Here is a 230,686-nt window from a genome sequence, read left to right as displayed (position 1 = left end):
AGTCGTTTGTCTGTGCCACTGCCATCGAATAGATCGGGTACGCGAACGCTCCCATCACTCCCATGACGACGATGCCTGCGAAGCCTCGCTCGTCGAGAGCGAGCATGACGAGACAGGCAGCGCCGGCAATCGAAGCTGCTGCCACGATGACGATGCGCCGAGGCACGCGATCTGAGAGGCGGCCGAGCGGGATCTGCCCGAACAAGCTGCCGATCATCGGGGCTGCAACGAACAACGCGACCTGAAGCGGCGACAATCCCCTCGATGCGGCGTACACCGACCCGATGCCGGAGATGGATCCCAGAGCGGCGCCGACCAGGAACGCCACCACCACGCCGGTAGGTGCGGTCCCCATGAGCGTCCGCAGGCCGACTGATTCATGCTCCATCACCGGCGGGTTGGCAGATGCGGACAGCGACATCGGCACCAGCGCCAGCGAGACCAGCACGGAGACCACCGCGAAGAGGGCGAAGCCGTTGGTGTCGGCGACGGCCACCAAGAGCTGGCCCGCGGCAATGGCACCCATCGTGATGACCATGTAACGGGCCACCATCCGACCGCGATTCTCATTGGTCGCCAGCTCGTTCAGCCACGTCTCGGCAACGACGATCAACGCGGCAAAGCACACCCCCCACATAAAGCGACATGCACCCCAGGTCAGTGGGTTGACGAAGACCGCCTGCACGAGCACGACGCTGCTGCCGGCCGATGCCCCCGCAGCGAAAACGCGTACGTGACCGACCTGACGCAGGAGATGAGGAGCCAACGCGGAGCCCGCCAGAAAGCCGACGAAGTTCATCGCCATGACCAAACCTGCAACGGTCGAACCGAAGTCTTCCGAGGTGGCCCGAACTCCCAGCAAGGTGTTCTGCAGTCCGTTGCCGGCCATCAGGAGCGCGATGCCGGCAAAGAGGGCTGTGCTGCGGGCGGTGTGTGAAGCGAGAGCCGGGCCGCCCACGTGGGGTTCAGCGACTGTTGCGCGGGCGATCTGGGGAACATGGCCAGTTGCCATCTCATGTGCGCGGTGGAGGGCACGTTCGCGTCGGCTGATCCGTAGCGTCGTCGATGCGCCGCCTTCGGCGCCTGTACCGGATGCGCCGCCTTCGGCGCCTGGGGTCGGCTCGTTCGCCGACACCTGTGGCTAGTGCTCCGCTGTGTCAGTCGTCGGTGGCTCGAAGGCCGGCGCGTGTACGTACTGCCAGCCGAATCGACCCTTGATGCACAGGTGACCGCTCGTCACCGAGTGATCCGCGGGCGACATCACCTTGACGATCTGCTTGTCTTGTACATGCAGTTCGAGATTGCATCCCACGCCGCAGTAAGAGCACACGGTACGGGTGACGGACTGGTCGTCGGGGCGCCACTCCCCCACTGCGCGCAGATCGAACTCGCTCCGAAATTGCAGCGCCCCCGTCGGGCACACCGCAACGCAGTTGCCGCAATAGACACACGCACTCTCGGGCAGTTCGACGTCGTACTCGGTACGGATACGGGCATCGAAGCCACGCCCGGCCACGGCGATGGCGAAGGTGTGCTGGGCGTCGTCTCCGCAGGCTTCGACGCACTTGTAACACAGCACGCAGCGGTCGTACGCGCGGATGTACAGGTCGTCCTGGATGCGGACGGGATCGTCGACATGGGCGGGTCCCGAGGGGGCGTCGTCTCCCAGAGCCGAGCTGTACCGACCAGGGTCGGCGCCGTAGTGCTGCGACCATGAGTTGATCTCGGGTGCCTGGCTGAGGTCGTTGGCAGAGCCCAGGAACTCCAGCACCATGCGCCGGCTGTGACGCACCCGCTCGGAGTCCGTGCTGATCGCCATGCCGTCTTCGGCGGGTCGAGAGCAGGCGGGCACCAATGTGCGCGACCCCTCGAGTTCCACGACGCAGACACGGCAGACGTTGACCGGGGTCAGATTGGGGGCCCAGCAGATGGTGGGCGTCTCCACTCCGGCTTCGGTGCAGGCGGCCAGAATCGTCTCACCCGCGGGCACCGTGACCTCACGGCCGTCGATGCTCAGCGTGACAGGCGTCTCATCAACGTTCTCACCGGATGCGTTCATGCTTGATCGTCTCCTAGCAGACCGAGCCGCATCGCCGAGAGCACCGCGGAAGCCGCCGTGTGGCCGAGACCGCAGATGGACGCATCGCCCATGGCGGTGGCGATGTCCCCCAGCAGTTCGCGCTGGGGGTCCGTCGGCGCGCCAGCCACGCGGATCTGCGTCACCAGCTCGTGCTGACGGACGGTGCCCACGCGGCACGGCACGCACTGGCCGCACGACTCATCCCGGAAGAACTTGGCCAGTCGCTCGATCACGGCGCCCATCTCGGCGGTGTCGTTGAAGACCATCACCGGGCCTGAGCCGAGCGTCGTGCCCGCGGCACGCGTGTCCTCCAGCGAAAGCGGCAGATCGGTGGCGTCGGGTCCGACGAAGCTGCCCGCAGCGCCGCCCAGCAGGACTGCCTGCAGCGTGCCTTGCACGCCACCGGCCAGCGTCAGCAATTCACCCAGGGTCATCCCGAAGGGAGTTTCATAGAGCCCTGGTCTGCCGACGTGTCCGGACAGGCAGAACAGCTTCGTACCCGGCGAACCCTCGGTTCCCATACTGCGATACGCCTCGGGGCCGATTCGCAGGATCTCGCTCACGTTGAGCAGCGTCTCAGGGTTGTTCACGACCGTGGGACGGCCGAATAGCCCGTGCGTGGTGGGGAACGGCGGCTTGTTGCGAGGCTCTCCCCGGAATCCCTCGAGCGAGTTGAACAGAGCGGTCTCCTCGCCGCAGATGTAGGCACCGGCACCTCGGCGCAACTCGATGTCGAAGCGCTGGCCCGATCGCGCCGCATCGTCGCCCAGCCAGCCCGCGGACCGAGCCTGCGCGATGGCGTGCCGCAGACGCTGCGTGGCCAGCGGGTACTCCCCCCGGATATAGATCCAGCCCTGCTCAGCGCCCACGACTAAGCCGGCGACAGTGATGGATTCCACGATCGCCAGGGGGTCCAGTTCGCACAGCAAGCGATCCTTGAACGTGCCGGGCTCGGACTCGTCGATGTTGGCCACGACGTGCTTGGGGCCGTCCCCGTCAGCCACCGCCCGCCACTTGATGCCGGTGGGAAACGCCGCTCCGCCCCGGCCGGACAGCCCAGCGGCGCTGACCTGTGAGATCACCTCGTCAGGTCCGAGGCGCAGCGCTGCGTCGAGTGCTGCACCTCCACCGCGGTCCTGGTAGGCCTCCATCGAGGTGAACTCATCTGGGCCCCAATGGCGTCCCACCAGGTGTCGCAGCAAGCTGGGCGCCTCAGGGGTTGAAGCGGTGACGCTCACCAGCAGCGAGTCAGGGCCGCCGTCGTCAGCCGGCACTCGATCGGGTTCACGGCGACCCTGGATGAACACCGCCGGAGCGCGTTCGCATTGCCCAAGGCACGGCCCTTCGTGGACCGCGTGGCCCTGAGAGCGGAGATGCTCTGCCAACGGTGCCGCGCCGGCGAGTGCGCAGATCGGGTCGACGCAGACGTGGCGGACGCTGAGCTCGTGAGATGGGGCGTCGGTGCGGAACATCTCGTAGAAGGTGGCCACCCCGTAGGCCTCAGCCGGCGGCACACCCAGCGTGCGACCCACAAAGTTCAGACCGCCCGGCGAGATCCACCCCGCCTCTCGTTGAAGGGTATGCAGGGCGGGCAGCAACAGGTGCCGCATCTGCTTGCGGCGGCGTGTGCCTCCCCGTACGAGACGGGGGTGATCTACCACGACGGCTCCATCGCCGACATCGGTAACGCTGAGCGCGGCCATTACCGCTCGTCGTTCCGATGCGGTGGGTTCCGCATCGGAGAAGAACAGGTCAGCCACCAGCGCCACCTGCCGCAGCAACTGGGCTTGATGCGTCGCCTGCGGCGGCTGGGTTCAATGCGCCGCCTGCGGCGGCTGGGTCCAATGCGCCGCCTGCGGCGTCCGGGCCGGATCTCCGCGGGTCGATGCGTACCGCTGCAGCCTTGAATTCGGCTGTCCCGCTGCGCGCGTCCCAGGCGTCATTGGTGAGCAGGTTCGAATCGACCAGATCCGGGAAATGGAACGTCGTGAACACCAGGCCGGTGGGCAGGCGATCGGTGACGTGCACCTCCATGTCCACCGAACCGCGGGGCGAGCTCACCCGGACCGCATCGCCTTCGGCAATCCCGAGATCTGCCGCGTCGGCGGGACTCACTTCGATCGCGTCGCCGGATCGGATCGGCGAGGAATAACCGGCTGACTGCGCGCCCGTGTTGTACGAGTCGAGGACCCGGCCGGTGGTCAGGCGCAGCGGGAACTGCTCGCTCAATACCTCGGCGGGCGGGCGGTGTGTGACGACCGAGAACGGCGCAGGAGCGTGACCCCCCAGATCTGGCTCCCAGAGCCACTCGTGGAGGAACTCCGTGCCCGGATGGTCCTCGTCGGGACACGGCCACCGCAGGCCGCCGCTTTCGGTGAGCCGCTCCCAGCTCATGCCGCCGTGCAGCGGCGACAGCGACCGCAGCTCGTCCCAAAGTCCTTCTGGCGAGGTGGTGGGCCACTGCGCCCCCATGTGCAACGCCAAGTCGCTGATGATGCGCACATCGTCGCGTGCATCACCTTGCGGCGGCACTGCGGCTCGCACCCGCTGGACACGGCGTTCCGAGGACGTCACCGTGCCCTCGCTGGATGCCCAGCCCGCTGCCGCAGGCAGGACCACATCGGCCATGCGGGCGGTATGTGTCAGCGAGATGTCCTGCACGATGAGCAGATCGAGCCCCTCGAGCAGCTTGCGGGCGTGCGCCACGTTGGCCTCAGAGTCGGCTGGGTTCTCCCCGATGACGTACAGGGCTCGAAGCTCACCTTCTTCCATGGCTTCGAACATCAAAGTGAGATGCTTGCCGGGTACAGGGTTCAGCTCGCAGCCCCACGTGCTCTCGAACTTCGCCCGGGCCTGCGGATCGACGAGCGGCTGGAATCCAGGCAGACGGTCTGGCAACGCGCCCATGTCACCGCCGCCCTGAACGTTGTTCTGGCCTCGCAAGGGCACGAGGCCCGAGCCGCGGCGACCGACGTGACCAGTGAGCAGAGCCAGGTTGCACAGCGAGAGCACGTTCTCGACCGCCGTGTGATGTTCGGTGATGCCCAGCGTCCACAGGATCTGCGCTCGGGGAGCAGTGGCGTATGCATATGCCATGTCTGCAATGGCCTGAGCCGGCACGCCAGTCAGCCGCTCGCCTTCGTCGAGCGTGAACGGTTCGACCGATGCCGCGAAGGCATCGAAGCCCGTGGTCGCATGGTCGATGAAGGACTGGTTGTGCAGGCCCTCGGCAATGATCTCGCGGGCCATGGTGTTCGCCAGAGCGATATCGGTACCCACGTCGAGACCCAGCCACACGTCCGCAAACTCGGCCGAGGAGGTGCGGCGGGGATCCACCGCATACATTTCGGCTCCGTTGTCGAGGCCTCGCAACAGATGGTGGAAGAAGATCGGGTGCGCCTCGCGAGCGTTCGATCCCCACAGCAGGATCACATCGGCCTCGTGGATCTCTTGGTAGGAACTTGTCCCGCCTCCGAGACCGAACACCGTCGCCAGACCGACGACAGAAGGCGCGTGTCAGGTGCGATTACAGGAGTCGATGTTGTTGGACTTCAGCACCGTTCGCATGAACTTCTGGGCTGCATAGTTCATCTCGTTCGTGCTCTTCGAGCATGAGAACATGCCGACGCCACCGGCACCGTGTTGCTGCGTGGCCGCCGCCAAGCCCGTTGCGGCACGGTCGAGCGCGTCGTTCCAGCTCACAGGCCGCAGGACGCCGCCGTCGCGAACCAGCGGCGTGTCGAGCCGGGGCAACGATCGGTTGCGGTTCCTCAATCGTGAGTTGATCCGCTGTGGCATCAGCCTTCCCCCCAATGGATGACCCCGTCGCGCGCTCGGCCCCGATAGTAGGACGCGGACACGTCACCGTCCGTCACCTGTGTCCCGATTTGTTCCACAGAGCAGAACAGTTCCACAATACGGTACAAAATGGCGGTCAGGAGACGGGCCTGTGTCGCACGCGGGGTACGGTGGTGAGAGTGCAGTCCATCTCTCGTGCGTTTGCGGTGCTGCGCGCGCTGGCCGTCGGGCCGCAGGGCGTCACCGACGTTGCGGACAGCGTCGGACTGCCCAAGAGCACGGTGGCGCGACTGCTGACATCGCTTGAAGCCGTCGGTGCGGTCGCTCAGGACGACACCGGCGGCGACTACCGGATCGGGCAAGGGCTCATCGACATCATCGGTGCTGCTGGTGACGACCGAGGTCTGCTGGCTGCGGCGCGCCCACACCTGCACAGCCTGGTCAACCAGATCGGCGAGACGGCGGGAGTGAGCGTTCGTGCGGACCGGACGGTCTATTACCTCGACCAGGTCGAACCCGAATCTGAAGTGCAGGTGCGCTCGTGGATCGGTGAGTACTGCCCATTGCACCTGGTGCCCTCGGGACTGGTCTACCTGGCGCATCTCAGTCCCGAGTCCTTGGAGGAGTACCTCGCAGGCGGCCTCGAGGCGACGACCGCGAACAGCGTGGTCGACCCAGACGCGTTGCGGACCCGGCTGGTGCAGATCGCCAGCGCGGGCTATGTCTGGGTGTACGAGGAGTTCGCCGCCGGCATCAACTCGGCGGCGGCACCGGTGCTGAATGAGGAAGGCACCGCGGTGGCGGCGCTGCACGTGCATGGCCCCGCCTACCGGTTCCCCGATCCGAACCGCACCCACGACATCGGCCTCATGCTGATCGCGGCGGCATCGAATCTGGCCGAGCACCTCGCCGGCCGGGCACCCCTGTCGATGTGAAGCCGGGCTATCTGGGGCGGTCGCGGCGTCGCCGGATCTCGTCGGAGATCGCCGGCACCACTTCGTGCAGATCGGCGATGACGGCGTACCCCGCCTTGGTGACCATGTTGGCTTCAGGGTCGATGTTGATGGCGAGGATGTTCTTCGATCCCATGGCACCCACCCAATGCTGGATGGCGCCCGAGATGCCGCACGCGATGTAGATCTGCGGAGCAATGCGGGTGCCGGTCTGGCCCACCTGATCGGCGTGATTCCGCCAGCCGTTGTTCGTGACAGCACGAGAGCAGCCGACGCGGCCGCCGAGCAGCTCGGCAAGCTCTTCGAGCTGGGCGAATCCCTCCGCGGAGCCGACGCCGCGGCCGCCAGACACCACGACCGGCGAGGTCGACAGCGTGATGCCCTCGGTCAGGGTGACCCGGTCACGAACCAAGGTGCGCCGCGCCTCGGCGCCCACGTCGGGCTCGAAGTCGACAACTTCGGAAGCGACGACGTCGCCGGGTACCTGTTCGGCCTCGATGGCGTGCTGGGCGTAGGTCAACAACGGCAGAGTCGTGTCCAGCGTCACGTCCTCGAGCAGCGATCCGCCCCACTGGATCCGGGTGATCTGCCACGGTTCGCTTCCGGCCGACACGCTCACGCAGTTGGCCACGAGCGGCAGATCGATTCGGGCCGCCAGCTGGGCCATCGCTTCGGCTCCTCGATCGGTGCCCGCCGCGACCACCGCGGCGGGCTGTGAGGCGTCGAGGAACGACGTCAGCGCAGCGCCCCAGGCATCGGGCCCGTAGTCGGCCAGCAGCTCGTGGCGTCCGCAGTGCACAGTCGTTGCGCCGTAAGCCGCACAGGCAGCGGTGAGCTCGGCGCCGTGGGACTCGAACAGCGTCACGTCGCCCAACACGACTGCCTCGGTGGCTACACCGAGATCGCAAGCCAATGCCCGGGCAGCGGTGAGGGCCTCAAGGGCACCGCCGGAGGGCACACCACGGTCGTGGTCGATGAGCACAGCGACGCCGCTCACAGCACGCCCAGTTCGTCCAGCAGGTCCACCACGGCGGGAGCAGCTTCGGCACTGTCGCCAAGCACGACCGTGGTGCTGGCACGCTCGGGCGGTCGGTGCAGCCGCACCCGAGCCTGCCCTCCCGCTGCAGCGTCCTGCGCACCCTCGAGCAACTGGATCTGTGCCTTGCGTGACGCCAACCGTCCCTTCATCGTCGGGTAGCGGGGCAGGTTGATGCCCTCCTTGACGCCCATGGCGCAGGGAGCGTCCAGCTCGTACACCTCATAGCCGGCGTCGGTCTCGCGGCGAGCCACAAAGCCGTTCTCTGCGATGTCGATGCCCTTGATGCCGTTCACGATCGGGCGGTCGAGCGCGTGAGCGACACGGATGCCGACCTGGAAGTTCCCGCCGTCAGCCGACTCGTTGCCGAACAGGATGAGATCGAATTGCCCGCCGGCCGCCTCGAGTACCCGCACTGCGTCGGTGATGGCGACTGCAGTGCGCTGGGGATCCCAGTCAAGTCCGCCGGGGGCAGTCACCAGCGCTAGTGCGGTGCCTCCGACGCTGGCTGCGTAGCGCAACTGCTCGGTCGATTCTTCGGGTCCCAGGGTGAGCACGACCACGGCATGGTCGTCGCCGTCGAGCCGCTCGGTGATCTGCGCGGCTTCCTCCACAGCGCATTCCTCGTGGGGGCTGGTGGTGAAACCCAGGTGCGCTGTGTCGACCTGGCGACTGTCGGGGGTCACGTTGATGCGCGAGCCCACCGCCGGAACTCGCTTCACACAAACCAGGATGCGCACTGGCGTGCCCTTCAGGCCTTCATGGCGCTGTCATCGGGATCGAACAGTGCGAGGTTCGATCCGGTGGCCGCCACCGTCACCGGATACAACTCGTTCTGGTACATCACTGAGAGCTCGGTGCCCGCCGTCGCCAGCTCGCTGGGCAGGTAGGCCATCGCCAGGTAAGCGCCGAGTGATGGCGCGTTGCCAGCGGTCGTCACGCGGCTCACCCTGCCGTGCGAATCGGTGATCCGTTCGCCCGCCGGCGTCAGGACCGGCTCGTTGCCGGCTCCCATCGGGAAGCGGTCGTAGCCCTCGGCGCAGCGCAGACTCTCGAAGCGCAGCATTGCCAGCCGGGCTACGGGCGGTGCCTCGCGGGCTGCAAGGTAAGCCTCTTTGCCGATGAAGTCTGTGGCCTTCACGCGGGGCCGTGCCAGGCCCGCCTCCACCGGGTTGTACTCGTTCTCGAGCTCAGCGCCCATGAGCCGGTAACCCTTCTCGAGTCGCCCGGTGGTGCCGTAGACACCTGCTCCGACCGGTCGCAGGTTGAAGTCTTGCCCGGCCTCGGCAATGGCATCCCACAAAGCGAGACCGGCGCTGGTGGCGCAGTAGATCTCGAAGCCGGCATCACCGACATAGGAGATACGGAACATCTGCGCCGGGATCCCGGCCAGCAGCGCGTTGCGCACCTGCCCGTAACCGAACGCCTCCTGGGACAGGTCCGTCTCGGTCAGGGTCGCCAGCAGCGCGACAGCGTTGGGACCCCACACGCCATAGGTGGCGAGGGCCTCGGTGCGATTCTCGAAGGCCACGCCGCTGGCGGGCAGGTTGTGCCGGAACCAGTACTCGTCGCGGCCGCCGTCGAACGCACCGGTGGCGATGCGGTACCGGTCCTGCGCGAGGCGCACGATGGTGAGGTCCGAACGGAAGCCGCCGTCTGGTGTGAGCACAGGGGTATAGATCGACCGCCCGACGGGCAGGTCGCACTTGTTGACGACCATCCTCTCGATGTAGGGCACGACATCGGGACCCGACACCTCGAACACTTGGAAGGGCGAGATGTCCACCAGACCGCAGTGTTCGCGCAGGTGCAGATGCTCGGCATCAGTGATGGGGCTCCACCAGCGGGCATCCCACTCGTGAGTGCGGCCTCCGATGCCGTAGTGCTCGACGAGATCAGCGTTCGAGGAGTACCAATGCGGTCGCTCCCAGCCGCCGGCCTCGAAGTAGAAGGCGCCCAGCTCATCGGTGCGGGCCTTCGCAGGGCCGCACGTCACGTTGCGTCGAGTTGCCCACTGCTCTCGTGGGTGCACGATTCCGTAGGTCTTGTTGAAGTGCTCGTCGGCCCGGGCTTCGATGTGGTGGACGTTGCGGTCCTGGTTGTAGAACCTCGTCACGTCCGAACTGTGCGGATCGGTCAGCCGCGGGTAGCCGTAGGTCATCCATTCAGCAACCAGACGGCCGACGCCGGGGCCTTCCTTGACCCAGACTGCGGCCACCGACCACAAGTTCTGTACTTCGACGGTGGGTCCGAGCAGTGGGCCTGCGTCGGGTGTGAGTGACAGCAGGCCGTTGATGGCGTATTTGATCTCGCCGTCGCCCAGGAACTCCATCAGTTCGATGGCCTCTTCGAGCTGCTCGTCAAAATCGTCCGGTGTGAATGGCATCTCCGTGGGGCTGAGGGCCGCTTCCTCGTTCGAGGGGATGTCCTCGACGCGATGCAGGATCGGTCGATGGGCGTAGCTGCCCACCTCCATCGAGCCAGCGGACTGCCGCTCGTAGCAGAACGTGTCCATGTCACGGACGATCGGATAGGCCAACTCTTGATTGGTTTCCACCAAGATATCGAAGGGGCCGACGTCGACCATCTGGTGCACGGCAGGCGTCAATGGAATCGTCGCCCCCGCCATCTCTGCGAGCTTCGGGCTCCACACGCCGCAGGCGATCGCAACCGTGGAGCACTCGATGCGTCCCTTGTCGGTCACGACGGCCGCTACCCGCGCACCGTTGGGACCCGGGGCGGTCTCGATGTCGAGCACCTCGGTGTTCGCATGCACCGACAGGTGCCCGGCATCCTGGGCACGCTTGCGCATCTGCGTGCCCGTCTCCAGGGAATCCACCGCGGACACGCTGGGCGTATAGAAGCCGCCCAGAATGACGCTCGGATCGATGAAGGGCACCAGCTCGACGACCTCGTCGACGGTGAGCAGCTTGGACTCGATCCCCCAGCACTTGGCAGAGGTCATGCGTCGGCGGAATTCTTCGAGGCGTTCCGGCGAACGGGCCACCTCGAGCCCTCCGCAGGTGTTCTGCAATCCGAGAGCCTCGTATTGCCGCTGGCTCTCCACCGTGAGGTCGACGATTTCTTTCGAATGGTCGACGGGGAAGATGAAGTTCGATGCATGCCCCGTCGAGCCCCCCGGATTGGGCAGGGGACCCTTGTCGAGCAGCACGATGTCGGTCCAGCCGAGGTCGCTGAGATGGCCGACTAGGCAGTTGCCGACGATTCCTGCGCCGATGACGACACAGTCGGCCCTCTCGGGAAACTCGCTCATGCCAACCCCCTCCAACAGACAAGCATGCAACCGATATTCGGCCCTGGGCGCCGCCAGAGTACGACATGCGAGAGTGACCGATCCGGCCACTGCTGTTCTGTATGATGGAACAGTTCCGCTCAGTGGAACAGACTAGCGCGGAAGGGTAACTCAGGAACGCGCTGATGAGCGACACTGAGGGAACGTGAAGCGGCTGAGGGGCCGCATCCGTCAGCACGGCACAAGGGGCGCGCGCCATGACAGCAGCCAGTGAATTTCCGAGCGACCTGGAGATCGCCTCAGCGGCGACAATCCGACCGCTCACCGAGATTGCAGACGAGGCGGGCATTCCGTCGGAGTACCTCGAGCTGTACGGCACGGGCGTCGCCAAGATCAAGCTGGAGGCAGCGCAAGCAATGGCCGACCGGCCTCGAGGGCGCTATGTGGTGGTCACTGCCATCACGCCGACGCCTCTTGGCGAGGGCAAGACAACGACGACCGTGGGTCTCGGGCAGGCCTTCGCCCACATCGGCCGCACCGCCACGATTGCCATCCGACAGCCGTCGATGGGGCCCACCTTCGGCATCAAGGGAGGTGCAGCCGGCGGCGGCTACAGCCAGGTGGTCCCGATGGACCTGTTCAACCTGCACCTCACCGGCGACATGCACGCCGTAACCGCCGCTCACAATCTCTGCGCCGCCATGCTGGACGCGCACCTCTACCACGGCAACGAAGCCGGGTTCGACATCCACAACATCACCTGGCGACGGGTGCTCGACGTCAACGACCGGGCGTTGCGCAACATCACGATCGGGCTCGGCGGGCGCCTCGACGGCATCCCCCGCGAGTCCGGTTTCGACATCACCGCTGCGTCCGAAGTGATGGCGACCCTGGCGCTGTGCACCTCGATGGAGGACTTGCGGGCCCGGCTCGGCCGCATCGTGCTGGGCTACACCCGCTCGGGCGAACCGGTGACCGCAGAGGACATCGGTGCAGCCGGCTCGATGGCGGTGCTGCTGCGCGAGGCCATCAAGCCGAACCTGATGCAGACCTTGGAGGGTTCCCCGGCGCTCGTGCACACGGGGCCCTTCGGCAACATCGCCACCGGCAATTCCTCGATCGTGGCCGACCGCATCGGCATCCACACGTCCGATTTCCTGCTGACCGAAGCCGGATTCGGCGCCGACATGGGCGCCGAGCGCTTCTTCAACATCAAGTGCCGCTATTCGGGCGTCTCCCCCGACGCGGCCGTCATCGTCGCAACCGTGCGGGGCCTCAAGGCGCACTCGGGCAAACACCGCATCGTCGCGGGGCGGCCCCTGCCCCCGGCCCTGCTCGAACCCAACCCCGACGAAGTCCACGCCGGAGGCGACAACTTGCGCAAGCAGCTCGAGAACGTGCGGATGCACGGGGTGTCACCGGTGGTGGCCATCAACGAGTTCCCCGGTGATCACGGGGTGGATCTAGACGCCATCGCGGAGATCGCTTCCGAATACGGCGCCCGCTCGGCCCGGTGCACGCACTTCGCGAATGGCGGAACAGGCGCAGCCGAGCTCGCCACCGCAGTGGCCGAAGCCGCAGAGGAACCGACGGACTTCGCCGTGCTCTATCCCGACGACATTTCGCTGCGGGACAAGATCAAGGCCGTGGCAACCAACGTGTACGGCGCCGACGATGTGAGCTACACCGCCCGGGCGAACCGTGAACTCGACAGCTACGAGCGAAACGGCTTCGGCAACCTGCCCGTGTGCATCGCGAAGACCCACCTGTCGATCTCGTCGGATGCATCGCTGAAGGGTGCGCCGACGGGCTGGACACTGCCGGTGCGCGAGGTGCGTGCATCGGTGGGCGCCGGCTTCGTGTACCCGATCTGCGGCGACATGCGCACCATGCCCGGCCTCGGCCGTGACCCGGCCGCCCGTCACATCGACCTCGACGCCGACGGCGAGATCGTCGGCCTGAGCTGAATGGAGGCACGCCGGAGGCTGCTGGCTGAAGCCCAGTGGGAGCTCATCCCGCTGCGGAACCTCGCTGAACAGCTGCCGCATCTTCCGCCCCAGTCGCCGGTGTCGGTGACCGCTTCGGCCTCGAAGACGCTCGAAGACACGCTGGACCTGACCGCGGAGCTGTGTTCGCTGGGCCATCGCCCGGTACCCCACATTGCTGCCCGCATGGTCGCCAGTCGTGATCACCTCGAAGAGCTGCTGGGCCGGATCGAATCGATGGGCCTCAGCGAGATCTTCCTGGTCGGCGGCGATGTCACCTCCCCCGCCGGCCCATTCGACAGCGCAGTCGGGCTGCTGGAAGCGCTGCGCGAGGTCACCCATTCGCTCATCCACATCGGCGTCACGTCCTACCCGGAAGGGCATGCGCTCATCACTGACGCTGTGCTGCATGAAGCGCTGCATGTCAAACAGGTGCTGCTGGCCGAGGCGGGCATCGAGGGCCATGCGTCCACCCAGATGTGCTTTCACCCGAAGGCCATCGTGGAATGGCTGGCCGCCGAGCGTGACAGCGGGTTCACCCTTCCCGTTCACCTCGGCATTCCCGGAGCGGTTGATCCGGCCCGCCTGCTGCGGATCGGAACTCGCCTGGGAGTGGGTGCGTCACTGCGTTATCTGCGCAAGAACACGGGTGCGATTGCGCGCCTGCTGCGCCCCGGCGGCTATGACCCGGGCGGGCTGGTCGACAAGATCGCGCCCCACGCAGAGCCACTCGACATCGCCGGACTGCACGTGTTCACCTTCAACGCGATCGCCGACACCGTCGCCTGGCGCGATGCAGCCTTGAGGGGGTGACGGGGATCCGCAGCCCGGTTTGTAGGGGGCCTAACCAGCAATGACCAAGACTCGGTCAGAGAGAGGCGAGCGCAACGCGGTACCGGGCATGTTGGCCGAGCCTGGTTTCGGGGGTGTGTGGTTAGAGCGGTTCGTCGTGGGTGTCGGTGTGCAAGGTGATGCTCACGCTCACGATTTCTGTTTCGAACCACTGCAGCGAGGCGCGGGACCACTGGAATATTGTCGAGTATCCGTTTCGGTGAACGGTCGCGTCTGCGGAATTGAACTGGCGGTCTCCGGTTGCGAGGGTGAATGTCTGCGCCGGTTCACCGCCGAGCCTGAGCCACAGGTCCTCGCCGACAGCTGCGAGCACCCCGACGGTCGTTTGCAGGGTATGGCTTGTGGCGAACTGGGTCGATGTGAGCGACCCCACCGGACCGAAGACGCTGTATCCGAGGAACGCCTCGTCGCCCAGCCGGCTCGCGCCCACTGACATCAGTGCCGTCCATGTCGCCTCGGCGGGCTCGCCGGCCGCAGCAGTGCCTTTCACCTTGATCTTGAAGCTGGCCGTCTCGTCGTATTCAGTCCAGGTCCGAACGTCGGAGCTGACCGAGAGGTAGTAGGACTTGTCGGCGATCGACCAGCCCTGCGCACCGCCCGGGTCCTCTTCAGTGGCAGCGGAGTCCTCGGTGGGATAGGTCTGCGGGATGACTGCGAATGGGTCTGCTCCGCTCGGCTCGAGCCACTCGATGACGACGAAGTATGTTGTCTCCGCCGCGAGCGGCGGGCAGGCGCCTTCCCACGTCGGCGCCTCAAAGGCGATCACTCCCGGTGTCGAGAAGCTCGACGGATTGGTCAGCGTGCAGTACGCGTCGCCCGGCTCGCCTTCGCTCGCGACCTCGCTGATCGTCACCCGAAGCTGGTCTGCCGCGTTCGACGCATCGTAGAAGTGCGACATGTGGATGTCGACGGCGTCGAGTGCGTACCCGTTGGTCTTCGAGCCCGTCGCGAATGCCTGGTCAAACCCTGATCGAGCTGCGTAGAGGGTGCGCTGAATCCCGCCGGCGCCTTCGGTCCCCACGTCCAGGTTGCTGACCAGGAACTGCGGCCTCTTGCTTACCTCCTCCCTCGCGGCGCTGGTCAGCGTCTCGCTGTTGCCGTTGTCGTCGATGAATGACACCTTCAACTTGATGGTGTTGCCCTGGTCGTCGTCGGTGAGCGTGTAGGCGGAATCGGTTGCGTCCGTGATGCTGGCGTCGTTGCGTATCCACTGGTAGTGGTAGGAAACGCTGTCCAGCCCGTCCTCGTCAGCGATGCCCGAGGTGTCCGCCGCCAGCGTCTCGCCCACCTGGGCAGTACCGCTGATGGTGGGGACGCCCGTGGCCGGGGTGTTGGCTTGTGGAGCGTCGATTTCGGCCGTGTCGATTCGCGACGTCAGCACGATGCGTACGCGAATGAGTTGCCCCTCTTCCCAGTCGACGTCCACGCCGTGCCATTTGAAGCTGCTGGCGCCGGAGTTCCCCGCGGGAAACTCCAAGGAGAGGTCGCCGACCTGCAGGGTGTAGTCCGCAGCGTTGGGAACGTCCTCCTGGAATGCCAGGCGCAGATCGCGGTTCGGTGTGTGGGACCAGAGCGACTTGATCTGCAGGTTCCCGCTTCCGCCGACATTGGAGAAGAGGTCGGCGCTGGCTGCCCCGATGGAGACGGTGGTGTACTCCACCACCGTCATGTCGGCCGACCAGACCGGCTCTGCAGGCTCCTCCGCGTCCGCCGACGCCGGCGTCGCCCAGACGGCCATGCCCGCCAGCACCATCGCCAGCAAGGCCACCACGATGCCCCGTGGGATCAGGGCCCCGGTCGACGGTTGAAGGAGAGCCGCAACCCTGGAGGCCGAGCCGATCCGATTGATGCGTATCTTCGATGTCATCAAATCGTCCTTTGGGGGAGGGTTTCTCGAGGACCTCGCAAGGTCGGTTGCGCGGTAATGCCGACGACCCAGGTCACCTCGTGGGGACGATCGTGAAGACGGGCGAGATCGCGTAGAGCGACAGCAGCGTTTCCCGAGGGCGCGCCACGTACCCCGAACTCACCTCGACGGCACCGAGAGGGGCGTAGTTGTCGTTGGGATCGTTCGGCGTGCCGGCGGCGACCAGCTCCATGGGCGAGTTCGTGCCCATCGGGGCTTCGGGATGCGAGGCGCCTTGGGCGTCGCACCCGGTCCAGATCATGTGGCTCCTGTCAACGCTCCAGAAGTTGCTCGGGTAGAAGTAGGCGGTGTTCCCGGTGACGTAGGCGCCGTAGTCGCTGTTGGCCCACTCGCCGCCGTAGAACTGGTCGTAGGTGTTGGCGATCAGTGTGGGGCGATCCTCCCAGCCGCCGTCCAGCCAGCGGATCGTCGCGCCAAGGGCGTCCGTCATCCCGGTGTTGGTCCGCGCGTCGACCTCATCGGTGCAGACCACCGCCTTGAACTGCGAAGCGACGCTGCGTATCACCCGATCGGTGAATGGCCCCAATGTTTCATCCCGCTTGCTGCGGCCAGAGGCTTCGAACTGGACAAGCTCGTTGTATTCCTCTATGTCCCCGGAGGTGGCGCCCGTTGGGTGGTGTGTGACGAAGACCACCCTGAACTGGTCCCCGACACGGGCGTCGTGCGGTGTGTGCAGCCAGTCGGGGGTCACCTGGTAACCGCTGCTCACGAAGCGGGCGCTGCCCACGAAGCTGCCCTCAACCGCCTCGCCGTATACGGCGATCTCGAGTGCGTGGCCGGTTGTGGACACGGTCAGGCTGCTCAGGTCGGCGCCGCGGTAGAACGCGTCGGCCATGCCGAAGCTGTTGAGCGTCTCGGGATGATCCTGGTTGTCGCTCGAGGTCCGCTGCAGCCTGTGCCCCTCGCCGCTGCGGTGGGTCCAGACCATGACGTAAGAGGTGTCGGGGGCCAGCCTGGTTCCCGTGGGCGCCTCGAAGAAGCTGAGGTTCCCTGCCGCGTAGCCGTCGGGGCTGACGAGGTCGAACAGCTTGTCGCCCGGCTTGCCGTTCGAATCGGCGTGCACGGCCACCTTCACCGACGACGGTCCGTCGGGTATCTGGGGGTCGCTGTTGGAGTCGTCGGAGCCTTCGACGTTGACGCCGATGCCCTGCAGCCGGTACCCGTACGTGCTGGGTCCGGTCGTGAAGCCCTGCGACACCACGTCATTGGTGGAGTCGACGGTGGCGTAGCTGTCGTTGGCCTGTCTCAGGTTCGACACCATCGCGTCGAGCGGCTCCCCGTCGACGGCCATCACCGGCGAGGGGCATGCGATATCCCCATGAGCTGAGAGGGTCACGCCCGGTGCCGACGGAGTGTCGGTGTTGTTGGCTATTTCGGAGCAAACTATGCGGGACAGGGTGACGCCTCCCCGCGTATGAGCCGGGGTGTCCCCAGCAATGCTCTCGACGGTCATGTGGAACACGTATGTACTGCTGCCGGCCACGGTTGCGCCTTGGGGAGCCGCCCATTCAGACATGCCTGGCGGGGAAGCCAGGCTCAGCGGGGCATCCACCAGGTCTCCTTGGGCAGATGCATAGGGCAGGGTGAACAGCGTGTCGCCCGAGTTGTTTTGCAGGTCGAACGGGATGCCAAAGAAGCCGCCCGTAGTTGCTGTATCGTCCGCCGCCACTGAAACACCGCGGATGAGGTAGCGGTCCGCTGATCCGACAGTCATCTCGAAGCAGCAGTCGTCGTTTGCCGAGATTATTTCTTGGTCACCCGTGTATCCCGTGAAGTTCCCAGCCAGGACGCCGCGGTCCCGCCTCGAGCCCTCGAGGGCCAGGCGCAGCGCGCCGCCGCGCGTCGCGGGACCATTCCAGCGTCCGGTCGAACCCAGCGCTCGCACCAGCGCATTGTCGAAGAGGACGGCCTCCGGCTCGCCGCCGGGATCCTCACCGTCCGATGCCGTCTCCATGATCGACAGCGAGGAGCCAAAACCCGACAGCACGATGAAGTAGTTGACATTCGGGTACGCGAAAGCCCCTTCAGGAGCCGTGAACTTGTTCAGGCCGACCCCGAAGGAGGCCGGGCTGTCGAACTCGAACAGCTCGCGTTGCACACTCGAAGCGCCATCAAGGATCGTCCCATCAACGCCGCCGATCCACAGCGAGACGGTCAGATCAGACGGCGCCGCGGCCAAGTCGATCGAGACGCTGGAGATTTCGTAGCCCTGGCCGTGACTGCCCAGCCGGAACCCCATCGCGTACTGCTGGGTGACATCCGACTCGAACGCCGACGACTGGCCAACATTGCTCACCAGCCGCGTGGTTGGTGCGGACAGCAGTACCAGCACTGTGGCGGTGTTGGACGAGCGACTCTTCACCCCAGCCCTGATCGCCTGTACCTGGTAGTTGTAGCGCACTCCGGGCTCGGTGGCGGTGGTGTCGAAGTACGTGGTATCGGTCGTGGCGGTGTCGGGCACCAGTGTCGTGAGCGTCTGTTCGCCCTGGTTGGGCCGGCGGCGCAGGATCTCGTAGCCGTCCACGGATTCGTCATTGTCGGTGGGCCGGTCCCACGTGAGCTCCACCCCGCCTCGCACCAAGCGGGCCACAAGGTTGGAGGGTGGCGTGCGCTCGTTTTGGGCCTGGGCCTGGGCCGTTGCTCCCGGGACGATCAGGGCGACGAGGACCGCCGTCCCGATGAGCAGGATGGACAGCGGCGCCAGGCGCCGCGAGCCGGTCACGGCTTACCCTCGGCCTGCCGACTCCCACCATAAGTGGGGGGGGGGGGGGGTACCGAGCGCGGCGATCGATTCGGGGGCCAAGAACTGGATGGAAGACCCCTGCGCTGTCTGGGTCGAGGCGCCCAGCATTGCGTGATGACTATTCATGAAGGTCTGAGGCTAACGCATAGCGCCCGTGGTGGGCACCCATGAGCCGGTCCGCCAGGATCCAAAACAGCGACCCCTGCATGCCGCCATCCGCCTCGTTGTCGAGGACAGCTACAGCGTCTCGGGCGCCAGATCAGAGAGTCAACGGGTTGTGTGTGCGCTGAATGCGCACGTGAGCCGGCGGATCACGCTGCTCGGGAGAACCGCGAGTGACCGACGTACGGCAAATGTGGTCATTTGCGGCCAGTAGCGACCATATTTTGTGCTGATTGGCTAGGGTGCGGAGCGTGGGTCGGTTGCTGCACCTGGACTACCACTACTGGCGGGGAACCACGACCACCTCAGTGCCATATGCAGCTTACGTTCCTCATCCGCTTGAGGGGTGGGCACCCGTTCCTTCTCCTGAGACGAGAGAGCGGGTGAGAAACTCGGAACGCCGCCTTACCGAAGTGCACCATGCGGTCTCGCCCACATCGTCGCTGAGATGGTGTCTGGGTCGCGCGGAAGGAATCTCCTCGAGCAGCGTCGAGGGCATCGTTACCACTTTACGGTCGTTGACTTTGCTGGAGTCGCTGGGAGGCAGGCGCCGCCATGAGACCGATGCTCGGGACAGGCAGGCGCACGGCAGTGTGCTCATGAACAGCCACGCGCTCGATCTCGGGGACCGCACCAATACCCAAGTGGATGTCTCAGACATCGAGAGGCTGCACCGGGACTTGTTCACTGACACGGACCAGCAGTTCGACGCCGGCAGGCTGCGAGACGAACAGGTCTGGATCGGCTCTGGGCAAAGAACACCGGAGCGAGCGCACTTCGTGCCGCCTCCGCATACAGAAGTGCCGCCGCTGGTGACGGATCTGGCGGCATACATATCTGACTCCGCGGTATGGGTGTCCCCGGTGGCCAAGGCGGCCATCACCCACACCCAGTTCGAGACAATTCATCCGTTCACGGACGGCAACGGTCGCATCGGGCGAGCGCTCATGCACCTGGTGCTGCGACGCGAGGGGCGCTTGCCGCTAGCCGTTCCGCTCTCCGCTGCGATCGATGCGCGCCGCGACGAGTACTACCGCAGCCTGCGCCCCTATTCGACGTTCATCGGAGACCCAGATGACGAGGGGCGAGCGGCGGCGATGCACGCCTCCACGCAGTACATCGCAGATGCGGTGATCGTGGCATGCGACTACGCCGAAGCAGCAGCACGATTCATCAATGACTGGGAGCATCGCTGCGCGGTTGCACGACTGCGGAACCGATCGGCGGCTCGGGAAATCATCGACGCAATGGGGGAAGCTCCGGTTGCGACTCTGCTTTTCCTGTCAGAGAAGACTGACCGGCCGAGGAGATCCGTCGCTCGTGGTCTGAGTCATCTCGTCGACATCGGGCTCATCGCCGAGAGCCGCGACATCGAAAGCGGTGCGCGGATATTTGAGATACCCGAAGTGCTGTCCGTCGTCGACAACCGCAGCGAGCTTCTTGAGGAGTCTTGGGGACTCAATCTCGCAGGAGCGCACGACATCGCCGAGCAACTACACGAACTGTCCGCAGCGAAGGCAGCAGAGCACACAACAGGCATGGTGGCGCAGCCAAGATGCGACCATGTCGGCGTACGCAACGGAAAGACATGCGTGCGGCGCTCCGGTCACCCAGGCGATCACTCCTACTGATCAGCCCGCCGATCCCACACCACGTCACCGACGCGGGACACGGTTTCGATGGCGAATCGGGTTCAGCAGGATTTGATGAGGCGTAGCCCGTAGATGGCTTCCATTTCGCGCAGCTCGTCGAGCACTTTGCGTGGCGGCTGGCGCGACACGCGGATGGTGGCAACGGCTGCATGGTGCTTCGGCCCGGCCAAGATCTCGTTGCGCATTTGCAAGACGTTGATCCCGCTCGCCCTCAACGCCATCAGAATGCCTGCGAGCACACCGACCTGATCACGATGTCGCACCACGATGGTGCTACGACCCAGGGGCCGCTCCGCACGATTCACGCAGTTCAGCACTTCGCCGGTCGAGAACGCCTCGAGGACTTCCACGACACCGTCGGCAATGTCCTCTGAGGCTTGCATAGTGGAGGCCCCGATGTGATGCGTGCCGGTCACACTTGGGTGCGACGCCAGCGGCGAGCGCCAGTTCGGCTCGGCTCCAGAGGGCTCCCCCTGGAAGACGTCGAGCCCTGCCCGCATGCCCCGCTCATCGAGTGCCCGCAGCAACGCCCCCTCGTCGACGATCTCGCCGCGGGATGTGTTGAGCAGGATCGCACCGTCGGGCATCTTCGCCAGAAACTCTGCATCCACGAGGCCGCACGTCTCGGGGTTGGCAGGCAGGTGCAGCGAGACGATGTCGGCCCCGGCCAGCAGGCTGTCCCAGTCGGGAACGACCTCAATCTCGTGTCGCTTCATCTCGGCGAGCAGAGCGTTCGAGCGATCCGAGCGATACAGCGCCGACACATCGATGCCGAACGCGACGGCACGGCGGGCTACCTCGATGCCGATGGCGCCCATGCCCACGACGGCCATTCGACGACCCTTCAGGCCAGAGGCGCCCATGTACTGGGCCTTGTTCCAGCGACCCTCGTGCAGGTCCGAGGTGGCGTCGGGGATCTGGCGGTCGATGGCCAGCAGCAAGCCCATCGTCAGCTCGGCAACCGCCACGGCGTTGCGCCCTGGCACATTGCAGACGTACACGCCGAACTTGCTGGCCCCGTCGCAGTCGATCGTGTCGGTTCCGGCGCCGGCGCGCAGCACCATGGCGAGCCGATCGGCAGCCTTGAACACCTTCCGCTTCACCTCGGTGCTGCGCACGACCAGGACTTCGACGCCCTCGATGTGATCGGCAAGTTCCTCGGCGGTCAGCTCGGGCTTGACGATGCAGTGGTGGCCCGAAGCCTCGAGCCGGCCGAGACGGCCGGTATCGATCTTGTCGGCAAAGAGAATGTGCATCGGCGTCACCGCTGGGACGGGGCTTGCGGTCATAGCGCCGCCGCAGCGGCCGGGACATGTACCCGCATGTCTAGCCAGTGTGCCAAACGCGCGGCCCTGCGCGGTGACACCTGTGTTTCCCCCTCTTGCCCGCTGTGCTCACGGGCCGCTCAGCCTCTAGAGCAGCTGGCCCACGTCGAGAATGAGCAGGATCACCAGCAGCACGATGATCCCGGCGTTGAGCACGCTGACGGGCCATTTCCAACGGTGATCGGAGTTCCACTGCCGCCTGATGCTGGCGACGTTCGCCCACAGTGCGACCAGCGAGATGGGAATGCCCACGGCAGGTCCGACGCCCGGCGCCAGCCCGATGAACGGTGCGACGAACGGGAGGATCACGTAGGCGAGCGTGCAGCGGATCGCGGAGATCAGAATCGAGAACCGCAGTGATCGGGCACTGGCCTCATCGAGCTCTGAAGCTGCGGTTGCAGCGGTTCCGGTCACGGTGGCCCATTCTCGCAGCCCGTCCCCCCGTCACCAGCCAGGTTGCAGCAGCCACAGGCTGCCGGGGTGCCGCCGGGACGCTGGCAGGCCGTTGGCGAAGCGCCAGTACCATCATCGGCAATCCACGGACTCAGGGGGAAGCATGGCCGGTGCACTTGACGGAATTCGCGTTCTGGACCTGTCCACGCTGGTGCAGGGTCCCCAAGCCGCCGAGATGCTGCACGACCTCGGCGCCGAGGTGATCAAGATCGAGCTGCCGGGCATCGGCGACGTGGGCCGCCACGTGGACATGCTCGAGGATTTCGGCCACACGTCAGTGTTCATTGCCTGCAACAGGGGCAAGCGATCGGTGTCGCTGGATCTGCGCGTCGAGGCGGGGCGTGCGGCATTCCTGCGACTGGTGGAGACCTCCGACGTGGTGCTGTCGAACTTCAAGCCGGGCACGCTCGACGAGTGGGGCCTGAGCTACGACGAACTGGCCGAAGTGAACCCCAGGATCATCTGGGCGGCAGGCAGCTTCTTGGGCCCTGTGGGGCCTGACGCCCAGCGCGAGGGCGCCGACATTGCGGGGCAGGCCTCAGGCGGCGTGATTGCCTCCAGCGGGTATGACGGCGGGCCGCTGTCGACCTATGGCTCGCTCGTGGCCGATCATTGCGGCTCGCAGAACCTCCAGACCGGGGTTATTGCGGCGCTGTACGCCCGGGAGCGCACGGGCCGGGGCCAGCGAGTCGACGTCAGCCTGCTGGGCGGGCAGATCTGGCTGCAAGCGGTCGAGTACACCCATCTGCTGCTCACTGGCAACGAGGCAGGGCGCTCGAACGGCGGGCATCCCCTGGTCCATGCGCTGTACGGCATCTTCCCCACTGCCGACGGCTACATCGCCATGGCGGGCTGCCCAGAGCACCTGTGGCCAGGCATGTGCAGGGCCATCGAGCGTCTCGACATGGTGGACCATCCCACGTTCAACGCCTATTTCGTGAGCCGGGAAGTGGCCGCGGAGATGCGGGCGTTCTTCATCGAGGTGTTCCAGACACGCACCACCGAGGAATGGTCGAAGCGGCTCGAAGCCGAGGAGCAGAGGTTCTGCCCGGTCCGCTCGCACTCCGAAGTGGTGGCCAGTGACCAGCCGTATGCCAACGGCTACTTGAGCAAGGCCGACCATGACGAGTGGGGCGAGCAGACCTGGGTGGGCTGCCCCATCACCATGAGCGACACGCCCACGCGGTTCAGCAACCAGGTGGCCGAGCTCGGACAGCACACCGAGGAGGTGCTGCTCGAGGCCGGCGCTGAGTGGGAGGAACTCGAGCAGTGGCGTGAGTCGGGTGCCTGGTAGTGGCGTGAGCCAGGTGCCTGGCAGCGGTGTGAGCCACAGCTGAGCCGCGGCCGCGTCGTCGAGGACGGGCCCTCCGCGCGGTGCCTCAGCCGAAAGGCGGCGATGCCCGGCAGCCCCGACGGCCTGGACTTTGTGCAGAAATGCCGCCACAGACGGCAAAACTGCGCAAAGAATGCGCGACAGCACCTTTCCGAGACATCACCTATCCGCGGGCCGCTCAGCCGCAGAGCTCACCGCCCGATACCACGGGGCGGCCGGCCAGCACAGTGTGACGCACCTTGCCGGTGAGTTCGCGACCCGCCCATGGCGTGTTGCGGCTGCGGGATTGCAGCTCGTCGGCGCGGACCGTCCAGCGCTGGGCAGGGTCGAACACTGCGAGGTTGGCGGGCATCCCGGCTTCGACGCGATGACCGTGCTCGGCGATGCCGGCGATGCGTGCCGGCGCAGCCGAGACCACCTCGACGAAACGGGCGGGCGACATTACCCCAGTCGCTACCAGCTCTGACCAGATCACCGACGCCATCGTCTCGACACCGGTCATGCCCGGGGCGGCATCGCGCAGCGACGTGTCCTTCAGCGAAGCGTGATGGGGTGCGTGATCGGTTGCGATCGCATCCAGCGTGCCGTCGCAGATGCCGCGGCACAGTGCCGCTACGTCGCTGCGCAGTCGCAGTGGAGGATTCATCTTGCCGGTCGTGCCCAGCCGCTCGACATCGTCTTCGGTGAGCACAAGATGCTGTGGGGTCACTTCGGCGGAGACAGCGACGCCGGTGCGCTTGGCCTGTTCGACCAGCTCCATGGCGTCCGCGGTGGAGATGTGCAGGACGTGGTAGCGGCCGCCGGTGCGCCGGGCCAATTCGATGTCGCGAAGCACCACCGACACCTCCGCAGCTGCCGGTCGGCCCCGCACGCCGAGCCGCCGGGACACAAGACCTTCGTTGATGACTCCCCCGGCAACCATGTCGGGGTCCTCGGCATGCTGGCTGACGACCGAGCCCGGCAGGCCGACGGTGGCGGCGAGGGCTGCTTCCATGAGGGTGTCGTCAGCCACGCAGTCGCCGTCGTCTGTGAAGACCCGCACGCCCATGCCGTAGAGCGCTGCGAAGTCAGTGAGCCGCTCCCCCGTTCGCCCGGTGGTGATGGCCGCTGATGTGCGGATATCGCAGGGTGCTCCCGCGGCGAGCGCCAGCACATCTCGGACCATGTCGGGCGTGTCGATCGTCGGCGTGGTATTCGGCATCATCACGCAGGCGGTCACGCCCCCCATGGCAGCCCCCGCTGCTCCCGAGGCGATGTCCTCGCTGTCGGTCCCTCCCGGCGTGCGGAAATGCACCTGGATGTCGACGAAGCCAGGCATCAGCCAGGCATCCGACGCGTCCAATGTCCGTCGGGCCTGAGACGCTTCTCCTGCCGGCACCACCGCCGAGATGCGTCCGTCCTCGACGATCACGTCGATTCGTTCACCGCCATGGGCGGAATCGGCCAGCCTTCCACCGGAGATCACCAGATCGGCAGCCATCGCCTCACCCTATGGCTGAGGGGAACAACCACGGTGGGAGGCGGCGAGGCGCCGCGCCTTCTCTGCGCAATTTTGCCGTCTGTGGCGGCAATTCTGCACAAAGAACTCAGACAGCATCTTCTCTGCGCAAGTCTGTCGCCTGTGGCGGCAATTCTGCACACAGAATCTCGGCGGCCGTACCCGGTACGGTTTCTCCCATGACGCTCGCAGAAGCTCCCCCGACAGCAAGCGAACTCATCTCGGGCGCCCAGCGCGCCGACTACCAGGCGAACGGCTACCTGTGCTTGCCTGGGTTTGTCGGAGCTGAGTGGCTCGATGAGCTGCGGGCCGTCACGGCGGAGTTCGTCGAGGCCAGCCGGGCGGAAGCCTCTTCGGGCAGGGTCTTCGATCTGGAGCCCACGCACACGGCTGACGTGCCGAGGCTGCGACGCCTGAATTCACCTGTGGATCAGCACCCGACATACGCCCGGTTCACCTTCGAGGGTCCGCCGGCGCAGCTGGCTTCGGCGTTGCTCGGCGGCCCCGTCCGGTACCACCACTCGAAGCTCAACTTCAAGTGGTCCGAAGGCGGTGAGGAGGTCAAGTGGCACCAGGACATCCAGTTCTGGCCTCACACCGACTTCACGCCGCTGACAATCGGGGTGTACCTCGAAGACGTCGTTCCCGAGATGTCGCCGATGGGCGTGCTGCCAGGCAGCCATCTCGGGCCGCTGTACGACCTGTATGCGCCCGATGGCAACTGGGCCGGTGCGATGAACGACGCCGACGCTGCCGGGCTCGACCTTGACGCCATGGTGTACCTGGGAGGTCCGGCGGGCTCGGTGACCGTGCACAACTGCTGCATGGTGCATGGCTCGATGCCGAACGATTCGCCCCGGCCTAGGCCGCTGCTGCTGCAGACGTACTCGGCCATTGACTCCTACCCCATCTCCCACGTCGGTGCGAACGGCGTGCTGGGCTCGAGCGGCGGCCGCCTCTGCGGCGGGGAGTCTTCCCAGATGCTCACCATCGACGGCCGGCAGATGCACGGGGCGCCGGACTGGTCACTCAAAGGCCCGCCGACGATCTTCGGCTCCCAGCAGAAGGACGACTGAGTCGCTGCAGGACCCGATGCGCTCTTGTCGAGGGGTTTCGCAGCCATGAGCGACGACCGCCAGCACGCGCTGCCCGAATTCGCTGCGGCTCTGGACGCTGTTCTGCGGCGCGAGATCGACGACTGCGAGGGGCTGGTCTCGGCCGAACGGCTCAGCGGAGGGGCGAGCATGGAGTCGTATCGGCTTCGGTGTCGCCGTGCTTCGGACCCTGATGGTGTTCTTGAGATCTGCCTGCGTCGGGGGCCTGACGGCATGGATCGCGAGGGCGACAACGTCACCGGCGTCGAAGCTGAAGCTCTGTGCATGAGCACAGCTCGTCTGGCGGGCGTGCCTGAACCCGAGGTGCTGTATGTGCTGACGCCTGCCGACGGGATCGGTGCGGGGTTCTTGATGGAGTGGCTGAACGGCGTAACGCTCGGCGCCCGCATCGCTCGGTCGCCTGAGCTGGAGGAGGCGCGCTCGAAGCTGGCGTTTCAGTGCGGGCAGGAGATGGCCCGTATCCATGGGATCGATGTGGGCGCGACCGGCCTGGGTGATGTGCTGCTGCGTGCACAGCCGAGTGAGTACCTGGCGGAGACCTGGGACCGGTATCGGGAGCTGCCGACGCCGCAGCCGATGATCGACTATGCCGCCCGCTGGTTGTCCGAACAGCTCGAAGGGCAGGATCCGGTCGAGCTGACGCTGGTGCACAACGACTTCCGCAACGGCAACGTGATGGTGGACGCCGACGCCGGGCTTGTCGCCGTGCTGGACTGGGAGACAGCCCACATCGGCGACCCGATGCGGGATCTGGGCTGGATGTGCACCAATTCGTGGCGGTTCGGGCAGCGGCATCTGCCGGTTGGCGGCTTCGGGCGCTATGAGGACTTGTTCGCGGGTTACGCCGATGTGGCCGGGGCGCCGGTGGATCCCAAGCGGGTGCAGTACTGGGAGGTGTTCGGGTCGTTCTGGTGGGCCGTGGGGTGCCTGGGCATGGCCGATCGGTACCGACAGGGCTCTGATGCGACCGTGGAGCGTCCGGCCATCGGGCGCCGGAGTTCTGAGTGCCAGCTGGACTGTGCGCATCTGATCATTCCAGGGCAGGTCGAGTTCGTGCCTGCGGTGCATTCGCTGGGTCTGCTTGAGTCCGATTTTGGTCGCCGGGCGGCGAAGGTGTCGGCACTCGGGGGCAGTGCGACCAGCGCAGAGGCGAACGCTGCGGCTGGGGACATGCCTCGTGTCGACGAGATCCTCGAGAGCGTTCGGAATTTCCTGCACACCGAGGTGCGGCAGGCAACCGAGGGGCGGACGAGTTTCTTGGCGCTGGTGGCGGGGAACTCGATTGACATTGCGCTGCGCGAGCGGCTGATCGGCCCGCAGCTGCATCGCTATGAGCTGGAGCGGTTGGTCTCGTTGATGGGCTCCCCTGCTGAGGAGGTCGGTGGCGTAGTTCGGGCTTCGGCTGGGGCTGGTAATGATGCTGCGGCTTCGGCTGGGCCTGATGCTGAGGTTGCCGAGCAAGTCACCGAGCTGCGCTGGCGGCTAGTGCATCGGCTGCGGGACGGCTCCATGGCGCTCGACGCTGACGGGCTCGCCGAGTACCTGCGGACCTCAGTGGCCCATCAGGTCGCAATCGATCAGCCGAAGTATTCGGCATTCCGCCACCTCGCTGCGCAGGCCAGCGAGTAGCTGTTCGACGAGTAGCGCCGAGCCAGCAGCACGCCCAGCCGGCGGCGGTCGCCCGCGAGCACCGCAGCAGTCTCGAAGTGATCGGCGGCTGCGAATGCGGCTTCGATATCGGCGGTGACCGCAGCCCTTGACGATCCAATCAGAATGAGGCGGCGACACGCGCGCCCGTGCTGGTCTTTCCGACGCCTCTGATGCCCTCGATCACACAAGCGGGATGGATGGACAGCAGATGTGCCAACCGTGCATCTGCATGCCGTCGCAAGTACTCCATGCAAAAAAGGCCAATTGCTTATCCATTAGATGGTAGATGGATATCCAATTAGTCGTTTATGCGAGTCGCCAATGAACGCAACTCGTTGGGGTTGTCAGTCATCGCCCGAGCGCGCTCGCTGACGACACCAATCCCAGAACTGTCACAGCGCTATGGGCGTGTTGATTGCAATGCTGTCAATGCATACTCTGTATACAAGAGATACGGAGACGGGTTCATGGCCAGTATCACAGTGCGCAATCTTGACGATGGGCTGAAGCGACGACTGCGCATACGCGCAGCAGAGCATGGTCGCTCCATGGAGCAAGAAGCTCGCGACATCCTCAAGGCAGCGTTAAACGAAGATGCAGCACCGTCAACGAACCTGGGTACAGCCATCCATCGGCTCTTCAGACCTTTCGGCGTCGAGAACCTGGAGATCCCACCTAGGGAGCCCATGCGCGAACCCCCGCAGTTCGACTGAGGGCCGCGACGTTGTTGATTCTCGACACCAATGTCGTCTCCGAGCTCATGCGCGAGCATCCCCGACCTGAGGTTCTGGCATGGATCGACCGTCAGCTCACCGATGATCTCTACGTAACGGCTGTGACGGAAGCAGAGGTCCGCACGGGCATTGCGATGCTGCCCGAAGGAGAACGTCGGCGTGGGCTGTCCGTCGCGGCCGCACGGGCCTTCGAGGTGTTGTTCGCCGACCGGGTCTTGTCCTTCGACAGCAACGCAGCTCAGGCGTACGCAGCGATAGCCGCCGCGCGTCGCGCCAGCGGCCACCCAATCAGCCAGGCCGACTGCCAGATTGCCGCCATAGCCCGCTCGTTGGGCACATCGGTTGCAACCAGGAATGTGAGCGACTTCGAAGGCTGCGGAATCGACGTCGTCAACCCCTGGACCGATGCATGAGAGTCATTCTGGCGTCGTTGAGCTATTCGGGGAACGCGCACGAGCGGTAGCCGTCATCGGCATCGAGCGTCTGTAGGTGTCCTACCGCCAGAGCGCGAGCAGGACGCCGATCACGCAGTACGAGATCAGCGGGTAGCCAGCGTTGATCGCGAAGAGCCGCAAGCTGCGGCCTTCGAACGTGTAGTTGATGCCGTTCGAGGTAAGCACGAAGCCGACCGCCGCCAGAAGGCCGAGGCCCAACCCTTCGCCGAAAGTGTCGACGTCGAGGCCCTGCGCCAGCAGTGCCAGGCCGAGCGTGAACACCAGGGCCAGCACGATTGCGACGACGTACGGGTACCACCGGCGCGGGGTGCCCTTCATCGCTTCCATGTCCTCATCGGTCAAGCCGACTTCAGCCATCCACGGCTTGGCGAACGAGCTGTACCAGGCGGCACCCAGCACCTGATTGAAGACGATCGCAACGATGATCGCCCACCAATTCAGGCTTCCCAGGTCCATCGCTTCCATGTGCACTCTCCCCGAGTCGCGACAGCCCGCGCTCAGCTCTCGTTCGGAGCATATGTCTCCAGATCTGCATGCCCGCCGGTCAGTGCATATGCGCCCCTCCAGATCCGAGCTCCGCATTTCGGCCACGGAAGGCACTTCGGACACGGGTCGCGGTCCACGGCAACAGGCGTGATTGCTCCCGCAATGCGTGCCCATTCGGCGGGGGCACGTCACAAGCTGGCTGTCGTTGAGCAACGCAGGCCCGCCGCAGCGATGCGTGCCTATCCGCAGGGAGGTGCGCGTCGCGGTGTGCCGTCGGGTGGTGTGTCTATGGGCCAGTGGCGTTGGTGATGGTCGAGATGGCAGGGCACGCACAACATCGCCAAGTTGGAGATCTCGGTGAGCCCGTCATCCTCGTAGTGATCGATGTGGTGGGCGTGGCAGTGCTCGGTATGCGTGGCGCAAGCAATGCAGCCGCCGTCCCGAATCGCCAGCACGATGCGCTGCGCCTCGCTGGCGCTTCGAGCACGCCCCAAGGCAAGCTCGGACCAGTCAGCCTTGAACATCGCCGGCAGCACCTTGGCATCAGCGGCAAGCTCAGCAAGCTGTCTCGCCGACAGCGGAGTGCCATCGTCGAGCCGAGGATTGTCGAGACCGCCCGACACCGTGTTGTAGTCGGCGACGATCACCAAGCTCGCCTGTGGCTTCTGGCGGCCCAGGATCAGTTCGCACAATGCATCGGCATTTCGCTATGGATAGGCGAACTCACCGCCGTCATCTCGTTGGCGCACCGCCCGCTCAGCCGCAGCAATCTGCTGGCTGATTTCGCGGCCGGCGATGAAGTCCAGATCCGCTCGGAGATGCCACATCCCGTCATCACCGAGGAGCATCGAGCAGCGACGCTCCTCGCGCTGCAGCGCCAGCTCGGCATCGACCGGGGTGCGATCGTTGGCTGCGGCCTCGGCTTCGAGGTCGGCAAACACCTGCAAGCTCTCATAGGCCAGCGTGTGACGGGCAACCACATCGGAGGGATACGCGCGGCACAGCTCGAGGAACTCGTCTTCGTCGCGACGGTGCTTCTTCGGCGACTCCCGAGCAATCACCTTGGCATGAGACAGCTGGATCTCACCCGCGGACAGCGCGTCGAGTGTGTCGGCGAAGTCGTGCTCGACAAGAGCTTCGGCCAGCCGTACCTCACTGCGAGCCTGGGCTGAGTTCATCCGCGTGTACTCACGCAGCTGCCACGCAGCCGACTGAGTCCCATCTCGGGACACCAGCTCGCCGAGCAGAGCCACATAGCGGCCCTCCAACCGGGCACGCTCCGCCACCAGATCCACCAACTCATCGACCAACTCGCCGTGCCCCAGCGCCCCGAAGTCGACTGCGTCGACGGGACCGTCATCGACACTGCCGCTGTGGGACTGGACCCCACCGGCAGTCGCGGCAACCAGCACAGCAGCATCGCCATCGGGGCGAACTGGCGGGGCCTCCAGCAACATAAGGCAAGTATACATACATACGTTCTCAAATGCAAACATTCGCGCGCTCGAATTTCGTCAACACATGCCAGAGGAGACACGGCGGGTTTGGCGCAACACTGTTTCTCGGGCGCCCGCTGAGCAATTGCCCGGATCGTCGGCCCGAGAACGCAAAGCCGCAGGTCACGGAATCGCTAGTCGGCCCCACTCCGGGCAATTCAGCGATCTCGGAGTTCGTATCCCACCCGAGCACTCAGGAGCGGCCTAGCTTGCGCGACGATGCGGGTGCACACATCGAACCGTGTCCCCGCTGAGGTCCAGCGATCTCTCATCGGAACCTGCCTCGCGGGCGCCGTTCTCGCGCTGACCGCGTGCGCCCCGGCCCCGACACGTCCCGAAGCCAACCCGACGCCGAGGCTGCCCGGACCGGCTCGACCAGATCAGACTCAGCGATCGCCACGCAGCAGCCTGCTGCGGACGCCACCTCGCGCTCGGAAGCCACAGGCGGGACAACCCCTTCAGACACTGCCCCTTCAGACACTGCCCCTTCAGACACTGCCTCCGCTGCTACACCAGACCGTTCAGACACTGCCCCTTCAGACACTGCCTCCGCTGCTACACCAGACCGTTCAGACACTGCCCCTTCAGACACTGCCGCCGGCGAGGGCGGCGCGGCCACGGGTGACGAAGGCGCGGCCACGGCCGGGGATGGCGCGGCCTCAGGCGAGGGAGGTGCCGACTCGGGCGAGGAAGGTGCAGCTACCAGCGACGACGGCACACAAGTGCTGCCACCGGTCACGTTTCCTGATGCGAGCATTCGGGATCCTGAAGCCGAAGCCGCTGACCTCGAGCGGCGCAGGAGCGTCATCGGCCTGTTCGAGCGGTTGCGAGTCGAAGCTGAGCAACGTCGGGGCTACGACCGCGATGCCGTGTTTGGCGGCTGGCTCTACAGCAACGGACGCTCCACCCGAGACCGAGTCCTCGCAGCGGAGCGGCGCCCCGATAGCACTTGGCGGTCGCTGTACGACAACGTCAGCGTGAGCTCGGCATCGAACCTCGACATCGACCACATGGTGCCCCTTGCCGAGGCGTGGGAATCCGGCGGGTACCGATGGACCGCCGACACCTGGACCCGATTCGCCAACGATCTCGGCGATCCCCGCTCGCTCATTGCCATCACGGCGTCGTCCAACCGCAGCAAGAGCGCTCGGGATCCTGCGCAGTGGTGGCCTCCCGAGGACGCCTACCGATGCCAGTACGCAGCAGATTGGGTCGCAGTGAAGGCTCGTTGGGATCTCGCTGTTGACTCCGTCGAGCAACGAGTTCTCGATGACGCACTCGACTCGTGCACCGGAGGCGAATTCGACTTCAGTGCCCCACAACCGGCAGCGACGACATCACTGACGGGGGACCCCGAAGACTCCACAACAGACGAAGCCGAAGCAGACGAAGCCGAAGCGGGCGAGGGCGAACCAGGGGACGGCGAATCTACGGACGCCGCCGAGAACGCCAGTGCCGGTAACGACTGCCACCCCGCCTACGAACCGTGCCTGCCGAACCTTCCCGGCGATGCGGTCAACTGCGGCGACTTGACGGCCGCCCAGAAGCCGGTGATGGTCAAGGTCATCGGCGAGGACCCGTACCGTCTCGACCGGGACGGCAATGGCGTCGGCTGCCAGTCCTAGGCAGCCCGAGCGCTCCCCCACTGCGGCTGCCAGTCCTAGGCAGCCCGAGCGCTCCCCCACTGCGGCTGCCAGTCCTCGGCAGCCCGAGCGCTACCCCACTGTGGCCGCCAGTCCTCGGCAGCCCGAGCGCTACCCCTCGGCGGCGGCCTTGATGGCAGCGAGGGTCGTGGCCATACCGGCACGGACTACATCGGCACGCGCCGCCAGCTGCTCGGCGCTGAGCGGCTGCAAGGTGGGCGGCAGCGACAGGACGTCCCAGGCTTCGGTCAACGTCGTGCCGCCCGCATCGTTGGACGCCATGCGGTAGGTCCAGCGCACATAGGGGCCTTCGGGATCCTCTGGCCGGGTCACCCATTCGAAGCACTCGCCGGGCTGCGCCACGGTGACGGTGCACGGCACGCTCCACTCCCGTTCGCCGATGCGGTTGTGCCCTTCGAACGTGGAATCCTCGGCTCCTGGCGTGCCGCTGGTCCAGTCGGCTCCGGCGTTCTCGGGGCTCCAGTCCCCCATGCGCCCCACGTCGGAAACCATGGCGAAGACGGCTTCTGGCGTGGCGGCGATCTCGACGGTGGCTTCGTGCTGCATTCCGTGAACGGTCATCGTCGAAACCGTAGTTCCGTGCGCCTGCCTGCGAGCAGTGCAGAGCACCGCGCACGAGGCCGCTGCGCCATACCATTGCGGCGACCGCGAACGGCCCAACCGAAGCTGTTCGTGCACGAACGCACAGACAACAGGAGCGTCGATGGGCGAGATTCCCCGTACTGAACACCGTCGAAGCCCGATCCGGCGCCTGGGCCGCACGGTCGAGCCGATCCACACGGTGGCCTACTACTCACCGGAGATCTACGGATTCAACGACGACGGTTTCAAGGGCTGGTGGCATGCGTACTTCGCGTATCGCTCGGCGCCGATGGGCAGGGCCAGCGCAGCGACCGTGACCGCGGTGTTCTACAACTTCGCTCCTCGCATGGTGGGGCGAGCGGTGCCGGGCTGCTGGGACATCATGGAGCCAGACGCCGTCCGTGCCCGGCAGCTGGAGTTCACGACCGCCTCGATGCAACGGGCCTTGGGCGAGTACCCGGATCCGGGCGATATCGCTGCGGCTGCGTCCGCGCTGCGTAGCTTCGCAGGCGATCTGCCCATCGGGGCACGACCGCTCTATGCAGGGTGGGCATCGGAACCGTGGCCGAGCGACAGCACCGGCGGCGGGGACGTCATGGACCTGTGGCACGGCTGCACGCTGCTGCGCGAGTTCCGCTTCGACGGCCACAACATCGCGCTCGCCGCCGGCGATCTGGATCCCGTCGAGTGCCACGTGATGATGACCACGGGCGGCCACGGCAACGGTGCCACCATCCAGAAGATCCGTGGCTGGAACGCTGACGAGTGGGATGCCGCGTGCCAGCGGCTCGTCGACCGGGGCTGGATCACCGCCGACGGCGAGCAGACACCCGACGGCAACGCCGCACGCCGAGCCGTCGAGCACGACACGGACCGGCTGTCTTGCGCCGCAGCCGACGCCCTGCCGGCGGGCGATCTTGAGGCTCTCTTGGGCCGTCTCGAGCGCATCATGGGCTACCTGGTCGAGACCGGCATCGTCGCAGGCGTCTGGCCGCCGCCGCACGTCACTGTCGCTGCCTGAGGACCTGTGCCTGAGCGAACTGGGCCCTCCCGCTCTGCCGAGATCAGTCCTGAGCCAGACGACGGCAGCGGGCGCGACTTCATTCGCGATCTTGTCGTAGCGGACCTCGCTTCGGCGCGGTTCGCGGGCCGAGTGCAGACCCGCTTTCCGCCGGAGCCGAACGGGTACCTCCACATCGGACACGCCAAGGCCATCTGTCTCGACTTCACCGTCGCTTCCGAATTCGGCGGGCACTGTGTCCTCCGCTTCGATGACACGAACCCCGCCACCGAGAGCCCCGAATATGTCGACGCCATCGTTGACGACGTGAGATGGCTCGGATTCGAGCCGCACGAGATCCGTTACGCCTCGGACTACTTCGAGCAGTTGTACGCGTGGGCCGAGCTGTTGATCGAGCGAGGTCTTGCCTACGTCGATGATCAGGACGCAGACGCCATTTCGGCTGGGCGCGGAGGCTTCGGCCGCGCAGGCACGGAGAGCCCGCACCGCGACCGGCCGGTCACCGAGAACTTGCGCCTGTTTCGCGAGATGGCTGCTGGCCGGCATTCCGAGGGCAGCCGGGTGCTGCGCGCCCGCGTCGACATGCAGCACGAGAACATGCAGATGCGTGACCCGGTGATGTACCGGATCCGTCACGAACACCACTACCGCAGCGGCGACCGATGGTGCATCTACGCCACCTACGACTGGGCACACGGCCAAAGCGATGCCATCGAAGGCGTCACTCATTCGCTGTGCACGCTGGAGTTTCGAGACAACCGGGCGCTCTATGACTGGTATTTGGAGCACCTGCCACTCGATGAGCTCGGCCATAGCGGTGAGCGGCCCTACCAGACCGAGTTCGCCCGGCTGGAGCTGAACCGGACGATCACCTCCAAGCGGGTCCTGCGCCGGCTGGTGGAGGGCGGCCATGTGGACGGCTGGGGCGATCCCAGGCTGCCGACGCTGCGAGCCCTGCGGCGGCGCGGGTATCCCCCTGCAGCCATCCGGGAGTTCTGCGCCTCTATCGGGGTTGCGCGTACCAACAGCCGCCATGCTCCCGAACTGCTGGAATCGTTCGTGCGGACGGAGCTGAATGCCGTGGCGCCTCGCCGTATGGCCGTACTGCGGCCGCTGAAGCTCGTCATCACCAACTGGCCTACCGATGACGACGGCGTGCCCGTCACCGAGTATCGGGAAGCCGTCAACAACCCTGAGGACCCCTCCGCCGGCACCCGGCAGGTGCCCTTCAACGGGACCCTGTGGATCGAGCAGGACGACTTTCGCCTCGACGCGCCGCCGAAGTACTTCCGGCTCACGCCTGGTCGGGAGGTCCGGCTGCGAGCGGGCTACTTCGTGCGTTGCACCGACGCGGTGACCGACGACGAGGGCAATGTCACCGAGGTGCACTGCACCTATGATCCGCAGACCTCAGGCGGCCAGGCGCCGGACGGCCGAAGGGTCAAGGCCACCATTCACTGGGTCAGCGCAGAGCACGCAGTGCCCATCACTGCCGTTCTGTATGAGCGGCTCTTCGACGCCGAACTGCCAGGCGACCGCACCGGTGATCCCCTCGACGACCTGCATCCGGACTCCCGCGAAGTTCTTGTCGGCGTCGCAGAGCCGGCAATCGCGGATATTGCTGCTGGCACCGTGGTGCAGTTCGAGCGACTCGGCTATTTCTGCGCGGACGGCCCTGTGTCGGACGGCCCTGTGTCGGACGGCCCTGTGTCGGACGGACCTGTGTCGGACGGACCTGTGTCGGACGGCCCCGTGTCGGACAGCCCCGTGTCGGACAGCCCGGGGGCCTCGCTGTTCCACCGCACCGTCGGGCTGCGAGACGAGTGGGCGAACATCCAGAAGCGCCAGGCCCAAGCCGCCAAGCAGGGCGGCAAGCGGGGCTCCAAGGGCGGCGGCGAGCGAGGCGGCAGTCAGGGCGGCGAGCGGGGCGGCAGTCAGGGCGGCGAGCGGGGCGGCAGTCAGGGCGGCGAGCGGGGCGGCAGTCAGGGCGGCGAGCGGGGCGGCAGTCAGGGCGCAACAGAGGGCGGCGAGCAGCCGCAGAAGGAGGCCACGTGAACGCACCGCAAGCAGGCGAATCGGGAACTGCTCCAAATGACGCTGCTCCTGGCGATGCCGGCTCGAACGACGCCGGAACCCGTGACCGGGTGGCAATCATCACCGGAGGCGGCACCGGTGTCGGCAAGGCCTGCGCGCTGGCGCTCTCGGAGGCCGGCTGGAAGGTGGTCATCTGCGGCCGTCGCCGAGAGCTGCTCGACGAGGTGGTGGATCTGTGTGCGGATGAAGCACTCGCCGTCACCGCTGACGTCTCGGAACCGGACCAGGTCGATGCTCTGTTCGCAGGGACCACAGACCGGTTCGGCCGTGTCGACCTGCTGTTCAACAACGCCGGCATGGGCACCCGTCCCGTTCCGGTTGATGAACTGGCGGTCGCGGACTGGATGGCCACCGTCGGGGTGAATCTCACCGGCTCATGGCTGTGCGCCCGTGCGGCCTTCGCTCAGATGAAACGCCAGCGGCCCTCCGGCGGTCGCATCATCAACAACGGGTCGGTGTCAGCGCAGACCCCCCGCCCGCATTCATCCCCCTACACAGCGACGAAACACGCCATCACTGGGCTGACCAAGGCACTGTCGCTGGACGGGCGGGAACATGGCATCACCGTCGGGCAGATCGACATCGGCAACGCCAAATCGCCCCTGACCGCGGCCATGGCCACCGGCGTCCCCCAGGCCGACGGGAGCATCCGGGCCGAACCGCTGATGGATGTCGACGACGTGGCCGGCGCCGTCCTCTACATGGCGGAGCTGCCTGCCGACACCAACGTCCTGACGATGACGGTAATGGCCAACGGAATGCCCCTGGTCGGACGCGGCTGAGAACGTCAACGGATAGGCACAGACGCAATAGCGGCGGAGGCAGCAGGGAACTCTGCGAGGTTGGGACCTGCCGGATCCCCGGAGCAGAGGGCCCTGCCGCCTCCGCCGCGGGCACACGCTTCGCCAGCGGGCACACCTGTCAGCGTGGCACGCCTGTCAGCGTGGCACTGAGGACTCGAGCGAGTAGGTGCGGGAGGGCGCCTCGAACCGGCGGTCGCCCAGAGTCTGGCGTCGGTGGCGGCTACGGAGCTCGTTGGGTCTGGTGGAAACTGCCGGGGGTGGCCTTGGTTGAGTTTTCGTCTAACAGGGTGTGTTTACAGTCCATGTCATGAGGTTCACGGACATTCACAGCGATTCGGCGGCCGGATCGGCGTCGGGTTCGACGCCATCGGGCGAGTCTGCTGCCGCCGTGCCGGCGGGAAGGTCGTTGCCGGCCGAGTCGGCGTCGCCGGTCGAACCTGTGCTGGCGGTGGGTGCGTCGCTGCGTGAGGCCGAGACGGTGCCGCCCGCCCATTCGACGCCACCAACTCTGGTACCCGCGTCGGGGTCGGTGCTGTCGGTGCTGCGCGGAGCGCGTGACGTAGTGGCGCGGGCGTCGCTGGTCCCGCTCAAGGGTGCGCCCAGCGACACGCTCGCCCAGGTGGTCGAGCAGGCTGAACGGCTGCGCGCGGCCGCTCAGGCGATGCTGCTGAGCGCCACCGCCGCGCTGGAAGCCTCACAGGCAGGAGCGGGCCGCTCGGCGCTGCGCGAGCGGGCACGGCAGAGCAGCCGCAACGCCAAGCGCACCACACAAGACAGCGGACAGATCGCGCAGATGCCGAATGTGGCGCGCGGCCTCGCGGTGGGCGATCTCACCGTCGAGCATGCCGAGGTGCTCGCGGACGCGGCCCGACAGACCAGCCCCGATGCCGTCGACACCGCCGCGGACCTGCTCGAGACCGCCGCTGCGGTGTCGCCCGAGATTCTGCGCCGCGACGCCCGCGACTTCGCCGCCCGCTATGACCCCGACGCGGTGCGATCAGTGCTTGCGCGCCAACGCCGCGAACGCAGCGCCGCATTGTTCGTCGACCACACCAGCGGCATGGGAGTGCTCAACGCCCGTTTGGACCCGATCAGCTTCGCGTTGATCCAACAGGCAGTCGAGAACTACAAAGACGCCCTGTGGCGACAAGACGGCGGACGCGACGGCACACCCAACCAGATCCGCGACAACAAACAACGCCTCGCGGACGCCGTCTTCGAGATGCTCACCGACCGCAATGCTTTGGTCACCATCGACCACCCCACGGCTCCAACGCCACAGGCACAGCACCACTCCCCCTACAGCACCGACACCGACCCGGGCCGTGACGTTGCCGATCCCGGGCGCACTGGCGATGCCCGACATGACCGCAGCGGCACAAGCGATGGCGAGCGCGACCGTGATGGCCGCGGCGAGTACGAACACCGCTGCGATGGCGACCACAGCCCGCAACGCAGCGATGCGACACCCCCCACACACAGCGAGACCGTGCCGGTCGGCGCCGCGGGCCGCTCGATCCAGCGCTGGCGGCCTGCCCAAGCACCCAACCAGCTCGTCATCGTCGCCGAGATCGGCGTCATCGACGGCACCACACCCCACGGACGATGCGAAGCCCTCGGCGTCGGGCCCGTACCGGCCGAGATCCTCAACAACCTCTCGTCCGACACACGCATCAGCGGCGCACTGTTCGACACCGCAGGCCAGCCGCTGTGGCTCGGGCGCAGCCGACGGCTCGCCACCGCAGCCCAACAGCTCGCCGTCGCCATACGCGACCGCGGCTGTGTTCTGTGCCGCGCCCCGATGCATCGCTGTGAGTACCACCACATTGACGAATGGAACGCCGACGGCGGCACCACAGACCCTCCCAACCTCGCAGCACTGTGCGACGACTGCCACAACGGCCTGCACGAACACAACCAGCGACTGCGTCGACACCCCACCACCGGCCGCTGGGACACCGAACCCCGCGACGAACCCGACAGCACCGACGGGGCCATAAGGAACACGGGCCCGGCGAGACCCCGCAGCGAACCCGCCAGCGCAAACGGCGCCGCAGAGAACACCAGCCCGGCAAGTCCCCGCGGCGAACCCGACAGCGGCGAGCGAGGAGGCAACCCGCCATGATCAAACCCCTGCGTCTCCAACGAACCCACAGCGGTTCATACGGCCACATGAACGGCGACTTCGGCCGCAACCACTACATCAAGTTCCAGTAATGGCACCCCAGTAATGGCACCCAAGGACCCGAGCGAGCAGGCGCCGGAGGACACCTTGAACCGGCGGTCGGCCGCGGCTGAAGGCGCCAGTGGGCATACCTGTCAGCGCGGCTCCTTAGGCTGCGCGCCATGAAATTCGGGTATCTCACTGGCAATCATCACGGCGGCATCGACCCAGGCGATCTGGCCCAAGAGCTCGAAGAACGGGGCTACTACTCGGTGTGGTACCCCGAGCACACCCACATCCCGACCTCTCGCCAGAGCCCGTACCCCAATGGCGGGCAGCTGCCGGGGACCTACTTGCACATGATGGACCCGTTTGTCTCCATGGGCGTTGCGGCTGCGCGGACTTCGACGATCAAGCTGGGCACGGGCATCTGCCTCATCCTGCAGCACGACCTCATCGATCTCGCCCGGACCGTGGCGTCGACCGATGTGCTGTCGGACGGGCGTGTCGTGCTCGGCATCGGCGTCGGTTGGAACTCCGAGGAACTGGCCGATCATCGACCCGACATGCCGTTCCGCCAGCGCTACGGCGCCATGCGCGAGCGTGTGGCTGCCATGCGGTCCATCTGGGCGAACGATCCGGTACCGGCCTTGGACGGCCGATGGGACAGCCACAGCGAGTCGTGGATCTACCCCAAGCCGGCGAATGGCTCGGTTCCGATCGCGCTCGGCAATGCGGGCCCCCTCGGCATCGGGCACGCAGCGGAGTACGCAGATGAATGGTGTCCCATCGATGTCGGCGTGATGAACGTGACCGGCAAGCCCGACGTGGTCGGCGGCATCGAGCGATTCCGCCGGCTCGCCGCCGCGGCAGGGCGCGACGACGCCGACGACATTCCCATCACGCTCTACATCTGGGGACGGCCGCGTCTGGACCGGCTCGAGGCCTACGCCGAAGCGGGAGTCAGCCAATTCGTGTTCACGCCCGTCAACTTCGACCTGCCATCAGCAGACGAGACGCTGCAGTACCTCGACGAGCTGACGCTCACGCTCGAAGCATTCAATAACTGAGACTCCCTACCGGGCCCGACGAAGTACGCTTGCCAAAGAGGCCAGCCTCAGCCGGGTGGTGGCCGAGTCCGAAAGGCGCTTCCCACCTGGAGAGGCTGGCCCTCACGCGAACGTAGCGACGCACTCGTGCCGGAACCCAGTGAATTCCGCGCAGGCTTGAGCGCCGGTAGCTGACAGGCGCGTTCGGGCTAGAGGCCTGAGCGCCTGGGTCCGATGGTTGCGTTCGGGCTAGAGGCCTGAGTGCCTGGGTCCGATGGTTGCGTTCGGCCTAGAGGCCCGGGCGCCAATGTCTGATGGTTGCGTTCGGGTTAGAGGCCCGAGCGCTCCAGGATGTGCACGCCGCAGCTGGAGCCGAGGCCGATGACGTGGGCCAGACCGACCTTGGCATCGGGGACCTGACGGTCGCCGGCCTCGCCTCGGACGTGGGTGGCAACCTCGAACAGGTTGGCCACGCCGGTAGCGCCGATCGGGTGCCCTTTCGACAGCAGGCCGCCTGACACGTTGACCGGGATCTCGCCATCACGACATGGGCCGCCCCGGTCGATCCACTCGCCGGCGCCGCCGGGCTCGCACAGGCGCAGGTTGTCGTAGTGCCGCAGCTCGGCCGTCGCGAAGCAGTCATGCAGCTCCACGAGGTCGAGATCGGCTGGGTCGACGCCCGAGTCCTCGTAAGCAGCGTCGGCTGCATTACGCGTCAGCGTGTTGACATCAGGCTGGACCTGGCAGCCCTCGGTCCAGGGATCTGAGGTCAGCACCGAGGCCGAGACCTTGACGGCGCGTCGTTGCTGCTCACGTGGCAGCGTCCGCAGCTTCTCATCGGAGACCAGCACGACTGCAGCAGAGCCGTCGCCGGTGGGGCAGCACATCAACAGTGTGTTCGGGTAGGCAATCACCTCAGAACCCATGACCTCTTCCAGCGTGAACGCCTTGCGGTACTGCGCCAGCGGGTTCAGCGTCGAGTGCTCGTGGTTCTTCTGAGCCACCTTGGCGAATTGCTCGAAACCCACACCATCGTTCTCGTAGGCGTACTCCATGCCGGCCTGGGCAAACACGCCCGGCATCATGTTGGTGCCCAAGCGCCCCTCGACACCGACCACGGAGCCGAAGCGGCCCTTGCGCTCGAAGACGTTCTTGTCGGAGCGGGCGGCCCGATCGCCACCGAGCATGCCCATCTTGCCCATCTGCTCGACGCCCACAACAAGGCCCATCTGCGCCTCACCGGATTTGATCGCCATCATCACGGTGCGGACCGCCGTGGCGCCGGTAGCGCAGGCGTTGGCCACGTTGTAGACGGGAATGCCGGTCTGGCCGATCTGCTTCTGGAGGCGCTGTCCGACGCCGCCGTTGGCTTCGTAGAGGCAGCCCGCCGCCAAGACGTCCATGTCGGCCATGGTCACCCCGCCGTCGTCCAGTGCTCCCAGCGAGGCTTGCGCTGCAAGGTCGATCAGGTCTTTGTCGGCGTACCGGCCGAACTTGGTCATGGATGTGCCGAGAATCCAGACGGGGTCCTGATTGCTCATGGCTGCTCTCCTGTGGTGAATGGTGGTGCTGTTGGCTGTCTGTGTCGAATGCGGTCTGTGTCGAATGCGGTTTGTGTCGAATGCGGTCGTTATGCGGTCGAATCGGTGTCGCTATCAGCGGCCCTGCTGGAGCCCTCAGGCTGGCGAAGGCTCGTATCCGAAAGCAACGGCTTCGTTGCCTTCGTCGTCGGTAGTGGCCACGTAGGTTGCGAGGCGCACGCGCATCCCGAGGCTCACGTTCTCGGGCGTGGGTTCGACATTGACGATGTTGCTCTTCACGCGCCCGCCTCCGTCGAGATCGACCACCGCGGACACATACGGAGCTGGCACTCCCCGCGCAGCGCGGTGCACGATCGTGAACGCCCGCACCGCGCCCGTGTTGGCGAGCCGGGTCGTCGAAAACTCGCGAGCCCCGCACGCGGCACATGCATTCCGACGATCGAAGTAGGTGACCCCACAGGCATCGCAGACGTTGGCGACCAAGTGGGGGTCTTCCCCCAGCTGCAAGTACTCGACCATGGAGATTTGGTTCGGCCCAGTCTGGTTGGATTCAGCCTGCTCGCCCACGTCAGCGTTCCTCGGGGGTCATGTCGGTGTCGTCGTGGGTGATCGGTGGTTGGGTTCAGCTTGTTCGCCCACGCCAGCGTTCCTCTCACGTCGAGATCAGTACAGGGGCTGGGCGCAATGCCAGCACCGAGCCGACTCGCGCCGGCACGGCCGCCCCGCAGCAACTTACCAGTGCCCCAGCCAGTGGCCCCGATGAACCAGCGGGCGATCGACTGTCGCGTTCAACGCTTCGGGATCGGGTTCGTTCGCTTCGGCGAAGAGCGGACGCCGAGGTCTGTCCTGGCTCGCTGCGGGTCCGCTCGCAGCCTCAGCTGATCGATCAGGCCATCCCACGCCAACCACACCGACGGGTTCATGCGACGGCGGGACGCCGAGCGCCCCAGCAACTGCTTCGGCGTGTTCGAACATGCCGAAAAACAGCACTCCGAGACCTTCGTCTATCGCGGCGTACTGCAACGCCATCGCAGCGAAGCTCGCATCCACCGTCCAGAACGGCGTCGACCAGGCATCAGGGCCTTCGCCGAGCCCCGTGTGTGCCTTGTCGGACTCTGCGTAGCGCTCGACGTACGCCCCTGGGTCGGCCCAGACGGTGATCAGGACCGGGCAGGAGACCAAGCTGGCCCAACGAAAGCTGTCCCGACGATCTGCCGGCAGCGTCGCGTCCCAGTACCGAGCCGTCTGGGAGGCCCCGCTGAGCACGACGAAGTCGAAACCCTGCGAGTTGCCGGCCGATGGGACGCGCCTGGCCGCATCGAGGACCCGCGCCAGGAGCACATCGTCAACAGGGTCCGGCATGAAATGCCGGGTCATCCGCCGTCGGCGGGCGAGTTCGCCGAAGTTCCCGCTCACAGGACCAAGTGCTCAGCCCGCCCGGGACCCCAATGGGCCGGGAGCGCTACAGCAGTTTCGCGAGATCTTCCCGTGTGGCCCACCCGAAAGCGATCAGCGCGTCACCATTCGCCGTGTCGAAGCCGTCAAACAGTGCGATCAACGCCGGATCAACCTTCTCGGGCCGTGGAGCGGTGTGGTTCAGCACGAACGAGGGCCCGCCGTCGCCATAGACCTTGAACTCTCGAGCCTTGTACTCGCCCTGAACCTCGAATCGCTTTGCGAGTCGCCGCCCCCAGGCGCGGTCCTCACCGTTGGGCTCGTAGCCGGGACGTGGCACCACCCGATCCAGCGGCTTGAACGCCGTGAATGCAGCTGCGTCGGCCATCTGGGAGGCCACCAGCACGTCCTCGTCGGGGAACGCGAGCACGGCACGGCGAAGTTGATCGGTGACCATCGCACGCAGTGCGCTGTCACGACGGGCCGAGCGCCGTGTTGCACCGGCACCCATCAACACGGTGGGATCGCCGCCTACGCGTTCGAGTGTGCAATAGCCATATGCGGCGAGCTTGACGCCGTCTCGCACGTGGGTGACGAGCACCCAGGCATCCCGCTGCTTGGAGAGATGCCCGACATCGAAGTGAACGTTCTCACCCGTGACCAATTCGGCCATCTCGGAGATCTCGGCATCGCTGAGTGCGGTGCAGTCCTTTGTCTCAACCTCGAGCGCCATTTTGGTTTTCGCCCCCTGTGGTGCTCGTTGACCGAACCCCAACGGCCGGCCAGACAAATCCTTCAGTGCTAGCTCAGTGCGCGGACGCGCCTCCTGCCACAGCGATGCCAGGCATGCGACAACCGTCGCCGACCGATCTCGCCCCGATCACAGATAGACACCGCCACGCTCTGCCGTCCTCGCTGGACCGGGCTGCTCGCCGGCTTCGAGGGCATTGCCACGCATACTGCGTAGTTGCCGCTCAGCCATCATCTGCTGCGCCGACACTGCAGCTTGGATGCCGTGGAACAATCCTTCGAGCCATCCCACCAGTTGGGCCTGAGCGATACGAAGCTCAGGGCCAGAGGGGATGTCCTCTTCGAACGGCAGCGCAATCCGGTTCAGCTCGTCAGCGAGCGGTTCGGACAGCGCCGTTGCCAGTTCCTCGACGGACAGGTGGTACACGTCGCGCATGCGATCGCGACCTGCTTCGTCGAGTTCCGCATGGCGGACCTCTTCGAGCAACTTGCGAATCATGCCGCCAATACGCATGAGCTTCGCCGGTTCCGGAACGAAGGGCTCGTCGTCGACGTCTTCCGTGAGAGGTCCGCTATTCAGCAGTTCACCCTGTTCTGGGTCTTGAACCGAATCGCCAACCACCATCGAAATGCTATCTGGCGAGGGCGCGATCCCCGTCGGCGCAGGCTCAAGAAAGCCCCGTAGACACTGGGCACATGTCGCTTCAGAGCCAGCCAGCAGCCGGTTATGAGCCTGGCTACAACAGTGCGAAGGGCACCATCATTTCTTCTGAAGTCAAGCCCCCGTGCCGGCCGATCAGGCCATGATGCGGCTGGTCTTCATCGGGCATAGTGAAGGCCTGCAGGCCTCGGGGAACGAGCGCGACATCTCCGAGACGGCCCCTGGCCGCCTTCGAGACATGTTTGCCCAGCCAACGTTCGTCCAGCACTTGGCTCACGGGAGCGATCTCCGCGAGGGCGGCGTATCGGTCACACGCACCAGCGAGTTGAGGCTCCGCACCTGGTCGAGCGTGCAGCCACAGCATCCTGGCCTCACCCGACCAGCCGGTAGTGAGCTCGGTCACCTCAGGGTCGATCATGACGAGCGGTTCGAGCACTTCGACGAAGCCGTGATCGGCCGTGACGATGAGCGGAGTGTCGCCAGGCAGCCCGGTACGCAATTCAACGGCGAGGCGTTCCACCTCAGCGAGTGCAGCTCGATAGTGGTCGCCCAGTCCGAATTCGTGGGCGATCTTGTCGAGGGTGTCGTAGTACGCGAACACCAGCCGAAATCCCGCGGTAACTGCGCTCAAGACGCATTCGGCAATGTCGTTCACTTCGCGCCAACCCCAGAACGCACCGCCCCGCAGGTGAGCCATGGTGAACCCACTGTGGCGAAACTCCGCCCGCGTCACCACCGCCGCCGGCTGACCGCAGAAGGGCACGACGGGTTGCAGTTCGTCGGCTGGCAGCGCAGCGCGTACGTCGGTGCCGCCGGCGCGCCAGCGAAGAGCATTCAGCAGTCCCAGCGGCGTTGGCACCCGATACCCGACAAGGCCGTGTTCGCTGGGCGCAGCACCGGTTGTGAGAGATGTCAGGGCCGTCGCAGTCGTGCTCGGCGCAACGGTGGTGATGGGTGGCGTGCGGTCGCTAGCTGCTGCAAGCACCGGGGCCAGTGATCTGTTGCGCCGCAACTGATGCCATCCGAGACCATCGACCACCAGCATGACCACGGTGGGAGCCGAAGCGATGGGATCGCCGATGAGTTCCGTCTCTACGCCGGCGAGGAGACCCGGCATCACCTCAGTGATGCAACGACCGCCGTAAGCGGGAAGGACACGCTCGAGTACCAGCGGCTCGCTGTCGATGGCGCTGCGGGTGGCGCTGTCCATGATGCCGACCCTACGAGCACCCGCAAAGGCGGGGCTACGCTGCCAGCGTGGCAGTCTCGACGCGGGGAGACTACGCAAGCCGCGCGTTGCTGTCCCTGGTCCTCAACGACAACGGCAGGCCAACGTCTGTGCGCGACATCGCGGAGCGCACCGGTCTGCCTCAGCCGTACCTCGAGCAGATCTTGCTTGCCCTCAAGGGGGCCGGGTTGGTCCGCTCCAAGCGCGGTGTCGGGGGTGGGTACGTGATGGCACGCGACCCTTCCGAGGTCACGATCGGGATGATCGTTCGGGCCGTCGACGGCCCGATCGCCCTAGGCGATTTCGGCCAGCCCCATCAGGACGGCGCCTGTGACCACGAGGGGCAATGCGTGCTCCTCGCGATCTGGGACTCAGTCGGGCATCGCATGCGCGCCGAACTCGATTCCTACAGCCTCGCCGCTGTGGCAGAGGTTGCCCGCGGCCGCGCGCCGTGGCCCGAGACCGCCGCCGAAACGCCGTAACGACCCAGCTCGGCGGCTGATTTCGCCCGTTCAGTTCGGCCGCTCAGTTCGGCCGCTCAGTTCGCACATTCACTTCATCGAGAATGCCGACGGGTCCGAACCGAACTCTCGCAGTGCTTCGACGAAGTCTGCGGGCATCGGAGCGGCAACGCTCATCTCGGCACCCGAGGCGGGGTGCTGGAATGTCAGATGCGTCGCATGCAACAGCGGACGGCTGATGCCGAAGGGATCGGGCACGCCGTAGGCGAGGTCCCCGAGCAGGGGCAACCCGATACTGGCCAGATGCACCCGGATCTGATGCGTCCGGCCCGTGGAGAGCTGGCAGCGAAGCAGGGATGCCTCGACGGGGTGCGTGAAGAGCTCAACGGTGCTGTAGTGCGTGCGAGCCTCGCGTCCGGTGGCCATCACCGTCATCAACGTGCGGTTGTGAGGATCTCGGCCGATACGGGCATCGATGGTGCCTCTGGGCGAGGGAGGGTGCCCGCGTGACAGGGCTGCGTAGATCCGGCGAACCTCTCGCCGCGAGAGCTGTTCGATAAGGCCTTCGTATGCCAAAGCACTGCGAGCGCAGACCAAAGCCCCGCTCGTCCCCCGATCAAGCCGGTGCACGATGCCCGGCCTTTCGGATTGACCGACGTTGGCCATGTCGGGGAACCGCTTGACGAGCGCGTCAGCGAGCGTTCCGCTGGAATGGCCGGTGCCTGGATGGGTGACCACGCCGGAGGGCTTGTTCACCACCACGACATCGGCATCGACATACAGGACATCGAACGAGACGATCTCGGGCTCCCGCTCTTGAACGGCATCGGGAGCCCGATCTGGCAACACCTCGACCACCTCGTTGGGCGCGAGTCGTCTCGAACCCACGGGCGACACCTCGCCGCCGATCAGGACACAGCCGTCGGCCACCATCTTCGCCGTCTCGGACCGTGACCGTCCTGTCAGCAGCGACAGCGCCCGGTCGAGGCGTTCCCCTGCCAGGGGGGCGGGGATCTCGAACCTGCGGCGTCGCTCGTTCACTCAGGCGCCCCGTCCGGGGTTCGGAGGGAACGCCTCTCAGTGCGATACAGGTGGAACAGCACGATGACGAGCCCGACGGTGATCGAGGCGTCCGCCAGGTTGAAGATCGGCCACCACCCAAGATCGACAAAATCCACGACTGCACCCCGACCCCAGCCCGCCCCGCGAAACAAGCGGTCGGTGAGATTGCCCAGTGCCCCGCCAATGATCCCTCCGAGACCGCTCGCAGCCCATCCTGCTCGGACGCGCCGACGTGACGACCACAGCACGCCGATGATCACGATGGCGGCCAGCGCCAGTACGGGACCGAGACCGCTCCCTGCCGAGAAGGCGAAGCCGGTGTTGTGGACGAGTCGCAGGCGCAGCGTCCACACCAGATCGATGATCCGATCGTCGAGTGCAACGACGGCCCAGGCTTTCGTGATCTGGTCAATACAGAGAACGACGAGCGAGGAGATCGCGAGCTCAAAATTGCGCGCCAAGCGATCTGGTGAGGCAGCCGGCCGGTTCGCGAACACCTGGGGCCCAGCTAGGGCCGCCGCCACGCCGGACCGCTGCTCTTGACCTCCACACGCATTGATGCGTGCGGGATGGCCTCTAAGCGTTCCTTGGGGATCGGCTTTCCCGACACGATGCAGATGCCGTACGTGCCGTCTTTGATACGCGCGAGCGCAGCGTCAATCTCGGCGATTTCCTCGCGTTCTCGAGCAGAGATCTGCAGTGCCCGATCGCGCTCGACGGCGATGGAGTCTCCTTCGCCGGACTCCTCGTCGAATTGCACATCACCGGGCTCGCGCTCGTTGACAAGCTGCTCGGCTTCGGCTTCGTATCGCTCCGCATGGGCTGTGTAGCGGCGGCGCTCTGCCAACAGCGCCTGGCGTTGCTTCTCCAGGAACACTTCGCCAAAGCGCGGCTTCGCCGGTTTGCGGCGTGGTGCGGTCTTCTTCGCAGCCGTCTTTGCGGCGGCGCCAGCCTTGTGGGCGCCGGTCTTGCGGGCGCCAGCCTTGTGGGCGCCGGCCTTGTGGGCGCCGGTCTTGCGGGCGCCGGCCTTGTGGGCGCCGGTCTTGCGGGCGTCAGTCTTCTTTGCAGCAGCATTGTCGCCGGAAGGGTTCGCGGCATTCTTGGGTGCCGGAGCCTTCTTCGCGGCATTCTTGCGGGCAGCAGCCTTCTTCGCAGTAGCCATGGCCCCTCCCCTGCTCAGCGAAGCGGCAGTCTAGGTCTCCACTCCTCGGAGCGGGTGGCGGATATCAGCTCCGTCGATTTCCGTGTGCCAGGGGTACCCTCACCATCTCGTGGGCCAGCCCGCACCATCGCTGGGACGATGACACAGCCTGCAGGAGGCCCTGGTGATGCGAGAGCCGACCGACACCTTGTACCCACGTGTATCTGCCCAAGCTGATTTCCCTCGAATCGAGGAGAGAATCCTTGCGCGCTGGCAGGACGAGGGAACCTTCGAGGCGTCGATCTCCAACCGCCCCGCGGACGACGAGTTCGTCTTCTACGACGGACCTCCTTTTGCGAACGGTTTGCCCCACCACGGTCACCTGCTGACCGGCTACGTCAAGGATGTAATCCCCCGTTACCAGACGATGCGCGGCCACCGTGTCAACCGGCGATTCGGCTGGGACTGCCATGGGCTGCCCGCCGAGATGGAGACCGAACGTGAACTCGGCGTGAGCGGGCGGGCCGCCATCACCGAATTCGGTATCGAGCGCTTCAATGCCCAGTGCCGCGACTCGGTGCTGCGGTACACCGCCGAATGGCGCAAGACCATCACGCGACAAGCCCGATGGGTGGACTTCGACAACGACTACAAGACGATGGATCTGCCCTACATGGAATCGGTCATGTGGGCGTTCAAGCGACTCTGGGATCAGGGCCTCGTCTACCAGGCATTCCGGGTCATGCCGTACTCGTGGGGCGCCGAGACCCCACTGTCCAATTTCGAGATCCGGCTCGACGACGCCACAAGGCCACGCCAGGATCCCGCCATCACGGTCTGGTTCGAGCTTGATGACGCCGGTGACACGGCTGGCGCAGCCGGCGCAAGCGACACACCGGGCGCAAGCGACGCAGCCGGCGCCAGCGACACACACGGACGGCTGCGGCTGCTGGCGTGGACGACGACGCCATGGACCCTGCCTTCCAATCTGGCGATCGCCGTCGGCGGGGACATCGCCTATGCCGTTGTGGAATCTCCGGCGCTCGATTCTGGTCGTTACGTGCTCGCATCTGACTGTCTCGAGCACTATGCCGCAGACCTTGAGCCGTTCACGGTCGTCGGAACGCTGAGCGGCGCTGAGCTGGCGGGGCGTCGCTACGCGCCGATGTTCGAGTTCTTCGACCATCGCAGCGAAGCCTTCCGGGTGCTCAACGGCGACTTCGTGGACACTTCAGAGGGCACCGGCGTTGTTCACTTGGCGCCAGGCTTTGGCGAGGACGATCAGATCATCTGCGAAGCCAACGGCATAGAGATCGGCGATGCCGTCCCGGTGGATGATCGCGGTTGCTTCACCGAGCCAGTGTCGCCGTGGGCGACCCTCAACGTCTTCGAGGCGAATCCGCAGATCATCACGGAGCTGAAGAGTCGCCACCGGGTGCTGCGACACGACAGCTACCACCACAACTACCCGCACTGCTGGCGCACCGACACGCCGATCATCTACAAGGCCATCAGTTCGTGGTACGTCAAGGTCACGGCGATCTCGGATCGCTTGGCGCAGACCAACCAGCAGATCAACTGGGTGCCCGACCACGTTCGCGACGGCCGGTTCGGACAGTGGTTGGCGGGTGCCCGCGACTGGTCGATCAGCCGCAACCGATTCTGGGGTTCGCCCATCCCGATCTGGGTCAGCGACGATCCCGAGTACCCCCGTATTGACGTCTACGGCAGCCTCGACGAGCTTGAAGCTGATTTCGGCGTGCGCCCGATTGACCTGCATCGGCCCTTCATCGATGAGCTGACGCGAACCAATCCCGACGACCCCACAGGCCGCTCGACGATGCGGCGGGTGCCCGAAGTGCTCGACTGCTGGTTCGAATCGGGTTCGATGCCCTTCGCGGCAGTGCACTACCCGTTCGAGAACTCCGAATGGTTCGAGAACAACTTTCCCGCCGACTTCATCGTGGAGTACATCAACCAGACGCGCGGCTGGTTCTACACGCTCCATGTCCTGGCGGGAGCGCTGTTCTCCCAGCCGGCGTTCCAGAACGTGATCTGCCATGGGATCTTGCTGGCGGCTGACGGCAACAAGCTGTCCAAGCGGTTGCGGAACTACACCGAGCCCACCGACATCTTTGCCAATCAGGGCTCAGACGCCCTGCGTTGGTACTTGATGGCGACAAACATCGTCCGGGGCGGTGACACACGCATTTCTGACGCCGGCATCGATGAGGTCGCCCGTCAAGTTCTGATCCCAATTTGGAACGCGTACGCGTTCTTCACGCTGTATGCGAACGCAGACGGCTACGAGGCGCAGTTCCGTGTCGATTCGGACAACGTGCTGGATCGCTACCTGCTGGCCAAGACCAGGGCCACGTTGGAGTCGGTCACGGCCAGCTTCGACGCCTACGACCTCCCTGGCGCGACCGCCGAGCTGCAGGCCTTCATCGACGCCCTCAACAACTGGTACATCCGCCGCAGCCGTGGTCGATTCTGGGGTGAGGCCGCGATTGCTTCGCCTGTGGGTGACGGCCGGCCGACCGGCGATCTTGACGCCTTCGACACCCTGTACACGGTGCTGCAGATCTTCTCATCCATGGCCGCCCCGCTGCTGCCGATGATCGCCGAAGAGATCTACGGCGGGCTGACCGGCGGCGACAGCGTGCATCTGAGCGACTGGCCGGATCCGGTCACGCTGCCGTGGGACCCAGCACTGGTCGAGCGCATGGACGCTGTGCGCGCTGCTGCCTCCGCTGCGTTGCGGGTACGCGAGGACGCAGGCTTGCGAGTGCGATTGCCGTTGCGGCGCGTCACGGTGGCCGGTACGGGGGCCCAGCAGCTTGAACCGTTCGCTTTCTTGCTGGCGGAAGAAATCAACGTCGCAGAAGTTGTGCTGAGCGACCAGTTGGGCGCGGTGGCGACCCTCGTGTTGCGTCCTGAAGGATCCGCGCTCGGGCCCCGACTGGGCGGCGCAGCCCAAGAGGTATTCGCCGCTGCTCGTTCGGGTGATTGGCGTTCCGAACCGGATGGCACCGTTGTTGCAGGCGGGCACCAGCTGTGCGAGGGCGAGTTCCAGTTGAGCCTGCAACCCGCCGACCCCAGCACAACCTCAGTGCTCGACGCTCAGCAGCTTGTCGTCGTGCTTGACACCACGGTCACACCCGAACTCGAAGCCGAGGGCGCCGCGCGCGATCTGATTCGCAAGATTCAGCAAACGCGTAAGGAAGTGGGTCTCGACGTCACCGACCGGATCAGCCTGAAAATCCGCTGGACTCCACCGAACTTGGACGACATTCGTCGTCACGAGCTATTGGTGACAGCTGCGGTCCTCGCTGAAGAGATCGACTGGTTCAGCGGTGGGGACGAGCCCGAGATTGAGCTCGCTGTATTTACAGAGGCTGCTGGCGCCTAGGCCTGCCGGCTGCGCCGGACGTGTCCTAGGCCGACTGTCACCTAGGCCGACAGTGGTTCCTTGCGAATCAGCGCCTCCAGGAAGGGATCGTCGAGTTCCGCGAGCACGAGCGGCGTCCGGTCCGCATCGATGACGACATCTTCGTCGTCGTCGTCGTCGTCAACGTCAACGTCATCATCGCCGAACCCAGAACTTGCTTCACGGATCGACGCTGCGTCAATCGACTCTGGGGCGGCCTCAGTCCGGCCAGCAACTCCAGCGGAACTGGCGGCGAGCGGTGCGACGATGGATGGCATGGCGGCCGGCTCGGGGCCAGAGCGCACTGACGCCGCCACGGGTTCGACATCGGGCAGATCCTGGCCGATCAAGTCCTCTTCGGCCTGGTCATCCTCGTCGGCCTCGACTTCGACGGTCCCAGCGGTCGCTCCGGTGCTCGCCGGGAAGGGCTCGAGGGCAATATCCGGTTCCTCGGCTTCGATGACGTCCACGCTGTAGCCAGCGTCGGAGAGCGACCTGGAGATCTCGGCCCGCACGAGACCCGACAGCGCCTCGGTGAGATCGTCAGTCGCTGATTTGAAGACGTCATCCAGTGCTTGAGTACCGGCTGCCTGGAGCTCCGCAAGAGCCTCGGCGATCTGTGCGACGGTCTCGGGCGAGAGCTGAACCTCCACCGGACGCGATGGCGATCCCGATTCCACGCTGGTCATGCGATGGTCGATCTCAGTGACCTGTGCCGCAAGAGATGCGATCTGCACACCGAGGCGCTCAAGCACACCAGTGCCTTCGGTGCTGGGGGTTTCGACGGGTGGGGGTGTCGGGCTTGCCATGGCGCGGAATGTACCAGCGTCTCAACAGCGCAGCAGCATGCCGGACACGAGCACCTGCAATCCGATGATCAGCACGATCGGCGAGAGATCAAGCGAAACTCGGCCCAGTCGTATCGCAGGCAGTGCCCGCCGAAGCGGACCCATGACCGGCTCGGTAATCCGCACCAACCAGGTCCGCACCACCATGACTGGACTGTCCGGGGACAGCGGGATCCAGCTGAACAGAACGCGGGCGAAGACCGCGAAGACGTACAAATTCGTCAGCGTGCACAGCAGGCCTCTCATCGTTCGGCCAGATGGCCCGGGTTGGAGCGTTTCAGCGGTCGACGCCCCCTGTTGGAACCGTTTGATGTTCGCTGTCGCTCACCACGACATTTGCCGGCACCAGCATGTACACGGCGTTCGCAACTTTTCGCATCTCTCCATCGCGGGCGTAACACAGGCCGCTGGCGAAATCCAGCAGCCGACGTGCTGTGTCGCGGTCGAGTCCTTGCAAGTTCAGGATGATCGGTTGATCGCGCTTGAAGCGGTCGCCGATCTGCTGCGCGTCGTCGAACATGCGGGGCATCAGCACGAACGGCTGTGCTGTCGATGTCGCCACGCGGCGCACAGCGGATGTCGGTACGGGCGCCCCCGAGTGCGGTGTTGCCGACGGTGGTCGTTCGACCACTGTGACGCCGCTCTGGCTCGTTTGATCGGCGAAAGCATCCGGCGCGGGCATTTCGCCCGGCAGGGCGCGCTCGGCCGGCGGCGCATAACTGTCGTCGGGGCCGAGGCCCAGATAGCTCATCGCCTGCTTCATGAACGAAGCCATGCAGTACCTCAATAAGAGCAGCTTCGATTGGAGACTGTCTCGGTTGCAAAGAGTACCGACTCGCCAAGATACGGTCAGGCACCCCGCGTAGAGGCGGCCCGCGGCGGTCGATTGCCGAACAGGGCGGTCCCGATGCGCACCATCGTCGAACCCGCCCGGATTGCTTCTTCGAGGTCAGCGCTCATTCCCATGCAGCGGTGCTCGAGGTCGTGGCGATCCGCAAATCGAGCGACCTCGGCAAACGCTGCTTCGATCTGCGATGACGTGCCTTGAGGCCCGATCGCCATACAGCCCTGAACATCGAGTCCGGACTGGCGGGCGGCAGCAACCAGCGGCGGAGCCTCGGAGAGCGGGCATCCGCCCTGGGTGGCAGTGCCGCTCACATCGACCTGCACAAAGACCGCGGATCGGGGACTGTGCCGTGCAATCTGTTCGACAAGCCGTGTCCGGTCCACGCTCTGCCACAGATCCACCACACCTGCCAGCGGTCGCACTTTGTTGGACTGCAGCCGTCCGATGAAGTGGACCTCGATCGTGCTCCTGGTCTCCGGCAGCAGCTGATCCCACTTCCCTTGCAGTTCCTGGGCGTAGTTCTCGCCGATCATTCCCAAGCCGGCAGCTGCCGCGGCGTCGATTGCAGAGGCGTCGAATCCCTTCGTCACAGCCACGATGCCGGTCCGAGCTGGGTCGCCCCCGGCATCAGCAATCCGGTGTTTGACGCGTTCGACGCGTTGGCGGACCTGTCCGGCATCAATCACCGGACTCGTCTCCTGCTCCGTCGGCGTCCAGGCAGACCAGCAGCGCAGTCCGGCCCTTCTCGGCACGAGTCCGGTGCGAGAAGTAGCGACCATCGCAGGCTGTGCAGCGATCCAGCTCGGTGTCGAGAATCGCTCCCCCGCTGCGAAGCGTCCGCCGGGCAGCCTCGCCAAGGTCGAGCGCCGGCGTTCCCCACGCAGTCCTGCTCGCCACTGAGGGGCCCAAGGAACTCACGGCAGCGTCGAGTTCATCTGGCCCGAATTCGTAGTGCAGGCGGCAGATGTGAGGCCCGACGACCGCACGGATGTGGCGGATCCCGTGATATCCGAGTTCCGCGAGCGTCGCCTCCACGACGCCGCCGAGCAGACCGCGCCATCCCGCGTGAACCGTCGCGACAGCACCACGGCCTCTCGCATCTGTCCCGTACAGCGCGATCGGCACACAGTCCGCTGTACGCACTGCGAGGGTCGCTCCAAGCGTCATCGTCCACGCGGCGTCGGCGCTAGTGCCGCGATGCTCCCCAGGATGGGAAACCTGGACGACCTGGGTGCCATGGGTCTGCTTGAGGACGGTGACCGCGCTGGGACCGAGCCCCACCAGGGGGGCGCAGTCGCCGTCGCTGCGTTCAGTGACGGCGATGCGCACCGTGCTGGTCCCGCAGCGCCGGCGCAGTGTCAGCATTGCGAGTGCCGACCCGTTCGGCTTACGCCGTTTCGCAGCCGCGTGGCCACGTCAACGCACGGCATCGCTGTGCCGTCGTTCGACGGGGATGCACCCTCGCCGGGGGCGTCACCGCAGGAAGCTGGGTACGTCGAACGATTCGTCGTCCTCGTCGAGGTCGCCGAATGGGTCGGCCAAATCGTCAGCTTCTTCGGAGCCTGCGTAGTCGCCCAGGGCGGTGCCTCCGGAGCGAGACGGCGTGTATCGGTCAAAGCCCGCCGCGATGACGGTGACACGGATTTCTTCTCCGAGCGAGTCGTCGATCACCGTGCCGAAGATGATGTTGGCCTCGGCGTGTGCCACCTCGCGGATCACTTCCGCCGCCTCGTTGACCTCGAACAGTCCCAGTTCGGGTCCGGCGGCAATATTCAGCAAGATGCCGCGGGCTCCATCGATGGACTCCTCGAGCAGCGATGACGACACCGCTTGGCGAGCAGCGTTCTTGGATCGGTTCTCGCCATGTGCACGGCCGATTCCCATCAGCGCCGTGCCGGCGTTGGACATAATCGCCTTCACGTCTGCGAAGTCGGTGTTGATGAGGCCAGGAGTCGTGATGAGGCCCGAAATGCCGGACACGCCCTCACGCAGCACGTCGTCGGCCATCCGAAAGGCATCGATGATCGACGTGTGCTCGCTCGCCACCGTCAACAGCCGGTCGTTCGGGATCACGATCAAGGTGTCGACTCGTTCCTTGAGCCGTTCGATGCCCTGCTCAGCCTGGATCTGACGGCGCTTGCCTTCGAAGGCGAAGGGGCGGGTGACCACGCCGATGGTCAGTGCACCGACTTCCTTGGCGATTTCTGCGACGATCGGCGCACCACCGGTTCCGGTGCCTCCGCCTTCCCCAGCGGTGATGAACACCATGTCCGCGCCCTGCATTGCTTCTGCGATCTCATCCCGGTGTTCCTCGGCCGCCCGGGTGCCGATCTCGGGGTCGCTCCCCGCTCCAAGTCCGCGCGTCAGCTGGCGACCGATGTCCAGTTTGACATCAGCGTCGCTCAGCAGCAGCGCTTGAGCGTCGGTATTGATGGCAATGAATTCGACGCCGCCAAGGCCGACATCGATCATCCTGTTGACGGCGTTCGAACCACCGCCGCCGACGCCCACCACCTTGATGATTGCCACGTAATTCTGTGGTGAGGCCACAGGGCTCCTCGCGTTCGCTGGCCGGCCGCGACATCAATCGTGCCGTCGGCAGGCACCTCCTAGGGAAAATAGCGCAATCCATGACAGTACCGATGCCTCCGTTGATGGGCAAGACCCGCGCAATGGGATGACCTGGCCGATCAGTTGGCTCCGCGGACCACGGGGAGATGCGGAACCGATACATCGAGGATGTCATCTGAGTGCTCGAGATCGGAGATGACTGCGGCAATTGCGGCCGTCTTCGCACCGATCGCCGACTCGTCTCCCAGCGCCACCTCGAACACGACACCGCCCGGTTGTTGCCGGACGCGTGCCCTCACGTCCCCGCGCCCGTCACGCCACAACGCAACGACTGTGAAACCGTGCTGGCCGCGCGCTGCGTCGAGGACCCCAAGCAGGGCTTCGGCATCGCTGGCGAGGTAGCCGCCTGGTTCCGGCGCAGCGGAAATCCCCGACAACCGCGGCAGTTCGGGTGGGGCTGCGAATGGTGATGTGAGGATTCGGCCTTCAATATCGGTGAGCACCCAGCTGCGGGGCGCGGCGAGTGCCAACGCCACTGCCGTTCGCTCGACAACGTCCACTTCCACCGTCGCGGGCCATCGCCGCCAGATCCGAGCGTCGGCGATCCACGGCAGTTCCTCGAGCGATTGCTCTCCATGTTCGGAATCCAAGGTTCCCATGAAGTCACCGGCGCGAATGCCTGCTGCCCGGTACGCCTCGTCGTAACTCACTCGATGCAGACCGCTGAAGTGGATCCGATCGACCTCAAACGTGCCTGCGGCGAGAATGATCGTGCCGATCGAGAGCACGAGCGCTGTGAGCGCAACTCCGATCAGCCAACGCTTGGGGCCTTTCCCTCCCGGTGCGGCGGCCTCCGCAGGTTCGCCAGGCACGCTCAGGTAGGGATCGGTGCGGCACCGAAACCAACCATGCGGATCTCGGGCTGCAGCACGATGCCCGACGAATCCGCGACACGGCGGCGGACCTCGGCCATCAGTGCGACGACATCGGCTGCAGTTCCGCCGGGGTCCGAGACGATGAAATTCGCGTGCAAACGCGAGACCTCGGCCGTGCCGATACGCAAGCCGCGCAGCCCTGCTTGATCGATGCGTGCGCCTGCGGACTCTTCAGACGGGTTCATGAAGACCGAGCCGGAGTTCTGGCCGCCTGGCTGGTGTTCTCTGCGCCAGCGGACGATCTCCGCGATCTGGTCGGTCACCTTTGAGGGAAGTGCGCGATGCCCTTGCAATCGCGCACTCACCACGACATGGCGGTTCGCCAAACCACTGTGGCGGTAGCCCAGATCGAGAGCATCGACGGGGCGAGGCTGGCGCACTGGGGGTGCTGAGGGGCCTTCCAGGTCGGCAATGTCGGCGTCGATCAGGCAGGACGCAATATCGCTGCCATGCCCTCCTGCGTTCATGCGCACGGCCCCGCCAACAGAACCCGGGACTCCCACAGCCCATTCGAGCCCGCCGATCCCTGCTGCGGCGCATTGGCGCGCGAGCACGGGCAATGCCACCGCTGCACCAGCGGTGAGCGTGGCGTTCGCGTGATCGAATTCGATGGTGCTGTAGGCATCTCCAAGCAGCAGTGCGATTCCTTCAAAACCCCGGTCCGCGACCAGCAGGTTCGATCCTCGTCCGACAACGAGGATTTCCAGCCCGGAGGCTGCACCGGCTTCTCGCGCCCGTTGCAGGTCGGCGAGGCCATTGGCCACGAATGCCACCGCAGCAGGCCCTCCGACTCGCGACGTGGTGATCGAGCCCAACGGTGCATCCATGCGAGCGTCGTAGCCCAAGGCTGCTGCGGCTCGTCGGACCGCATCGGGATCGGACCATCGCTCAGTGGGCATGCAGCAACTCATCTGCGAGCGTCGTCAGGTCTCCCGCTCCCAAGGTGAGGCACAAGTCACCTGCTCGCAGGTTCGCACGCAGGTACGAACGCAGCTCAGCCCGCCCCGGGAGATACGCCACGGAGGCGTAGGGATGCGAGTCGAGAACGACGCCGAGCACAAGTTCTGTGGACACGCCAGGCCGTGGCACCTCGCCGGCGGGGTAGATGTCGGTGAGGACCAACTGGTCGGCGCCTCCGAATGAGTCCGCGAAGTCCTGCCACAGCGCCGCGATCCGCGAGTAGCGATGGGGTTGGAAAACCGCAACGATGCGATTCCAGTCCCCGCTGCGAGCCGCAGCGATTGCGGCCGTCACTTCAGCCGGAAGGTGCGCATAGTCGTCGATGAACGAGATGCCGTCGCGCTCGCCCCGCCGTTCGAATCGCCTGGCCACACCCGCAAAGCGCCCCAGTGCCTCGATCATCGGTGAAGCTGTGGCGCCGAGTTCGAGTGCTGCGGCCAGCGCACCAGCGGCGTTCGTGACGTTGTGCAGCCCAGGCAGCGGCAGTTCGCAGCGCCCGATCGAGGTGGTGCCCGCGAACAACTCGAACTCTGCACCGCTGCGCGAACTTCGTGCGCCAATGATCCGGTATTTCGCCTGCTCAGATCTTCCGTACGTCGCGCAGCCGCCGACGCGCTCTGCCATCGCGGCGGCCTGTGGGTCATCGGCGCACACCACGCGCGGCCCGTTCGCGCTGCTGCAGAAGCGCTCGAATGCCCCCGTGAGCGAGTCGAAGCTGCCGTAGTGATCAAGGTGATCGGGCTCGATGTTTGTCACGAGCACCGCGTCGGCGTCGAGTTGGAGGAACGTTCCGTCGGACTCGTCGGCCTCGACAACGAACCACTCCCCCGCCATGTCCCAGACGGCACCCGAGCCGATCTCGTTGAGTTCACCGCCAACCAAGAACGACGGGTGCTCTCCGGCAGCAACGAGACAGAGCGCCAGCATCGACGACGTGGTCGTCTTGCCATGGGTCCCTCCGACCGCCAGTGTTCTCTTGCGCTGGCAGATCTGGCTGAGCAGTTCGGCTCGACTGAGGACCGGTATCCCCCGGCGCCGGGCTTCGGCGAGCTCCACATTGCTCGAGGGCACAGCGCTCGAATGCGCCACGATGTCCGCGGAGCCCACATTGACGGCGTCGTGGCCGATTGCTGTTCGAGCTCCGTGGGCGGCGAGCCGCGTCATTCCCTGGCCCGGTCTCAGATCACTGCCGCTGAGGGCATGACCCATCTCCGCGAGCACCAGCCCGATCGCATTCATTCCCGCACCCCCAGCCCCTACCAGGTGGATGCTGCGAGATTCGGCCAGATCGGGCTGGATCCTGGTCACGATGTGGGTTCCTTCGGCGAGCGCTCCCTCATCACGACAGAGCCCGGGACCACCGAGCTGTGCTCGATCACGAGTTGTGCGACGCGTTCTGCAGAGTCTCGACGACCGAAGGTCGCAGCGGGGGCAGCTTGCGTTCCCCTGTCAACTCCCCTGGCGCCGCCGAGTTCCGACATCTGGTCGATCTCGGCAAGCACCCGCTGCGCATCGAGTTCGGCATCCGGCACCGCGCGTGCCTGACCGGTCGACACCAAGTGTTCGGCATTGCGGCGCTGATGGTCGTTGGTTGCGATGGGCAAGGGCACGAGCACCGCCGGAGTGCCGATCACCGACAACTCGGCAACGGTGGAAGCTCCGGCACGGCAGATCACCAGGTCAGCTGCAGCCAGCGCCAAGGGCAACTGCTCGTCAAAGGGCACAGTTCGGTACCACTCGGTGACGTCCGAACCGTCGGGGCGCGGCGCTGGGTGCGGCGGGCGGTCATCCCAATCTCGTTTGCCTACGACGTGATACACGAATACGCCGTCGCGGCCGCGCAGTGACGGAAGCGCCGACCACACGGCTGTGTTGATTCGAAGCGAACCCAGCGAGCCGCCGAACACCACGATGACGGTCGCATCGGTGGGCCAGCCGAGCCGGGTGCGGGCATCGGCCGCCTCGAGCACTGCCTGGGTGACCTCGGGGCGCACGGGATTGCCCGTCACCACCTCGCGCTGCAAGCCGGTTCCGTGTGCTGGTACCGCAGCCGCTCGTGCGAAGCGACCCAGCAGTCGGTTCGTTGTCGAGGCGACAGCATTCTGCTCTGCGATCACCAACGGCACTCTCCAAACCACGGCGCCGACCGTCGCGGGCAGCGCGGCGTAGCCGCCGAGCGACAGCACAGCGGCAGGTCGGCGTCTTCCGACGAGCGCGATCCCGCGCAACGTTGCCCAGGCCAAGCTCGCCGCCGCCAGTGCATTCGTCAGGTTGATTTGCCTCGCAGTGAGGCCTCGGCCTCCAAGTGCGGTCAGACCGAAGCCCGCTGCCGGCACGATTTGTGCGTCCATTCCTCTGGTGCTGCCGACGAAATGGATCGCGCCGGCGGGCCACCCGCGTTCAGTCAGTGCGGCGGCCACGGCCAGGCCCGGCATGAGATGTCCGGCAGTTCCACCCCCGGCGATCAGCACGCTTGGTGCGGCAGAGGCTCTGTCGGGTGCGGGCACGGCTCAGTCGGACCGCCGGGTGACGTTCAGCAGCAACCCTGCGGCCGCTGAGGTGACCACCAAAGAGGAGCCGCCAAAAGAGAGGAATGGCAGCGTCACACCGGTCACCGGCAGCAATCCAACCACACCGCCGACGTTCACCAGCGTCTGCAGCACAAACCAGATCGAGATGCCAGCGGCCAGCAGCGAGCCGAACAGGTCAGGCGCCTTCTGACTCGTCCGGAAACCACCGATGCCGACGACTCCCAATAGTGTCAGGAGCCCCAGCGCACCAAGAAGCCCCATCTCTTCGCCGACGATGACAAAGATGAAGTCTGTGGGGGCATTGGGCACCCATCCCCACTTCGCCTGGCCTGCTCCGAGTCCGGTGCCGCGCAGTCCGCCCTGTGCCAGGCCGACCAGGCTCTGGAACGTCTGGTAGCCGCTCGAGGCACGCTCGGAGATCGGATCGAGGAAGCCCGCGAGGCGCGCTCGGCGGTACGGCGCCGCATACGCCAGCAGAGGCGCTGCAATTCCGACTATCAGGGCAATCTTGCCGAGGTCCCGGCCTGGCAAGCCTGCGACGAACAGCATCCCGACCCCGATGCCGACCAAGATCAGTGTGGTCCCTAGGTCCGGCTGCAGCAGCACGAGGGAACAGCCAGCGGTCAGCAGGAGCATCGTCGGGCGCAGGATCCGATCGGGACGGTCGATCTGATCTTTGCGAGCGTCGAGGAACGCGGCCATCGCAACGATCAGGGCCAGCTTCGCGATCTCCGACGGCTGAACACTGAGTTGCCCGATCTCGATCCAGCGACGAGCACCGCCCGCGCGTTTGCCCACCGCCAGCACGATGACCAGCAGACTCACGCTGAGGGCTACAAGGGGCAGCGCCAGGTGCCGCCAGCGCCGGTAGTCGATGCGAAGCGTCACCAGCAGCACGCCCACGGCGATGGCCGCCGACCACAGATGTCGTGTGAAGTACTGCAGGGGGCGGTCGGGCCCCTCGACCCCAGTCGCTGAGGTGGCAGACAGCACCAGGACCACCCCAGTGAGGAGCAGCAGGAAGACCGCGGACAGGAGTGCGGCGTACCGCACCGAAGGCCCCGATTGCGCGCGAGGAAGATCCAGCCGGCTCATCGCACGTCTCCGGAGCAGGTCTGGGGGTCAAGGCGCGATGCGAGATCCGATACGGCTGCGATGAAGTGCTCGCCCCGTTCGTGGTAGCTCGAGTACCAGTCGAACGACGCACATCCGGGTGACAGCACGACGTCTCCGGCCGGTTGGGCCATCCGGTAGGCGATCTCCACGGCCTCGGACATCGAGTCCGCCACGGAGAGCTTGATCCGACCATGCACGGGTCGGCTGAAGCAGGCGATCACATCAGAGGCAGCCTCGCCGATCGCTACGACACCGCGTACATGGGCAGCCACCGCAGCGAGGTCGCCGAGATCGAGACCCTTGTTCCGCCCTCCTGCGATGAGGACCGCATCGGGGAATCCCTGGAGCGCGGCCACGGTGGCATGAGGTGCTGTCGCTTTGCTGTCGTCATGGAAGCTCACCGCTCCGATTCGCCCTGCGAGCGCGAGTCGGTGCGGTAGACCGTCGAACGAGTGTAATTCAGCCGCCACTGCCTCTGCGGAGGCCCCCATCTCCAATGCGATCGCCGCTGCTGCTGCGGCGTTCGACAGGTCGTGGGGCCGACGCCGCGGCAGTTCTGCAGCTGCCACGAGCGCTGTGTGATGCGCCACCAGGACACCGTGCTCGTAGCGCACATCGCAGGCTGCATCGAGCGACTGAGGCGTCGCAAATGTCACACGGCGTGAACGGATCCCCGACGTCCATGGCTCGACGTCGGGATCGTCGAACGGCACCACCGCGACATCGTCAGGGCCTTGGGTGGCCCAAATTCGCGCCTTGGAAGCGGCATAGTCCCGCAAATCGACATGCCAGTCGAGATGGTCGGGTGCCAGATTCAGCCACGCGGCCACAGCAGGGGCAAAGCTGCGGGCTCGGTGAAGCCTGAAGGACGAGGCCTCCACGACGAAAGTTGAGACGTCCCGGTCGATCGCATCCACCAAGGCAACATCGGTGTTCCCGGCGCCGAGGGCACTGATGCCGCTCCGGTTCAGCATTCGTTCGGTGAGCACCGTGACCGTGGTCTTGCCATTCGTACCCGTGATTGCGGCAAGCGGGCGGTTGTCCCACTGTGCCGCCAGATCCAGCTCGCTCACCACCGGCACTCCGGTCGCATCGGCGAACGTGTAACTGGGGTGCCGTGGCGGGACTCCTGGAGAGGGGACCACAGCGGCAGCGTTCGACACCAGAGCGCTGAGCAGACCGTGATCGGTGGAGTCGTGGATCTCCACGGAAGCGAGCCCTGCGGAGGCAACCCTCGCGGCAGCCGAGTCGGGACGGTCGTCAGCCACGATGATCTCATGGCCTCGAGCCCCCAGCGCCGTTGCCACCGCGCATCCCGTCACGCCCATGCCGACGACCAGCACCGGTCCGTCGTCAGGACCTAGGGCGTCGAGCATCGGACGGCGGGCATCCGAGGGATGATTGGGGCTCACAGCGAACCTGCCGGCAGTTCGACCAGGTCGAGACTCAAGAAGTCGGCGTAGTAAAGGCCGAGCGCGAGTGCCACGAGCAGGCTGTTCACGACCCAGAGGCGGATGAGCACGGTGGTCTCTGGCCACCCGCCCAGCTCGAGGTGATGGTGCATGGGGGCCATCCGGAGCAGGCGGCGGCCGAAGAGCCGGAACGAGCCGACCTGGACGATGACAGACGCCGTCTCGATGACGTACAGGCCGCCGATGACGGGCAGCAGCAGATCTACGTGCAGAAGCATCGCGAGCCCGCCCATGGCGGTGCCGATGGCCAGCGAGCCCGTGTCGCCCATGAAGATCCTCGCCGGCGGCGCGTTCCACCACAGGAACCCCACGCAGGCGCCAGCCATGGCAGCAGCGACGATGGCGAGATCCAGCGGATGCTTGACGTCATAGGAGATCGGGTGACGGAATGCCCAGTAGCCAACGACCACGAACGCGGCGAAAGCCACTGAAGCGGCGCCTGCGGCAAGGCCGTCCAGGCCGTCGGTCAGGTTCACGGCGTTGGAAGTGCCCAGAATGATGAGCACAGCCCACAGGATCCACACAGCGGCGGGGACTCGCAGTGCGTTTCCGCTCAGCCGAGTGAAGCCAATCGCCGCGTCGAGATTTACCCACCACACCGACGCAGCCGCGAATCCGACGCCCACTGCGATCAAACCGATCAGCTTGGCCCGCTTGTTCAACCCCAGATTGCGTTCACGGCTCACCTTGATCCAGTCGTCGGCCAAGCCGACGAGGCCCGCAGCGCTGACTGCCGCTAGCAGCACGATGCCCGAGCGCGTCATGACCGTCTCGGCGCGCAAGTGACTGACCACGTAGCCCACCACGGCGGCAGCCACGACTGCGGCACCTCCCATTGTCGGCGTGCCGGCCTTTGTGATGTGCCCCCGGGGACCGTCGAGGCGAATCGGCTGGCCGACGCCGCGTGCCTGCAGCCACGGCACGAGATATCGCGTGCCGATGAGCGATACGAACATCGCGGAGCTGGAGGCGATGAGCAGGGCGATCATTGCCTCGCACTCCTGCGAATCTGCAGTGCGTCGGCCGCCACGATTGCGTCGTCGAACGGCGTTGAGCGGCCTGCTGTCACCTGGGTGGTCTCGTGACCCTTCCCTGCCACCACGACGACGTCCCCAGCCCGCGCACCCTCGATGGCAAGCGAGATGGCCAGGGATCGATCGAGTTCGACGTGCAGGCCGTCGCCGGTGTCATGTCGCCCGCCGGCACCAGCGGCGATCTCTGCCGCGATGTCGGCGGGATCCTCGCTGCGAGGGTTGTCGGAGGTCAGGACCAGCATGTCCGCATGGTGATCTGCTGCGGCGCCCATGGGTGCCCTCTTGGATGGATCACGATCGCCACCCGCACCGAAGACCGCCCAGAGGCGGCCATCGGGACCACTCAGTTCGCGAGCACTCGCCAGCGCCGCGGCGAGTGCTTCGGGCTTGTGGGCATAGTCCACGAGGACGGTGATGTCATCGCCGGGACCGTTCACGGGCCACAAACGCCCTCGCACCGGTTTCACCGCGGCGATAGCGGGTGCAATGGCACTGTTGTCGAATCCGAGCGCGCTCGCTGTTGCCGCTGCAGCCGCCACGTTCGCCGCGTTGAATCGTCCGAGCAGCCCGCACCGGATCGGTCGGCCGCGCCATCGACCGCTGAGCCCATTGACGCTCACGGTGACGTCCTCGATGTCGGAGGGCTGCCATTCGACCACTGTGCCGGTTGTACCAGTGGCCATGGCTGCCAACCGGCGACCCCATCTGTCGGCCACGTTCACCAGTGCTATTTCGCAGCGGCCGTCGAAGAGTCGCGCCTTTGCGTCGAAGTAGTCCTCCATCGTGATGTGGAAGTCGAGATGTTCATGACTCAGGTTGGTGAAGACACCGGCCGCGAAGCTGGCACCGTCGACCCTGCCGAGTGCGAGGGCGTGCGATGACACTTCGAGCACGACCATCTCAGTTCCCGCATCTGCGGCTTCGCTGAGGCGTCGGCACACCTCTGGCGCCTCCGGTGTGGTGTGCGGCTCAACCAGGGTGCCCATCACCTCGCATGAGGTTCCGCAAGCGCGTGCTATGGCGCCGATCGCGTGCGCCACCGTGGTCTTGCCAGAGGTCCCGGTAACGCCGACGACCGCGCAGCGGCGCCACGGCTGGCCCCATACCGCAGCTGAAGCGGGGCCCAGCGCACCTCGCACACTGGGCACGGCGATCTGGGGCACACCAACGTCGAGGACGCGCTCGACCATCAGCGCAGCGGCGCCTGCCGTAATCGCCTCAGACGCAAACGCGTGACCGTCGTGGTGCCGACCCACCACGCAGCAGAACAGCATCCCGGGCGCGACTGAGCGACTGTCGTGGCTGATGCCGTGCACGAGCGCGGCTCCACCGTCCATCTCGTCGGCGTGGCGACCCGACGGCGCAACATAGGTTCCGCCGGTCTCGGAGGCCAAGCGCTGCACCGGGATCGGGATCGCAGAGCGCGGCGAGCTCATGGGCCGTTCTCATGCATCGGGCGAGACCTGCAGCATCCGCAACGCGTACTCGGCAACTTCAGCGAACACCGGTGCCGCCACTATGCCGGCCCGGTACTCATCGGGTTCATCGAGGACGACAACCACGGTGAGTTCTGGACGGTCAGCCGGGAGGAAACCTGCAAACGAGCTCGTGTACGCGTCGGAGCTGTAGCCGCCGTCTGGACTGGGCTTCTGCGCCGTGCCGGTCTTGCCGGCTACCCGGTAACCGTCAATGGCGGCCCGCTTGCCCGTTCCCTCAGCGACCACGTCGGCCAGGATCGACTTCAATTCCCCAGCTGTATGTGGCGACAGGACACGGCGCGTCACAGCAGGGTCAGCCGGCCGCAGCGCTCCGTTGCTGTCCACGCTTCCCAGGACGAGCCTGGGCGTGACATAGACGCCGTCGTTGGCAATGGTGTTGTAGGCGGCGGCGAGCTGCACCGCTGTCACTGCGATGCCCTGACCGAACGCAATCGTGGCCAAGTCCGTGCCTCGCCATTGGTTCGCGGCACGCAAGATGCCGCGGCTCTCGCCGGGCAGCGCTGGGGCGCCCTCAGCCCCGGTCAGGCGACCGAAGCCGAACGCCCGCAAGGAGCGCTGCAACTGGGCTGCGCCGAGTTGTTCGGCCAGCCTGATCGTGCCGATGTTCGACGAGTGGATGAGGATTTCCGCCGTCGTCATCTGGCGGTCAACGTCGGAGTACGGCTCGGTGAATTCCTTGTCGGCGAACATGTAGGCGGCTGGTGTCGAATGGCTCTCAGTGGGCGTGGTCACGCCCGCTTCCAGTACGGCGGCGACAGTGAAGCTCTTCGCGACCGAGCCTGGCTCGAATGCGTCGGTGTATGCCGGGTTGTATGCCACCGGCCCGATCTGTCCAGTCTCTGAATCGCGGGCCACGCCAGCCAGTGCAAGGACATCGCCGGTGTCGGTCTGCATCACTACCACCATGCCGCCGCGCGCACCGGTCGAGTGGACAGCGGCGCTCAGCGAGCGCTCGGCAACCCATTGCATCTGGGTATGCAAGGTGAGGACCACGTCGTCGCCGTGGCTGACCGGCTCAAAGAGCTCCGTCCCCGTTGGGAGCGGCATCCCGCCCTGTGTGATCCGAGCAACCTCGAGACCGTCCGTTCCGTCGAGCACTTCGGTGAACTGCTTCTCGGCACCTCCCAGCGGGTTCTGGTCGATGTCGACAGCTCCGAGCAGACCGCGAGCGAAATCGTCCCCGTTGGGCCGCAACCGTGACGATTCACCCCGCACACCGACACCTTCGAGCTGCAGCTCCTGTACGGCCAGCCCTTCCGATGGACTGACCTGGCGCGCCACGTAGACGAAGTGCCGATCGCTCGCGAGCCTTTCGGCGATGACACCGATGTCAATGTCCAACACTGACGCCAAGGCTGTCGCAGTCTGATGCGGGTCGGTGACGAGGCGAGGGTCAGCCCAGATTGTGGGCAGGTTGTGGGACACTGCGAGGAGGTTCAGGTTTCGATCCAGGATCGCTCCACGTACCGATTCGAGTTCCCACTGAGCGGTCCCCTGGCGCTCCCCCAGCGCGGCGTAGGTCTCGCGGTCGAGCACCTGTACTTGGACCAGGCGGGCCGCAAGGGTGGCCAGGGCAATGGCTGTCGCGATGATGAGCAGGAGCGCTCGGCGACGCGGCGGGCCGGTTCGAACCTTGCGTCGGTGCGACTTGGGCGACGCAGAGTCAGCATCAGCCGTGCGCCCGGATTCGAGGGCCGATCCAGGCGCGCCGACCGATGGGTGCCAGTGCAGTTCGGCTGGTGCCCCAGATCGCCGAGTGGTTGTGGAATCGGCGTGCGCAACAGGCGGACGCAACCCTGGCGGGGCACCCATCGATGGGTGCCAGGGCGCCGGGGCTACGCGGCGTTCGTCTCGGTCAAGAACGTCGGTCATGCGCTGTAGACGCATCGGTCAGCAGCGTCTTGATCGAGAGCCAATCTCCGCCCTGGTGGACGGTGCGTGACGGGGGCGACACCGCAGCGATGTAACGCGGCTCGATCCGCACGTCGATCGGATCCGCCGCGTTGACGAGGCCGAGCGCGCCAATTCCCATCAACTCGATTTCCGCCGGACCATGAAGTGTCTGAAGCTCGTAGCGAAGATCGATCAGGCGTTCCCGCTCGACCGCGATCTCCGATTCCAGCTCGGAGAGGCGGTACTGGCCTGCAGCCAGCATCGAGTGAAACACACCTAGTCCCGCTAGCACGGCGATCGTCGCAGCCGCCAGGAGCGCGGTGACGCCCACGAGCCGCAGGCCCACGGCGCGACGTCCGCCAATGTGCACCAATTCTGGCGGCGCATCCGCGACCGTGAGGTGAGCAGTGGCGAGAGCCATCGAACGCTGTTCGGTTCAGGGGCCGCTCGCAGATCAGCGGCTGGCGGGGTCGAGCCGTTCAGCAGCCCGCATCATGGCGCTGGAGGCGCGGGAGTTGCTCTCGACCTCGTTTGCGCTGGGCCGCACGATCTTGCGACGCAAGAGCCGAATCGTGGGTGCGGCGCCGCAGATGCACGGCAACGTCGACGGGCACTCGCAGACGCCGTCTGCTGCTTCTCGCAGAATGATCTTCACGATGCTGTCTTCTCCTGAGTGATAGGCGAGAGTTGCAAGGCGTCCACGTGGTTGCAGGCGCGCGAGCGCAACTCGCATTGCGGGTTCGATGAGGTTGAGTTCGTCATTCACTTCGATGCGGATCGCTGCGAACGTGCGCATCGCCGGATGGCGCCGGCCGCGTCGAGCCGCTGCGGGCACAGCTGCCCGAACGGTGTCGGCCAGTTGCCGAGTGGTGTGCAGCGGTCGTGCTGCGACGATCGCCGCAGCGATGCGGTTCCCATGACGCTCTCCGGCGTTGTGCCGCAACAGATTGCGCAACTCGGTGAGGCCGTAGGTGTTGACGACGGTTCCCGCATCGAGTCCCGCCCGGGGGTCCATGCGCATGTCCAGCGGGGCGTCGTGACGGTGCGCGAAGCCACGCTCAGGAGCATCCAGTTGGTGGCTGCTGACGCCGAAGTCGAACAGTGCGCCGACGAGGGGTCCTTCCTTGCTGGCATCGACCAGCTCGCCCAGGCGATCGAAGGATTCGCAGCAGTAGGTGACGCGATCACCGAAGGGCGCGAGCCGTTGTCGTGCGGCCGCGATCGCCGCGGGATCGCGGTCGATGCCGAGCAGTCGCCGTTCGGAGTGCTGCCCCAGGAGTACCTCCGCGTGGCCGCCGCCTCCCAGGGTCGCGTCGACGAACAACCCGCCGCCAAGCGGCGCGAACACCTCGGCGATCTCAGAGACCATGACCGGTTGGTGAAACGACCTGGTGGCCGCCGCAGCGCTCATGACTGCTCCGATGCTGTGCCGCCGCTCTCGGGTGCCGCCAGGAGCGATTCGCCTTGGGCGTTCATCTCCTGCCAGCGACCGGCATCCCAGATCTCGACCTCGTCGATGGCGCCGATCACCACGCATTCGCGCTGCAGGCCTGCAAATCGTCGCAGTTCCTCGGGAATGGCGATCCGGCCCTGCTTGTCAGGCAGGACCCGTGCCGCCCCCGCGCCGAATGAGCGCTTGGCGGCACGTCCATACGGCCCGCCTGAATGTGAACGCTCGGACATCTGTGCTGCGATCTCGCCGAATCGGTCTGGTGTCATCAGTGCGAGACAGCCTTCGCTGTGCTTGATGAGGAAACCCGATGGCTCGAACGCGCCGCGGAAACCCGCCGGGAGCACGATGCGGCCCTTGGCATCGAGCGAGTGCTCATGCCGGCCGACGAAAAGACTCTCCACCCCACGGCCTCCGCAGCGTCCGATTGGGAACCTGGATTGTATGGGCATAGGTGCCCCTGCAAACCACTTCGCACCACTTTATGGGTAAAACACCCACAATGTCCACCCCACGTGCGTCGGATCATCCAAATCGGCTGCCAGCACCGTCGCGGAAACCAGGTCCCGGCACCGGTCCCGGCATCGGGGCTGTCGGGCAGGCCCGGTGAAATGCTCAGGTGTCGTGCGCGGTAATGAAACTCACGACCAACTCGGCCATCCCCGACGGAGTGACGTCGACGCCGAGGTCTGCCCAGCCAACGGCCCGATCGCGGACCCGTGCGGCAGTCTCTGCGTCCAACAGAGGCGCCAACGGGCCGAGATCGAACCGTTCGTAGGCGACGCACTGGAAACGGCTGCCCTCGCGGGTGCGGCGCTGGGAGATGCCGACCAGTTTCCGGCCGCCCACTGCCACCTCGCCTGGGCCAAGCGAGGCGAAGCACACCAGGCCGCCCGACGGGCCAGCCTCGTAGTGGCCACGATGCACGTTGGCCGGCATGCCGACCGAGGAGAACGCCGCAGCCAATCGGCGGCCCAGCCAATCGAAGGCCTCGCCGACGTCTGCACGCCAGAGCGGATCATCGGCCGGCACGAACACATCCACCCATGTGCACACATCGGGATCCAGCCACACAAGTCCCCCACCGCTGCGACGCCGCAGGACATCGGTGCGCGTGCCGCTGAAGGGGTCGACAGTCGCAGATCCCAGGATCAGTGCCGGCTTCGTCGGGCGCAGCCATGAGACGCGCCTACGGCGGTCCTGCGGCATTGGGCGGGCGTGCAGCAGTTCGGCGCTCGCCTGCCATTTCTCGCGTATCCACTCGCCCACCGGTCCACGATGGCAGACCGCCGGCGACGTTGGTCACCAGGGACTGTGCGCGGGGCTGATCAGCCGAACTGTTCAGACGAGTTGGTCAGACGAGTTGTTCAGCCGAACTGTTCAGCCGAACTGTTCAGACGAGTTGGTCAGACGAGTTGGTCAGACGAGTTGAGGACGCAAATCGGGCAGGTAGTCGGTCCACTCCGTTGGAGCGTCGCCTCGCATGGCGGCCACGACGGCGAGCGGTTCGGGAGCGTACGGCGTCCTGCGCAGCCGGTAACGGCTTTCCGACAGGAGCGAGTCTCCCTTGCCCACGTTGCAGGACCGGCAGCAAGCCACCACGTTTTCCCACGTGTGCTCCCCGCCACGGCTTCGCGGGTGGACATGGTCGATGCACTCCGCCCGGCGCCCGCAGTACTGGCACCGGTATGCATCACGTGCAAAGACTGCTCGCCGGTGGAGTGGAGCTCGGCGGCGGTACGGCGCCCGTGCGTGGTATGTCAGCCGGACGATCGAGGGCACCGACATCGACATACGCGGTGAGCGAATGCTCCCAGGCCGGGTGTGGATGACGTCGGCCTTGCCCGCCAGCACCAGCAGAAGAGCTCGTCGCACGGTCGTGATGGACAACGGCTGATAGGTGACGTTGAGCACCAGTGCCCGTTCGGACAGAACCGAGCGGACCCGTGAGACCTTGCCGTGGGGACGAGCCGGGTGGCCGTTCGCGCCAGCGCGTCCGTTGACCGGATCGGCGACAGATCGCCGCGCATACGCGACGGCTCCTGGGGAGGTCATGTCACCGTGATGCCGCAGCGGCGGCTGGCCAGCGTCGGCACCATTCCAGCCATTGGATCAGATCTTCGGGTTCAGCAGATGCACTGCCATCATCACCGAGGGCAGTCAACAGTCGGAATCGCACGTAGTCGCGGTGAGGAACCGGCAGGAACGGCGGCCGGGTCCACCAACGCATTGGCACCAGCCGTCTCATGGCGCCAGCAGCCGCAACCCACAGTCGAGGGCGCGCCACCACCGCAGACAGCGCCCCGAACAAGCGGGGGCGGCGCGGTGTCCGATGTCGGCGCACCGGGCCACTCTAGAAGCGAACGTGCCCGCGACGGCGACGGTCAACGGACGCTGAGTAGCCTCAGAGCGTTCGGGAGGCTGGGATCCCAGAGAGTTGACTGCTGTGCGTAATCACACACCCCCACAAACGCACCCGGCCGATGCTGAGACGTTCCGCCGCACATTCGAACGCATCACTGCGAACGTGGAGCGTGTCATTCGCGGCAAGCCCGACGCCGTCGGCCTCTCGCTGCTGTGCTTGCTGTGCGATGGGCACCTGCTGATCGAGGACGTGCCAGGCGTCGGCAAGACGAGCCTTGCGAAATCGTTGGCGTCTTCGATTGATGCACCGTTCGGCCGTATCCAGTTCACCCCTGACGTGCTGCCGTCCGACGTCATCGGCGTGAATGTGTGGGACGAGCGCGAGCGCGTATTCGACTTCCGGCCCGGTGCACTCTTCTCGAGCATCGTGCTGGTCGACGAGATCAACCGGGCCTCGCCCAAGACGCAAGCGGCGCTGCTCGAGGCGATGCAGGAACGGCAGGTCACCACTGACCGCACCACGCGCCCGCTCGGCCAGCCGTTCATGGTCATTGCTACGCAGAACCCGATCGAGCACGAGGGCACCTACCCGTTGCCTGAGTCCCAACTGGACCGATTTCTCATGCGCATCAGCGTCGGCTACCCCGACGCCGACTCGGCCGTCGAGGTGCTCGACCTCCACGACGGCACAACGGAAATCACGCTCGAAGCGGTCGCGACGGCCGGCGAGGTGCTGGCAATGGCGCGCACCGTCACCGAAGTACACGTCGCGCCGGTATTGCGCCGATACATCGTGGCGGTGGCCGATGCGTCACGACGGCGCGGCACGATCACGCTAGGTATCAGCCCGCGAGCCACGCTTGATCTGCAGCGTATGGCACAGGCGCGTGCGCTCGCCGCCGGTCGGAACTACGTGGTGCCCGACGATGTGAAAGCTGTGGCCGAACCGGTACTCGGCCACAGGATCCGACTGAGCCCCGACGCGCAACTGCAGGGACTAACCCCGCAATCAGCACTGCGCGACGTCTTCGAGGCCGTCGCGGTCCCCACTGCCACCGGCTGAGAGGCGAAGCCGTGGCCCGAGCGGCCCGTGAGCGCAGCGAACAAGAGCGGGAGATAACAAGTGTTGCGCGGCAAGGCTCACCAATCCGCCTAGGCATTAGGAACCCTCGCTGCGATGCCCCGAGGGCCCGCATGCTGACTCGGCGGGGCTGGGTCGTCGGGATCGGTTCATTCGTCGCCGCTGGCGCCGGGCGCCTTTTTGGCATCGGGGAGCTCTTCGTGCTCGCAGTCGCCGGGATCGCGCTGGTCTCGGGGGCCACCATCTGGACGCGTACGCGAAGGATCCGCCTCAGGATCCAGCGTTCAGTCCAGCCTGTACGCGTTCACGCCGGCGGGCAAGCGCGGGTGGAGCTCGCCGTCACCAACCTCGGCGGACCGGCCCCGGTACTTCAGCTGACCGACCCCGTCACCGGCACGCTCGGCGCGCGCTTGGGAGTGGGCCCGCTGCTCGGGGCGGAGCGCGTGAACGCCACGTACTTGCTGCCCACCGAGCGCCGAGGTCGGCTGAGGGTCGGTCCCGCCGATGTTGCGGTTGTCGATCCGCTGGGGTTGTCGCGCACGCCCATCGGTGCCGGACCGCTGACGACGCTCGTCGTCTACCCCGCCACCCAGACACTCGTACCGCCTCGACTGGCCCGTGGTCCCGAACCGCTGGGAATTGCTGCTGACGTTCACACGTTGCAGCGCATTGGCGAGGATTTCTACGCCCTGCGCGACTACACGGCTGGCGACGACGTCCGCCGGATCCACTGGCCGTCGACGGCGCGCCTGGGTCGTCCCATGGTGCGGGAAGACGAGGTTCCTCGCCGGAGCCGGGTGACGGTGGTGCTCGACACTCGCAGTACAGCCTTCGACACCGAGCGCTTCGAGATCGCGGTGTCCGCGGCCGCCAGCGTCGTCCTCGCCAGCGCCTCGAGACATGATCCGCTGCGGCTGTTGACGGTGGCCGGAGCAGACACCGGTTTCGTCACCTCTGGGGAAGGCCTGGCGCAGCTGTTCGATCACCTCGCCGAGGTGTCCACGTCAGGCACGGGCTCGCTGCGTGGCGTGCTGGCAGCGGCGACAGCCTCGGTGGTGGGTGCAGTGGTTGTGGTGCTCGGGGGTACAGCCTTTGACGCAACTCGAGATATCGAAGCGATCGCGGCAGCGGGTTCGCGCAGCTCGTCGCTGACGGTCATCCGCGTGGGCGGAACCGGCGAAGTGCTCCCATCGGCCGGTTCGGCCTATGTCGACATCGCTACTGCTGCCGAGCTGGCGCCCAAGTGGGCTGCAGCCCAGACGGCCCAAGAGTCGGGGGCGGTGCGCGCATGACGCGGCGAAGCCTGTGGCAGGTCGAGACCTCTCTGTGGCTGCTCACGCTGCTGGCCGTGCTGATGGCTCGTCGCCTGTTCGACTCGTGGGACTACGCGCCCTTGTGGCTCATCTTGGCCATGGGAGGTCATGCAACAGCGGCGGTGACGAGACGGCAGCGCTGGCCGCTGGCAACCGCCGCTACGGCTTCTGTGGTGATGCTGATCATCGTCGAGGGGCTGGCGCTGTACTCCGACACGTTGTGGCTGCGACTGCTTCCCAGCGCCGAGACACTGCGACAAGCGTCGACCGATGTGGCCGCCGCCTGGGAGGCGTTCGGCATCGTGGAAGCGCCGACGCCGGCCACTGCAGGATTCCTGCTGGTCGGCGGCGCGGCAATCTGGCTCACGGCCTTCATCGCGGACGCAGCGGCGTTGCGTGCGAAAGCGATCGGAGAAGCGCTGCTTCCCGCCTTCGTCGTGCTGGCGTTCATCGGGGCATTGGGCACCGATGCATGGCGTGTCCGCAGTGCTGCGGCGATGGTCGTGTGCGCGGTGGCGTTCGTGGCTGCTCACGGCATTCACCACACCGGGAACCGGATGCCGGTCGGCGCGTCGGAGCGGCGTCGGGCAACCGTGCCCATGCGCACTGCACTGCGGTTGGGAACTGCTGCCGCCGTGGGCGCGGCGCTACTCGTACCGTTGCTGCCCGGCAGCGACGCCCGGGCGATCGTCTCGTGGAAGGACCTCGACGGAACCGCACCGGCATCGAGGGTGACGATCAGCCCGCTCGTCAATGCTCAAGGCCGCCTGGTGGGCACCTCTGGTGCCGAGTTGTTCCGTGTCCGAGCGGATGCGCCCGCGTACTGGCGAGTCTCGGGTCTCAGCCAGTTCGACGGAACCTTCTGGGGATCCGAGCAGCTGTATGGCGATGCGTCTGAACACTTGGACGGACGCTCGTCTTCGGAGCTGCTCACCCAACAGTTCACGATCGGGGCGCTCGACAGCATCTGGCTGCCCGCTGCATACGAGCCGGTCGCCTTTGACGGTCCCGAGGCGCTATACGACCCCGAGTCCGGCACCCTGGTCACCGAGCACAGCAGCGTGCTCGAGCCGGGGTTGACCTACACCGTCAGCTCGAACGTCGACATTCCATCAGTTACAGGGCTCGTGGCTGCAGGCGGCGACGTTCCGCCCGACATTGCAGAGAATTACCTGGCCCTGCCCGAGGGTTTCAACCAACGTGTGGCAGACCTCGCTGCTGACGTCACGGCGGATGCCACGGGCCCCTACGCAAAGGCCCTGATTCTGCAGAATTTCTTCCTCGAGAACTTCGTATATGCGTTGAGGGTGCCAAGCGGGCATGACACCGATCGCATGGAACAATTCCTGTTCTCCGAGCGGCGCGGCTATTGCGAGCAGTTCGCCGGCACCTACGCGGCGATGGCCCGGGCGATCGGGTTGCCTTCGCGTGTTGCCGTGGGCTTCACCCCAGGGGAATTGGTCGAAGGCGAATACGTGGTCAGGGGCGAGCATTACCACGCGTGGCCCGAGATCTGGATTGGTGGCCGCTGGGTGTACTTCGAGCCGACTCCAGGGCGGGGCGCCCCTGGGGCAGTCGTCTACACAGGAGTGCTTGCCCAGCAAGTCGTGCCCGGAGATCCGAACGCAGCGGGCGAGGAAGGCTCAGGTTTCATCGGTGCGTTGGGTCTCGAAGATCTCGAGGGACTGTCGGGTGACCTCGAAGGCTTCGTGGACGTACTCGACTTCGAAGGCTCGGCAGCGCCTACCGGGAGCTGGTCGGAATGGCTCGTTGTCCCCTTCTATGCGGTGCTGGCGGTCGGCGTGCTGTGGCTCATCACGGTGCCGTCGGCTGTACGAATCCGCCGAGCGCTGCACCATCGCCGCGCACGTCACGATGCGCGCGCTGCGGTCGGCGCTGCCTGGGACGACGTCGCAGAGACACTCTTCAGCCTCGGCATCGACCAGCGGGCCACCGAGACGCATACCGAATTCGCCGGTCGTGTCGACCACCGACTGCGGATCGATTCAGGCGAGCTGTACTCACTGGCCATTGCTACCCAGGAGGCCGCCTACGCGGCGGAGCCTCCCTCGCCGCAGACCGTCCTGGGGGCGAGGCTGAACGCTCAGCACCTCGAAATGCGTATCCGGTCTGCGCGCAGCAGGTGGGATCGCATCGGCACCGCGTGCCGTCCTGCTGCCCTGGTGGCAGGACCTCGCTCGCGCCGCCGCGACCGCGCATACCTCAACGGCGCGGAAGTGGGCAGCCACTGACGGCACGCGCCGTGGTAGCGCGGCAGCGTCGGTCGAAGGTGGTCTAGCTGGGGTCGTTGCGGAAGCGGCGCCGCATGCGGTCGCCGAATGAGTCGGCGCTGTTCGGTCGAGAGCGCTTCGCGATGGAATCCGAGACTTTCTCGAGACCCAGCTTGCCCATCTTGCGAACGTTTCGCTCGATCACGACGGCGCTCGCGAACACCACCAGAAACGCAACAAACGACAACGCGAAATGGATTTGCAGACCCAAGCCGATGCCGACCAAGCCCAAGATTCCGCCGAGCACTGCCCATCGGATGTTGCGCAGGGCATGGCGGGTCAGCGTTGTCTCCGAGACCTCCCGCGCGAATTCCGGGTCGGTGTCGTAGAAGTCCTTCTCAATCTCGAGGAGGATGCGTTGTTCGTCGTCTGAGAGCGGCACGCACAGACTCCAAATGCTGTATTGCCGATGTTGATGCCAGTGTAGGACCGTGCTCAGTGCTACTACCACGCACCCCTGATGCATTGCGCTTCCAGCTCGCTTCGGGGCGCGACGTCTTCAGCGGCCCCAGCGGCGTTCGCCTGGCACACCGTCACGCAGGGCCGCCGAGCCGTGAGCGATCACAGCTCGGCCGAAGCGGCTGCGAATGGCGTCGAGAGCTTCGGCCAGCTTGCGGTCGAGTTCGGAATCGCCAGTCGGGCCGTGGTGCGCATCGCCGCCGGGCCCACTCTCACCATCTGGAGGCAGACCCAAATCGAATGCAAGCTGGAACGGCTCTGGCGACTCTGCCAGGTTTTCCCCCCGAAGTCCCGCCCCGGCCACCGATTCGGCCGATGCCGTCTCGGACAGATTCGACACTCCGACCCCCAGCAGGCGGATCCCCCCGCTGGTGTCCAGCGTGCCGACCAGCCGGTGCGCCACGTGGGCGAGCGTCCGGCCAGTCTGGAACAGCTCTGGGAGCGTGTGCGCCCGCGTTTGCATCGCAAAGTCGGGATGCCTGATCTTTACCGTCACCGTCTGCCCGGACAGCCCGCTGGCCCGGAGTCGAGATGCGACGGCATCGGCGAGGCGAACCGTTTCGCCCCGTATGAGATCGGGATCGTCGAGGTCGGTCTCGAATGTTTCCTCGTGACTGACTGAACGCGGGATCCCGCCTGGGTGCACAGGCCGGTCGTCGATTCCCTGTGCCAGCGCGGCGAGGTGCGCGCCGTGGGCAGCGCCCACGGCCGCGACGAGCTGCTCCACCGACTTGTCTGCCAAGTCGCCGACCGTGAACGCGTCGATCTCGTTGAGCCGTCTGAGCGTCACCGGGCCCACGCCCCAGAGCGCCTCCACACGGTGAGCCCACAGGAAATCCAGCTGTTCGGCAACACCGACCACTCGAACGCCGAGTCCCGGCTCCGGTCCGGTCGATCGTACGGTCGGTTTCGCCGCAACCGAGGCAAGCTTCGCCAAGGTCTTGTTGGACGCGACGCCGACAGAGCAGTCGAGTCCCACGGCTTCGCGTACCGCATCGCGGAGAAGCCACGCAATCTCCCGAGATGTGCCGAATAGCCGGTGAGCTCCGGAGACATCCAGAAAGGCCTCGTCCAGCGCTATCGGTTCCACGTGGGGTGTGATCGATTCGAAGACCTCCGCGATGGCCGACGAGGCCTCGATGTAGCCGGAGAAGTCAGAAGTGACTACGACGGCGGTGGGGCAAAGACGGCGCGCCTGGGCGGTCGGCATAGCGGCGTGCACGCCCGACGCGCGCGCTTCATAGCTGGCCGAGGCCACGACGCCGCGCCTGCCGGATCCTCCGACGATCACCGGGCGTCGGTTCAGTGACGGGTCACGCTTGCGTTCGACCTCCACGTAGAACGCGTCCATATCGACATGCAGGATCGGAAGCTCGTCGGAATCCGACCCACCGAGGAGGTCATGGCGCGCTCGACTCATGGACTGCGCAATCGGACTGATCTGGACGAGTTCGCCTTCGGGGACCGATCCCCAAGTCGCATCGGCCGCTCTTAGGGCGTCGTGGGCGCTACCACCAGACCGGTCCGGTGGTCGCCAGTCACGGAGTACCGGAACTCATGGCCTCGTGGAGCACCTCCGTCCAGGTAGGCCAGCAGCGGCTCAGCCATCCAGGCGTACTGACCGCTGAGCAGTTCTTCGACTTCACCGACTTGTACCCATCGGGCATCGAACACGATGCCGTCGGGATCCGCGACATCCAGTTCGCCGCTCCACTGCTGAGCCTCGTGAACCTCCACCTTCAGCAACCAACCAGGTCCATCTCGACCATCCGCTTCGACGGTGTACAGCGGGCCATCCCAGGCCGAGACCTGCAAGCCAGTTTCTTCTGCGACCTCACGGGTCAGCGCTCCGAGCACCGTCTCACCCGGATCCACCACCCCGCCCGGCGTGCTCCAGTCGGTACTGCCATTGCGCCGCCGGTTGTTGACCATGAGCACCGCGCCGTCCCGCGCGAGGATCCCCCCGGCAACTGCCCATCGGTGCGTATCGGTCGGCACTCAGGAAGTCTGCCACGGAGGTGTTGACTGCCGGGTGGTCTGGGTTGCATCTGGCGGTTCGTTGTCTTGGGGGCAGACCGTCTCAGGGGTGACAGCCCGTCACGTGCGTGGCCGTACCATGGCACGGATGAGCACGCAGGGCGACAACGAGCGGCACAGTCGTGCAAGTACGCCGGTCACAGCAATGAGTACCGACGATGCTCTGCTTACTGCGGCGCCGACCGCTCTGCCGTCGGTGTTGGCCCGGGCTGTCGCTTTCGGTGCGATCGTCATTGCCGCAGTGTGCGGAGGCCTCGCGGGCTATGCGACGAGCATCCTTCAGTGCGCTGAGGGGTGCATCGGCCCGACGCTTGGCGGTTCAGCCATCGGTGCAGCCATCGGAGCTCTGGCGGCTGCAGCAGGAGTCGCTGCACTGGCAGCTCTGGTACTGCGCTCGATGAGCGAATGGGCTGACCAAGCCCCAGCACGGCGCCGCCAGCACAGCTCAGCGAGACTCCGCCGGCACGGTTCGCGAACGCGGCGTGGTCCGAACGACTCGCAGTCCGACGACAAGGCGGTACGGCATTGACGACCAACGTTCTCGCAGTCGAAGACGACGAACGGATCCGGACGGCGCTGCGCCTTGCACTTGAGGACGAGGGCTGGCGAGTCAGCGAGGCAGAGTCCTGCGAGGAGGCCTTGGAGCGCTTTACGCCCGACGGCACTGACGTCGTGCTTGTCGACATCATGCTGCCCGGTCTCGACGGGTTCGAGCTGTGCCGGGCCATCCGACGGATCAGTCATGTGCCGATCATCATGGTCACAGCCCGCGATGACACCCATGACGTCGTAGCCGGGCTCGAGGCGGGCGCGGACGACTATCTCACGAAGCCTTTCGCTCCCAAAGAGCTGTCTGCGCGCATCAGAGCCCTGTTGCGGCGAAGCCGGACCGTGGACGGCAACGGACTGCCCCGAACTGTCGGCGATCTCGAGATCTATCCCGACGAGGGTGTCGTCCGCAAGGGCGGTGAAGAGTTGCACCTGACCAAGACCGAATTTCGCCTGCTCTGCGAGCTGTCGGACAATCCCGGCAAAGTGATGAGCCGCGAGCAGCTGCTTGAGCGAGTCTGGGGGTACGACTACTTCGGGGACGGCCGTCTCGTCGACGTGCACGTGCGCAGGCTGCGCCTCAAGATTGAGGATGACCCGGCCAACCCCCGTTACGTAGCGACAGCACGCGGCATGGGCTACAAGCTGCGAGCCTGACATGAGGCCTCGCTGGCCGCGCCCGCTGCGCCGGCTGCTGTGTCGAATGGCGGCAGCCGATCGCAGGCGAGAACCATGAGGCCTCGCTGGCCGCGCCCGCTGCGCCGGCTGCCGCTTCGCGCCCGCGTCGTCGGTGCCTTCACGCTCGGTGCGATGCTGGCGGCGTTCTTGCTCGTCGTGATGACGTACAGCCTCTCCCGGGGTTCGATGCTGGGTCTGCGCCACGATTCCTCCGAGGCCCAGTTCTTCGCCAACGCGACGCAGGTGCAGAGTTCGCTGCGTGCGGAAAGTCCCGACTTCGCCGTGTTGCTCGAGTCGCTGCCAAGTCTCAGCGGCAGCCGTTCCATCGTCCGCACCGGACCGGATACCTGGCGATCCCCGTCGCTCGTTCCCAGCGATCTTCCCGACGAGTTGGTGGCTGCGCTGGAGCGATCCGACCAGGCCCATGCGATGCGATACCGCCTCGACGGCGTCCCACAGCTCGCGCTCGGTCTGCGGTTGCGTCCCTCGGCGGTTTCCCAGCTCAGCGAGACGCTGTATTTCGAAGTTGTCCCGCTCTCGGAGATCGAGGCCACCCTCGCAAGCCTGCGCCTCATCCTGGGTGTCGGAGCAGCGCTGGTAGTTCTGATCGGCGTGGCAGTCGGGGCATGGGCAGGAGGGCGCTTGCTGCGACCATTGGCGACTGTCTCCGACGCTGCGAATTCGATCGCTCATGGCCGTTTCGACACACGCGTCGAGCGCAGCGACGATCCCGACCTCGCCGTGATCGTGGAGTCGTTCAACGACATGGCCGATGCGATGGAGCGCCGCATCGCTCGTGATGCCCGATTCGCATCCGATGTGAGCCACGAGCTGAGATCACCCTTGCAGACGCTGCGAAGTTCGATCGACTACCTGAACGGACATCGCGACGAGCTGTCGGCGCAAGGAGCCACGGCGCTCGATCTGCTCGCTTCAGAAGTTGACAGGTTCCAGCAGCTGGTGCAGGACCTCTTGGAGATCTCCCGGCCCGATGCCGAAGGATCGGTCTTCGAACGAGGGCTCGTCAACGTCACCGAATTGGTACAGCATCGTGTCGGCGAGCACCGTTCCGGCCAGCTCGGCCCGGAGGTGGAGCTCGCCATCAGCCCCGCCGCAACAGATGCAGTCGTGATCGGCGACAAGCGAGGTCTCGCACAGGTCTTCGACAACTTGCTGCGCAATGCCGAGAAGCACGGTGGCGGTGTCACCCGGGTGGAGATCTCCCGGCCGGGCTATTTCGTGCGGGTTGCCGTCGAGGACGACGGTCCGGGTGTAGCGCCTTCGGAGCGCGAGTTGGTCTTTGAACGCTTCACTCGCGGCGCTGCGGCACGCAAGCGAGGCGCCGGCTCCGGCGCGGGTCTCGGGCTGGCGCTGGTGTACGAGCACACCCGGCGCCATGGCGGCTCAGTGCACGTCGAATCCCGCGTCGACGGCCAGCGCGGTGCACGTTTCGTCGTCAAGCTGCCGATTGCGGGGCACCGGTGAGATTTCCGAACGGCGCGATGAGGTGCCTGGGTGTGTCCCTGGGGTGCGTCATCGCGCTGGCGGGTTGCGGCCTGCCGACCGACGAGACCCCGAGGGCTGTCGAAGTACCAGCGGGTGTCTTCCCCGAGCGTGATGCCCAGCCAGTTGTAGGTGCGGCGGCCGACACCCCCACGACATCGCTGCATGCGGTGTATTTCCTGCGCGACGGTCTTCTCGTGGAGCTGCAGCGACCGCTCGCTGTACCTGTCTTCCTCGATGCGCCGCTCAACAATCTGCTGGCCGGCCCGACGCCGACCGAAGCCGAGAACGGCCTCGAATCCGCAATCCCGGCAGGCACCGAAGTGGTGGACGTGCAGCTGTTGCGCAACAACGTCGTGTCGATCCACCTCAATGAGGTGTTCTTCGAGGTGGAGGGGGCACAACGAGTTCGCGCCGTGGCACAGCTGGTACTCACCGCTTCCGCGCTGGCACGTGATAGTCAAGGCGTGCTGTTCTACCTCGACGGGTTGCCACAGTCACTACCCGACGGAGCGGGGGCCATCGCCCAGGTACGACCGGGTCAGCTGCCACGTGTGCTGCAGGTCAGCGACTTCAGCGAATTGATGCCGCTCACTCCCCTGCGTTCTGTCTCGAGGTCCTGACTCGAACCTTCCAGCTCCCTTGGCCCCTGAGGCGACGGGGTCCGTGATGGGCGGCCAGCCGCCCGTAGCGCGAGCGGGTTCCCGCTCGCATCAGCGCCACGAACATCAGCATCGTCGGGAACACCTCAAGCCTGCCGAAGAGCATGAGTGCCATCAGCACGGGCCGCGAGTGGCGCTCGAACTCCAGTGCCGTATCAGTCGGACCTGCTGCGCCCATGGCAGGGCCGACGTTGCCGATGGCCGACAGTGCGCCGGAGAACCCCGTTTCGAGGTCATTGCCCAACGCCGTCATCGTCACCCCGCCGACCACGGCGAGCCCCAGATACAGCAGCACGAAGCCCAGCGCCCGGGCCGCGACCTCCTCGGCCACGACCGTGTCGCCGATGCGCATCGGCAGCACTGCTCGGGGGTGGCGCGCCCGGATCACCTCGCGCACGGCGTAGCGGGTCACGATCTGGAGGCGGAGCACCTTCATGCCGCCCGCGGTCGAGCCGCTCATTCCACCGACCACCATCAGCACCAGCAGCACGACCTGCGCTGACGGCGCCCAGATGGCGTCGCTGGTGTAGTCGCCGGCGGCGTATCCCGTATTCGACCCCAGCGACACGGCGTAGAAGACCGAATCGCGCACGTTGGCCCCAAATCCATTCCGCGTGATGTTGAGCGCGGTCAGCACGACAGCGGACCCGACGATCAGACCCAGGTACCAACGCAGCTCCGAATAGCCCCGCAGCATCGATCTGCTTCGCATGATCGTGTGCCAGTGCAACGAGAAGCTCGCTCCGCCGATGATCATCGCCGCGAATAGCACGAGCTCGACCGAGATCGAGTCGAAGTACGCAATGGAGGCCGAATGGGTGGAATAGCCGCCTGTCGCGACAGAGGTGAAGGCGTGAGCGACGGCATCGAACAGGCTCATCCCGGCGATCACGAGCGCCAACGCAACGGCAAGTGTGAGCCCCCCATACAGGATCCACAGCCGCCGGGCGGTGGCTGCGATGCGGGGCGTGAACCGATCCGCCGTCGGGCCAGGGGCCTCGTTGGCGATCAGCTCCAGGCCGCCGATCTTCAGCGCGGGCAGCACCCCTACCGCCAGCACGATGAGGCCCATGCCGCCGAACCACTGGGTCATGGAACGGAAGAACAGAATCCCGTGGGTGACGCCGTCGATGTCGGCCAAGATGGTGGCGCCGGTGCAGGTGAAGCCCGAGATCGACTCGAACAGCGCATTATCGGCCTCACTCCACGGGATCACCCCGCTGAGCAAGTACGGCAGCGCTCCCGCCACCGACATCGCGAGCCACGCCCACGCCACCGAGGCGAAGGCAAGCGGTGAATCCGCTCGCGACGATTCGGTGGCGCTGCCCATCATCGTGCCGCCCACGCCGGTGGTGACCGCTGCGGAGACCAGCAGCGCCATCGCGCCGCCGCCCCCGTCGATGAATGCGACGCCTGCCGAGATCACCATGCCGATGGCGACGAAGATCAGCGCGGCCCCGCTCACCCGCACTGGGGTGGACTCGATGCGTCTCCCCAACTCGCCGACGGCGCTGCTCATCGCATCGGGGCCCGCAACGGGTGACGCCGCACCCAGTAGCCGTGACGCACGGCTGCAGTCACCGGGTAGGCGGCAACGCTAAGTGCCACGAGCGCCGCTGTGACCGACATTCTCCCCAGCAGCATGAGCAGGCCCGCGGTGAGGTGGCCGAGCCAGCCCAGGGCGGCGAGGTGACCCACTGAGCCGACGTCCCCCGCAGCGGGGCCGACGTTCGACAGCGCAGATACGGCGTACGTCAGTGCATCGACGAGGTCCAGGCCGCTGGCGCTGAGTGCGACCGCGGCGGGGATCACCACGAGGGCGGCGAGCAGCGTCTCTCCCACGATGCGACTCATGGTGGTCTCCGAGATGGAAGAGCGGCCCAGGTGCAGTCGCCGGACGAGCGACGGCTGGGTCGCGCGGCGCAGCTCGCGCCCGATGTAGGACGCAAGGGTCAGTACGCGCACCATCTTGAAGCCGCCCGCCATCGAAGCGCTCATGCCGCCCACCATCATGAGCATTAGCAGCATCGCCTGGCTGCCAGCCGACAGCTCGACCATCGGGACCACTTCGAAGCCGGTCGTGGAGATCGACGAAGTGACGGAGAACAGCGACCTGCGCAGGTGATCGAGACCGAAGTCGCCGCCGGTCCACAGCGCGACCGCAACTGCTGCGAAGACGATCAAGGTGACGTACAGGCGGAACTCGTAGCTGCGCAGGAATCGAGCCAGGTCACGACGCCGGAGTGCCACAAACATCAGCGGCAGGCTCACGCCTCCCGCAGCCATGCCGAAGATCGCCACCCACTCGACGGGGCCAGAATCGTAGATCCCGAGCGAATCGGCGTGCGTGGAGAAGCCCCCGGTCGAGGCGGTGGTCAGTGCATGCAGGCCACTGTCAAGCAGTGGCATACCGGCTGCGGCGTACCCGATCGCAATTGCCGCCGTGAGCGCCGCGTACAGCAGCAGCAGTCGGCCCACGGTGCCCGCGCTTCGGGGCGCCAGACGCCGAGCGGCGCGAGTTGCCACTCCCCCGTCGGCGTCGAGTCCGCCGACGCCCAAATGCGGAAGCACGTGCACCAGCACGACGATGAAGGCGGCACCGCCGAGCCATTGCACTGCCATTCGCAACGCGAGCATCCCGCCGCCCAGCTCGTCGGGGACGATCGAGGTGCTGTTTGTCCCGGTCACCGCAGCTGCTGCCTCGGCAAATGCGGTGGCCAGCGCGGTGGGTTCGACAGCGCCCGTTGCTATGTGAGCCACCGCGACGACCCCAACCGCGGCGAACGACGCCAGTACCAGCGCTGTGAGGGTCTGGCGCTCGGTGATGCGTCGCTCAATGCGGCACAGCCGCAGCAGTCCCACGGCGACAACAGCGATGATGCAGCCAGCGATCAGCAGTGCCAGCGCGTCTGAGCCTGAGTTCCCGCTGCCCGCGACCCGCCCGCCGACCAACCAGTCGAACACCGCACACGCCGCGAAGACAGGCAAAGCAGAGGCCAGGACCACCAAGGCCGTCACGGCGAGTGTCGATTCGTAGGGACCCCTCGCCCACGAGTGCAGCGCGCTTTGCGCTGCCCGCACCGCGCGCACCACGAGATGTCGGATTCGTTGGCGCTGCGGGGCCCGGCGAGCCGGACGCGGTGTCACCGAAAGGCCTGCTTGACCTCGTCCACGCAATCAGGCGTCACGAAGGCGACCACGTGGTCCCGCGCCCTGAGCTCGCTGTGGCCGCGGGCAATGCGAGCCTTGCCGTCGCGCAGGATGGCCGCCAGCAGCATCTGGCCAGGAAGGTGAAGATCGCGCACCAGCGAACCGTCAGCCCGCGAGCCCGCACCCACTTCGAACTCCAGTATCTCCACGTTGCCCTCAAGGAAAGTGGCGACCGCGGTCACGTCGCCGCGGACCATGCGCAGCACCATGTTGGCGCTGGCGGTACGGGGCGACAGCGCCGCGTCGATACCGACCTGTTTCAGCAACGGCAGCAGCGACAGGCGGTGCACCACGGCGATGGTCTCCGCAGCGCCCTCGGACGTGGCGTAGAGGCAAGCCAGCACGTTGGCATCGTCCTCGCCGGTGGCTGCGACGACGGCATCAAAGCTGCCGATGTCCTGACGAGCCAGGACGTCGATGTCGGTGATGTCACCGTGCAGCACCAGCGCACCGGCATAGCGCTCGCTCAATTCCAGACATCGTTCATGGAGGATCTCGATGATGACCACATCGATGTGGCGTTCGAGCAAGCGGCCGGCCAGAATTCCGGCCGTGCGACCGCCGCCCAGGATCATGACCCGGCGCAGGTCGGAGTGGCGCAGTCCCATGAGTTGCACGAGTTCGCGGCGACCCTGGCGGCGGCAGACAACCCGCACGAGATCGTTCGGCTGCAGCGTGGTCTCCCGCCGCATCACGGTGACCTCACCGTCGCGCGCCAAGGCGCCGAAGATGAAGTCCCATTCCGGCTCGTAGTAGGCGCCGAGCTCGGCCACGGTCTTGCCGACCAGGGGGGCATCGGGGGCCAGGCGAGCACCGACCACCAGCACCTCGCCGTTTGCGAGCTCATTGATGTCGGACGCGCCGTGAAAGACGAGCAGATCCATGATCGCGTCGGCGGTCTGCTCGTCGGGATCGAGCACCAGATCGACGCCGATGGCGCTTCGCAGCTCGCGGCCCGGAGCACCGCGCAGATCGCTGTCCTGCAGGCGCGCCACGGTGGCCGGCACGCCCTGCTGCTTCGCCTGCATGCACGCGAGCAGATTGACCTCGTCGGAATCGGTGACCGCCACCACCACGTCGGCTCTCTCCAGCCCGGCCTCGGCGAGCACGTTGGGGTTCGTGCCGCTCCCGTTCACCGTGAACAGGTCGAACTCCGATGCGAGCGCATCTAGCCGGCCCGAATGCTGGTCGACGACGACGACGTCATTTCCCTCTCGACTCAGGCGCTCGGCGATGTAGCTCCCGACCTCGCCGGCCCCCACCACGAGAATCCTCACAATTGGCGACCCTACTTCGGGGCATGCTGAGGGTTGTTCATCTTGGACAGGGACATCACGGGCAGGAGAACGACATGGCACTCGTGGTAGCGATCGATGCCGGCACGACTGGTGTGCGCTCCATGGCAGTAGATGAATCCGGCGGCGAGATGGCCTACGCCTACCAGTCGTTCCCGCAGCACTACCCCGGGCCGGGTCTGGTCGAACACGACCCCAATGAGATCTGGGGAGCCACGATTGCCACTCTCGATGAGCTGTGCACGCGGCTTCGAGCGCTTGGTGACGGGATGATGCCCGCAATTGCCGCTATCGGCATCACCAACCAGCGTGAGACGGTCGTTGCATGGGATCGTCGAACCTCCGAGCCGCTCGCCCGCGCCCTCGTCTGGCAGGACATCCGCACCGCGGCGCGCTGCGGCGCGCTGGAGGCTGCTGGACACCTCGCCGAGGTTCGGCGCCGCACTGGTCTCGTGCTCAGCCCGTATTTCAGCGGCACCAAGATCGAATGGCTGCTGCGCCACGGCGGCCTACCCGCGAGCGGTGATCTGGCCATGGGCACAGTGGACAGCTGGCTGATATGGAGGCTGAGCGGCGGAACTGCGTTCACGACAGACGTCACGAATGCCTCGCGCACCCTGCTGTACGACATCGCAGCCAACGGATGGTCACAACCGATGTGCGATCTGCTGTCTGTGCCCACAGCCGTTCTGGCCGAGGTGCGCCCATCGGTAGGTCGGTTCTGCCGGACTGGCGACACCACTCCACTCGGCCCGGGCATTCCGGTGAGCGGCGTCGCCGGCGACCAGCAGGCGGCACTCTTCGGCCAAGGCTGCCATGAGGTTGGCATGGCCAAGAACACTTACGGCACAGGATCGTTCGTGCTGATGAACGTCGGCGGCGCGTGCCCGGAGCCGATCGAGGGGATTCTGACCACCGTGGCCTGGGACCTCGGCGAGGGTCCCACCTATGCGCTGGAAGGCTCGATTTTCGCTACCGGAGCCGCTGTGGGCTGGCTCACCGAGATCCTCGCCGGAGCGGTCGATCCGGCGGGAGCCGAATCGCTGGCCCGCAGCGTGCCCGATAGCGCCGGGGTCGTCGTCGTGCCCGCCTTCGCCGGCCTCGGCAGCCCCTGGTGGGATCCGAGCGCACGTGGAGCGATCATGGGCCTCACGTTCGCAGCCAAGCCGGCCCACATCGCACGCGCCACGATCGAGTCGATGGCGTTGCAGACCCGAGACGTCGTCGAGGCAATGAGCGCGGGCGCCGGCCGAGACATCGCCGAGCTGAGAATCGACGGCGGGGCAGCAATCAACGATCTGCTGTGCACTATCCAAGCCGATCAACTGGGTGTCCCCGTCAGCCGACCAGTGGTGACCGAGACCACCGCCTTGGGGGCGGCGATGCTGGCCGGGCTGGCAGAAGGGGTCTGGACCTCGCCTGACGAGGCTGCATCGCTGTGGCGACTCGATCAGCGCTTCGAGCCTTCGGTTGACCGGGCGGCCCCAGACAGACTTCACGCGCTGTGGCGCCACGCACTCGGACGGTCATTGCGCTGGTCGCCCGGTGAGGAATCTTCGTAAGCGGCACGGGACGTGGCGGAGGCCGCAACGTCCCCGGAGGTGCTCAGCCGGCGGGAGTCAGCTTGTCCAAGGCGACGCGTAGCTGGCTGATTGCCTGACGAATACGGTGCTCATTCTCGACGAGTGCGAACCGCACGTGGCCCTCGCCCCCCGGTCCGAAGCCCACGCCCGGCGACAGAGCGACGTTGGCCTCCGTTACCAGCAGCTTGCAGAAATCGACCGATCCGAGATGGCGATAGGGCTCAGGAATCCTGGCCCAGGCAAACATTGTTCCCTTTGGCGGTGCGATGTCCCAGCCGATGCGGCCGAGGCCGCGCACGAGAACGTCTCGCCGTTCGCGGTACGTCTCGCGCACCTGTGAGGGAAAGTCTTGGTCCTCGTTCATGACGACCGTGGCGGCAATCTGGATCGGCTGGAAGGTGCCGTAGTCGAGATAGCTCTTGAGCTTGGCGAGCGCAGCGATCATCTCGGCGTTTCCCAGGCAGAACGCCACTCGCCAGCCGGCCATCGAGAACGACTTCGTCAAGCTGTAGAACTCGACTGCGACCTCCTTCGCGCCTTCGGCCTGCAGGATCGAGGGTGGCTCGTAGCCATCAAAGCCCAATTCGGCGTATGCGAAATCGTGCACGAGCAGCACCTCGCGCTCACGAGCGAAGTCCACGATCCGCTGCATGAACTCGAGATCGACGCACGCCGTAGTTGGATTGTGCGGAAACGACAGCACGATCACCCGTGGCCGAGGCCATGAGTACTCGAAGCGCTCCACCAGGCGTTCGAAGAAGGTCTCGCCGACGTCGAGCGGTACTTCCCGCACGCTGGCCCCCGTGAAGAGCGGCCCGAAGATGTGAATCGGGTAGGAGGGTGCTGGTACCAGGCAGGCGTCGCCAGGTGCCAGCAGTGTCCACATGAGGTGAGAGAAGCCCTCCTTCGCACCGATGGTGTTGATGACCTCGGTGTCAGGGTCGAGTTCGACTCCCCACTTGCGCTGGTACATGTCGGCAGCGCCAGCGCGCAGCTTGGGAATGCCGCGGCTGGCCGAGTAGCGGTGGTTGCGTGGATTGAGCGCGGCCTCCGCCAGTTTCTTCACGGCGCGCTCGGGTGACGGCAGATCAGGGTTGCCGAAGCCCAAGTCGATGACATCGGCGCCTGCGCGCCGACGCTCGATTTTCAGCGTGTCGATGATCGTAAAGACGTACGGCGGCAAGCCACCGATGCGGCGAAACTCCATGCTGCGTGTGACGACCTTCGGCCCTTAGGCCACGGGGCCGGTCTCGAGCCGCGCCGCGAAGTCAGCCAGCGCGGTGTGGGCGATACGGCGCTCCGCACGACGCTTGACGAAGCCGGGCAGAGGAACCGCCAGCTCCAGGGCGAGTTGGTACAGCACCTCGGTACGACCGGGTTCGGTCATGGGGTTGAACTCGTACCTGCCGTCGAGCTGCTTGACGACATCGCCGTCGACGAGCTTCCACGAGATCTGGTGGGGAGCCCCGCCGTGGTCGTAGGCGAGCGTGTACCTGGCCGTCCGCCCCAGCGCCTCGACGCGGAACGAGGCTTGAGCGATCCGGCCGACCGGATCGCTCTCGATGACGGACGCGGAAGAAATGTCGGTAGCCCACTCGGGGTAGCGCTCGATGTCGGTGATCAGCGCATAGCAGGCTTCGGGGGACGCAGCCACAACTGTGGTCATTGTCATCTCATCGATCATCTGTGCGTCCCTGGTCTCGCGCGCTGTCGGCTCCCATTGTCTCAGGGTCCAACCCCGCCGTGGCTCATTCTCGCAGGATGACGTGGCCGCTGACACTCGCGGCACGAAACTCACCGCAGGGCCGCCTCGAGCTCTGCTGCCAAACATTCATAGGAGAAGCGCTGTTCCGCCTCCGCGCGCGCGGCAGCACCCATTTCCGCTCTGCGAGCGGGAGATGACAGCAGCTCGTCGATGGCGGCAGTCACCTCGTCGATGCTCGCAGGCCGATCAACGACGAGTCCTGTCCGGCCGTGAGCGACCGCCTCGTGGCTGCCACCCGAACGACCGGCAACGGCTGCCACGCCGCACGCGGCCGCCTCGACGAACACGATGCCGAACCCTTCCTGCTCCAGTCCTGCCCACCTGCTGCGGCACGGCGCAGCAAAGACGTCTCCCATCGCCATGAACTGCGGCACGGCATCGGCGCTGATGCGACCCAGGAACGTGACCGGAGCAGCGAGACGGCGCCCGAGCCGTTCCAGCCGCGGTCGATCTCGCCCTGCGCCCGCAATCGCCAACTGGAGTCCGGGATGCTTCGAGCCCAAGCCTGACACCGCTTCGATGACTCCATCGAAGCCCTTGCGCGGCACCAGCCTGCTCAGACCCACCACGAGTGGCCCCGAGCCCAGACCGAAGCTGCGGCGAGCGGTGTGGCGCTCATCGGGCCCGAACGGCACGAACCGGTTCGTATCGACTCCGGGGGGAATCTCGGTAACGGGCAGCTCTCGCGACGCACATCGCTGTGCCTCCGCTGCTGCATATCCGCCGGCTGAAATCACCATCGAGGCCGATCGCAGTACGCGAGCCAGCACGCCAGACAGGCCGGGCAGTCGCGCCGGCACTGTGACCTCGGCACCATGGAGCACCACGCCATAGGGCATGCCGAGACGCGGGCCCAGCGCGCCGAGGGGCAAGGCGGGGTCAAGCAGCACGATCTCGGCGCCGACCTCTTCGGCCAGGGCACGGATCCGCCTCCCCAGGCCCGGATGCGGAAGCAGGACAGGATCGGGGGTACGCACGATCCGCATGGGCTGGGCGGCGTCAAATGGGGCCGCGTTGCGGTGGGGTGTCGTGAGCACCGTCGTGGCGTCCGCCGGAAGGCGGCGCCACAGCTCCCACAGGTAGTTCTGTATCCCTCCGATCTTGGGCGGAAAGTCGTTCGTGACCAGCAGATGAGGTCGCATCAGCCGCCAACGCGCCGTGGCTGCACCACCGACGCAAGCTCCCCAGCCACCAGCCCGTCCGGATCGTGCTCGCCGAGGCCCTCAGCTCGTGCACGGTCGACGAGATCCTCCCGCCCGAGCCGGCGGGCTGCCCACACCGCATGGCCGGCGACGACAGCCGACGGCGACGCCAGGGATCGGCACAACACGTCTTGGGTGGCCGCTGAGTCGGGATCGCCCACGTTTCCGAGTACAACCAGCGCATTGCGTCGCAGGTACTCGGGTCGCCGGCGCGGGATGTACCAGTGACCGAACGTTGCCATGAGGGCATCGTCAGTCATCCGGAGCACTTCGACGACATCGACGTAGCTGCTGCGCGCAGCGCGGGCGTTTCCGAGCGACACCGCCACGCGCCGTGACTCCGATGTACCCGTCGCCGGATCGTTGAACGGGCAGACAACCTGGCAGTCATCGCAGCCGTACAGTCGGTCCCCCAGGGCAACGCGGAACTCGGTCGGGAACGCACCGGGGGCCTGGATCAGCCATGCCAGGCAGCGGTTCGCATCGAGCACCCCAGCGGTGTCCAGCGCACCGGTGGGGCAGGCCACCTGGCAACGACGGCAGGTGCCACAGCCGTCGGGCTCGACTTCACCCGGGATCGGGAGTTCGGCAGTCGTGACCACCGAGCCGAGCACGGTCCACGAGCCGAGCTCACGAGACAGCAGCATCGTGTTGCGGCCCAGCCAACCCAGACCCGCACGGGCTGCGGCAGCTCTATCCACCAAGCGGTTGTCGTCGTAGACCGCAACCGCCTCGAAGCCGCTGGCATGCAGGACCTCGCTCACGCGCTCAAGACCTTCACGCAGCGCGCCGTAGGCATCGGTCGCCACGTAAGCAGCCACCGATCCGCGGACGCCTGCCAAGGGTGCGTCATCTGGTGCGCCGCGCTCGTCGGGTGGCCTGTAGGTGCGTGCGCACACCACCACGCTGCGTGCGCCCGGCAAGATGGCCGCCGGCGTGGTGGAACGCTCGGGCCGTCCGTAGGTGAACCACATGCCTGCATGCAGGCCGGCCGCCTTGCGCTCGGAGATTGCATGCCGCTCCTCGACGAACGGCGAGACATCGGTCACGCCGAGTGCATCGAGGCCGGCGTCGGCGCCAGCCCGTTGAACCCGCGCCAGCAAGGTTCGGTCGGCGGCTGCAGCCATCTCTCAAGTGTGCCGTGAGCTGCACGCCGAACGCCGCCGATCAGGGTCGCGGCCCGGCTCAGACCGGTTCTCTTATGCTGGAAGCGGCGCTCAAGCCGCGGCCGGTGCGATGTACGAAGACCAAATTGACGTCTGGGTCGGCCGCCAGTACGGCCCTTACAAGATCACCGGGTTGCTGGGTCGCGGCACCGTGGCGCACTGCTACCGGGCAACGACGCAGCGAGGAGACGAGGTCGGTCTCAAGGTGTTGACGCCCTTTGCTGAGGCCCGGGCGGAAATCCGATCGCTGTTCGAACAGGAATACGAGCTGATGGCCCGTTTGGACCATCCGCACGTGCTCGCCGTCCACGGTGCCGGTGTGATCGGCGGCGCTCACTTCATGGAAATGGAGATTGTGGACGGCGAGACCTTGGCCGACCGCTGCGGCAGCCGCCACCCCCCGACCCTGACCGCGGGTATCGCCGTGATCCAGCAGATCTGCGCGGCCCTCGATCATGTCCACGAGCACCGGATCATTCATCGCGATGTCAAGCCGTCGAACATCATGCTCGAGACCCGGCCCGACGGCAGCGACCGTGCGGTGCTCTTCGACTTCGGGCTGGCATACGACCTCGACGGGCCTCCGTCGCCGCCGGACCGGGTGTACGGCTCGCCGATGTACCTCTCCCCCGAGCAGGCGTTGGCGAAATCTGTGGATGCTCGCACCGATATCTACGGTCTCGGATCGACGCTGTATGTCCTGGCTGTGGGCTCGGCGCCGTTCTACGGCGAGCGGAACGACCTTCTGCACGCACACGTGCGCACACCGCCGCCCGATCCCGCTGAACGTGGCGTGTCGGCCGCGCTTTGCGAGATCATCCTGACCGCCATGGCGAAATCGCCCGAGGATCGCTTCGCGAGCGGTGCCGACCTCGCCGCTGCGCTGGCAGCAGTTGAAATCCCCCAGCACGAAGGCGAGCGCCGCCGGGGGCTCCTACGCCGGCTGACAAGCCGGGCATAAGAGGCCGCGCGGAGAGGTGACGTCTCGGAAAGTTGCTGTCACGCCTTCTTTGCGCAAATTTGCCGTCTGTGGCGGCATTTCTGCGCAAAGTCCAGGCCGTCGGGGCTGCCGGGCATCGCCGCCTATCCGCTGAGGCACCAAGACACAGCGGGACGCTGTGTTCAGCTCATCCCGTGGCGGTAGCGCTCGACGAGCTCCGCCTCGTCGACGCCGTACACCAACACCGTCTGCGGTGGGCCGCCGTCGAATGCGACGATCGCCATCACCCGACGGTCCCCCGGTCGTAAGCCAACCACAGTGCCCGTTCGTCCGACCAAGCAGGAACGGCGCTCGTCGGCTGTCTCCGCTAGTCGAACGACGTCACCGACGCCGAAAGGGAGCGAGAGGCCGACAACCACGCTAGGTGCCGTCTGCCGCCAGCCGCGTCGTGAGCTCGATCGCCGCTTCGAGCTTCGCGGCTGCACGCCCGTCAGCCACAGCGTCGCGGGCCAACTCGAAGCCTTCCGCGAAACTCTCAGCCAGTCCCGCGACGACCAATCCCGCACCGGCGTTGAGCTCCACGATCTGAGCTCTGGGTCCGGTCTCTTCACCGGCAACGATCGTCCGCAGGATGTCTGCGTTCTGCTGCGGGGTGCCGCCCCACAGAGCGGCTCGATTGACGCGTTCGAGGCCGATCGACGTCGGATCGAACTGGAATTCGTCGGTGATCTCTCCCTCGCGCACTTCGTAAATGCGCGTGAGGTCCGTCAACGTGATCTCATCGAGGCGGTCTGCGCCATGGACAATCAGCGCCAGTTCCGCACCCCGGGCCGCGAGCACCCCGGCGACGCGTGGCGCCATCACCGGGTCGCTGACCCCGAGCACCTGACGTTTCACGCGGGCGGGGTTTGCCAGCGGTCCTAGGAAGTTGAATGTGGTGGGCACACCGAGCTCGGTGCGCACCGGCCCTGCGAAGCGCATTGCCGGATGAAATTTCTTGGCGAATGCGAATCCCAATCCGATCTCCGAGATACACCGTTCGACCGCGGGCCCGTCCAGATCGATCGCAAGACCCAGCGCTTTGAGGGTGTCGAACGAACCCGACGACGATGTGGCTGCCACCGAGCCGTGCTTGCAGATCACCGCGCCGGCGGCCGCCGCAACGAACGCCGCCATGGTGGAGACGCTGAGTGCGTGTTGCTGCCGCCCCGGGGCTCCGCCACTGCCGACGATGTCGATCGCGCCGTCGGGGGCCGTCAGCGGGACTGCCGCATCGTGCATGGCGTCCACGAGACCTGTGAGCTCAGGGACCGAACCGCCCTTCATTCCAAGAGCGATGATGAAGCCGGCCAGCTGGGCATCGGTGGCGTTCTCGCTCAGGATGCTGCCGAGCGCTGCGCGCGCCACTTCCGGGCTCAGGTCTATGCCTGCCACCAGATCTGTGAGGACGGCCTTCCAGCCGCCGAAGTGTGCGAGTGGATGTGCAGGGACCCCGTCAGGATCATCCATGTCCGAGGCGCCAGTCTCTGTGGTGACAGTGTTCACGGTTCGGACACTAGCGATGTGCCCAAAAGCGCCCGGTCGCACCTCTCGCCGCGTGCTGTGCGGGCGCGGCGGTCTGGATCAAGTCGTTCAGTTCGAGCTGGCAGCCGCCTGAGCGTTGCGAGCACGCGCTGCGGCGCGGCGCCTTCGGCGAATGATGCGTACACGCTCCGCGGCCGTCTGCCCGCCCCAGACGCCCTCCTTCTCCCGAACTGCAAGCGCGTATTCGAGGCATTCGCCCGATACCGCGCAGGCCGCGCAGACCGCTTTCGCCTCGAAGGCGCCCTCTTCGTCGCCCGCTCCGTCGCTGTCAGGCGGGTAGAAGATCTCGGCTTCGAGGCCTCGACACGCAGCGTGACGCTGCCATGCGAGCAAGTCGGTGGCGAGGCCACCGTGCTGATCTACGACAACCCGGATGGGGTCCGTGCTCGCGGGTTGTGATCTCACGACCCGTGGGCTGACGCGTGTTGTTGCTGTGACAGTAGGCATCTCACGCGCAATCTTGCCGATGCGTTGCCTCTTGTCAAGGGCTTATTGAGCGTTCAGTAGCCCCCGAAGATCCTGATGAGTGAGGCTTGCACTGAGGGCGCAGACTGTTCTCCAACGCCCTTGGACACACCCTTGGCCCTCGACAACCTGATACCTCACGCCGCAGGCGGAAAGCCACACCATGCGCAGTTTCTTACAAGTCTTCGGTCAAAGCGTCGAGCGTCGAGCGGTCGTGCCTGGCGCGCTCGTTTCGGTTGGTACCGCGCTTGTGGTGGGCGTCGCCCTCGGGAGCCTGGTGCCGGAGCAGACTGCTGCGGCGTACGCCGTCAATGGTCTGCTGTTCGTCGGACTGATCGCCGGGGGCGCTGTCGCTGCGGCCAAAGCTCGCGAAAATCACCTCCTGTCGGCAATCCTGACCTCTGGGCCCGTGATGGTCCTGGCCGTGGTGGTGCAACTGATCCGTCGCTTCGGTTCCGGCGAGGCGGTTGCACCCCTGGGGCTCCCGCTCGTGATGCTGTTGGCGGCGTCGCTGGCGACTTTGGGCGGCGTGCTTGCCGGCATCGTGCGACAGCGTCGACGTTCGTTGCTGGATCCCGAGGACTCACGCCGTTCGCGCAAGCGCTGACCTACCCCTTGGTGCTCGGTTACCCGCTCTCGTTCGCTGCGCTCACGGGCCGCTCGGGTCCTGACTAGCCTTGTTGGCTGCGGTGAGTCGGCCGGGTGGCCGCGGTCCGGCATCGCGTCATTGACCCGAAGCCGGCCCGAGGAAGGTCGGGACTCCACAGGGCAGGGAGCTGGCTCGCAACCAGGCGCCGCGAGGCGACGGAAAGTGCAACAGAGAGCAAACCGCCGATGGACCGGGCTACCCGTCCGGTCACAGGCAAGGGTGAAACGGTGCGGTAAGAGCGCACCATCGCCGGGGGCGACTCCGGCGGATCGGCAAACCCCTCCCGGAGCAAGGCCAAGCAGGGATCGGACGGCCCGTCCAATGATTCCGGGTAGGCCGCTCAGATGGATGGCCACCCCGACGGCGTCAGCCGACGGACAGAATCCCGCCTACAGGCCGGCTCACCGCCCCCCACTGGCCAGCGGAGAGTTACGACGCTCAGCTGCTGGTACGAGGCCCGCCGGGTTCCAAGTGCGACGTGTCGTTGAACGCACTGAGCACTGGCGCACCTGACCGGAAGCCGATCCGAGTGATCTGGGCCTGGGCGACATGCATGCGCCAGCCGATCTCTTCGGCGGTGCCGAGGGCCCACCGAACCGCCGATTTGATCGGTGAGACGTGCGTGAAGACCGCGATGGTCAGCTCTGCTGCCTCGGCGGCCACGACATCGCACGCTGCAGCGACCCGAACATTGAGAGCTGCCAGCGACTCGCCTCCTGGCAAGGTAAATCCGGGATCGGCACGCCATTGCTCCCACATCTCGGCTCGCACCTCCGAGATTGGGATCCCGTCCCACTCGCCGTAATCCAGCTCTGACCAACGCTCGTCAATGGACATCTCGAGCCCCAGCAGCTCACTGGTGGCATCTGCGGTCTGGCGAGCTCGCAGCAGCGGCGAGGACACGATCCTGTCGGGCCGGTGATCGCCACGCGAGAGCGCAGCAGCGATCTGATCGGCTTGCTGAACGCCGACCTCGTCGAGCTCGTTGTCGACGCGCCCCTGCAACAGTCCCGCCGCGTTGGCACTCGTGCGCCCGTGGCGCACGAGGATCAGCATGGGCGCCCGTGGCGTACGAGGATCAGCATGGGCCACCTCCGCCTCGCCGGTACTGCGGTCCGCCACGGTAGGCCAAACGTCCAGCTCGCCAGAAATCGGCCCGAGCCGCCGAGCTGTGCACCATACCGCTGGCGCGCCAAATCCACCAGCAGCCGGCGAGACCTACGAGTTCCATGGTGCCGATCAGCCACACGCTCCTAGCGGCAAGCGGCAACGTCGCGCCTGCCGTGTCGCCTCCCACGGGCCACCAGAACAGTGCGGGCTGGATCCACGCACCTTCGAACACCTGATGCCAGAAGACACCGATCGGCAGCGCCAGCCAGCGGCGACGCGTCCGCCGACGCCCGACGGTCGCCAGCATCACTGCCACAAGTCCACTGGCCGGCAGCGCCAATGAGTGAGTGAAGGGCGCTCCGCCAGTTGCAGCATGCATGACGTCGGGCAGCAGCGCCCCCGCCACGATAAGGCGATGGTCGATGGCAGGATCGCCGAAGCACCAGCGCATTGCCACCAGTGACGTCGCCACGAACCACAGCAACATCAGTCCGTTCCCCTGCGTAGCTGGGCCGGTGGATCCACCGGCTCAGCGCACGAGCAGTGCCCCACATTGGGGACACTCGACTAACTCGTCGGGTTCGAGGTGCACGATTCGCTCGAAGTCGACCGAAGAGACCTCGAGGTGGCACGCGCTGCAGGTGGTGCCGACGAGCCGGCCGACGACAGGAGCGCCCCGGGCAATCGCCCGGCGCTCCTCATAGACCGACACCAGATCGGGATCGGCTGAGCCGACGAGCGCCTCCCGCTCGGCGATTACCTCGTTGTGCTGAGTGCCGGCCTCGCTCTCCGCGGCGGCGATTGCAGCGTCCACTGCTGCCTTGTGTTCCGTCGCCGTTGCGTGGCGTCCCGCCAGATCGGCTCGGGCGCTGCTGAGCGGCTCAAGCTGCTCCATCAATTCGAGGATCTGGTCCTCGATCTCTATCTGGCGTCGCCCGAGTGATTCTGCCTCCGCCGTGAGCGCTTCCGCCTCCTTCGGGGACGTCAGGTGGCTCTCGTACAGTCGCTCGGAATTGTGCGCGCGCTTGGCCTCGATGCGTGCGACTTCATCTTCCTGTTTGCGCTGTTGGCGCTCCAGGTCCCCGATCTGAGCGTCAAGCATCCTTGCCTCAGCTGCCAGCTTGGCAAGCTCGGCCGCGATACCGGTGCGGGTCTCGCGCTCAGGCAGGTGCTTGACGTGATGATCGATCTGTTCCAGCCGAACGTCGAGGTCCGCGAGCTGGCCGAGTGCTGCCAGCCCGCTCGACCGGGCGCCGGGCTCACCGGTCTGAGCACCTGGCTCGGAAGCGTCTGACGTCATCGGTGTCCAGTGGTCGAGTGAACGTGCATCGGGCTCAGGCCTGGTCGTCTTGTGTTCCGTCCCCGCCGGGATCTCCACCAGTTTGATCTGTGCTGCCCTGCGGGATGGATTCGTCAGTATCGCCCACGGGTTCGGTCGCTCGCGCCCTGAGCTCGGTTGCGATCTGGGTGCAGCGGATCCACTCGAACCTCGTCTCGCCATCGGCTGCTGGCACTGCAACCTTGCAGAGCGCATCAGGCAGTGGCTCGAATTCGTTGTCCGCGGTTGGGCGAACCATGCTGCATGGCAGGTCGAATTCGAGCGGAGGCTCCGACGGCGTCACGGCTACGGCGATCGAGCAGGTATCCCCGGACAGGAATAGGTACTGGCTGGCCCGAGACGGGGGCGGCGCGGGCGGGAATCCTCGTAGTTGGGTGTTCTCCAGAGCCCGCTCCATGTAGGAGGACCAGATGCGCGCCGGGATCCAGCCCCCGGTGGCTCGCCGACCCTGGATTTCGCCCATCGGGACCTGCTCGTCGGGATGGCCCATCCACACTGCGGTCGACATGTGCGGCGTGAAGCCCACGAACCAGGCGTCATGAAATGACTGCGTCGTGCCGGTCTTGCCGGCGGCGGCTTGTCCGCTCGCAAGCTGCGCCCGCGTCCCGGTGCCAGATCGCACATTTTCCTCGAGAACCGAAGTCACCCAATCCGCTGTGACCGACGACACCACCCGCCGTCCGTGCGGCGCATGCTCGTAGAGCACTTCCCCGAAGTTGTTCTCGATGCGGGTCACATAGAACGGCTCCATCCGAACTCCGCCGTTGACGAACGTGCCGAAACCCAAGGCCTGTTCGAGGGGGGTGATCTCTTGCGCGCCCAGCGAGATGGACGGATACGGCAGGTAGCTGTCCTCGCCCGACCGGCCGATGAGGCGATTCGCCATCCCGACGACCTCATCCAGACCGGTGACCAGGCCCAGTCGGACGAACGCGCAGTTCGAGCTGGCGGTTGCCTGCTGGGCCAGCGTGGCGACCCGACCTGGGCTGTTGGCGAAGTTGCTCACCTTGTAGTCGTCGAGCGGCGGGTTGGGGAACACGCATGGTCCCTGCCCGCTGATCGTGTCGAACGGATAAAGGCCGGCGCGCTCGATCGCGGCCGAAAGGACGTAGGGCTTGAACGACGATCCGGGTTGGCGCCGGCCTTGGGTGGCGAGGTTGAATTCCGAATCGCTGAAGGCAGGTCCGCCGATGAACGCGAGCACCGCTCCGGTGGACGGATCGACGCTGACGATGGACACCTCGAATTCGCCCGTGCCCTCCGGCAGGACCTCCGCCACGGAGGTGCGCATAGCCCTTTGCAACTCGGGACGCAGCGTCGTCCACACTCTCAGACCGCCGCCGAACACCTGGCTGAAGCGGGCCTGGTAGGTGTCTCCGAGAGCTGGGTTGGCCAGCAGGGCCCGCCGCACTTCGACCAAGAAGTAGTCACGTCGAAGCGTCACGTCGGTGCGACGCGGCGACAGGTTGCGACTTGGCAGCGGCCGCCGTTCGAATGCGTCCCGCTGGGCCTCCGTGATGATCCTTGCATCGACGGCTTGCTGCAGCGACCTGCTGCGCCGTCGGGTCATCGTGGAGATGTTCTGATCGAACCCGTCAAACAGGCCGGGGCTGCGAATGAGACTTGCCAGGAATGCTGCATCGCCCACGTCGAGCGCCGAGACGTCCTTGCCGAAGTAGGTCTCGGCCCCGGCTTGCAGTCCGTACGCCCCGTTTCCGAGGTACACCTCGTTGACGTAGAACTCGAGGATCTGTTCCTTGGAGAAATCTTCCTCGAGCCGGGCCGCAATCACCGCCTCGCGGATCTTGCGGTTGAAGCTGCGCTCGCTGCCCACCACACGGAGCTTGACGATCTGCTGGGTGATCGTGGAGCCACCTGACGCAATCCCGCCAGCGGACACGTTCGACGCCAGTGCGCGTGCAGTCGCCCGCAGATCCACACCGTTGTGGAGCCAGAACTTGCTGTCCTCCACCGCCACGATCGTGGCAAGGACTTCGTCGGGCACCTGGTCCAGCGTGATGATCTCGCGGTCGATGTCATTCAGCAGGATGCCGATCGGATTGCCGTCGGAGTCAAATACCTGGGTCCGCTGAGCCCCGGGCCGCAAGTCGATCGTGATGTGATCGCGGTCGCGTTCGACGGCGTCGAGGGTGCTTGCGACATGGGGCGCGGAGGCGCGGGCGCCGATCGTGACGACGGCTGCGCAGAGCGCGATCATCACGGCGAGTAGGGGCAGCCGGGCGAGCCGGCGGACGATGTCCACGTTGAACTGCAAGGTACCGGGCCGACATCGCGCGCCCGGCGCGCCACAAACCGGCCGCTGGGCATCACACTGGTGCCATGAGTCCGGCTGCATCTGGCGAGTGGTCCCTCGACGGGGCACACCTCGATGCCCGTTGTGTCTGGATCATCGACGGCGGCCCCAGCGCGCCGCGCCGACTCCCGCCCGGTGAGCCCACCTGCGTGATTGCCGTGGATCGTGGCTTGGCCCACACGCTGCGGCTGGGCTTGCGACCCCACGTTGCCGTCGGAGACTTCGATTCGATCGATGCCGGAATGCTGGCGCGCACGCGTGACGAGTGGCCCGACCTCGTAGTCCAGCGACACCATCGGCATAAGGCGCACAGCGATCTGGACTTGGCCCTGAGCTTCGCGTGGGGGCTGGATCCCGCTGAGATCGCACTGGCCAGCGGTGCCGGCGGCAGGCTCGACCACATGATGATCTCGGTGACGATGCTCGCACGGCCTCGCTATGCCGCGCTGCCGCTCGTGGCCTACGTCGGCGCGAGCGTCGTACGCGCTGCAACCACCGGCATGACCATTGCATTGCCGTCGGGCGACGGGAATCTGCTGACGCTGCTCGCCGTGGGCGGAGCCGCCAGCGTGCGTACGACTGGGCTGCGATGGAACTTGACCGGATCGATGCCGCTCCCCAGTGCGGCGTCGCTCGGACTGAGCAACGAACTCACTACACCTTCGGCCCGCCTCGGAGTACAAGCGGGCACCGTTCTTGCGATACAGACACATGGCAAGCCGCTTCCGTGAGCGACTCGCCGGGAGTGAGGCCCGGCGAGTTCGTGTCTTCGCCGCTTTCGCGTGCGCAGCGATCGTCCTTGCCGCTGGCTGCGCGGACACGGACCGGGGATCCGCTGCGGTACGCGTCCTGACATATCGCGACTTCCACCTGCCCGCCGACGCCCTCGAAGCATTCACCGCCGAGACGGGCATCGAGATCGTGGTGTTCCGGGAGGACACGCCCGACGATGTCATCGAGTTGCTGGAACGCAGCCGTACCCATCCCGTGGCCGATGTTGTGGTGGGCATCGACACGCTTGACCTGCAGTACGTCATCGACAGTGGCCTCACCCAGCCCTATGCGCCGCTGGCGCCCGGTCCGCTGGTCGAAGACCTCGCTGTCAACGCCCACGCATTGACGCCGATCAGCTATCTCGATGCCTGCCTGAACTATCTGCCGTCGTTCTACATCGTGCCCGAGCGTCGCATTGACGAATTGCCCGACGCTGAACGCCTGCCGCCACCGGTGCCGCGTGGCCTCGACGCCCTCCACGATCCCGCCCACGCCGGAACTGCGGTGATCCCGGACGCCGCAACGAGCCGGATGGGCGTGTATCTGCTGGTTGCGCTCGAGCGGCTGTATCCCGAACGCGGCGGTGACGAGGTGACACCGTGGCCCCAGATTCTCGACCAGATGCTGCGTTGGGGAGTTGAGCTCGCACCGAGTTGGGAGATCGCGACCTTCGAGCGCTTTGCCGGCGGGGAGCCTCCCCCGCCGCGGCCGATCAGCCAGGATGATCCCGATCCTGTGACGCTGGAGTCGCTGCGGGGTCGCCTGCCGATGACGTGGGGCACCACGGGGCTGCCGTCGGTCTATGCCCAGTACCAACCCGGTTTGCCCGAAGCGCTCGACATTGCGGTGGTGACCGACGACTGCGTTCGCATCGGGTTCTATGCCGGAGTCGTCGCTGGAGCGCAGAACCAGTCCCTCGGAGGGCGCCTGATCGATGCCATGGGGGAACCACTCTTCCAATTCGGCGTGAGCGATCGGTTCGGTTCGCGCCCGGCGCGCAGCGACATCGTAAGCACACCGGAATGGCAGGAATTCGGGGTGAGAGTGCACCCGTATCGGCCCGATCCTGCCTACGTGGGCGCCAACTGGAAGGTATGGCAACTCACCTGGAGTCAGGTCGTTCGGAACTTCCAGACAGGCCCTGCCCCGCTTGAGCCCGAGGTGACGGTGACCTTGCCCGACAACTAGGGCGTCGCGGAGCGGCTGGTCAGAGGTTGGCGAGGATGCGTCGTGCGGCGCGGGCAGCGGTGTCGGTGCGGGTGCTGCCGGTGATGCGCCGCACGTCGGCGCTGCTGGGTGCGGCTTCGGTGATGGCTGACCGCACGTCGTTGGCGACTGCGGCGCGGCCGCCCACGATGATGACCCGGCCAGGTCGGTAGTCGCGTATCAGTGCTGCTGTCGCCGCGGGCAATGCTCCTTGGTTGGTGTAGGCGACCGCAGAGTTCTCGGTTGCTGCTGCCAATGCCGCAGCGACGCCGACGTCGGGCGGGGACCAGCCGTTGGCAATCACCAGAGTGACGCCGTCGGGGGCTGCGGCGGGGTTGCCCAGCACTCGCCGTGCTGCCTGAGCGGCGGTGTCGATGCGGTCGTCGCCTGTCAGGCGCGAGACGCTGGCGCCGCCTGCCGCAGCAGCGATCGCGTCCCGGGCGCCCGAGCTGATCGCAGCAGTGCCTCCCACCAAGATCACCCGCGCTACCTCGTAGTCACGCAGCAGCGCCGCCGACGCCTCGGGCAACCGGTCACTCTGGGTGTAGACCACCGCGGCGCGCCCGCTGCGCGCAGCCAGTGCCGCAGCGGCGCCGATATCAGGCGGCGACCAGCCATTCGCCACGATCACCGTGACCCGACCCGCTTCGGAAGGGGCGCCCAGAATGCGACGCGCCGTGCCCGCCGCCGTGTCGGCACGATCCGCACCGGTGATACGTGAAGTGCCGGAATCTGGTGACGCAGCGCGGATCTGTGTGCGGACATCGCGCGACACCGCAGCATTGCCGCCGACAATGACCACTTCAGCGGGTGAGGCCTCTCTCAGCAGCACTCTCGTTTCTTCGGACAGTTCGTCGCTCGCGGTGTACACCACCACCGCGCTATCAGAACGCGCCGCCAGCACCGACGCCACCCCCACATCAGCAGGACTCCACCCGTTGGCCACCACAAACGTCGCGACGCCAACATCAAAATCACCGCCGCCGCCTCCCCCACCGCCGCCGGGGCCAGTTGGACCGGTCGGGCCAGTAGGCCCAGTCGGGCCGACCGGTCGTGTCGGGCCGGCCATTGCCTGCACTGAGTTGATCGATTCGGCAAAGAGAATCTGGGAGTCAAATGCGTCGGCATACTTCACTCGGACTCTCAGCCAGTAGCCCAGATCGTCAGCGACAGGCCGGTAACTCGACGACATGGCGCTGTCGATCAGCTCCCAGTTGCTCGGGTCGTTCCGGTCATCGGAACGCCACCACATCCACTCGTGATCGGTCACCGGGACATCGGGCTCAGTCAGGACCGCTCGTAGCGTCGAGCCCACCCCAGGCAATGTCGCCGAGAGTTCCAACATCCCGAGCTCGTCTTCGTTCTCGACCGTCACCGTCACCGGAAGCGTGCCGTAGTGGGTGCCGTCGAAGGCACGCACGGTGATTTCGTAGTCATTGCGGCGGTTCGAATCGGCGGGTTGCTCGTAATCGGGCGGCTGGAAGAACTTCAACTCGCCGGAGTCGTCGATCTCGAAATCGCCACGGTCGGCTCCCGCGAGCGACCACGTGACCGCCACACCCTCCGGATCGACCGCCGAGTAGCGGTCGACCTCACCATCACTGTTCTCGGTCCAGGTGAAGCTCGTCTGCCCGGTCACCACCGGCGGCTCGTTCACGCCGGTGACTCGGACCGTCACGTCGAGCGTCCCGTGCTGCGACTGGGTGCCGTCGTCGGCACGGACGGTGATCTCGTAGTCGTTGTCGAATGCAGCATCGAAATCCGGCCGGTTCCTGAAGCTCAGCACGCCCGAATCCTCGTCGATCTCGAAATCGGTCCGGTCGGGTCCGGCAAGCGACCAGGTGACCTCCTCGCCCTCGGGGTCACGTGCCGTGTATTTTGCAACCGCGTCGGTGCGGGTCTCGGCATAGCTCGGCACCAGCGGACCCGTAACCGTCGGCGCCTCGTCGACGTCTTCGACGGCGATGGTCACCCGTTGAGTCGCCGTCAAATTCGAAGGATCGCGCGCTGTGACGGTCACCTGGTAGGAGGATTTGCGCTCGTGGTCGAGCAGCACCTTCGTCCGCAACTGACCGCCTCCGGGATCAATGTCGAACGATGCGGCATCGCGGCCCCCGAGCGCATAGGTCAGGTCGTCGTTGTCGAGATCGTCCGCCGCAACAGGCAGACCAATGTCACGATCGGGTGCCGTGTTCTCGTCCACGGACCGAGCGCCCGTTTCCGTCGATGGGAACGTCGGAGCTCGGTTGCCTGACGGTGCCATACGGACGGCATCGTCAGGCTCGGCGCTGACAGTCTTGTTCGGACCGTGTCGATCCCGGTAGGACACAGTGGCGCGCAGGTCGTAGCCGACATCGCCATCGGCTGGCGTATACGACGATGACGTCGCCCCGTCGACGGCCGCCCAAGGTCCGCCGTTCAGCGAGCGCTCCCACAACCATGTTGTGCCGCTCACACCGCCGTCAGGGTCGCTGAGCGTCGCCCTCAGGGTTGTGCGGGCTTGCGGCTGGGGCGACGAGAACGACAGCGTGCCGTCCTCGTCTTCGTTCGTGACCGTCACGGTCAACGGCTGGGTTGCTGTCAGCCGGCCGTCGGAGGCCTGCACGGTCACCACATAGGAGTTGTTGCGCCCCGAATCCACCGGAGTCTCGAAGTCCGGCATGGCTGCGAAGGTGACGACGCCCGTAGAGCGCCCGATGCTCAGATCCTCGCGGTCGGTTCCAACCAGCGTCCAGATCACATCCTCGCCTTCGGGATCTTCTGCTTCGAACCTGGCCACCTGACCCGCGTGACCTTCGACAACGCTCTCGCTGGTCGGCCCTAACGTGATCATCGGCGCTTCATCGAGATCGGTGACCGTGACCGAGACGTCGAACCTGTCATCGACTGCCGTGTCAGCATTGCCCTGAGCGTCTTTGCCGTCGGAAGCTTCCACAGTGACGCGATACCCGCTCTGGGCCTCGTGATCCGGTGGGTCCATGAATCTGAGGACTCCGTTGCGGTCGATTTCAAAGTCGAGATGGTCGCTGCCCGAAAGCGTCCAGGTGACGCGCTCCCTGTCTTCAGGGTCGCTCGCCTCGTAATCCGCAACGCTTCCTGTGGTGTTCTCGGCGAAATTCCTGGTGGATGGACCGGTGATGTCCGGTCGCTCGTTCACGTCCTGCACCTCGACCTCCACCGAGACGACGTCGGCGTTTTCGCCATCGGAGGCCTCGACGTCGACCTGGTACTTGTTGTCGCGGTCGCGGTCGTCGGGCATTTCATAGTTCGGCGGATCCTTGAACCTCAAGGAACCCCCGGCGATCACGAAGTCGAGCCGGTCATCGCCTGAAAGCGTCCACATGATGCTGTCGTTCTCAGGATCGTCGGCGCTGAAGAACAACCCCGTCGAGATGCTGTTCTCGTCGACCGCGGCCATGCCGTCGCCGGTGAGTGACGGTTTCTCGTTCTGGTCGGTGACCGTTACCTCGATTTCGAAGTCGACGGTGGTCGTGCCATCGAACACCTCGAGAATCAGGTCGTACACGTTGTTGCGGCCACTGTCAGTGGGCATTTCGTAGTCGGGGACACCGTCGAAATAGAGCCTGCCCAGGCTGTCCATGTCGAACTCCGCAGCATCGGTGCCCACCAGGTCGACTTCGACGATGTCGGTGTCAGGGTCGTCGACGTCGTAGTCGAAGATCACCGCGTAGTTGCCCTCAGGGTATTCGATCTGGTGCGGGCTTGCTAAGTCGACGCAGACCCCTGGCTCCGTGCAGTGCACCACCTTTGGGGGCTCGTCGGCATCAATCACTTCGATGGTCACTTCGATGGTGTCGTCGACCGCTGTGTCGACCGTGCCGTCGTCTGCCTTGGTGTCAGTGACCGACACTGTGACGGTGTAGGTGGAGCGATCCTCGTAGTCGGGATCGAACGCGGTGGTGATCTGCCCCGCCGAGTCGATCGCGAACGAGCCCGCGTCGGTCCCGCCCACGGTGTAGGTGAACGTGTCGTTCTCTGCGTCATGCGCTTCCACGGTTGAGCCGACCGCTGCACCCGAACCGGAGTTCTCTGCAATCGAGCGCGTGGTGCGCTCGCCGTCGGCAAAGAACGGCTCGCTGTTGGTTGCGCCTGGCGTTCCTCGTGCGGTCGCCGACCAGTCGCCCTTCCGGTCGGCCACGCCGGTCAACGCTCGGACCTGCACGTCGCGCCGGATCCCGTCGCTCACCTCCGAGCCGTCCAGGACATGTATGCAACTGCTCGCGGTGCATGAACTCATGTCAGAGGACCACCGAGCGTCCGACTTGTCGGAAGCATCGCTGCGAATGTGCCGCACCTCGTAACCGGTGATCGCCGAAGCACCCGTGAAGTCGGGCTCCTCCCACGCCACCGTCAGCGAGCCGGAGCCGGGCTGCACGTAGCTCAGCGATACGGCATCGGGAGACTGGCGGTGGCCGTACACCTTCATGTCCCACGAGTTCACGGTGTTGCTGGCGCCGCCTCGCGCCTTGTCGGTGACGCGCAACGTCCAGGTGCCGCGGGGGTCCTCGCCGAGGTGCTTGGCCGAGCCGAACCTGAACACGCCGGTGAGCGGGCATGGGCGATTGGAAGTGCAGTCAGTCGAGTTCTGGACCGTCAGCACCGAGGTTGCGCCCGACGGGGATTCCAGCTTGATCTCGAGATTGCGGAAACTCGGCGCGTTGAAGTCGACATTGACCTCCACGAACTCGGTGAAGTCCACTTCGCCTTCGAGGCGGACAGTGCTCGTGACGGCGCGGCGGGTGTCGGGGATGCTGCGCGCTGAGGCGTACGACGCCGTCGCAGTGCGCATCGCGGGCACCTTGGTCCAGCTCCCGGCGAGTGCCACCGCAGCCGAGGCATCCACCACGCCGAAGCCGTACTGGTGATTGAAGCTGTAGGTGCCTGTCGTTCCGTACTTTGATGCGCCTGTTTCCCAGCCCGCGTCGGTGTCGTCGTTCGTGCGGGCCGATGCCGCCAGGATCAGCTTGACATCGCGCCACGACAGCGTGGAATCGACATCTCGGACAAGCGCAGCGACGCCGGACACGATGGGAGCAGCCGAGCTCGTGCCGCCGAAGCGGTCGGTGTAGCGGCTGTAGCGCCAGGTGGTCGCAATGCTCGGATACACCTTCTCCGTGCTGTCGGAGGGCGCGCAGACCCACAGGTTCGGTCCTTGCTCGGAGTAGTCCGAGCGCTTGCCGTCATTGTCCACGGCGCAGACCGCGGTGACGCCGTAGTAGTTGGCGACCTCGTCCAGCGAGGCCCAGTCGCCGTCGTCGTCGCCGTTGCCGGCTGACCAGACGTAGACGACGCCATTTCCGCCGGATCCCTCGGTCACGCCGGCGTCGATCGCGCGTTCCCACAGCCGTCCCGCACGGGAAGCCCGCGGACCTTCTGTGGGTCCCCAGCTGTTGTTGGAAATCGACGTCGTGACGCGTCCCTGCGACGCAGCCCTCGCAGCGTTGAACGAGCTGAATGCACTGAGCAGGTCGTAGGCGTAAATGGTCGCTCGGGGCGCCACGCCGCGCATGCCGACGCTGTTGTCGCGCGCTGCGATGAGGCCCGCCACCGCAGTGCCGTGGCTCGACCGCTCACCGAAGACGTCATCGACGCTGCGAAAGCTGTAATTCTTGGACCTGTCGACGTTGGCCTCCAGATCTTCGTGGAAGTAGTCCAAGCCTTGGTCCACCACGGCGACGTTGATGCCGCTGCCCTTGTAGGTGTCCCACACAGTGCCGAGGTTGATGTCTTCGCCGGCCGTGCCCCCGAACTGTCCGGTGTTGTTCAGGTGCCATTGACACCCGTAGAACGTGTCGTCAATGCCGGACGGTGCCGCGGGGCAGGTTTCTGCCAACCGTCCGAAGGCGCCGTCGGGCCGCAGGAGCACGAGATAGGTGCCGGTGTCGCCCGCCTGGTCGGCCTGCACTTGCAGGTAATAGGTGCCAGCCGCCAGCGTGTCGTAGATGGCAAAGGTGTCGATTGACCCGATCGAGATGCTGTAGCTGTTCACGTTGAGATCGGCACCGAATGAGTTCTGCAGCGCTACCTCGATATCCAGGTCACGGCTGGACCCGACCAGCGCCACGCGAGTGGATTCGTCGAGCGTGAACTCGAAGAAGTCGGTGTCGCCTGTCGCGCTGATCTCACCGCCGGCGGTATGGCTGATGTCGATTTCGTGTGCTGTCGCCCGAGAGCTGCCCGGTTCCGGCGATTCGTAGACGAACAGGTAGTACAGGCCGGAGTCGTCGCCGAAGAACGGCTCGACCCTGATGTAGTAGGTGCCCGCGGCGAGCGTCTCGCGCAGGGCGAACTGGAGGCGAGTCGGCTCCAAGTACGCGTCGTCGTTCGTCGCGACGATGGAGCCGTCGTCGTTCAGAATTACGCCGTAGGTGTCGGCCACGAAGCCGCTGGCACGTGCAGTGATCGTGGTCTCGGCTGCCAGTTCGAGCTTGAAGTAGTCGATGTCGCCGTCGTCGAGCAGGGACCTCGCCCCGGTGTCGTGCAGGACCGCCCTGGTGACGCTGCCGAGCTCGATGTCGGTCGCATCGCTGAGGCCGGTCGTGTCGGCGGCGGTTTGCAGGTGCAGCGTGTAGGCACCCGTAGAGCCGCCGTAACCGGTGACCTCGATGTAGTAGGTGCCGCCGGTCAGCTTGCCGTCGAGCTTGAAGTTCTCCGGGCCGCTGGAGAGGTTCGAGTCGTCGTTGCTGTCGATGAGGCTGCCGCTGCTGCGATACAGCTTGCCGCGGGTGTCGGTGGTGCCCGTCGTCAGAATGAAGTACTCCCGAGTGCCGCTGACCGGGAACCGGAAGTAGTCCACGTCGCTGGCGGAGTCGAGCACGCCCCGCACCGGCAGCTCGTTCACGATTGCCGTCGCTGTCCCGCGTGACGAACCTGGATCCCCCGGCGTCTCTGCCACGCTCGTCGCCCACGCCCCGTCGCTCGAGGTCACAGCGCGCACCTGCACGTCGTAGGAGGTGCCGTTGGTGAGCTGGCTCACGATGACACGCAGTGCCCCAGTCGACCAAGCATTGTCGAGGACGGTCCACTTGGAGTCATCGGCTTTGTCGGTGTCGCTCGCGCTGGTCTCGATGTAGCGCAGGTCATAGGCCGTGATGTCGGCAACGGTGACACCGTCGGGGTGGCCCCAGGCCACCGTCAGAGCCTGATCGCCGGATGCCACCGCAGTGATCGAGGGCGCTGCGGGCGTCTGGGCTGCGGCGAGGCCGTGCCCGAGCCCCGGCAATGAGAGCATCCCCGCCCCCAGGCACACGACCAGCGCTGATCGCCCCAGCCGGGCTATCGCTGAACGAGAGGGGCGCCGTGCTGGTGTCTTCACTTGGTGACGCGCTCGATCCACCAGTTGGGGCTCGACAGCTCCACGCCGTCCTGGCCGGCAAGCGAATTGGCCAGGTTCAGCGACGGGAAGCCCGGTTCGGTCTCGATGAAGTAGCCGTTCGTCACAAAGTCGAGTTCGGTCAGACGGCCTGCGTCGATCCCATTGCGCCCGAAGAAGGCGTCGACCGCCGAGTAGTCCCAACTGGGGTCGAGCACCAGCACCGCACCGCCGGGCAGTGCCATCAGCTCGCCCGACTCCGACCAGAAGACGGGGTTGCCTTTGGCACGCAAGTCCTCTGTGGCTGCGCCTCGCACCACCACGTCGTTGCCGGCGGTGGCAATGATGTCCTCCCGTGAGATGCCGTCGCCGTCGGGTTGGACGACCAGGTTCGGATCGCGCCACACCTCCAAGGCGCGATCGCCGTCCTCCCACGTGTACATCTGGCCCAACGTCGGCTGTTGTGGCTCCGGCGGCGGCTCCTTGGATTCCTCGCCAGCCGATTCGACGTCTGCCGGTCCGATCTCGTCGTTGCTCCACACCGCCGTTGTTCCCGAGTCCGTCTCGACAACGGCTCGCGAGTCCCGGGGGGACTCGTGCTCGGGCATCATCGCTGGAGCCTTTTGGACGAGTGGGACCGCCGCAGGCTCGAGCGACGGCAGTTCAGCTGAGAGTGCTTGCGTCGGCCCCAAGGACAGGCCCGTTGCGGTTACCTGAGGAATGTCGGCTCCAGGTGGCGCACCCGCGCTCACGACAACGCCAGCCGCAGCGTTGGCCGACGAGGACGTCACCTGCGATCGCCAGTACAGAACGACGGCGACCACGAGCACGACCGCGACAATGGACATCATTCGCACCACGGTTGCCCGCGCCCGACCCGACCTCATCAATTCGCAACAATATGGTCGCGGCGGACCCAAATTGGGCATCTCTCGAAACGTTGTTCGCTGATCTCAGCTCCTTAACGACCGACGAGAGTCGGGTCGTACAGCACCGGCCTGCCAAGACCGTCGCGACCGACCAACGTGCATGCAAAAACGCCCTTTGCACGCAGCACGTTGGTAGCTGCATCATCGAGACGTTCGAGGCTGAGTCGGCCTTCGTCGACCGCCGCCTCGATCTCGGAAAATGCGGCGGCAGCATCCTCAAGACCGCCGACAAGCGCCAGATCTGCGCCGGCGGTGATCGCCAGCAGTGCAGCTTCGCTCACCGACCACTGGCTGCGGATTGCGCCCATGACCAGCGAGTCGGTCACGACCAGCCCGCTATGACCCAGCTCGTCGCGCAGCAGGCCGCTGATCGCCGCTGGCGACAGAGACGCCGGCATCCCGCCGGTCAGTCCGGGGACGTTGAGATGTCCCACCATGACAGCCGCATCTGTTGCCCCGACGACGGCTGCGAAGGGAATCAGGTCGCGCTGGCGCAGCTCAGAGAGCGGCGCGGTGGATGCGAGTTCCTCGTGAGTGTCCGCAGTCGCCCCGCCGTGACCTGGGAAGTGCTTCACGACGGGAACCACTCCCCCGGCACTGAGGCCTTCGACGGTGGCCATGCCATAGTCGGTGACCGTGGCGGGATCGTTGCCGAATGACCGGTCCCCGATGCCTTCGCCGGCGCCGACATCGATGACCGGTGCAAAATTCATGGTGAAGCCCAGCGCTGCCATCTTGCGGGCGTGACTGGCTGCCTGGTCGGTTACCTCAGCCGGGGACTTGCCGGTCTGCGCAGCCGCTGAGGGCAACCGACCCACTACGCCGGCGAGTCGTTGCACTCGACCACCCTCCTCGTCGACGGCGAAGATCAGCGGGATACGGTCAGCGAATTCCTGCAGCTCGGCAATACGGCGCCAGACATGCTCGGTGACCGGGCCCTGGAGCAGGATGCCGCCGATGCGACGGTCACGTGCTTCTTCTACGGCGAAACCGAGCGAGCGCTCACCCAGCGCCGTCATGATCGTCTGTCCGATCCGGACCGGCAGCGACAGCTCAGCTGTGCACCATTGATCGACATCGGTCCACCACGCCCCCGAGAGCAGCTGACGAACCCCGACGCCCGAGAGCCAACCCAACGGTCGTTCCTCACCGGTGAGCACGGTCGGTCCCGGATCGCCGATCGCTACCTCGCTGTTGTCTGCGAGCTGCAACCACACGCCAAGGGCCCCGGGCGCACCGAGGCGCGCACCAACGACATGGGTATGGATCGGGGGCTGATCTCCGACAATCGGCAGGATCGTGGTGCCGATGGGCTCGATCGAGCCGTCGGCGCCGATCACCCAGTAGCCCACGCCGCCCGGTCCCCGCAGCACTGACACGATCCGGGACGCCGCTGGCGCCCCGTCGGACCCAGGGATCTCCTGTTCGGGCGCCACCGTGACCAGCGGCGGCAATTCGGAATCGCTGCTGGACTGCGCTGCGGCACCCGGCGGTGCAGCCAGCCAACTGACCACGCTGACCAGCACTGCGAGGCCGAGCGCTGCCCGCACCGAACGTGATGGCGGCTGCCGCCGAGATGCGGGCAGCGGTTGGCCCGGCGCGCTGATGCCGTAACGCGTCATTGCGACGACAGGCGTTGATCCAGCTCCTCGGCCGACAGCAGCTGATGCGGTAACTCGACACTGCTGGCGCCGTCGGGATCCACCTCGATGGGTGCGGTGAAGTTCACATCGCGGATAAGGCAGAACGTCTCGTCCTCAGCCGGGCAGTAGAACACGACAGCGGTGGCGCTGAGCACGGCTGTGCCCGAGTCTGCTTCTACTGTGGCGGCGAGCCGCACAGGCATCTCCGGACCCCGGGCCTCGTAGCGAGCGCTCCCTTGCGGATGGACCAACGCAGTGTCGTCTGGTGACCATTCGAACTCGAACAGTCCCTCGACATTGAACTTGTAGCCCTCGGGCACCGTGAGTTCGAGCACGATCTCGATGGGCCCTGGCGCGACTCGCTGTGGCAACAGCACTACCTCGTCGTCGATCACGCCGGTGGCCGTCACCGTGGCGATCTCCAGGTTCGACAGCGCCAAGGTGGTCAACTCTCCCGTCGCAAGATCGAGCATTCGTATGCGGTGGTTGTTGGTATCGGCCACGTACAGCGTGTCCGAGGTAGCGCTGAGACCGCTCGGCTCGGCCAGTTGGGTTTGGGTCCCGCTGCCGTCCCGCAGCCCTGCCGTCCCGTCGCCCGCGACGACTGACGAATTCATCGTGTCGAGGTCCAGCACTTTGATGCGATGGTTGTACGTGTCTGCGACATAGAGCAGGCCCTGCCCGGGAGCGTCGCCGACGTACTCGATGCCGATGGCGTGCTGCAGGAGCGTCTCTTCGAAGCTCCCGATCTCATCCCCCCACACAAAGAGATGCCGGCCAACAAGCGTGTCCAACTGGCCGTCGGGGCCGAATGAGACCTCCCTCACCGCGCTTGCTTCGGGATCGGTGAAGTAGAGCGAGGCCTCATCTGAAGTGAGTCCTGATGGCTGCGAGAGGGTGGCCGTCAGCCGGTAGCCGTCGTCGAGACCTTCAGCCCCGGTGCCGGCGAAGAAGTCGAGTGCGCCCCGCGTCAAGTTGAGCAACCAGATCTGGTGGCGTCCAGCACCAGCGATGTACAGAAGATCGCCTCGCAGATGCAGGTCCCATGGCGACGCTATGGCCGTTGCGGTTGCGGGGCCGGGCCCAAAGGCGGTGACGGGTTCACCGGTCCCGGCCACCGTGGTCACCTGGCGAGTACGCAAGTCGGCAGCCCGGATGAGATGGTTCTCGCGATCCGCGATGTAGAGCGTTCTGCCGTCGGCATCCAGTGCCATGCCCTGCGGCCTTCGGAACGTGGCCGCGGCGAACCCGCCGTCGGCTCGGCCTTCTCCCCCTGTGCCGATCACATCGATGAGCTCGCCGTCAAGCTTCGCTACGAGGATCCTGTGGCGTCCCGTGTCGGCAATGAAGAGCCGGTCACCCGCTTCATCGGCAAGCACCTTGCCAGGGAAGCTGAGCACTGTCGGCAACGCGGGAGTGATGTTGAGCAGTTCGCCGAGCGGAGTGGGGTCGATCAGCCCGTTGTGGCCATACTCGGCGGCCATCGTGGCGATGACCGGTTTCAGACGGTCGTAGACCCCTTCGCCGGCGACCATGCCGACCACCTTGCCCGTAGGGTCGACGACTGCCACGGTCGGCCAGGCGTTCACGCCGTAGGCAGTCCGCAGCAGCTCCAAGTTGTCGTTCACGATGGGGTGCTGGCGGCCGTACCGGATCGATGCCTCGCGCACAGCCTCGGACGTGCGCTCGGAGTCGAACTTCGCCCAGTGCACGGCGACAACGACGATCTCGTCGGGGTGCTCGCGCTCAAGTCGATGGAGGTCGGGAATGATGTGGATGCAGTTGATGCAGCCCTGAGTCCAGAAATCAAGGATGACGATCTTGCCACGCAAATCGCCGCTCATCGACAGCGGCCTGCTGACGTTGAACCAGTCGTAACCGGCTGGGAATTCCGGCGCGGCAACGTTTCCCTCGAACGTCAGCGGCACTGGCCCGGCCTCGGTGGTTGTCGTCGCTGCAGTTGCCGAATCCGCCTCTTCACCCGGGGTGCCTGTTGCCGGCTGAGAAGTGCTCGTGCTGCTCTCGGCGACCTCGGTCGTCGCGGTCGTTGGTTCACCGGCCTCCTGGGAGGCACAGGCACTTGCAAGCAGCAGCGCCGCGACAGCCGCGGCGGTCCAGCGCCGCGCCGACCTGCGTTGGGCCCAGCGGTGTCGAGGTGAGCTGCGGGGCCTGCGAGCGACGCCTCCCATGGCGTCCCGCATCGCCTTTAGGCCCTGCGAACAGCGCGGCGCGAGTCCACGACGCCGGTGTCAAAGCCGGCGCGATGCAGGCCACCGTGAAACCGGGCGTGCTCGATCTTGAGACAGCGGTCCATCACGACTTCGAGGCCGGCGTCGTGGGCCAGCTTGGCAGCCTCGGAGCTCCACAGGCCGAGCTGCACCCAGAACGCCTTCGCGCCGATGTCGACAACCTCAGCCGCCACGCCAGGCAGGTCGGCCGGTCGGCGGAAGACATCCACCAGATCGGGCATGACCGGCAGGTCGGCGAGGCTCGGGTAGCACGGCTTGCCAAAGATCTCATCGGCCACCGGGTTGACGAAATACACGTCAAAGTCGGTGCTGGAGCTGAGCAGGTAGGTCGCGACGAAGTTCGACGGCCGTGCCGGGTTCGCCGAAACGCCAACCATCGCCACGGTGCCCGTGCGTTGGATGAGCGCCAGCCGCTCGGCAGCGCTGGGCTCGGTCCAGCCGTCGACCGGCTCATGGACAATCGTCATGCGGGCACCGCCTTCGCGAGGGCTTGATCCAGATCCCAGAGGATGTCGTCGAGGTCTTCAAGGCCGATCGATAGCCGGATCATGTCGGCGCCGACGCCTCCGGCTGCCAGTGCTTCTTCGGACAGTTGCTGATGTGTAGTGGAGGCTGGATGGATGACCAGCGTGCGTGCATCGCCGACGTTCGCCAGGTGGCTGACCATCTGCAGTGCCTCGATGAAGTCGGCGCCTGCTTGGCGCCCGCCCTTCACGCCGAAGGTGAAGATGGCGCCAGGTCCCTGGGGCATGTACTTGCGTGCAAGTTCCCGGTAGGGGGAGGACGCCAGGCCCGAGTAACTGATCCAGTTCACTGCGGGGTGAGCTTCGAGGTGCTCCGCAACGGCCTGCGCGTTGGCGACATGCTCGTCCATGCGCTGGGGCAGCGTCTCGAGACCCTGCAGCAACAGGAATGCATTAAGCGGTGACATGGCAGCGCCGATGTCACGCAGCTGCTCGACCCGCAGCTTCGTGCAGAAGGCGTACTCGCCGAAGTTCTCCCAGAAGCGCAGATCGTTGTAGCTCGCCACCGGTTCGGTCATGTTGGGGAACCGACCGCTGCCCCAATCGAAGCGACCCGATTCGGTGACGACTCCGCCGATCGAGTTGCCGTGCCCGCCGATGAACTTCGTCGCCGAATGCAGCACGATGTCGGCGCCGTGCTCCATGGGCCTGCACAGGTACGGCGTGGCAAACGTGGAGTCGACCACCAGGGGAAGGCCGTGGGCGTGGGCAACCTCGGCGATCGCAGCCAGATCAGGAATGGATCCCGACGGGTTGCCGACGATCTCCGTGTAACAGAATTTGGTGCGGTCATCGATGGCGGCGGCGTACGCATCGACGTTGTCGCCATCGACGAATCGAGCCTCGATTCCGAAGCGTCCCAGCGTCACGTCGAACATCGTGTGGGTGCCACCGTAGAGCGCCGACGAGGTGACCAGGTTGTCGCCGGCTTCGCACAGCGCAGCTGCAGTGAGGAACTCCGCCGACATTCCCGATGCGGCGGCAACGGCGCCGATCGCGCCTTCGAGACTTGCGATCCGTTCCTCGAACGCATTGACGGTGGGGTTCGAGATGCGGGTGTAGATCGTGCCGTACTTCTGCAAGGCAAACAGATCCGCAGCGTCCTCGGTGTCCTCGAACACGAAGCTCGTGGACTGGTAGACGGGAACTGCGCGAGCTCCTGTGGCTGGATCGGGACGGCCGCCCGCGTGCAGGGCGCGTGTGCGGAACCCGAACTGGTGATCGCTCATCGGACGCAGCCTACGACGGGCTCCCCGCCCAGTGAGTTCGCCCGATCCACGGGGTCAGCTCAGCGCCCCAGCTCAGCGAGGTCGGCCAGCGGCATACAGCCGGGCACGTTCGAGCGCCTCGGCTGGCTCGACACCGGCTACGCCTGCCATCCAGCAGGCAATCGGTGCAGCGATCCGCTCCGAATCGTGCGCTGCGACACCAGCGAGGTTCAGGAGTGCTTCGGTGACTTCGAGGCCGGGCGCAGGTGCTCCGATCGCCTCGGCAAAGCCCGCCAGCCACTGCTGTGCTGTCGTACCCGGCTCTTCAGAACCCGTCTCGTCGCTCATGACCCCAGCGTACGTATGGCAAGTCGAGACGCTCCTGCGACCACGCCAAGCACACCAGGCCGACCACACCGGGCGATCACACCATGCCAGCCACACCAAGCCGGCCGCATCGGGTCTGTGGCATGGGCTCGCTACGGTGCACCTCGACCGGGCGGCACCGACCGCAGAGGGGACAGCGATGAGCGACGACGGGGGCATCTTCGGGCCAGAGCTGTACGAGTTCCTCGAAGAACTCGAGGCCAACAACAACCGGGAGTGGTTCAACGAGAACCGCGAGCGATACGAGGAGGAGGTCCGTGAACCCGCCTTCGACCTCATCCGTGCAGTTCGGCCGCTGCTCGCCGAGATCTCCCAGCACATGACCGCTCGCGACACCAAGCTGGGCGGCTCGCTCATGCGCGTGTTCCGTGACACACGCTTCTCGGCCGACAAGACGCCCTACAAGACCAACGTGGGCATCCAGTTCCGGCATCTGCGCGCCAACGACGTTCACGCTCCCGGCTTCTACGTGCACCTGTCCACCGAGAGCTGCTTCTTCGGCGCCGGCAGCTGGATGCCGGACCGGGATGCGTTGGCTGCCTACCGGGTCGCTATCGACGAGCGTCCTGAGACGTGGATCGCTGCCCGAGACGCCTGCCAGTCCGATGGCTGGCGGATGGAAGGCGAGCGGCTCAAGCGCTCGCCCCGGGACTGGTCCGTCGATCACCCGATGATCTCCGACCTCAAACGCAAGAGCTTCATTGCCGTGCGCGACTTCGACCACGGCGTCGCGCTCAGGCCCGATTTCCCCTCGGTCATCACTGCGTGGTGCAACGAGATGCGCCCGCTCATGGCATTCCTCTGCCAAGCCGTGGATCTGGATTTCTAGATCAGCGGCCTGACGGTTGATGTTCGGGCCTAGCCCTTTGAGCGCAGCTTGGGGTCAAGAGCGTCGCGCATCCCGTCGCCGATGAACGTCACACTGAGCACGGTGATCGGTTTGGGGTCTGATTGCCCGCAGTTGCTCTGCTGTCTCGAAGTGGCAAGATTTCCGGCGGTGCGTAGGACTCGACCGGCGGCGGCTTGCCTTCGTATCGCTCCACCTCGACGAGGCACGTGTGCGCCGAGGGTCCCTGGCCCAGTCGGCTGGTGCCGACGTCCGCAGTGAGCGTGTTCGGATTGCCCGCACGGCAAGTGCCATCAGGCGCAGGGTCGTACCAAGCGCCGGTGGAGAGCTGAACCGCTTCAGGGAGGAGCGAGTCGTCGAGCACGGCACCGGCCAGGCAGGCGCCTCGATCGTTGTACAGCCGCACCACGTCGCCGTCCGAGATGCCGCGGGCGGCTGCGGTTTCGGGGTGGATGCGCACCGGTTCGCGGCCTGCCACTTTCGTTGCCTGGCTGGGCGCCGCATGGTCGAACTGGCTGTGCAGTCGCGCCACCGGCTGATTGGAAACCAAGTGGAGCGGCCAGCGGTCACTGCCGGCACCGCCGAGGCGCTCGAAAGGCTCCATCCACGCCGGGTGCGGCGGGCAGTCGTCGTAGCCGTACTCAGCGATCTTGTCGTTCCACAGCTGGATTCGGCCGCTTGGCGTGTGTAGCGGCTTGCCGTCGGGATCGGAGCGGAATGCTTCGAGAAACACCTGCTCGGGATCACCCATCAACGCCATGCCCGGTGCCATGACGTAGCCCTCTCGTCGGAACTCTTCGTACGGCGGTGCCTCGGGATCGGCCGCGCGATGAATCTCGTAGATGACTTCCACCCACTCATCGGCCGTGCGACCCTCGGTGAACTGCTCTCCGAAGCCCAGACGCTCGGCCAAGCGGGCGAAGATCCAGTAGTCGTCCTGTGACTCCCCCACCGGCTCGGCTACCGCTGCCATAGCGATCAACATGGTCTCGGCACCGCCGATGTCGTTGCGCTCGAGCGGCGTTGTTGCCGGCAGCACGATGTCGGCACGACGTGCCACGGACGACCAGAACGGCTCCTGGACGACGATCGTCTCGGGTCGCTGCCACGCCTGCATCAATCGATTGAGGTCTTGGTGGTGGTGGAACGGGTTGCCGCCCGACCAGTAGACGAGTCGGACATCGGGGAAGCGCCCCGTGCGCCCGTCGAAATCGAACGGTTCGCGCGGTCCCTCCAGCATCTCGGTGATACGTGACACAGCGATCGTCGGGGGCCCGGGCTGGCGCATGGGCACCGGAAGCCCGGGGATGCGAGCGCGTGCCTGCCCGGCTCCGGTGTTGCCCTGGGTGCCGAAGCTGAACGCGTATCCGCCGCCGGGCAGACCGACTTGGCCGAGCACGCATGCCAGTGCAAGCGCCATCCAGTACGGCTGCTCGCCGTGGTGAGCTCGCTGGGTGGACAGGCTCAGATTCACGAGGGTGCGCTTGCGAGCCATCTCGTGTGCCAGCTCGACGATGTCACCAGCATCGACTCCCGTCACTTCCGCCGCCCACTGCGCGGTCTTGGGCGTGTCGTAGTCGACAGCATCCGTCCACGGCGTGGGACCCCGCCAGTCGCCGCAGGCTGCCGCGAGGCCTTCGCCGAAGACATGGGCCCGCAATCGATCCCACCCCTCGCAATAGGTCGTCAGAAACTCCTCGTCGGCGAGGCCGTCGGTCACGAGCGTGTGAATGATCCCTGCCATAAGGGCCACATCGGTGCCGGGCCGTATCGAGAGCCAACGCGCATCGGCCGACTTGTCGAAATCGTCGCGCAACGGTCCCACGTTGAGGAACTGCACGCCCGCCTTGCTTGCTCGGGCAACCCAGTCGTTGTGATGATGTGGGCCCTGACCGCCATAGGTCACGTGGCTGTTGCTGGCACGCATGCCGCCGAAGCACACGAATAGCTCCGTGTGCTCGCAGATCACCGACCACGAGGTCTGCCGTGCCAGCCCGGCGTGGTAGCCAGTGCCGACCATGTAGGGGAAGATCGCCTCAGCAGCGGCCGACGAGTACGTGCCCTTCTGGTCGGTGCAACCGCCGAAGAAGCGCATGAAGCGATGCTGTTGGCTTGAGACAAGACCGAAGCGGCCCGCGGATCCCCACCCGTAGGACCCGCCGAAGACAGAGGCATTGCCGTGGTCGTCGCGCACCCGGGTCAGCTCTGCGGCCACCAGGTCGAGTGCTGTGTCCCACTCGACCTCCACGAACGGGTCGTCGCCCCGCAGCTCAGTGGCCGCCCCGGGTCCGTCGCGCAGCCACGACTGCCGTACGGCGGGTCGCATCACTCGGTTCTCGGCGAAATGGCGCAGTGACTCCCCGAGGTGCGACGGCTCGGGATCGGTGGGATGGCCACGTACGGCTACCACTTCGCCGTCTCGCGAGTCCACGAGGAAGGACCCAAAGTGCGTTCCGATGGCTGTCGTGCGCACGCCTGCGGTGGGGATATCGCTTGCTGCGCTCACGCCGATGCCGCCGCAGTGTCGGCTTGGGGGGTCGCATCCCGGGTGTTCGCTCGCTGTTCCCAGGCCTCGGCCAACAATTCAAGGCTGGTGATTCGCTCGGGGAGCCCGAACGTCGACGTGTGAATCATCAACTCGCCCGCTCCGGTGGCGCCAGCAAGCTCGGCCAGACTCGCCGCAGCGTCGTGGGGATTCCCGACAATGGCATTGGTCGGCATAGTGGCTGCACGCTCCCACTCCGGATGCGACATCGCCTCGTCTGGCGGCAGCAACGGCCAGAACCGGCCCGTCCGGATGCCCCACCGCCGCAGCAGCGACGGCGCAGCGTGGTACTGGGCAGTGGCAGCGTCGGCCGCTGTGACCAGTCCGACGCTCACGATCACGAACGGCTCGTCGAGTACCGGTGAGGGCTGGAACCGCTGGCGGTAGAGATCCAAGGCCCCGAGCACACCGTCGCCGTCGAAGTGATGTGCGAAGGCAAACGGCAGGCCTAGGTACCCGGCCAATTGCGCCGAGTAGCCGCTCGAACCCAGCAGGAGCACCGGCGGCGCCGACGTGGCCTTCGGGGTAGCGCGGAAGTCGATCCAGGGTCCTTCTGTGGTCCGCACATCGCCGAGATATGCCATGAGATCGATGAGGTGGCTCGGAAAGTCGTCCACTTGCCAGGGGTCGGGTACTGCACCGTCTTCGGTGGGACCCCGCACAGCGGCGGCGGTGATGCGATCGCTGCCAGGTGCTCGCCCGACGCCGAGATCGACGCGCCCGGGATGCAACGCCTCGAGCATCGCGAACTGCTCAGCGACGACGGCCGGGCTGTGATTGGGCAGCATCACACCGCCCGATCCCAGCTTGATCCGTTCGGTGTGGGCAGCAAGGTGCGCCATCAGCACAGCGGGCGAAGTGCTCGCCACGGTGTCGATGTTGTGGTGCTCCGCGACCCAGAACCGCTCATAGCCCAGCCGGTCAGCCGCACGCGCCAACTCCGTGGTCTCGTCGAGCGCCTGCGCGCTCGTGCCGCCCTCCGAAACGGTGGCCAAGTCCAGCACCGACAGCGGCAATGCCTGCACAGAGTCGTCCGCAGAACTCACAGCCTCAGGCTAAGAGGCCGCTCGAAAAGGTGTGCCCGCTGTGGAGGCGGCAGTGCCCTCTGCTCCGGGAATCCAGCAGGTTCCAACCTCGCAGAGTTCCCTGCCGCCTCCACAGCTATGACATCTGTGCCTATCCGCGGATGCTCTGAGGCGTGGTCATGGGCTGCGGGAGGCGACGGGTCCTCGGGCGGGCGGTCCGGTGCCTTGGGGTTCGGGCGGTTGCAGGCGAGGTCGTCCGTCGGGTGGAGTGTGGATCTGACGGTGGTGTTGGTGGAGGCTGCTGTGGCAGTCAAAGCACAGTGATGCGAGGTTGGGGATGTCGGTGGGGCCGCCGTGTTCGTGATAGTCGATGTGGTGGGCCTCGGTGTGCTCTGGTGTGAGCCCGCAGCCGATGCAGCCTTGATCGCGTATTGCGAGGATGAGCCGCTGGGCGTCGTTGGCGTTGCGGGTGCGTCCCAGCGCGAGCTCTGACCAGTCGGCTTTGAAGATTGCGGGCAGCACGTTGGCGTCGACGGCGTGCTCGGCGAGCATCTTGGCCGAGATAGGCGTGCCGTCATCGAGACGAGGGTTGACGAGCCGGTCGTTGACGATGTCGTAGTCCGCGACGATCACCAGGCTCGTCTTGGCCCGGCGGATGTTGGCTGTGCCGGCGATGAGGTCGCTGATCGCGTCGGCGGTGAGCTGCGCACGCGTCGGCACCACCCCAGCACCGCCGCCGTCGGTGTCATCGTTCGAGCCGTCATGACCCGCCGTGGCGCCGTCGGCGCCGTTGGGGGTGCCTTCTTTGTTCTCGGCGCGGCGTCGCAGAGATCGCACCATGGCCTGCAGGGCGATGTTGACCTGGCGTCCCGCGAGGAAGTCGAACTTGCCGTTGAGATGCCACATGCCGTCGTCGCCGAGCTTCATCGACCCCCAACGCTGCGCGCGCTGCTGTGCGAGCTCGGCGTCGATCGGGCTCAGATTCTCGGCGGCGGCATCGGCTTCGAGATCGGCGAACACCTGTTGGCTCTGATAGGCGAGCGGGTGGCGGGCCACGGTGTCGGAGGGATAGGCCCGGCACTGCTCGATGAACTCCGCTTCGCTGCGACGGTGCTTCTTGGGCGCCTCTCGGGCGATCACTTTCGCATGGGACATGCCGATCTCGCCGGCTTGCATCGCGTCCAGCGTCGCTGTCATGCCCTCGGTGACCAGGCTCTCGGCCAGGCGGGCCTCAGTGCGTGCCTGCGACGCGTTCAGGCGCGTCTGGTCACGCAACACAAATGCCGCTGACTGCGCCCCGTTGCGCGATGCGAGCTCGGCTACCGCTGCCAGGTAACGGCCCTCCGCACGTGCTCGCTCAGCGGCCAGCTCGACCACGAGATCTTTCAGATCGCCGTAGCCCAACGACCCCAAGCTGTCGCTCTCATCAAGGCCGGACCGAGCCTTGGCGGTGTCGCCGCAGCCGGCCGAGGGCTCGGGCACCGCACCGCTACCACTGCACCGCAGCGAACCGTCCCGCCCGGCAACAGAACCCGCCATGCCGCCCGCATCACCCGGCGACCCAGCCGCATCGGCCGCATCGACCCGGCCCTGGTGCGAGTTGTGGAGCGACTCGTCGAAGCGCCAAATGGCCGCCGGATCCGGCCACGCCGGCGCCGAACCGGCAGCGTCGAAGCCGGTACCGGCAGGCTCCGAGCCGTCGGCGTCGAGCCGGAACAACAGGTCGGCGAACATGAAAATAGCATACACATGTACGCTGTCAATCACAAGCAAATATGCACACGAATTTCAGGAAATCTTCTCGGGAGGAGGTACGAGAATCAGGCCCCATCACCCCCGTCGATTAGCAGAATGCTGCAAGAGTCGGTTGCCTCGCCGCCGGTCGACTCACCGACCAGCGGTCTTGCGTTGGCTAGTCGGTGATCTCGGCATCTATTCAGCAGTCTGCTGGAGACGATCCCAGTAATTGGCACGGGCTTCACTCGGATCGTGATACGCATTTCTTCGCTGGTAGTCTTCATGCAACGGACGGAAGCACAAGGCCCCTATACCAGATCTGGTATAAGAAAAAGACCAGCCTCTGGGGCACCCCCTAAGCGCTATAAGAGCTCTCGTCTCTGACCATGTCAAACCTTGGCATGCACTTCTATCGGTATCATAAACACAGCTATTACCTCTATGGACACTTATCATTTCTCTCAAGGTTGCCAGACCCTCATTACTCTCCATAGTTCTCGCGAAGACTATAATTTCCTGACGTACTGCAACCCAATCTGGGCTGGGTAATACGGGTTCAGTTACTACAGTGATCTCCTCAGATTCTTCAGTCTCGTCCGGTTCAGTTCCCTCCGCCTCGTTCTCGCCGCCGGATGGCTCGGTTGAGGTGCTTGTTCCGGCGGTGAGCTCTCAACCCAATGCGCCCGCGGCGGCGGCGTCAGCGATCTGCTCGTCGGTGAGCCCCAGTTCAGCGCTCAGGACGTCGAACGTGTGCTGGCCGAGCATGGGCGCTGCAAACCTTGGTCCGTGGTCGTAACCGGCGATCTGGTACTGGTGACCGGAGTAGGGCACGGTCCCCATCCGGGGGTGCTCCAACCACCGGTGGAAGCCGCGGTGCGCATACTGCGGATCTGCCAGCAGGTCGCTGCTGCGCTGCACCATGCCCGCCGCAATCCCAGCGCCTGCCAGCAGTCGTTCCAGTTTCACGGCGTCCTGGGTGACCGTCCAGGCGGAGATCACGTCGTCGAGCCCATCGTGGGCTGCGAGACGGCCCTCCAGCGACGACAGCTCGGCCGCCTGCGCCCAGCGCGGAGCGCCCATCAGCTCCACCAGCGTCTTCCATTGCGCATCGTCGGCAATCGTGATGGCGCACCACCGATCGTCGCCCTTGCACGGGTACACGCCCTGGGGTGCCACATCGGGACTCCGGTTGCCGTTGCGGGTCGCCACCGTCCCGCTGTCGGCATAGTCGGCCAGTGCAGGTGCCAGGAATTGCAGGCCGCATTCGAGTTGTGCCGCTTCGATGACACAGCCCTCGCCCGTGCGGCGCCGGCGATCCAGCGCTGCGAGCAGCGTGGCGGTGATGATGCGCGGCGAGATGGTGTCGGTGTAGGCCAGATACGGCCCGTCCGGTGGCAGATCGGGCCATCCCACGATGGGATAGAAGCCGGCGATGGCCGCAGCGTGATATCCGAAGCCGCCCATTTTGGACAGCGGGCCGCCGCTGGCCAGCAGCGACGTATGCACCACGATGGCGTTCGGGTTCAATTCGGCGATGAGCTCATCGTCGGCGATGTTGCGATCGAAGGTGCCCGGCGTCCACGATTCCACGACCACATCGGCCCAAGCGATCATCCGGCGTGCGATGTCGACGCCGGCAGGCGTCTTGAGATCGATGTCGATGCTGAGCTTCGACGTGTTGAACGTTCCGAAGAAGTGCGCCATGTCGACATCGATGACGTCGTCCTTGAACGGCGGATTCGCACGCAGACCGTCGATGCGGCCGGCGGATTCGATCCGCACCACCGTCGCGCCGTGATCTGCGAGGGATTTCGCCGTGATCGGGCCGACTCCGATCCAGCTGAAGTCCGCGACCCGCAGCCCGGCGAAGGGCAACTCGTCGTTCCCGACCTTCCAGGCAGCCGGTTCCCCCGCCGACTCCGGCGGCTCGGCCACGCCAGCAGTTCGAGTGGTCTCGCCAGCCCGGGCAGCTTCCGCCCGGATCTCAGCGCCGTGCTCGTCGAGCAGCGGCGGCTGTCGCCGCCTGCCGATGCGAACGCCGTCGATGGTCGCCGGTCCGCCGGGGAGTTCCACCTCCGACGTCCCTGCAAGCTCTACGGGACGCCAGAAATCCCGCACCCGCAGGTGTTCGAATTCGACCAGATCAGCCACCGTGTGAACCGGAGCGATGGTCTCGCCCAGCTCCACCGACCGCTGCAAGAGCTCAGCGTTGGTATGCCGCTTGCACAGTCCCACCATCGCCTCGTAGAGCTCATCGAACGTGCGGCTGACCGGCTCGCCTTTCGAGGCGCGCAGGTCGTAGGTGTCCCAGTCCTCGGCATGCCAGCTCTCGTCGGCCAGCCCTTCTTCGATGTACCACTCGAGCAGCCGACCGGTCGCCACGCCTCGAGCAACACCGATCGCCCAGCCGTCCTGCGTGCGATAGCGCATCTGAAGCGGCGCAGCGAGATTCACCATGGTGCCCGAGCGCTGGAAGTCTCGGCCGCAGATGGCATGGGTTTCCATGGCGTTCAGCAGTGTCCACGTCATGGCGGCCTGCGCCGCCACGGCGACGTGCTGCGCGGCGCCGTCGACACGCATCCGGGCGTGTGCCATCAGCCCCGCTGCGGCGGCCTCAGCACCGGCGTGTCGCCATGCTTGGGCAATTGACGCCTTCACCGGGGCCCGCTCGTAGACGCCCTGCATGTTCGCGGAGCCACCGAGCGCCGCCAGGGACAGCTCCGAGGCAGCATCGGCGCTGCGAGGTCCGTCCAGTCCGAAGGGCGTGACCTGGACGTGAATGATCCGTGCGTTCAGCGAGCGAAGATCATCATGGCGGTAGCCGGCTGCGGCAAGGGTGCCGGGCACGCCGGACTCGTAGATGAAGTCGGCATGGCTGACTAGCCGTTCGAAGACAGTGCGATCGGCGGGATCTTCGAGGTCGAGCACGATCGCCCGCTTGTTGGAGTTGTACGCACAGAATTGCCAACTGCGAAGGCCCGGCTCCGCGTCATCGGGCGCCCTCAACGGCAATGCCATACGGGCTGGGGTGCCGCCCGGCGGCTCGATCTTGATCACGTCGGCGCCGAGCTCTGAAAGCATCCACGGCCCGATCTCGCCCCGATGATCGGTCAGGTCCAGCACCCTCAAGCCGTCCAGCGGAGCCGTCGCAGCTGCGGGGGCACTATCAACGTGTGCGTTCATGCGCCGTCCGTGGGCTGGTCGCCGGCCAAGTGCCGACGGGCATCGCCCCACGACGATACGCAGGCGCTCACCGCTTGGCTGCGGTTAGCTTGCCCGGATGGCCCACGCTGAGTCTCCGCTGCGCACGGCGGGACCTCCTGAACTGAGTGACGAATTGCTCGCCCGTGTCCGGGCCGGCGGCGCCGACAGCGACGCCGAACGAAATCCTGACCGGGAGATCCTGGCTGAGATGGGGCGCCGGGGACTGATGCGGATTCTCGTACCCGAAGAACTCGGCGGACTGGGCCGCCACCCTGGGGAGTTCATCGAGTTCACCCACCGGGTGTCCTACGAGCATCCCTCCACCGGCTGGGTCGCCATGACCTGCAACGAGGAAGCCGAGATCTTTGCAGCCAACCTCGAGCCCGAGACCGTAGCGAGCTTCTATGCCGAATATACCGATGTCGTCATTGCCGGCTCCGGGGTGCCGCGCGGCATCGTGAGCGAGGTCGACGGCGGCTGGAACGTCAACGGGCGCTGGACGTTCGTCAGCGGATGCACCGGCGCCGACTGGTGGGTGGTCGCCAATGTCGTCGAAGGCACCCAGCCCAAGAAGGTCTGCCACGTGCTGGTGCCAGCCGATCCTTCATGCATTGAGGACACCTGGCACACCGTGGGTCTGCGCGGCACCGGAAGCCACGATGTCGTGCTGAGCGACTGCTTCGTGCCCGCCGACCGCGCTGCGGTTGTCGAGAACTATTCGCTGCCCAAACCCAACGAGCATCCGTTCTACCGACTGCCTTCAGGGCTGAGATTCCCGTTTCCGAAAACCGGCGTGGCGTCGGGGATCGCTCGCCGCGCCATCGACGAGTTCGCTGCGCTGGCGGACGTGAAGACACCGCTCTTCGCCCGCTCCGAATTGGCGGGGAGACCTGACGCGCATGCTGCGATGGCCCGTGCCGAAGCCTTGCTCGGCGCGGGCCGAGCCTTCGTCGCCAATCAACTCGACGAACTGTGGGCGACTGCATCCGCCGCGGGCGAGGTCACGCCGGCCCAGCATGCCCGTGCGCGCCTGGCGTGCTCGTGGAGTGTCCAGAACTGCATCGAGGCCGTCGAGACCCTCGTGACAGCCGCGGGCAGCACCGCCAACTTCACGGCATCGCCGCTGGGCGGCCTGCTCAACGACGTGCGAGCAGTAGCAGGGCACTTCATGGTGGGCAGCTACCAGATGGACACCGCGGGCCGGGTGCTGCTGGGCCTGGACCCGGGCGATCCGAATTTCTGAGCCTCAGACTGGCGATGGCAGGCTGACGTTGCACCAACCCGCTCGCTACGCATGAGCGCTGCGACTGAATCAGGCCGGGTTTGGTGGAGGCGTTGGAGGTCCCTGTGTTTGGTGGATGCGTGATGTTGGATTCATGCTGCCGGTTGATGTTGGTGTCGAGTCTCGAACTCGATCGGGGTCAGCATGCCAAGGGAGGTGTGGCGCCGTTGTCGGTTGTGCCAGATCTCGAGATATTCGAAGATCGCGTTGGCGAGCTCGATGCTTGTGTTCCCGCCTTCGAGGCAACGGAACGGGCACCCGCCCACGGCGTCTGAACCGCCGTCGCTCAGAGTTACATGAGAGACGACCTGCTCGTCGAATGCCGGGCATCCAGGCAGGCATGGGGCGACTACATCGGCTGAGCGCCCGCGGGCCGGTCTACTACTCTCTGCGCCCGTGAGCGAAGCCCAAAGCACGAAACCGGTAGCCACGCGACTATCGAAGATCCGGGGTCACTTGCGACAGAGGCTCGCGGCTCGCCGTCAGGAACGGCGGCGAAGGCGGGAACGAATTGAACGAGGCGAGGTCATACGCCGAGGGCCACTCGTCAGCATCTACGGGAAGGAACGAGGCGTCCTGCTCCGAGACTTGCCGCGGCTAGTGCAGTTAGAAGGGGCGGCATTTGTCAGTGCCATATTGCTGTTCATCGTCGGAGGTGCATTTTTTTCGGAAGAACTCGAAGAATCCACATTCGCCACTCTCACCTACATCGGCCTAATCGCACTTCTCTTTGTCATCGGCAGCGGGAAGCTCCGGGGCAAGGATTAGCCGCCGCGCCGACCACATCCGATGAACACCATCTCGGCCGGATACACAAACTTTCTGACAAGCCCTTCGGCGGCTTGCTGAACGATGTCCGGGCCGCTGCCGGCCACTTCATGGTCGGCAGCAACCAGATAGACAACGCAGGACGGGTACTTCTGGGCCTAGACCCAGGCGATCCCAACTTCTGACTGCCTGCGTCTGAGGTGCTCGCCGTCGGAGATGCGCGCACGACCATGCCAGGCGCTGCGCCCTTGCACGCAACCTCACGACCGTCGTCGATAATCGCTTGCAGCAACACATCGTGGTTCTTACCGTGCCGCGTAGATGGACGATACAGAGGGCCGAGCGATCATCACGCCGTCAGCACGCCGCCATGGCGTTCCCGATGCCGACATCCTGCACGCCGTTCGCAACCCGCGTCAGGTCGACTTCACTGACGACGGGCACATCTTCGCCATAGGATCGCAACGAGATGGCGCGTTTGTCGAGCTGGTCATCGTGGATGACGTTGCGAACGGGCTTCTCCGGATCATCCACGCGATGCCTGCGAGAACGACACGCCTAAGGTGAAGCTATGCCGTTGAACCTCGACTTCACGGGAATGACCGAAGAGGAAATCGACAGCTACTGCGAAGCACACGCGGACGGGATCTGCGCGTATGCGCACTCGTTGGATCCCGGCCACACGACTCCCATGACCGCAGCGGAACAGCAACTCTGGCGCTGCGCCCTCTCTGCCACGAACGACCGTCAGCAGGTGTGTGACCTCGTCGCAGATGCGCGCCGCACCGGCAGCTCACCGGAGCGCATCGCCAGGCTGCTCAGGCTCCCCGTCGATGAAATACAGGCTCGCTTCGGCAGTACGAGTTGATGAGACAGTTCGCCAGCCGTATCGACACCCGCAGCAGCGAGTTCTCCAAGAACGCAGCTACGTATGCCGACCTGCTCGCCACGCTGCGCGATCGCCAACAGTTCGCCATATCGGGCGGTGCGGGCCGCGAACGCTCCATCGAGCGCCACCACAGCCGCGGCAAGATCCTGCCTCGGGACCGTATCGATCTGGTGTGCGACACCGACACGCCCTTCCTGGAGCTGTCCACGCTGGCCGGCTGGGAGCTCTATGACAACAGCGCTCCAGGCGCCGGGATCGTCACGGGTATCGGCGTGGTGTGCGGCGTGCCGTGGATGTTCATCGCCAACGACGCCACCGTCAAAGGAGGCTCGCTGCTGCCGGTCAGCATCAAGAAGCACGTGCGGGCCCAGGACATCGCCGCCGAGAACGGGCTCGGCGTCATCTACCTCGTTGACTCCGGCGGTGCATTCCTGCCCCTGCAGGACGACATCTTCCCCGACAAGGACCACTTCGGCGGCAGCTTCTACCGGCAGGCTCGGCTCTCCGCGATGGGCCTGCCGCAGATCTCTGTGGTGCTCGGCGGCTGCACCGCCGGTGGCGCCTACGTGCCGGCGCTGAGCGACGAAGTCATCATGGTCGCCGGCATCGGGCGGATCTATCTGGGCGGCCCGCCAATCGTCAAAGCAGCACTGGGCGAGATCATCGAGCCCGACGACCTCGGCGGTGCCGCTCTGCACACTCGCGTCTCGGGCGTCTCGGACTACATGACCCCGGACGAGCGCTCCGCCTACGGCAAGCTGCGCGGACTATGCGCTGCTGTGAACCAGCGTCCGGTTGATCACCGGGAGGGCTGGATGTCATGGGCTGAGCCCGAGGTGCCTCTCTACGATCCGGCCGAGATCTATGGCGTCATCTCCGCGGATGACCGCATCGGCTTCGACGCCCGCGAAATCATCGCCCGGCTCGTCGACGGCTCTCGCTATGGCGAATTCAAGCCGGAATGGGGCAACGACATCACCTGCGGCTTCGCCCGCATCTGGGGTCATCAGGTCGGCATCATCGCCAACAACGGGATTATCTTCTCCTCCGACGCCCTCAAAGCCACGCACTTCATCGAGCTGTGCGAGCAGCGCCGGGTGCCGTTGCTGTTCCTGCAGAACACGACCGGCTACATGGTCGGCAGCGATTCCGAGGCAGCGGGCATCGCGAAGCACGGGGCCAAGATGGTGTCTGCGGTGGCAAACGCCACCGTGCCGCGTTACACGGTGCTCATTGGCGCCTCCTACGGGGCAGGGAACTACGGCATGTGCGGGCGGGGCTTCAACCCCAGATTCCTGTTCGCGTGGCCCAACAGCCGCATCGCCACCATGTCCGCCGAGACGGCACAGACTGTGCTCGTCGACATCAGGCTGGCCGGAATGCGAGGCACCGAGACCACCGACGAAGAGATCGCTGCAATGCGGGCAGAGGTGGCCGACCAGTACGAACGCCAGAGCGACCCGTACTACGCCACGGCCCGCCTCTGGGACGACGGTCTCATCGACCCGGTCGACACGCGCGATGCCCTCGGGCTGTGTCTTGCGCTGGCAGCCCGCCAGGACGCCCCTGCCCCCGGCAGCGGCCTCGTGTACCGGATGTAGCTGGAGGCCGTCCCCTTTTATGAGCCTGACGTCATGAAGCTGCTGGTCGCCAACCGGGGAGAGATCGCGAGCCGGGTCTTCGCGACCGCGCAGCGCTTGGGATGGCGCACCGTCGCGGTGTGGGCCGAGCCCGACAGGGATGCGCCGTTCGTCCGTGAGGCGGATGAATCACGGTGCATCGGCCCTGCGGCGCTCGACCAGTCGTACCTGGACGTCAACGCCCTCCTGACCGCAGCAGCCGAGACTGGCGCCGATGCCGTCCACCCTGGGTACGGCTTCCTGTCGGAGAACGCGGGATTTGCGCAGGCCGTCGTGGACGCCGGGCTGACCTGGGTGGGCCCGAACCCTGATGCCATCGCCCAGATGGGCGCCAAGGTGGAAGCGCGAGCAATCGCAGAATCCGCAGGTGTCCCGATCATTCCCGGCGCCGCAGCCGGAGACCTGAGTGCCGCTGCCTTGCAGATCGGCTATCCGATGCTGGTCAAGGCATCGGCCGGCGGCGGTGGCAAGGGCATCCGCATCGTTCGTTCCCCGGACCAGTTTGAGGCTGCGCTGGCAGCGGCACGCACAGAGGCGCTGCGATCCTTCGGTGACGACCGGATCATTGTCGAGCGGTACATCGAACGTCCGCGCCATGTCGAGGTGCAGGTGGTCGGCGATCAGCACGGCAACGTCGTTCACCTCGGCACGCGCGACTGCTCCTCGCAGCGCCGCTACCAGAAGCTGCTCGAAGAGGCGCCGGCACCGAACCTTCCCGACGCCACCCGAGAGGGACTGCACGATGCTGCCGTGGACCTTGCCCGCCATATCTTCTACGACAACGCCGGGACGGTGGAGTTCATCGTCGACGCCGACACAGGAAAATTCTTATTCCTGGAGATGAATACCCGCCTGCAGGTCGAGCATCCGGTCACCGAGGCGATCACCGGACTCGATCTCGTGGAACTGCAGCTGCGCGCCGCTAGCGGCGCACCTCTGGGCATCACCCAATCCGAGGTGACGTTCGCAGGCCACAGCATCGAAGCCCGCATTAACGCTGAGGACCCTGCCGATGGCTTCAGCCCCCGAGCGGGTCCGGTTCGCCACCTGAGCGTTTCCTCCGGTGTGCGCTGGGACTCAGCGGTGGAACTCGGCAGCGAGATCACGCCCTACTACGACCCTCTCATCGGCAAGCTCGTGGTCAATCGTTCCGAGCGGGCAGCGGCGCTCGACGCGATGAGTGACGCCCTCGATGATCTCGTGCTCGGACCGGTTCCGACCAACGCCGGCTTCCTGCGCTGGCTGGTGAACACGCCCCTGCTGCGTGATGGGGAGATGACCACCAACGTGATCGACTCGCTCGCCTCGGGCGAAATGCCCGCACCTCCGTCCAGCAGCGACGCCGCTGGGGTTACCGCTGCGGCTTGGCTGGCCTCCCAGCAACGACAGCGAATCTCACTCGACAGCGGACCTTGGGCGGCTCTTGGGCCGTTCCGGCTGACCGATCACCGAACACTGGCAGCAGTGCTGCTCAGTGACGCTGCGGGTGATCTCCACGAAGTCCCAGCGGCATCGATCAACGGCGCGGATGCGAACTCCGTAGTCGCCAGCAGCACCGATGCCGGCTCGGTGGCAGTCAACTTGGACGGCCACACGGTCACGTTCGATGTCCCCGATCGGTCCGACGCCTGGGCGCCGACGGCAACCGACGACACCGGTTCGGTTGACGCCGTCGCTGCACCGTTCCCCGCCGTCGTTGTCGAGGTGGCCGTCGTGCCCGGCGACGTCGTGGCCATGGGCGACACGGTCGTTGTGGTGGAAGCCATGAAGATGCTCCACTCGCTGAGCGCTCACGGGGCCGGCACCGTCGCCGATGTGCGCTGCACCCCCGGCGATGCCGTTGAGGCGAACCAGGTGCTGGTCAGCTTCGCCCAGCACTGAACGATCGGCAGAGTCACTCAAGAGGCACGCAGGAGAGGCGACGAATCCGCTTCGGGCGAGCACCTCGTCGTCGCTACGGTGAGCCGCTGTGAGCGTCAAGGAGATTCTGATCGTCGCCGGGCCCAACGGCACCGGCAAGACGACGTTCGCGCGCGATCACTTGGATCTCGAAGCCCGCGGGCTGACGTACCTCAATGCCGATCTCATCGCTGCAGGGATCTCCCCTGATGAACCCGCCCTCGCAGAACTGCAAGCCGGCCGGCAGATGCTGGCCGAAATGGATCGGCTCGCAAACGACGGCCACAGCTTTGCGTTCGAGACCACCCTGTCGGGACGGGGATACCTGCGGCGCATCCGGCACTGGCGTAACGACGGCTACCACGTCACACTGCTGTTCCTGTGGCTGCCGTCGGAAAGCGTTGCCATCGCCCGAGTGCGTCGGAGGGTCTCCCTCGGCGGGCATCACGTGCCAGACCAGACGGTGCGCAGGCGGTACCATGCGGGCCTGGAGAACTTCTGGCACCTGTACTCGCCCGTCGTCCACCAATGGGAGTTGTGGGACGCCCGAGGGAACCGGCCACGCATGATTGAACGGAGCGGCAACCTTGACTGATCTAGTCAATGCGACCGACGGATGCGCCCAGGAGAATCGCTTGAACGCCAATGGCCGTCTGCGGTTCTCGGGCCCCGAGTTCACGGCGAGCGTCGAGCGGTCCCTGATTCGGGCGGCGAAGAGTGCACATCTTGAGGCGTACCTCGCGGGCGAGGGCGTTGCGTACGACCGCGACGGCGTGTTCGGCATCTACAAGCCCGATCCGGCCATGTACGAAGACTTGATCCCGCCGGACATGGACAGAAGCCGCATCCCGCCCCAATTCGAAGACGAGCAAATAATCCCCGACGTTCCGACGACGTTTCCGCAGGAAATCCTGGACGGACTGAGGGCGCTAGCCAACAACTCCCGACCGACCGAATAACCCGAGCGGCAAGGTCGTCAGCACCTCGTTGCCTGTTTTGGTGATGAGCACCTGCTCTTCCAGCTTGACGCCCTCCCAGCCCGAGCGGGGCCCGACGAAGGCCTCGACGCAAACGACCATGTTGGGCTCCAGTACCCCGTCGTAACCGACCCGATCCCACTTGTGCCGGAACGTCACCGACGGGTACTCATCACACAGACCCACTCCGTGTGCCAGCGAGGTGTAGTGGCGGTACTCGTCGGGATCGGGGTACCAGGCTGCCTCTGTGATCTCTCGGAAGGGCGTCCCAGCGTGGAAGAGCTCGGTATTCCGCTGGATCTGCTCGACTGCCAGCGACCAGGTGTCGTGCTGGCAAGCCGACGGCTGACCGTTGCCGCAGAGCCAGGTACGCGACATGTCCACGCAGATGCCATAGGCACCGACGAGGTCAGTGTCGAAACCCATCAGCTCTCCGGCTTGCACTTGTCGGCTGCTGGCCTCGTGGTACCAAGGATTGGTCCGTGGCCCCGACGACAGCAGCCTCGTCTCGATCCACTCGCCGTAGCGTCGCAGGCTGCCTGCCCACAGCGCTGCCCACAGGTCCAGTTCGCTGACTCCAGGCTCGAAGATGGCTTCCATCTCGCCGATGGCGGCTTCGCAAGCATGCACCGCGCAGCGCATGGCCCGGATCTCATCGACACTCTTGACTGTGCGGGCCGTCTCCATCAGCGGCTCCCCTGCCACGAGTTCGATGCCGTGCGACTCGAGTGCATGTGCAGCGCCCAGGTCCAGCCGATCCACCGCCACTCGCCCACCCGACAGACGGCTCGAGGTTCGGGCGTGTTCGACGACGAGCGCAGCGACCTCGGCGGCCCAGCGCTGAGCGATCTCATCTGCCCTTGGGCCAGCGAGGAAGTGCGTGTACGACGGGGCCGGGCGGATCTCGTCGACGACCTCGGAGTGCGCATCCAGGAACTCGCCATCGGAGAACTCGAACACGACGACGGGTCCGTCGGTGTTGACCACAGCGAAGCGGACTGCGTTGTGCATGGTCCACAGCGACATGTTCGTGGTGTCGGTGGCGTAACGAATGTTGACCGGGTCGTACAGCAGCGCTGCGTCGCAGTCGGCACTGCGCAGTCGCTCGCGGACTCGTTCCAGCCGGTACTTGCGCATCGCCGGACGGTCAGGAAGCTCCAGTCCAGCGGTCAGCCATTCGGCTTCGAGCTCCGCGCCGGGACCGAGCGCGTGCATGTTCAGCTCCGTGTGGTCCAGCAGCCATTCGAGCGGCTCGGCTCGGGCACTCCCGATCTTGGGCCGGTGCCGACTCTCGAAGGCCTGTTCTGCCATAGCGGACTGCTCTCGCCTGCCCTGCGTGCTGAAGCCGGCGCCTGACGCCGAGGCACTGCCCCGGCGACGCGCGGCGAGCTTAGGGTCTGACCATGACAACGGAGAGCCACCCTGACGGCACGCTCACAGGGATCACCATCCACCCGATCAAGGGCTGTCGGCGCGTCGAACTCGATTCGGCCGCGGTCTCAGCGACCGGTCTAGACGGCGATCGCGCATGGCAGGTGGTGACGGTTCCTGACCATGACGGCGCCCTCGGCGAAGCGGTGACGCAGCGGCAGGGTGCAGCGCTGGCCACGATCGCTCCCGAGCTGATCGACGGCGGCTTGACGATCAGCGCACCCGATGTCGGCACGATCGACGTGAAGCGGCCTGATGCCAACGACATCACGGTGCATGCGCTCATCGGCGACGAGGTCGCCTGCGCAGATGCGGGTGACGAAGCTGCAGAGTTCTTCAGCGAGGTCTTGGGATTCCCGGCTCGGCTCGCTGCCCTGACTCCCGAGTCGTCCCGCCCAGTGCGACTCTTCCGGGGACGGCTCACCGGCTTCGCCGACGCAGCTCCGGTGCTCGTTGCGAACACTGCCTCCCTCGATGACCTCGTAACCCGGGCGACCGAGCCCTTCGGGATCGAACGATTCCGGGCAAACCTCATCGTCACCAACGAGCAGCCGTGGTCCGAGGACACCTGGACCGAGTTCTCGATCGGCGATGCCGACCTCGTCGCTCGGATCGCGTGGCCCCGCTGTTCCGTCCCGCAGATCGACCAAGACACGGGTGAGCGACACCGCGAACCCGCCTTGGTGCTGCGCAAGCACCGCTGGTGCTACTCCGCCGAAGGATTCTCTCCCGGCATGCGGGGAATGCTGGAGGGCAACGCCATGTTCGGCATCGCCTGCACCATCGACCCCGAAGGCGCTGTGCTGTCGGTGGGCAATCGAGTCACAGTCGCGGCGACCGGCCCCCCACTGCTCGACCCGCCACGCTGAGGCACCGACGGGCAATCTCCAAGAGAACAGCCCGGTCGACTGGAGCACCGTGTGGATGCCGTCGGACATTCGCTCGTAGCGAATGCATGAACCGTGCAAGCGACTGCTCATGTCAAACCGGCGACTAGTGATCTCGCCACTCGTATTGGCTGAAGTCGACTATCTGGCTGCGAAGATTGCCGGTATCGACGCCGAATTGGCGATGCTGTCAGAGCTGTCCGCGGGCGCATACGAGTTGGCATCCCTCGATCGTGTCGACCTCATTCGGACTCGGGCAGTCGTCGAGCGGTATAGAGACCTGCCCCTCGGCCTCACCGACGCCTCCCTCGTCGTCCGCGCTCACCGCTACGAAACCGACTCCATCGCAACGTTGGACGAAAGACACTTCCGCGTGGTCCAGTCGCTCAAGGGACGCCCATTCGCAATTCTCCCCGCTGATCGATCCCCGGCCTAGCTGGATGCTGGTCAGCGTCGGTGGCGGCGAGCTGCCGAGCAGCCTGCGTTGTATCGGCCTGCCTGAGCCTGCATTCCTGTAGGGCCGAAGACCTCCGGTTCAAGCGAATTGGGCGACCTCTGCCTGATGAACTCGTGCGGACGCGCCCTGTGGCGGTTGGTTCTGGTGGGCATCTGCGGCCCCAAATGTGAATCATATACATGTTTGCATGCGCTATCGTTCATGCGTCATTCAGTCAATGCCAGTTCGAGTCCCAGCGTGGTGCTGTGCGACAGCGAGCTGTTGTGGGCCTGCAGCAGGCCCTGAAGCCCTCTAGGAGTGAAGCCCGTGGCCTCTGACCCCCCCCCCACCCCCGCAATGAGCACCTCGGGGCGCAGGCGCAGACGGGCTGTGCCCGCAGCGCTGGCGGCGATGGCGCTCGCAGCAGCAGTGCTGTCTCCTGCCGTGGGAGCGTCATCTAGCTCGCTGCATCCCAAAGGCCTGTCCGCGTCGCTGGCGGACGGGACGGTCACGCTGAGCTGGAACGCGCCCGTCGACGACGCCGAGGGGGTCACCGGCTATCAGGTGCTGCGACGCCGTCCCGGGGCGGACGCAGTCGGCACGTTCCATGTGATCGCCGACGACACCGCCACCAGCGACCTCTCGTTCGTGGATCGATGCGCGGATCAGCCCGGCACCGCCTACACCTATCGGGTCAAAGCGCGCCGCGGCGACCAGCTCAGCCGCTGGGGCAACTACTCACGCATCGACCTCGCCGCCGGCTACGTCGCTGCTGACCCCCAAACCGGCTGTGATCCCGACACCGGCGCACCCCCCACCACAACCAACACCGACCCTGACAACAACGACAACAACGACGAGGGCGACGGGAACAACGACGAGGGCGACGGGAACAACGACGACGGCGATCCCGACGACGGCGAGGGCGGTGTTGCTGATTCGGCGGTAGCGGTGGACTCGAGCCACCAGCAGAATAACCAGAACAACAAGCAATTCGTGCCCGACCCCGACGACGAGGGCGTCGTGTTGCGGTCCTCGCATCCCAACACAGGCACCGTGCAGTTCCAGGACCGCTCCACGCTGGCGGGCCTGCCCGCGAGCTACCCCAACTCGCTGGGCTACGACCCCGGCGAACCCCCAGCGTCTGCCACCGCCGATGAGATCACAGGCCATTCCACTTCGAGCTTCGTGCCCCGCAATGTCGCCGCGGAACTGACCCATGACGGCATCACGATCTCATGGCAGCAGCCGTCGGAGCTGTCCGCCTGCGCCGACTACGAACGGGTCGACAGCGGCGGGGCACAGACCGTGCTGCGCCGCCGACCGCACCCCGACGTCCCCGACGCGTGGATCTACGAGTACGTGCCCGTCGCGCCCAAATGGGAATGCATCGATGACCGCCCCCTGGTCGGCTTTGAGGTCTACCGCACCTCGTTCGGGCACGTCTACCGCAACGGCAGCATCGTCAACCTGTCGGACAACCAGCCCTACGTGGTGGGCACCACAAGGAGCCAGCTGACGCGCCCCGGCGGCAGTTTTGTGTTCGAGGACACCAGCCGCGACGCGCTGGTGGGCCTGCGCCGGCACAACTATCAGGTACGCACCCTGTACGGGCTCGACGCCGACAGCAACCACGACCGCGACTTCGGCAGCCGCCTGTCAGCGGACACATGGATCGAACGCGAACACGACGCAGCACAACCCAACGCCCAATCCCCCCAGAACCTCGCCACCTCGATCCCCACCAAGGACGCTGTGTCCAATGGGGCCACCCTGGGCATCCACCTCGACTGGAACCCACCCACAACCGACGCATCATCGGTCACCGAATACGTCGTCCAGCGCCGCATCGTCAGCGCTCGCGACCGAATGCTGCCCTATGAGGACATCCATACCATCACCGACACCAGCACCACCTCATGGATCGACACCACCACACCCGATGTCGTCGACACCGCCAACCAGCGACTCCTCCGATGGAGGCAGTTCCTGTACCGGGTGATCGCCGTGCGCGGCACCGACCGCAGCAACCCCTCCGCAGAAGCATCCACCGACTCCGACCGCCAACTCCCCGCCGACGGCCTCCTCACAGTTACCAGCGTCTCGCGCACCGGCGCCGTGTTCCGCATCAACACGAGCGGCAACGACGCGGAGGGCAATCCGCTGTCTGACTCGGCCAGAAACTCGGTGATGTACAGCGGATACGCCAAACTCCTGGGTGTGCACATCGGCACCAAGAGCGTGGTGCATTATCCAGTACCCGACGACACCTTTTCTCCACCGCGACCGCAGGGAACCCCTCCCATCGTGGACATGGGGGTGAGCGGTTTGGAACCGAACACGACATACACGGCCGAGGTCGCGTTCTACATTCCGGCCGAGGAAACGCACGGGCAGGAGTACGTCCCGACGCATACCGGTGGATTCAACTCTGGGGGACACTACGGGCCGAGGCATCTGGTGGGCATCGTCACCTTCACGACGCTTCCTTGAATGCCATGTCGCTGCCCGGTGCGACTGTTCCAAGGGTGCCTCACAGGATTCGCCGATGCCGCACCGGGCTGGTCGCAAACGTGGCCTCACTGGACGACCTCGTGACGTGAACCATGTGGTGCAGAGTTTCAGTCAATTTCAATAATTCTGACGAGGGTCTCTGCAGAGGCTGCTACCGTTCGGCACATGGAGCTGAGCGCGCTCGCGCAAGTTGGCACGATGGTGCTGGCGGCATTGGCGATCGTGTGGCACCAGCAAAGATCCAGCGACAAACTCCGCGACGACATGAGCGCTCAGATCACCGGGATACGCGACGAGCTACGCGGCGAGCTCGGCGGGGTCCGCGGCGAGATCAGCGGGGTACGCGGCGAGCTCGGCACAGTGCGTTCGATTGTCGTCGAAAACGGCCAGCGTCTTGCACGTATTGAGGGTTATCTGGGTATCGGCATGCCGTCAGAGGCTGCGACGGCTGCGGCCGGTGTCCGCGTAGCTCAGCAAGCCAAGCTCCCAAGCACTGAAGAAGCAAGCGAAGCGCCCTGAGACCTCGGGCGGCCCAGCGCTCTTCACGAGGCCGGTCAGATCAGCTCAACTCGCTGAGCACTTCGTCGGTGTGCTCGCCCAGGATCGGGGCGCGCTGCCAGGCCCACCAGTCGACATCGGTGGTGAACGGCGAACCTGGCACCGTGAAGTCGCCCAGCACCGGATGTTCCTCGGTCCGCCACCAGCCGACTGCTTCGAGGTGCGGGTCGTGGCGCAAATCGCCCACGGTGTTGACCGGCGTGATGGGAATGCGTCGCCGCTGGCCTTCGACGAACAACTCCTGCTTGGTGAACTGAGTCGTCAGTTCCTCTACCCACGCGTCCACCGCCTCGAGGGCCTCGCGGCGCACCACGATGTCCACGAAGATCTCGTCGAGAATGCCCTCGTTGCCGGTGAGCTCGTTCACCCACTGCGCCACTGCATTCCAGTGCGTCGGCTGGATGGCGATGATGGCGACATAACCGTCGGACGCTGGGTACATGCCCATCGGGCTCGTGACCGGCCGGCGATTACCGGCACGAGGCCTCGGCACCTGGTCGTCGAGGTACAGCGGCACGCCCGTCTCGGGCGAGAGCCACAGCCCGACCTCCTGCAGCGACAGATCGATGGTCTGGCCCAGCGCCAGCTCGCCGGCTGCCGTGGCTTGGTTGCGCGCACGCACCGACATCATCGAGCCGATCACCGCATGCAGCGACGCACCGTGCATCAGCACGCCGATCTCGCCCGCCGGTGTCAGCGGCGGACCGTGCGGGAATCCCACGGTGGACGCCAACCCGCACGATGCCCAGCCGATGAGGTTCGACGAGCGCCAGCCGCGACGCGGCCCCGTCATGCCGAACGGCGTGATCGACACCCACGTCACGTGCGGGAACCTCTCGACGATGCCGGCCACTCCGAGGCCTCCCTGGTCGCTGTCTGCCAGCCACGGATAGGAGTCCTGGATGGCGGGCAGCGCGTCGTCGAGCACCACGTCGGCCGACCCGATCAGGGCCACCAGCGCCGCGGCATCGTCGGCATCGGTTGGGTCCAGCACGACGCTGCGCTTGGTCGCGCCGTAGTAGGCCCACCACAGGCTCGCTTCGGGACCCTCATGGCCCGGCGCCAGCGGCGGCATCCTGCGAATTGGACTTCCGTCGGGCGGCTCCACGCAGATCACATCGGCACCGAGCGCCGCCCACACCCGGGTTCCGTACGCACCCGACAGCCCGGTCATGTCGAGTACCCGCACGCCGGCCCACGGGCCCTGTCGTTGGGGTGTGGCGCTCACGCCGCACCACCGGTGACGTTGCCGTCGGCGTCGTAGAACTCCGCTATCCCGACCGATTCGTACCACCGGTCGAAGGGGCGCTCCAGGATGACTTCGGGCCGGGCGTCGGCGAATGCCACCCCGTCGGCAACCATTTGCGCCGCTTCGCTGTCCGAATAGCCGAGCTCGGTGAGCACATCGACCGTGTCGCCGCCCATGTTCGGACCCGCTCGCGTGACATAGGGCGGCGTTCGGCTCATGCGCAGCGGATTGCGAACGAACAGGTCCCGTCCCAATCTCGGGCTTGGCACCACCGAGTACGGGCGGCGGTCGTGCACTTGGGGATCGGCCATCACGCCGCGATGATCGAGCACTTCATAGGCCGCAACGCCAATCGCCTGCAGCTCGGCGGCGGCCTGCTGCGCGCTGCGGCGGGCGGTCCACAACGAGAGCTCAGCGTCGATGGCGTCGTGGTTGGCGATGCGGTCGGCGAGCGTGTCGTGCGGGTACCTCGACAGAGCCGGCTGCGCGCTGCCGTCGTACGCGTCGATTGCGGACCATTCGGCGAGCGCGGCAAGCGAACGCCATGCGTCATCGCTTTGCACCTCCACGGCCACCCAGCGATCGTCGCCGGCACACGGGTAGATGCCAGCGGGCGCTGCCCACGACACCCGGTTGCCGTTGCGGAACGGTTCAGGCACGCCCAAGTCCTGGCCGACCAGGTACGGCCCCAAGAACGACACCGTGGTCTCCAGCTGGCTGATGTCGATGAATCGGCCCTCCCCGGTGCGGTCCCGTTCATGCAGGGCGCTGACGATGGCCAGCATGGTGTGCAGGCCGCCCATGTAGTCGGGCGGTGCGATCGAGGGAATGCCGGCAGGCTCCTCGTGGGGGAAGCCCGTGAGCGCATCCCATCCCACCAGCGGGGCCTGGTTCGGCCCGAAGGCACGGAACGGGTAGTACGGCTTGTCCGGGTCCACGCCGAAGCCGGTCATGCCCGCATAGATGATGTTCGGGGACACCTCGACGACCGAGGCGTAGTCGAGTCCGAGCTCGGCAATGCCGGGTGCCGCAAAATTCGTCAGGAAGACGTCACAGGTGGCCAGCAAGCGCTTCGCTGCTTCGAGTGCCTCGGGGTGCTTCAGCTCGAGGCCCACCGAGCGCTTGCCGGCAGACATTTCGGGCACGTACGGGCCGGTGTCGCAAAAGACGTCGGCCAGCTCGGGTTCGCGGGCCCATGCTGAGCCGAACGCTCGCGCCACATCGGGATAGCTGCGGGCCTCAACTTTGAAGACCTTCGCCCCGTGATGGGCCATTGCCTTGCCGCAGCACGGTGCCGCCACGGCGATGCTGATTTCGAATACCCGGACCCCCGCAAGTGGTCGGTTGTCCGCCGTTGCAGCTTCGGATTGCTGCTGTGGTCCCATAGTTCGGTGACCTTAGACGCAGCGCGTATGGGCAGCCCCCTCCCGACAGCCACTCGTTCGCTGCGGCAGGGCTTCGGGGCCATGAGTACTCAGCTAGGCCCGGCCGCCGCTCCGCTCCCGCAATCTCGCAGACCGCCCCTGCGGCACCGGATCACGCTGCGTGCTAGGAACAGGCCGTTGGCGGCTGAGTACGTCAGCCGCCCCACTCAAGGAGCAGCGCAGTCATGTCAGAACCCGACCATTCCGGCGACTCACCCACCGAAGTCGTCGACAACTTCATCGCCGACATCGAGGCCAAGGACCTCGAAGCAGCGATGTCCCACGTGGCGGAGGACGTGTACTACGACAACGTCCCGATCGGCGACATGGACGGACGCGACAAGATGCGCGAATTCTTGACGCCGATGCTGGGAGGCGCCGGTCCGGTCGAGTTCGAGGTCATCCGCCAGACCGCCACCGGCAACACGGTCATGAATGAGCGCGTCGACCGCTTTCACACTGGTTCGGGTCGACAGATCGAGCTACCTGTCATGGGCATTTTCGAAGTCAACGACGGCCTGATCACCTTCTGGCGCGACTACTTCGACAACGGCACGTTCATGCGCCAGATCAAGAGCGGTTGAGCCGGCCGTGGCCTATCAGTACGACGGCTTCGACCTGACCGGCAAAGTCGCGGTCATCACGGGCGGCAACGGCGGCATCGGACTCGGCTACGCCCGCGGCATCGCAGCCGCGGGAGCCGACGTCAGCGTCTGGGGCACGAATCCCGACAAGAACTCGACGGCCGAGGCCGAGTTGCAGCAGATCAACCCGTCCGCCAGCGCGCTTCGCTGTGACGTCTCCGACGAGGAGCAGGTCGAGAACTGCATGGCTGCGGTGATCGAGCGCTACGGGCGCATCGATGCCTGCTTTCCGAATGCAGGCATCGGCACGCAGAACCGGCAGGGCTTCCACGAGCACTCCAACGAGGACTGGTACAGCGTCATCGACGTGAACCTGCACGGCGTGTTCTTCACGTTGCGCGCCGCAACTCGCCAGATGATCGCCCAGGGTGAGGGCGGATCGTTGGTGCTGACCTCGAGCGGCACCGCCATCCAGGGCTCGGCACGCGGTCAGGCCTACGCGGCCACGAAGGGAGGGGTGCTGGCGATGATGATGAGCCTGTCGGTCGAGATGGCTCGCTACAACATCAACGCCAATGCCATCATCCCCGGCTGGGTCGACACCGCCATGACCCAGCGGCTGTTCACCTGGGACAAGTTCGTCGACAATGTCATGCAACGTATTCCCATGCGCCGGTGGGGCGTGCCGGACGACTTCGGAGCCATCGCTGTGTACCTGATGAGCGATGCTGCGCGTTGGCACACGGGCGACGTCATCAAGATCGACGGCGGTTTCAGCATCTTCTGACCCCCGACGCCTAACATCGGGACATCGGCGGTGCTGGTCGCTCGGGGGCGTCGCCAGCGGTGACCGCCGGATCGCTACCGACACGCACCGACTTCGCGCGTGCCGGACTCCAGTTGAGGGGGACCCGTGGAGGAATACGACGTTCACATCAAGGACGGCACCATCGTCGACGGGACTCGGGTGCCCAGCTTCCGGGGAGACCTGTGGATATCCGACGGTCGCATCGCCCAGATCGGCGGCCGCCCGGACAAGCCATCCAAAGAGGTCATCGACGGCGGCGGCTGCATCGTGGCACCCGGCACCATCGACCTGCACACCCACTACGACGCGCAGATCCGCTGGGACCCGTACTGCTCCATTTCGAGCTGGCACGGAGTGACGTCGGTCGTGCTCGGCAACTGCGGTTTCGGCTTCGCCCCGTGCAAGCCCGAATTCCGTGAGCGGTCGATGCTCACGATGGTGCGCACCGAGGCCATCCCGCTTGCGGCGATGCAGGAAGGGATGCTGCCGAAGTGGGACTGGGAGACCATCCCGGAGTACCTGGACTCGCTGGATGCGGCGCCCAAGGGTGTGAACGTCCTGCAGTACATGCCGACTGCGTCGCTGATGATCTACGTGATGGGCCTTGAAGCTGCAAAGTCGCGGCCGGCCAACAACGCCGAACGCAAGGAGATGCAGCGCCTGCTGCACGAGGGCATGGATGCCGGGCTGTGCGGCTTCTCCATCCAGCGTCTCGGCCCCAATTCCACACAGTCCGATTTCGACGGCACGCCGATGGTCACCGACACCATGATCGACGACGACATCTTCGTGCTGGCCGAGGTACTGCGCGAGCGCGACGAGGGCTTCATCCAGCTGACGCAGGCCACGAGCGCCGATGTCAACAACCCTGAGGACCTCTCCTTCAAGCGACGGCTGGCGGAAGTCTGCGGCCGGCCGATTATCGACAACGTGGTGCCGGTCAGCCAGCGCAACCCGCGGGTGCACGAGGAGCGGCTCGAATGGCTGGAGCAGGCCCACAACGACGGGCTGCGCATCTTCGGCCAGGGTGCCTCGATCCGCACGGGATTCGCCTTCTCGCTCGACGAATGGAACCTGTACGACTCGAGCCCGGCGTGGCGCGAGGCCACCACGGGCTCGCTGGAGGACAAGATCCGCAAGATGTCCGATCCGGCCATCCGCGAGCGGCTGCGTGCCGAGACCGACGAGGCGGCGACGCTGTTCGCCAACACGCAAGGCGCCGTCGGCGGGCCTCCGCGCAAGCTGGTCGTGCAGGGCGTGACCCGGCGCGAAGACCTTCAGTCCTACGTGGGCAGGTCGCTCGGCGAGATTGCCGAAACCGAAGGCAAGCACTACATCGACGTGATGCTGGACCTCTCGCTCGAGACCGATCTCCGGACCGAGTTCCTGGGCCAGGGTCCCGAGTTCAACGTGGATCACATGTCCGCCGTGTACACCGACTCGCCGTACACGATCCCTGGCGTGTCCGACGGCGGGGCGCACACCAAGTTCTTCTCCGGCGGTGCGTGGACGACCGATTTCCTGGCCTGGATCGTCCGGGACCACAAGCGCGTGACCGTCGAGGAAGCGCACTACCGGATGTCGGCGCTCGCAGCCCATGCCGCCGGCTTCAAGGACCGTGGCGTGCTCAAAGAAGGCGCCCCGGCCGACGTGCTCGTGTATGACATGGACGAGCTGGCCATCGATCCCGAATGGATCGGCGACGCGGTCTACGACCTGCCAGGGGGCGAGTGGCGGCGCGTCCAGCGTGCACACGGTTACCGGCACATCCTGGTGAATGGCGTCGAGACCTTCCAAGACGGCGAGTGCACCGGGGCCACCCCCGGCAAGCTCCTGCGCCACGGCCGCGGCTAGCGGCGAGGCTGACAGGCCCCGTCTTCCCGACTTTGTGCAGAAATGCCGCTGTAGGCGGCAATCTTGCGCAGAGAATTGCTCGGCGTCGGACTTTGTGCAGAAATGCCGCCGCAGACGGCAAATTTGCACAAAGAAGGCGTGAAAGCAGCGTTCCGAAACGTCGCCTATCCGCGCGGCCGCTTAGCTGGCGGCGATCACCTCGGCGAGGGCAGCAACGCCGCCGCGGATGTCATCGTGGGACAGGCTGCCGAAACACAGGCGCATGCGCCGCGCACCCCACTGCGGGTCGACTGACCAGGCCGCGCCCTCGTTGAACTGGATTCCCCGCTCAGCGGCGGGCGCCAGGTAGCGGGCGGTGTCGGTGCCGGATGGAAACGTCAGCCACACGAAGATGCCGCCCTTGGGATCGGTCACCTGCACTGGCCCGCCGAGCTTGATCGCCACCTGCGACAACGCGCCGAAGTGCGTCGCCACGGCGTGACGCATGACGTGGCACTTCTCGCGCAGCGTGGCTCGAAGCTCGCGCACGTGGTCGACGAAGTGCGCCGCCGAATACTCCGCCAGAATCAGCTGCTCGACAGCGCCCGTGCCGGCATCGTCCTTGAGCGCCAAGAGCTGTCGCATCACCGGTGCTTCCGCAGCGATGAAGCCCACACGCAGCGCCGGCGCAATGGACTTCGAGAACGACCCGCAGTACACAACCCGGCCGACATCGCGGCCGTCGCGTGCCAGCGCAGCGATGGCCGGCGGGCGCTCGCCATCCCACTGAAGATCGGCGTAGCAGTCGTCTTCGAAGATCACGACATCCCACCGCCGGGCAACCTCCAGCAACTGGTGCCGTCGTTCGGTCGGCATGACCGAGCCGGTCGGGTTCTGCACGGTCGGGATCGTGTAGATGAGCTTGGGAAGGCGGTCTTGCGAGGCCAGCTCACCGAGCAACTGATCGAGCGCTTCGGGCACGATGCCGTCATCGTCGAGTCGGGCCGGCTCACAGCGCGCTCCCGCCCGGGTGAGCTTCGAGATGATCCCGCCATAGGTGGCTTCTTCGGCAACCACGACATCGCCCGGTTCGACGAAGGCCGCAATCACCAGGTCCAGTGCCTGCAGCGAACCCGAGACCACGAGCACATCGTCGGCGCTGATGGGCAATGCAGCCTCGGCTGCCAGATTCGCAGCGATGAACTCTCGCAGCGCCTCGTAGCCCTGCGGGTTGCCGCCGAGGTTGTACGTGGCGAGTGCTGGGCCGTGCCTGTTGATGGCGTTGACGGCCGCCTCGGCCAGTCCGCCCACTGGCACGCTTGGCGAATCGTTGTTCCCGCCGACGAAGCTGTAGCGCTGGATCGGCGTCCAGGTGGGCGCGGGAGGGGGCAGGCCCGACGCCATCTTTGATCGCACGTCGAAGGACGCGTGTGTTGGCTCCGTGTGCGACATCGTGCCCGGGTGTCCAGCGATCAGGCGTCTGAGACGACGATCCGCTGCGCGAACAGCCACTGGCCGTCGACCTTGCGCACGACGTCGTCGTAGTGCCCCACGAGCAGGATTCTGCCGCCATCGGGCAGCGGCTTGACCATCTGGAGGTGGCTGAACACGGCGGCTTCGGCGCCGTCGCCATCGGCAACGACGTTGGTCACCCAGTGCTGCGCAGAGGCGAATTCTGCGTACTGCTCCTCGATTGCGTAGGCGGCGGCAAAGGCCCGCAGCTCGTCACGGCCGTTGAACGTGCCAACTATCCCGATGAACTCGCCGTCCGGCGTGAAGGTATTGGCGTAGCCGTCGGCATCGCCGGTGTCGATCGCCTTGTTGTAGCGAGAGATCAGATCCCGGATCTCGACCCGGTCGTCATTTGTCAGCGCCACAGCTCTCCCCCAGTGCATTGCCGGCGTGTTGGCGTCAACCTACTTCGACACCGGTCGGGCTGGCTTCGCCCGCCGGTTCTGTTAGCCATGCCTATCGAGATCCAGCAGGCATAGCCATCACCGGGCATTCACCTATCTGGATACCTGCCGACGCCCTTGCTTATACTGCGTTCGGTGCGCACCGTCCGGGCATTTCGGTCGAATCGAGATCGGCGACTCGCTGGTTCTGCTGCGTTGGATGGACCTGCCCCTCAGGTCCACGAACGGCATTGGCCAACGGCACGCTCAATCACGCTCGAGAGCGTTACGCACTCCTACGGCCAAGCTCAGGCGCGACGTCCGCTCGAAGGAGATCCGCCCAACCATGACGGCTACTCAGTCCGCGACTTGTCACTGCATGTCCACCCCGGTGAGTCGGTGGCCTTGCTGGGACCCAGCGGGTGCGGCAAGACCACCCTGCTCCGCCTGATTGCGGGACTCGAACGCCCGCTCGCAGGCACCATCGGTCTCGGTGACCGGCTCGTTTCGGGCCCGCCTGGGCGGGGCGGCACCTGGGTGGCACCCGAGTCGCGCCGCATCGGGATGGTGTTCCAGGACTGGGCGCTGTTCCCGCACCTCACCGTGGCTCGTAACGTCGGCTACGGGCTCGATCGGATCAAGCGAACGCCCCGCCGAATCGCCGAAGCGCTCGACTTGGTGGGTCTTGCCGGTTTCGAGGAGCGCCTGCCATCGACCCTTTCCGGCGGTCAGCAACAGCGCGTCGCGTTGGCGCGGGCTCTGGCGCCACGGCCCGGAGTGCTGCTCCTGGACGAGCCCTTTTCGAATCTCGACGCCTCGCTGCGTGAGGAGGTCCGCAGCGAGGTCCGCCGGCTGTTGATCGAACTCGGCATCACCGCCGTGTTCGTCACCCACGACCAGGACGAAGCCTTCGTCGTCGGCGACCGTGTCGGCGTGTTGCGCGAAGGCCAGCTTGCCCAAGTGGACACCCCGGACGGCCTGTACCGCCGACCTGCCGATCCGTTCGTGGCGGACTTCGTGGGCACAGCGTCGTGGCTGCGCTGTGTGGCATCCGCCGGCGTCGCACACACGACGCTCGGCCGCCTCCCGCTCGGCGGCGCCGATGCTCCCCGCAGCAATGGCATCCATTCCGGAGATCCAGTGACGGGCACGGTGGACGTCATGCTGCGCCCGGAGCAGCTCCGCCTCGCGCCGGGAGCGTCAGCCGAAGTCGAACTCGTGGAGTTCTACGGGCACGACTCGATGGTGGTGGCGAATCTCGATGGCACGCAACTACGGGTGCGCTGCGGGCCCGATCCCCATGTCAGTCGCGGCGATGCCGTGGCAGTCGAGTTCATCGGCACCGACGTTGTGGCGTTCGTACCCCATGGCCAGTCCGCTCACAGCCTCTACGAGGAAACCCTGGAACGAGCCGAGTTGCGATCGCCAGCGGGGACCGAGGGCTCACCCACCCCCGCCGAACTCGAACTGTTCGCCGACTGAACGCTCGCTCGGAATGGGGCTGCTAGTGCGCTCCCGGCACAAGCTCAGCTCATGCTGGCCCGCAGTGGGACGATGACCTGCTCGGCGAATCGATGGGCGGGCTCTGCGCTGTCAGGATTACCGAAGTCGAGCACAAAGTGCCGGATCCCAACCTCGATGAGCGAGGCGAGAAACTCGGCGTAGGAGGCTGACTCGCTGTCAGTAGTGGGCAGCGCTCGCTCGACGGTGGTTGACATCTCCAAACCAGACGGGTCGCGCCCGAGGCGCTCAAGCTCGTCAAGCACGATCCCGCACTTGCGACGCAGCGACTCCAGATCGCGTCGCCAGGGTGTGTTCCAGATATCGGCATGCCGGGCGGCGACCTTGAGCCCGATCTGCTCGCCTGAAGCCCCGACGCAGACCTGCGGCGGGATCTCCGGCAGCGGTGGCGCTGCCGCCCCGTCGATGCGGTAGTGCTCGCCCTCAAAGCTCGGGTCGTCGGTGGTCCACATCAACCGGCAGATCGTGATGACCTCTTCGAGCTGGGCAAAACGCACCTTCGGTGACGGGAATTCGTAGCCGTACGCCCCGTACTCGCCACCTCGCCACCCGGCCCCGATGCCCAGGATGAACCGGTTGCCCGACAGGTATTGCAGCGTCGCCGCCATCTTCGCTGTCAGCGCCGGCGGCCGGTAGCCGTGCCCGAGCACGTGGTGGCACAACTGCGCGCCGTCGAGGCGCGCAGCGCACCACGTGATGGTGGTCCAAGCCTCGAGGAAGGGATCGGTCTTTGCATCGAACCCGTAGAAGTGATCTGCGATCCACAGCGAGTCGAAGTGCCCGATCACTTCGGGCAGGAGCCATTCCACCTGGTCGGCCACGATCGGCCGGTGATCGCTCCACCGGTTGCCGATGCACGGCGACAGCCATCCGAATCGAAGTGCACTTGAAGCGTCCGCAGCGTCGTTCACCACGTCACGCTAATGCTCTGATCACCGATATCTGAGCTCGTGTTCGTCGAACTCGAGCTCACCGTGACTACTCGCCCAAGCGTTCCGGCTTCACAGCGGCAGCGTTCCTTCGACTGCTCGCAGTGCTGCTTTGCGCTCGGCGACGTCTGGGAGCACTGACTCCACGAGTGCCCAGAAATCGGGGCCATGGTTGAGTTCGGTGAGATGGGCCAATTCGTGGACGACGACATAGTCGAGCAATCCCGGCTCGAGCATCACAAGTCTCCAGTTGAATCTCAAGGGGCCATCGGCAGCACAGCTCCCCCATCGTTTGCGCTGGTCCCCGATGATGACTTCGGGTTTGGCGCCGCTCCCCATCACCGGCCACCATCGATCAACGCCGATCGAGACGTGCTCGCAAGCACGAAGCCAGTACCACTCGGCGACAGCACTGCGGACCTGCAGTGCCACATCGGCAGGGCCCACTTCCGGCGGTAACAGCACCTGCAATTCCCACGGTCTGAAGCGCACGTCAACGTCGGCGATGTCGTCGCTGCCAACGGTCAAGCTCAGGCTGCGTCCGTGGTATGGAAGCGTGCCAGGCAGCTGGGGCGGAGCTTGCTCGGCTGGCACAGTCGCAAGGCGGTCCAGGACCCATCGCGCCTTGCTTCGCACGAACGCCGCGATGTCTTCGGGGCGCGTTGCTGCCGGGACCGCCACACGCACGCCGTTCGGACCGGCGGTGATCTCCAGGGTCTTGTGCCGACGCGCGCTGCGCCTGATCTCATAGTCGATGACGGCGTCGCCGAATCGAATCCAGTCGTGTTCAGAGAGGTCCACCCCGCGATTGTGCCCTCAGGCAGGAACAGAATTCATCTCAATTTCTGAGGTTTCTCGAAACGCTCCACAATGTGTAGAATTGTACAATATATACACATCGAGAAGGTTGCGTACATCGACAAGCATGCGGGTACCGACAACCGGGCCTCGGGAGGGCGGCGATGCGCACCAACATTGAGATCGACGACGAACTGATGGCTGCAGCCATGAAATGGGGCAGCTTTCGCACCAAGCGTGCAGCTGTGGAGGAAGGACTTCGCCTGCTGGTTCAAACGAGGACGCAGGGCCGCATCCGCAGTCTGCGAGGCAAGCTCCCGTGGGAAGGATCGCTCGATGAGATGCGCACTGACCGATGATCGTCGTCGATTCGTCGGTGTGGATCGACTTCTTCAACGGCATCGACACACGCCAGACCGATCTGCTGGACGAACTGCTGGGATCCCAGCCGATTCTCACCGGTGACCTGATTCTCGCTGAGGTCCTGCAAGGGTTCCGAAGCGATGCTCACCTGCGCAACGCCCAATCCGTGATGGACACGCTGTTCTTCGAGTCGATGGTGGGACGGCATATCGCCATGGCCAGCGCTCTCAACTATCGGAAGCTACGCACCAAGGGCATCACCCCCCGCAAGACCATCGACATGTTGATCGCCACCTTCTGCATGGAGAACCGGCATCAGCTGCTCCACTCAGATCGTGACTTCGAACCCATGTCTGAACACCTCGGACTCGCGGTGCTCTAGCGGTCGGTCACTGTGACCACATAGCCGACGATGCGGTGCCGCGCGACACAGCCCAAATGTGCGCCGGGGGTACCTCGAGTTTCAGCGGGCCAGGCCGGGCGCGTTCAGGGGCGGACGGCACGCTTGTGAGGGCGTCGCGCCAATTCCTCAAGCGCCGGCTGGGCCAGCTTGACGAACGTGCAGGCCAACCTGCGGGTCTCGCGCGGATCAATGAGGTCCACGACGTCGCCAGCCATGGCGGCCTTGAACGGCGATCGGAGCCGCAGCAGCCGTTCCTCGATCATTTCCCGGTGCGCTTCTGGGTCGGGCGCGGCTTCGATCTCGCGCCGGTACGCCGCCGCTACGCCTCCCTCGATGGGAATGCCGCCCCACTCTCCCGCCGGCCATCCGAATCGGAGGTTGAGCGCGTGCGGCAGGCCGATGCTGTTCGGCGCATCGGCAGCCACCCCGTAGGACTTGCGGACGTTGAACTCCACCTTGGGCACGCTCGCCTCCGCTGAGGCGATCAACGCACGCACCCCGCGGCGCATGGTGGCCTTGCGTTCCGCGGCCGAGCCCAGCATGAATCCCGGCATGTCCAGGAAGATCACCATCGGCAGATTGAAGGCATCGCACAGGTCGACGAAGTGGGCGTACTTGTCGGCGCCGTCGCCATCCATGGCCCCGGCCAGCCGCATCGGGTCGCTGCCGACCACGCCCACGCTGTAGCCGTCGAGGCGGCCGAACCCGGTGATGATCGCTCCGGCGTAGTGGCGGCGCATCTCGAAGAACTCACCGTTGTCGACGACGTGTCGGATGAGCGCCCGGGCGTCGTAGCCGGCTCGACGGTTCGTGGGGATGATGTTCAGCAGCTCTTCGGGCCGGCGATCCGGCGAGTCGCCGGTGTCCACCCGTGGCGCCACCTGCGAGACCGTGTTCGGCAGGTACGACAGGAACGTGCGGATCTGCTCAAATGCGTCCTCTTCGCTCTCGGCCACGTTGTCGACCTGGCCGCTCTCGTACACGTGCATCCGGTAGCCGCCGAGTTCCTCCTTCGACAGCATCTCGCCGGTCGCGCGCTGCACCACTGGAGGACCAGACGGGAAGATCTGCGACTGCCCCTTCACCATCACCGTGAAGTGCGACATCAGCGCCGCTGCCGCTGGCCAACCCGCCACCGATCCCATGATCCCCGAGGCCACCGGGACCTTCGTCATCATCTCGACCGACTGCCACCACATGTCACCCGATGGCAAGGCCATCTGGCCCGATTCCTCGTCGGACTTGGAGCTATGGCCCACGCCCTCTCGCAGTTGCACGTACGGGATGCCGTAGGTGATGGCCAGCGGCTGGGCGAACTGGTGCGGGATCTTGTGAACGTTGTGGGGGCTGCCGCCTGAGATCGTGAAATCGTCACCGCCGATCGCGACCGGCCGGCCGTCGAGCTCGGCAAGACCCATCACGTAGCCGCCGGGCGTGAACCCGATGATGTTGCCGTCGTCGTCGTATTCCGGGCCGCCCATGAGCCCGCCCATCTCGACGAATGAGCCCGGGTCGGCCATCTTGGCGATGCGCTCGCGCACTGTGTACCGGCCACCCTGGTGCTGACGTTCGATGCGTTCGGGTCCGCCCATCTCTGAGGCGAGCTCCTTGAGGTAGGCGATTTCCGCGATCGCCTCCTCCCAGCTCATCCCCGGCTTCCAGGCTTCCCGATCCGGATCAATAGGCATCTTTCCGCTCCGATCTCCTCACAGAGACATCGCCTCGCACCCTGCGGCTACGCGAACCGCGTGTAGTGCGCCTCAGCGTCGCTACGAATGTATGGGGCGCTGATCGTCTATGCCGAGAACTCGTCCTCGGGGGCAATGTGCTCCAAGAAGCAACTCGGATGACTGATGCCGGCTGTGAAGCTCGAGCCCGTATTGCCGCTCTCGGAGTAGCCCTTCACTATTTCGCCATCTCGCAGCAGGATCGGCTCTCTCGCGTCGCGGCGTGACTGGCTCCGGTGCAGGTGCTGGTCGACCTCATCCCCAGAGTCGACGACGACGAAGATGCAGTCGGTGGCAGAGAGCTCGTGCCACTGCCACCAGCCTGCCAGGATCCCTTCTCCGACGACGCATGAAACCTCTGGGTGCTGCGTACCGGGTTCATCCCTCCAGTCTAGCAGATCTGCGGGCTCGGGTCCGCTGTGCGCCCGGCACTCCCAGCTCGTGTCTCCCTCGAATTCGCCCGCAGACTCCGGCTCCTCTGCCGGGATGTCGTCGCCACCCTCAACGCCGCCGCTGCCCGAATCGTGGCGACGCGCATAGGTCTCCTCGTCAGGAACGCTGTGGTCGCCGGTTCGCTCAAGGAAGCACTCGGGACGAGACGTCGCGGAGATCATCCCGTCAATGTTCGCTGACGAGCTGTAGCCGATAACGGCCTCGCCGTTCGCGAGGGCGACCGGATCGCGCGCATCGAGCCACCACAGGCGTTCCACATCATCCTGGTAAATGGGTTTCTGCGGTTCACCAGGCCCCGAAGACCATGGCTCCGGCGCCACGGCGACGAATACGCAACTGTCCGCCGAGAGTTGAGACCATTGCCACACCCCTGGGGCGATGTCTCGTCCAACGACGTACTCAACGGGTCCCTCGGCGTCTGAGTCGTCGTAGTCGTGCCTGAAATCAACCAGCGTGGCCAGGTCTGAGGCGTGGGCCGGGTCGTCTTCGGTATCGCTCGCGGCTGAATCGGGGGGTGCCGTGCTCGGCGCGGGTGCGGAGGCGTCGGTGGTTGCCGAGTCCGACTGAGTGGTCGACGTGGCCGCTACCGGCGTGCTCTCGTGAGGCGCGGCCGTGCTCGTCGACGCTGCGATGGCCGGCGCAACCCCAGCCGGACCTGCGTCGGGTTGGTCACTCGCGCACGATGCAGTCAGACACAGCGCAATGGCAACTGCGCCAAGCCATCTCCTCGACACTGATGCGGACACGACATGGAGATTAGATGCACGCTGGTGACGGCCGATGGCGACCGCAGTAAGTTTCGGCATCTAGGCGCGGGGTTCGCGGCGCCGTCGAGAGCGACAGGGGATCACCATGGAACTGGGACTGTTCACCATGCCGAGCCATCCGCCCGAGCGCGACCTGCGCGAGGGCTGGGAGTGGGACTTGCAGGTCATCGAGTGGGCTGACGAGTTCGGCTTCGGCGAGGCGTGGATCGGCGAGCATCACGCCGCTCGCTGGGAACCGCACCCGGCCCCAGACCTGCTCACGCTCGAAGCGCTGCGTCGGACCAAGAACATTCGCATCGGTCCCGGCGGATTCCTGATGCCCTATTACCACCCTGCAGAGCTGGCCAACCGGATCTCGCTGCTGGATCACATCTCCGAGGGCCGCCTCAACTTCGGCGTTGCCGCCAGCGGCCTGCCCAGTGACTGGGAGATGTTCGGGGTTGACGGCATGGCCGGCGAGAACCGGGAGATGACCCAGGAGTCGGTCGAGTTCATCCTGAACCTCTGGAGCCAGGAGCCCGGCTGGACCCACGAGGGCAAGCACTGGAAGGGCTCGGTACCGCACGGCATGCCCGACATGGACCTCGTGCATCACCTGCGACCGCTGCAGCAGCCGCACCCGCCGATCGGCGTGGCAGGGCTGAACTCGCCGTCGCCGACGCTGGAGATGGCAGGGGAAAAGGGCTGGATCCCGATGAGCCTGAACCTCAACCCGCAGTATGTGAGCGGCCACTGGGATTCCTATGAGGCAGGGGCCCGCCGGGCGGGACGCGACGTCAGCCGCAGCGATTGGCGCATGGTGCGCGAGGTGTTCGTGGCTCCCACCGACGAGGAAGCCTGGGAGCTGTCCTACGGCGGGATGATGGGCCGGATGATGACCGAGTACTTCATTCCCCTGCTCGGCGCCTTCGACTTCCACAAGTTCCTCATCGACGAGCGCAACCCACCCGTCGGCGGCGTAGTCACCGTCGAGTACTGCGCCCGCAACAACTGGTTCGTGGGCTCGCCCGAGACGGTCGCAGCTTCAATCGAGAAGGTGTACGCCGACGTCGGTGGTTTCGGCCACCTGCTGCTGTTCTGCTTCGACTATGCCGAGACGCCCGAGTCGGCGGACGCATGGCGGCGGTCCATGGACCTGCTGGCTAGTGACGTCATGCCCCGGGTGTCGCACCTCACCGGAGACTGAGACACACGTGCCGACCCGTCCGACGCTAGGACACTCCGCTCGGGCGCTGGGCGGGCGCGCACGTGGCCGCGTCTCGCAGTACACGGGCATCGGGACTCGGCAGATCGCACGGCGCCCGCCAACCTGGCTTCCATCTCCCGAGCTGGCCAAAGGCGATCCGAGGCTCGGGCTACGAGACCGCTGGTACCTGCTCGGCACCTCAAGCCTCGTGAGCGAGGAACCTGTGGCGACTCGCCTGCTCGGCGAAGACTTGGTGCTCTGGCGTGACGGCAGCGACGCGCCACGCCTCATGGGCGATCTGTGCCCCCATCGAGGAGCCCGGCTGTCGATCGGCGATGTCGTGGATGGGGAGCTGCGATGCAGCTACCACCACTGGCGGTTCGACGGCGACGGGCAGTGCATCTCGGTGCCGTCCCAGGGAGGTACGTGCTCGCTGGCCGAACGGACGCGGGTAAGCGTGAGCTACCCAGTCGTTGAGCAAGCCGGCTACCTGTGGGCCTGGATCGGCGAAACCGAGCCAGCTCCGCTCGACCTTCCGACGGAGTTCAGCGACAGCCGCTACTCGACATTTCCCGAGACCGTGGAATGGGGTGCGAACTGGCTGCTGGCGCTCGAGAATCTCGTGGATCTCATGCATGCGCCGTTCCTGCACGCACGCTCGATCACGCTGAACGAAGGCATCACTGACGACCGCGTGGTTGTCGACGATCACGACGACGGCTTCGAAATTCGCCGACGCGACCAGGCGGGCACCAACTTCGACTGGATCGATATCCACACCGGTGCGCTCAGCTACGTTCGTCTCGATATCCCGCTGCCGCCCAGTGCCGGGCCCGGTCCCGCGCTGCGGATCCTGGGATTCCTGACGCCACGCGACAACGCAGCAACGCTCGTGCACTTCCCGCGTTTTCGGGAGGTGGCGGGCCGCGAGCGCCGCATCTGGCGGACGCTGTACCGGCTGCGCATGCGCGGCACCCACCTCCACGTGCTCAACCAGGACAAGGAGATGCTCGAGAGCCTGCGCACCGTCGAGGAGGCCCGACGTGACGAGCATCTCGCTCAAGCCGACCGCCCCGTGGTGCACTTGCGTCGGGCGCTCGAACCAGACTTGGAGGCGCAACGGGAACGATTCGGGCTGGCACCCGAGTCGGCCCAGGCACCCGTAGCGCTCGCAGACTGACGCCGACCCGCACCTAGCCGCCAACCGTTGACCACCTCAGGACACGAACGATGAGCCAGACCGCCGCCGACCGGATCGAAGCAACGGATACGTCACCGCAGGAATCACGAGACCTAGTGGCGCGCATCGAGGGCATGTGCGCTATGCGCGACACCCGGCGGGAGGATTGGGACACGCTGGCGTTCCAAACCAAGGCGGGACCGCAGTACCGGCGCGCCCAGATCCGCTATATCGGCTCGGGCGGCACCGGCAATCATGAGGGCGACGAGCAAGCCCTGGCCGCCGAGCACTTCACGTTCTCCAACATGCTGCTGCCGCCAGGAGCCGAAGGCCCCGAGCACACGCACCATGACGTAGAGGAGGCGTTCTTCGTGCTCGAAGGCGAGCTCGAGGTCACGATCCACGACGGAGACGACTCCGCCAGCCAGCTTCTCGGCTACCGCGACCTGATCAAGATCCCCGCCGGCACCGCCCGGTCACTGCGCAACGTCGGCGACACCGATGCGCTGTTCGTGGTGATGCTCGGCGCGTCGAAGCCGCAGCTGCCCACCTACCCCCAGCACTCCCCCATGGCGGGGATCACGCGGGACTGAGCAACCCACACGACCGGCTCGACCATGAGCCTGAACGGTCGCCGTGTCGTCGTCACCGGCGCCGGGCGCGGGCTTGGCGAGGCGATGGCACATGCGATCGCCTCGAATGGCGCATCGGTAGTCGTGGCCGAGCTGATTCCCGAACGCGGCGAGCGCGTCGTCGGCGAGATCCGGGCTGCAGGCGGCGCCGCCGAGTTCATCCCCACCGATGTGAGCGATGAAGCCTCGGTTGCTGCGTTGGCCGAGCATCTTGGCTCCGGCGGGCCCCTCTGGGGCGTCGTGAACAACGCCGGACTGGCCGACGCCGTGGGCGGCAAGACGTTCTGGGAGATCACGCCCGACGAATGGGATCGCATCCAGGCCACCAATTCCCGAGGGCCATGGCTGGTAAGCCGGGCGCTGGTCCCGCAGTTGCTGGCTGGCGGCGAAGGCCGGATCGTCAACATTGCCTCGGATGCGGCGCTGTACGGCTCGCCGCGCCTGTCGCACTACATCGCTTCGAAGGGAGCGCTGATTGCCTTGACGCGGGCGATGGCTCGAGAGCTGGGCGACCATGGCATCACCGTCAACGCCGTGGCGCCGGGACTAGTGGAGGGGCCGTCCGCTGAAGAGATCCCGGCCGAACGCCACGCGCTGTACGCCGAGATCCGGGCGATCAGCCGGCCCCAGGAGCCCGACGACGTCACCGGCACAATCGTGTTCCTGCTCTCGGCGGAAGCCGCCTACATCACTGGACAGACGATCGTCGTCGACGGTGGCTTCGTGATGCCATGAGCGCAGCCCAGCGCAGAACCGGCGGCGACCTGCTCGTCGAGGTGCTGGTGTCGCTCGGCGTCGACACTGCCTTCGGGGTGGTCAGCGTCCACAATCTCCCCCTCGTCGATGCGCTTGCCCACCGCCTGCGATGGGTGCCCACCCGCAGCGAGGCAGCCGCTGTGAACGCAGCCGACGGCTACGCCCGGGTCCGCGGCACGCCCGGCTGCGCGGTGACCTCGACGGGAACGGGCGCAGCGAATGCGGCTGGGGCATTGGTGGAGGCGCTCACGGCCGGCTCGCCGGTGCTGCACGTCACCGGACAGATTCCCAGCGAGCATCTCGGCGCAGGCCGCGGAGTCATTCACGAGACACGCAATCAGCTGGGAATGCTGCGATCGTGCTCGGTATGGGCGGCGACGGTCGGCGTAACACCGTCGACCGACTTCGCCCACGCAGCCCGACGGCTGGGCACCCATCCGCGTGGACCGGTCAGCCTGGAGTGGCCGATCGATCTGCAATACACCGAGCCAGCCCTCTGGGACCATCTCCCCGAAGACGCTCCCACGAGTCTTGGCTTGGACAACACCGGCGGTGGGCACGAGCTCATCGAAGCAGCCGCACTTGTCAGCGGCTCCAGTGGCGCAGCTGCGCATCATGACTCGACGAGCCTTGGTGTCGCGACCAAACCGGACGATGCTGTGTTGGACCGGACTGCCGAGCTCATCCTCGCAGCGGAACGACCCTTGGTGTGGGCAGGAGGCGGTGCCATCGGTTGCAGCGTTGCGATCGACGATCTGTTGCGCTGCACCGGTGCTGGCTTGTTCACCTCGAACGCAGGGCGCGGTGTCGTGCCCGAGACCGACGACCGGGTCATCGGCAATTTCGCGGCGTCTGCGACCGGCGCCGAGTTGCTCGCCCAAGCCGACGTGCTCATCTCGATCGGCACGCATTTCCGCTCGAACGAGACCCGCGGCTACCGGCTGGCCCTGCCCGCCACGCACATCCAGATTGACATCGACCCTGCGGCCATCGGCCGCTCTTACCCGGCAGATGTCGGGATCGTGGGCAATGCCCGCACGTTGGTCGCCTCGCTCGTCGCCCGTCTCTCCGATCGCCGCTGTGCCCTGCAGCCGGAATGGCACGAGAGCATCACTGCCGCCCGTGAGCAGTGCCGGGCTCAGCTGCGGCGAGACATCGGGCCGTACGCGGCGATCTGCGACATCATGGCGGGCGTGCTCAGCGACCGTTCACCCCGTGTGCGCGACATCACCATCCCCAACAGCTCGTGGGGCAATCGCCTGCTGCCAGTGATCGACCCATCCACGAACGTGGTTCCCCGGGGAGGCGGCATCGGACAGGCTGTCGGGATGTCGATCGGCGCAGCAGTGGCCCGTGCCGATGAACCGACCATGGTGATGGTCGGTGACGGCGGTCTCGTCCCTCAGCTCGGCGAACTGGCCACGCTGGCCCAAGAAGAACTGCCGGTCACCGTGGTGGTCTTCGACGACGGTGGCTACGGGGTGCTGCGCAACACCCAAGACCGGCACCTGCATCGACGCTCGGGCGTGGATCTGTACACACCGGACCTGGCCGCGACGGCGGCAGCCTTCGACTTCGGCTACTTCGAGGTGTCCACGCCGCAGCAGTTCGCCGACGCCTTCGAGACGGCGACCGCTGCGGGACACCCGCAGATGATCCGTGTGGACTGTGATGCGCTGGGGCCGATGCCGGTCCCGTTCGTCCCGCCCGTCGAGATGCCGCCGACAGCCGGGCCATGAGTCCCGATATGCGCGGCGTCCAGACATGAGTGTCGAGACCGACCCCGCTCAGCACGCGGCACCGGACGGGCTGATCTCGCGAAGTCATCTGGGCATCGAGCCGTTCGCGTTGTACCGACCTGACTCGCTGGCGGATGCCGCTTCGATGATCGCCGCCGGTGCATGGGCGCACGCGGGCGGGATCGACGTTGCCCAGCGGCTTCGCAATGGCGAAGCGGCACCTGCCCTCGTTCCGCTGTGCAAGCCCGGACGAAATTCTCCCAGCGGGCTGGAGGTGCTCGACGAGATCTCGCTGAGGGACGGCGTGCTGTTCATCGGCGCGGCTGTCACCCACGCCCGGATCGAAACCGACCGACTCGTACGGACGGTGCGGCCGGACCTCGCTGATGCATGGCGGACCATCGGCAACGCGCGCATCCGGTCCACCGGCACGCTGGGGGGCAACCTCATGGCGTTCGACTCTGGCTACGACGCAGCGCCGATCCTGGCTGCCGCCGGAGCCGAGCTGATCTTCATGGAACCCGATGGCTCCGAGCGGCGCTGCGCTGTGGCGGACCGGCCACACGATCGCCTGCTCGTCGGCTGCGAGGTGCCGCTTGCCGGCCATGTCGTCTATGAGCGATCGCTGAAGCCAGTCGCTTCTGTGGCTGTCGGCGACAACCACATAGCGATCGGTTGCGCCTATCGGGAGGTCGAGGTGCTCCCGAACGGCGCTGCGGACGCCGCTGCCGCAAGCGCTTTGCTCGGCGCGCTGCCCGATCCGACCGATGACGTCTTCGCTTCGACTGCCTACCGGCGCCGAGTCATCGACGTGCTCGTCAGCCGCTGCCTGGAGCTCCATGCAGCAGGTGCGATGAATGATGGCGGCCTTGGCAGTGATGGCGCGTACCCGCCTGATGCCTCGCGCAGGGAAGCCGTCGCATCTACCGGGCACCCTCCAGAATCCCTGTCGGACGACTCAGAGCCTCAGCGGATAGGCGGCGATGCCCGGCAGCCCCGACGGCCTGGACTTTGCGCAGAAATGCCGCCACAGACGGCAAAACTGCGCAAAGAAGGCGTGACAGCAACTTTCCGAGACGTCACCTATCCGCGCGGCCTCTCAGTGGATATCGAGCTGCGGCTCAATGGGGAACCGTTCAGCGCGTCGACCCCAGCGTCGGAGATGCTGGTTGACACCATCGGGTCACGCGCTGGACTCGGCGGCACTCGCGTCGGATGTGATCAGGCCGTCTGCGGTGCCTGCACCGTGCTCGTCGACGGCGAACCCACAGCCTCGTGTTCCACGTTCGCGTGGCAATCCGACGGCCGCGACGTGCTCACGATCGAATCGGGCCACATGGCAGCGGCAGGCGGCCTGTCGGCCGGCCCTGCGGCCGCGCTGCCTGAGGTCCAGCGAGCCTTCGCCGAGTTCAGCGCTTTCCAGTGCGGCTACTGTACGCCAGGTCTGATCCTCACCGCGAGCGCCCTGCTGGCCCGCCATCGGGACCCCGACCGCACAACCATCTGCGACTGGCTCGATTCGAACGTGTGTCGTTGTACCGGCTACCTCATGGTCATCGAGGCAGTGGAGGCAGCCTCAGCTGCACTGCGCTCCCCCAGTAGCCCGATGCAAGACGGTGCACCATGACGCGCTCAGACGCCGCGGCGAAGACGTCCGGCACCGCTTCGTACGCAGTCGATGTCGCGCTCGGCGGCATGCTGCACGCCAAGGTGCTGCGCTCGCCCCACCCACATGCGCTCGTGACCCGCATCGACACCGTCGCGGCCGAGCAGGCCCCCGGTGTTCGGGCCGTCTTGACACGGCGGGACCTGCTCGACAGTGAGCTTCGAGAACGTTGGGCTGGCGACGACCTGGGGCACCGCCCTGTGGCCGGGCCACTGGTGGCCTCGCACAGCTACGGCTACTTCGTGAAGGACCAGCCGATCCTGGCGCTCGACCGGGTGCGCTACGTGGGCGACGCCGTCGTCGCGATCGCAGCGGACACCGAGCTCGACGCGGCGCGGGCCCTGTCGCTCGTACAAGTCGACTACGAGCCGCTGCCGACCGTGGCCGACTTCGATGCCGCTCTGGCCGACGGCGCGCCAGAGTTGTTCCCCGAAGCGCCGCTGGCCATGGCTCCCATCTACGGCCAAGGCGCCAGCGGCGGCACCCGGCCCAAACCGAACGTCTGCTACCGCTTTGCCTACGAGACCGGCGACTCAGCGGTCTTCGATCGCTGCGACCACATCTTCGTCGACGTGTTCGGCTTCGACGGCCGACAGCAGCACCTGCATCTTGAGCCGTTCGTGACGGTCGCCCGATGGTCCGGACCCCGCGGGTCGGCCCCAACCGCGGACAGCGGCGACAGCACAGACGAAGGCGACGACAGCACAGCTGACAGCAGCCGTCTCGAACTCTGGTCGAGCTGCCAGAACCCGTTCCCGGTGCGCAAGGAGATGGCTCGCCTGCTGGGCATCGGCGAGCACCGGGTGCGCATGCAGGTCAGGTACCTAGGCGGGGGCTTCGGCGCCAAGAACGGCTGCAAGACCGAGCCGATCGCCGCATTGCTGGCCCGCAAGGCCGGTGCACCGGTCCGGTACTGCCTCACGCTGGACGAGGGCTTCTTGACGATGCGCCAGCACAACGCACGCCTGAAGTTGCGGACCGGCGTGATGTCCGACGGCTCCCTGGTGGCCCGCGACGCCGAGGTGCTGCTCGATGCAGGCGCCTATGCCGATGCAAGCCCCCTGGTCGCAGAGAAGGCGGGCTACCGGGTCGCCGGGCCGTACCGGTGGCAGCACATCCGTACGGTCACTGATGCGGTGCTCACCAACACCACTCCCGCGGGCCCGTTCCGGGGTTTCGGCGGCACCCAGGCCAACTTCGCCTGCGAAAGCCAGATCGACATGATCGCCAAACGGCTGGGGATTGACCCCGTCGAGCTACGCCGCCGCAACCTGATCGGATTGGGCGAGGCCTACGTGCCCGGCGAGTCCGCCATGGACTCCGATCTCACCGAAGGTCTTGAACTGGTGGCCGACCGCATCGGCATGGACCAGGCACGCCCTGCCGGCCGAGGCCGGGGCGTGGCACTGGGCTTCAAGGATTCGGGCGGGGTCAACAAGCCAGCGCAAGCCCGGGTCAAGGTCGCCACAAGCGGCGATGCGTGGGTGCAATGCGGCACCGTCGAGATGGGTCAGGGTGCCCAAACAGCGTTACGTGAGGTCGCGGCACGAGTGCTCGACGTGCCCCGATCGCGTGTCCATTGGTCTGACCTCGACACCGATCACACCCCGTTCGACCAGGGCACCAATGCCTCCTCGTCCATCTCGGTGATGGGTCAGGCCGTGCAGAAGGCCGCCGAAGCTGCTCGTCTGCGCATCCTGCAGTTCTCAGCCACAGCGCTGGGGGTGCCGGTGGCCCGTGTCGATTTCCGAGACGGCATTGTGCTGGTTGCGTCCCAGGACGGTTCCAGCAAGACGGACCGACGCCCGCTTGCCCCGCTGGTCATGGGTATCTATGGCGGGACCGGTTACGAGTTCACCGGCGAAGGATTCTTCAAGGCCCCCAGCGACAGCCGGGCCCCGTTGGAATCACCGTGCGTGTCGTGGGAGTACGGCTGGGGGGCTGCGGAGGTTTCGGTGGACGCCGACACCGGAATGGTGACCGTGCACCGCCTGGTCGTCTCCGGCGATGCCGGGGCCGTGCTGCACGAAGGAGCCTGCCGCGGTCAGGACGAGGGTGCCGCGATCATGGGGCTCGGCGGCGCTCTGTTCGAGACCATGCGCTTCGACGGCCCGGTGCTCGCCAACGGCCGACTCGTCGACTACCGCGTGCCCCGGTCCAGTGACGTGCCAGCGGAGTTCATCTCGATCACCCAAGAGCAGGGACACGGACCAGGCCCCTTCGGGTCGAAGGGCCTAGGTGAAGGAGCGATGCTGCCCGTGGCATCGGCCATCGCGAATGCCGTTGCCGACGCAACCGGGGTGCGCGTGACCTCAATGCCCCTGACCGGTGAAACGGTCCTTGCCGCGCTCGATGCCGCCTGGGACAGCCCATGAACGCCAGCGCCACCGAGCCCGCGTGGGCGATCACTCACCTGCGGCGCATCGCCGTGCGCTGCAGCGCATTCGACGAGTGCGTCGATTATTACGCCGGCCCCTGGGGATTACGGCAACTTGGCGACTCCGATGACAAGACGGCGGTACTACGCGCCACGGGCGCTGAACACCATGTGCTGGAGCTGCATCGAGCTGATCGCAACGGCATCGATCACATCAGCTTTGGTCTCGCCGACAACGGGGCCATCGACGCGGCAGCGGCCACGCTGGCGGGCCGCGGCGTGACCCTGCTCAGCGAGCCGGCCGCACTGGACCGGCCGGGTGCGGGCTACGGATTCCGCATTGCCGACCCTGAAAGCCGGATCGTCGAGCTGGCCGCGTGCACTGAGGCCGCGGCGGCGCTGCGGGCCGATGCCACGCCGACCAAGATCGCCCATGTCGTGCTCAACACCGCCGACATCGAGGCGCTCTGCGACTGGTGGTGCGAGGTGCTGGGCTTCCGGGTGAGCGACTGGAGCGAACGCCAGATGGTGTTCCTGCGCTGCAACGCAGACCATCACTCCATTGCGTTCAACCGGGCCGAATGGGCATCCCTCAATCACGTCGCCTACGAGGTCCCCTCGCTCGACGCCTACATGACCTCGCTCGGACGCCTCGCGCGGGCAGGGCACGCTGTCGGCTGGGGCCCAGGCCGCCACGGGCCGGGCAACAACGCGTTCGGCTATTTCGTGGACCCTGCGGGCACCGTGCCCGAAGTCACTGCCGAAGTGCAGCAGGTCGACGAGGCCACCTGGGTGCCGCGAACCTGGCCACGCACCCCGGAGCTGTCCGATCGCTGGGGCACAGCAGGCCCGCCATCGGCCGAAATGCGGCAGCACATGGCTGGAACGCCCGAATAGCCGGGCCGACTAGCCAAGGCTCCGCAGCGAGGCCGCGGCCCTTTCGACCGCTTCGGGGGAATCGCCGATCAGCACGATCACCGGGTCGGGTTGCCGGGACGCTGGCTCGATGCGCCAGCTTCGCCCGACTGCCTGGAGCTCGTGGCGGCTGCCGTCGGGACTCGTGAACCAACCCTTCGCTCGCACCAGCGGCACAGGCGGGAGCTCGAACCAGCGGGCGACGTCGGTCACCTCCCATGGCCCCGCCGGGGCGACGACCGCAGTCGCAACTTCGAACGGGTGCCCGCCCGCATCGGCACGAAACGTTGCTCCTCGCACTGCGGCGCCGAGCAGCACCCGGGGATCGATGCGCCCGTGAGCTGCGGGGACCACCATGCGGCCCGGCGCGATCTGGCCGATCCGGCCAATCAGCGCCTGAACCTCTACGTCGCTCACTAGGTCAATCTTGGAAAGCACCACCATGTGCGACACGTCGATCTGGCGACGTACGGCAGGCGCCATGCGGGGGTCGTCGAGCTGAGCGGCCAGGTGCTGCGCATCGGTGACGGCCACGACGCCGTCAAGCGTGCAGCCCGCCGCAGACTCGGTCGCCGCGGCCAGCGTGGCGGGGTCGGCGATGCCGCTGGCTTCCACCACGATGGCGTCGCTGGTTCCCGCGCTGGCGAGGCGTTCCAAGGTCTCGGCGAGGTCGTCCACCAGGGCACAGCAGGCGCAGCCATTGGTGAGTTCCACCCGGTCAGGCGTTCGTGACGCGACCTCCAGGCCATCAAGGGCCGCTGCGTCGATGTTCACGGGCCCGATGTCATTCACGACCGCAGCGATTCGCAGACCAACGGGTTCGGCCAGCAGCCGGCGCAGCACCGTGGTCTTGCCGCTGCCGAGGAATCCCGTCAGCACCGTGACGCCGACGGCATCTCCACGGGCATCGTCGCCCTGCCGGCGAGCCGCTGCGATCGAGCCGATGGCGGACTGCCAGGCAGCATCGAGTTGTCCTGCGTCGGCATGCGTTGCGCCGTCCCCCGCTGGGCCGCTCGCGTCCATGGCAGTGATTATCCCCTGACGCAGTTGCGCTGGAACCCAGCATCGACCGTCAAGTGCAGCTCAGGGTCTCCGAATCAGGCCTCAGGTCTGCTTCACAGGTCCATGTGTCAGTACCGGGCATTAGTACACCTTGGGCACGATGCGCCACCGCACCCGCTCGCGGTACTGCTGCCACAGGCGGCCGTATTTCTGGGCGCAGCGTCGATCATCGGCACGCTCCCGCGGGACCAGCAGCGCTACGTAGTACAGCGGGTACAGCCAAGGACCGAGCACCAGCGGCCAGCCGAGAGCCAGCGCTAAACCGGTCGCCATGGCAATCTCGCCGAGGTAGTTGACGTGCCGTGACAGACCCCAGAAGCCGCTGCACAGCACACGGCGCTCACCGTCTGTGAGCACTCGGGGCGCCAGACCCAGAAATGCCCGTTCGGGGTCTTGCTTGAAACGGAACTTCTGCAGGTTCGCGCCCCGCGACAGCGTCCACCCAGCAAAGAACACCAGCGTCGCCGTGACCATCAGCCAGACGGGCATGTGCGGATTGGGGCGATCTGCCACCGACCACAAGCCCACCGCGTAGAAGAACGGGTACCAGCAGAGGCAGCCCCACACGAGCTTGAACCCCACGCGTTCCGCGAAGAGGTCATAGGTGTAGAGATGGACCCGCTCGAAGACGAGGTAGTCGCACACGAACCAGGTGAACAACACGACGTAGAGCACGACCCCCGGCGATGGATCGTCGGGGTAGGCCATGAAGTGGTGGGCCGCGAACGAGAGCAGGTTGAGCTCGAGCAGGACGGCGCCCGCCAGGTACAGGAACATCTTTGTGTCGGCACGGCCTCCGAATGCCTGTGGGTTGATCCGGCGCCCGAGATAGAGCTCCGCCAGCAGGCCTCCTCCCCTGGAAGCCGCACTCAGCACCACCGCTGCGGATGCCAGCAAGCCCAGGGTCAGAGCACCCGCAGCGCCCGCCCAGCGGTGCTGCCAGAACCAATCCCACGGCATGACGCCCGAGGAGCACGCGGTGATCCAGAGCCCCAGCGTGACCACGAGCACCGGTAGACCGTTGAGTCGATAGCGCAGCACCTCACCGCTGTGCTCATCGCGCACGTATCCCACCACACGCCGCGCCGGCAGCGCTAGGTGCAGCACCCCGATGAGAGCAAGAACAGCCCAAGGCGCAAAGAAACCCGCCACGAGGTTGGTCACGTCAGGTGTCTCGTGTTCCTGCCGATAAGCCGGATCGCCGCCTTCCGAGGAAGGAGGCGTCCCATGAGCACAGCCGTGATCCGGTTGACAAAGCCCGGCACCAGCCGCGGCCCTCGGCCGAGCCCATCGAGTGTTCGGCGCGCAGCCTCATCGGGAGACAGCATGCCGGGCACGTCGCGGCCGAACGATCTCATATACCCCGGGGTGCGCATCGCGCCGGCGCAGCAGGCGACAACGTCGATGCCGTGCGATCGCAGTTCGTACCAGAGCCCCTCGGCGAGAATGAGGTTGAACGCCTTGCTGGCCGCATAGACAGATATGTGAGGTGTCCCTTGCAGGCCCGATAGCGATGACATCAGCACCACCGCGCCCTTGCCCCTGCTGCACATGGACGGAACCAGCGCGCGCAGGGCCAGCAGCGGTCCGCGCACGTTGACGTCCACCGCCTGGGAGATCTCCTCGTCGGGGGCTTCCAGGAACGGGCCCACCGGTGTGAACGCCGCGTTGTAGTCGACGATCCCGAGGTCCAGTCCAGCGACGGCGTCTGCGAGCGTTTCGGCGAATGCGGGGTCGGCCAGATCCAGGACCACGCAGCGAACTTCGGCTCCGTGTTCGGCGGTGAGCTGTTCAGCGCGTTCGGCCAGCAGGTCACCCCGGCGCGCCACCAGCACCAGGTCCATGCCACGTACGGCGAGCTGGGTGGCGAACGCTGCACCGAGCCCTTCCGAGGCACCGGCCACGACGGCCCACTTCCCGTATGTGCTCGCGAGGGAACGATCCCGCCCCAGCGATCTCCCAATAACCGGCACCCGTCCTCCCGCGATCAGGAATTGCCGCTTGCCTCACGTCACGATGTGGGCTCGCCTCCGAGCACGGTGTCGTAGACAGCAATGTCTCGCAACGCCATCGGATCGATCTCGTAGGGATCGTCGTCAAGCACGGTGAAGTCGGCGAGCTTGCCGGCCTCGATGGAGCCCAACCGATCGTCGCGGGCCAGCACGTGGGCGGCGTCGATGGTGATGGCGCGCAGTGCCCGATCCACTGAGATCCGCTCCCCCGGCGCCATCACGGTTTCGCCGTCGGCGCCCACTCGATTGACGGCACACCACGCAGCCAGCAGCGGCGACAGCGGCGTGACGACCAGATTGAAGTCGCTGTGCAGCGCAAACGTGGCGCCCGCCCGTACCAGCGAACCCAGTCGGGCCGTGGCCTCACTGCGGTCGGGGCCGAACCCGTGATCTGAATGCAGCTGCGCCCGGAAGTGCACGAAATAGACGTTCACGCTGGCGAGCCCGCCCAATGCCGCGAGCCGCTTCGCCTGCGCTGGTGTCGAGATGCAGTAGTGCTCGATCGTGAAGCGATGATCGAAGCGAGGGTGCTCGGCCTGAAGCGCAGCGAGCGTGTCCAGCGTCATGTCGACCGTGCGATCGCCGTTGGCGTGGGAGTGAATCTGAACGCCTGCCTGCCAGAACGGCCGCATCCGCTCCACCATGTCCTCCCATGGCACCTCACCGGTGTGGGCAGTGTCTTCGTCGAGGTAGCCCGGTGCGTTCATGACCAAGGTCATGGACGGGTAGGAGCCGTCGTTCACGTACTTCACGCCGTGGGTGTTCAGCCGATCGTCGCCCTCGGCCCGCTTCGAAGCCAAGAAGTCGAGCATGTCGCTGCCGTAGGTGCGCACCAGCTTCGGCTCGAAGGGAATCATGTAGATGCGCAGCGGGAACGTGCCATCGGCGATGGCCGCTGCATGGTCGTTCCATTCGGGCTCGAAGCCGTCGGCCATCCCCCACATCAGGTCTGCCGTGGTGGTGACACCGGCTGCCCGGGCGACCGCACCCATGCGATCGATGGCCGCACGACCAGTACCCGGTCCGTACACCGAAGCGGCAACCGGGCGCGTCGCCCGCGCCGTTGCCTCGGTCTCCACGAACCAGCCATTCAGCCGACCGTCGGGATAGCGGCCCAGACCGTGGCCGATGCTGTCATCGTCAACGCCGATGAGCTCCAGCATCGGCGAGTTCACATAGACGATGTGCGGCGCGTACGCGCAGACCCACATCGGCACGGTGTCGCTGATCTCGTCGAGCATGTCGAGGTCGAGGTGGCCGTCCTGGCTGGCGGGGTCGTAGCCCCAGGCGGTCAGCGGCTCGCTGGGATCGGCATGCTCGGCAACCAGCGCCCGCAGTTGGTGCAGCACTGCGTCACGGCTCGGCAGTCCCTTGCGCAGCCCGGTCGGCGACGCCGAGTCGATCGGGCCGACGTAGTGCAGGCCCATGTAGGTGCCGCTGAGGCGCAGGTGAGTGTGCGGGTCGATGAAGCCCGGAAGGATCACCTTGCCGGCGTAGCGATCGTCGACCTCGAAGGGGTAACGCCGCAGCCACGGTTGCATCGATTCCACCGACCCCACCGACACGATGCGACCGTCTGCGACGGCGACGGCGCTGCCATGAGGTCTGCCGGGATCCATCGTGTGAATCCGGGCCGCCGGGTACACCGTGATGCGTTCCATGCAATCCCCAATCAGGTCATAGTGGAAATGGTCTGCTCGGACCGCGATGGTGCCTCAGGCTCAAAGCACGGGTAGTCGGTTGAGCATTTCGCAAGGCCCGCACCGACAGTCTCCTAACTGTGAACGACGAATGCCTGCCGTCGGCCGAGGCCGAAGCGGTAGATCGAGAAGTCGGCGTCGAGGGCCAGGGCCTCCCGGATGCCCAGCCGCTGCATGATCGCCCAGCTCGTGCGATCAACCAGAGAGAACCGTTGGTCCGCAAACGCCTCGCCGATGCTTGCCGCTGCCTCAAGATCTGCGACGATCGCCGGCTCGATGCGGGCAATGCCCATGCGGATCCCGTTCACGAGCCTCTCCGCGACGGCGATCCCGAGGCGCCTCGTGGCAAGGAACCAAGTCTCGACGATGACATGGTCGCTGGTCACCAACGCGCCAGCGAACTCCTCGAGTCGACGTGCTGCCCTCACATGACCGGCGTCGTCGACGTCTGCGGCTGCGTACCACGCTGAGGTATCGACGAAGACGCTCACTCGCGACTGCGGAGCGTCGCTACCGCCTCTGCCACAGCGATCGCCGTGCCTTCAGCGGCAATGTCGCTACCCCCCGAACTCCCGATGCCGACGATGGCTGAAACATCAGCATTGGCATCGACCCTGCCGAGGTCGCGATCGACCAAGCGCCGGATGTACTCGGCCATCGTGATCCCCAAAGAGGCCGCCTTCTGTTTCACCTGCACATGTTGCTCTGGTTCCAAGGCGATCTGTGTACGCATGATGTTACATCATAACAGCACTCACGTCCGTCCACAGCTCGCAGGACCGTGATGCAGTGCGAAAGCCAAATGCTGCCGCCATCCGAGGTCCAACGACGAGGGACCACGCCGGAAGTTCCGGCTGGGTTGTTGCCGAGATCGAGCCCGCTCAGGTCACCGAGGTGATGAAGGTCTCCAGCGCCTCGATGTGCTCTGCGGTGCTCTGGAGGTTCGCAGCGGGATTGCCGCCCCACTCGCATGTGGTGCTCTGGCAGTTGACGGAGAAGTGAGTGAAACCAGCGTTGCGTGCCTCGGCGACCAGCCCTGTCCACCGATCCGGGCCGATGCCGTAGTTGGCCTCGGCCTCAAGGGCGAAGTCAGTCGGGTCGCGGCCTTGGGCAGCGAGCATTTCCCGCAAGGTCTCCGCCAGCGCCACCGTGTCCGGCCCCGAGTCGCCGAACGTGAACCCGTCCCCCCATCGGGCGGCCCGTCGCAAAGCGGCAGACGTGTAGCCGCCGAACCAGATCGGGATGCGGCGGGCGGGCCGCGGCCGGATGCCGGCCCGGTCGATCCGGTGAAACTCGCTCGTGTAGTCGATGACGTCGTGCTCCCAAAGCGCACGGATGACCGTGATCTGATCGTCGAGCAGGGCGCCGCGCCGCTCCCAGTCGGCGCCAAGCGACTCGTATTCGACATAGTTCCAGCCCGAGCCCACGCCCAGCCGGAAGCGCCCGCCCGACAGCAGATCCACCTCGGCCGCCTGCTTGGCCACCAGTGCCGCCTGCCGCTGCGGAAGGATGATGATTCCGGTCTCGAACTCGATCGTGCTGGTGACGCCTGCCAGGTAGCCGAAGAGCACGAACGGCTCGTGAAAGTCGTCACGCTCGGTGTAGGGACCCCAGAACGCCGGCTCGCGCCCGGAATGGGAGGCGCCGAGCACATGGTCGTAGCTCACGATGTGGGAGTAGCCGAGCGACTCGGCTGCTTGGGCCCAGTCGCGCAGGGTGATCGGGTCGGTTCCGATCTCGCAGGTCGGCAGGACCGCGCCAAACTTCATGAGCTCAGCACCTCATCTGCTCACTTCAGGACTCGCAGCGGCACGCTGCGGGGGCCGCGAATCGGGCCGACCGGCCACGCGACCTCCTCGGGCTCGCGATTGGCAGAGGGGGCCGTGGAACCGTTCTGTCTGGGCAACCGGGCAGTGCTCGCGCAGGTCGGCCAGGATCTCGGGTCCGTTCGTTGCCCATTCGTCGCTCAAGTCGTCGAAATCGGTTGCCCAATCTGCCACCGGGGGTCGCTCAGCCATGTCGATCTCCACTCCGCTGCAGCAACGATGATGTCCCGCCCCGCAGGCCGGCTCGCCCGCAGGTGCTCCCGCGATGGTATTCGCCGACCCCGCCGGCTCGCCGGAAAGCCCCAGCCGTGCCCTCGAGGCATGAGCCAGGCGGGACGCGTACCGTGGTGGCGTGCCGTTGTCGGTGATCGGGATGATCGGCGTGTCGCCGCCCAAGGACGACTCGACCGTGCACGTCATCGAGGGCGGGCTGTCCCGCCAATTCCTCGAGGACTTCAGCCGCGCACACGATGAGGCCGGCTTCGACCTGGTGCTGGTGGGCTACACCTCGACGTCGGCCGACGGGTGGTCGGTGGCAACCCACGCGGCTTCGGTGACCGAGCGGCTCGGCTACCTCGTCGCACACCGGCCGGGCTTCGTAGCCCCCACGCTCGCAGCCCGCAAGGCGGCGACGTTCGACCAGCTCAGCGGCGGCCGCTTCGCCCTGCACATCATCGCCGGGGCCAGCGACAAGGACAATCAGCGCGACGGCGACTACCTGCCGAAGGCCGATCGGTACGCCCGCGCCGGCGAGTACATCGACGTCATGCGCCGGACGTGGACGTCAACGGAACCGTTCGACCACGAAGGGGCCTATTACCGATTCAGCAATGTGCGCGCAGACGTGCAGCCCCTCCAGCAGCCTTCACCACCGATCTTCTTCGGGGGTTCCAGCGGTGAGGCGCTGGAGATGGGGGCCGAGCGCTGCGATGTGTACGCCGTCTACGCCGAGCCCCGCGCCGCCATCGCCGAGCGCTTCGACGACTTCCGCCGCCGGGCCGCCGCCTACGGACGCACGCCGCGTTTCTCGATCAGCGTGCGGCCCATCCTGGGTGACACCGAAGACGAGGCCTGGGATCGTGCTCATCGCATCTTGGGCGGCATCGAGGCTGCCGGCACAGACAAACTGACCGTGGCAGGCAGTCATCGGGGCAAGCCGTACGACCACGGCGGCGAACGAATGCTGGCCTATGCCGCTGCGAGCGACGTGCACGACGAGCGGCTCTGGCTCAAGATCGCCGAGGCAACCGGCGCCCCGGGCAACACCTCGTGTCTCGTTGGCACTCCAGAGCAGGTGGCCGAAGCCATCCTTCGCTACTACAAGCTCGGACTGCAACCCGGGGGCGGACTCAGCGACGTGGGTTACGTGCTGATCCGGGGGTTCGACCCCTTCAACGACGCCGTGGACTTCGGCCGCGAGCTGATCCCACGGATCAAGACTGGCGTGGCGGAGCTCGATGCGGCATCGGACCACAGCGAGGCGGCTGAAGATTCCGGAGAGGCTGCCTTGGCCGCTGCCGATTGAGGCATCGGGCCGACAACAGGCCCACCGGACGATCGAACACCGCATAATCAGACCATCGAAATTGAGGGAGGAACCCATGCTGGACTTGGATCTTTCGGGGCGGGTAGCACTAGTGACCGGCGGCTCGAAGGGCATCGGCAGAGCGTCGGTGAAACTGATGGCCGATCACGGTGCGACGGTCGGCTTCTGTGCTCGCGGCCCGCAGGCGGTCTTCGATCTCGACAGCTACCAACCCCCGTCGGGGACCGGGTCAGCACACGGGTATTTCGGCGACATGTCTGAGACGGATGCCGTGGAGGAAATACTCGAAATTGCCGCGGAACAGATGGGTCCGATCGACATCCTCGTCAACAACGTCGGCGCCTCGCCGTCGCGCAACTTCCTGTACATGTCCGACGACGACTGGACCGAACTGCACCAACTCAACCTCATGTCAGCGGTGCGCTGCACACGTTTCTGCCTGCCGCACATGCGCGAGCAGAAATGGGGTCGGGTCATCATGATCGCCAGTGGCGCCGCGTTCTCCCCCAATGCCGCTCTCATCGACTACGCCGCCACCAAGGCAGCCATGGTTGCCACAGCCAAGGCGCTGGCCGGCAAGTACGGCGCCGACAACGTGCTCACCAACACGATCATCCCCGGGCTCATCCGCACCGACATGTGGGAACGGGCGGCCGCTGAGATCGCCGAAGCAAACGACACTGACGCCGAGGCCATTTTCGCCCGCAACTCCACCGGCGTGCCCTTGGGCCGCTACGGCACCGCCGAAGAGGTTGCTTCGGGCGTGGTCTTCCTGGCCAGCAACGCCGCCGACTACATCAACGGCATCTGCCTAACGATCGACGGCGGGGTCGGAACCCACGTCTGAGCCGCCGACAGCCTTGACACCTTCGCGGCACCCGTTCAGAGAATCCCGGTTACGTTCCGCGCATCCGCCAAGGCAGTGCACGCCCAGCTCGTGCCCACATGTAACGACTCACGCACCGGCAAGGTGCGGGGCCCGCTGCGATCAGGGCGGGACCCTCGCCCACCCCGAAGGCGCCTGCGAGTGCGGGACTTGAGCGACCCACGCACGCGGCGCTGTCCGAACCCGGCTGGGACCCCGCTGTCGTGTCCGTAGCGCATTGCGTTGTGCCCGACTGGCTCCAAGACACCCGTCGACTCCATTTCCCCGCAAGCCTGCGCTGCTAACACGTCACCGGAGTCGGACAGTGTGAGCGTCGCCGACTTCGCGAGCGCTGAGGTCCCAGCCGCTCAAAGCACAGCGAGCCGCGCCGCATGGTTCGACAACTCTCACATGATGAAGCGTTGCCCATTCAGATTGCAGCGGAAGCAGCGGTAGTCGTAAGACTCGGGCAGCTCCCCATGCGTGGCGAATGCCTCCGCATTACCCCTGTTCACGAGGATTACTTCGCAACCGCAGTTCATGCACGGCTCCTCGGCGGGCACCTCGTGGCACATCGCCGCCCGGTGATGACGCGCCGCGCGGTTCTGATGCCGGTTCGGGCTCGCGAGCCACCCCAACACCGCGGCGACGGCGATGACCGCAGCGAAGATCAACAGTCCCTCCACGACCGCAGTCTCGCGCCACCAGCGATCCACCGCTTCGAGCGAGCTGATCGTCGCGACTCGCCTTCGCTAGCAGCTCCACCGGAGTTCCCAATGGGACTACGGCACGTCAGAAGAGGTAGCCGCGGGGTGGTGTTCGCGGCCTCGGATGCTGCGAAGTACATCAACGGCAGCTGCCTCACAATTGAGTGTGGTGTCAGCGCACACGTATGAGTCTCAGCAGCGAGGAACACCATCTGACGAATCCATCATCGTTCCCGTTGTGGCGGGCAGTCATCGAGGTAAGCCGTCTGACGGTGTCAGCGAACGAATGCTGCCCAATGTCGCAGCGAGCGATGTCCACGACGAACGGCTCTGGCTGAAGATTGTCGAAACTTCCGGCGCTCTCGGCAACACCTCGTGTCACGTCGGCACGCCGGAATGGATGACCGACACGATGCTGCGCTACTACCAGCTCGGAGTACCGGCCAGAGGCAGGTCGAGCGACGCGGCATCGGTGCTGATCTGGGGCTTCAACCCCTTCAACGACGCCGTAGACATCGGCCGCTAGCTCATCCCACGGACCAATGCGAACATCGCCGAATTCGATGCAGTATCGGGTTACGGCGAGATCGCTGAACAATCCGGCGAGACTGCTCCAGCCGAGTCAGCCGAGATCAGTTCGGGTCCTCGGGCTTGTGTTCGCGCCAGCGCCAGTAGTCGACTCTGCCCACATCGCTCGCCCACGAGCGCCAGCACAGCAGAGCCAAGCACGACGTGATCGCTGCGCCGATGAAGTAGATCGCCGAAACGGTGTCGGTATAGGCGTCGCCCCCGAAGGTCGGCGCCGCACCCCACGCAACGATGGAGCCGATCGCGATGACTGTTGCAACCAAAGGCGTCCAAGGCACGAGGGGGCCGGGCCGGTACGGAGGCGGCTGAGGCTGTTCGTCGTCGCTCATGCGCGCACCGTAGCCGGCCCCGATTGCTGCGCTCACGGTCGCGTTCGGGACAGCGATAGGGCGACGGTTGTAAGAAATGGCTGCGACATGTGGGTTCCGTCCGGTGTCCGACGACGACTGGACCGACCTGCACCAACTCAACCTCATGTCGGCAGTGCGCTGCACCCGGTTCTGCCTGCCGCACATGCGCGAGCAGAAATGGGGTCGGATCATCATGATCGCCAGTGGCGCCGCCTTCTTCCCCAACGCAGCGCTCATCGACTATGCCGCCACCAAGGCAGCCATGGTTGCCACCGCCAAGGCTCTGGCGGGCAAGTACGGCGCCGACAACGTGCTCACCAACACGGTCATCCCCGGGCTCATCCGCACCGACATGTGGGAACGGGCAGCCGCCGAGATCGCAGAGTCGAACAACACTGACGCCGAGGCGATCTTCGCCCGTAACTCCACCGGCGTGCCCCTGGGCTGCTACGGCACCGCCGAAGAAGTTGCTTCGGGCGTGGTGTTCCTGGCCAGCAGCGCTGCCAACTACATCAATGGCACCTGCCTGACGATCGACGGCGGGGCCGGCACCCACGTCTGAGGCGGCTGCGATCTGAATTGGCCAACCCCGAGAAACGCGGCTCTGAAACTCCGTACAGCCGCGGGCTAGCTTCAGGGCGCACGGGCGCCCGCTACTTTCTGGGCGCGAACCGCACGCACAGGACTGGAGCGAGACAATGGCGCACGCCTACACCAAGAAGGGCCTCGAGACGCAGGAGGCTGTGCAGTCCTTCATGGACGACCACATTTATCCCAATGAGCAGGAGTACCACGAGCAGTACGCCGAGCTCGCCGCCGCGGGAGACGTGCACGCCACGCCCGCGATCATGGAGAAGCTCAAGGCCGCCGCCCGCGAACGTGGCCTGTGGAACCTGTTCATCCCCCACCTCGACCCGCAAGCTCCCGGCACCAAGCTCTCCAACCTGGACTACTCGCCGATTTCAGAGCAGCTCGGCAAGGTCACGTTCAGTTCCGAAGCGCTGAATTGCTCCGCGCCCGACACCGGCAACATGGAGATCCTGAACCTGTACGGCTCGGAACGGGTCAAGCAGCAGTATCTGGCTCCGCTGCTCCAGGGCGAGATCCGGTCCACCTTCTCGATGACCGAGCCTGAGGTGGCCAGTTCGGACGCTTCCAACATCCGCCTGCGGATCGACCGTGACGGCGACGATTACGTGCTGAACGGCCGCAAGTGGTTTTCCTCAAATGCGCTGCGTCCGGAGTGCCAGGTGCTCATCGTGATGGGCAAGAACGACCCTGACGGGCCGCGTCACCGCCAGCAGTCCATGATCGTGGTCCCCCGGCATGCCGAGGGCATCAGGGTGGATCGCGATCCGCTGGTTTTCGGATTCCACGATCGTGGTGGTCACCCCGAGCTGGTCTACGAGAATGTGCGCGTGCCCGAGGACCACATCCTGGGCGGCGAGGGCGAGGGCTTTGCCATCAGCCAAGCCCGCCTGGGCCCTGGCCGTATCCACCACTGCATGCGATCAATCGGCGTGGCCGAGCGTGCGCTGGAATGTATGTGCCTTCGCGCGCTCGAACGCGAGACCTTCGGCAAGTCGGTCGCCCAGCAGGGCCTGATCCAGGACTGGATCGCCGATGCTCGCATCGAGATCGACCAGGCCCGCGAGTACGTGCTGCACGTGGCGCACCTCATGGACACGATCGGCAACAAGGCTGCGGCTCAGGAAATCTCCGGCATCAAGGTGGCCGTGCCGAACATGGCGCTCAAGGTGATCGACCGCGCCATCCAGGTGCACGGTGCTGGCGGCGTTACCCAGTTCTTCCCGCTGGCGGAGATGTACGCCCACATGCGCACCTTGCGGATCGCTGACGGCCCCGACGAAGTCCACAAGATGACCATCGCCCGCCGCGAACTCCGCCGCCACGATCCCGACTTCAGGATGACGTAAGCCATCCGGAACATCAGCCACAGCCGGGCGCGCGCTCATCCAGCGCACCGCGCAGCTGGCAGTAGCTTGGCGCGATGCTCGCAGTTGGCGATGTGGAGTCGTTCTACGCCAACGGCTTTGTCACGGTCGACGCGCTGATCGACCGGGCTCTGGTCGATCCCCTGAAAGAGCGATTCGAGCGGCTGTTCCGCGGCGAATTCGAGACGGGCATCTCTCCAGACGAAGTCAACTGGCTCGAGGACCGCAGTGATCCGACGCTCACGCGGCAGATCTGCAACGGCTGGAAGGCCGACGGGCTCATCGCGTCGACTGTGCTCGACGCTCGCCTAGGTGAGGCCGTTGCCAAGTTGGCCAGCTGGCCCGGTGCTCGCATCGTCCAGGACAATGTGCTGTGGAAGCCGCCAGGAGCCCGGTCACTGGGATTCCATCGCGACAACGCCTACCTGTCCTGGTACACGCCGACGGAGATGTTCTCGTGCTGGATCGCACTGGACGACACGGTGGCGGGCGGAGGCACCTTGGAGATTGCGCGGGGCTCGCATCGCTGGCCTACCGCAGGCGACCTGTTCGGGGAGTTTCATGCCCCCGACGACTACCGGGCTCCGGTCGCGGCAGCCGCTGAAGTCGCGGGCGTCGAGTTAGACATCGCGCCGGTCGAAGTGACCGCGGGAGGCGGATCATTTCATCACGGCTGGGCCTGGCACGGCTCGGGGCCCAACAGCTCCGACCGTCACCGGCGAACCCTGGTGCTGCACTGCGCCAGCAGCGACGCCCGGTTCAACCGGGACGGCTTCGGCGAGGGCAACGGACCCATCTACTCCCGCTACGCCCGCCTCGCCGACGACGAGATGGACGAGAACCACTTCCCGATCCTGTGGCGCAACGACGGATACCGAACCCCCGGAATTTAGGGGCCGCGCGGATAGGTGACGTCTAGGAAAGTTGCTCACGCCTTCTTTGTGCAAATTTGCCGTCTGTGGCGGCATTTCTGCGCAAAGTCCAGGCCGTCGGGGCTGCCGGGCATCGCCGCCTATCCGCTAGGGCTCTTGGTTCGGTGACCACAGGTCATTGCGGCGTAGCGGCGACGTTCGGCGTGGTGTCCTGTGTGGCTGGGGTCCCTATGACGGTCCGAGCGTTCGGCGAGCGATGGCTGCGGCGGTCTGGGTTCGGGTGGCTCCGCTGTATCGCAGCACGGTTGCGTCGGGCAGGATTGCGCGGGTCTGGTCCTTCACTGCGGCGGTGATCGCGGCAGGCCCGCCGATGAACACCACTCTGGTCGGCCGGTAGTCGCACAGTATCTCGGCGGCTTCGGCGGAGAGTCGCCCACTTTCGGTGTAGAGCACCGCGGAACCCGCGGTGCGCGCCGAGAGCGCGGCTGCTCCGCCGATGTCGGGAGGACTCCAGCCATTGGCCACGATGATCGTCAGCTCACCGGCTGGTGCCGCGAGGTGCGGGCCCAAAAACCTCCGGGCCACGCCTGCGGCTGTTGCGGTTCTGGTGGCGCCGCTGACGCGCTCAATGATCGCACCGGGCACAGCGTTGCCTATTTGCGACACTGCGGCAGGATCCACGGCGGCCTCGCCGCCCACGATGAGCACGCGGGCCGGTCGGTAGTCGCGCAGCAGTCGCTGTGTCGCATCGGGCAAGGCGCCGGATGTGGTGTAGGCGACGGCTGAGCGAGGCGTGCGTGCAGAGAGTGCCGCGGCCACGCCGATGTCGGCGGGGCTCCATCCGTTCGCGATGATCACGGTCGCCCCGCCCGCCTCGGAGGCGTCCAGGATCCGTCGCGCGACGCTGGCTGCGGTGTCCGAGCGTGTCGCTCCGGTGATCCGCTCAACCGAGTCCGATTCCGAGGCGCGCCGCATCGAGGTCAGCGCTGCGGCGCTCACAGCGGTCTCGCCGCCCACCACGATCACTCCCGTAGGCAGATAGTCGACCAGCAGATCGCGTGCAGCCACTGACAGTCGGTCGCCTGTGGTGTAGATCACAGCGGAGTCCGGCGTGCGTGCCGACAGCGCTGACGCGACACCGATATCGGATGGGCTCCATCCATTGGCCACGATCACCACTGCTGTGCTCGGCTCAAAACCGCCGCCACCACCGCCACTACCGCCACCAGCGCCGCCACCACCACCCCTGACAGGCCCTGTTCCCGGCGTGGTGCGTGGGGCGGTCACGGTCACGATGACGGTGGTGCTGGCTCTGGCACCGTGGGGGTCGGTTGCTTGGACTCTGAGTCGGTAGTTGGGTTGGGTTCGGCGGTCCGACACGGTGTTGGGCCCGACGCCGATCTGGCCGGTGCCAGGGTCGATGGTGAACGACGGTGCATCGACCTCGAAGAGGCCGTACGTGAGCGGTTCAGCGTCGATGTCGGTGGCTGTCACCGGGTGGCCCACTGGTGCTGCGGCTGGGGCTCCTTCGGCGATCGTGCGTGTTGTCGACGTTGTCGGGAACTTGGGCTGGTCGTTGACCGCGTTGACGGTCACGGTCACAGTCGTTTCGTGGGTCAGGCGTCCGTTGGAGACGGCGTAGGTGAAGATGTCTTTGCCGTTGAAGTCGCTTGCGGGGGTGTAGGCGAGGGTGTTGTCGGCCTCGACGCTGACACGTCCGTGCAATGGCGCGTCGCCGAGTGCCACGGTGAGGGTGTCGCCGTCGGGGTCGGTGTCGTTGGTCAGCACCGCGATGACCACGCGGCTGTCCTCAGCGGTGACGGCGGTGTCGTCTGCGGCGACGGGTGCCTCGTTGACGTCGGTGATGTTGATGATGACTGTGACGTCGTCGCTGGCGCCTGAGGGGTCGGTAGCGGTAACGGTGACGGAGTAGGGCCTGCCGGCGCTCTCGTGGTCCAGCACCGCGGCTGAGCCGACACGGATCTGGCCTGTGAAACCGTCAATGGTGAACAGGTCGTCGTCTGGACCCGACAGGGTGTAGATGAGTCTGTCGGCATCGCCGGAATCGCTGTCGGTAGCTGTGACCGTCGCACCCACAGCGGTGCCCGGCAGCGAGTTCTCCGCGACCGAGCGCGCGACGGGATCGTCGCCGAAGTCCGGCGCTTTGTTGAGCGCGATGGGCGCGGCGCGGGTGGGGAACGCGGTTTCCGCCGCCATGGTGTCAGTGCCGGTGCCGGTGCCGTCGAGGTAGGAGACCTCGACTCGCAGGTGATAGCCCTCGTCGGCGGCCACAGGTGTGTAGCTGCCGGTCGTCGCTCCCGCGATGTCGCCCCAGAGGTCGCCGCCGAGGCGGCGCTGCCACGTCCACTCCTGTGCCGCCAAGAAGCCGTCGGGATCGACGACCGCGGCCCCGAGAGGTGTGCCGACCTGGGGTTGCGGCGGCGACAGCACCAACATGCCGAGCTCGTCCACATCGGCGACCGTGACCAGCACATCTCTCACGACGAGATCGCTGGCACCGGCACGGGGCTGGACCTGCACCACATACTCGTTGTTGTCGTCATCGTCGCCGGGATGCTCAAAATCCGGCGGACGCACGAAGCTCAGCACACCGCCGCTGCTGATCCTGAACACGGCAGCGTCGATAGCGCCCAGCGACCATCTGATGGTTGCCCGCTCAGGATCCGTCGCGGTGAACGCGGCCACCGGCGCCGTGGCGATCTCGTCGTAGCTGATCAAGAAAGACCCGGAGACGCTGGCGATTGTGGCCGCCTCGTCGACGTCGAAGACAGTCACTGTCACGTGACGGTTAGTGGTGCCCTCGCCGTCGGAGGCCTGCACCGCGACGTCATAGACGTTGTCGGCGCCGGCGTCGGCTGGCATCTCGAAGTCCGGCGGAGAGCGGAACCCCAGCGTGCCGGCGGCGATGTCGAACCGAGCGGCATCCGCGCCGCCCAGCGACCACGTGACCGGATCGCCCTCGGCGTCGGTCGCGGTGAACGTGGCCACTGCCGCACTCCCGTTCTCTGCGAACGGCACATCGCTCGGTCCCATCACCATCGGCAGCTCGTTCTCGTCGATCACCGTCACGGTGACCGTCGCGACGGACTGACCGTCGTGCAGGACCACAAGCACCACCGTCTCGCCGTCGTCCTCCACCGCGTCGACAGCCGCCGCGATCCCAAAACTCGTCGACCGGGCACCAGCCCCGAGCGTCAACTCATAGGGCGCTGCCAGCTCACTCCCGTCGGAGTCGGTTAACACGAAGTCATCGCCGACAGCGGCACTGCCTGCCGCACTCATCGACAGACTCTGGGCCTGCTCGAAGGTGACCCCGACGGTGTCAACCGTCACCGTCACCTCGGCGCCCTCGACAATCGCAGGGACCCCCGCGGAAACCCTGAAGCGCGCAACGTCGTCGTCTCGCACCGCGACCGTGGCACGGTTGGGCGAGCCGGTCACATACCTCGCCGGGCTCGCGGTATCAGCGCGCACCAGCGCCGTCACCGTCGCCGCGTCCTCCACGACTGAGTCGTCGACGGTCCTCGCTCGCAGCTCAACGGCGCTCTGGCCGGCTGCGAACGTCACCGTCGACGCCGTCGCGCCGCTGAGGATCCCGCCGGTCCCCGTCACCTCGACGCGCACAGTGAGCGCCTGAGTCAACGGGGTTCCCAGCGTGGCGGTGCGCTCCAACACGAACACCGCATCACCCCCCTCGGTTACCCCCCCCCCCCCCGCGATCGTCACCTCGGGCGTGCCCAAGTCGCTGGCAGGCACAGTGACGGTGCGCGAGCCGATCAACGTGCCAGTCGACGCCAACCGGGCGCTCAACACGACAGTCTCGGCCAGCTCGGCATCAGAATCGTCCACCGCCCTCAACCCCGCAGTGACCGAACTGGCGCCCGCCGCCAGCGTGACCGAGTAGGGCGCCGAAAGCGTCCGGTTCTGGGAGTCCGTGAGCACGAAGTCGTCCCCGGCGTCAGCCGACCCGGCCACAGCGATGCCGATGGCCTGGTCCGCCGCGAACGTGACGCCGTTGGTGACAGCGAACGTCAGCTCAGTCTCGCCCCCTTCAGAGACTTCGTTGCTCGCGGCGCTGAACCCGATCACAGCCGTGTCGGTGTCGGTGATCGTGACCGTTGTGTCAGCGGTCACACCCGCCGAGAACCCCGACGCCAGCGCGCCGAAGCTGAGCACCACCGTCTCGGAACCTTCCACCACGGCATCGTCTCCCGCCTCGAAGGACACCGTCTTGCGGGTCTCGTCCGCCGCGAAGCGCACACCGGAAGCCACCGTGAACTCGCCGAACGAGGCGCTGAGGGCCGACGCGACGATCGGCACCTCGATCTCCAACCCGCCGCCGTGGGCCCTGCTCAGCTCCACCGGCACCTGCAGTGTCGCGCCCTCACCCACGCTGTAAGAGGCAGCACCGAACGTCACCATCACCGGCGGGCCGATCACCACAGCCGGGGGCACGCTCGCCAGCATCATGCCGTCGGCCGCGCAGACACCGCCATCGTCACACGCCTCGCCTGCGACGAACGCGACGGAGATGGCGCCCGCACCCTCAGGCGCCAGCGTCACCAAGTACGCATTCGCCGGCTCGCCCGCCACCAGATGAGGCACCACCGCCGTGACCGTCGCGCCCTGAACGCCCAACGACGGGCTGGAAGCCCCAAAGTCCGCCACCGGCCGGTTGAACGCCACCGCCACCTGCGGGGCATCGCCCACCCCGGAATGGGCCACCGACGTGTAGCTGCCCGCCAGTACCCGCGCCTCGGGCGGCGCAGGAGCCCGCGCCAACGCTTCCGGCGCCATGACCGTGGCCTTGTTGGTGCGGGTACCGCCCACTGACAGCCATTCGCTGCCGGTGTCCGGATCCACTTGGGTGAACACGTCAGAGGTAGCGGCGAAGGGGACGGTTCGATTCGCTCCTCCCCAGCTGATCAGCCAATGGCCGTTGCTCAACCCCTCGATGTGCCCGGACCGGTAGCCCAGTTCGCTCCTGGTGCCGCGCAGCGAATGGTCGCGCACGAACACCGCCTCGCCGTTGTCGAGGTCCAGGGCGTACTCCAGGCCGCGGCTGTACACGGAATTCTCTCGGAACAGATTCTGAAGCGTCCAGGGGTTCCTGGTGCACTCCACGCCATTGTCATACAGGAGCAGGTTGCCGTTGGGCAGCAGCGACGACCCGTGCTGGCCGCAGAACTGCTTCTCGGGGTCGCCGACGATCTCCAGCGGCGGCGGCCCGATGTCGCGCTCGGCCCACTCGGCGACGCTCAGGTTCGAGGGCCCCACCCTCCAGCGGACATCGCCGGTCGCGGCATCGATGGCCAGAACCCTCGAGCATCCCCGCATCGACGCGATGATGTGCCCGTCCGCCATCTGCATGGTGTTCAGATGCGCATAGTCGCCGTTGACAGGCGGGAACCAGTGCTGCGCGCAGTCCTCGAGGGGCATGTGGTCCCACGAGTTCCATCTGAACGTCTCGCTGCCGCCCGGGGTGACGATCTGGATGATCGAGTCCTCCACATAGGCATCGGCCCCGAAGGGCGCGCCGCGGCTGTCGCTGAAGGTCAGATGGGACAGGTCGCGCTCGGTGCCCTGGTAGGCCATCAGCATGTAGTTCCCGTTGTCGAGCAACCGGAAGTCGTGGCCGTCCTGGCGCGTCAGGGGCGGCACCGTTCTCGCCACTGCGAGCTCGTCCAGCTTCTCGTCCAGAATCCAGGTCAATCGACGCTGGTAGGAGTACCGGGGCTCGCCGTTGATGTCGGGATAGAACCGGAAATACCCTCCGGCCGCCTGCCCGACGCGGCGAAGGATGCGGGGAACCCCGTTGTGATCCATGGCCATCAAGTGGTTGCTCTGCGAGAAGAGGATCAGCTCGTCGAGCACGCCGGTCTCGCCCAGCGGCTTCTCGACCACGATCGGTCGCACCTCGTCACCGAAGCAGTGCACGACGTACTGGGTCGCAGCGCCCTGCGCGTCGGCAAGGGCAACGCGCACCGAGCTGGTGCCCGTCACCGGCATCGTCGCGGTCACTGCAACGTCCGCACCTGCATTGGCAACTTGGGTGCCGTTCACCGAAATCCGGCTCGTCGCCTCAGCAGGGTGCATCGTCAACGTCATCGTGTCGGTGTCGTTGCAGCCCACGGAGTAGTGCAGCGTCTGCGCATCGAAGGCCGGCCGCATCAGCCGCCAAGCATCGTCTCCGGTGGCCCCAGCCGAGTCGTCGGTGCTCACCGACAGGCCGCTGAGCTGAGCAGCCGCCACCACCTCAGTCGCCGTCGCCTGGGCATGCGTGCCGCTGCCGTGATTGTCGCTGTAGGAAACGCCGACCCGCAAGAAGCTGCCTGCATCGGCCGCCACCGGCGTGTAGCTCGCCGAGTCCGCCCCCGCGATCGCGGCCCACTCGTTGTACCCGACGCTGCGCTCCCACACCCAGGTCGCCGATCCGTCAACCACACCGTCGGGATCGGCCAGCGCCGCGGTGACGGCCACGCTCGTGCGGGGACGCTTCGTCGTCAGCGACACCGCACCGTCCTCGTCCGCGTCGGTCACCGTCACCGTCACACTCAACGCCGTATCAGCCGTCGACGAAGCTGACGAAGCCAGAAGCGTCACCACATAGGCGTTGTCGTTGTCGCTGTCGACCGGCGCCTCGAAATCCGGCGGCTTCGCGACGATCACCGGCGCCACCGGGTCAGGGTGGAACCGCAGCACCCCCGACGGCTCGTCGATGCTGAAGTGCGCCGCGTCGTCACCGCCCAGCGTCCAGGTGATGCCGTCACGGTCCTGGGACGACGATGCCGTGAACGTCGCCACCCGCGACCAGCCGTTCTCCGCGAAACTCACCTCCGAGGGTCCTTCGGCCGCCTCGAGCTCAATGACATTCCTCAACGTCACCGACACATCCGCGGTGACGTCGTTCGTCCCGTCGCTCACCTGCACCGTCAGCTCATAGATGCCGTCGGCGCCGACGTCGTCGGGCTCCTCGTAGTCGGGGGCCGCGCCGAAGGCCAACACTCCCGACTCGCTCAACACGAACCTGGCGGCGTCCGCGCCGCCCGCCACAGACCAGACCAGTTCGGACTCAGCCGTGTTGTGATCTGTGGCGCCAAGCGTGGCTATCGATGTCGCGCCCTCGTCAACCTCATACGGACCAGCGCTCGTGATCGTCGGCGCGCCCGGGAACCGGGGCCGCGGCACACCGCTGAAATCGAGCGTCGCGGTGGCCGGTATCGAATAGATACCGGACCACTCCGAAGTACCCGTCGAGTTGACCGCCCGGATTCGCACCTCGATGCGGCGCTCGTTCTCCAGACCATCGAGGATCACGCTCGACCCGTTGAATATCGCCAAGATCCCCCGTGCCGCGCTGGGCAGCCGTAGCCAGCCCTGACCGTCGAAGTGCTCGACCTCGTAGGAGTCCGCGTCCGCAGCATCGTCCCAGTCCAGCAACACCCTGCCGTAATGCAATGCCACACCAGCGATGTTCTGCGGAACCTCGGGAGCGTCGCCTGACGCCGCCGTCGCCTGTCCCACCGTCAACAGCCCGACAGCCAATACCGCGACCAGCGCCGCCAGAGCGAACACGTTCATGCGAACCACCACGGCGCGGGCAACCGACACTTCTGCTCCCGTTCAGCAATCTGCCGACCTGACGATCTGTGGACCCCGATTGCTTGTTTTTTTGGGGGGGGGTACGCTGCCGCTCGGTTGACATGCGTTTAGCTCATATATGCCTGAGTCTATTGAGCGCAGCCCTGATCGTTATGGGGGTATTGGGATGAGGATGAAGTATCGAGGCGGCGTTCGGCAGAGTGTCCAGACGTTCTGTACGGGCTTGTGGCGTGCGTCGGGTGGGTTTGCCCGGGGCACAGTGCTGGTCAGCGTGCTGGCCGTCGGGGTGCTGACGGTGGGGCAGGCGGCTGCGTCCTCGGGTGACATTCCCGAGGCGCCTCAGAACATCACCGGCGTGGCTCTGCATCACGCGATGGTGCATCTGGACTGGGACGATGTGATCGGCGCGGACTCCTATGAGATCGAGCTCTTCGACGGCCAACACGGCTGGCAGCGGCTGCCGAGTCCCGAAGATGGGATCATGGCGGTCTTCACCGATTCCAGCGTGATCCTCGACGGCCTCGACGTTGAGCGCTACATGCAAGTGCAGATTCGGGCTGTCAACTCCGCCGGCGCCTCCGCGTGGTCCGAGATCTACTCGATGCCGGGGACTTCGACGTTCAGCTTCAGCGGCCTGCCGCGGCCGAGGCTTGTCGGCGCGCCCAGCGTGCCGACCGGTGTCGTCGCGAGTGCCGAGCTGCCGTCTCGCATCGACATCACCTGGGCTGCCCCGACCGATGTCGGCACCAGCGACGTGACTGATTATCGCGTCGAGTTTTCCCTGAACCCCGACTCGGACTACAGCTGGCACCTGCTGGGCCATACCGGCGGCCCGACGACGATGATGAGCCATACAGAGCTGCAGAGCCGTCGGAGCTACACGTACCGGGTCTCGGCAATCAACGACTCGGGGCGTGGCCCGCACTCGGTGGTGGCAACCGGCTCGACACAGGCGCCTTCGGACCAGCGACGCATCTGCTCTGACGCTCCCGAGCATGAGGTCGCATTGAGTTCGGGGCTGGTGCCGTCGGGCCATGGGCTGGAGGCCGGGGACCGTTTCCGGCTGCTGTTCGTGACCTCGGAGCACCGCAACGCTGTGCCTACCGACATCGGCGCCTACAACCGTTTCGTGGGGGACGTCGCCTCACGCGGCATGACGGCGATTCAGCCCTATGCGTCCGACTTCCGGGTGGTCGGCAGCACCAGGGCGGTCAGCGCACGCTCCAATACCTGCACCCAGTGGACCGAGGAGAGCTTGGGTTACCCGATCTACTGGCTCGGCAACGCTGGTGCTCGCGCCGCCGACGACTACCGCGACTTCTACGACGGCAACTGGGACAACGCCCGCAAGATCAATGAGCGAGGAGAATCGAGCGGGTTCGACTTCGGCACCTACAAGATCGCCACGGGCAGCACACACGCCGGCTCACCCAAGAGACTCAGCATTCCTTTTGACCCCGACGATCCTGTGGACGTCGAGGAACTGGGCCACCTGTCGCATCCGTGTCCTTGGCTGACTCTGGGCGAGAAGCTCGATCAGGCTCCCCAGGATCCATATTGTCAAGCTATCGAGACGGGCGCTAGCACATCCAATACCGAGCCCGACTGCGCTTGGAATACCAACTGGGGCGTGTACACCTGGTTCTGTCAACAGTGGGGGCCACTCGAGGATGTTCAGGGCTACCACGACGGATTCGGGTTTCAAACGACGTTCTCGCACCAAGGCAAGCACGTCCGCGACAACGAGTTCTATTACTACGCGATGTCGCCGGTGTTCCGGATCGAGGGCGGCTGCGATTCTCTGTGGTGCGGCACTGGCACCGTCCTGCCGGTCTCAGACAACAGTCATCACACGTCGTTCACCTTGTCCGAACCGTTCACCTATGGCGGTGTGGACTACGAAGTGACCGGCTTCTCAGCCGATGTGTCGGCGAACGAGGTCAGCCTGACCGTGAGCCCGTCGCCTGCGGCGAACGCCTTCGACTTCCTCACGCTGAACAGCGACGAGCTGCGTTTGCTCCTCAAGGACGCCGGGCAGTCCGACGGCACGTTCACATGGAATGCGGCGTCGTGGATCGGCACCGACGGAGGGCTGTTCAGCGACAACGCCGACTTCACGGTGACCTTGGACGTCGATCTCGTGCCTGACGCCCCGACCGAGCTGTCCGCGCAGGGTCGCGGCCGCGAGGTCATCGATCTGCAGTGGGCGGCGCCCGCCGATCCCGGAGGCGGAGCGATCACCGGCTACCGGATCGAACTGTCCCTGAACGGCGGCTACGACTGGAATGTGCTGGTCCCCAACACCGGCACGGCCGACACGACGTGGACGCACAGCGGGCTGAGCGCCGGCGCACGCCACTACTACGCGGTCTCGGCGATCAACGGGGGAGGTTTCGGTCCGCGCTCGGAGACCGCGTTCGGGGCGACCACACCCGCACGCGTGCCAGATCGGCCGATCAACGTCGAGCTGACCAAAGCCGACGACGAGCCGCACATCCTGGTCTGGGACGCACCCGCCGACGACGGCGGCACGGACGTGACCGATTACGTCGTGGAGCGCTCATGGGACGGTGAGAGCTGGGAGCGGCTGCCCAATATCCGCTCGGACGAGCTCTTGCTGTTCAGCACCACATACCTTGACGATGTGCAGCTCGACCGTTCGCTGCGCTACTACCGCGTCTCAGCAGTCAATCGGGTCGGCACCGGCCCGGCCAGCGTCATTTTGCAGGACGGCACCGCGGTGATCACCCCGCCGGACAAGCCCTCGGAGCTGTCCATGCAACGCTCCGGCGACCTGATGACGCTGAACTGGAACCCGCCCGCCGACGACGGCGGCAGCGCCATCACGGGCTACAAGTTCGAGAGTTCGCGGAACTGCGTCGAGTGGGATCTGAGCGAGTTCGAGACAACCGCGACCTCCTACAGCGAGGAGGCACCATCTGAAGCTGTGGTGTACTGCTTCCGGGTTGCAGCAGTCAACGCTGCCGGCTCGAGCTCTCAGTACGCCTTGGCCACCAGCGCGGCCAGCGCACCGGATGCGCCCGAGAGCCTGTCGGCCTCGGCGACCCAGACGGAGATCACGCTGTCGTGGGAGGCGCCCGCCGACGACGGCGGTGCGAAAATCACCGGTTATCACATCGACTGGTCGCCTGACGGGGTCGATTGGGCCTTGCTCGAACAGCAGACCGTGTACACGGAGAATCGGTTGACGCACCTCGGCAGGGTGTCCTCTGAGCACAGCTCCCTGATCCCGGACACCGAGTACCACTACCGGGTCGCTGCACAGAATTCGGCGGGCACGAGCGCGTGGGTCAGGCTGACCCACTCGACCGAACCCGACGTGCATGATGCCGCGACGTGGTCGGCGCTCTTGACAGTGGGCGCGACTCAGTACGGCGAGGATGCATTCATGGGGTACAGCGTCTTCAATCCGGACACGAACACGCCGTTGGGGTCGCTGTCGTCGACCGATTTCTTCGTCGATAAGAACGGCCACACCATCGCGGTCCTAGCAGTCGTCGGCGACACCTTGTGGCCGACTCTCGGCCACAACGTAACACCGGAGTCCTTCACGCTCGCGATCGAGGATCAGCAGTTCAGTTCCGCGGACGCGACGGTGCCCCGCCAATCCACCTACTCCAGGGTGTACCAGTGGCCCGGCACCACGCTGGACTGGTTCGAGACCGACATCGTGAAGGTCAGCCTCACCATCGACTCCCCCGCCGAGGAGACAGGGCCCGCCGGCTTGCCCGAATCCGCTGAGTAGATCGAACCTGCTGAGCCGCGGCAATCCCGTATCGCCGGAACAGAATTCTCCTTGGCCGTGGGCGTTGCGTCGGCAGCGGCCGGTTAGGAACGCCTAGCGTCTCGTGTCAGCGACGGGAGGGGCGTCGATGGCACTGACGGTGCAGAGATCGCCGGCAACGAACGACTACCGGCTCCTCGTGCAGGACGACCGGATCCACGGCAGCCTCTACACCGATCCGGGCGTATTCGCGGACGAGATGGAGCGCATCTTCACCGACGGCTGGGTCTTCGTGGGCCACGAGTCCGAAGTGCCCGACATCGGCGACTGGGTCTCCCGGCGGCTCGGCACCGAACCGGTGCTCATGGTGCGCAACCGTGACGGCGCCATCAGCGTGGTTGCCAACCGTTGCGCGCACCGCGGCACCACCTTGTGCCCGCAGAACGACGGCAACAACCGCAACTTCCGCTGCTCCTATCACGGGTGGACCTACGACCTTGACGGCACGCTGCTCGGCGTTCCCGGGCCCAAGGGCTTTCACAAGGACACTGCCGATCTGGGACTCGACCGCCCCGGCCAGGTAGACGACTACCGAGGGTTCGTGTTCGCCAACCGGAGCGGCACCGCCGGGCCGCTGAGCGAGCATCTCGGCGCGGGCGGCACTGACCTCATCGACCGCACCTCGAACATGTCGCCAACCGGCCGAGTCCGCCTGTCAGCAGGCTGGATCGGCCAGCGGATCGATTCGAACTGGAAGATGTGGCCCAAGAGCGACAACGACGGCTACCACCTCAACTTCACGCACGCATCGATGGCTCGGGCAGTCCCCGACACGTACTACGACGAGATCGTGATGACCGGCGAGGGCGCCTCGGAGTCAGTCACACGGGCCTACGACGGCGGCCATCTCGAGCTGGACTTCCGTCGCAGCTACACAGCCGAGCTGGCCTGGCTCGGCACCACGCGCGAGAAGGTCGCCGACTACTGCGAGGCCCTCGAGCATTCCTACGGACCCGAGAAGGCCAAGGCGATCATGTGGGACGGACCGCCGCACGCACTGGTGTTCCCGAATCTGTTCCTGGCCGAGATGAACATCGCCCGGATCGAGCCCGTGGCGCCGGGGGTCACGGTGCACCACCACACTCCCCTGCTGGTCGAAGGCACCGATGAGAGCATCAACCGCCGGCTCGTGCTGCAGTCAGAAGCGGCGATGGGTCCCGCATCGTTCTTCCTGACCGACGACGCGGTGATCGCCGAGCGCATGCACCGGGCCTTCGAGGGAGCAGTCGTCGGCAACGACGGATGGGTCGACCTCAGCCGGGGCCTCGAACGCGAGCATGCAGAGGACGGGCAGCGCTGGAGCGACATCACCGACGAAACCACCAATCGCGGCTTCTGGCACCACTACCGCGACGTCATGGCCAACGTCATGGTGAACAGTCCGCACAACGGAGCCTGAGCCACTGCCATGACGACCGTCGACGAGCCAACGCGCCGCGACATCGAGGCGTTCGTCTACCGCGAAGCCCGACTCGCCGACGAGTCCCGCTATAACGAGTGGGAAGCACTGGTCACCGACGACATCCACTACTGGGTGCCGTGCGGTCCCGGCAACTATGAGCCCGGCACCCGAGTCAGCTACATCAACGACAACCGGGCACGCCTCGGCACCCGCATCCGCCAGCTGGCAACCGGCGTCCATCACGCGCAGGATCCACCTTCGTCGATGCGACGGGTCGTGTCGAATATCGAGATCCTGAGCGCCGAGGGCGACGAATACGAGGTCGGCAGCAACTTTGTGCTCTACGAGCATGCAGTCCAGGCAACCGGGCACCTGCGCCTGTGGGCGGGACGGGCGACACACCGCCTGCGACGCACGCCCGACGGCCTGCGCATGGCGGCCAAGAAAGTGGAGCTCGTGAACTCCACATCGCCCCTGCCAAACCTGCCCTTCATCATCTGATGCAGCTTTGGTGGAGTGATTCGCCCTGGGTCGTGCACAGTTGGCTGACTCCGCCTGGGCCTCTGACGCCTTCGGACAGGGCGGGGTAATCTGGGCAGCGATGGTGCTAGCCGCCGACGCTCCGATCGTTGGGACCGGCAGGGACTACACGCACCTGGTGCAGGACTACCGGGTGCACGGGAGCCTGTACACCGACCCGGCCGTCTTCGCCGACGAGATGAAACGCATCTTCACCGACGGCTGGGTGTTCGTCGGCCACGAGTCCGAGATCCCCGGTGGCGGCGACTGGGTTGCCCGGCGGCTCGGCACCGAGCGAGTGCTCATGGCTCGTGCCCACGACGGCGAGATCAGCGTGGTCGCCAACCGGTGCGCACATCGGGGCACCACCCTGTGTCCCCAGTCCGAGGGCAACAGCCGCAACTTCCGCTGCCCCTACCACGCCTGGACCTACGACCTCGACGGGATGCTGCTGGGAGCGCCGTTCCCGCAGAGATTCGCCAACGAGAAGCCCGACGTCCGGCTCGACCAGCCCGGCCAGGTCGGCATCTACCGGGGTTTCGTGTTTGCAAACCAGAGCGGCACGGCCGGCCCGCTCAGCGAGCACCTGGGATCCGGCGGCAGCGACCTGATCGATCGTGCAGCCGACATGTCCCCCACCGGACGGCTGCAGCTCAGGGACGTGGCTATCGAGGCCGAAGGCGCCGAGAAGGCAAAGCAGATCATGTGGGACGGGCCGCCGCACGCGTTTGTGTTCCCGAACCTGTTCCTGGGCGAGATGAACATTGCCCGCATCGACCCGCTCGCACCCGGGCTCACCGAGCACTATCACACGCCGCTGCTGGTGGAGAGCTCGGACCTTGGCATCAACCGGCGCGTGATCCTGCAGTCCGAGGCGGTGATGGGACCAGGCGGCGCGAGATCTCCGAGTTCCTCTAGCACGAGGCGGTGCTCGCAGACGAGTCGCGGTACGAGGAGTGGGTTGACCTGGTCACCGACGACATTCACTACTGGGTGCCGTTCAGGGCCGGTGACTACGAGCCGGACTCCCGGGTGAGCTTCCTCAACGACAACCGCAATCGGCTGACGACCCGCATCCAGCAGCTGATGAGCGGCCGGCGCTACTCGCAGGTGCCGCAATCACCGATGCGGCGGATCATCTCGAACATCCAGATCCTCGCCGTGCATCCCGGCGAGGGCGGCGACAGCGGCGACGGCAGCGAGGGCGGCGAGGGCGGCGACGGCAGCGAGGGCGGCGACAGCGGCGACGAGTACGAGGTGGGCAGCAACTTCGTCCTGTACGAGCACGCTGTGCAGGCGACGAACGACATGCACATCTGGGTGGGCCGTACAACCCATCGCCTGCGCCGCACCCCCGACGGCCTGCGCATCGCCCGCAAGAAGGTCGAGTTCGTCAACTCCACCTCCGCGCTGCCGAACATGGCCTTCATCATCTGATCGACGCCATGACGCACGCCGCGAAGCGCTCCCTGAAGCACGCCCTGAGAGACTCCTTGAAAGACCAGTCGTGCATCGTCGGCGTCGGCGAGACGGCATTCGTGCGGGGATCGGGCCGGACGGTGCTGAGCCAGGTGGCGGAGGCCTCCAGCCGGGCCATTGCCGACGCCGGGCTTGTCGGCAGCCAGGTTGACGGGCTGGTCCTGTCGGGCAGCAAGGTGTTCGGTGAGGCGCTGGCCGCAACCGTGGGCTTGAGCGATCTCACCTACATGGCCTCGGTCCACCTCGGCGGGGCCAACCCCGTCGCCGCACTGCAGAACGCGGCAATGGCTGTCGCCACCGGGGTGGCGACGGCGGTGCTGGTGCCCTACGGCTGGAACGGCTACTCCGAGACGCGGATCAGCCGGCGCGAGGAGGGGCAACCGGGCACCGACGCCGCATCCGGCGCAGAACCCGTTGCCGGCGACGACACCATGAGCCAGGCAGTGGCCAACGCCTATGCCCCGATGGGGGTGTTCGGGCCGGTGCAGTTCTACAGCTGGCTGGCGACGCGCCACAGCCAGCTCTACGGCATCACTCCCGAGCACACGGCAGAGATCGCACTGCTGAGTCGGGCAAATGCGCAGTCGAACCCCAAGGCGTACATGCGCGGGCGACCGCTGACGCTCGACGACTACATGGCGTCGCCGATGATCTCCTCCCCGCTGCGCATGTACGACTGCTGCTTGGAGACCGACGGGGCGTGCGCAGTGGTGGTGACCTCAGCCGGGCGCGCCGCCGACGGACCCCATGCGCCCGTGTACATCAGCGGCGTCGCCGAAGGGCACCCGTACCCCGCGGACGATTTCGAGAGCCGCGCCGACCTGGCCGACATCGGCTTGGTGCGCGCAGCGCCGCGGGCCTTCGCCATGGCCGACGTGAGCCCTGCGGATCTGGACTTCGCCCAGATCTATGACTGCTTCACCTACGTGGTGCTCCTGCAGCTCGAAGCCCTGGGGCTGTGCGGCACGGGCGAGGTCGGCGACTACGTCAGCGGGGGCCGGTTGCGGATCGACGGCGCATTACCCATCAACACCCACGGTGGGCTGCATTCCGAAGCCCATGTGGAGAGCCTCAACCACATCGTCGAAGCCGTCCGGCAGCTGCGCCACGAAGCCGACCTGCAGGTCGACGGCTGCGAGGTCGGGTTGGTCACGGGCTGGGGCAACTTCGCCGAAGGCTCCGCCGCGATCCTGCGCCGATGACTTCGGCAATGGGCGACGCAGCCGAGTCCGACGGCGGCAGCGCCAAACCGCAGGTTGCATCTGACGGCGGCAGCGCCAAACCGCTGCCGCGGGGCGAGGGCCTCTGGGGCGAGTTCTTTGCCTTCTGCGGCCAGGGCGAGCTGCGATTCCAGCGCTGTGAGGACTGCAGAACATGGAGGCACATGCCACGCGACGGGTGCCGCAACTGCGGTTCGACGCAGTGGACCTGGCAGCGCTCCAACGGTCGCGGCCGCATCTACACCTGGACGGTGACCCACCGGGCCCTGCACCCCGGCTTCGCTGACGACGTTCCCTACGCAGCAGTCATCGCCGAGCTGGACGAGGGCGTGCGCATCACCGCTCTGGCAGACGGGATCGACGCCGAAGACCTCCGGCTGGGTATGCCGGTGCAGGTCGTCGTGCGCGATGACGGCACCTACCAGATCACCCCGCGCTGAGCCACGACCTCAGACCCACGACTCAGACCGCAGCAGGTTCATCCTCGCTGACGCCGGTCATCAGCAGCCCGACGCGGTCCGTCGTGGCCTCGGCGCGAGGCAGGTCACACATGGCTCGCCCCTGGAACAGCACGACGATGCGATCCGAGAGCTGCATGGCCTCATCGAGATCCTCGCTGATGAGCAGGATGGCAGCGCCGGCGGCACGCTTGGCGAGCAAGCGTTCGTGGACATACTCGGCCGCGCCGATGTCGATGCCTCGTGTGGGCTGAGCGACGATCAGCACCTCGGCATCGGAGGAGAATTCCCGAGCAATCACGACCTTTTGGATGTTGCCGCCCGAGAGGTGCGAGGTCTGCGTGGCGATCGACGGCGTCTTGACAGCGAATCGCTGCACGAGGTCTCGACAGCGCTCCGCGATGGCGCGGAACTGCAGCAGTCCGGCGCGTACGTAGGGCCGCTGCTCGTATTCGACGAGCATCAGGTTCTCCGAGACCGTCAGCTCCCCCACGGCGCCATGCCGCATGCGCTCCTCGGGCACGAACGCCACACCCCGACGCCGCACCCGCTTCGGCGACGGCGTATCGATCGGCACGCCGCCGACCTCGATGGCTCCAGATTCTGCGGGCCGCAGACCGAAGATGGCCTCGGCCAGTTCTCGCTGCCCGTTGCCCGACACTCCGGCAATGCCGACGATCTCGCCACTGGCGACTCGCACCGAGAAGTCCTCCAGCGCTGCGTTGCCCCGGTCGCCTTGGACGCGCAGGCTGTCGACGACGAGCAGGTCGTCCCCGGCTGGCTGCGGCGGGACATCGCGGCCAAGCCGTACTTCCCGGCCCACCATCATCGATGCCAGGCCTTCGCGGGTCGTCTCTGCTGGTGTCGTGCGGCCGACGACGCGTCCGTCTCGCAGCACCGTGATCTCGTCGGAGATCTCCATCACCTCGGCCAACTTGTGGGAAATGAAGATGAGGCCGCGCCCCTCGTTGGTGAGCGAACGCAGCGTGGCGAACAGATCGGTGACCTCGGGCGGTGTCAGGACCGCCGTGGGCTCGTCGAGCACCAGCAACCGAGCCTCACGATACAGCGCTTTGAGGATCTCGGCCCGCTGGCGCTCGCCGACCGCAAGCTGCCAGATGTACGCATCGGGATCGATCTCGAGGCCGTGCTGCTCGGAGACCTCAACGAGCCGGCGGCGCACCGGACCCATGTCGGCGAGTCCGCGACGCCCATGCAATCCGAGCGCGACGTTCTCGGCCACAGTCAGCGTGGGCACCAGCATGAAGTGCTGGTGGATCATGCCGATCCCGTGGCGGATGGCGTCCGCAGGCGAAGTGACGTCAATCTGTTCGCCCTGGATCCGCACCGTGCCCTCATCGGGCCGATACAGCCCGTACAGAATCTTGACGAGCGTGCTCTTTCCGGCGCCGTTCTCGCCGAGCAGCGTGTGCACGTGCCCGGGCTGGACGACGAGATCGACGTCGGAGTTGGCGATGACGCCAGGGAACCGCTTCGTGATGCCGCGCATCTCCAGCATCGGCGCCGCCGGGGCCCCGCTTGATGGCGAAACCCCGGCGGCCGTCGTGCCGTCGTGCTGATTCATCTGCTGTGCCACGGGATCATTGACAGGCAGGTGTCACGTGTTTGTACACCTCGTCAAACTTCCGCAGCCCGAAGCAGCGGCCTATTCGATGCCCGTGGAGATCGAGCCGTCGGCGATGCCGTCGGCAACGGCCTGGGCCGATTCGAGAATCGAGGCATCGAGGCCGTAGCCGTCGTTGAACTCGATCACGATGCCGCCATTGGCGAGCGTGGCGACCATGACCTCGCCGCCGAGCGTGCCGGCTGAGATCTTGTCGATGATGTCCGCCAGCAACACCTCCCAGTGGTACACCTGCGAGGCGACCACGATGCTCTCGCCGAGCGCCGTCTGGTTGGCCTGCGTGCCGAACCACGCAACGCCGTTCTCCTTGGCGACGCCGGTGGCACCGACCACCATCTGTGCCGACCCGGTCAGGACATCGGCATCGTTGGAGATGTGGGCCTCGGCCGCTTCGGCCGCCAACGCAACGTCGCTGAAGGAGTCGGTGTACACGATGTTGGTCGTCACCGACGAGTCCGTTGCTGCAACGCCGGCGGCGAAGCCGTCGACATAGAGCTTCGCGTCGCCGACCGGGATCGGGCCGATGACGCCGATCACGCCGGATGCGGTGATCTGCGCTGCAACAGTTCCGGACACGTAGCCGCCTTCGTCGGAGCGGACCGTGTAGGCGAAGACGTTGTCGTGGCCCATGAAGTCCGCGGCAGTACCCCACGCGAAGGAAGTGTCCGGAAAGTCCGGAGCGATCTCCCCAAGCGGTCCGCCGTACTGGCTGCCGTGCGCGATCACCAAGTGGTAGCCGTCCTCGGCGTAGCCACGGATCGCCGCAGCCGCCTCCTCCACGATGAAGGTGCCATCGGTGACAGCGATCTCGATCTCACGGGTTGCTCCGATTGCGTTGACCGCGTCGACCATGCTTTGCGTGAACGCCAAGTCGTTGCTGGCGCTCGGCGCCACGATCGCGATTCGAAGAGGTCCTTCGTCGACCTCATCGGCGCCGGTGCAGCCTGCAGCCAGCAGGACAAGCACGGCGAGTGCCGCCAACAATGTCGTCAAGCGGCGACACTCTCGCCCGTTCCGTGCGTCCTTCGACGCGGTACGTGTAAGCATTTGGTCCTCCCAGATAGTCCCGGCCGGAAGTCGCGTCCCGCGGGCGCGATCCGCGACAGACCGCGGCCTCCGACTGCCCCGCGATGCTAGGTCAAGCTCGGCCCCCTTGATGCCGCACGCGGTCAACATCGGGTTCCAGTCGTGTGTCAACTGAGGGTGCACCTGTTGGCGCTGCCTGTTGTGAATGCCAACGCCGAAAATCCGCAGTCCCCGCTTTTCGGCCCGCAGTAGGATCGGCTCATGGACTGGGGGTCGGTGCCGCCGCTGCTCACCGTCGTTCTGGCGTCGGTCGTCGCCTTGGCGGGAGCGATGTGGGCTGTGGTGAGAGTGATCCACAGCGAGATCTCAGAACGCTTCGACTTCCGCTTCGACTCAATCGACTCCCAATTCGAGGCGATGGATACGAAATTCGATTCCCGGTTCGACGCGATGGATGCGAAATTCGAGGCCCGGTTCGACGCGGTGGATGCGAAATTCGAGGCCCGGTTCGACGCGATCGATTCCCGGTTCGACGCCGTGGACTCGAAATTCGATGCGGTGACAGATCGAATCGATGGGGTCGACAAGCGGATCGACGGCATCGACCGTCGGATCGACGAGTTTCGGGCTGATTTTCGCACCCTGACGGAGCGGGTTGACCGGTTGGTCGAGGGACTTCCGGGGTTGCAGCTCGCGTAGCGCCCGACGGCGTGCAGGTCGCCCCGATCACCGCACTCGGCCCCTGATCAGCGACGATCCGCTGCTACCCATCACGTTCGAATGGCACCGTCAAGGCGGCCGGTGCGCCGATGCGCCGGCTGACGAGCACCAGGACCACGATGGTCAGGACCGCCGGTGCCATCGCAGCGATCGTCGAGGACGCGCCCATGATGACGCCGAGGGTCTTGAGCTGGAGCACGGTGGATGACACGACGCCGAACAGCAGTGCTCCTGCCATCACGCCGCTGGATCGCCAGGCCCCGAAGTACACCAGAGCCACGGCGATGAACCCCTGGCCGGACGTGAGGTTCTGCTGGAAGATGCCGACATCGAGGGCCAACGTGCCACCGGCCAGACCTGCCATCACGTTGCCGATGATGATTGCCTGGGTGCGTACGACGTTGACCCGCACACCGAGCGTGTCGGCCGCCTCAGGTGTCTCGCCCACGGCGCGGACGTTCAGGCCGAACGTCGTCTGATTCATCGCGAACCAGACGACGGGAACGAGCGCGAACGCCACATAGGTCAGCACGCTGTGCTGGAACAGCATCTCCCCGACCACCGGCAGATCCGACAGGCCTCCAATGTGGATCGACCTCAGCCCGTCGATGGGCACCGGCGTGCCCACCTGTTTGCGGAACAGCAAGTCGGTGAAGCCCAGTCCGAACAGGAAGATGCCGATGCCGCTGATGCCCTGAGTGGCATGCATCACCACGGTGATGAAGGCATACACCAGTCCCATTGCCGCACCGGCCGCCAGAGCTGCTACAACGCCGGCCAACGCGCTGCCAGTGCGCAGCGCAGTGATGTAGGCCGCGTACGCGCCGATCAGCATCACGCCTTCCACGCCCAGGTTCAGCACCCCGGAGCGCTGGCCGATCGTCTCGCCCAGCGCTGCGAGCAGGAACGGTGTCGCTAGCCGGATGCCTGAGGCCAGCGTGGCCACGAGCACGCCCACGGTGAAGAAGTCGCTCACGCCCTGCCCCCGTAGCTCTTGACCTCGCCTGCCCATGTCCTGAGCCGGTCGCGCAATCGCAGGCTGCCTACTACGAACACCACCACCACGCCGTTCAACGCGACCACCAGTGCGGCGGGTACCTGCACCGCGCGTTGCAGGTCGTTCCCGCCGGTGAGCATCCCGCCGAAGAGGAATGACGCGGGCACGGTGAAGAGCGGGTGCAGCCCGCCGAACAGTGCCGCCACGATGCCGTTGAATCCGGCGTTCTGCGTGAACGCTGCGGCGCCGCCCTCGCCGATCAAACGGTGCGATTCGCTGCCGAACACGAGCACTGCTCCGGCGATGCCGCAGCAGGCTCCGCTGAAGGCGAGTGCTTGCGTGATGCTGCGCTTGACGGCCATGCCGGCGTATTGGGAGGCATCAGGGTTGTGGCCCACGGATCGCAACCGCATGCCGAGTGCGCTGCGGAACAGCAGCAGGTAGCCCAACCCCGCTACCAGCACCGCAACCAACACGCCGATGTGCAGCCGGGTGCCTCCAGGCAGCAGCGGCAGGTCGGCATTGGCGCTGAGGCGGCGCGTCTGCTGGATCTTGATCGCACCGGGTTCGATGAGCAGGTCCTGCAGCAAGAAGCTCAGCAGGTGCGCAGCGACGATGTTCATCATGATCGTCGAGAGAATCTCGTTGACGCCTGCGTACGCCTTGAGTGCGCCGGGGATCGCTCCCCAGAACCCGCCGCCGAGCGCTCCCGCGATGATCACCAGCGGCACCAGCAGCACCCGGGGCAGGTCGTCAAATGCCATCGACGTGGCCGTAGCCGCGATGGCACCCAGGATGATCTGTCCCTCGCCTCCGATGTTGATGACGTCAGTGCGGAATGCGATGCAGATCCCCACGCCGACCAGGGCAAGCGGCATGGCCCGCACCGCTGTGTCTGCGAGGTTGTCGGCGCTGCCGAACGCGCCGGTGATCAGCTTGCCGTAGGCGAAAAGCGGGTTGGCACCGAATACAAGCAGCATGACGGCGCCCACGATGAGCGCCGCTATCGTCGCGACGGCAGGCACTGCGATGCCCACAAACGGCCGTAGCAAGCGGGCTAACCGGCCCGCCGCAAATTCGGGGGGCGCGCCGTCGTCGCCGGTCGTTGGAGATGTCAGCGCCATGCCCCTCTCGCCTTCTGCATCCCTGCTAGTGACTACTCGAACTTCGGAGGGCGCTTTTCCACGAACGCCCGCTGGGCCTCTCGAGCGTCACTGCCGTGGAAGGTCTCGCCTTCCAGGCTGAGCGACAGCGGCAGGATCTGGGCCGACATCTGCCTGATCCAGTTGTTGATCGGCACCTTAGAGGCGCTGATGGCCTTCTGCGAACCTGCGGCGAGCTGGGCTGCCTTCTCGAGTGCTGTGTCCCCAATTGCGTCATCGTCCACCAGGAAGTTGACGAGTCCCATGTCGTAGAGCATCTGACCGGTGACTCGTTCGCCGGTCATGAGATGCCATTTGGCCCGGTTCACACCCATCAGCAGCGGCCAAATGACCTGTCCCCCATCGCCGGCGCCGATGCCCATGTTGACGTGGGTGTCCGCGAACACCGAGCTGTGCCCCGCCACCACCACGTCGCACAGGAGCGCGATGTTGGCACCGAGGCCCATGGCATAGCCCTGCACGGCCGAGATGATCGGCTTGCGCAGCTCAAGGAGATGGTCGACGATCTGGCGCCCCTCCTCGAAGCTGACCGCCGGTCCGCCGGCATCACTGAAATCGCCGCCGGCGCAGAAGGCACGGCCTGAGCCGGCGAGCACGACGACCTTCACGTCGTCGTCGGTCTGCGCTTCTCGAGTGAATGTCGCCATTTCGTGGTGCATCTGCCCGTTGACCGCATTGAGTCGCTCAGGACGATTCAGCGTGACGACAGCGACGCCGTTGTCCCGCTTGTCGATGAGCATGGCCTGGTAGTTCTCTTGATCGAGCGGCATGGCGAGTCTCCCCCTGTTTGCCAACGCTTGGTGGGCGCTCAACGTACTGCGGTGAGGACCCGGCCGACCTCGGTGTGGGGCCGGCCGACGATGCGTTCGTAGTTGGCCGGGTCGGTGGCGCCTTCGGTGACCATGACGAGCACCGTGGCGTTCTGCGGGTCGTCGAGTGCGCTGCAACCCTCAGGATCCCCGAGCAGCGCTCGCAGGCCCGCCAGCGATGCGCTGCCGGTCTCGCCTGCTACCACCTGGGACTCGGCCAGGTCGGCCATGGCCCGGCCAGCGGCGTCGCTGTCCACCGAGACGCACCAGTCCACACCGCTGGCCAGCATCGGCCATGCCAGCGGTGAGGGCACCCCGCAGTTCAACCCGACCATGATCGAGCGGTGCGGACCCGGGGTCTCGGTGATCTCCCCTTCGAGCGCTGACATCTGCACGCAATTCGCATCGTCGGGCTCCACCGACACCAGCAGCGGCCGGTGCTCGCCGCTGCGGTAATGGGTGACAGCCGCAGCCATGAAGGCGCCGACTCCGACGGGAACTGCGACGAGGTCAGGCTGGGCGATCCCGTTGGCGGCGAGCGCATCGTCCACCTCGGAGAAGATCGTCGTATAGCCCTCGGCAACGTTGGCGGGAATGGTCTTGTAGCCCGGCCACGAGGTGTCCGACACGACCAGACAACGCTCACCGGCCATCTCGGCGCTTTGTTCGATCGCATCGTCGTAGGTGCCGTCCACCACGGTCACCGTCGCGCTCTCGTCCCCGATGGCGGCGATGCGAGCCTCTGACGTGCCGTCGGGAACCAGGATGTGCGCGTCGAAGCCCAGCAGCCGGGCCATGAAGGCAACCGCCCGTCCGTGGTTGCCGTCGGTGGCGGCCACCAGGGTCATCGGCCGAAGGTGAGCCAAGCTGGCTGCCAGCGCATTGATGTTCGCCCACTGCGGTGGCTCGCTGCCGAGGTGCTCGCAGATGGCACGGTACGACGCCCACGACGCGCCAAGGATCTTGAACGACGGCAAACCCATGCGCTGGGTCTCCGCCTTCACGAGCACCCGTCCGACGCCGAGGCTTTCGGCCAGCCGGGGTGCGTCGATCACAAGCGTCGGGGCATACGCCGGCAGCCGACGGTGAAATGTCCGCACTTCGGGCGGTGCGGCGGGCCAGTCCCGCCCGTCGAACAGGGGGTTGCGGATCACCAGTGCAGCCATCGTCGGCCTCCTCAGTCGAGTTCGTCGAGTGCGGTGAAGAGCCGCTGGGCTTGCTCGGCGGCTTTGGTGCGTACCTCCGTCGGGTCGACACGGGTGGCGACCCCGGCTGAGAGCACCTGCTCGCCGTCGATCGTGACGTTGAGGGCCCTGACACCAGGCGTGTAGGCGAGATGCCATGGGTCGGCGCTCGGGTATGACCAGCGCACTGAGTCCTCAAGCGCCTCGGGCATCAGCTTCCAGCCGTTCGCGAGCCATTCCCACGGTGTGTCTAGCCCGGCGGTCACGTCGTGTTCCCGCAAACGCACATAGGCGACTCGGAACTCGTCGAGCATGTCGGCGCCGATGCCGTCAGTGCCCAGCGCTATGGGGTTCGTGGCAGCGAACCGGGCCGGATTGGCGTAGCCGACGGCGTTGTTCATGTTCGAGCGAGGGTTGTGCACGATGGTGCCTTCGAGGCCGTGATCGGTCGGCAGATGAACTCCGTGGATGAGCAGCCAACGCTCGTCGCTCAGGCCCGCCAGCCGCTGCGCAGCGTCGGCGTCGGGCGGCCCTTCTGCGACATGGATGTGGACACCGACCTCGTGGCGGCGGGCCAGATCTGCAGCTGCTTCCAAGGTGTCATCGGTGCAGGTGAACGCCGCGTGGACGCCCACATACCCCCGACCGCCTGCTGCGAGGTAGCGGTCGTTCTCTGCCAGGCCGCGCCGAGCCCCGTCCGCACCGTGACGGTCAGTGACGCCGTAGCAGCAGCTGGCCCGCACGCCGATATCGGCGCACGCCGCCGCGATCACGTCGAGCGAGCCTTCGATGGCGTTGGGCGACTCGTGATGATCGACGATGGCCGTGCAGCCCGATTCAAGTGCTTCGAGTGCTCCGAGCTTCGCCGACCACTCCAGCATCTCGAGGTCGATCGCGCGGTCGAGACGCCACCACACCAACTCCAGGATCTCTGCGAAGCCGCCTGGGGTGCGCGGCGGGGCAGGCATGCCTCTCGCCAGCGCTGAGTACAAGTGGTGGTGAGAGCACACCAGTCCCGGCGTCGTCGCGCCGCCCTCATTCACGGCTGCGAGCGTAACCCCAGCCCCGGAGCCGGCTGAGCCGCCCTGACGTCCGGATTTGTTCAGGTCGGGTTGATCCGGTCAGGTTGATCAGGTGCGCAGTTGGGGCAGCAGCTCTAGGAGGCGGTCGAGCTGGGTGTCGACGTCAGGCGATGCCAGACGGATGCACAGGTGCTCGCAGCCGGCATCGATGTAGCTCTGAAGCCAGATGCCGACTTCTGCAGCGGTACCGGACTTGGTGCCCATGATCTTCTCCAGCACCGCTATCTCGACGCCGTAGTAGAGCATCGAATGCTCGGCCACTTCGGCTGCTGCGGTGGCGGGCTCGCCAATGTTGACCGTCAGGTATGCCGCAGCGGTGATCGCCGCGGGGTCACGGCCCGCGTCGGCGGCAGCGGCTCGCACCGTCGCGAGCTGACCTGCGAAGTCGTCGACCACAGGAGCGGTGGGAAACCAACCGTCGAAGTGCCGGCCAGCACGTTCGAGGCCTCGCGGGCCTGAGCCCCCCAGCCACATCCGGGGACCGCCCTCGGTTGCACACACTGGCTGCAGTCGCAGGTCTGCCGGCGTGTCTGTTGCTTGCCACAGTTTGCGGGCGTCATGCACCACCTGCATCATCCGGCCACCCCTGCGGTCGAATTCAGCACCGACGAGATCGAAGTCGTCCCGGACCTGGGGCAGACCGGGCCCTGCGCCCACACCGAGGATCAGCCGACCCCCCGACAGCGCGTCGATCGTGGCGGCTTGCTGAGCAAGCTGCGCAGCAGGTCGCATCGCCGCCAGCAGTACCGCCGTACCGAGGTCGATGCGCTCGGTGACCAGCGCTGCAGCCGCGAGGACCGAGAGCGGTTCCGCACGCGGTTTGGCCAGCAGCGAATCTCCGATCCATGCAGCGTCGAAACCGGCCTGTTCGGCCCGGACGGCAAGGTCGACGAGCCGGCGAGGGTCCCCGTCGTGAGGCGGGTACATCCCAAACTCCCGCGAGGGCAGCAGCAGGCCGAACGTGACTGAACCGGGTGACGTCATGGCGTGAACTCTGCCACTTCGATCACGCGGGCCGCAGAGTGGCACCGCTCGGGGTCAGGCTCGCGCAACGACTGATCGAAGCACGTCGACGGTGCTGGGTCTCCTGCGAGTTCCAGGCCTTCGGTGGCCGCTGCGAGATGGGGTTCGGGTCAGCCCGCCACTGCGGCGCGATCGGTTTCGCGCTGGTCCATCAGGCGGTCGAACTTGGCGTCGATCCAATCCCTGAGCTTGTCGAGTTGGCCAGCCAGCTCGTCCTTAGTGACGAAATGCTGCAAGTCGGATTTGGTGGCGAGGTCCGATAGCGGAGCAGGGGCCGAGCACGTCATGACGTACTCGGCAAGTTGCTCGTCAATCTGCTCACAAAGCCAAGCGTAGAGGCGAGATTGATCTTCTTGTCTGCCTGACTGCTTCAGTGTCCAGGCTCAGACCCCGGCGTCGGCACGCTCGCGGTTCGACGGGTTGCGCATCGCCAGCACCCCCCAGTTCGCAGCGCCTCGTCGATATCGGTGCTCAACGAGGGCGGATTTGTGCTGTTCAATGACGTTTGATACATGTTTTCATGCGCTAACGTTCAAATTTCGTCCAGTCAGCTATCAGTTCGGGTCGCCGGTGTGATGCCGCGCGACAGCGAGCTGTTGTGGCCTGCAGCAGGCCCTGAAATCCTCTTGGAGTAAAGACCATGGCATCTGAACGCACTGCGCGTCGCATACCTCCCCGCGGAATGAACCCTCTCAGGCACAGACGGGCTGTGCCGGCGGCGTTGGCTGCGGTCGCGCTCGCGGCGGCGCTGTTGTCGCCTGCTGCGGGTGCATCTGCCAACGCGCTGCGAGACATTGACGTTGGAGGGACAGATCCGACCGGAGTCTGGTCGGACGGCACCACGATGTGGGTGGCCGACGACAGCAACGACAAGATCTACGCATACGACCTGACCACCGGCGAGCGCACGTCGGACTCGGACATCGACACGCTCGACGACGCCGGCAACGACAAGCCCGGCGGGCTGTGGTCAGACGGCACCACCATGTGGGTCTCCGACGGGTGGGACGAGATGATCTCGATCTATGCCTATGACCTGGCTACGGGCGCTCGTAAGGGCACTGACGACTTCTACGCCTGGATCCTTGGAGACGCTGACAATCTCAGCCCCAAAGGCCTGTGGTCCGACGGCACCACCATGTGGGTCTCCGACTTGGCGGACGGGAAGATCTACGCCTACGACTTGAACGCCAAGTCGCGCCAGCCGAGCAAAGACCTCAACACCCTCAAGAATGCGGGCAACAGCCGCCCCGCAGGGCTGTGGTCTGACGGCACCACCATGTGGGTGTCCGACGAATATGACGACAAGGTCTACGCCTACGAGCTGAGCACCGGCGACCGGCTCGGCCATCTGGATTTCAACACGCTCAGCGGTACCGACAACAGCCGCACCGACGATCTCTGGTCGGACGGCACCACCATGTGGGTGTCCGATCGAGGGGACGACAAGCTCTACGCCTACACCATGCCCGGCCGCACCCACCTGCAGTCACTGGAACTCGACGGCACCGACCTCGAGACCTTCGACCCGGCGTCGGAGGCTTTTGACCCGTCGGACACTGACTACGCGGTGCGCGCGCCCAGCACCACTGCCATGACCACCGTGACCGCGAGCGCGCTGTACTCAGACGCTGAGGTCTCCATCTCGCCTACCGACGAAGACACGAGCACTGACGGTGCTCAAATCAGTCTGGTCGCCGGCGAGAACACCATCACCGTCACAGTGACCCGCGGTTCGCACACCCAGACCTACACCGTGGTCGTCACCAGATCCAACCTGGCCGTCATCCGCAATGACGCCACGTTGAGCGCTCTCGCCCTCAGCGACGTGGACATCGGCACGTTCGATTCCGCCACCGCCCACTACACCGCAGGCGTGGCCAGCTCTGTGGCAACCACCACCGTGACCGCCCAAAGCACCGACACGGGTGCGACGGTGACCATCTCCCCCGATGATGCCGACGTCGGCGCCGACGGACACCAAGTCGTCCTGGACGAAGGCCTCAACACCATCACTGTCGCCGTGGAATCCTTCGACACCACGGTCAACAAGACCTATACCGTCGTTGTCGCTCGGGCTTCCACCGAAGCGTTCAGATGGGCCGTGCTGTCGGACATAGACGGACTCGCTGAGGGCAACCGCATGCCTCGAGCCACGTGGTCCGACGGCACCACCATGTGGGTGACTGATCTCAGCGGAGCGCTATTCGCCTACGACCTGGCCACCGGCGCCCACGACTCATCCAAGGACATCACCACGCTGGCGGATGCGGGCAATCACAATGCCCATGGCCTGTGGTCCGACGGCACGACGATCTGGGTATCGGACGATCGCGACCAGAAGTTGTACGCATACAACTTGGCGACCGGCGTTCGCGACACCAGCAAAGAGTTCTATACCGGCGTAGACAACCGCGCGCTGCAGTCCGATGCACGGCTCGAAGGCTGGAATTGGGTTCCCAAGGGTCTGTGGTCCGACGGCACCACAATGTGGGTGTCCGATCCAAAGAACAACATCAAGATCTTCGCCTACGACTTGGCCACCGGCGACATGGACTCAAGCAAAGAGATCAGGACGCTCTGCTCCATCTGGAGTCTCGATCCCCGGGCATCTGACAACTGCCACCCTGCCGGACTGTGGTCCGACGGTGAAACCATGTGGGTGGTCGACACGATGGACAAAAAGCTGTACGCCTACGACCTCGATACGCGCGAGCGACAAGCCCACCTCGACTTCGATGGTCTGAGCGATGCTGGCAATAACAGCCCGAAGGGAAGCTGGTCCGACGGCACGACCATGTGGGTGCTCGACCACCACAAGGGCCGGATATACAGCTACAACATGCCCGGCGAACTCGAAGAGCAGTAGGCGGCAGCAACTGCATTTGTGAACCCATGAGTGTGGCTGTGGCCAGCATCTCGCTGGCCACAGCCACACTCCTACGACTGCGTGAAGCTCGTAGGGAAAACGGTTCAGACCCAGGCGTCTGCGCGTTCGCGGTTTGACGGGTTGCGCATCGGCAGCTCGTTGTGCCACACGCCTTCGTACTCCCGGACAGCCGCTGCGACGGCACCCGCCGTCGGCACGAGCCCGATCTCGCCGACACCCTTGATGCCGTAGGGAGCGCCTGGCTGCGGCGACTCGACCAGGATCACGTCGACATCGGGCATGTCCTTGGGCCGGATGATCGCGAGGCTGCGAAGCGTTGAATTGAGCGGTCGCCCGTCGGCGTCAGCAGGGAAGCCCTCGCTCAGCGCATAGCCGAGCCCCATGTGCACGCTGCCCTCGATCTGGCCCTCGCACAGCACAGGGTTCACAGCCCTGCCCACGTCGTGCGCCGCGATGACCCGCTCCACCTTGCCGGACTCGGGATCGAGGATGACGACTTGGGCGGCGTACCCGAACGTGGAGTGGATGACCGGGTTCTCCAAGCCTTCCGACAGCGAGTTGGTCCAGTCCACCCGGTACTCGCCTTCGTAGTCCACCTCGGGCTGGCAGCCATCGGCTAGCGCTGCGCGGCAGGCATCGGCCACGGATCCTGCGCCCATGAGTGTGCCGCGGCTGCCAGTGGTCTGGCCGGCGCCAAGCTCCCGGGTGGAGTCCACGATTACTCGTACGGCCTCCGGATCGACGCCGAGTTCCTCCACGGCGACCTGCAGCGCAACGGTGTGCACGCCCTGTCCCATCTCGGTCCAGCAATGGCGGACCTCGAGGGTGCCGTCAGCACAGAAACGCACGACGGCCTTCGCGATCTCCTTGAAGCCGTTCCCCAGGCCCGAGTTCTTCAGCCCGAGCCCGATCCCGACGGGCTTTCCGGCAGCACGGGCCGCCTCGTAGGGCTCGCGCACAGCGTCCAGGCAGGCCTGGGCGCCCAGACAGCCGTCGTCCATGATCTGGCCCGGTCCCCACACTCCCCCGGGCACGACCACGTTGCGCTGACGCATCTCGAAGCCGCTGATGCCCAGGGCTTCGGCCAGCCGGTCCATCACGCCTTCCATGGCGAACTGCGCCTGGTTTGCGCCGAATCCACGGAATGCGCCGCACACAGGGTTGTTGGTACGCACTGCGACGGACTCGACATCTACCGCCGGCACCAGGTACGGCCCGGTGGCGTGCCCAGCCGACCGTTCCAGCACCTTCATGCCGACCGAGGCATACGGGCCCGAGTCGCCGAACATGCGCGCCCGCACCGCGGTGAGCTTGCCATCGGCGTCGCAGCCGACCTCGTAGGTCATGCGGATGGGGTGCCGCTTCGGATGCATGAGCAGCGATTCCTCACGTGACAAGGTGATCCGCACCGGGCGGCCCGTCAGCCACGCCGCGAGCGCTGCATGGGCCTGGTTCGACATGTCCTCCTTGCCGCCGAACGCCCCGCCGTTGGAGACCAGCTCTGTGGTGACCACCGACGGGTCCAGTGCCAGCACTGCGGCGATGTCGTTGCGGTCGTCCCAGATGCCCTGCCCGCCGGTGTACACGTGCAGTCCGGCGGGGACCCCGTTGGCAGGGGTGGGAACGGCAAGGGTCGACTCGGGTTCGAGGTAAGCGTGCTCGATGCGCTGGGTCTGGAAGGTCTCGGTCACGGTGTGCGCCGAGGCAGCCAGCGCGGCGTCGACGTCGCCGCGGGCGTAGGTCGAGCGTGACAGCACGTTGCCGTCGAGCTCCCACACGGCGTCGATGTCGCTGTCTTTCACCCGTACCGGGTCGGTCATCGGTTCGAGGACGTCGTAGGCCACATCGATCAGCTCTGCGGCGCGCCGGGCAGCGGGCCGATTGTCGGCCACGACAGTGGCGAGTACGTCGCCGAGGTAGGACGTGCGCCCGCCCACCGGGATCATCACCGGCCAGTCCTTGTGGATGAGGCCCACCCGCAGCACGCCGGGAATGTCGGCCGCGGTGAACACGGCCCGAACACCAGGCACGGCTTCCGCCGCGCTGGTGTCGATCGACAGAACATCGGCACGGGCGTGGTCGGCGAACCGCAGGGCGCCATGCAGCATGCCGTACGGGGCCGTCACACCGCTGATCGACGAGTCGATCACGATGTCGTCGATGTACGGACGGCTGCCCAGCGTCAGTTCGCGGGCCTCGTAGCGGACGCCGGAGCTGCCGATGCCCTTGGGCGGCAGCGCCACCGGCACCTCTCCCGCCGCCAGCGATTCCACCGCGTCGAGGATCTTGGTGTAGCCGGTGCAGCGACACAAGTGTCCGCCGAGGTGACGGCTGGCTTCTTCACGGGTCAGCGCCGAGCCCTTGCGGTCCAGCAGGGCCTTCAGCCGCACCACGATGCCGGGCGTGCAGAATCCGCACTGCAATGCACCGTGTGCCGCAAAGGTGTTCGCCATGGCGTCCAGTTCGGCGGGGTCGAAGCCTTCGACGGTGGTGATCTCGGTGCCGGCTGAGCGCTCCAGGCTGGTCTGGCAAGCCACCCGTGCCCTGCCGTCCACCAACACCGCGCAGCAGCCGCACTGGCCCGACGGGGCGCATCCGTCCTTGGGCGAGATGATGCCCAGTTCATCTCGCAGAGCCGCAAGCAGATGCTCATGGTCGCTTGCGACCGTGACCGGCGAGCCGTTCAACACGAACTCGGTCGTCATCGGCAACCTTTCTCCGGGACCTAGGGATTATCTGTCCCTTCCCCGCTAGCTATTGTCGCACCGCCGCGCGGTCATTCACACCACCGCTCAAGGCGGCGGGATGGCTCCCTTGCGTTCGCCGATCAACTTGTACGTCTCAGGCCGCCGGTAGCGATCGAAGTCGAACACCGTGTCCTTGTATTGCGAGCACCAGTCCAGGTCGCACCGGGCAGTGATGAGCTCGTCGCCGTCGGTGACCGCCTGGGCCACGATCTGGCCCGACGGTGCGATCACTGCAGAGTGCGCCAGCGACTCCACGCCCTCCTCGGTGCCGCCCTTGGCGACCCCTACCACCCAGGTGCCGTTCTGGTAGGCGCCCGCCTGCATCACGAGGTGATTGTGGAAGGCCTGCAGCGGGTCTTGGATGGGATCGGGCGCGTAGTGCAGCGGTGTGTTGTAGCCGATGAAGATCATCTCGACGCCCTGGAGGCCCATCACGCGGTAGGTCTCGGGCCAGCGGCGATCATTGCACAGGGCGATGCCCATGACGCCGCCGAATGCCCGCCACACGCTGAAACCCTCGGAGGATTCCTCGAAGTACCGGCGCTCAAGATGCTGGAACGGGCGTTGGGGTTCGTGCTCTTCGTGTCCCGGGATGTGCACCTTGCGGTACTTGGCAACGACGGTGCCGTCGCGATCAACCAGGATCGCAGTGTTGTAGCGATGCCCGTCGGGCGTCAGCTCGGCGTACCCCAGGTGGAAGCCGATGCCCAGCCGCTTGGCCTCGTCGAACAGCGGCTGGGTGTCCGCCGATGGCATCTCGGTCTCGAAGTACGACAGCAGCTCGGGCGAGTCGTCTGGAAAGAACCAGCGGGGGAAGAAGGTGGTGAGCGCCAACTCGGGGAACACCACGACATCGCAGCCCCGCTCGACGCCCTGGCGCAGCAGCGCGACTAAGCGCTTCACTACGCTGGCACGGGTCTCGTAGCGGGCGATCGGGCCGAGCTGCGCGGCGCCGACGGTGAGGGGTCTCATGTCGCAGCCCCGCCGTTCGCGAGCACATCGTCGATATCGCCGTCGGCGAGGCGCCACACGACGTCGGCCAGCAAGTTCGCGCCTGCCTCGATGTCCTCCGGTGCGGTGTACTCAGCCGGGTTGTGGCTGACGCCGTCGAAGCTAGGCACGAAGATCATCCCGGTCGGGCAGACACGGGCCAGCATCTGCGCGTCGTGTCCGGCGCCCGAGGGCATCCGACGATGGCTCAGGCCCGACTCGGCAGCGCATCGCTCGACGAGGTCGATGACGCTCGGATGGAATTCCACCGGCTCGAAGCGGGCCATGCGCCGCATGGCGGCCTCGAGATGCTCGCCGTCGGCGATGCGGGCCACGATCTCGTCAAGACGTGCCTCGGCGTGCTGCAGCATGCCTTCGGAAGTGTTGCGGAGGTCCACCGTCATCGTGGCCGAGCCCGCAATGACGTTCACCAGGTTCGGCACGAGCGAGATCGACCCCACGGTGCCGACCTGCGAGTCGCCGATGTTGTGCGCCATCTCGCGGACCTCACCGGCAATGCGACACGCAGCCAGCCCCGCATCACGGCGCAGCGGCATCGGCGTGGTGCCGGCGTGGTTGGACTGCCCGCGCAGCGTGACTTCTGTCCATGAAATGCCCTGCACGCCTTCGACCACGCCGATCTGGATCCCGTGGAACTCGAGCACCGGACCCTGCTCGATGTGCAGCTCCATGTAGGCATACGGCACGGTGCCCGGCACTGGTGCCGAGCCGCGATAGCCGATGCGGTCCAGCTCGTCGCCGACCGAGATACCGGCCCGGTCGGTGACTTCCAGCGCTTCTTCTAGAGCCATTCCGCCCGCGTAGGCAAGGCTGCCCAGCATGTCGGGAGCGAACCGGCTGCCTTCTTCGTCGGTGAAGTACGCCACCGAGAGGGGTCGGGCGGGCTTGTTGCCACTCGCCAGCATCGACTCGATGACCTCCAGCCCGGCCAGCACACCGAGGTTGCCGTCGTACCGACCGCCGGTGGCGACTGTGTCGATGTGACTGCCCATCATCACAGAGTCGGCGACGCGTCCCGGCTCGGTGCAGGCCACGACGTTGCCGAGCCCGTCGATCGTGACTTCCAGCCCGAGGTCGGCCATCCACGTGCCGACCAGGTCGCGACCGGCGCGGTCCTCGTCGGTGAGCGCCAGGCGGCAGTTGCCCTGCGTGCCCTCGATGGCACCGATCTGAGCCAACTCGTCCAATCGGCCCATCAATCGCCCGCCGTCGATCCGCGGCGCCCCCCCTTCAGATCCGCTCATGGGCTCATTCTCTCATTGGCGCAACGCAATCCCGCCCGCGCGAGCCAGCCGCGTGCCCCTGTGCACCCGAGAGCGCGAAGACGACCTGCCGTCGGCAAGCGCCTCCGTCGTCCCGCTCAGATGCCTGAGGGTATCCAACCGAAATGCGTGGCCAAGATCTGCGCCGATAGGGCGATTCCCACCGAACCTACGAACCAAGTGGATCTCTTGCGATCCGCCTCACGCTGCGCAGCCATCTCCGCCCGATCCGCCTCACGCTGCGTAGCCATCTCCGCCCGATCCGCCTCACGCTGCGCAGTCATCTCCACGCGGTCCGCTTCGCGCAACAGGAGCAATCGGTCGAAGCGCGACTCAAGCTTGCCCATGTCGGATCTGACCTTGCCGACATCGGACCTCGGCACGGCCACTTCGGACTTGACCTTGCCGACATCGGACTTGGTAGCCACATCGGTCAGCGGTGCGGGCAGCAGGCACGACATCACATATTCCGCGAGGTGCTCGCCGGTCTGCTCACGCAGCCAATCGTAAAGGCTGGAACGATCCTCTTCAGACACGGCGGGCTCTTTGCACCGGGGACACAGCGCAGACCGTACGGCCGCACCTTCCGCTGGCAAACTGAATTTCAATATCTTTCGCGACAGGACCGTGATTGGCTGGCGTCAACAACTGCGACTCAACTCAAGCTCGACGCTGAAAGGTGATCTCACACGAAGGTGGCGGCGACCTCGTCGTTGAGGTCGTTGATCATCTCGTCCCACAGCCGGGGCAGATCTCGCAGCGAACCCCAGAATGCCTGGTCGCGGCGGGCTTCGAAGTCCTCCAGCGGGACACCCTGCTGCTCGACCCAGGTGTAGTAGCCAAGGTTGAAGATGCGGTCGCGGCCCCGGTCCGTCAGCACCTCGATGTGAGGCGCGTGCTCGCAGCGAGCGTCGGGCGCCAGATGCTGCTCGAGAATGCTGCGGGCAGCGCCCGCATCGAAGCTGCCCGCATGGCGTTCCGCAACATGGCGGTCCCGCTCGGAGTAGTACATCTCGAAGCCGTCAGTGGCCACGGTCATGACCACGTCGTCGGGCCCGAGGCCCAGCTCGTTCGCGGCACGGGCAGCCGCGAGGGTGTTGCAGATCGACGAGTAGCCGAAGTGCCCGAGGTGGTCGAGCACCCACGATGCCGCCCCGAGGTGCTCGCGCAGGGCGTCACGGCCGGCTTCGGTGTTGAACACCAGCCCGAGCCCGTCGGTTGCCCGGTCGCTGACGCCGACGATGACGTCGGTGTTCATGACGTTGTGGATGAGCGGGATGTGCTTGTCGCCGATGCCCTGGATGTTGTGCTCGCCGTAGCCGTTGTAGAGCATCGTCGGGCATTCGAGCGCCTCGACCGCCACGATCTGCGCGCCGTGTTCGTCCTTGAGCCGGTCGCCGGCGCCCAGCGTGCCTGCCGAGCCGCTGGCGGCAACGAACGCGGCCAGCTTCGGCTCGGAGCCTGCGGGCGCCTTCTGGCGCAGGTGTTCAAACACACCAAGCAGCGCCGCTCCGGTGACCTCGTAGTGGCCGATGTGATTCGAGAACTCACTGAACTGGTTCAAGATGAAGTTCGCCGGATCCGCTGCGAGCACAGCGCACGCGTCGTAGATCTCCTTGACGTTGCTCTCCGAGCCGGGCGTGCGAATCACGTCGGCAGGGTCGGCGACCCAGTCGGCCAGCCAGTCGAACCGTTCACGGCTCATGTTCTCTGGCAGCACCGCAACGCCGCGGCACGCCATGATCCGGCTGATGGCCACGCCGCCGCGGGCGTAGTTGCCCGTCGACGGCCACACCGCCCGGTGCGTGATCGGATCGAACTGCCCCGAGGTGACACGCGGGGCGAGGCAGGAATACGCAGCCAGCACCTTGTGGGCACCGATCATCGGGAACCGGTTGCCGAACAGCACGACGACCTGAGCAGGCGTGCCGGTCAGCTCGCTCGGCAGCACGACATGCTCAGGCACGTCGGTGCGCCCCCCGGCGCCGTCGTTGAACCAATGAACCCGAAACAGGTTCAGCGGATCCGCAAAGTCTGGGTCGACGTCGGCGAGCGCTGTGTCGATGTCAGGGTCAATGACGGAAGGATCGGCGAGTTCGGCGAACGTGGGCAGCCTGATGCCCTGTTCCCGGAACCGCTCGACAATGTGGGCTCGGCCACCGGCGTCGGTGACCTCGGTGGCCAGCTGGGCGGCGTAGCTGGCGGGAAAGGGACCGGCGGCGCCGGAAGGGGTGCCCGTGGAGGTGCAGGAGACCATCGGGATCTGAGGCTATGTTCCGCGGACAGCGCCTGACGTCCGCGGGGACTTCCGCAGCGGGGCGCATTGGACGGCCCGGATCGATGGCGGTGAACCGATGACTTCAACACGCGTTGCGCTGTACCTGCAAGACGCCCACCCGATCGGTGAGGCAATGGGCTTTGCGCAGTACGCCGAGGAACGCGGTTTCGAGGCCGTGTGGCAGGCCGACTCTCGGCTGGTGCGCGAGGCCAGCGTGCCGATGGCAGCGTTCGCTGCAACGACCTCGCGGATCAAGGTGGGAGCAGGCGTCATCGACATCTGGTCGCGCAACGCTGCACGCCTGGCGTCGATGTTCTCCACGCTTGACGATCTCGCGCCGGGCCGCATCATCTGCGGTCTCGGCGCATGGTGGGACCCGCTGGCCGCGAAGGTCGGCATCAGCAGGGCTCGCCCGCTCGGCGCGATGCGAGAGGTCACCACCGTGGTGCGGGCGCTGCTCGCCAACGAGAACGTCAGCTTTCACGGCGATCACGTCCAGCTCGACGACGTCGAACTCGACTACGTGTACCAGGAGCGACGGCCCAAAGACGTGCCGATCTACATCGGTGCCACAGGCATGAAGATGATGGAGCTGTGCGGCGAGATCGCCGACGGCGTCGTGCTGAACTACCTGGTCTCGCCTGACTACAACAGCCGTGCCATGGAGGCGCTCGAACGCGGCGCCGAATCAGCCGGCCGCAGCGTCGACGATCTCGACCGCCCCCAGCTGGTGGTGTGCTCGGTGCACGAAGACCGCTCGACGGCGCTCGACATGGCACGCAACATGGTCACCCAGTACCTGGGCCAGCAGCCCCACATCATGAAGGCCTCGGGCGTACCCGAATCGCTGCTCGAAGAAGTCGGCAAGGTACTGACGTGGCCAGCCACGGCCGAACAGGTCGAAGCAGCGTCACAACTCGTTCCCGACGACATCGTCCAGATGCTCACTGCCTCGGGCACGCCTGCGGAGGCTCGCGAGGCCGTCGACGGCTACTTGGCCAACGGTGCCACCTGCCCGATCCTGTACCCCCTGGGCGACGTCGAGGCCATGATCGACGCGTTCGCTGTCTAAGCCCGCGCGGGCAGGTGACCAGCAGCATCACGGCATCCCCGGCGCTCGGGGAATCAAGTCGCCCAAGCTCACCTACCCGCTCAGCTCTTGAGAGGCCGCGCGATTGGGTGTGTCCGCTGCGGAGGCGGCAGGGTCCTCGGCTCCAGCAATTCAGCAGGTTGCAACGTCGCGGAGTTTCCTGCCGCCTCCGCAGCTATGACGTCTGTGCCTCTCCGCCGACGCTCTGAGACTGGGGCCGCGCAAGGTTCGCAAGCGTTGCCGGAGGCTGGCTGTACGTCCCTCCCAGGGCGAATCAGCCAGCTCGCGCGACAGGCGGCGTTGCTGTGGCATGCGTAGCGACCGCGGGCGACGGTGACCGGCGCGTTGACCGGTGGTCTTGCATGTGCGAATCGACGATTTGGGCACGTCTTGGCTGTCTGTCAGCGGAACGTCACATCCGACGGCGCGCCGGCGGACCTTCCAATGCAGCCGCATGACCTGGGTGGGTGAAGACATGAGCGGCTCGTGTCAAAGGTGCCGAGTATTGTCGTCGGGCGGTCCAGTGGGGAGTTTGCCGATGCGCGTTCGAGGTCGACGTTGGGTTTCTGCTCTGTTGGCGTTGGTGCTCGCGGTGCCGTTGGTGCTGCCCGCTGCGGCAGGTGCCCAAAGCGGGCGTGGTCGGCTCTGACGCGGCTGCGCAGTCCGACATCTACAGCGCAGTCACCCTCGCTAGGGTGGTGGGCACGGATTGTGTGATCCTGGCGGGTCCACGCGACGGCCCGATGCCCGCCAGCCAGCAAGCACGTCTCGACGCCGCGAACGATGGTGGTTTCGTGCTGGGCGGCATAGCTGCGGTGCCCACCGCGAAGATCGCCGGTCGTGACATGACACGCCTCGGGGGCGCTACCCGCTGGGCCACAGCGCAGCTCGTCGGGCGACGTGCCAGCGGCGACACCACCGCCGGTACCAGCACCTCAATCGAGCCGTCCACCGGCGAACCCGAGGAGGCCGGAACCGGGGAAGAGGAAACCGTGCCGAATCCTCTGCCACCCAGCCCAGCTTGGCTTGAAGTACATAGGGAAATTGAAGCTTTCGGAGGAGGGACGTGGACTTCTGAGGATCAACAGACCTTGGCAGACATGTTTAGCGCCCATATCGGCAATGGTTGTGTTTTTGATGTCCACCGAGGTACATGTCAGGGTCTGTCAGGGTATGAGACTGACGCTTTGACGTCTCTGAGGGCATGTCCTGTAGGCTGGTCTTTCTCTTACGTCACCACCTCGCCAGGAGCCTTGTGCTTCCATCCGTTGCATGAGGATTATGACCAAAGAGCTGCGTATCACGGCCCGAGTGAAGCAAGTACAGAAGTCGTATATCCTCCATACTGAGGCTCAACCCGTCACCTCCCGCGCCTTCCGCTCCCTCTTCCTGATAGGCAAGGAAGGAGCGAGTACGGTGCAGATTGGCCAGTGTGACAAAGTGCTGAGACCCGATTATCTTGGCCGTGAATTCTCATATATCTTGTGACAACGTCGTCATCGACCGATTGTGAACGCCTTGTCCCCAGTTGGGTCTTCCTGTGAAGATCTTGCCATTTGACGGTGCCCGGACCGTTGTCAGTATTCGGTATACAAGACCAACGCCGAGCTAGAACTTCAGGAATTCAGGTGACCAGTGTCTCGGTTAATCCTCTCTGTATTGGAAGGAAGAGACCGGCGTTCTTGACGCTGGTGAACCCGGTCTACCTCGCTGCGAGCAGGCCAGACATTACGCAGTAAAATCGTTGTCCCAACGCGGCAATCGACGAGAAAGGCTGAGAGAGCCTGGTTCCACTTATTGGCCGACTTGTTGCCGAGCGGTTTCGCTGTCTCGAATCGGCGGTATCGGTCCTTTGCCAGCGGCTTTCTCTCGATATGTTTCTCGTACATGCGGTGCAGATATATCCCGAAACTCGTGGCTGTTTTTGCGTGTGATTGGTGCGGTACATGTGTATGCTATTTTCATGTTCGCCGACCTGTTGTACCGGCTCGACGCCGACGGCTCGGAACCTTCCGAGGCCGGGTTCGACGCTGCAGGTGCCGAGTCGGCGTGGCCGGACCCGATGGCCATTTGGCGCTTCGACGACTCGCACCACGGCTCGCGGTACGGCTGGGCCAATTCGGCTGGGTCGCCGGGCGATGCTGGCGGCACGGCCGGTTCTGTAGTTGCGCGGGACGGTTCGCTGCGGGACGGTGGGTTGCGGTGCAGTGGTAGCGGTGCGGTGCCCGAGCCCTCGGCCGGTTGTGTCGACACTTCCGCAGCTGGGTGCGGCCTTGATGAGAGCGACGGCTTGGCGTCGTTGGGTTACGGCGATCTGAAAGATCTCGTGGTCGAGCTGGCTGGCGAGCGGGCGCGCATCGAGGGCCGTTATCTGGCCGCGGTGGGCGAGCTCGCGTCCCGCAACGGGGCGCAATCGGCGGCGTACGTGTTGCGTGACCAGACGCGTCTGAACGCGTCGCAGGCACGCACCGAGGCCCGTCTGGCCGAGAGCCTCGTCACCGAGGGCATGACAGCGACGCTCGACGCGTTGCAGGCCGGTGAGATCGGGATGTCTCATGCGAAGGTGATCGCCCGCGAGGCACCCAAGAAGCATCGTCGCAGCGAAGCGGAGTTCATCGAGCTGTGTCGGGCCTATCCCTCCGACACGGTGGCCCGCCACCCGCTCGCCTATCAGAGCCAGCAGGTGTTCGCCGATCTCGACGCCGAAGCCGCCGCCGAGAATCTCGGCCCGATCGACGCGGAGCTTGCACAGCAGCGTGCGCAGCGTTGGGGGTCGATGAAGCTGGGCGACGACGGCATGTGGCATCTCAACGGCAAGTTCGACTTCCTCGCCGGACGCCAGGTCAACATCGCCCTGCAGGCCATGGCGCGGTCGCTGCGACGCCGCGCGGAGAACGCCGACGACACTCCCAACAACGGCGACGCCACCGACCACAACGCGACCGGCAACGGTCTCGCCGCGGGCCTCCCCGACCCGAACGACGGCACCGATGCTGGCGGCGCTGGGATTGTGCCGACACGTGCGCAGCTCACCGCGGACGCGATCAGCGACCTCATCGCCGGCACAGCCAACATCCGTCGGCGCAACACAAGCCTGGTGATCATTGCGGACTACGACATGGTCAACGACCGACTCGTCAACCCTCGCCTCGATGACGGCACCCCATTGTCAGCCAAGATGCTCGTCGACCACGCGGTCAACGCCAACGTGCTGCCCGCAATGTTCAAATCGGACTGGTCCGAACTTGCCTTGGGGCGCACCCGCAACGCCAACGACGCCCAACGGCTCATCCTCGCAATGCGCGACCAGGGCTGCATCGGCTGCGACCTCACTTCCGAGCACACCGAGGCTCACCACATCGACTACTACGAGAACGGTGGCCACACCGAGATACCGAATCTCGCATCGCTGTGCTTTGACTGCCATGCCGACCTCCACCAACACGGTCGCCGGATCGACACACCACCCGACGGAAAACCCCGCCTGCAACCACCCGAACCCCAAGGCACCGGACCGCCCAACCGGGCACCCACAGCTCCCGCCGCCTCCCGTAGCCCATAGACACACCTCAGGACGCACACCCCACGGCCAGCGAACCCGTCTGCTAGCACTCGCACTCCGAGGCACCGGACCGCCCGAAGACGTCCTCACGCATTCGCCGCTTGACAAGGGAGCGACGGCCAGGCCCGTTCCAGCACCCGACAGCACCGGCCGAAGCAGCCAGTCCGGGGGCCGCCTAGTAGCCCAGTTCGGTCGCCGCGCGTTCGAGCGCCACGGTGACTGACCAGTGGGTGCGCGCCAGGCGCAGATCGTTGTTCGAGCCGTCGGCGTACAGACCCGCAGCGCTCATCCAGAACGCCGCTGAGCGCATGGCGTAGAGGAGCTGGTAGTAGGCGCAGCGCTCGGGGTCGATCTCGATGCCGGTGGCCTGCTGGTAGCGCTCGAAGAACAGTTCCCGGGGCACGACATTCGAGAGCAGGTCGGTGCCCTCCCGATTGAGCTCGGTCAGCATGTAGGCCACGTCGTACATGGGGTCGCCGATGACCTGCAGCTCCCAGTCGAGAATCGCCGACACCTGGTCGTCGTGGATCAGGACATTGCCGGTTCGATATGCGCCATGCACGAGCGTGAGCTGCTCGGTCGTCGGCGCGTTGTGCTTCAGCCAGCCGATCAAGTCGGCGAGGATCGGATGGCCCGGATGTCCGGAGTCGTCGATGAGCGCCTGCCACTTGGCGATCTCGCGCAAAGCGAAATCGTTGCCCTCCTCCGGGACCCCGAGGAATTCGAGACCTGCCGCCTGCCAGTCGACGTTGTGCACCGCCGCCAGGGCATCGGTGAAGCTCGCCGGCAGCACGCCGCGCCCGGCCGCCGCGGCGTAGTACTCACGGCCCGCTCGGCGCCACGGGCTTGGGCACTCGCCGCCAACTCTCTCCATGACGATGGCGGGGGCTCCGAGCACCGCAGGATCGGCCTCGTACCAGTACGCCCGAGGTGCAGGGACGTCGGTGGACTCGAGGCACCGCAAGACTCGGAATTGCTCGGCGAGGTCAGATTGCTCTCGCAGCAGTGCATTGCCGGGATCCCGACGCAGGCAGAAGCCCTGTCGCTGCTCTCCGACACTGTCAGCCCACACCGCCTCGAAGAGCCACGTCTCGTGAGACCAGCCCACAGCGATGCGCTCCGGGTTCACGATGTCGACTGGGCCGCTCGCTCCGAGGCGCTCCTGCAGGTACTCGCCGAGTACGCCCAACAGGTCTTGTTCCCCGGACCCGAGGTCGCGGTCCCCCGCCGCGGTCACTGCGCGATGTCCATGCGTCGGTCAATATCCCGGCGGAGCATCTGCCGGATGGCCGCCAGAGCCGAAGCCGCTTCGGGCCGATCGGGCCCCCACTGGTACACGGCGTCGATGACGTCCGACGCTGCCGCAATCGACGCTTGGGTGCGCATACGAGCGACGGCGTCCCGAATCTCGGAAGGGACATCGGTCGTGGCATCCGCTCCGGCAAGCAGCGTGTCGAGTTCGTCCGACAATGCGGCGACGTCGCCGGACTCAGCGGCGCCATGCTCGCTCCCGAGCCGGGCCTGCTTCGCAAGTCGCTGGAGAATCACTGCCGCCATGAACGCCTGCGTCCGGGCGTACTCGTCGCTGATCGCTGGTGCGATGTCGCTGCGCACCGTGTCGGCCAGCCGTGACAGCAGCTCGTGGTCCTCGGGGCTCACGACGCGGGTCTCATCGTCGGGACCCGAGAATCGACCAGTCACCGCTGCGCTTGGCTGCAGCGAACCGATGCACGGGCCACATGTCCTGATCCTCGCCCCACCAGGTGCCGATGCCGTCGACCTCCCACTGCACCAGGCTGTTGATGTCGATGAAGCTGTGGCGGTTGATCACGATTCGGCTGACCGAGCGTCCCAAAGCCACGAATTGCGCTCCCGAGGCGTCGACGGCATCGATGTGCAAATCGGTCACCCATCCGTCGGGGTCGCGCTGCACGGTCCGCTCGCCATCGACGAGGCTGATTTGTGAGTCTCCGCGCTGGACAAAGCCGTAGGAAATCCGATCGGTGCCGTCGCGAGTGTTGGTGACAGCCAGGAAGCCCGAGCCGTCATCACCAGCACCGGTCACGTAGGCCGCCTGGCGTGGACGATCTTCTGGCCGCCGCCCCCACGTTCGGTCGCGCATCGACCAGCAGTCGATGTCGATGGCTTCGCCGTGGAGATCGATGGTCCCAGTCACCCTGCCGATCTGGTCGAAGTGCGCCGAATGGCCGAACGTCGAGCCCCCCGCCGTGAGCGGCCGCGGCGGCAGTACGGCCTCATAGCGCAAATCGGCCGTGAATCGGCCCGGGTCGTCGTAGCCGAGCCGGTACGCCATCGTGGGAGTCTCGACACGGACGCTCACACCGTTCGGCAGCGTCGCATCGCGCAGGTCGAGTTCTGGCGGCAGCCGCAGAGCGGTGAGATTGGAGCTGTAGGGCACTTCCCAGGGCAGGTGCGCTGTGGCGTCCCACACCCATGCCCCTCCGGAGATCGTGCCGATGTTGTGACGCGCCAGCGTGTAGAGCCATCCCCCGAGGGCTCGTTCGCGTTGATGGAACGAGAACCACGCTGTCTCGGTGAACCACCAGTCGTCGCCCCTCATATGCGCGTGGAACCCGTCGTCGTCGGGTGTGAAGACGGGGACGCTGTCGGAGGGCTGACTCACCTGGCGCAGCGTAGAACGACCCGCTGGGTCGGCACCGGGTGCACGGGTGAGTGGCGCTGCAGCGGGCGCAATGCTCGATCGCCGATACTGGCGTTGTGGCAGCGGTTCAGGGACTCGATCACATCGTGCTCAACGTCACCGACGCCGAGCGCTCGCTGGCCTGGTACCGGGACCGGCTGGGACTCACACCGGTTCGGTACGACGAATGGCAGGCGGGCGAGGCGCCGTTCCCCTCAGTGCGCATCGACGAGGGCACCATCATCGACCTCGTGGAGACTGTTCGCAGCGGCGAGAATCTCGGGCACTTCGCCCTGTGGATCACTGGCGATGCCGAAGAGATTGCTGCACATCCAGACGTCGAGGTCGTCCGACGTTCGCCGCGGGTCTACGGAGCACGTGGCTGGGGCTCGGCCGTCTATGTCCACGATCCCGACGGCAACGAGGTCGAACTGCGCACGTACGGCCCCACTGAACCGCTGGACGGCGTCTAACAGTAAGTCTCAGTAAATTCTGTTGCTTTAACTTCTCGCGACTGCTGTCATGCGGCCATGGCATCGACAAGCAGACACCGACACACGCACGGCACCCCAGGCGATGACCAATGACGGGGGCGATGGACGCGTTGCTCGCCGTTGGGGTACCAAAATCAGCACTCGTCGTCTGGTCCGTGCTCGTCACGATGCTCAGCATCGGAGGCCAGTTCGAACTGCTCCGCCGCTACCGCCGCCAGGTCACGCGTAACAAGGCGGAGCTGCGGGCGCTCCGCCAACATTTGACGGACTTCAAGCGCGAAGTAGATGCAGATCTCGCGCGAATGCAGGCGGAGGTGGACGCGCATGTCGTGTGGAGCGAGGCCAGCAGCCGGTTCCTGCATCACGGCCTGGTGGCAATCTCGCAAAGGAGCAGTTCGAGCGGGTCTACGGCCCATCGCGCCTGCGTCACCGAGCACCGGGGCACCCACAGTCGCCGAGCAGCGTCGTCCACGTGGCGGCCGATTCGCCAGACTTCTCGGGCCATTCACCTCCGCCGTGACCTATGCCGGTGAGGCATCACCAGCCCACGGAGGGAGCCGTGCCGACGGCGGTCCTGCCACTGGGCCCACACTGTAGCAAGCCGTGCTACACTGGCCTGGTGGAACGTGAGATCAGTCAGCGCGAACTCCGCAATGACAGCGGGAAGATCATGCGCTCTGTCGGGATGGGCGAGTCGTTCATCGTCACCAGCAACGGCGAGCCGGTAGCGCGCCTGCTTCCTGTAGGTCGCCGCCTCTTTGTGCCCGCCCACGAGGTGCTCGACGCATTCAAGGGCGCGCCGCAGATCGACTACGCAGAGTTACGAGCCGACCTCGACGCAATCATCGACCAAGACCCCTGGCCTCGTGCTTGAATCGCCGCAGTCCGCGATCGGATTGCTCGACACCTCGGTCGTGGTCGACTTGCGGAGTCTCGACACGACGGCCCTGCCAGCGGTGCATGCCATCAGCGCCATCACACTCGCGGAACTGGCAGTCGGCCCACCCGTCGCGCCGAATACAACCGAGCGAGCCGCGCGACAACAATTTCTCCAGCACGTCGAAGCCACTTTTCACCCCATCGCATTCGATGTTGACGCTGCTCGGGCATACGGTCGGGTTGCGGCGACGGTCGCGGCCGCGGGCCGCAAGCCCCGCGGTAGCCGTGCGGTCGATCTGCTTATTGCCGCCACCGCGATGGCTCATGGACTGCCCTTGTACACGCGCAATCCCGACGACTTCGTGGGCTTGGATCATCTCATCGAGATCGTCGCCGTCTGAACCGTGTATCGGCGGTGCGGCGGCCCGTGAGACGAGTCCGGCGACTCGTCCCGCCGACGCGTACTGTTTCGGCATGGCCGAGCTTGCACGATTCACGCTGGACAGCAACGAGGACGAGATTGCCGAAGTGGTGCGGATCGACGGCGGCGCCATCATCGAGGACGCCATCGATCTGCACATGGTGGAGCGGCTCGAGGCCGAGTTATGGCCATGGATCGACAAGACACCCGGCGGGCTCGACAACTTCTCAGGTCACAACACCACCCGTACCGGAGCGCTGGTGGCGCGCTCGGCGGCGTGCCGTGAATTGGTGATGCACGACACGGTCATCAGCATGGCCAACCGGTTCCTCGGCCCCTACACGAACAAGATCCAGCTGCACCTGACCCAGGTCATCAACATCAAGCCGGGCCAGGGCACCCAGCCGCTGCACCGAGACCGTCTGGCATGGGGCGGCTACATCCCCGATCAGATCGAGCCGCAGTTCAACACCATGTGGGCGCTCACCGATTTCACCGACGAGAACGGCGGCACTCGGATCGTTCCGGGAAGCCCTGGTTGGGACGAAGAACGCCGGGCCACCGACGACGAGAAGACCCAAGCCGCAATGGGCGCCGGGTCGGTCTTGCTGTATTCGGGCTCGGTGATCCACGGCGGGGGCGAGAACCGCAGCGATGCCGACCGCACCGGCGTCAACATCACCTACACGCTCGGCTGGCTGCGCACCGAGGAGAACCAGTTCCTGTCCTGCCCGCCCGAGGTCGCCAAGGACCTTGATCCGGAGCTGGCAGATCTGATGGGGTACTCGATGGGCAACTACGCCCTCGGCTACTACTCGGACCCGCATGGCATGCCGGGGCCAGTCGACCTGCTCACACCGGAGATCGTGCTGGGGCGCAAGCCGAGTTCCAAGCACTCCAACTCTGCGCTCCTGACGCCCCAGGAGTGAGTTCGCCGCTGCGCGCTGCACCGCCCGCGCCCGCGGGCTGCGATGCCTGGGGTGCGTGCGCATGAATTCGACATCGAGCCTGCCGCTGCAAGCTCGGCGGGATCAAGCGCTGGGCGCCGGCGCGCCGCTCTTCTATTCCGAGCCGCTGCACATCGTGCGAGGCGACGGGGTCGAGCTGTTCGACGCAGACGGCCGCCGCTACATCGACATGTACAACAACGTGCCCTGCGTGGGGCATGGCAACCCACGTGTTGCCGAGGCGATGGCCGCCCAGCAGGCCACGCTGAATGTGCACAGCCGGTATCTGCACGAGGGCATCGTGAGCTTCGCCGAACGACTCGTAGGCCTGCATGCCGACGGAATCGAGAGCGCCGTCATCAGCTGCAGCGGCACCGAGGCCGTCGAGGTGGCGCTGCGCATGGCGCGGCAGGCAACGGGTCGGCGGGGTGTGATCGCTACTGATGCCACCTACCACGGCAATACCGAGGCGGTCATCGCGCTGACGCTGGCGGCGAGGCGGCCCGACGAGCACCCCGATATTGCGACGATTCCGTTCCCCCAGCGCTTCCGCCCCATCACCGACGGGCTTGACGACGACGAGCTCGCCGACGCCTATCTGGAAGAGTTCGCTGCTGCCATCGACCACTTGGAGGCATCGGGACAGGGGGTCGCGGCGATCATTCTGTGCTCGATCCTGGCCAACGAGGGCCTGCCAGACATCCCCGGCGATTTCATGGCGAAGGCTGCACAGATGGTCCGCGACGCCGGCGGGCTGGTCATCGCGGACGAGGTGCAGGCCGGCTATTGCCGCACGGGCCGCTGGTGGGGCTACGAGGTCACGGGATTCGAGCCGGACATCGCAGTGATGGGCAAACCGATGGGCAACGGCCTGCCCCTGTCGGCGACGGTCGCAAGCCGCGAGCTCGTCGAGGGTTTCCGTGCCAGCACCCGACACTTCAACACCTTCGCCGCCAGTCCCCTGCAGGCCGCTGTTGGTCATGCGGTGATCGATGAGATCGAAGAGCGGGATCTGGCCGCGAGCGTCAGCGAGATCGGCGGGAAGCTGAAGGCTGCGCTTGCCGAACGGGCCGAAGGGTGCTCCTGGATCGGCGACGTCCGCGGGCACGGCCTGTTCATCGGCGTGGAGATGGTGACGCCCGGTGATGACCTGGCGCCCGACCGTGCTCGCGCGGTGGAGGTCACCGACCGGCTGAAAGACCGGGGCATTCTGGCGTCGAACGCCGGCGCGTTCGCCAATGTGCTGAAGCTCCGGCCGCCGCTCGTGCTGCAGCAGTCCCACGCAGACGAGTTCTTGGCAGCATTCGACGCTGTGCTGGCGGACCTCGATGGTTGACGGGGCTGCGGCCCCGTACGAATCGCCGGCCCGCGAGGCGCTCCGAGCGTTTGGCCTCGGTTCGGCACACGTGCAACTGATCGGCATCAGCGAGAACGTCACGTTTCGCGCTGACGACGACCGCTCACCTCAGGCCTACGTTCTGCGATTGCACCGGCCCGGTTACCACACCGTCGACGAACTCAATTCCGAACGCGTCTGGCTGGAGGCGCTGCGCAGCAGCGGCATTTCCGTGCCGACGCCGGTTGCGGCACCCGACGGCCGCTACTTCGTGCCAGTGGAAATCGCCGATGACGAGACACGACAGGTCGGACTCAACCTCTGGGCGCCGGGAGAGATCGTCGGCGAGCTGCTCACTGCGCACAAAAAGAGCACCGACGCAACAGAACCGGCCGAGATCACCGGGCCGTTCGGGCAGCTCGGTGGCCTGATGGCAGCGATGCACAACCAGGCGGCCAACTGGACACCGCCGTCATCGTTCCGGCGCCACCGCTTGGACTTGGACGGCTTGCTCGGCGATGCACCCTTCTGGGGCCCATTCTGGGAGAACCCGGTGCTCGATGGGCGCGAGCGGGACCTGCTGATCACGGCCCGCGATCATTGCCGGGAACGGCTTCGTCGCTATGGCGAGCCGCGCCGGACCTTCAGCATGATACATGCCGATCTGCACCTGGCAAACCTGCTCACCCACAACGGGCAGCTCAGCGTGATCGATTTCGACGACGCCGGCTTCGGATGGCACCAGTACGACATCGCTGTGGCCATGTTCCATTCGAGAGGTACGGCGGATTTTCGGGCTGCCCGGCAGGCGTTCCTGCGCAGCTACCGAGCAGTCCGCCCCATCAGCGATGACGACCTGGCGCTCGTGCCGATGTTCGAGCTCATCCGCGGCATGGCAATCCTCGGCTGGAGGGCCCAGCGGCCCGAGGTCCTATGGCCCGACGACCAACTCGAGATATTCCGCAGGGGCGTCGTCTCTGGTTGCAAGCGGTTGCTCAGCGGTTCAACGGCCTCGGCCTAGGGTGCGCAGATGCATCAGCTCATCGGGGGCGAACGGCGCATCGGCCGCAGCATCGCTGCGCTTACCGTTGTCGAGCCCGCCACTGGTGCCGTGCTTGCCGAAGTTGACACAGCGTCGCTCGCAGACATCGACGATGCAGTCGCCGGTGCGAACGAAGCTGCGAATGAGCTGGAGCGCCTGAGCTTCTTTGACCGGGCCGAAATGCTGCATGCTGCGGCGGGGTGCATCGAGGCCGCAGCGGGACCGCACGCTGAGCAATTGGCTCGCGAGAGCGGCAAACCACTCGCAGCAGAGGCTGCCGATGAGTTGGCCGAATCGGCCGAGATTTTCCGGTTGGCCGCCGAGGAGATCAAACGGCTCGAGACACACGTGCTGCCGAGTGTCGATCCTCGCAAGCGGGTGTTCACCCACCGCAAACCGAACGGCGTCTACGCCTTGGTCACGCCGTGGAACTTCCCGATGAACATCCCCGCAGAACTGCTCGCAGCCGCGCTCGCCGCAGGGAATCCAGCGGTGATCAAACCATCCCAGAACGCTCCGCTCTCCGCGCTGGCGCTCGCCGAGGCCGTCGCTGAAGCGGGGTTCCCGCCCGGGGCTGTGTCGGTGGTGATGGGCCGCGGCGAGGTGGGAGAAGCCTTGGTCTCGCACCCGGGCGTGGACGGCGTCGGATTCGTGGGCTCGCAGGCGACCGCTGAGGCAATCGTGGCTGCCGCGGGCATGAAGCGCACGATCATCGAGGCGTCAGGCAACGGGCCGCAGATCGTGTTCGACGACGCCGACCTCGCCGCTGCTGCCGACGCCGCGGTGTTTGGCGCCCATTTCGTGTCTGGACAGTGCTGTGTCGCGACCGAGCGCCTGCTGGTGCACAACTCGATCCACGACGAACTGGTCGCGCTGGTCATGGAACGCGCCGAAGTCATCACGCTTGGCGATCCGCTCGAAGACACCACGTTGATGGGCCCGCTCAACAACGAGACGGTCGCAGCTCACATGGATGCCCACGTCGCCGATGCCCAAGCCCAGGGTGCCCAAGTGCTGCTGGGCGGCGCCCGCGAGGCCGATCGTCCGACCGGCTTGTTCTACGAAATCACGGTGATCGACGACGTCATACCGACCATGGATGTCTTTCGTGACGAGACGTTCGGCCCGGTCGTGCCCATTACCGAGTTCGAATCCGATGACGAGGCGTTCGCCCTCGCCAACGACTCCGACCTCGGCTTGCAGGCGTCGGTGTTCACGGCGTCGCTGGCCCGTGCATACCGGGCCGTCGACGAGCTGCGTACCGGCACCGTCCTGGTCAACGAAGGCACGGCATTCTGGGAACAGCACCCGCCCTTCGGCGGCGCCTCACGCACCGGAACCGGCTGGGGCCGCATCGGCGGCAAGTACACGATCCTGGACATGACCGACCTCCGCACCGCCATCATCGACACCGGCCATCGCGGCTGATCCTCGTTCCTCCGGTGGGATCAGACTCGAGGATCGAGCAGCGTTACGAGGCTTGATCGGTCACCCCAGGCCGCGATCTCACGGTCGGCGGTGGCGAGGCGGAATCCGCCGACGATTGCGGTGGCCACGATGATGCGGTCGGCCGGGTCACCGTGAAAGCCCTCGTCACCCAGTTCGACGGATCGAAGAGCGATTTCATCGTCAACGGGCACAGATACCAGACCGTCAGCCACCAACCGCTGCCGCAACGCCCGCAGCGGCTGGCCGAGTTCAAGTCGGCCAGCAGAACGCAGCTGCGCCAGTTCCCAGAACGTGAACGCCGACACGGCGACCTCGCCGTGCTCCCACGCCTCCTGAATCCGGTTCCGGGCCAATTCGCCGAGGCGCGACACAGCCGCGACGAGCCACACCAGCACATGGGTATCGAGGAGGATCACTGCTGCGATGATCGATCGGGGTCCAGGACCCGATCCGGATTGCTGACGACCTCCCAGTCGCCAGCCGGAACCGCGGGTGCGACAAGGTCGTCAAGAGCCCGGATGTGCTCCTTGTAGCGCCCCCACATCTGAGGAACCGACCGGCTCGCGGGCACGAGTCGCGAAACCGCCCGGCCGCGCTTGGTGATGACGATCTCGATCCCGGTCTCGTTGACCTCGTCCATCAAGGCGAGGCAGCGGTTCTTGAATTCACCAGCAGGAATAGTCCGTTCACCGGCCCCGCCTAGGGACATCCGACTACCTCCCCACATCAATCGCCGTGTCCATTATAGCCATAGCCAGTAGCCATAGCCAGTAGCCATAGCTACACAGATCAGATTGAACCCCCTGCGACGCCACAAGAACAACTGATCGACACCGGTCAGGCGTCCTAGAGGTCGAGGTGGAGCCGTAGGGCATCGTTCCTGACGATGACTGCGGGACGTCGGCGGGCTGCCTCAGAACCCAAGGCGAGACCGGATCGGAATGGCGGCGCGGGGTAGCGTCGGTTGTCGCTGCGTCGCGGTTGGCAGGAGGGACGCTGTGTGGGAGATCACTGAGGCTGATCTCGCACCGATTGCGTTGGGGGCAGCGGTGCTGGGCACCGGTGGCGGCGGGAATCCCTACCTCGGGCGATTGCGGGTCCTCCAGGTGCTGCGAACCGGCGGGCGGGTGCGGGTCATCGAGCCCGACGAGATCGCTGACGACGACTTGCTGGTGGCCGTCGGGGGCATGGGTTCGCCGATGGTCAGCCACGAAAAGCTCGCTGGCGGCGACGAGGAGACCGTGGCGGCCCGGGCACTCGAACGCCACTTGGGGCGGAAGTTCGACGCGATCGCCCCGTTCGAGATGGGCGGCAGCAACTCGATGGTGCCGATGGTGGTGGCTGCCGCCATGGACATTCCGATCGTGAACGGCGACGGCATGGGACGGGCCTTCCCCGAACTGCAGATGATCACCTACCTGATCTACGGCGGGAGCCCCTACCCCGCCGCCATTGCCGATGAGCGTGGCAGCCAGGTCGTCATTGCCGAAGTGCCCGACGCCAAATGGCTCGAGCGCATTGCCCGGGCAGCGACGGTCGAGATGGGTGCGCACACGGGGCTGGCATCAGCCGTCATGGACGGCGCCTACTGCCGTCGCTCGATCATCCCCAACACACTGCGGCTGGCCAGCGAAATCGGGCACGCAGTGCATCACGCCCGTGAAGTCAAGGACGATCCGGCAGAGGCCATCCTGGGCGTCGCTGGTGGCATGCGGTACCTGCGCGGCAAGGTCACCGACGTGCATCGGCGCAACGCAGCCGGCTTCGCGCGCGGTCAGATGACCGTGGCGGGAACCGGCGGCGACGCCGGCCGCACCATCCGCATCGACTTCCAGAACGAGAATCTCGCCATCTACGAACACGACGAGCCCAAGGTGATGGTGCCCGACCTCATCACACTGGTCACCACCGATACCGGTGAGCCGATCACGACGGAGCTCCTCCGCTTCGGCGTGCGTGCGGACGTGCTGGTGCTGCCCGCGCCCGACTTGCTGCGCACACCCGAGGCGCTGGCCGTCGTCGGGCCGCACGCCTTCGGCATCGACGCCGAGTACCAGCCCGCTGTTTGAGCCGTCTCTTGCGAGCGCCAAGGCTTCGCCGGCGCTCGCCCGAAAACAGTTCAGACGAGGGTGAG

192 protein-coding genes, 1 other RNA gene and 2 pseudogenes (2 of these 195 running past the window's edge) are annotated in these 230,686 nt (G+C 66.0%); 81 read left to right on the top strand and 114 right to left on the bottom strand.

Translation table 11 applies throughout. From position 1 onward, the window contains the following. From ACOQPH_RS06095 to ACOQPH_RS06080, 4 genes are all read right to left on the bottom strand, one after another. A protein-coding gene (locus ACOQPH_RS06095) for an MFS transporter (RefSeq protein WP_420623831.1) crosses the window boundary here: on the bottom strand, positions 1-1,012 show its 5' portion. The gene continues 278 nt to the left of window position 1, outside the view; the window shows 1,012 of its 1,290 coding nt (coding positions 1-1,012); the start codon lies at positions 1,010-1,012; its stop codon lies off the left edge, out of view. A gap of 129 nt (positions 1,013-1,141) precedes the next feature. Beyond that, positions 1,142-2,059 (bottom strand): 2Fe-2S iron-sulfur cluster-binding protein, encoded by a 918-nt coding sequence (locus tag ACOQPH_RS06090; RefSeq protein ID WP_420623830.1) that lies wholly within the window; start codon positions 2,057-2,059, stop codon positions 1,142-1,144. Beyond that, positions 2,056-3,783, bottom strand: coding sequence for an NADH-ubiquinone oxidoreductase-F iron-sulfur binding region domain-containing protein (locus ACOQPH_RS06085; RefSeq protein ID WP_420624317.1), 1,728 nt, complete (start codon positions 3,781-3,783; stop codon positions 2,056-2,058). Before ACOQPH_RS06085 ends, ACOQPH_RS06090 begins: the two co-directional genes overlap by 4 nt. Before the next feature lie 49 nt (positions 3,784-3,832). Further along, the gene (locus ACOQPH_RS06080; protein ID WP_420623829.1) at positions 3,833-5,878 is read right to left on the bottom strand and encodes a molybdopterin oxidoreductase family protein; all 2,046 of its coding nucleotides are present in this window, start codon (positions 5,876-5,878) and stop codon (positions 3,833-3,835) included. A gap of 179 nt (positions 5,879-6,057) precedes the next feature. On the opposite strand from ACOQPH_RS06080, the gene ACOQPH_RS06075 reads away from it, so the two are divergent. After that, positions 6,058-6,813: an IclR family transcriptional regulator gene (locus tag ACOQPH_RS06075; protein WP_420623828.1), complete on the top strand. Its 756-nt coding sequence runs from the start codon at positions 6,058-6,060 to the stop codon at positions 6,811-6,813. A 7-nt stretch (positions 6,814-6,820) separates the two neighbouring features. Here ACOQPH_RS06075 and ACOQPH_RS06070 read toward each other — a convergent pair whose 3' ends face one another. From ACOQPH_RS06070 to ACOQPH_RS06060, 3 genes are read right to left on the bottom strand one after another with little or no spacing between them, the layout of a single operon-like run. Then, a complete protein-coding gene (locus ACOQPH_RS06070; protein WP_420623827.1) occupies positions 6,821-7,828 on the bottom strand; it encodes an electron transfer flavoprotein subunit alpha/FixB family protein in 1,008 nt (335 codons plus the stop codon). Then, positions 7,825-8,589 (bottom strand): electron transfer flavoprotein subunit beta/FixA family protein, encoded by a 765-nt coding sequence (locus tag ACOQPH_RS06065; RefSeq protein WP_420623826.1) that lies wholly within the window; start codon positions 8,587-8,589, stop codon positions 7,825-7,827. The genes ACOQPH_RS06070 and ACOQPH_RS06065 overlap by 4 nt, the downstream gene beginning before the upstream one ends. Positions 8,590-8,618: 29 nt before the next feature. Then, positions 8,619-11,141: an FAD-dependent oxidoreductase gene (locus ACOQPH_RS06060; protein WP_420623825.1), complete on the bottom strand. Its 2,523-nt coding sequence runs from the start codon at positions 11,139-11,141 to the stop codon at positions 8,619-8,621. A 236-nt stretch (positions 11,142-11,377) separates the two neighbouring features. On the opposite strand from ACOQPH_RS06060, the gene ACOQPH_RS06055 reads away from it, so the two are divergent. Next, positions 11,378-13,087, top strand: coding sequence for a formate--tetrahydrofolate ligase (locus ACOQPH_RS06055; protein ID WP_420623824.1), 1,710 nt, complete (start codon positions 11,378-11,380; stop codon positions 13,085-13,087). Next, positions 13,088-13,918, top strand: a complete 831-nt coding sequence (locus ACOQPH_RS06050) for a methylenetetrahydrofolate reductase (RefSeq protein ID WP_420623823.1) — start codon at positions 13,088-13,090, stop codon at positions 13,916-13,918. It begins immediately after the preceding gene. A 121-nt stretch (positions 13,919-14,039) separates the two neighbouring features. Here ACOQPH_RS06050 and ACOQPH_RS06045 read toward each other — a convergent pair whose 3' ends face one another. Both ACOQPH_RS06045 and ACOQPH_RS06040 read right to left on the bottom strand, forming a co-directional pair. Beyond that, positions 14,040-15,824 (bottom strand): choice-of-anchor R domain-containing protein, encoded by a 1,785-nt coding sequence (locus tag ACOQPH_RS06045; RefSeq protein ID WP_420623822.1) that lies wholly within the window; start codon positions 15,822-15,824, stop codon positions 14,040-14,042. A gap of 73 nt (positions 15,825-15,897) precedes the next feature. Next, a complete protein-coding gene (locus tag ACOQPH_RS06040) occupies positions 15,898-18,606 on the bottom strand; it encodes a choice-of-anchor R domain-containing protein (protein WP_420623821.1) in 2,709 nt (902 codons plus the stop codon). Between the two features lie 701 nt (positions 18,607-19,307). On the opposite strand from ACOQPH_RS06040, the gene ACOQPH_RS06035 reads away from it, so the two are divergent. After that, on the top strand, positions 19,308-20,420 hold the full coding sequence (locus ACOQPH_RS06035) for a Fic family protein (RefSeq protein ID WP_420623820.1): 1,113 nt from the start codon (positions 19,308-19,310) through the stop codon (positions 20,418-20,420). A 62-nt stretch (positions 20,421-20,482) separates the two neighbouring features. On the opposite strand, the gene ACOQPH_RS06030 is transcribed toward ACOQPH_RS06035, so the two are convergent. Next, positions 20,483-21,730 (bottom strand): NAD(P)-dependent oxidoreductase, encoded by a 1,248-nt coding sequence (locus ACOQPH_RS06030; protein WP_420623819.1) that lies wholly within the window; start codon positions 21,728-21,730, stop codon positions 20,483-20,485. A gap of 123 nt (positions 21,731-21,853) precedes the next feature. Continuing rightward, the gene (locus ACOQPH_RS06025) at positions 21,854-22,180 is read right to left on the bottom strand and encodes a hypothetical protein (RefSeq protein ID WP_420623818.1); all 327 of its coding nucleotides are present in this window, start codon (positions 22,178-22,180) and stop codon (positions 21,854-21,856) included. A 142-nt stretch (positions 22,181-22,322) separates the two neighbouring features. On the opposite strand from ACOQPH_RS06025, the gene ACOQPH_RS06020 reads away from it, so the two are divergent. After that, positions 22,323-23,513, top strand: a complete 1,191-nt coding sequence (locus tag ACOQPH_RS06020) for a CaiB/BaiF CoA transferase family protein (protein WP_420623817.1) — start codon at positions 22,323-22,325, stop codon at positions 23,511-23,513. 217 nt (positions 23,514-23,730) lie between these two features. Here ACOQPH_RS06020 and ACOQPH_RS06015 read toward each other — a convergent pair whose 3' ends face one another. Beyond that, a complete protein-coding gene (locus tag ACOQPH_RS06015; protein ID WP_420623816.1) occupies positions 23,731-25,032 on the bottom strand; it encodes a dihydroorotase in 1,302 nt (433 codons plus the stop codon). A gap of 197 nt (positions 25,033-25,229) precedes the next feature. On the opposite strand from ACOQPH_RS06015, the gene ACOQPH_RS06010 reads away from it, so the two are divergent. The 4 genes from ACOQPH_RS06010 (at position 25,230) to ACOQPH_RS05995 (ending at position 28,962) form a co-directional block, all read left to right on the top strand. After that, the gene (locus tag ACOQPH_RS06010; RefSeq protein ID WP_420623815.1) at positions 25,230-26,126 is read left to right on the top strand and encodes a phytanoyl-CoA dioxygenase family protein; all 897 of its coding nucleotides are present in this window, start codon (positions 25,230-25,232) and stop codon (positions 26,124-26,126) included. 45 nt (positions 26,127-26,171) lie between these two features. After that, complete coding sequence (locus ACOQPH_RS06005) at positions 26,172-27,794, top strand: phosphotransferase family protein (RefSeq protein ID WP_420623814.1); 1,623 nt, start codon at positions 26,172-26,174, stop codon at positions 27,792-27,794. Positions 27,795-28,282: 488 nt separating this feature from the next. Continuing rightward, positions 28,283-28,528, top strand: a complete 246-nt coding sequence (locus ACOQPH_RS06000; protein ID WP_419553210.1) for a FitA-like ribbon-helix-helix domain-containing protein — start codon at positions 28,283-28,285, stop codon at positions 28,526-28,528. 11 nt (positions 28,529-28,539) lie between these two features. Further along, positions 28,540-28,962: a type II toxin-antitoxin system VapC family toxin gene (locus ACOQPH_RS05995; RefSeq protein WP_420623813.1), complete on the top strand. Its 423-nt coding sequence runs from the start codon at positions 28,540-28,542 to the stop codon at positions 28,960-28,962. Between the two features lie 81 nt (positions 28,963-29,043). On the opposite strand, the gene ACOQPH_RS05990 is transcribed toward ACOQPH_RS05995, so the two are convergent. From ACOQPH_RS05990 to ACOQPH_RS05980, 3 genes are all read right to left on the bottom strand, one after another. After that, on the bottom strand, positions 29,044-29,469 hold the full coding sequence (locus tag ACOQPH_RS05990; RefSeq protein ID WP_420623812.1) for a DUF1761 domain-containing protein: 426 nt from the start codon (positions 29,467-29,469) through the stop codon (positions 29,044-29,046). A gap of 260 nt (positions 29,470-29,729) precedes the next feature. Further along, positions 29,730-30,137: an HNH endonuclease signature motif containing protein gene (locus ACOQPH_RS05985; protein ID WP_420623811.1), complete on the bottom strand. Its 408-nt coding sequence runs from the start codon at positions 30,135-30,137 to the stop codon at positions 29,730-29,732. A gap of 60 nt (positions 30,138-30,197) precedes the next feature. After that, the gene (locus tag ACOQPH_RS05980) at positions 30,198-30,947 is read right to left on the bottom strand and encodes a hypothetical protein (protein ID WP_420623810.1); all 750 of its coding nucleotides are present in this window, start codon (positions 30,945-30,947) and stop codon (positions 30,198-30,200) included. A gap of 350 nt (positions 30,948-31,297) precedes the next feature. On the opposite strand from ACOQPH_RS05980, the gene ACOQPH_RS05975 reads away from it, so the two are divergent. Beyond that, positions 31,298-32,611: a GmrSD restriction endonuclease domain-containing protein gene (locus ACOQPH_RS05975; RefSeq protein ID WP_420623809.1), complete on the top strand. Its 1,314-nt coding sequence runs from the start codon at positions 31,298-31,300 to the stop codon at positions 32,609-32,611. Between the two features lie 129 nt (positions 32,612-32,740). Here the strand turns inward: ACOQPH_RS05975 and ACOQPH_RS05970 are convergent, their stop codons facing one another. Continuing rightward, positions 32,741-33,211 carry an SRPBCC family protein gene (locus tag ACOQPH_RS05970; RefSeq protein ID WP_420623808.1) on the bottom strand — a complete coding sequence of 157 codons (471 nt, stop codon included), beginning with the start codon at positions 33,209-33,211 and terminating at the stop codon, positions 32,741-32,743. A 142-nt stretch (positions 33,212-33,353) separates the two neighbouring features. On the opposite strand from ACOQPH_RS05970, the gene ACOQPH_RS05965 reads away from it, so the two are divergent. The 5 genes and pseudogenes from ACOQPH_RS05965 to ACOQPH_RS05945 all read left to right on the top strand — a co-directional run bounded on the left by ACOQPH_RS05965 (position 33,354) and on the right by ACOQPH_RS05945 (position 40,384). Beyond that, entirely contained in the window at positions 33,354-34,253 is a 900-nt protein-coding gene (locus ACOQPH_RS05965; protein ID WP_420623807.1) for an SCO6745 family protein, read from the top strand. A gap of 6 nt (positions 34,254-34,259) precedes the next feature. Continuing rightward, positions 34,260-35,924, top strand: a pseudogene (locus ACOQPH_RS05960) (glutamine--tRNA ligase/YqeY domain fusion protein); the annotation flags it as partial. A gap of 473 nt (positions 35,925-36,397) precedes the next feature. Next, positions 36,398-37,129, top strand: coding sequence for an SDR family oxidoreductase (locus ACOQPH_RS05955; RefSeq protein WP_420624316.1), 732 nt, complete (start codon positions 36,398-36,400; stop codon positions 37,127-37,129). Positions 37,130-37,457: 328 nt separating this feature from the next. After that, entirely contained in the window at positions 37,458-39,275 is a 1,818-nt protein-coding gene (locus ACOQPH_RS05950) for a DUF222 domain-containing protein (protein WP_420623806.1), read from the top strand. 221 nt (positions 39,276-39,496) lie between these two features. Next, the gene (locus ACOQPH_RS05945; RefSeq protein ID WP_420623805.1) at positions 39,497-40,384 is read left to right on the top strand and encodes a TIGR03619 family F420-dependent LLM class oxidoreductase; all 888 of its coding nucleotides are present in this window, start codon (positions 39,497-39,499) and stop codon (positions 40,382-40,384) included. Between the two features lie 308 nt (positions 40,385-40,692). On the opposite strand, the gene ACOQPH_RS05940 is transcribed toward ACOQPH_RS05945, so the two are convergent. From ACOQPH_RS05940 to ACOQPH_RS05915, 6 genes are all read right to left on the bottom strand, one after another. Then, on the bottom strand, positions 40,693-41,904 hold the full coding sequence (locus ACOQPH_RS05940) for a thiolase family protein (RefSeq protein ID WP_420623804.1): 1,212 nt from the start codon (positions 41,902-41,904) through the stop codon (positions 40,693-40,695). Positions 41,905-42,039: 135 nt separating this feature from the next. Further along, positions 42,040-42,423 (bottom strand): Zn-ribbon domain-containing OB-fold protein, encoded by a 384-nt coding sequence (locus ACOQPH_RS05935; protein ID WP_420624315.1) that lies wholly within the window; start codon positions 42,421-42,423, stop codon positions 42,040-42,042. Between the two features lie 213 nt (positions 42,424-42,636). Next, complete coding sequence (locus ACOQPH_RS05930; protein ID WP_420623802.1) at positions 42,637-43,320, bottom strand: nitroreductase family protein; 684 nt, start codon at positions 43,318-43,320, stop codon at positions 42,637-42,639. Between the two features lie 46 nt (positions 43,321-43,366). Continuing rightward, on the bottom strand, positions 43,367-44,032 hold the full coding sequence (locus ACOQPH_RS05925; RefSeq protein ID WP_420623801.1) for a hypothetical protein: 666 nt from the start codon (positions 44,030-44,032) through the stop codon (positions 43,367-43,369). Positions 44,033-44,179: 147 nt separating this feature from the next. Continuing rightward, positions 44,180-44,674, bottom strand: coding sequence for a proteasome activator (locus tag ACOQPH_RS05920; RefSeq protein WP_420623800.1), 495 nt, complete (start codon positions 44,672-44,674; stop codon positions 44,180-44,182). A gap of 112 nt (positions 44,675-44,786) precedes the next feature. Then, positions 44,787-45,920: an alkaline phosphatase family protein gene (locus tag ACOQPH_RS05915; RefSeq protein ID WP_420623799.1), complete on the bottom strand. Its 1,134-nt coding sequence runs from the start codon at positions 45,918-45,920 to the stop codon at positions 44,787-44,789. Positions 45,921-45,967: 47 nt separating this feature from the next. On the opposite strand from ACOQPH_RS05915, the gene ACOQPH_RS05910 reads away from it, so the two are divergent. Continuing rightward, positions 45,968-46,420: an RrF2 family transcriptional regulator gene (locus ACOQPH_RS05910; protein WP_420623798.1), complete on the top strand. Its 453-nt coding sequence runs from the start codon at positions 45,968-45,970 to the stop codon at positions 46,418-46,420. 69 nt (positions 46,421-46,489) lie between these two features. On the opposite strand, the gene ACOQPH_RS05905 is transcribed toward ACOQPH_RS05910, so the two are convergent. Genes ACOQPH_RS05905 through ACOQPH_RS05895 form a run of 3 tightly spaced genes read right to left on the bottom strand, consistent with a single transcriptional unit; the run spans position 46,490 to position 48,623 of the window. Beyond that, positions 46,490-47,440, bottom strand: a complete 951-nt coding sequence (locus ACOQPH_RS05905) for an RluA family pseudouridine synthase (RefSeq protein ID WP_420623797.1) — start codon at positions 47,438-47,440, stop codon at positions 46,490-46,492. Beyond that, the gene (gene lspA / locus ACOQPH_RS05900) at positions 47,437-47,958 is read right to left on the bottom strand and encodes a signal peptidase II (protein ID WP_420623796.1); all 522 of its coding nucleotides are present in this window, start codon (positions 47,956-47,958) and stop codon (positions 47,437-47,439) included. The genes ACOQPH_RS05905 and lspA overlap by 4 nt, the downstream gene beginning before the upstream one ends. Before the next feature lie 11 nt (positions 47,959-47,969). Beyond that, positions 47,970-48,623: a TraR/DksA family transcriptional regulator gene (locus ACOQPH_RS05895; protein ID WP_420623795.1), complete on the bottom strand. Its 654-nt coding sequence runs from the start codon at positions 48,621-48,623 to the stop codon at positions 47,970-47,972. A 166-nt stretch (positions 48,624-48,789) separates the two neighbouring features. Here ACOQPH_RS05895 and ileS point away from each other — a divergent pair, with 166 nt between their 5' ends. Beyond that, entirely contained in the window at positions 48,790-52,014 is a 3,225-nt protein-coding gene (gene ileS, locus ACOQPH_RS05890; protein WP_420624314.1) for an isoleucine--tRNA ligase, read from the top strand. A 41-nt stretch (positions 52,015-52,055) separates the two neighbouring features. Here ileS and ACOQPH_RS05885 read toward each other — a convergent pair whose 3' ends face one another. From ACOQPH_RS05885 to ACOQPH_RS05790, 20 genes are all read right to left on the bottom strand, one after another. Then, complete coding sequence (locus tag ACOQPH_RS05885; RefSeq protein ID WP_420623794.1) at positions 52,056-52,841, bottom strand: hypothetical protein; 786 nt, start codon at positions 52,839-52,841, stop codon at positions 52,056-52,058. A 21-nt stretch (positions 52,842-52,862) separates the two neighbouring features. After that, on the bottom strand, positions 52,863-53,126 hold the full coding sequence (locus ACOQPH_RS05880) for a YggT family protein (RefSeq protein ID WP_420623793.1): 264 nt from the start codon (positions 53,124-53,126) through the stop codon (positions 52,863-52,865). A 31-nt stretch (positions 53,127-53,157) separates the two neighbouring features. Then, on the bottom strand, positions 53,158-53,655 hold the full coding sequence (locus tag ACOQPH_RS05875; RefSeq protein ID WP_420623792.1) for a cell division protein SepF: 498 nt from the start codon (positions 53,653-53,655) through the stop codon (positions 53,158-53,160). Positions 53,656-53,729: 74 nt separating this feature from the next. After that, complete coding sequence (locus ACOQPH_RS05870; RefSeq protein WP_420623791.1) at positions 53,730-54,413, bottom strand: YggS family pyridoxal phosphate-dependent enzyme; 684 nt, start codon at positions 54,411-54,413, stop codon at positions 53,730-53,732. Then, a complete protein-coding gene (locus tag ACOQPH_RS05865) occupies positions 54,406-55,092 on the bottom strand; it encodes a laccase domain-containing protein (RefSeq protein WP_420623790.1) in 687 nt (228 codons plus the stop codon). Before ACOQPH_RS05865 ends, ACOQPH_RS05870 begins: the two co-directional genes overlap by 8 nt. A gap of 108 nt (positions 55,093-55,200) precedes the next feature. After that, positions 55,201-56,277 carry a cell division protein FtsZ gene (ftsZ, locus tag ACOQPH_RS05860; RefSeq protein WP_420623789.1) on the bottom strand — a complete coding sequence of 359 codons (1,077 nt, stop codon included), beginning with the start codon at positions 56,275-56,277 and terminating at the stop codon, positions 55,201-55,203. Positions 56,278-56,417: 140 nt separating this feature from the next. Further along, on the bottom strand, positions 56,418-57,170 hold the full coding sequence (locus ACOQPH_RS05855; protein WP_420623788.1) for a cell division protein FtsQ/DivIB: 753 nt from the start codon (positions 57,168-57,170) through the stop codon (positions 56,418-56,420). 2 nt (positions 57,171-57,172) lie between these two features. Next, positions 57,173-58,132 (bottom strand): UDP-N-acetylmuramate dehydrogenase, encoded by a 960-nt coding sequence (murB, locus tag ACOQPH_RS05850; protein WP_420623787.1) that lies wholly within the window; start codon positions 58,130-58,132, stop codon positions 57,173-57,175. After that, a complete protein-coding gene (murC, locus tag ACOQPH_RS05845; RefSeq protein ID WP_420623786.1) occupies positions 58,122-59,501 on the bottom strand; it encodes a UDP-N-acetylmuramate--L-alanine ligase in 1,380 nt (459 codons plus the stop codon). The genes murB and murC overlap by 11 nt, the downstream gene beginning before the upstream one ends. Beyond that, a complete protein-coding gene (locus ACOQPH_RS05840) occupies positions 59,498-60,628 on the bottom strand; it encodes a UDP-N-acetylglucosamine--N-acetylmuramyl-(pentapeptide) pyrophosphoryl-undecaprenol N-acetylglucosamine transferase (protein WP_420624313.1) in 1,131 nt (376 codons plus the stop codon). The genes murC and ACOQPH_RS05840 overlap by 4 nt, the downstream gene beginning before the upstream one ends. Positions 60,629-60,703: 75 nt before the next feature. Beyond that, positions 60,704-61,819 (bottom strand): putative lipid II flippase FtsW, encoded by a 1,116-nt coding sequence (ftsW, locus tag ACOQPH_RS05835; protein WP_420623785.1) that lies wholly within the window; start codon positions 61,817-61,819, stop codon positions 60,704-60,706. Next, positions 61,816-63,252 carry a UDP-N-acetylmuramoyl-L-alanine--D-glutamate ligase gene (murD, locus tag ACOQPH_RS05830; RefSeq protein ID WP_420623784.1) on the bottom strand — a complete coding sequence of 479 codons (1,437 nt, stop codon included), beginning with the start codon at positions 63,250-63,252 and terminating at the stop codon, positions 61,816-61,818. Before murD ends, ftsW begins: the two co-directional genes overlap by 4 nt. Then, complete coding sequence (gene mraY, locus ACOQPH_RS05825) at positions 63,249-64,301, bottom strand: phospho-N-acetylmuramoyl-pentapeptide-transferase (RefSeq protein ID WP_420623783.1); 1,053 nt, start codon at positions 64,299-64,301, stop codon at positions 63,249-63,251. Before mraY ends, murD begins: the two co-directional genes overlap by 4 nt. After that, positions 64,298-65,782: a UDP-N-acetylmuramoyl-L-alanyl-D-glutamate--2,6-diaminopimelate ligase gene (locus tag ACOQPH_RS05820; protein ID WP_420623782.1), complete on the bottom strand. Its 1,485-nt coding sequence runs from the start codon at positions 65,780-65,782 to the stop codon at positions 64,298-64,300. Before ACOQPH_RS05820 ends, mraY begins: the two co-directional genes overlap by 4 nt. A gap of 9 nt (positions 65,783-65,791) precedes the next feature. Continuing rightward, positions 65,792-67,717, bottom strand: a complete 1,926-nt coding sequence (locus ACOQPH_RS05815; protein WP_420623781.1) for a peptidoglycan D,D-transpeptidase FtsI family protein — start codon at positions 67,715-67,717, stop codon at positions 65,792-65,794. Further along, positions 67,701-68,159, bottom strand: coding sequence for a hypothetical protein (locus tag ACOQPH_RS05810; RefSeq protein WP_420623780.1), 459 nt, complete (start codon positions 68,157-68,159; stop codon positions 67,701-67,703). The genes ACOQPH_RS05815 and ACOQPH_RS05810 overlap by 17 nt, the downstream gene beginning before the upstream one ends. Before the next feature lie 33 nt (positions 68,160-68,192). Continuing rightward, complete coding sequence (gene rsmH, locus ACOQPH_RS05805) at positions 68,193-69,149, bottom strand: 16S rRNA (cytosine(1402)-N(4))-methyltransferase RsmH (RefSeq protein WP_420623779.1); 957 nt, start codon at positions 69,147-69,149, stop codon at positions 68,193-68,195. Beyond that, entirely contained in the window at positions 69,146-69,592 is a 447-nt protein-coding gene (locus ACOQPH_RS05800; RefSeq protein ID WP_419553174.1) for a division/cell wall cluster transcriptional repressor MraZ, read from the bottom strand. Before ACOQPH_RS05800 ends, rsmH begins: the two co-directional genes overlap by 4 nt. 211 nt (positions 69,593-69,803) lie before the next feature. Next, entirely contained in the window at positions 69,804-70,457 is a 654-nt protein-coding gene (locus ACOQPH_RS05795; protein ID WP_420623778.1) for a lipoyl protein ligase domain-containing protein, read from the bottom strand. 150 nt (positions 70,458-70,607) lie between these two features. Next, positions 70,608-71,243 (bottom strand): HNH endonuclease, encoded by a 636-nt coding sequence (locus ACOQPH_RS05790; RefSeq protein ID WP_420623777.1) that lies wholly within the window; start codon positions 71,241-71,243, stop codon positions 70,608-70,610. A gap of 391 nt (positions 71,244-71,634) precedes the next feature. On the opposite strand from ACOQPH_RS05790, the gene ACOQPH_RS05785 reads away from it, so the two are divergent. The 3 genes from ACOQPH_RS05785 (at position 71,635) to ACOQPH_RS05775 (ending at position 76,198) form a co-directional block, all read left to right on the top strand. Next, positions 71,635-72,615 (top strand): AAA family ATPase, encoded by a 981-nt coding sequence (locus tag ACOQPH_RS05785; protein ID WP_420623776.1) that lies wholly within the window; start codon positions 71,635-71,637, stop codon positions 72,613-72,615. A gap of 131 nt (positions 72,616-72,746) precedes the next feature. Beyond that, positions 72,747-73,925: a DUF58 domain-containing protein gene (locus ACOQPH_RS05780; protein WP_420623775.1), complete on the top strand. Its 1,179-nt coding sequence runs from the start codon at positions 72,747-72,749 to the stop codon at positions 73,923-73,925. Beyond that, positions 73,922-76,198: a transglutaminaseTgpA domain-containing protein gene (locus tag ACOQPH_RS05775; RefSeq protein WP_420623774.1), complete on the top strand. Its 2,277-nt coding sequence runs from the start codon at positions 73,922-73,924 to the stop codon at positions 76,196-76,198. Before ACOQPH_RS05780 ends, ACOQPH_RS05775 begins: the two co-directional genes overlap by 4 nt. 43 nt (positions 76,199-76,241) lie before the next feature. Here the strand turns inward: ACOQPH_RS05775 and ACOQPH_RS05770 are convergent, their stop codons facing one another. The 3 genes from ACOQPH_RS05770 to ACOQPH_RS05760 form a co-directional block, all read right to left on the bottom strand. Continuing rightward, positions 76,242-76,619 (bottom strand): DUF3040 domain-containing protein, encoded by a 378-nt coding sequence (locus ACOQPH_RS05770; protein WP_420623773.1) that lies wholly within the window; start codon positions 76,617-76,619, stop codon positions 76,242-76,244. Between the two features lie 117 nt (positions 76,620-76,736). Continuing rightward, entirely contained in the window at positions 76,737-78,116 is a 1,380-nt protein-coding gene (dinB, locus tag ACOQPH_RS05765; protein WP_420623772.1) for a DNA polymerase IV, read from the bottom strand. Between the two features lie 71 nt (positions 78,117-78,187). Further along, the gene (locus ACOQPH_RS05760; protein ID WP_420623771.1) at positions 78,188-78,694 is read right to left on the bottom strand and encodes an NUDIX hydrolase; all 507 of its coding nucleotides are present in this window, start codon (positions 78,692-78,694) and stop codon (positions 78,188-78,190) included. A gap of 127 nt (positions 78,695-78,821) precedes the next feature. Between ACOQPH_RS05760 and ACOQPH_RS05755 the strand changes: the two genes are divergently transcribed. The 4 genes from ACOQPH_RS05755 (at position 78,822) to ACOQPH_RS05740 (ending at position 82,086) form a co-directional block, all read left to right on the top strand. After that, positions 78,822-79,262 (top strand): hypothetical protein, encoded by a 441-nt coding sequence (locus tag ACOQPH_RS05755; protein ID WP_420623770.1) that lies wholly within the window; start codon positions 78,822-78,824, stop codon positions 79,260-79,262. After that, positions 79,259-79,939: a response regulator gene (locus ACOQPH_RS05750; RefSeq protein ID WP_420623769.1), complete on the top strand. Its 681-nt coding sequence runs from the start codon at positions 79,259-79,261 to the stop codon at positions 79,937-79,939. Before ACOQPH_RS05755 ends, ACOQPH_RS05750 begins: the two co-directional genes overlap by 4 nt. A gap of 75 nt (positions 79,940-80,014) precedes the next feature. Beyond that, complete coding sequence (locus ACOQPH_RS05745) at positions 80,015-81,445, top strand: sensor histidine kinase (protein WP_420623768.1); 1,431 nt, start codon at positions 80,015-80,017, stop codon at positions 81,443-81,445. Between the two features lie 32 nt (positions 81,446-81,477). Further along, on the top strand, positions 81,478-82,086 hold the full coding sequence (locus tag ACOQPH_RS05740) for a GerMN domain-containing protein (protein WP_420623767.1): 609 nt from the start codon (positions 81,478-81,480) through the stop codon (positions 82,084-82,086). Here the strand turns inward: ACOQPH_RS05740 and ACOQPH_RS05735 are convergent. The 3 genes from ACOQPH_RS05735 to trkA are packed head-to-tail and all read right to left on the bottom strand — an operon-like array spanning position 82,055 to position 86,612. Next, on the bottom strand, positions 82,055-83,644 hold the full coding sequence (locus ACOQPH_RS05735; RefSeq protein WP_420623766.1) for a TrkH family potassium uptake protein: 1,590 nt from the start codon (positions 83,642-83,644) through the stop codon (positions 82,055-82,057). The genes ACOQPH_RS05740 and ACOQPH_RS05735 overlap by 32 nt on opposite strands. Continuing rightward, positions 83,641-85,272 (bottom strand): TrkH family potassium uptake protein, encoded by a 1,632-nt coding sequence (locus ACOQPH_RS05730; RefSeq protein WP_420623765.1) that lies wholly within the window; start codon positions 85,270-85,272, stop codon positions 83,641-83,643. The genes ACOQPH_RS05735 and ACOQPH_RS05730 overlap by 4 nt, the downstream gene beginning before the upstream one ends. Further along, positions 85,269-86,612 carry a Trk system potassium transporter TrkA gene (gene trkA / locus ACOQPH_RS05725; RefSeq protein WP_420623764.1) on the bottom strand — a complete coding sequence of 448 codons (1,344 nt, stop codon included), beginning with the start codon at positions 86,610-86,612 and terminating at the stop codon, positions 85,269-85,271. The genes ACOQPH_RS05730 and trkA overlap by 4 nt, the downstream gene beginning before the upstream one ends. A gap of 74 nt (positions 86,613-86,686) precedes the next feature. Between trkA and ACOQPH_RS05720 the strand changes: the two genes are divergently transcribed. After that, positions 86,687-88,192, top strand: coding sequence for an FGGY family carbohydrate kinase (locus ACOQPH_RS05720; RefSeq protein ID WP_420623763.1), 1,506 nt, complete (start codon positions 86,687-86,689; stop codon positions 88,190-88,192). A 43-nt stretch (positions 88,193-88,235) separates the two neighbouring features. On the opposite strand, the gene ACOQPH_RS05715 is transcribed toward ACOQPH_RS05720, so the two are convergent. From ACOQPH_RS05715 to queG, 4 genes are all read right to left on the bottom strand, one after another. Then, complete coding sequence (locus ACOQPH_RS05715; protein WP_420623762.1) at positions 88,236-89,420, bottom strand: aminotransferase class I/II-fold pyridoxal phosphate-dependent enzyme; 1,185 nt, start codon at positions 89,418-89,420, stop codon at positions 88,236-88,238. A gap of 24 nt (positions 89,421-89,444) precedes the next feature. Further along, positions 89,445-89,885, bottom strand: a complete 441-nt coding sequence (locus tag ACOQPH_RS05710; protein WP_420623761.1) for an SRPBCC family protein — start codon at positions 89,883-89,885, stop codon at positions 89,445-89,447. A gap of 122 nt (positions 89,886-90,007) precedes the next feature. Continuing rightward, a complete protein-coding gene (locus ACOQPH_RS05705; RefSeq protein ID WP_420623760.1) occupies positions 90,008-91,120 on the bottom strand; it encodes a glycosyltransferase family 4 protein in 1,113 nt (370 codons plus the stop codon). Beyond that, entirely contained in the window at positions 91,120-92,307 is a 1,188-nt protein-coding gene (gene queG, locus ACOQPH_RS05700) for a tRNA epoxyqueuosine(34) reductase QueG (RefSeq protein WP_420623759.1), read from the bottom strand. The genes ACOQPH_RS05705 and queG overlap by 1 nt, the downstream gene beginning before the upstream one ends. Before the next feature lie 109 nt (positions 92,308-92,416). Between queG and ACOQPH_RS05695 the strand changes: the two genes are divergently transcribed. After that, positions 92,417-93,307 (top strand): serine/threonine-protein kinase, encoded by an 891-nt coding sequence (locus ACOQPH_RS05695; protein ID WP_420623758.1) that lies wholly within the window; start codon positions 92,417-92,419, stop codon positions 93,305-93,307. Positions 93,308-93,706: 399 nt separating this feature from the next. Here ACOQPH_RS05695 and trpD read toward each other — a convergent pair whose 3' ends face one another. Together trpD and ACOQPH_RS05685 are read right to left on the bottom strand one after the other, a co-directional pair. Beyond that, a complete protein-coding gene (gene trpD / locus ACOQPH_RS05690) occupies positions 93,707-94,831 on the bottom strand; it encodes an anthranilate phosphoribosyltransferase (protein WP_420623757.1) in 1,125 nt (374 codons plus the stop codon). 87 nt (positions 94,832-94,918) lie between these two features. Next, positions 94,919-95,275: a WhiB family transcriptional regulator gene (locus ACOQPH_RS05685; protein ID WP_420623756.1), complete on the bottom strand. Its 357-nt coding sequence runs from the start codon at positions 95,273-95,275 to the stop codon at positions 94,919-94,921. 313 nt (positions 95,276-95,588) lie between these two features. Here ACOQPH_RS05685 and ACOQPH_RS05680 point away from each other — a divergent pair, with 313 nt between their 5' ends. Next, complete coding sequence (locus ACOQPH_RS05680) at positions 95,589-95,942, top strand: hypothetical protein (RefSeq protein ID WP_420623755.1); 354 nt, start codon at positions 95,589-95,591, stop codon at positions 95,940-95,942. 83 nt (positions 95,943-96,025) lie between these two features. Further along, positions 96,026-96,392: RNase P RNA component class A (gene rnpB, locus ACOQPH_RS05675), an RNA gene on the top strand. 30 nt (positions 96,393-96,422) lie between these two features. Here rnpB and ACOQPH_RS05670 read toward each other — a convergent pair. Genes ACOQPH_RS05670 through ACOQPH_RS05655 form a run of 4 tightly spaced genes read right to left on the bottom strand, consistent with a single transcriptional unit; the run spans position 96,423 to position 100,696 of the window. Continuing rightward, positions 96,423-97,106, bottom strand: coding sequence for a histidine phosphatase family protein (locus tag ACOQPH_RS05670; RefSeq protein ID WP_420623754.1), 684 nt, complete (start codon positions 97,104-97,106; stop codon positions 96,423-96,425). Further along, complete coding sequence (locus ACOQPH_RS05665; protein WP_420623753.1) at positions 97,063-97,581, bottom strand: hypothetical protein; 519 nt, start codon at positions 97,579-97,581, stop codon at positions 97,063-97,065. The genes ACOQPH_RS05670 and ACOQPH_RS05665 overlap by 44 nt, the downstream gene beginning before the upstream one ends. A gap of 42 nt (positions 97,582-97,623) precedes the next feature. Next, complete coding sequence (locus ACOQPH_RS05660) at positions 97,624-98,394, bottom strand: zinc ribbon domain-containing protein (protein ID WP_420623752.1); 771 nt, start codon at positions 98,392-98,394, stop codon at positions 97,624-97,626. A gap of 34 nt (positions 98,395-98,428) precedes the next feature. Next, positions 98,429-100,696, bottom strand: a complete 2,268-nt coding sequence (locus ACOQPH_RS05655; RefSeq protein WP_420623751.1) for a transglycosylase domain-containing protein — start codon at positions 100,694-100,696, stop codon at positions 98,429-98,431. Between the two features lie 77 nt (positions 100,697-100,773). On the opposite strand from ACOQPH_RS05655, the gene ACOQPH_RS05650 reads away from it, so the two are divergent. After that, positions 100,774-101,478, top strand: coding sequence for a thiamine diphosphokinase (locus ACOQPH_RS05650; RefSeq protein ID WP_420623750.1), 705 nt, complete (start codon positions 100,774-100,776; stop codon positions 101,476-101,478). Then, positions 101,459-102,709: a hypothetical protein gene (locus tag ACOQPH_RS05645; RefSeq protein ID WP_420623749.1), complete on the top strand. Its 1,251-nt coding sequence runs from the start codon at positions 101,459-101,461 to the stop codon at positions 102,707-102,709. Before ACOQPH_RS05650 ends, ACOQPH_RS05645 begins: the two co-directional genes overlap by 20 nt. A 19-nt stretch (positions 102,710-102,728) precedes the next feature. On the opposite strand, the gene ACOQPH_RS05640 is transcribed toward ACOQPH_RS05645, so the two are convergent. From ACOQPH_RS05640 to ACOQPH_RS05610, 7 genes are all read right to left on the bottom strand, one after another. Continuing rightward, the gene (locus ACOQPH_RS05640) at positions 102,729-109,979 is read right to left on the bottom strand and encodes a S8 family serine peptidase (RefSeq protein ID WP_420623748.1); all 7,251 of its coding nucleotides are present in this window, start codon (positions 109,977-109,979) and stop codon (positions 102,729-102,731) included. A gap of 80 nt (positions 109,980-110,059) precedes the next feature. Continuing rightward, positions 110,060-110,947, bottom strand: coding sequence for a hypothetical protein (locus ACOQPH_RS05635; protein WP_420623747.1), 888 nt, complete (start codon positions 110,945-110,947; stop codon positions 110,060-110,062). Between the two features lie 74 nt (positions 110,948-111,021). Next, positions 111,022-112,539, bottom strand: a complete 1,518-nt coding sequence (locus tag ACOQPH_RS05630) for a glycoside hydrolase family 3 protein (RefSeq protein WP_420623746.1) — start codon at positions 112,537-112,539, stop codon at positions 111,022-111,024. A gap of 68 nt (positions 112,540-112,607) precedes the next feature. Next, complete coding sequence (locus tag ACOQPH_RS05625) at positions 112,608-114,560, bottom strand: thioredoxin-like domain-containing protein (RefSeq protein ID WP_420623745.1); 1,953 nt, start codon at positions 114,558-114,560, stop codon at positions 112,608-112,610. 278 nt (positions 114,561-114,838) lie between these two features. Continuing rightward, entirely contained in the window at positions 114,839-115,348 is a 510-nt protein-coding gene (locus tag ACOQPH_RS05620) for a CoA-binding protein (protein ID WP_420623744.1), read from the bottom strand. After that, positions 115,345-116,634 carry an O-acetylhomoserine aminocarboxypropyltransferase/cysteine synthase family protein gene (locus ACOQPH_RS05615; protein WP_420623743.1) on the bottom strand — a complete coding sequence of 430 codons (1,290 nt, stop codon included), beginning with the start codon at positions 116,632-116,634 and terminating at the stop codon, positions 115,345-115,347. The genes ACOQPH_RS05620 and ACOQPH_RS05615 overlap by 4 nt, the downstream gene beginning before the upstream one ends. Before the next feature lie 72 nt (positions 116,635-116,706). Next, complete coding sequence (locus ACOQPH_RS05610; RefSeq protein ID WP_420623742.1) at positions 116,707-116,961, bottom strand: DUF6457 domain-containing protein; 255 nt, start codon at positions 116,959-116,961, stop codon at positions 116,707-116,709. A gap of 178 nt (positions 116,962-117,139) precedes the next feature. Between ACOQPH_RS05610 and ACOQPH_RS05605 the strand changes: the two genes are divergently transcribed. After that, positions 117,140-117,829, top strand: a complete 690-nt coding sequence (locus tag ACOQPH_RS05605) for a TIGR02453 family protein (protein ID WP_420623741.1) — start codon at positions 117,140-117,142, stop codon at positions 117,827-117,829. Positions 117,830-117,917: 88 nt separating this feature from the next. Here the strand turns inward: ACOQPH_RS05605 and ACOQPH_RS05600 are convergent, their stop codons facing one another. The 4 genes from ACOQPH_RS05600 to ACOQPH_RS05585 form a co-directional block, all read right to left on the bottom strand. Then, positions 117,918-120,353 (bottom strand): molybdopterin-dependent oxidoreductase, encoded by a 2,436-nt coding sequence (locus tag ACOQPH_RS05600; protein WP_420623739.1) that lies wholly within the window; start codon positions 120,351-120,353, stop codon positions 117,918-117,920. Beyond that, positions 120,350-121,438: an LLM class flavin-dependent oxidoreductase gene (locus tag ACOQPH_RS05595; protein WP_420623738.1), complete on the bottom strand. Its 1,089-nt coding sequence runs from the start codon at positions 121,436-121,438 to the stop codon at positions 120,350-120,352. The genes ACOQPH_RS05600 and ACOQPH_RS05595 overlap by 4 nt, the downstream gene beginning before the upstream one ends. Positions 121,439-121,594: 156 nt before the next feature. Beyond that, positions 121,595-123,151, bottom strand: a complete 1,557-nt coding sequence (locus tag ACOQPH_RS05590) for an HNH endonuclease (RefSeq protein WP_420623737.1) — start codon at positions 123,149-123,151, stop codon at positions 121,595-121,597. Between the two features lie 672 nt (positions 123,152-123,823). Beyond that, on the bottom strand, positions 123,824-126,337 hold the full coding sequence (locus tag ACOQPH_RS05585) for a CoA transferase (RefSeq protein ID WP_420623736.1): 2,514 nt from the start codon (positions 126,335-126,337) through the stop codon (positions 123,824-123,826). A 97-nt stretch (positions 126,338-126,434) separates the two neighbouring features. Between ACOQPH_RS05585 and ACOQPH_RS05580 the strand changes: the two genes are divergently transcribed. Then, complete coding sequence (locus tag ACOQPH_RS05580; protein ID WP_420623735.1) at positions 126,435-127,601, top strand: acyl-CoA dehydrogenase family protein; 1,167 nt, start codon at positions 126,435-126,437, stop codon at positions 127,599-127,601. A 131-nt stretch (positions 127,602-127,732) separates the two neighbouring features. On the opposite strand, the pseudogene ACOQPH_RS05575 reads toward ACOQPH_RS05580, so the two are convergent. Beyond that, positions 127,733-127,867, bottom strand: a pseudogene (locus tag ACOQPH_RS05575) (IS3 family transposase); the annotation flags it as partial. A gap of 862 nt (positions 127,868-128,729) precedes the next feature. Between ACOQPH_RS05575 and ACOQPH_RS05570 the strand changes: the two are divergent. The 6 genes from ACOQPH_RS05570 to ACOQPH_RS05545 all read left to right on the top strand — a co-directional run bounded on the left by ACOQPH_RS05570 (position 128,730) and on the right by ACOQPH_RS05545 (position 133,795). Further along, on the top strand, positions 128,730-128,975 hold the full coding sequence (locus tag ACOQPH_RS05570) for a hypothetical protein (protein ID WP_420623734.1): 246 nt from the start codon (positions 128,730-128,732) through the stop codon (positions 128,973-128,975). Between the two features lie 4 nt (positions 128,976-128,979). After that, positions 128,980-129,276 carry a hypothetical protein gene (locus ACOQPH_RS05565; protein ID WP_420623733.1) on the top strand — a complete coding sequence of 99 codons (297 nt, stop codon included), beginning with the start codon at positions 128,980-128,982 and terminating at the stop codon, positions 129,274-129,276. After that, positions 129,276-130,898, top strand: coding sequence for a carboxyl transferase domain-containing protein (locus tag ACOQPH_RS05560; RefSeq protein ID WP_420623732.1), 1,623 nt, complete (start codon positions 129,276-129,278; stop codon positions 130,896-130,898). The genes ACOQPH_RS05565 and ACOQPH_RS05560 overlap by 1 nt, the downstream gene beginning before the upstream one ends. 33 nt (positions 130,899-130,931) lie before the next feature. Next, the gene (locus ACOQPH_RS05555; protein ID WP_420623731.1) at positions 130,932-132,818 is read left to right on the top strand and encodes an acetyl/propionyl/methylcrotonyl-CoA carboxylase subunit alpha; all 1,887 of its coding nucleotides are present in this window, start codon (positions 130,932-130,934) and stop codon (positions 132,816-132,818) included. 88 nt (positions 132,819-132,906) lie between these two features. Next, the gene (locus tag ACOQPH_RS05550) at positions 132,907-133,431 is read left to right on the top strand and encodes an AAA family ATPase (protein ID WP_420623730.1); all 525 of its coding nucleotides are present in this window, start codon (positions 132,907-132,909) and stop codon (positions 133,429-133,431) included. Next, positions 133,424-133,795, top strand: coding sequence for a hypothetical protein (locus ACOQPH_RS05545; RefSeq protein ID WP_420623729.1), 372 nt, complete (start codon positions 133,424-133,426; stop codon positions 133,793-133,795). The genes ACOQPH_RS05550 and ACOQPH_RS05545 overlap by 8 nt, the downstream gene beginning before the upstream one ends. Here ACOQPH_RS05545 and ACOQPH_RS05540 read toward each other — a convergent pair. Then, positions 133,766-135,124, bottom strand: a complete 1,359-nt coding sequence (locus tag ACOQPH_RS05540) for a M24 family metallopeptidase (protein WP_420623728.1) — start codon at positions 135,122-135,124, stop codon at positions 133,766-133,768. The genes ACOQPH_RS05545 and ACOQPH_RS05540 overlap by 30 nt on opposite strands. Before the next feature lie 92 nt (positions 135,125-135,216). Between ACOQPH_RS05540 and ACOQPH_RS05535 the strand changes: the two genes are divergently transcribed. The 4 genes from ACOQPH_RS05535 to ACOQPH_RS05520 all read left to right on the top strand — a co-directional run bounded on the left by ACOQPH_RS05535 (position 135,217) and on the right by ACOQPH_RS05520 (position 139,600). Continuing rightward, positions 135,217-136,113, top strand: coding sequence for an MOSC domain-containing protein (locus tag ACOQPH_RS05535; protein ID WP_420623727.1), 897 nt, complete (start codon positions 135,217-135,219; stop codon positions 136,111-136,113). 109 nt (positions 136,114-136,222) lie between these two features. Next, positions 136,223-136,567, top strand: a complete 345-nt coding sequence (locus tag ACOQPH_RS05530; RefSeq protein WP_420623726.1) for a type II toxin-antitoxin system VapC family toxin — start codon at positions 136,223-136,225, stop codon at positions 136,565-136,567. Between the two features lie 327 nt (positions 136,568-136,894). Next, the gene (locus tag ACOQPH_RS05525) at positions 136,895-139,060 is read left to right on the top strand and encodes a fibronectin type III domain-containing protein (protein WP_420623725.1); all 2,166 of its coding nucleotides are present in this window, start codon (positions 136,895-136,897) and stop codon (positions 139,058-139,060) included. 186 nt (positions 139,061-139,246) lie between these two features. Further along, positions 139,247-139,600, top strand: coding sequence for a hypothetical protein (locus ACOQPH_RS05520; protein ID WP_420623724.1), 354 nt, complete (start codon positions 139,247-139,249; stop codon positions 139,598-139,600). Positions 139,601-139,640: 40 nt separating this feature from the next. Here the strand turns inward: ACOQPH_RS05520 and ACOQPH_RS05515 are convergent, their stop codons facing one another. After that, on the bottom strand, positions 139,641-140,867 hold the full coding sequence (locus ACOQPH_RS05515; protein WP_420623723.1) for a CaiB/BaiF CoA transferase family protein: 1,227 nt from the start codon (positions 140,865-140,867) through the stop codon (positions 139,641-139,643). Continuing rightward, entirely contained in the window at positions 140,864-142,273 is a 1,410-nt protein-coding gene (locus tag ACOQPH_RS05510; RefSeq protein WP_420623722.1) for a CaiB/BaiF CoA transferase family protein, read from the bottom strand. The genes ACOQPH_RS05515 and ACOQPH_RS05510 overlap by 4 nt, the downstream gene beginning before the upstream one ends. A 224-nt stretch (positions 142,274-142,497) precedes the next feature. On the opposite strand from ACOQPH_RS05510, the gene ACOQPH_RS05505 reads away from it, so the two are divergent. The 3 genes from ACOQPH_RS05505 (at position 142,498) to ACOQPH_RS05495 (ending at position 145,558) form a co-directional block, all read left to right on the top strand. Further along, complete coding sequence (locus ACOQPH_RS05505; RefSeq protein WP_420623721.1) at positions 142,498-142,896, top strand: limonene-1,2-epoxide hydrolase family protein; 399 nt, start codon at positions 142,498-142,500, stop codon at positions 142,894-142,896. A 7-nt stretch (positions 142,897-142,903) separates the two neighbouring features. Then, complete coding sequence (locus ACOQPH_RS05500) at positions 142,904-143,683, top strand: SDR family NAD(P)-dependent oxidoreductase (protein WP_420623720.1); 780 nt, start codon at positions 142,904-142,906, stop codon at positions 143,681-143,683. Between the two features lie 126 nt (positions 143,684-143,809). Beyond that, positions 143,810-145,558 carry an N-acyl-D-amino-acid deacylase family protein gene (locus ACOQPH_RS05495; protein WP_420623719.1) on the top strand — a complete coding sequence of 583 codons (1,749 nt, stop codon included), beginning with the start codon at positions 143,810-143,812 and terminating at the stop codon, positions 145,556-145,558. Positions 145,559-145,738: 180 nt separating this feature from the next. On the opposite strand, the gene ACOQPH_RS05490 is transcribed toward ACOQPH_RS05495, so the two are convergent. After that, complete coding sequence (locus ACOQPH_RS05490) at positions 145,739-146,989, bottom strand: PLP-dependent aminotransferase family protein (RefSeq protein WP_420623718.1); 1,251 nt, start codon at positions 146,987-146,989, stop codon at positions 145,739-145,741. 20 nt (positions 146,990-147,009) lie between these two features. Continuing rightward, a complete protein-coding gene (locus ACOQPH_RS05485) occupies positions 147,010-147,414 on the bottom strand; it encodes a nuclear transport factor 2 family protein (protein WP_420623717.1) in 405 nt (134 codons plus the stop codon). A gap of 174 nt (positions 147,415-147,588) precedes the next feature. On the opposite strand from ACOQPH_RS05485, the gene ACOQPH_RS05480 reads away from it, so the two are divergent. Then, positions 147,589-148,914, top strand: coding sequence for an ABC transporter ATP-binding protein (locus ACOQPH_RS05480; protein ID WP_420623716.1), 1,326 nt, complete (start codon positions 147,589-147,591; stop codon positions 148,912-148,914). 44 nt (positions 148,915-148,958) lie between these two features. Here ACOQPH_RS05480 and ACOQPH_RS05475 read toward each other — a convergent pair whose 3' ends face one another. Both ACOQPH_RS05475 and ACOQPH_RS05470 read right to left on the bottom strand, forming a co-directional pair. Further along, positions 148,959-149,864 (bottom strand): LLM class flavin-dependent oxidoreductase, encoded by a 906-nt coding sequence (locus ACOQPH_RS05475; RefSeq protein ID WP_420623715.1) that lies wholly within the window; start codon positions 149,862-149,864, stop codon positions 148,959-148,961. Positions 149,865-149,954: 90 nt separating this feature from the next. Then, positions 149,955-150,683, bottom strand: a complete 729-nt coding sequence (locus ACOQPH_RS05470; RefSeq protein ID WP_420623714.1) for a M48 family metallopeptidase — start codon at positions 150,681-150,683, stop codon at positions 149,955-149,957. A gap of 161 nt (positions 150,684-150,844) precedes the next feature. Between ACOQPH_RS05470 and ACOQPH_RS05465 the strand changes: the two genes are divergently transcribed. Further along, positions 150,845-151,039 carry a type II toxin-antitoxin system VapB family antitoxin gene (locus ACOQPH_RS05465; RefSeq protein ID WP_420623713.1) on the top strand — a complete coding sequence of 65 codons (195 nt, stop codon included), beginning with the start codon at positions 150,845-150,847 and terminating at the stop codon, positions 151,037-151,039. Continuing rightward, positions 151,036-151,425, top strand: coding sequence for a type II toxin-antitoxin system VapC family toxin (gene vapC / locus ACOQPH_RS05460; RefSeq protein WP_420623712.1), 390 nt, complete (start codon positions 151,036-151,038; stop codon positions 151,423-151,425). The genes ACOQPH_RS05465 and vapC overlap by 4 nt, the downstream gene beginning before the upstream one ends. 104 nt (positions 151,426-151,529) lie before the next feature. Here the strand turns inward: vapC and ACOQPH_RS05455 are convergent, their stop codons facing one another. Both ACOQPH_RS05455 and ACOQPH_RS05450 read right to left on the bottom strand, forming a co-directional pair. Then, positions 151,530-153,134: an acyl-CoA carboxylase subunit beta gene (locus ACOQPH_RS05455; protein ID WP_420623711.1), complete on the bottom strand. Its 1,605-nt coding sequence runs from the start codon at positions 153,132-153,134 to the stop codon at positions 151,530-151,532. A gap of 107 nt (positions 153,135-153,241) precedes the next feature. Beyond that, complete coding sequence (locus ACOQPH_RS05450; protein WP_420623710.1) at positions 153,242-154,372, bottom strand: hypothetical protein; 1,131 nt, start codon at positions 154,370-154,372, stop codon at positions 153,242-153,244. 106 nt (positions 154,373-154,478) lie between these two features. Here ACOQPH_RS05450 and ACOQPH_RS05445 point away from each other — a divergent pair, with 106 nt between their 5' ends. The 8 genes from ACOQPH_RS05445 (at position 154,479) to ACOQPH_RS05410 (ending at position 164,826) form a co-directional block, all read left to right on the top strand. Next, complete coding sequence (locus ACOQPH_RS05445; protein WP_420623709.1) at positions 154,479-155,579, top strand: LLM class flavin-dependent oxidoreductase; 1,101 nt, start codon at positions 154,479-154,481, stop codon at positions 155,577-155,579. 7 nt (positions 155,580-155,586) lie between these two features. Then, entirely contained in the window at positions 155,587-156,759 is a 1,173-nt protein-coding gene (locus tag ACOQPH_RS05440) for a Rieske 2Fe-2S domain-containing protein (RefSeq protein WP_420623708.1), read from the top strand. Positions 156,760-156,893: 134 nt separating this feature from the next. After that, on the top strand, positions 156,894-157,352 hold the full coding sequence (locus ACOQPH_RS05435; RefSeq protein WP_420624312.1) for a cupin domain-containing protein: 459 nt from the start codon (positions 156,894-156,896) through the stop codon (positions 157,350-157,352). A gap of 24 nt (positions 157,353-157,376) precedes the next feature. Further along, positions 157,377-158,126 carry a 3-oxoacyl-ACP reductase family protein gene (locus ACOQPH_RS05430; RefSeq protein WP_420623707.1) on the top strand — a complete coding sequence of 250 codons (750 nt, stop codon included), beginning with the start codon at positions 157,377-157,379 and terminating at the stop codon, positions 158,124-158,126. After that, positions 158,123-159,886 (top strand): thiamine pyrophosphate-binding protein, encoded by a 1,764-nt coding sequence (locus ACOQPH_RS05425; RefSeq protein ID WP_420623706.1) that lies wholly within the window; start codon positions 158,123-158,125, stop codon positions 159,884-159,886. Before ACOQPH_RS05430 ends, ACOQPH_RS05425 begins: the two co-directional genes overlap by 4 nt. Before the next feature lie 25 nt (positions 159,887-159,911). After that, positions 159,912-161,513, top strand: a complete 1,602-nt coding sequence (locus ACOQPH_RS05420) for a 2Fe-2S iron-sulfur cluster-binding protein (protein WP_420623705.1) — start codon at positions 159,912-159,914, stop codon at positions 161,511-161,513. Continuing rightward, positions 161,510-163,927, top strand: coding sequence for a xanthine dehydrogenase family protein molybdopterin-binding subunit (locus tag ACOQPH_RS05415; protein ID WP_420623704.1), 2,418 nt, complete (start codon positions 161,510-161,512; stop codon positions 163,925-163,927). Before ACOQPH_RS05420 ends, ACOQPH_RS05415 begins: the two co-directional genes overlap by 4 nt. Continuing rightward, on the top strand, positions 163,924-164,826 hold the full coding sequence (locus ACOQPH_RS05410) for a VOC family protein (RefSeq protein ID WP_420623703.1): 903 nt from the start codon (positions 163,924-163,926) through the stop codon (positions 164,824-164,826). Before ACOQPH_RS05415 ends, ACOQPH_RS05410 begins: the two co-directional genes overlap by 4 nt. Positions 164,827-164,835: 9 nt before the next feature. Here the strand turns inward: ACOQPH_RS05410 and ACOQPH_RS05405 are convergent, their stop codons facing one another. The 8 genes from ACOQPH_RS05405 to ACOQPH_RS05370 all read right to left on the bottom strand — a co-directional run bounded on the left by ACOQPH_RS05405 (position 164,836) and on the right by ACOQPH_RS05370 (position 171,636). Beyond that, positions 164,836-165,867: a CobW family GTP-binding protein gene (locus ACOQPH_RS05405; protein WP_420623702.1), complete on the bottom strand. Its 1,032-nt coding sequence runs from the start codon at positions 165,865-165,867 to the stop codon at positions 164,836-164,838. A 120-nt stretch (positions 165,868-165,987) separates the two neighbouring features. Beyond that, the gene (locus ACOQPH_RS05400; protein WP_420623701.1) at positions 165,988-167,070 is read right to left on the bottom strand and encodes a DUF1295 domain-containing protein; all 1,083 of its coding nucleotides are present in this window, start codon (positions 167,068-167,070) and stop codon (positions 165,988-165,990) included. Further along, positions 167,067-167,810: an SDR family NAD(P)-dependent oxidoreductase gene (locus ACOQPH_RS05395; protein ID WP_420623700.1), complete on the bottom strand. Its 744-nt coding sequence runs from the start codon at positions 167,808-167,810 to the stop codon at positions 167,067-167,069. The genes ACOQPH_RS05400 and ACOQPH_RS05395 overlap by 4 nt, the downstream gene beginning before the upstream one ends. Positions 167,811-167,917: 107 nt before the next feature. Continuing rightward, positions 167,918-169,579 carry an amidohydrolase gene (locus tag ACOQPH_RS05390; protein WP_420623699.1) on the bottom strand — a complete coding sequence of 554 codons (1,662 nt, stop codon included), beginning with the start codon at positions 169,577-169,579 and terminating at the stop codon, positions 167,918-167,920. A 113-nt stretch (positions 169,580-169,692) separates the two neighbouring features. Next, positions 169,693-170,109: a type II toxin-antitoxin system VapC family toxin gene (locus ACOQPH_RS05385; RefSeq protein ID WP_420623698.1), complete on the bottom strand. Its 417-nt coding sequence runs from the start codon at positions 170,107-170,109 to the stop codon at positions 169,693-169,695. Next, positions 170,106-170,351: a hypothetical protein gene (locus ACOQPH_RS05380; protein WP_420623697.1), complete on the bottom strand. Its 246-nt coding sequence runs from the start codon at positions 170,349-170,351 to the stop codon at positions 170,106-170,108. The genes ACOQPH_RS05385 and ACOQPH_RS05380 overlap by 4 nt, the downstream gene beginning before the upstream one ends. 148 nt (positions 170,352-170,499) lie before the next feature. Beyond that, a complete protein-coding gene (locus ACOQPH_RS05375; RefSeq protein ID WP_420623696.1) occupies positions 170,500-171,387 on the bottom strand; it encodes an LLM class F420-dependent oxidoreductase in 888 nt (295 codons plus the stop codon). A gap of 12 nt (positions 171,388-171,399) precedes the next feature. Continuing rightward, positions 171,400-171,636 carry a hypothetical protein gene (locus tag ACOQPH_RS05370; RefSeq protein WP_420623695.1) on the bottom strand — a complete coding sequence of 79 codons (237 nt, stop codon included), beginning with the start codon at positions 171,634-171,636 and terminating at the stop codon, positions 171,400-171,402. 160 nt (positions 171,637-171,796) lie between these two features. Between ACOQPH_RS05370 and ACOQPH_RS05365 the strand changes: the two genes are divergently transcribed. Together ACOQPH_RS05365 and ACOQPH_RS05360 are read left to right on the top strand one after the other, a co-directional pair. Beyond that, positions 171,797-172,969 carry an LLM class flavin-dependent oxidoreductase gene (locus ACOQPH_RS05365; RefSeq protein ID WP_420623694.1) on the top strand — a complete coding sequence of 391 codons (1,173 nt, stop codon included), beginning with the start codon at positions 171,797-171,799 and terminating at the stop codon, positions 172,967-172,969. A 76-nt stretch (positions 172,970-173,045) separates the two neighbouring features. Then, a complete protein-coding gene (locus ACOQPH_RS05360) occupies positions 173,046-173,837 on the top strand; it encodes an SDR family NAD(P)-dependent oxidoreductase (RefSeq protein ID WP_420623693.1) in 792 nt (263 codons plus the stop codon). 425 nt (positions 173,838-174,262) lie between these two features. On the opposite strand, the gene ACOQPH_RS05355 is transcribed toward ACOQPH_RS05360, so the two are convergent. Further along, positions 174,263-174,541 carry a hypothetical protein gene (locus ACOQPH_RS05355; RefSeq protein WP_420623692.1) on the bottom strand — a complete coding sequence of 93 codons (279 nt, stop codon included), beginning with the start codon at positions 174,539-174,541 and terminating at the stop codon, positions 174,263-174,265. A gap of 190 nt (positions 174,542-174,731) precedes the next feature. On the opposite strand from ACOQPH_RS05355, the gene ACOQPH_RS05350 reads away from it, so the two are divergent. Then, complete coding sequence (locus tag ACOQPH_RS05350; RefSeq protein WP_420623691.1) at positions 174,732-175,088, top strand: hypothetical protein; 357 nt, start codon at positions 174,732-174,734, stop codon at positions 175,086-175,088. A 106-nt stretch (positions 175,089-175,194) separates the two neighbouring features. On the opposite strand, the gene ACOQPH_RS05345 is transcribed toward ACOQPH_RS05350, so the two are convergent. Next, complete coding sequence (locus tag ACOQPH_RS05345; RefSeq protein ID WP_420623690.1) at positions 175,195-175,479, bottom strand: hypothetical protein; 285 nt, start codon at positions 175,477-175,479, stop codon at positions 175,195-175,197. Positions 175,480-175,582: 103 nt separating this feature from the next. Between ACOQPH_RS05345 and ACOQPH_RS05340 the strand changes: the two genes are divergently transcribed. The 3 genes from ACOQPH_RS05340 to ACOQPH_RS05330 all read left to right on the top strand — a co-directional run bounded on the left by ACOQPH_RS05340 (position 175,583) and on the right by ACOQPH_RS05330 (position 178,348). Next, positions 175,583-176,062 carry an SDR family NAD(P)-dependent oxidoreductase gene (locus ACOQPH_RS05340; protein WP_420623689.1) on the top strand — a complete coding sequence of 160 codons (480 nt, stop codon included), beginning with the start codon at positions 175,583-175,585 and terminating at the stop codon, positions 176,060-176,062. Between the two features lie 136 nt (positions 176,063-176,198). Next, a complete protein-coding gene (locus tag ACOQPH_RS05335) occupies positions 176,199-177,437 on the top strand; it encodes an acyl-CoA dehydrogenase family protein (RefSeq protein ID WP_420623688.1) in 1,239 nt (412 codons plus the stop codon). Positions 177,438-177,511: 74 nt separating this feature from the next. Beyond that, positions 177,512-178,348: a phytanoyl-CoA dioxygenase family protein gene (locus ACOQPH_RS05330; protein WP_420623687.1), complete on the top strand. Its 837-nt coding sequence runs from the start codon at positions 177,512-177,514 to the stop codon at positions 178,346-178,348. A 207-nt stretch (positions 178,349-178,555) separates the two neighbouring features. Here ACOQPH_RS05330 and ACOQPH_RS05325 read toward each other — a convergent pair whose 3' ends face one another. Beyond that, positions 178,556-185,929, bottom strand: coding sequence for a cadherin domain-containing protein (locus tag ACOQPH_RS05325; protein ID WP_420623686.1), 7,374 nt, complete (start codon positions 185,927-185,929; stop codon positions 178,556-178,558). Positions 185,930-186,116: 187 nt separating this feature from the next. On the opposite strand from ACOQPH_RS05325, the gene ACOQPH_RS05320 reads away from it, so the two are divergent. From ACOQPH_RS05320 to ACOQPH_RS05290, 7 genes are all read left to right on the top strand, one after another. Next, positions 186,117-189,716 carry a fibronectin type III domain-containing protein gene (locus ACOQPH_RS05320; RefSeq protein ID WP_420623685.1) on the top strand — a complete coding sequence of 1,200 codons (3,600 nt, stop codon included), beginning with the start codon at positions 186,117-186,119 and terminating at the stop codon, positions 189,714-189,716. Positions 189,717-189,843: 127 nt separating this feature from the next. Next, positions 189,844-191,154, top strand: a complete 1,311-nt coding sequence (locus ACOQPH_RS05315) for an aromatic ring-hydroxylating oxygenase subunit alpha (RefSeq protein ID WP_420623684.1) — start codon at positions 189,844-189,846, stop codon at positions 191,152-191,154. A gap of 9 nt (positions 191,155-191,163) precedes the next feature. After that, complete coding sequence (locus ACOQPH_RS05310; protein WP_420623683.1) at positions 191,164-191,658, top strand: aromatic-ring-hydroxylating dioxygenase subunit beta; 495 nt, start codon at positions 191,164-191,166, stop codon at positions 191,656-191,658. A gap of 100 nt (positions 191,659-191,758) precedes the next feature. Continuing rightward, the gene (locus tag ACOQPH_RS05305) at positions 191,759-192,712 is read left to right on the top strand and encodes an aromatic ring-hydroxylating oxygenase subunit alpha (RefSeq protein ID WP_420623682.1); all 954 of its coding nucleotides are present in this window, start codon (positions 191,759-191,761) and stop codon (positions 192,710-192,712) included. After that, the gene (locus ACOQPH_RS05300; protein ID WP_420623681.1) at positions 192,604-193,113 is read left to right on the top strand and encodes an aromatic-ring-hydroxylating dioxygenase subunit beta; all 510 of its coding nucleotides are present in this window, start codon (positions 192,604-192,606) and stop codon (positions 193,111-193,113) included. The genes ACOQPH_RS05305 and ACOQPH_RS05300 overlap by 109 nt, the downstream gene beginning before the upstream one ends. 8 nt (positions 193,114-193,121) lie before the next feature. Continuing rightward, positions 193,122-194,357: a thiolase C-terminal domain-containing protein gene (locus ACOQPH_RS05295; RefSeq protein ID WP_420623680.1), complete on the top strand. Its 1,236-nt coding sequence runs from the start codon at positions 193,122-193,124 to the stop codon at positions 194,355-194,357. Beyond that, positions 194,354-194,815 carry a Zn-ribbon domain-containing OB-fold protein gene (locus tag ACOQPH_RS05290; protein ID WP_420623679.1) on the top strand — a complete coding sequence of 154 codons (462 nt, stop codon included), beginning with the start codon at positions 194,354-194,356 and terminating at the stop codon, positions 194,813-194,815. The genes ACOQPH_RS05295 and ACOQPH_RS05290 overlap by 4 nt, the downstream gene beginning before the upstream one ends. A gap of 22 nt (positions 194,816-194,837) precedes the next feature. On the opposite strand, the gene ACOQPH_RS05285 is transcribed toward ACOQPH_RS05290, so the two are convergent. Both ACOQPH_RS05285 and ACOQPH_RS05280 read right to left on the bottom strand, forming a co-directional pair. Then, a complete protein-coding gene (locus ACOQPH_RS05285) occupies positions 194,838-196,418 on the bottom strand; it encodes an ABC transporter ATP-binding protein (protein ID WP_420623678.1) in 1,581 nt (526 codons plus the stop codon). 81 nt (positions 196,419-196,499) lie between these two features. Further along, complete coding sequence (locus ACOQPH_RS05280; RefSeq protein ID WP_420623677.1) at positions 196,500-197,471, bottom strand: BMP family protein; 972 nt, start codon at positions 197,469-197,471, stop codon at positions 196,500-196,502. 294 nt (positions 197,472-197,765) lie between these two features. Between ACOQPH_RS05280 and ACOQPH_RS05275 the strand changes: the two genes are divergently transcribed. Continuing rightward, positions 197,766-198,203: a hypothetical protein gene (locus tag ACOQPH_RS05275; protein WP_420623676.1), complete on the top strand. Its 438-nt coding sequence runs from the start codon at positions 197,766-197,768 to the stop codon at positions 198,201-198,203. A 64-nt stretch (positions 198,204-198,267) separates the two neighbouring features. Here ACOQPH_RS05275 and ACOQPH_RS05270 read toward each other — a convergent pair whose 3' ends face one another. From ACOQPH_RS05270 to ACOQPH_RS05240, 7 genes are all read right to left on the bottom strand, one after another. Beyond that, the gene (locus tag ACOQPH_RS05270; protein WP_420623675.1) at positions 198,268-199,200 is read right to left on the bottom strand and encodes an ABC transporter permease; all 933 of its coding nucleotides are present in this window, start codon (positions 199,198-199,200) and stop codon (positions 198,268-198,270) included. Continuing rightward, the gene (locus ACOQPH_RS05265) at positions 199,197-200,345 is read right to left on the bottom strand and encodes an ABC transporter permease (protein WP_420623674.1); all 1,149 of its coding nucleotides are present in this window, start codon (positions 200,343-200,345) and stop codon (positions 199,197-199,199) included. Before ACOQPH_RS05265 ends, ACOQPH_RS05270 begins: the two co-directional genes overlap by 4 nt. Positions 200,346-200,377: 32 nt before the next feature. After that, a complete protein-coding gene (locus tag ACOQPH_RS05260) occupies positions 200,378-201,154 on the bottom strand; it encodes an enoyl-CoA hydratase-related protein (RefSeq protein ID WP_420623673.1) in 777 nt (258 codons plus the stop codon). Between the two features lie 38 nt (positions 201,155-201,192). Further along, positions 201,193-202,359, bottom strand: coding sequence for a diaminopropionate ammonia-lyase (locus ACOQPH_RS05255; protein WP_420623672.1), 1,167 nt, complete (start codon positions 202,357-202,359; stop codon positions 201,193-201,195). A gap of 11 nt (positions 202,360-202,370) precedes the next feature. After that, on the bottom strand, positions 202,371-203,420 hold the full coding sequence (locus ACOQPH_RS05250) for an amidohydrolase family protein (RefSeq protein ID WP_420623671.1): 1,050 nt from the start codon (positions 203,418-203,420) through the stop codon (positions 202,371-202,373). A gap of 87 nt (positions 203,421-203,507) precedes the next feature. Next, positions 203,508-204,443 carry an LLM class flavin-dependent oxidoreductase gene (locus ACOQPH_RS05245; RefSeq protein ID WP_420623670.1) on the bottom strand — a complete coding sequence of 312 codons (936 nt, stop codon included), beginning with the start codon at positions 204,441-204,443 and terminating at the stop codon, positions 203,508-203,510. A gap of 149 nt (positions 204,444-204,592) precedes the next feature. Further along, positions 204,593-204,769, bottom strand: a complete 177-nt coding sequence (locus tag ACOQPH_RS05240; protein WP_420623669.1) for a hypothetical protein — start codon at positions 204,767-204,769, stop codon at positions 204,593-204,595. A 395-nt stretch (positions 204,770-205,164) separates the two neighbouring features. Here ACOQPH_RS05240 and ACOQPH_RS05235 point away from each other — a divergent pair, with 395 nt between their 5' ends. Continuing rightward, the gene (locus ACOQPH_RS05235) at positions 205,165-207,351 is read left to right on the top strand and encodes a cadherin-like beta sandwich domain-containing protein (protein WP_420623668.1); all 2,187 of its coding nucleotides are present in this window, start codon (positions 205,165-205,167) and stop codon (positions 207,349-207,351) included. A gap of 104 nt (positions 207,352-207,455) precedes the next feature. Here the strand turns inward: ACOQPH_RS05235 and ACOQPH_RS05230 are convergent, their stop codons facing one another. From ACOQPH_RS05230 to ACOQPH_RS05210, 5 genes are all read right to left on the bottom strand, one after another. Then, positions 207,456-210,077, bottom strand: coding sequence for a molybdopterin cofactor-binding domain-containing protein (locus tag ACOQPH_RS05230; protein ID WP_420623667.1), 2,622 nt, complete (start codon positions 210,075-210,077; stop codon positions 207,456-207,458). Between the two features lie 87 nt (positions 210,078-210,164). Next, positions 210,165-211,091 (bottom strand): N-carbamoyl-D-amino-acid hydrolase, encoded by a 927-nt coding sequence (locus tag ACOQPH_RS05225; protein WP_420623666.1) that lies wholly within the window; start codon positions 211,089-211,091, stop codon positions 210,165-210,167. Then, positions 211,088-212,374, bottom strand: coding sequence for a Zn-dependent hydrolase (locus tag ACOQPH_RS05220; RefSeq protein WP_420623665.1), 1,287 nt, complete (start codon positions 212,372-212,374; stop codon positions 211,088-211,090). The genes ACOQPH_RS05225 and ACOQPH_RS05220 overlap by 4 nt, the downstream gene beginning before the upstream one ends. Positions 212,375-212,490: 116 nt before the next feature. Beyond that, positions 212,491-212,928: a hypothetical protein gene (locus ACOQPH_RS05215; RefSeq protein WP_420623664.1), complete on the bottom strand. Its 438-nt coding sequence runs from the start codon at positions 212,926-212,928 to the stop codon at positions 212,491-212,493. A gap of 149 nt (positions 212,929-213,077) precedes the next feature. Continuing rightward, complete coding sequence (locus ACOQPH_RS05210) at positions 213,078-214,649, bottom strand: pyridoxal-phosphate dependent enzyme (RefSeq protein ID WP_420623663.1); 1,572 nt, start codon at positions 214,647-214,649, stop codon at positions 213,078-213,080. A 97-nt stretch (positions 214,650-214,746) separates the two neighbouring features. Between ACOQPH_RS05210 and ACOQPH_RS05205 the strand changes: the two genes are divergently transcribed. After that, the gene (locus ACOQPH_RS05205; protein ID WP_420623662.1) at positions 214,747-215,742 is read left to right on the top strand and encodes an LLM class flavin-dependent oxidoreductase; all 996 of its coding nucleotides are present in this window, start codon (positions 214,747-214,749) and stop codon (positions 215,740-215,742) included. A 1,981-nt stretch (positions 215,743-217,723) separates the two neighbouring features. Next, positions 217,724-219,322 (top strand): HNH endonuclease, encoded by a 1,599-nt coding sequence (locus ACOQPH_RS05200; protein WP_420623661.1) that lies wholly within the window; start codon positions 217,724-217,726, stop codon positions 219,320-219,322. 175 nt (positions 219,323-219,497) lie between these two features. On the opposite strand, the gene ACOQPH_RS05195 is transcribed toward ACOQPH_RS05200, so the two are convergent. From ACOQPH_RS05195 to ACOQPH_RS05185, 3 genes are read right to left on the bottom strand one after another with little or no spacing between them, the layout of a single operon-like run. Continuing rightward, positions 219,498-220,559 (bottom strand): phosphotransferase family protein, encoded by a 1,062-nt coding sequence (locus ACOQPH_RS05195; protein WP_420623660.1) that lies wholly within the window; start codon positions 220,557-220,559, stop codon positions 219,498-219,500. Further along, positions 220,556-221,023 carry a hypothetical protein gene (locus ACOQPH_RS05190; RefSeq protein ID WP_420623659.1) on the bottom strand — a complete coding sequence of 156 codons (468 nt, stop codon included), beginning with the start codon at positions 221,021-221,023 and terminating at the stop codon, positions 220,556-220,558. Before ACOQPH_RS05190 ends, ACOQPH_RS05195 begins: the two co-directional genes overlap by 4 nt. Beyond that, positions 220,992-221,966, bottom strand: a complete 975-nt coding sequence (locus tag ACOQPH_RS05185; RefSeq protein WP_420623658.1) for a DUF7065 domain-containing protein — start codon at positions 221,964-221,966, stop codon at positions 220,992-220,994. Before ACOQPH_RS05185 ends, ACOQPH_RS05190 begins: the two co-directional genes overlap by 32 nt. Before the next feature lie 95 nt (positions 221,967-222,061). On the opposite strand from ACOQPH_RS05185, the gene ACOQPH_RS05180 reads away from it, so the two are divergent. Beyond that, a complete protein-coding gene (locus ACOQPH_RS05180; RefSeq protein WP_420623657.1) occupies positions 222,062-222,457 on the top strand; it encodes a VOC family protein in 396 nt (131 codons plus the stop codon). Positions 222,458-222,612: 155 nt separating this feature from the next. On the opposite strand, the gene ACOQPH_RS05175 is transcribed toward ACOQPH_RS05180, so the two are convergent. After that, positions 222,613-222,840, bottom strand: a complete 228-nt coding sequence (locus tag ACOQPH_RS05175; protein ID WP_420623656.1) for a hypothetical protein — start codon at positions 222,838-222,840, stop codon at positions 222,613-222,615. A gap of 257 nt (positions 222,841-223,097) precedes the next feature. On the opposite strand from ACOQPH_RS05175, the gene ACOQPH_RS05170 reads away from it, so the two are divergent. The 6 genes from ACOQPH_RS05170 (at position 223,098) to ACOQPH_RS05145 (ending at position 228,531) form a co-directional block, all read left to right on the top strand. Next, a complete protein-coding gene (locus ACOQPH_RS05170) occupies positions 223,098-223,352 on the top strand; it encodes a type II toxin-antitoxin system Phd/YefM family antitoxin (RefSeq protein WP_420623655.1) in 255 nt (84 codons plus the stop codon). Continuing rightward, on the top strand, positions 223,345-223,758 hold the full coding sequence (locus ACOQPH_RS05165; RefSeq protein ID WP_420623654.1) for a type II toxin-antitoxin system VapC family toxin: 414 nt from the start codon (positions 223,345-223,347) through the stop codon (positions 223,756-223,758). The genes ACOQPH_RS05170 and ACOQPH_RS05165 overlap by 8 nt, the downstream gene beginning before the upstream one ends. A gap of 73 nt (positions 223,759-223,831) precedes the next feature. Further along, positions 223,832-224,707: a phytanoyl-CoA dioxygenase family protein gene (locus tag ACOQPH_RS05160; RefSeq protein ID WP_420623653.1), complete on the top strand. Its 876-nt coding sequence runs from the start codon at positions 223,832-223,834 to the stop codon at positions 224,705-224,707. 61 nt (positions 224,708-224,768) lie between these two features. Beyond that, the gene (locus ACOQPH_RS05155) at positions 224,769-226,061 is read left to right on the top strand and encodes an aspartate aminotransferase family protein (protein ID WP_420623652.1); all 1,293 of its coding nucleotides are present in this window, start codon (positions 224,769-224,771) and stop codon (positions 226,059-226,061) included. Then, positions 226,054-227,082, top strand: coding sequence for a phosphotransferase enzyme family protein (locus ACOQPH_RS05150; protein WP_420623651.1), 1,029 nt, complete (start codon positions 226,054-226,056; stop codon positions 227,080-227,082). Before ACOQPH_RS05155 ends, ACOQPH_RS05150 begins: the two co-directional genes overlap by 8 nt. A gap of 9 nt (positions 227,083-227,091) precedes the next feature. Continuing rightward, positions 227,092-228,531 (top strand): aldehyde dehydrogenase family protein, encoded by a 1,440-nt coding sequence (locus ACOQPH_RS05145; protein WP_420623650.1) that lies wholly within the window; start codon positions 227,092-227,094, stop codon positions 228,529-228,531. A 20-nt stretch (positions 228,532-228,551) separates the two neighbouring features. Here the strand turns inward: ACOQPH_RS05145 and ACOQPH_RS05140 are convergent, their stop codons facing one another. Continuing rightward, positions 228,552-228,968 carry a type II toxin-antitoxin system VapC family toxin gene (locus ACOQPH_RS05140; RefSeq protein WP_420623649.1) on the bottom strand — a complete coding sequence of 139 codons (417 nt, stop codon included), beginning with the start codon at positions 228,966-228,968 and terminating at the stop codon, positions 228,552-228,554. Continuing rightward, complete coding sequence (locus ACOQPH_RS05135) at positions 228,965-229,261, bottom strand: type II toxin-antitoxin system Phd/YefM family antitoxin (RefSeq protein WP_419553011.1); 297 nt, start codon at positions 229,259-229,261, stop codon at positions 228,965-228,967. The genes ACOQPH_RS05140 and ACOQPH_RS05135 overlap by 4 nt, the downstream gene beginning before the upstream one ends. A gap of 289 nt (positions 229,262-229,550) precedes the next feature. Here ACOQPH_RS05135 and ACOQPH_RS05130 point away from each other — a divergent pair, with 289 nt between their 5' ends. Beyond that, entirely contained in the window at positions 229,551-230,621 is a 1,071-nt protein-coding gene (locus ACOQPH_RS05130) for a DUF917 domain-containing protein (protein ID WP_420623648.1), read from the top strand. A 50-nt stretch (positions 230,622-230,671) separates the two neighbouring features. Here the strand turns inward: ACOQPH_RS05130 and ACOQPH_RS05125 are convergent, their stop codons facing one another. Then, a protein-coding gene (locus ACOQPH_RS05125; RefSeq protein WP_420623647.1) for an LLM class flavin-dependent oxidoreductase crosses the window boundary here: on the bottom strand, positions 230,672-230,686 show its final stretch. The gene runs 975 nt beyond the window's last position; the window shows 15 of its 990 coding nt (coding positions 976-990); its start codon lies off the right edge, out of view; its stop codon occupies positions 230,672-230,674.

Origin of the sequence: Candidatus Poriferisodalis sp., from assembly GCF_965221945.1 — a bacterium.
Taxonomy (GTDB): Bacteria; Actinomycetota; Acidimicrobiia; order Acidimicrobiales; family Poriferisodalaceae; genus Poriferisodalis.
The sequence above is the reverse complement of the archived record's forward strand: the minus strand, read 5'-3'. Positions and strand labels throughout refer to the sequence as shown.

Bases quoted from the DNA above. Each gene is read 5' to 3' on its own strand.
- ACOQPH_RS06090 (WP_420623830.1), bottom strand. From the start codon at position 2,059: ATGAACGCATCCGGTGAGAACGTTGATGAGACGCCTGTCACGCTGAGC.
- ACOQPH_RS06085 (WP_420624317.1), bottom strand. From the start codon at position 3,783: ATGGCCGCGCTCAGCGTTACCGATGTCGGCGATGGAGCCGTCGTGGTA.
- ACOQPH_RS06060 (WP_420623825.1), bottom strand. From the start codon at position 11,141: ATGAGCGAGTTTCCCGAGAGGGCCGACTGTGTCGTCATCGGCGCAGGA.
- ACOQPH_RS06055 (WP_420623824.1), top strand. From the start codon at position 11,378: ATGACAGCAGCCAGTGAATTTCCGAGCGACCTGGAGATCGCCTCAGCG.
- ACOQPH_RS06050 (WP_420623823.1), top strand. From the start codon at position 13,088: ATGGAGGCACGCCGGAGGCTGCTGGCTGAAGCCCAGTGGGAGCTCATC.
- ACOQPH_RS06045 (WP_420623822.1), bottom strand. From the start codon at position 15,824: ATGACATCGAAGATACGCATCAATCGGATCGGCTCGGCCTCCAGGGTT.
- ACOQPH_RS06030 (WP_420623819.1), bottom strand. From the start codon at position 21,730: ATGACCGCAAGCCCCGTCCCAGCGGTGACGCCGATGCACATTCTCTTT.
- ACOQPH_RS06020 (WP_420623817.1), top strand. From the start codon at position 22,323: ATGGCCGGTGCACTTGACGGAATTCGCGTTCTGGACCTGTCCACGCTG.
- ACOQPH_RS06015 (WP_420623816.1), bottom strand. From the start codon at position 25,032: ATGGCTGCCGATCTGGTGATCTCCGGTGGAAGGCTGGCCGATTCCGCC.
- ACOQPH_RS06010 (WP_420623815.1), top strand. From the start codon at position 25,230: ATGACGCTCGCAGAAGCTCCCCCGACAGCAAGCGAACTCATCTCGGGC.
- ACOQPH_RS06005 (WP_420623814.1), top strand. From the start codon at position 26,172: ATGAGCGACGACCGCCAGCACGCGCTGCCCGAATTCGCTGCGGCTCTG.
- ACOQPH_RS06000 (WP_419553210.1), top strand. From the start codon at position 28,283: ATGGCCAGTATCACAGTGCGCAATCTTGACGATGGGCTGAAGCGACGA.
- ACOQPH_RS05990 (WP_420623812.1), bottom strand. From the start codon at position 29,469: ATGGAAGCGATGGACCTGGGAAGCCTGAATTGGTGGGCGATCATCGTT.
- ACOQPH_RS05980 (WP_420623810.1), bottom strand. From the start codon at position 30,947: ATGTTGCTGGAGGCCCCGCCAGTTCGCCCCGATGGCGATGCTGCTGTG.
- ACOQPH_RS05970 (WP_420623808.1), bottom strand. From the start codon at position 33,211: ATGACCGTTCACGGAATGCAGCACGAAGCCACCGTCGAGATCGCCGCC.
- ACOQPH_RS05965 (WP_420623807.1), top strand. From the start codon at position 33,354: ATGGGCGAGATTCCCCGTACTGAACACCGTCGAAGCCCGATCCGGCGC.
- ACOQPH_RS05950 (WP_420623806.1), top strand. From the start codon at position 37,458: ATGAGGTTCACGGACATTCACAGCGATTCGGCGGCCGGATCGGCGTCG.
- ACOQPH_RS05945 (WP_420623805.1), top strand. From the start codon at position 39,497: ATGAAATTCGGGTATCTCACTGGCAATCATCACGGCGGCATCGACCCA.
- ACOQPH_RS05940 (WP_420623804.1), bottom strand. From the start codon at position 41,904: ATGAGCAATCAGGACCCCGTCTGGATTCTCGGCACATCCATGACCAAG.
- ACOQPH_RS05935 (WP_420624315.1), bottom strand. From the start codon at position 42,423: ATGGTCGAGTACTTGCAGCTGGGGGAAGACCCCCACTTGGTCGCCAAC.
- ACOQPH_RS05925 (WP_420623801.1), bottom strand. From the start codon at position 44,032: ATGGCGCTCGAGGTTGAGACAAAGGACTGCACCGCACTCAGCGATGCC.
- ACOQPH_RS05920 (WP_420623800.1), bottom strand. From the start codon at position 44,674: ATGGTGGTTGGCGATTCGGTTCAAGACCCAGAACAGGGTGAACTGCTG.
- ACOQPH_RS05915 (WP_420623799.1), bottom strand. From the start codon at position 45,920: ATGGACAGCGCCACCCGCAGCGCCATCGACAGCGAGCCGCTGGTACTC.
- ACOQPH_RS05895 (WP_420623795.1), bottom strand. From the start codon at position 48,623: ATGGCTACTGCGAAGAAGGCTGCTGCCCGCAAGAATGCCGCGAAGAAG.
- ileS (WP_420624314.1), top strand. From the start codon at position 48,790: ATGCGAGAGCCGACCGACACCTTGTACCCACGTGTATCTGCCCAAGCT.
- ACOQPH_RS05885 (WP_420623794.1), bottom strand. From the start codon at position 52,841: ATGGCAAGCCCGACACCCCCACCCGTCGAAACCCCCAGCACCGAAGGC.
- ACOQPH_RS05880 (WP_420623793.1), bottom strand. From the start codon at position 53,126: ATGAGAGGCCTGCTGTGCACGCTGACGAATTTGTACGTCTTCGCGGTC.
- ACOQPH_RS05875 (WP_420623792.1), bottom strand. From the start codon at position 53,655: ATGGCTTCGTTCATGAAGCAGGCGATGAGCTATCTGGGCCTCGGCCCC.
- ACOQPH_RS05865 (WP_420623790.1), bottom strand. From the start codon at position 55,092: ATGCTGACACTGCGCCGGCGCTGCGGGACCAGCACGGTGCGCATCGCC.
- murB (WP_420623787.1), bottom strand. From the start codon at position 58,132: ATGCCCACTGAGCGATGGTCCGATCCCGATGCGGTCCGACGAGCCGCA.
- ACOQPH_RS05840 (WP_420624313.1), bottom strand. From the start codon at position 60,628: ATGCCGGGCCTGGCCGTGGCCGCCGCACTGACTGAACGCGGGTGGCCC.
- ftsW (WP_420623785.1), bottom strand. From the start codon at position 61,819: ATGAGCCGGCTGGATCTTCCTCGCGCGCAATCGGGGCCTTCGGTGCGG.
- mraY (WP_420623783.1), bottom strand. From the start codon at position 64,301: ATGATCGCCCTGCTCATCGCCTCCAGCTCCGCGATGTTCGTATCGCTC.
- ACOQPH_RS05820 (WP_420623782.1), bottom strand. From the start codon at position 65,782: ATGAGCTCGCCGCGCTCTGCGATCCCGATCCCGGTGCAGCGCTTGGCC.
- ACOQPH_RS05815 (WP_420623781.1), bottom strand. From the start codon at position 67,717: ATGACCGACGTTCTTGACCGAGACGAACGCCGCGTAGCCCCGGCGCCC.
- ACOQPH_RS05810 (WP_420623780.1), bottom strand. From the start codon at position 68,159: ATGGCTCTCGCCACTGCTCACCTCACGGTCGCGGATGCGCCGCCAGAA.
- rsmH (WP_420623779.1), bottom strand. From the start codon at position 69,149: ATGAGCGCTGCGGCGGCCACCAGGTCGTTTCACCAACCGGTCATGGTC.
- ACOQPH_RS05790 (WP_420623777.1), bottom strand. From the start codon at position 71,243: ATGACCTCCCCAGGAGCCGTCGCGTATGCGCGGCGATCTGTCGCCGAT.
- ACOQPH_RS05780 (WP_420623775.1), top strand. From the start codon at position 72,747: ATGCTGACTCGGCGGGGCTGGGTCGTCGGGATCGGTTCATTCGTCGCC.
- ACOQPH_RS05775 (WP_420623774.1), top strand. From the start codon at position 73,922: ATGACGCGGCGAAGCCTGTGGCAGGTCGAGACCTCTCTGTGGCTGCTC.
- dinB (WP_420623772.1), bottom strand. From the start codon at position 78,116: ATGAGTCGAGCGCGCCATGACCTCCTCGGTGGGTCGGATTCCGACGAG.
- ACOQPH_RS05755 (WP_420623770.1), top strand. From the start codon at position 78,822: ATGAGCACGCAGGGCGACAACGAGCGGCACAGTCGTGCAAGTACGCCG.
- ACOQPH_RS05745 (WP_420623768.1), top strand. From the start codon at position 80,015: ATGAGGCCTCGCTGGCCGCGCCCGCTGCGCCGGCTGCCGCTTCGCGCC.
- ACOQPH_RS05735 (WP_420623766.1), bottom strand. From the start codon at position 83,644: ATGAGCAGCGCCGTCGGCGAGTTGGGGAGACGCATCGAGTCCACCCCA.
- ACOQPH_RS05720 (WP_420623763.1), top strand. From the start codon at position 86,687: ATGGCACTCGTGGTAGCGATCGATGCCGGCACGACTGGTGTGCGCTCC.
- ACOQPH_RS05715 (WP_420623762.1), bottom strand. From the start codon at position 89,420: ATGGAGTTTCGCCGCATCGGTGGCTTGCCGCCGTACGTCTTTACGATC.
- ACOQPH_RS05710 (WP_420623761.1), bottom strand. From the start codon at position 89,885: ATGACAATGACCACAGTTGTGGCTGCGTCCCCCGAAGCCTGCTATGCG.
- ACOQPH_RS05705 (WP_420623760.1), bottom strand. From the start codon at position 91,120: ATGCGACCTCATCTGCTGGTCACGAACGACTTTCCGCCCAAGATCGGA.
- queG (WP_420623759.1), bottom strand. From the start codon at position 92,307: ATGGCTGCAGCCGCCGACCGAACCTTGCTGGCGCGGGTTCAACGGGCT.
- ACOQPH_RS05695 (WP_420623758.1), top strand. From the start codon at position 92,417: ATGTACGAAGACCAAATTGACGTCTGGGTCGGCCGCCAGTACGGCCCT.
- ACOQPH_RS05665 (WP_420623753.1), bottom strand. From the start codon at position 97,581: ATGTTGCTGTGGTTCGTGGCGACGTCACTGGTGGCAATGCGCTGGTGC.
- ACOQPH_RS05660 (WP_420623752.1), bottom strand. From the start codon at position 98,394: ATGACGTCAGACGCTTCCGAGCCAGGTGCTCAGACCGGTGAGCCCGGC.
- ACOQPH_RS05650 (WP_420623750.1), top strand. From the start codon at position 100,774: ATGAGTCCGGCTGCATCTGGCGAGTGGTCCCTCGACGGGGCACACCTC.
- ACOQPH_RS05645 (WP_420623749.1), top strand. From the start codon at position 101,459: ATGGCAAGCCGCTTCCGTGAGCGACTCGCCGGGAGTGAGGCCCGGCGA.
- ACOQPH_RS05640 (WP_420623748.1), bottom strand. From the start codon at position 109,979: ATGCTCTCATTGCCGGGGCTCGGGCACGGCCTCGCCGCAGCCCAGACG.
- ACOQPH_RS05635 (WP_420623747.1), bottom strand. From the start codon at position 110,947: ATGAGGTCGGGTCGGGCGCGGGCAACCGTGGTGCGAATGATGTCCATT.
- ACOQPH_RS05620 (WP_420623744.1), bottom strand. From the start codon at position 115,348: ATGACGATTGTCCATGAGCCGGTCGACGGCTGGACCGAGCCCAGCGCT.
- ACOQPH_RS05615 (WP_420623743.1), bottom strand. From the start codon at position 116,634: ATGAGCGATCACCAGTTCGGGTTCCGCACACGCGCCCTGCACGCGGGC.
- ACOQPH_RS05610 (WP_420623742.1), bottom strand. From the start codon at position 116,961: ATGAGCGACGAGACGGGTTCTGAAGAGCCGGGTACGACAGCACAGCAG.
- ACOQPH_RS05605 (WP_420623741.1), top strand. From the start codon at position 117,140: ATGAGCGACGACGGGGGCATCTTCGGGCCAGAGCTGTACGAGTTCCTC.
- ACOQPH_RS05590 (WP_420623737.1), bottom strand. From the start codon at position 123,151: ATGTTCGCCGACCTGTTGTTCCGGCTCGACGCCGACGGCTCGGAGCCT.
- ACOQPH_RS05585 (WP_420623736.1), bottom strand. From the start codon at position 126,337: ATGAACGCACACGTTGATAGTGCCCCCGCAGCTGCGACGGCTCCGCTG.
- ACOQPH_RS05580 (WP_420623735.1), top strand. From the start codon at position 126,435: ATGGCCCACGCTGAGTCTCCGCTGCGCACGGCGGGACCTCCTGAACTG.
- ACOQPH_RS05570 (WP_420623734.1), top strand. From the start codon at position 128,730: ATGGACGATACAGAGGGCCGAGCGATCATCACGCCGTCAGCACGCCGC.
- ACOQPH_RS05565 (WP_420623733.1), top strand. From the start codon at position 128,980: ATGCCGTTGAACCTCGACTTCACGGGAATGACCGAAGAGGAAATCGAC.
- ACOQPH_RS05560 (WP_420623732.1), top strand. From the start codon at position 129,276: ATGAGACAGTTCGCCAGCCGTATCGACACCCGCAGCAGCGAGTTCTCC.
- ACOQPH_RS05555 (WP_420623731.1), top strand. From the start codon at position 130,932: ATGAAGCTGCTGGTCGCCAACCGGGGAGAGATCGCGAGCCGGGTCTTC.
- ACOQPH_RS05540 (WP_420623728.1), bottom strand. From the start codon at position 135,124: ATGGCAGAACAGGCCTTCGAGAGTCGGCACCGGCCCAAGATCGGGAGT.
- ACOQPH_RS05535 (WP_420623727.1), top strand. From the start codon at position 135,217: ATGACAACGGAGAGCCACCCTGACGGCACGCTCACAGGGATCACCATC.
- ACOQPH_RS05530 (WP_420623726.1), top strand. From the start codon at position 136,223: ATGTCAAACCGGCGACTAGTGATCTCGCCACTCGTATTGGCTGAAGTC.
- ACOQPH_RS05520 (WP_420623724.1), top strand. From the start codon at position 139,247: ATGGAGCTGAGCGCGCTCGCGCAAGTTGGCACGATGGTGCTGGCGGCA.
- ACOQPH_RS05510 (WP_420623722.1), bottom strand. From the start codon at position 142,273: ATGGGACCACAGCAGCAATCCGAAGCTGCAACGGCGGACAACCGACCA.
- ACOQPH_RS05505 (WP_420623721.1), top strand. From the start codon at position 142,498: ATGTCAGAACCCGACCATTCCGGCGACTCACCCACCGAAGTCGTCGAC.
- ACOQPH_RS05490 (WP_420623718.1), bottom strand. From the start codon at position 146,989: ATGTCGCACACGGAGCCAACACACGCGTCCTTCGACGTGCGATCAAAG.
- ACOQPH_RS05465 (WP_420623713.1), top strand. From the start codon at position 150,845: ATGCGCACCAACATTGAGATCGACGACGAACTGATGGCTGCAGCCATG.
- vapC (WP_420623712.1), top strand. From the start codon at position 151,036: ATGATCGTCGTCGATTCGTCGGTGTGGATCGACTTCTTCAACGGCATC.
- ACOQPH_RS05455 (WP_420623711.1), bottom strand. From the start codon at position 153,134: ATGCCTATTGATCCGGATCGGGAAGCCTGGAAGCCGGGGATGAGCTGG.
- ACOQPH_RS05445 (WP_420623709.1), top strand. From the start codon at position 154,479: ATGGAACTGGGACTGTTCACCATGCCGAGCCATCCGCCCGAGCGCGAC.
- ACOQPH_RS05435 (WP_420624312.1), top strand. From the start codon at position 156,894: ATGTGCGCTATGCGCGACACCCGGCGGGAGGATTGGGACACGCTGGCG.
- ACOQPH_RS05430 (WP_420623707.1), top strand. From the start codon at position 157,377: ATGAGCCTGAACGGTCGCCGTGTCGTCGTCACCGGCGCCGGGCGCGGG.
- ACOQPH_RS05425 (WP_420623706.1), top strand. From the start codon at position 158,123: ATGAGCGCAGCCCAGCGCAGAACCGGCGGCGACCTGCTCGTCGAGGTG.
- ACOQPH_RS05420 (WP_420623705.1), top strand. From the start codon at position 159,912: ATGAGTGTCGAGACCGACCCCGCTCAGCACGCGGCACCGGACGGGCTG.
- ACOQPH_RS05415 (WP_420623704.1), top strand. From the start codon at position 161,510: ATGACGCGCTCAGACGCCGCGGCGAAGACGTCCGGCACCGCTTCGTAC.
- ACOQPH_RS05410 (WP_420623703.1), top strand. From the start codon at position 163,924: ATGAACGCCAGCGCCACCGAGCCCGCGTGGGCGATCACTCACCTGCGG.
- ACOQPH_RS05405 (WP_420623702.1), bottom strand. From the start codon at position 165,867: ATGGACGCGAGCGGCCCAGCGGGGGACGGCGCAACGCATGCCGACGCA.
- ACOQPH_RS05390 (WP_420623699.1), bottom strand. From the start codon at position 169,579: ATGGAACGCATCACGGTGTACCCGGCGGCCCGGATTCACACGATGGAT.
- ACOQPH_RS05380 (WP_420623697.1), bottom strand. From the start codon at position 170,351: ATGCGTACACAGATCGCCTTGGAACCAGAGCAACATGTGCAGGTGAAA.
- ACOQPH_RS05375 (WP_420623696.1), bottom strand. From the start codon at position 171,387: ATGAAGTTTGGCGCGGTCCTGCCGACCTGCGAGATCGGAACCGACCCG.
- ACOQPH_RS05370 (WP_420623695.1), bottom strand. From the start codon at position 171,636: ATGGCTGAGCGACCCCCGGTGGCAGATTGGGCAACCGATTTCGACGAC.
- ACOQPH_RS05360 (WP_420623693.1), top strand. From the start codon at position 173,046: ATGCTGGACTTGGATCTTTCGGGGCGGGTAGCACTAGTGACCGGCGGC.
- ACOQPH_RS05345 (WP_420623690.1), bottom strand. From the start codon at position 175,479: ATGAGCGACGACGAACAGCCTCAGCCGCCTCCGTACCGGCCCGGCCCC.
- ACOQPH_RS05335 (WP_420623688.1), top strand. From the start codon at position 176,199: ATGGCGCACGCCTACACCAAGAAGGGCCTCGAGACGCAGGAGGCTGTG.
- ACOQPH_RS05330 (WP_420623687.1), top strand. From the start codon at position 177,512: ATGCTCGCAGTTGGCGATGTGGAGTCGTTCTACGCCAACGGCTTTGTC.
- ACOQPH_RS05325 (WP_420623686.1), bottom strand. From the start codon at position 185,929: ATGAACGTGTTCGCTCTGGCGGCGCTGGTCGCGGTATTGGCTGTCGGG.
- ACOQPH_RS05320 (WP_420623685.1), top strand. From the start codon at position 186,117: ATGAGGATGAAGTATCGAGGCGGCGTTCGGCAGAGTGTCCAGACGTTC.
- ACOQPH_RS05315 (WP_420623684.1), top strand. From the start codon at position 189,844: ATGGCACTGACGGTGCAGAGATCGCCGGCAACGAACGACTACCGGCTC.
- ACOQPH_RS05310 (WP_420623683.1), top strand. From the start codon at position 191,164: ATGACGACCGTCGACGAGCCAACGCGCCGCGACATCGAGGCGTTCGTC.
- ACOQPH_RS05305 (WP_420623682.1), top strand. From the start codon at position 191,759: ATGGTGCTAGCCGCCGACGCTCCGATCGTTGGGACCGGCAGGGACTAC.
- ACOQPH_RS05295 (WP_420623680.1), top strand. From the start codon at position 193,122: ATGACGCACGCCGCGAAGCGCTCCCTGAAGCACGCCCTGAGAGACTCC.
- ACOQPH_RS05290 (WP_420623679.1), top strand. From the start codon at position 194,354: ATGACTTCGGCAATGGGCGACGCAGCCGAGTCCGACGGCGGCAGCGCC.
- ACOQPH_RS05285 (WP_420623678.1), bottom strand. From the start codon at position 196,418: ATGAATCAGCACGACGGCACGACGGCCGCCGGGGTTTCGCCATCAAGC.
- ACOQPH_RS05275 (WP_420623676.1), top strand. From the start codon at position 197,766: ATGGACTGGGGGTCGGTGCCGCCGCTGCTCACCGTCGTTCTGGCGTCG.
- ACOQPH_RS05265 (WP_420623674.1), bottom strand. From the start codon at position 200,345: ATGGCGCTGACATCTCCAACGACCGGCGACGACGGCGCGCCCCCCGAA.
- ACOQPH_RS05260 (WP_420623673.1), bottom strand. From the start codon at position 201,154: ATGCCGCTCGATCAAGAGAACTACCAGGCCATGCTCATCGACAAGCGG.
- ACOQPH_RS05255 (WP_420623672.1), bottom strand. From the start codon at position 202,359: ATGGCTGCACTGGTGATCCGCAACCCCCTGTTCGACGGGCGGGACTGG.
- ACOQPH_RS05245 (WP_420623670.1), bottom strand. From the start codon at position 204,443: ATGACGTCACCCGGTTCAGTCACGTTCGGCCTGCTGCTGCCCTCGCGG.
- ACOQPH_RS05240 (WP_420623669.1), bottom strand. From the start codon at position 204,769: ATGACGTGCTCGGCCCCTGCTCCGCTATCGGACCTCGCCACCAAATCC.
- ACOQPH_RS05235 (WP_420623668.1), top strand. From the start codon at position 205,165: ATGAACCCTCTCAGGCACAGACGGGCTGTGCCGGCGGCGTTGGCTGCG.
- ACOQPH_RS05230 (WP_420623667.1), bottom strand. From the start codon at position 210,077: ATGACGACCGAGTTCGTGTTGAACGGCTCGCCGGTCACGGTCGCAAGC.
- ACOQPH_RS05225 (WP_420623666.1), bottom strand. From the start codon at position 211,091: ATGAGACCCCTCACCGTCGGCGCCGCGCAGCTCGGCCCGATCGCCCGC.
- ACOQPH_RS05220 (WP_420623665.1), bottom strand. From the start codon at position 212,374: ATGAGCGGATCTGAAGGGGGGGCGCCGCGGATCGACGGCGGGCGATTG.
- ACOQPH_RS05210 (WP_420623663.1), bottom strand. From the start codon at position 214,649: ATGGTCTCCTGCACCTCCACGGGCACCCCTTCCGGCGCCGCCGGTCCC.
- ACOQPH_RS05205 (WP_420623662.1), top strand. From the start codon at position 214,747: ATGACTTCAACACGCGTTGCGCTGTACCTGCAAGACGCCCACCCGATC.
- ACOQPH_RS05200 (WP_420623661.1), top strand. From the start codon at position 217,724: ATGTTCGCCGACCTGTTGTACCGGCTCGACGCCGACGGCTCGGAACCT.
- ACOQPH_RS05175 (WP_420623656.1), bottom strand. From the start codon at position 222,840: ATGCAGGAACCGGCTGCTGGCCTCGCTCCACACGACATGCGCGTCCAC.
- ACOQPH_RS05160 (WP_420623653.1), top strand. From the start codon at position 223,832: ATGGCCGAGCTTGCACGATTCACGCTGGACAGCAACGAGGACGAGATT.
- ACOQPH_RS05155 (WP_420623652.1), top strand. From the start codon at position 224,769: ATGAATTCGACATCGAGCCTGCCGCTGCAAGCTCGGCGGGATCAAGCG.
- ACOQPH_RS05150 (WP_420623651.1), top strand. From the start codon at position 226,054: ATGGTTGACGGGGCTGCGGCCCCGTACGAATCGCCGGCCCGCGAGGCG.
- ACOQPH_RS05145 (WP_420623650.1), top strand. From the start codon at position 227,092: ATGCATCAGCTCATCGGGGGCGAACGGCGCATCGGCCGCAGCATCGCT.
- ACOQPH_RS05135 (WP_419553011.1), bottom strand. From the start codon at position 229,261: ATGTCCCTAGGCGGGGCCGGTGAACGGACTATTCCTGCTGGTGAATTC.